A 230,686-nucleotide genomic window follows, 5' to 3' on the forward strand; every position below is an offset into this window, starting at 1 on the left:
ACGTCGTCCCAGTTGTTGACCAGCTGCATGTTCTGGTTCACCAGCCACACATTGCCCGAGTTCACGTCGTTCAGGACCACCAGGTCCCGGTTCACCCGGAACACGTACGACGGCGACGCACTCGCCTTGGGTACGTCCACGTTCTTGTCATCGGCATCGTTCACGCAGTCGCGCACATACTTGTTCGCCCCCGACCACGCCGCATGGATGCAGCCGCCCAGCTGCACCGGCGCCGCCGGAACACCCTCACCGTCAAACGAGACAGTCTTCGCCGTGGAACCGTCCAGCGGCTGCTTCAACAACGCCTTCGGCGTCGCCACCGCCACCGCATCAGAGGCCGGACCCGACTGCTGCAGCTTCGCCTCCCGCGCGTCCGCCAGATCCAAAGCCCGCCCGCCCGGCAGGAACAGCTTCCCCCGGCCCGCATCCAGCACCACCGGCTTGTCCCCCACCACGGCCAGCTGCAGATCACCCGCGCCCTTGAGCCCGTCCCAGGTGGTGGACTCGGTCGCCGTTGTCTCACCGTTCGCGTCCACGGCCGTGACGGTCACGGCGCCCGACTTCGGATCAGCACTGTAAATCCGGTCGTCGGCTCCCACCGCGGACACGGTTCCCTGCGAAGCGGCCAGCACGGGTTCCGTGGACTCCTCGTCGAATCCGTTCACGGTGGACGGCGAGAGGGCCCAGACCTTGCCCTTCGCTGCGTCGGTGACGGAAATGACCTCGGAACCGAAGCTCACATCTGCCGAACCCGGCAGTTTCTTGTCGCCACCGAGCTGCATGTTGGCCGGGGACACCTGGTTCAGCGTGGAGCCGGTCTCGTCGTCGACGAAGACGTCACCGGAGTTCTGCAGGATGTCGAAGGTAGTGCTGGCGGGGGTCACTGCACCGTCAAGCACGCGCGAGGGATAATTCAGCCGGCCAACAGCATTCCTGGCCTTGCTGACCACCCACACGCCGCCGTCGTTCAATTCCACCTCAGTGGTCTTGAACCCGGGATAAATCACCGCACCCGCCACCAGCGCAGCACCGGCCACCGCAAAAACGGTGCCCGAAACCAACTTCCTGCGGCGCTCCCTGAGACCCAGCTTGCCGAACAGAGTTGTCACAAGTTTTCAATTCCCTCAAAATCGCAGCCGCCCCCAGGGCAGCGTTTCCAAAGACCCGGTACCGGGCTCTCTGTTTCCCGCGACAGCCTACCCAACCAGCCGCCGGACCGCGATGGGGAGCTCTCCCCAACCGCCTGACCTGCGGTTCCTTCCGTCATTGGGATCAGCATTGCGGAATCCCATGGGAGTACGGCTGACCGAGCTGTGAGTGTCCCGCGACCATGTAGTACCCGACGTTCCGGTTGGATCCGGGTTCAACCCGGTAGAACGGCTGATCCGGGGTGTTGGTCCACTGGTCGTTCATCATCACATAGCAGTGGACCACAATCCGCTCGCCGCTGTTGACGTAGAACCACGGCGGTGTATCGCCGTTGTTGACCCCCTGGCAGTCGAAGTAGGGTTTCGGCCGGTAGCTGGCCTTGCCGTATTCGAACGTGCAGGTGCGGACCAGATCCGTGCCCTTGACGACGGTCGTTATCCACTCTCCTTGCGCACCGGATTTGGCGGACGCCGAAACAACGCCGCTCTCTGTTCCCAGGGAGTTGACGGTTTTCACGTCGATTCGATGGGACTCCCCGAATCCGCCTGTGTTGATGACCCTGCTGCCGGCTGCGGCAACGTTTTCCCAGCCGCCGTTGTCGATCCTGATCCTGGTCAGGGCAACGTCGTTGGTTGTGGTCGATGGGGAGGACCAGTTCAGGGTGAGCGACTTCTGGTTCATCGCGCCGTCCTGCCCCGACGCCGACGGTGTACCGGGCGAACCGTAGGGGGTGGCCGAAGCTCCGGCACTGGCGTTGGAGCTCGGAGCCACGGTGGAGTGTGCGATCACAGTGATGGTGGTCGCCGTGCCGTTCGTGAAGCCGCCGACCGTCTGCCCGGGCTTGATGGGACCGCTCTGGCCGGTGCTGGCGTTGTAGCTGTAGCTGACCTCACCGTCGGCCGAACCGTTGCGTTCGGCGGCGGTCAGTTCCCTGAAGTTGATGGTCACCTGACGCCCGGCTCCTCCGGTGTCCGCAGCAGCAACAGTAACGCCTGAGACCTGGCCGAGTTTGCCGGTGGCGCGCCGGGGCGCCGAAGGTGGACTGACGGCACCCTTTCCTGCCTTGTTTACGGCCTGGACAGTGAACGTGTACTCAGCTTCGGAGTTGTTGGCCGTGAAATTGGCCGTGCGTACCGTACCCGCGATGGTCTGGGTCTGCGGCGCTCCGCCGCCCCCGCTCATCGTGACGTAGTAGTTCCTGATCGCGTCCCCGTTGGTATCCGGTTCCGTCCAGTTCACCCGCAGCTGGTTGGTGGTTCCCACCGCGGAAGCCACGGCGGACGTCGGGGCGGGTGGTGCGGCCGGGACTCCGGCCGGGTTGTCTTCGGAGGAGTAAATGCCCCACTCCGACGGGCCAAGCTCGTTGACGGCCTGGGCGCGCACCTTGTAGCGGACGCCGTTGGTCAGGCCGGGCCAGGTGTAGGTCAGGCCGGTCACACCGTTCTTCACGGCGACTCCGCTGGCCGGCGACGGCGAGATCTCGAGGTTGTAGCTTTTGACGGCCGAGCCCTCGGTCTTGGCCGGCGGCCAGTTAATCACCATGTTCTTATCGCCCGCCTTCACGGCGGGCGCTTCCGGCGGGGACGGCTTCTCATCCGGCCGGATCTCATTCGAGGGCGGTGAGGTCTCGGACTCATTGACTTCATTGGTGGCGGTGACGGTGAAGACGTACTTGACGTTGTTCGTCAGGCCATTGAGCGTGCAGGTAGTGGTGGGGCAGTCCTGGCTAAACCCATTGGAGCGCACCGTGTATTTGGAGATCGGTGCGCCATTGTCCGCGGGCGGAGCCCACTTGAGCACGGCCGTCCGGCTGCGCACGTCCGTTGCGGCGGGGGCAGAGGGTGCGTCCGGCTTGTCCCGGACCGTGATGCGGACACGGCCGTTCGCTTGGCGGGACGGGTCGTCCGTTTTGTCCGAGACCGTGTACCGGAGCACCATAACGCCCTTGGATCCGTCCGCCGGCGTAACCGTGATGGAATCCCCGCTGATTACCGGCTGCCCGGCGGCAGAGCCCGTTTCCACTGCGACAGAGACGATCTTCAGCGGGGCATCACTGAAGGGGTTGAAGTCGTTGGCGAGGACGTTGATGGTCTCGGTCCGGCCGGCGTTGGCCTTTTCGATGACGTCCTCGTTGGCGGTCGGGAGCGGCCGGTTGGAGGCGACGACGGTAGCCGTCACCGAGGCCTTGACCGGTCCGGAGCGGCCGTCGCTGACCTTCAGCGGGATGGTTCCCTTGCGGCCCACAGCCAGGGCGGACTCGGAGCTGACCTTGAGAGTCTGCCCCTCAATCGTGGCCGTGAAGCCTTCCGGCAAGGCTCCGTCGAATTCGAACTTGAGCTTCTCCTGGTCCCCGGAATCCACATCCTTGGCCAGGTTGCCCAGCTCCAGGCCCGCAGCTTCGCCCTTGGGCACCTCAAGGTCGGTTCCGCTGAAAGTGGGCTCGTGGTTGGCGTTCGGGTCCGGAATCACCCGGGTGATGACGGTCAGCGTGGATTTCAGGCCCTGCGGATCGTCCGGGCCGGAGCCGTCCGTCACTTCGAAGGTGACGGAGCCGGGGCCAACGTAGTCCTTGAGCGCGGCGTAGCGCAGGGCGTTGCCGTTGCCGGCGATGACGTTTTGGGCGTCCGCCCCCTGCACACGGACTTTGTCCGTCTGGGTGATCCGGGGTGTGCGGCCGTCCCTGACCCGGACGTACTCGTTCAGGTTCAGGGTGATTTCCTTGCCGGCCATCACTTCAACGACGTCGGCGCGGGCCAGGGTGGGGTGCTGTTCGCCCTGGCCGGGCACCCAGATGACTGCCGTGGCGCTCTGGCCGTCGACGTCGGTGACGGTGTACGGGACCAGCTGGTCCGCCGGTGCAAGGCCGACCACTACGTTGCCGTCGCCGCCGACGCGGGCGTTCGGATTGCCGTCCGGCAGGCTGATCTTGAGTTCGGAGGCCACGCCGTCGGGGTCGGAATCGTTCTTCAGGACCGGGACGTCGACTGCGGATTTTCCGAGCGTCTCGGCGGGGGTGATGACATCGTCCTGGGCGGCCGGCGCCTTGAGGGCGGCATCGGGGGTGACCCGGACCCGGACCACCGCACTGCCCTGGGCTTTCTTGTCGTCCTGGATCTTGTAGCTGACGCTTTCGTTGCCGGCGGCACCCGGCGCGGTGAGCAGCACTTTGCCTCCGTCGGCTGACTCGACGCGGAGTTCCGGGCGGGCTTCGAAGGCGTTGGAGACCAACCCGATCGGGTCCCCGTCGGGGTCCGAGTCGTTGCTGAGGGCGGCCACGGCGATCTTGCGCCCGGGGCGGACATCCACGGCGTCGTCCACGGCGATGGGTTTCTGGTTGTTGGCTTCCGGCGGGGCGATGCCCACAATCACGGTGCCGGTATTTTCGGCGCCGATCCGGTCCCGGACCCGGTAGGTGAAGGTGTCGGTGCCGGCAGCAGCTCCGGTGGCGGTGAACTCAAGGTAGCCGTCCTTGACCACGGCCGTTCCCATGGCGGGGGCCTTGTCCACCCCGATCAGCTGCACGGAGTCGCCGTCGGCGTCGATGCCGTCGAGCGGAACGGGGATCCGTACCTCCATGCCGGAGACTACGCGAGCGGTCAGGTTCTTCGGTTCGGGACGGGTGTTCCGTTCGTCATCGCGGGCGCGGACGCGGATGGTGACCTGTTGCGAGTCCGACTGCCCTGATTCATTGGTGACCTTGTAGATCGCGTAGACCGTCTTAGGTACGTCCCCGGCAATAAAGCGCAGCGTGCCGCCGGAGCGGAAGATGCGCCCGTCGGCGTCGTCGGGCTTTTGCGCCAGTTCCGGCTCGAGGGCGAGCTTGCCGCCGTTGGGGTCGGTGTCGTTCTCGAGGACCGGTATGGTGACGACGTCGCCCGCGCGCACTGACACCTCGTCCGGCTTGGCCTGCGGCGCCTGCAGCTTGGCCGGTGCGGGCACCACCAGGACTGCGATGTCGCCGCTGGCCAAGGACTTGCCGTTCGAAATCGTGTACTTGACGTTGAGCTGGCCCTGCGCCCGGATGTCGGTGATCCGGACGACGGAGTGGTCCAGCACCGAGGCACTGATCGGTTGGCCGTCGGCCGCCGTGACGGACTGGACTACAAGGACGCCGCCGGAGGGGTCTGAGTCGTTGCCGAGCACGTCCACCAGGACGCTGCCGCCGCTGGGCAGCAGGGCCGTGTCCCGCACGGCGACGGGGGCGCCGTCGCCGTTGCCGGGAACCACGTCCACGCGGACCAGTTGCTGGGCGCTGGCCGGACCGTTGGTTACGAGGTACGACACATAGTGGGCACCCTGGGCGGCAGAGTTGAAGGTGAAGGTCTGCTGGTCCGCCCCCATGATGGCTGTGGAATTGCCATCCGGCGAGACCTGGGCAAGGCGGAGCGCACCGCCCTGCGGGTCCGAGTCGTTCTTCAGCGGTGCGATGACTGTGTCCACCCCGGCGACGGCGACGATGTGGTCCGCGTTGGCAGTCGGCGGAAGCGCGCCGGGGGCGCGTACGTCCACCGTGACCTTGCCCTCGGCGGTGGATTGGCCGTCGGACACCGTCAGGGTGACCACCTTGCGGCCGGGTTCCGAGCCTGCGTCCTGGAAGCTGAGCAGTCCGTCGGGCCGGGCCTTGACCTGGTCCCGGGGGTCGCTGCCGGTGGCACTGACCACGTAGAGGTCGTCGCCGTCGGGGTCGGTCCAGTCGGTGAGGATGTTCTGGCTGACGAGTTTGCCGGCCTGGACCACGAGGGTGGTGTTCCGGTTCGGCTTCTGCCGCGGGGCGGAGTTCTCCCCCGGCGGGATGATATTGAGGGTGACGTCGGAGGCGGCTGTGAGCCCGCGGCCGTCGTCCACTGAGTATTTGAAGGTCTCCGAACCGGTCTTGTCGGCAGGGACGCTGACCTGGAAGCCGGTGGAACCATAGATCGGGGCGAGGAGCCCGGACTTGATCGGATCGGGGGCACGAACGGTGAGGATGTCGCCGTCGGGGTCGGTGTCGTTGTCCAGGACGGGGAGGATGGCGGTTTTTCCGGCGCGCACCCCGAACGTGTCCGGTTTGGCGACCGGTGCGCTGTTGGGCTTGGTCCGGTCCGGCAGGACGGTCTGCTGGACTTCGTCCGCGGAGTCCTTGTCCGCGTCGTCGGAGGTCTGTTGCGGCGGGATCACGTCGTCCCAGTTGTTGACCAGCTGCATGTTCTGGTTCACCAGCCACACATTGCCCGAGTTCACGTCGTTCAGGACCACCAGGTCCCGGTTCACCCGGAACACGTACGACGGCGACGCACTCGCCTTGGGTACGTCCACGTTCTTGTCATCGGCATCGTTCACGCAGTCGCGCACATACTTGTTCGCCCCCGACCACGCCGCATGGATGCAGCCGCCCAGCTGCACCGGCGCCGCCGGAACACCCTCACCGTCAAACGAGACAGTCTTCGCCGTGGAACCGTCCAGCGGCTGCTTCAACAACGCCTTCGGCGTCGCCACCGCCACCGCATCAGAGGCCGGACCCGACTGCTGCAGCTTCGCCTCCCGCGCGTCCGCCAGATCCAAAGCCCGCCCGCCCGGCAGGAACAGCTTCCCCCGGCCCGCATCCAGCACCACCGGCTTGTCCCCCACCACGGCCAGCTGCAGATCACCCGCGCCCTTGAGCCCGTCCCAGGTGGTGGACTCGGTCGCCGTTGTCTCACCGTTCGCGTCCACGGCCGTGACGGTCACGGCGCCCGACTTCGGATCAGCACTGTAAATCCGGTCGTCGGCTCCCACCGCGGACACGGTTCCCTGCGAAGCGGCCAGCACGGGTTCCGTGGACTCCTCGTCGAATCCGTTCACGGTGGACGGCGAGAGGGCCCAGACCTTGCCCTTCGCTGCGTCGGTGACGGAAATGACCTCGGAACCGAAGCTCACATCTGCCGAACCCGGCAGTTTCTTATCCCCGCCCAGGCGCATGTTGGCCGGGGACACCTGGTTCAGCGTGGACCCAGCGTTGTCGTCCACAAACACGTTCCCGGCATCCTGCAGCACATCAAATGTCGTACTCGCCGGCGTCACCGCACCGTCCAGGACCCGCGACGGGTAATTCAGCCGGCCCACGGCATTCCTGGACTTGGAGACGACCCAGACGCCGCCGTCGTTCAATTCCACCTCGGTGGTCTTGAACCCGGGATAAATCACCGCACCCGCCACCAGCGCAGCGGCCGTCACCGCGAAAACGCTGCCGCGGAGAATTCTGGCGCGCCGGCTGTCCCGCTTCGATCCTGAATCAGGCCGCACGGAACCACGTAGCCGTTTCATTACCAGTTTTCCCCCACAAAAAATGCATTCCGGGCATGCCAGGACCCGCTGTGCGAAATAGCCGGATCAGTCCGACTATGTCATAAGACCATCAATTTTAGAAACACACTCCGCGGTTCCCTGCGGCGGTTACACGTATTCGAGTGTCAATCCAGGATCAGGCCCCGGCCACTGCCGCGCTGCAGCAGGAAAGGGTGGATTTCCCCGAAGCCGCGGACCTCCTCGGCCTGCTGCGGCTCCAACACAAACCGCTCGTCGTTTTCCAGTGCTGCGGCCGTCATCGAATCGACCAGGACAGTACCGGGATCTGCCAGCGACGTCAGGCGGGCGGCGAGGTTAACGGTGGGGCCGTAGATGTCGCCAAGGCGCGAGAGTATGCGGCCCCACACCATGGCAACCCTCGCTTGCGGAAGGATCTCATCCTCGGTGAAGGCATGTGACAGCGCGAGCGAAATTTCGGCGCCTGCCGCCGGAGTCTCGGCAATGTAAAGGACTTCGTCTCCCACCGTTTTCACCAGCCTGCCGCCACCGACCGAAATGATCTCGGCGCATTTGTTCTCAAAGCGCTGCACCAGTTGCGCGAGCGTCTTCTCGTTCATGCGCCGGGAAAGGCTCGTATAGGAAACCAGGTCCGCAAAGCCCACCGCCCGCGCAAGGGGCAGCGGGGCGTCATCCTCGTCGCCTTCACGGCCCTCTTCACTGGCCTGCAGTCCGGCCTCTGCCCGTACGGCAAGACGCTGGACACCGGCATTGAGCTGCCGTCGCCAGGAGTACGTCAGCATTTCCTCAAGGGCATCCACAAGCGACGGCAGCTGGTTGACCAGCATCTTGCGGGCCACGGCGTCCGGCACACCCTGCTGGTGGACCATATCCTCCACGAGGGCTTCGATCTGCCAAACCACCATCCGGTCAGTCATTTGCCCGATGGCACGGGTAACGGAAATGGCGGCCTCTTCGGTGAGCTTCCCCGTCCGGACAAGGTCCACAACAGTGGACAGTGCCGCCTGGTCACGTTCCGTGAAGGCGACGTCCTCATCGCCGAGGTTGGGAAACCCCAGGGCACGCCAAAGCTTGCGGGCGGACAGCAGGGACAGCCCGGCGCCGGCCGCCACCTCGCGGCGGCGCAGCTTGCGTTCCCCGCCAAGGAGCCTGGCTTCGAGCGCCTTGGCTGCGAGCCGTTCGGCGGAGAGGGTTCCGGTGGGAGTGGCTTCGACGGACTCGGCGGAACGGCTTGCGTGGGAAGGATCATACGGCGCGGGGTCGTGGGGTATCGGGTGGTGCACTGCGGGGCGGGCATCGGCAGGGCGACCAGGCAGGGCTGCTCCAAGCACCGGCGCCCCCACGGAGGCAGCATCGAGCGAGACCGGATCAACGGCGGCACGGTCCACCAGTCCCGGGGCCGGGTCCAATGAGACCTGTTCGAGGGTGGCCGTATCCAGGACAGCGGCTTCGAGCGTGACGGCTTCCACTACGGCGTCCGGCGGTGAAGGCAGCACAGACGGCTCCGCCTCGTTCACAGCCCCGGCATTCTCAGCGCTCATCTCTTCCACCTTCTCTCGTATCCCACGGCTCCCCCATATCCCACGGCCGGTACTGCGACGCGTCCCCGGCGTTTCCCGGCTCCCGGTCGGCCCCAAAAATCACGCCGTCCGGCAGCTCATCGATCGCGTCGAGGACGAAGTTTCGAAACTTCGCAGCCTCCGGAACATCCGGGATCACGGCATCCACACCGTGCCCGGTATCCAACGATATATTCCCGGAACGCAATATGCGTTGCCACAGCGACTGGCTGACCCCGACGTGACGCACCGATGCGAGCGAGATCTGCATGTCCCGCCTGCGCAACATGCCGTAACGGGCAACTATCCGCCTGCTGGTCAATACGTACTGGGTAGCGTGCCATCTCAGCAGGCGCGGCAGGCAATACCCCAACAGTATCCACGCAACTCCGGCGACGCACACTGCGACAAGCCAAAAGGTCCATTCCCTGGTAATCAGCGGCACCAGCCTGGCCGGTTCCCCTTTCACAATCCAGGCACTCGCGAAGGCCCCCAAAGCGGGCGCAACGATGAACAGCAACCCCGGAAAGGCCAGCTTCCGGGGCTGGGGCCGGGTGACAGTGATGACCTGTTCGCCCGGCAGGAGGTCTTTACGCATATCCGCTTTCCGCGGTTCCGGTCCCCGCGCCCGGAGCGCCCGGCGGCGTCCATGGCCGGAGGTGAACCACGTCACCGGCGGTCACCACATGCTCGTGCTTGCCCGCGTCGACCACCAGGAGGGAACCGTATTCGTCCAGGCGGGATGCGTGGCCGATGATCTCATGGTCCCCCGGCAACTGTGCGCGGACCTGCTTGCCGAGGGTGGACATCACCGATTCAACCCGTTTGTGCAGCGACGGCCCGCCGGCCATCCCGGCGGCGGGGTCGCCGTCGGCATTGCAGAAGTTGCGGTACAGGGCAGCAAAGCGCGAGAGGTAACTCTTGAGCAGTGTGGTCCGGTCGACGGTCCGGGCACTCTCCAGCAGCACGGACGTGGCCGTGGGAACAGGGAGCTCCGATGCGGTCAGTGTCACGTTGAGGCCGGTGCCAAGGATCACGGGCGGAACGGTTCCGTCCCCCATGGGGCCCAGCTGCGCCAGGATGCCCGCGATCTTCCGGCCCCGCACCATGACGTCGTTGGGCCATTTGATCTCGGCCGGGATTCCGGCCGTTTCCAGGAGTGCCTCGCGCAGGGCCAGGGCCGCGAGCAGCGAGAACCAGGAGTAGCTGTGGGTGGGCAGCGGCCGTCCTTCAGAGTTGACCGGCCGGAGGACCACTGAGACAGACACGGAGCTCAGCGCCGGCGCCTCCCAGTGGCGGTCGAGCCGGCCGCGCGCTGCCGTCTGGTGCTCGGCCGTCAGCACGGAGAGGTCCGGCCAGGCGTGCGGGTCCACGGTCACCCCCTGCAGGAGGTCCGCATTGGTGGACCCTGTCGAGTCCACCACAATAAGCTGCGCGATCCCGTTGGCCGCCAGGAAATCCTCGCCACTCAACTCATTCCTGTTGAGTCCGACCCGGGCCGCGGCCTCCGGCTGCGCCGCGGAAGGCAACTCCGGGTTGCTCTCGGGAGAAGGCACGTTGCTCGGGTCCTGGCCGTCGGCGGGCTGTGGGGCGTCCATAGTTGAATCCTACCGAGTTGCCGCAGCTGCGGCGGCGGCCCACGGGGTTCTCAGAGGAAAATGTCAGGGACCAGCCGGCCCTCCGGCGCCCCGAGGCTGTACGGGGAGAAATCGGTCACGCCGGCCGCGGCGAGCACCTGTTCATCCGTGTAGAAATTGCCGCTCCGCGTGCCTCCGTCGCCCACTGCATTGCTGCGCGTCAGCACCGCATGGGCCGCATCCGCCACGATCTCCGGACCGCGTGCGGCCTTGACCATGTTCTCGCCTCCGGGCATGTTGCGGATGGCGGCGGTGTCGATCAGGGTGCAGGGCCACAGCGAGTTGACATCGATGCCGTCTTCCCTGAGTTCCTCGGCCAGTCCGAGCGTGGTGAGGCTCATTCCGTATTTGGCCATGGTGTAGGCAAGGTGCATTCCGGCCCATTTGGGATCCAGGTTCAGGGGCGGCGAAAGGGTCAGGATATTGGCGGACGATGAGCGGCGAAGGGCGGTCAGCGCGAGCTTGGACAGCAGGAAGGTGCCGCGGACATTGATGTCCTGCATCAGGTCATAGCGTTTCATGTCCACGGCGTCGGTCTTGGAAAGGTCAATGGCCGAGGCGTTGTTGATCACGGTGTCAATGCCGCCGAATTGTTCGACGGCGGCGGCAACCGCACCGGCGACGTCGTCATCATTGCGCACGTCTCCGACGATCGGGAGCGCCTGGCCGCCGGCCGCCTCCAGCTGTTCGGCGGCGCTGTAAACCGTTCCTTCGAGTTTCGCGTGCGGCTGGCCGGTCTTGGCCATCAGCACGATGTTGGCGCCGTCGCGGGCGGCGCGGAGGGCAATGGCCAGACCGATACCGCGGCTGCCGCCGGACATCAGGATGGTGCGGCCCTGAAGGGAACCGGCGGCCTGGTACGGCCCTGCGGCGGTGCCCGAAGCATCGTTGCTTGAAGTCATGAGGACACTCTAGCCGAACTATGTTACTGATGGGTAACATAGCGGTCAGCGTCACTCAGAGGCAGAAAATTGTAGGGTTTCTACAGCGGTCCGGGCGAATAGCGTCACTAGACTAGCCATCAGGGTCCTGTTTTTGTGCGGAAGCTACTTAAGCGCCGATGCACAACGGGACCAGCGACTATCAGCTACAGAGCCGGAGACACTTGATGAGCCACGATCTGACAACGACAGCGGGCAAGATTGCAGACTTCCGCGACCGCCAGGCTCGTGCCGAGCAGCCTTCCGGCCCGGAAGCAATCGAAAAGCAGCACGCACGCGGCAAAAACACCGCGCGTGAACGCATCGACCTCCTTTTGGACGAGGGCTCCTTCGTCGAGTTCGACGCCCTTGCGGTGCACCGTTCCACGGCCTTCGGCATGGCGAAGAAGAAGCCGCTCGGCGACGGGCTTGTCTCCGGCTACGGCACGGTGGACGGCCGCCCCGTGGCGGTCTACAGCCAGGACTTCTCCGTCTACGGCGGTTCGCTGAGCCAGGTCAACGGCGAGAAGATCGTCAAGGTCCAGGAGTTCGCGCTGCGCAACGGCTGCCCGGTGGTGGGCATCCTCGATGGCGGCGGTGCCCGCATCCAGGAGGGCGTCGCCTCCCTGGCAATGTTCGCGGACATCTTCCGCAACAACGTCCACGCTTCCGGCGTCGTCCCGCAGATTTCGCTCATCATGGGCCCCTCCGCCGGCGGCGCGGCCTACTCCCCCGCCCTGACCGACTACGTGGTCATGGTGGACAAGACCTCGCACATGTTCATCACCGGCCCTGACGTGATCAAGACCGTCACCGGCGAGGACGTTGACATGGAGACACTGGGCGGCGCCCGCCAGCACAACGCCACCACCGGAACCTCCACCTACCTGGCCTCGGACGAGGCGGACGCCGTCGAATTCGTCCGCGAGCTCCTGGACTTCCTGCCCTCCAACAACCTGGCCGAGGCCCCGGTCCTGGAGCACCAGCAGGAGCTGGAAGTCGATGACGACGACCTCACCCTGGACGCGCTGATCCCGGATTCCGCCAACCAGCCCTACGACATGCGCAAGGTCGTTGAGCAGATCGTGGACGACGGCCACTTCCTGGAGATGCAGGCCCTCTACGCGCCGAACGTGATGATCGGCTACGGCCGCATCGAAGGCCACACCGTGGGCATCGTGGCCAACCAGCCCATGCAGTTCGCGGGCACCCTCGACATCTCGGCCTCGGAAAAGGCCGCGCGCTTCGTGCGGCACTGCGATGCCTTCAACATCCCCATCATCACGCTCGTGGACGTCCCCGGCTTCCTGCCCGGCAAGGACCAGGAATTCCAGGGCATCATCCGCCGCGGCGCCAAGCTCCTCTACGCCTATGCCGAGGCCACCGTTCCCAAGCTCACCGTGATCACCCGCAAGGCCTACGGCGGGGCGTACATCGTGATGGGCTCCAAGAAGCTCGGCGCCGACCTGAACCTGGCCTGGCCCACGGCGCAGATCGGCGTGATGGGCGCACAGGGCGCCGTCAACATTCTGTACCGCCGTGAGCTCGCCGCCGTCGCTGAGGCCGGCGGGGACGTCGAGGCAAAGCGCGCTGAGGTCATCCGGCAGTACGAGGAAGAGCTCCTGAACCCGTACCAGGCGGCCCAGCTTGGCTATGTGGACGCCGTCATTGCCCCGTCCGAAACCCGGGTGCAGATCATGAAGGGCCTGCGTGCCCTCCGGGACAAGCGCGCCAGCCTGCCCGCCAAGAAGCACGGAAACATCCCGCTGTGACGCCCGAAGTGGAGCCGGCCGCAAACCCGGCGGGGAACGAAGCTGCACCTGGCGAAGCGACCGCCCAGGAGCCGCTGTTCTCCGTGGTCAAGGGCGAACCGACGGACGTGGAGCTGGCGGCCCTCGCCGCCGTCGTACTGTCCCTTGGCACGTCTGTGGCAGAGGGAAAGTCGAAGCCCAGCGTCCGCCAGTGGGTCCGCCGGCAGCAGCTGCGGCTGGCCCCCACGCCGGGGCCGGGCGCCTGGAAGCGCAGCCGGGGTTAAGCCGGCGTCGGCCGGCGCCGCAAGACCGCCGCGGAGGCCGGCCATTGACACTCCGAAAAGTTCAGTGAGTCTTTCATAACTGGGATTGCCCCGTTAGTCTCGTGGGGTGACTACCGAACCCGCAGCCGCCGCGCGCCCCCAAACAGCCATCGACGCCGTCGCCGACGCCTATACGGAAACCCTCATCAGGCTCGACCCGAGCCTTGCCACGACACTCGGCGTGCCGGGCAGCGAGACAGAATTCCAGGACTTCTCGCCGGCCGGGATAGCGGACTTCGACGCCGCAGCGCGCGAAACTCTGGCGGCCCTGGACGGGCTGGAACCGGAAGACGACGTGGACGCCGTCACGCTGGACGCCATGCGCGAACGGCTGGGACTGCAGCTGGAAATCCACGCGTCCGGCTGGGATGCCGCCGAACTGAACAACATCGAGTCGCCGGCGCAGAATATCCGCGCCATCTTTGACCTGATGCCCACCGATTCCGCGGAACACTGGGAGCACATCGCCGGCCGTGCCCACAGCGTCCCCGGAGCGATCAACGGCTACATCGAGTCGCTGCGGTCCGCCAAGGAGCAGGGGAAGGTCTCCGCTGAGCGGCAGGTGTCAATCGTCATCGAACAATGCACCAAGTACGCTGCCGAGGACGGCTTCTTCGCGAAAATGGCGGCCGGCGCAAAGACCACTGAAGGTCCGCTTTCCGCGGACCTTCAGGCAAGGCTCGACGACGGCACTGCCGCGGCCCGCGCGGCCTATGCGAAGCTGGCGGATTTCCTGTCCACTGAACTGCTCCCCGTGGCCCCGGCCAAGGATGCCGTGGGCCGGGACCGGTATGCGCTGGCGTCGCGGGAATTCCTCGGCGCGACCGTGGACCTCGACGAGACCTACGCCTGGGGCGTCCAGGAACTTGAACGGCTCATTGCCGAACAGGAACGTGTGGCCGCCGAAATCCGCCCAGGGGCGTCGGTGGAGGAAGCCAAGGAGATCCTGAACAGCGATCCCGCACGTCAGCTCGAGGGCACCGACGCCCTCAAGGCCTGGATGCAGGGCCTCTCGGACAGGGCCGTGGCGGATCTCGCCGGCGTGCACTTCGAGATTCCGGACATCATGAAGACCCTTGAATGCCTGATCGCCCCCACCGACGAGGGCGGCATCTACTACACCGGACCCACCGATGACTTCAGCCGGCCGGGCCGGATGTGGTGGTCGGTCCCCGCCGGGGAGGACACCTTCACCACCTGGGCCGAGACCACCACGGTGTTCCACGAAGGAGTCCCCGGACACCACCTCCAGATCGCCACGGCGATCTACCGCCGCGAGCTGCTGAACAAGTGGCGCCGCAACGTTTGCTGGACGTCGGGACACGGCGAAGGCTGGGCACTCTACGCCGAGAAACTGATGCAGGAGCTGGGCTACCTGCAGGACCCGGGCGACCACATGGGCATGCTGGACATGCAGCGCATGCGTGCCGCACGCGTGGTGTTCGACATCGGCGTCCACCTGGAGCTGGAGGTTCCGGAACGCTGGGGCAACGGAACCTGGACGCCGGACAAGGGCTACGGCTTCCTGAAGGAAAACCTGGCCATCAGCGAGGGCCAGTTGAACTTCGAGTTCGCCCGCTACCTGGGCTGGCCGGGCCAGGCACCGTCCTACAAGGTGGGCCAGCGCCTGTGGGAGCAGATCCGTGCCGAACTCGAAGCACGCCCCGGTTTCGACCTTAAGGAATTCCACACCAGGGCCCTGAACATCGGCTCGGTTGGCCTCGACACCCTCAAGCGCGCACTGCTGGGGTAGGGGCCCCCACGGGGGGAGATGTTTGCCACATGGTTGCGGGGAATAACTTCACAAAAGTGCCCAAGTACGCCGTTTTTCGGGGCCGCTCATCGCTGGTGACGCTTTTATTCCCGTAACATTTCTCAACGTGCGTTCGTGGTGGTATGAAACCTGCGCCTAGCGTGTTCGGGTGAGCACTCAAACCAGCACCCCCTCCCCCGCAGGAAACACCGGCTTCCGGCTGCCCAAATGGGCCGGTTCGTTCGGCTTCCAGATCATCGCGGCCCTGATCGTGGGCCTTGGCCTTGGCCTGTTGGCCAAGTACACGGGCAGCACCAAGGCGAGCCCCAATGCCCTCGGCGCCACCCTGCAGACCATCGGCTCGAGCTACGTCTCCCTGCTGCAGACCGCCGTGGTCCCGCTCATCTTCACCGCCGTCGTCAGTTCCATCTCGAACCTCCGGCAGGTATCCAACGCCGCGAAGCTGGCGTGGAACACGCTGCTCTGGTTCGCCATCACGTCGCTGATCGCCGTGCTGATCGGCATCGGCCTGGGTGTGCTGCTGCAGCCCGGCGCCAGCACCGGAATCACCCAGGAAGCCAAATACTCGGGCAAATCCGGTGACTGGTGGGCCTTCCTCATCGGCCTCTTCCCCAAGAACTTCCTGGGCCTGGGCGCCAGCACCACCGTCACCGAGGGCGCGGCCACCACCGCCGTCAGCTTCAACGTCCTGCAGATCCTGGTGATCGCGATCGCCGTCGGTGTGGCTGCCCTGAAGGTGGGCAAGGCCGCCGAGCCGTTCCTGAACCTCAACGCCTCAGCTTTGGCTGTCATCCAGAAGGTCCTTTGGTGGATCATCCGGATCGCGCCGCTGGGCACGGTAGGCCTCATCGGCAACGCCGTAGCCGTGTACGGCTGGGACACCATCGGTTCACTGGGCAAGTTCACGTTCGCCATCTACGTCGGCCTGGCCCTGGTCCTGTTCGTGGTCTACCCGGTCCTGGTCCGCACCCACGGGCTCTCCGTCAAGCAGTATTTCTCCGGCGTCTGGCCCGCCGTACAGCTGGCCTTCGTCTCCCGCTCCTCCGTGGGCACACTGCCGCTGACCCAGCGCGTGACCGAACGCAGCCTGGGCGTCCCCCGCGCCTACGCTTCCTTCGCCGTGCCGCTGGGAGCCACCACCAAGATGGACGGCTGCGCCGCGATCTACCCCGCCATCTCCGCGATCTTCGTGGCACAGTTCTTCGGCATCCAGCTCGACTTCAGCCAGTACCTGCTGATCGCCCTCGTCTCGGTACTGGGCTCCGCCGCGACCGCCGGAACCACCGGCGCGGTCGTGATGCTGACCCTGACCCTCTCCACGCTGGGACTGCCGCTGGCCGGCGTCGGACTCCTGCTGGCGATCGATCCGATCCTCGACATGGGCCGCACAGCGGTCAACGTTGCCGGACAGGCGCTTGTGCCCACAATCGTCGCAAAGCGCGAGGGCATCCTGGACGAGGCGCTGTACAACGCCCCGCGCAACGGTGATCCTTTCGTGGACGATGACGCAGACGCAGCAGCGGGTTCGGCTGCCGATCCGACGGCAGCCGCTTCCGCCGAGGACCGCGCGCTGGCAGGCGCGAAAGCCTAGTATCCGGCGTCGTCAATACGCAGAAGTCCCCCGGGAATCTCCCGGGGGACTTCTGCGTATTGGCGTCTTCGCCGATCGCTGCAGGAGCCCGGCGGCACTGTCAGGACGGACGGGCCTAGCGGCCTCCGCCGCCGATCACGCCCTGCTCAACGGCCTTGGTGACCGCATCCGCTTCGGCCTGCGTGAGCTTGCCGTCCGCCACCGCCTTGTCCAGCCGGGTCTTCAGGGCGGCTGCGCGTTCTGACTGGGCCTCGTTGCGCAACTCCTCCAGGGCGGCAGTGACCTTGGCCTCGTCTATGCCCAGGGACTCCGCGAGGGATTTGGCCAGCGCGGCTTCCATGGCGGCCCGGTCCGGCTTCGTGCCCTCGGCAGGACGCGCGGATGGCTTGTTTGCTTCACGGAACGCCTTCAGCGCGTCAGTGACCTTTGCTTCGTCGACACCGAGCTTGGCGGCGAGCTCCGATGCCCGCACACCTCCTTCGTGCCCGTGCCGGCCACCCTTGTGGCCGCGGTTGTGACCGTCAGTGCCGGCGTCAGCCGATGCACTGGCTGACGGTGTGGGCGTCGGCGTAGTGGCGGCCGACGCAATTCCGCTGACACCAATCCCGGCCCCCACAACCAGGGCCGCAGCGCCCAGGCCGAGGCCTAACTTCTTTCTGCTGGACATGGCACGTCTCCTCGATCTGCCGCAGGAACACGGCTGCTTTCCGGTGGTAGTTACAGTTCGCCTACCTTCCCCAAGGGTGCGGCATCCGCATAAGGATGAGCTGTCAGCAAGCTGTTAGGAAGCTGTGAATCCGGCTTCAGCAGAAACTTGCACAGAGTGTAAATATGCACGTAGTGTAAGCGCATGCCCACCACCCAGCCCGGCAGTACCATCCCTGACCCGCCCGCGCCCTCGCGTCGGGAACTCAACAAGGCCGCGACCCGCCAGGCCATCACCGACGCCTCCCTGCGGCTCCTGCGCAGCAAGGGACCGGGGAACTTCACCGTGGAGGACATTGCCGACGCCGCAGCAATCTCCCGCCGCACCTTCTTCAACTACTTCGGCAGCACGGAGGCGGCGCTGGCCTCCATCACCCACGGATTCCTGGACAACGCCCTGGCGCAGTTCCGGCTGAGGCCCGCCGACGAGCCCATCCTCGAATCGGCGCGCGCGGCACTGGTGCAGCTGGCCGACCCCATGACGGTGGCCCCCATGGCCGAGCTGTACAGCCTCTCGCAGTCGAATCCGCAGCTGAACCGCTCCGAACTTGAAGCCTGGGACCACTGCACCGGGCAGATCATCGAAGCAGCCCGGGAGCGCTTCGCCGGGACACACGGCGCGGAACTCGATGAGCTCTACCTCCGTGCACTGGCCGGTTCCGTGATCTCCTGCGGCAAGGCCGCCATGGACGTCTGGTTCGCCCGGTGCGGCGCCGACCTTTCGGCCAAGTCTCTGGCAATACTCCGTCAACTCCTGATCGACGCCATGGGCCTCCTCGGCTCAGGCTTCATGCCCACCGCCAACCTCTCCTCAGATCGGCACTGACATGGCGCTCTTCCTCTACCGGCTCGGCAAGTTCTCATATCGCCGCCGCTGGCTGGTCATTTCCCTCTGGCTGGCCGTGCTTGTGGCCGTGGGCGGATCTGCCGCTGCCTTCCACGGCACTATGTCCAACAACTTCCAGATCCCCGGTACCGAAACCCAGCAGATGGCGGACAAGCTCAAGAAGGAGCTCCCCAAAGCCTCCGGCGGCTCGGCGACCATTGTCTTCGAGGCCCGGGACGGCCAGTTCAGCCAGGCCGGCAAGGATGCGGTATCCGCCGCACTGACCAAGCTCAAGACCCTTCCCGATGTCCAGGGCACAGTGGATCCGTTCGCGACGCAGGCGCAGCTCGACAAGGCAGCCGCCGACCTCGCTGACGGCGAGCAGCAGGCCGCAGCGGGCAAGGCCCGGCTGGACCAGGCCGCCGCCGAGCTGGCTGCGGGAAAGGCGCAGCTTGAGGCCGCAGAACAGCAGATGACCGCCGCCGGCATGCTCGCCGCCGCGATCGAGGCGCAGCTCGGACAGCAAAAGGCAGCCCTCACGGAAGGCCAGGCAAAGCTCGACGCCGGCACCAAAGAACTGGAGGAGGGCGCCGCGACGCTTGCGGCCGGCAAACGCCAGCTGGAGGCATCGCAGGGAATGCGCTTCGTGTCGGAGGACGGCAAGGCCGCCATCGCCCAGGTGCAGTTCAAGACCTCCATCAACGGGCTGACCCCGGAGGCCCGGCAGCAGGTCCAGGACATCGCCCGGGAAACCTCCTCCGCCGGCGTCACGGCCCTGGCCAGCAAGGACATCACCGAAGATATCTCCGAGCTCTTCGGCATTTCGGAGATCCTCGGCATCGCCATCGCCGCCCTGGTGCTCATCGTAATGCTGGGTACCCTGATCGCCGCAGGGCTTCCGCTGCTGATGGCCGTGGTGGGCGTGGCTGTTGGAGTGGGCGCCACGTTCGCCCTCAGCGGCGCCGTGGACATGAGTTCCATCTCGCCCATGCTGGCGCTCATGCTCGGCCTCGCGGTGGGCATCGACTACTCACTGTTCATCGTCAATCGGCACCGCAGCCAGCTGCTGACCGGCATGGACGCTGAGGAGTCCGTGGCCCTGGCCACCGGAACCTCGGGCAACGCCGTGATGTTCGCAGGGCTGACCGTCATCATCGCACTGGCAGCCCTGGTGGTTCCGGGGCTGCCGTTCCTGGCAGTCATGGGCCTGTCCGCGGCCGCAACGGTGGCGGTCGCCGTCGTCGTGGCCCTGACCCTCACTCCGGCGGTACTCTCTCTGGTTGGCCGGAGACTGATCTCCAAACGGGCGTGGGCGAAGGCCGAGCGGCACAACGCCGCCCCCGGCCACGAGACCGAGGACCGGGCACGGGAAGAACACCGCAGCAGCCACGGCTGGGGCGGCCTGGTCACCCGGCACCCGGTGATGGCACTGCTGGCAGGCGTGGCACTTCTGGGCGTCCTGGCGCTGCCCGCCAGCCAGCTCCGCCTGGCGCTTCCCGACGGCGGTTCGGAACCGGTGGAGTCCCAGGCCTTCAAGGCCTATGACGTCACCGGCCGCAGCTTCGGCGCAGGCATGACGGGCCCCATCGTGGTGGTGGGCGACTTCCCGGCCGGACTCACCGAAGAGGAAGCCCGGGCCAAACAGTTCGACGTGGCGGACATCCTCCGCGGCGTGGACAACGTCACCGCCGCCGTGCCGGTTGCCCTCAGCGAGGACCGCCGCACTGCAGTGTTCCAGGTGATTCCGAAGGAGGGCCCGGCAAGCGCCAGCACCGTTCAGGTGGTCTCGGAACTGCGGGCCAGGAACGCTGAAATCCGGGACACCACGGGCGTCGGCATCGGCCTTACCGGCCAGACGGCCGGCAACGTGGACGTCTCCACCAAACTCGGTGATGCCCTGCCTCCGTACCTGGCCATCGTGGTGGGACTGTCCCTGATCCTGCTGCTGGTTTTCCGCTCCATTGTGGTGCCGCTGCTCGCCACCGGAGGCTTCCTGCTGTCCCTCGCCGCGGCCTTCGGCGCCGTGGTGGCCGTCTACCAGTGGGGCTGGCTGGGGACGGTATTCGGCGTCGAGAATCCCGGCGCAGTACTGAGCTTTCTGCCCATCATCCTGATCGGCGTGCTGTTCGGACTGGCCATGGACTACCAGGTGTTCATCACCTCCGGCATGCGCGAATCGTTCATGCACGGGGAATCAGCGAAGCACGCCGTCCGGAGCGGGTTCAGCCATGCCTCCGCCGTGGTGACCGCGGCCGCCATCATCATGGTCAGCGTGTTCGCCGGCTTCATCTTCTCGCACCTGAACATGGTCCGGCCGCTCGGCTTCGCCATGGCCTTCGGTGTGCTGGTCGACGCCTTTGTGGTGCGCATGACGATCGTCCCGGCCGTCATGTACCTGCTCGGTGGCAAGGCCTGGTGGCTGCCGCGCTGGCTGGACCGCATCCTTCCCGACGTGGATGTGGAAGGCGCGAAGCTCCGCAAGGATGCTCCGGCCGCGGTCTCCCCCGCCGTGGCAGATCCGGAAGAGGTCGGCGCACGCTGACAGAACTCCTCGACTTCACCGCTGGCCGCCCGCCGATCACTCGATCGGCGGGCGTTCCGCTTTCTGCGGTCCGTGCCTAGCTACGCAGCGAACGGAGCGTCACGCCTCGACCGGAGGGCACGCCGGTGAATTTTGGCGTGGTGGCGGATCTCTTTCCGGTGGCGGATTTCTTTCGGGTGGCCGGACTCTGTGTGGTGAACGGAGTCTGTGGCCGGGCTACCGCGTTGAGTCCCGGGCAGCGGCGGTGCGGTGGATTGGTAGCTGTGGCCGGTGGGGGTTGTCAGTCGGATGGCATGCCTGGTCCCGCCGGGGGCGCTCGGTCCGGTGGACTGGCGTGCTTTCCAGCCTGGCGTTTCCTTGGTGTGGTTGCAGGCTTCGCAGAGCCCGGCGCCGTTGGCCTGTGTCGTAGCTCCGCCGCCGTGCCAGGGAACGATGTGGTCCAGATGGCGGATGGGTGCGTCGCAGTAGGGGGTGCGGCAGGTGTCGTCGCGTGCCTCGATGAAGCGGCGGAGTCCCGCGGGGAAAAGCCGGGCGCGGGAATCCATCGCCACCAACTCGCCCGTGGCGGGGGCGGTGTACAGACGGCGGATCCACATATTGAAAGCCTTGTCGCCGGCTGCGCCGGATGGGAACGCGCCGGGTACGGAAGCACCAGGACCGGAAGTTGAGGGCGCCGATCCATCCCGGCCAACGATCTCGCGTGCCCACCCGCCGGGAACCACGCCATAACCGGGGAGGCGTGCCGGTTCGCCGTCGCCTTGGAAGAGGGTCCTGTCGGTCATGACGAGCTGGATTTCGATGCCGGCGATCCCGCCCGGCGTCCCGGTGACGCGTTCAACCAGGTCATCAGCCATGATCTGGCCCCGGGACCGGGGATCCCCGCCGGCGCGGAGAGAGTCCGCGTTCCGGACCAGAGCGGCCAGAACGGCGACACCGGCCGAGACGGGCAACAGGGCGGTCAGATAGCACATGGTGTCCGGTGCGGGACGGAGGCTGACGTGCCTCGCCGTCGCGGCGTGGGCGGCGCGTTGGGTAACGGAGCGCGGGTCGCGGCGATAGGCAGCGGTACGGGCGGCGGCCACCAGTGCCCGGTCACCTACACCGGCCAGCGTCCCCGCGTCGGGCGCGAGTTCCTCATCGACGCCACACCGGTCCGCCGAGGACAGGCACGCCGTTTCGCGCACCAGCAAGGTGGCCCGCCACTCGTTCAGCTGGCCAGTCTCCAAGGCAGCGAGCGTGTGCGGCATCTCCGTCACCAAAGCCTTGGCCAGGCCCAACAACCGGCTTCCCTTGGCCGGGGATTCGCGACGGGCGAGGGCGATCTGTGCTCCGACGCCGACTCCGAGCTGGTCAGTGGGGATCCCGACGTCGGACTGCTGCCGGCGCTGCAGCTGATCAAATGCGACAGACAGCCGGGCCTGGCGGGCGGCCAAGGCTGACTTTTCGTCTTCCAGGGTCCGGATCTCGTCAATCAGGCGGGCGCCGTCCTGCTCAGACGTGTCTCCGCGCAACACTAAGGCTGCATTCTCCGTTGCCGGATCCGCTTCGGACCCCCAATTACCGTCCATGGCTCAAGTGTCCCTTGGGGCTCTGACATTTTTGGGCGCCCTCGACCAGCCGGGGCCCCTCCGAGCGGAACGGCTCTCGAGGCACTGCCAACCGGGCCGAAGGGAACTAGGCTGGAGCGGTGACCCGCCTCATCCTTGCCTCCCAGTCCCCCGCCCGCACCAAACTCCTGAGCCACGCCGGCATCCGGCACGAGATCCTGGTCTCCGACGTGGACGAAGACGCCATCCAGGCCCGTTACGGCGTGACGGATCCGCACGACACCGCCCTGCTGCTGGCGCGCGCCAAGGCAGAGGCCGTTGCCTCGCTGCCGGACGCGGAGGGCGCCCTGGTGCTCGGCTGCGATTCCGTCTTCGAGTTCGACGGCGAGGCGCACGGCAAGCCGTACGCGGCCGAGGTCGCAAGGGAACGGATGCTGCGGATGAGCGGCAGCATGGGCGTGCTGCACACCGGCCACTGGCTGGTGGACTGCCGCGACACCGACCCCGATTCGTCGGAGAACAACGGCGGCGAACGCGCCGGTTCCGGCGCGACGCTGGGCGCCGTGACCTCCGCCGAGGTCCATTTCATGGAGATGAGCGGCGAGGAGATCGAGGCCTACATTGCCACGGGTGAACCGCTCCAGTGCGCCGGCTCCTTCACGATCGACGGCTACGGCGGGGCCTTCATCCGGAAGGTCGACGGCGACCCCCACACTGTCGTCGGGCTCTCCATATCCACCCTCCGCGGCCTGCTGGGCCAGGCGCAGGTGGGCATCACGGAGCTGTGGACCGGCGGGGCCGTTGACCCCGCTGAAGCCCGAGCTGAGTGAGCCAATTCGCAGCTCTTTGTAGCTTCCCTACAAAGGTTGGGAGCTTTACGCGCGGAATCCGCAAGTAATATCGGCGGAACCCTCAAAATCGCGCTAGGCTCCCTGAAGGAAAGAAGGAGACGCCTTGTCAGCAAATTCGGAGCAGTCCGCAAGTCCAGAGCAGTCCGCAGCCCCAAGCCACGCAGGTGCCGCCCTGACGAGCTCCAAGCGGCTGAGCAAAGTCCTGATCGCCAACCGCGGCGAAATCGCTGTGCGCATCATCCGCGCCGCCCGCGACGAAGGCATCACCTCGGTGGCGGTCTACGCCGACCCGGACCGCGATGCCCTGCACGTGCGCCTGGCGGACGAGGCCTACGCACTGGGCGGCAACACCGCCGCCGAGTCGTACCTGGTCATGGAAAAGCTGATCGAGGTGGCCCACCAGTGCGGCGCCGACGCCATCCACCCCGGCTACGGCTTCCTGGCCGAGAACGCCCAGTTCGCAGCCATGGTCATCGGGGCCGGCATCACCTGGATCGGGCCCTCCCCGGAGGCCATCTCCGCCCTCGGCGACAAGGTCCAGGCCCGCCACATCGCGGAGAAGGTGGGCGCTCCGCAGGTCCCCGGCACCGCCGATCCGGTGGAATCCGCCGAAGAGATCCTCGAATTCGTGGACAAGTTCGGCCTGCCCGTGGCCATCAAGGCTGCCTTCGGCGGTGGCGGCCGCGGCATCAAGGTGGCACGCACGCGTGAGGAAATTCCGGAGCTCTTCGAATCCGCCGTCCGCGAGGCTGTCGCTGCCTTTGGGCGCGGCGAATGCTTCATCGAGCGCTTCCTGGACGCGCCCCGGCACGTCGAAACCCAGTGCCTGGCAGACGCCTACGGGAACGTCGTTGTGGTTTCCACCCGCGACTGCTCCCTGCAGCGGCGCAACCAGAAGCTCGTGGAGGAGGCGCCGGCACCGTTCCTCACCGAAGAGCAGAACCGCCGCCTCTACGAGTCCTCCAAGGCCATCCTCAAGGAGGCCGGCTACCTCGGCGCCGGAACGTGCGAATTCCTGGTGGGCCAGGACGGCACCATCTCCTTCCTCGAGGTCAACACCCGCCTCCAGGTGGAGCACTGCGTCTCCGAAGAAGTCACCGGAATCGACCTCGTCCGCGAACAGTTCCGGCTGGCCCGCGGCGAGAAGCTGGGCTACGACGACCCCGAGGTGCGTGGGCACTCGATCGAGTTCCGCATCACCGGCGAGGACCCGGGCCGCAACTTCATGCCCGCTCCCGGCACCATCACCACGCTGAAGAACCCCACCGGCCCCGGTATCAGGATCGACTCCGGCGTGGAGCAGGGCGATGTCATCAGCGGCAACTTCGACTCAATGCTCTCCAAGCTGATCGTCACCGGCGCCACCCGCGCCCAGGCACTGCAGCGCTCCCGCCGCGCCCTGGAGGAGATGGTGGTGGAGGGCATCCCCACCGTAATCCCCTTCGACCTCGCCGTTGTTACCAACCCCGACTTTGCCCCGGCAGAGGGACCGTTCAAAGTCCACACCCGCTGGATCGAGACGGCGTTCGTCAACGACATTCCCGCCTGGACCCCGACCGGCACCGACGTTGAAGCGTCCGACGCCGGCGATCGCCAGCGCGTCGTCGTCGAGGTCGGCGGCAAACGCCTGGAGGTCGTGCTGCCCGCGTCACTCGGCTCGTTCAGCACCGGCGGCGGTTCCGCCAAGCCGGCCAAGGCCAAAAAGCGCTCACGTTCCGGCGGGGCGGCTGCAGCTGCCGGCGGCAACGCGCTCACGTCCCCCATGCAGGGCACCATCGTGAAGGTGGCCGTCGCCGAAGGCGTCGTGGTTGCCGAAGGTGATCTCGTCGTCGTGCTCGAAGCGATGAAGATGGAGCAGCCGCTCACGGCGCACCGGGCGGGCACCATCACGGGCCTGGCCGCCGTCGCCGGCGAGACGGTGTCCGCTGGTGCCGTGATCGCAACGATCGAAGACTGAACCCGGAGCGGTTTCAGTCCACCGCTACACAGCAATGCCCGCCGCCCCCGGCGCGCCCATGGCGCACGGGGGCGGCTCCATGCAGACTTAGCGTGTGAAGCCATTTCTACTGCTTGCATCGCGCGCCGAAGACAAGGCTGCCGAGGAAGAATACGAGGCCTACCTGCGCTATGGGGGACTCGAACCCGCGCAGCTGCGGCGCATCCGGATGGAAGCCGGGCCCCTGCCCGAGTTGGACCTCTCCGACTACTCGGGGGTGATCGTGGGCGGCAGCCCCTTCACCTCCAGCGACCCGGCGGATCACAAAAGCGCAGCCCAGCACCGGGTGGAGCGTGAATTGTCCCTGCTGCTGGACCGCATCGTGCCGGCGGATTTCCCGTTCCTCGGAGCCTGTTACGGGGTCGGCACGCTGGGCCTGCACCAGGGCGCGGTGATCGACCGGACCTATGGCGAGGGCCTGGGCGGCGCCACGATCAAGCTGACCGCCGAAGGGCTGCAGGATCCACTCCTGCGCGGGCTGCCGGAGAGCTTCACGGCCTTCACCGGCCACAAGGAAGCCTGCACCGTCCTCCCCTCGCACGCCGTGGTCCTGGCCAGCTCCGCGGCCTGCCCGGTCCACATGTTCCGGATCAGGACCAACCTGTACGCCACCCAGTTCCACCCGGAGCTCGATGCGGACGGGCTGGTCACCAGGATCGACATCTACCGCCATGCTGGCTACTTCCCGCCGGAATCGGCCGAAATCCTGATGGAGAACGCCCGGCAGTTCACCGCGACGGAACCCATGAAGATCCTGGGCAACTTCGTGGAGCGCTACGCGCGGTAGCGGCGGGATACAACAAATGCCCGGTGCCCCGCGAAGGGGTACCGGGCATTGTTGTGAAGGGCGAAGGCCGGGTCAGGCCACGTTGTTCTCGTAGTCCAGGTCCCGGGTTTCCTTGCTCAGGAACAGCGCCACCAGGGTAAGGACCGCCATGGCGGTCAGGTAGATACCGACCAGGACGGGGCTGCCGTCAGCCTGTTCCCAGAGCGCGACGGCGATGAACGGCGCCACAGCCGCGCCCAGGATGCTGGACACGTTGTAGCTGACAGCAGAGCCGGTGTACCGGACGTTGGTGGGGAACAGTTCCGGCAGCAGGGCACCCATCGGCCCGAACGTGAGCCCCATCAGGGAGAACCCGATGATGAGGAGCGCCATGGTGCCGATGAACCCGCCGCCGAACAGCGGCACGAACAGCAGCCCGAACACGAAGATTCCGCCGGTCACGACCAGCAGCATCTTGCGGCGGCCGTACTTCTCAGCCAGCGGACCGGAGACCAGGGTGAAGATGCCGAAGAACACGACGCCGGCAATCAGCATCCAGAGGAAGTCGTTGCGGGTGAAGCCCAGTCCGGGAACGAACGCCGCGGCGGCTGCCTCGGTCATCGGCTTGCCGGCCTTCTCCGCAGCGGCCTTGGCGGCATCCAGCGACGCGGGCCGGGTGCCGTAAGTCAGCGTGAACGTGGTCATCAGGTAGAAGAGCACGTAGGTGGCGAGCATGATGAACGTGCCCAGGATGAGCTGCCGCCAGCTCGACTTGAAGACCCGGGCAAGCGGCAGCTTGGCCACCTCGTTGGATTCGAGCACCTTGGTGAAGGCCGGCGTTTCAATGAGCTTCAGGCGGACGTAAAGGCCGATGATCACCATGACGGCGCTCAGCAGGAACGGAACGCGCCAGCCCCAGGCCTCGAAGGCGGCCGGAGTAAGTACATAGCTGGCCACCAGGAAGATCACGTTGGCGATGATGAAGCCGATGGGCGCACCGAGCTGCGGGAACGTCCCGTAGATCGCCCGCTTGTTGGCGGGTGCGTTCTCCGTGGCCAGGAGGGCCGCGCCGCTCCACTCGCCGCCGAGCGCGAGGCCCTGGGCGAAGCGCATAACCACCAGGAGTGCCGGAGCCCAGAAGCCCCAGCCCGGGACCAGCGCGGTGGGAAGGCAGCCGATCAGGAAGGTGGCAATGCCCATGGTCAGCAGCGAGGCCACCAGGGTGCCCTTGCGGCCGAACTTGTCCCCGAAGTGGCCAAAAACGATGGACCCCAGCGGACGGGCGATAAACGCGACGCCAAACACTGCGAAGGAGCTCAGCAGCTGGGTGGTTTCATTCTGTCCCGGGAAGAACAACCGGGGGAACACCAGCACGGCGGCCGTGGCGTAGACGTAGAAGTCGTAGAACTCCACGGTGGTGCCGATCAGGCTGGCGACGATCACGCGCCCGCGCGAGTTAACCTGCTGGGCTGACCCCGGCTGCGGTGAAGTGGCAGTGGATGACATGTAGTAACACTTTCGTGAGAACCGGGCGTTCATCCCCAAAAGGCTGCCCGGCTAAGGGATACATAGGTCTCAATAATAGTTCCGCTGGTCCATCGACTGGACAAAGGTGTCCGTCATACGGACGTCTGAAATTATCTCACTAACGGCGCCTCACGCCGTCACAGAGGCCACGATAGGCAAACTTCACAGCACGTTAACAAACGACGACGGTTCACGAAACGCGGCGTCTCTACCTTGGAAGGACAACAAACCCCCAAAGGAGGTACACCGTGACTGTTGACCGCACGGCAGAGGCCGGCGCACAGCCCGGCACTACCCGCACCGCTGACGCTCCCGCCCTTGAAGTCCGCCCCGGCCGCTGGATCGCCAACTGGGATGCCGAGAACAAGGAGCAGTGGGAGTCCAAGGGCCGCTCCATCGCCCGACGCAACCTGAACTGGTCCATCTTCGCCGAATTCCTCGGCTTTGTCGTCTGGCAGCTCTGGTCCATCGTGGTGGTCCAGCTCCCCGCCGCAGGATTCACTTTTTCCACCTCGGAAATCTTCTGGCTGATCTCCATGCCCAGCCTGGTGGGTGCCACACTGCGCATCCCCTACACGTTCATGGTCCCGAAGTTCGGCGGCCGCAACTGGACCATCGTCTCGGCCCTGCTTCTCCTCATCCCCTCCATCGGCCTGGGTCTCTGCGTGTCCAACCCGGAAACCCCGTTCGGTGTCATGCTGCTGGTGGCAGCACTTGCAGGCTTCGGTGGCGGCAACTTCGCCAGCTCCATGGCCAACATCACGTTCTTCTACCCTGCCCGCGAAAAGGGCTGGGCACTGGGCCTGAACGCCGCCGGCGGAAACCTCGGTGCCGCCGTCGCACAGCTTGCCGTTCCCATCGCCATCACCCTGGTGGCCGTAGGAAGCGTCAACCTGCCCATGGCCGGATGGATGTGGGTCCCCTTCATCCTGATCGCAGCCTTCGGCGCCTGGAAGTACATGGATAACCTCACCAGTGCCAAGGGTGACGTGGCCGGATCCGTGGCTGCACTGAAGGAACCGCACCTGTGGATCATGGCGCTGCTGTACATCGGCACCTTCGGCTCGTTCATCGGCTTCGCCGGTGTGTTCCCCAAGCTCATCAAGGACTACTTCCCCGCTTTCTCCTCCATTGGAGTGGGCACGGTTGCACTGTCCCTCGCCTTCCTCGGCCCGCTGGTCGGCTCGCTGGCCCGCCCCTACGGCGGACGCATGGCGGACCGGATGGGCGGCGCCCGCATGACCGTTGCCGCCTTCGCCTCCATGGCCGTCATCACGCTCACCATGGTCTGGACCCTGCCGCTGAAGAACTTCTGGCTCTTCCTGGGCCTGTTCCTGCTGCTCTTCACCGCCAGCGGCTTCGGAAACGGTGCAACGTACCGGATGATCCCGATCATCTTCGCCACCTCCAGCCGGGCAGCCCGCGCCGGCGCCAGCACGGTGGCCACCCAGCGCCTGGCCTCCTCGGCACTGGGCCTGATCTCGGCGATCGGCGCCTACGGCGGGTTCGTCATCCCGCAGGTGCTGAACGCCTCCAACACCGCCAGCGGTTCCTACACCCCCGCTTTCTACGGCTTCGTCGGGGCATACGTCCTGATGCTGGTGGTCTGCTGGGCCTGCTACATCCGCAACGCCAACCGAAATGCGATGGGACACGTCTAACATGACCACAAGCGCCGACACGCACTGCCCCTACTGCGCCTTGCAGTGCGCCATGACGCTGAAGTCCCCAGCGGCTCTGACCCCGGCTGTCCAGCCGGGGTCAGACCCCGTGCCGGCTCCGCCCGCTCCGAACGTACCCGCTGCAGCCGTTGATGCCGGCGGCGCGGCGGCTGCGCCCGTCCTGGAAGTTTCCGGACGCGACTTCCCCACCAACCGCGGCGGCCTGTGCCGCAAGGGCTGGACCTCCGCCTCGCTGCTGAGCCACCCCGGACGCGTCACCGAGCCCATGCTGAAGGGCTCCGACGGCGTCCACCGCCCCGTCAGCTGGGATGAGGCCCTGAAACTCATCACCGCTGCAGTGAAGGACACCCGAGCCCGCTACGGCGCGGATGCCATCGGCGTATTCGGCGGCGGCGGCCTGACCAACGAGAAGGCCTACCAGCTGGGTAAGTTCGCCCGCCTGGCCCTGGGCACATCCCGGATCGACTACAACGGCCGGTTCTGCATGTCCTCCGCAGCCGCCGCAGGAATGCGGGCCTTCGGGGTTGACCGCGGCCTCCCGTTCCCGCTGGAAGACCTCGACGGCACCAGCACCATCCTGATGCTCGGCTCCAACGTCGCCGAGACCATGCCGCCCTTCGTGCAGCACCTCCAGGGAGCTCGCGACGCCGGCGGGCTGATTGTGGTGGACCCCCGCCGTTCCGCCACCGCTGCGTTCACGTCCGACGGCGGCGGCCTGCACCTCCAGCCCCTGCCGGGCACCGACCTCACCCTCCTCCTGGGCCTGTCCCACGTGGTCATCCACGAAGGCCTGGCCGACACCGAATTCATCCAGGCGCGCACCAGCGGCTTCGAAGCCCTGGCCCGCAGCGTCAACGCGTTTTGGCCGGAACGCGTCCAGTCCCTCACGGGCGTACCCGCGGACCTGATCCGCGAGACGGCCCGCCGGCTTGCCCACGGAGCCACCAAGGGCGGGAGCTACATCCTGACGGGCCGCGGCGTGGAGCAGCACGTGGACGGAACGGACACCGCCACCGCCGCCATCAACCTGAGCCTGCTGCTCGGGCTGCCCGGTTCCGCCCGCAGCGGCTACGGCACACTGACCGGCCAGGGCAACGGCCAGGGCGGCCGTGAGCACGGCCAGAAGGCCGACCAGCTCCCCGGCTACCGCAAGATCACCGACCCCGCCGCCCGCGCGCACATGGCGAAGGTGTGGGGCGTGCCGGAATCCCTGATTCCCGGCCCCGGCCTCCCCGCCGTCCAGCTGCTGAAGTCCCTCGGACAGCCCGACGGCGTCCGCTGCCTCTTCGTGCACGCCTCGAACATCGCGGTGGCCTCCCCCGATGCCAACGCCGTCATTGACGGGCTCCGCAGCCTGGACTTCCTGGTGGTCTGCGACTTCTTCGTCTCCGAGACAGCGGCCGAAGCCGACCTCATCCTGCCGGTCCTCCAGTGGGCCGAGGAGGAAGGCACGCTGACCAACCTCGAGGGACGTGTCCTCCGCCGCCGCCGCGCACTGCAGCCGCCGGCCGGCGCCCGCAGCGAACTCTGGATCATGGCGCGGCTCGCCGAGGCGCTCGAGGCTCCATCCACCTACAGCGAGGATCCCGAGACGGTCTTCGAGGAACTCCGCCTGGCTTCCGCCGGCGGCCTCGCTGACTACTCCGGCATCAGCTACGCCATGCTGGACCGCGGCGAAGCGGCCTACTGGCCGTACCCCGTGGGCAGCAGCGGCACGCCGCGGCTGTTCCTCGACGGCTTCGCCCACGCCGACGGCAAGGCGGTCATGACCCCGGTGGCGCCGCGCCGCCGTCGTACTCCCGCAGAGAATCCGGACCCGGGCGCCAAGACCATGACACTCATCACCGGCCGCCTGCTGGAGCACTACCAGTCCGGGGCGCAGACCCGCCGCGTGTCCGAGCTGCTGGCTTCCCAGCCGGAGGCGAAGATGCAGATCCACCCTGCGGCCGCGGCGTCCATGGGCATCACCGACGGTTCGTTCGTTTCAGTGGCCAATGAGCGCGGCGAGGTGGTGTGCCGGGCCGAACTCAGCACGGCGATCCGGCCCGAGACGGTCTTCCTGCCGTTCCACTTCCCGGAGCTCGGGAGCGCCAACCGCCTGACGGAGGCCGCCACCGACCCCATTTCCGGGATGCCCGAGTTCAAATTCAACAAGGTGTGGGTCCGCGTGGCTGCCAACGGACCCCAGCACAGCGTTCTTCAGACATCGGAGGCCTCATGAGTGAGCAGATTGTAATTGTGGGCTTTGGTCCGGTCGCCGCGCGGCTGATCGATGAGCTGCTGCCGGCAGTGCGCAGCGGGCTCGCCCACCTGACAGTCATCGGTGAGGAGCCCGACGCCGCGTACAACCGCGTGCTGGTGGCCGACCTCGGCGTGGGGCGGACGACGGCTTCGGCGCTGGCACTGTCCGACGCCGCCGCGCTGATCGCCGACGGCGTGGACGTCCGGCTCGGCGTCCGCGTCCGCCGGGTGGACCGGGCCCGCCAGCAGGTGGTCCTCACCGACGGCACGAAGCCGCACTACGACCGGCTGGTGTTCGCCACCGGTTCCCGTCCCGTGATCCCCAACCTGACCGGCCTCAACCCGGACCCGGCGCACCCCGTGCTGCCCGCCGGCGTGACCGCGTTGCGCGACCTGCGCGACGCCGAGGTCCTCCGCCAGGCCGTCGCCGGTGGCAAGCGCGTGGTGGTGCTGGGCGGCGGCGTCCTTGGACTCGAGACGGCCCTGGCGGCCGCCGAGGAAGGCGCCACGGTGACCGTGGTCCACAACGGCCCGCATCCGCTGGGCCGGAACATCGACCGCGGCGGCGGCGCGGTGCTCGCCGCCGGCATGCGCAACTGCGGCGTCCGGATGGCCGGCAACGCCCGCTCCACGGGGGTGGAACACAACGCTCCCGACGGCGGCTTCTCCGCCTTGCTGCTGGATGACGGTTCAGCGATCGACGGCGACCTGCTGGTGCTGTCCTGCGGCGTCCGTCCGCGCGTGGAGCTCGCCGAAGGCTGCGGTCTGTCCACCGCCACGGGCATCCTGGTGGACCACAAGCTGCGTGCCCACCACGAGCCGCACATTTTTGCGATCGGTGACTGCGCCGAAGTCCGCTGCCCCGATCCCTCCTGCAGCGACTGCCGGGCCGCACGCGGTCCGTCCGGCCTGGTGGGCCCGGGCTGGCGCCAGGCGGAGTGGTTGGCGGAGTACCTGACGCTCCTCGCCGAGGGATCCGTTGACGGTTCAAGCGACAGTTCGCCCACCGGCGATTCGGTGGACGCGGCGGAGTCCCTGCCCGAGCTGCCCATGGAGAAGCCGGGCGTCGTTGTCCTCAAGGCCCGCGGCATGAACATGGCAGTGGCCGGAGACAACGCCGCGGAACCCTGGGATGAGGAAGTACTGACCGCCGGTGCCGTGAACGGGCGCCCGCGGCTGCAGATTGCGCAGTGGGCCGATCCGGAACACGGCCGCTACGTCAAGATGACCACGCGCGGCGGCGTGCTGGAAGGCCTCGTGGCCGTAGGCATGCCGCGCACGGCTGCGGAGCTGGTCTCCCTGTTCGAGCGCGGCGACGAGCTCCCCGCCGACAGGTCGCTGCTGCTGCGCCTGGACGGACCGGACCAGCTGGCTGCCGCCGGCAACAGCGACCCGGAGCGCACCGTATGCCGGTGCGCCGGCGTCACCGGCACCAAGATCCAGGACGCCGTTGTTGACGGCTGCTCCACGGTGGCCGAGGTTTCCGGCGCCACCCGCGCCGGTACCGGCTGCGGCGGCTGCCACTCCGACATCAAGGACATCATCGAAAAACACTTCCAGGCGGCAGCAGCCGCCTGATATGAGCTGAGGCCGGAGGTAGGTCCGGCATGCTTCAATTCCAGTCCACCTATCGGGTTGGCCACCGCGTCCCAGCGGACGGAAATGACGCTGTTCGGGGAGAGTACGACCTGCCCGCGTTTGCCCTTCCCGTCTGGCCTTTCCTGGAGGCGAATTCCGTCCAGATTACTCCAGTCCAGACGGATGGTAGGGGCATTGTGCTGCGCTGGCGAAGAGGTACACCGAACTCGTGTCGGGACCTAGGGAAGAGGCATCATCGTCCTTGCCCGCCGCCTCGCCGGGGCGCTTCGGCCCGATCCGCCGCCCGTTGGTTCGAAACAGACCTCAGCGGTAGTGGAAATTGAGGCGGTTTGAGCTACCGCAGGGCGGACTCTTTCAGCAGTCGGTCCTCCAGGCGATGAAGGATCGCTACAAAGCGGTTTGGATCGTTCAGGCCCCTGCCAAGGATCAATGCGCCTTGGATGCCGGAGACGACCTCCTCGGCCAGCTCTCGAGGCTGCTCCGAATTCCCGCCCTCTTCCAAGGCCAGCCGCAGAGCCTGGATCCAGTCAGCGAAGAAACTCCTGATCTGGTCTTCGAATCTGTCCCGCTCCATTCCCAGGGCAAAAACGCCCACCAGACAAATCCGGCGTCCGGATGCGAAGTACTCAATCACGTTGCTAAACATCAGCGACAATCGTTCGCCCAGCGGCCTGGCCGACCGCAGCGGAGCAAATATCTCACCCTGAAACCAGCTTTCCACGTCATCGAGAACTGCTTGTGCCATCTCGTCCTTGCCTCCGGGAAAGAAGTTGTAGAGGCTCCCCTTGCCTAATCCGGTTGCTTCAGTAATCTCCGAAAGGCTCGCGGCACTGAAACCACGGGTACGGAACACTTCAGCCAGCAGAGGTACTACGTCGGCCCGTGTTGCGATCAGCTTAGGCAAGAGGAGCCCCTTTCTTTATTAGAGGCCAAGTTCGCTCAGGCCCGGATGGCCTTCAGGACGTGGACCATTGAGGTCCCAATGAAACATCCGATCAGACTCAGTGATTGGCACGTCGTTAATGCTCGCATGCCGCCACTGCATCAGCCCACGTCCGTCAAACTGCCAGTTCTCGTTTCCGTGAGATCGGAACCATTGCCCATCGTGGTTTTGCCATTCATAAACGAAGCGAACAGCAATCCTGTCGCCTTCGTAGGCCCAAAGCTCCTTGATCAGACGATACTCCTGCTCGCGGGCCCACTTATCGGTCAGCAGCTCGATGATCTGGTCTCGTCCCTGCACGAAGGTTGAGCGATTCCGCCACCAGCTGGATTCGGTGTAGGCAAGAGCGACTTTCGCGGGGTTTCGGCTGTTCCAGCCATCTTCTGCAAGACGCACCTTTTTTGTGGCGCTTTCGAGGGTAAACGGGGGCAACGGTGGCCTGGTTTCCATGGGTTCATCCTTATATTACCTGAGGATTTGTACCAATCAGTACAAGTTGTACCATACGGTACAAGTGTCTGGAACGCAAGCACCCATACGGGTCGGCGAAGGGTAGGGAGAACCGGCTCAGGACCGTCCTCGCCTGAACGGTCGTCCGAGTCTTCGGACCTCGAGCCGGGGCCTTAGGCCCCTTGCCAGCGCCTTCGGGCGGGGGTGTCATTGAACCTACGGTCCTTGACCAGCAGGGAGGGTTGCCATGTTCAGCGTCACGATCTTCCTGGCCGCGGCCGCACTCGTCCTGGCTGCCGGGGCCATGGGCATCGTCTCCCTCCGGCAGCCCGACCGTTCCGCGAGGGCGCGCGCACTCGTCTGGACCGCAGCCGCGATCATGGCAGCCTTCACCGTGCTCGCCGGCCTGTTCATCAGCGGCTATGCCCTGGCTGATCCCGGCGGCCTGGAAGGGGTCATCCTGATCGTGTCCTGGGCCGTTCCGATGGCCGCACTCGCCGTGCTTGCGTGGCTTCGTCCCCCGTGGGCTGCACCTGCGCTGACCATGCTCACCGCATTGCTCATCGCGGCGGGCATCTGGTTCGCCGTCGACTCGGCATCGTGGCGTGCGTTCGAGAACGCGAACGGGCCCTTCCGGGCGGTGGCCGTCCTGGTCCTGGCGTTTCCGGCAGCCGTCCTGGGCCTCAAACGGACACCCGATGCGGGCTGGCTGCTGGTGGCCCTCGGACTGGGACCCGTCGCGTTCTCGGCGCTGGGGAGCCTCGCCGGAGTGGTCGCCCTGTCCGCCATCAGCGTGGTTCCGCTGATCACCGGGCTGCTGTATCTCGTGGCCGCCCGGGTGGCGACCCGCAGCCTGCTACATGCGGACGTGCAGGCGCCGGGCCGCTTCCGAGATGGAGCCGCTGAGTGACGGGTACACCGTAAAGGTGCTGGCGACGTCGTCGACGTGAAGCTTCTGGGTGACGGCGATGGAAATCGCGAAAATCAGTTCGGAGGCGTTCGGGCCCACCACAACGCCGCCGATCACGGTGCCGGAACCCTTCCGGGCGAAGATCTTGACGAACCCGTCACGGTGGTTGCGCATCTTGGCGCGGGCGTTGCTGCGCAGCGACAGCTTCACCACGTCGCCCTGGTATTTGCCGGAATCGATCTCCGCCTCGGACACGCCCACGGACGCAATCTCCGGCGACGTGAAGATGTTGGAGGCGACCTGGTGCAGCTTGAGCGGCATGACAGCGTCGCCGAGGAAGTGGGCCACGGCGATGCGGCCCTGCATGGCCGCGACCGATGCGAGGGCAAGGACCCCGGTGCAGTCACCGGCGGCGTAGATGTTGGGGGCGGTGGTGCGCGAGACGCCGTCCACCTTGATGTGGCCGCTCTCGGTGACCGCCACGCCGGCTTCCTCCAGGCCGATGCCGGCCGTGTTGGGGATGGAACCGACACAGACCAGGCAGTGGCTGCCGGTCACCTTGGAGCCGTCACCCAGGGTGACGACGACGCCGTCATCCGTCCGTTCCACCGTTTCGGCGCGGGAGCGGGAAAGCACCTTCACGCCGCGGCGTTCGAAGACGCCCTCCAGGACCTCGGCGGCGTCGGTGTCCGAGCCCGGAAGCACGCGGTCGCGGCTGGAAATCAGGGTGACCTTGGAGCCCAGGCCGTTGTAGGCGGAGGCAAATTCCGCGCCGGTGACGCCGGAACCCACCACGATGAGTTCCTCGGGAAGCTCGTCCATGTTGTAGATCTGCGCCCAGTTCAGGATTCGGTCGCCGTCGGGCCGGGCGGTGGGAAGTTCACGGGGATGGGCGCCGACCGCGAGCAGGATGGTGTCCGCTTCCACGGTCTCCGTGCCGTTAACGGTGAGGACCTCGATGGTGTGGTTGTCCAGCAGCCGGCCGGAGCCGATCAGGATGCGCACGCCCTGGTGCTCGAGTCCGCTCCGGATGTCCTCGGACTGCTTCCGCGCCAGGCCGAGCAGGCGGTCGTTGATGTGCTTCAGGTCAGCACGCATCACCGGCGCGAAATCGCCGCCGTCGACGTCGAACTTCACGCCCAGCTCCCCCGCCTCACCGACGCGGGTCATCAGGTCCGCCGTCGCGATCAGGGTCTTGGACGGGACGACGTCGGTGAGCACCGCGGAACCGCCGAGGCCGGCGCGTTCGATGATGGTTACTTGCGCCCCCAGGGACGCGGCCACCATGGCGGCTTCATAGCCACCGGGCCCTCCGCCAAGAATTGCGATGCGAGGTGAGCTGAAATCCGGATGCGTAGTCACAAAGATCCATTCTCTACCCATCCGCCGCCTCACACCAATAAAAGGGACCTGCGCCACTGCTGGGCAGCGAAGCGCAGTCACGATAGCTTGTACCAGTGAGTAATACAGAATTCCTGAACACGGACCCTTTTGACGCCGCCCGCGCGGCCGCCGATTACATCGCCGAGGAGACGGGCGTGGACAGCCACGACGTTGCGCTGGTGCTCGGTTCAGGCTGGGGCGACGCCGCCGACCTGATCGGTGAGACCACCGCCACGCTGTCCGCTGACGAGGTCCCCGGCTTCTCCGCGCCGGCAGTAGAGGGCCACGTCGGCACCATCCGCTCCGTCCTGACCAAGGAGGGCAAGCGCGCGCTGGTGCTCGGTGCCCGGACGCACTACTACGAAGGCAAGGGCGTCCGCGCAGTAGTGCACGGAGTCCGCACGGCCGCAGCGGCAGGCTGCAAGACCTTGGTGGTCACGAACGGCTGCGGCGGCCTCAATGAAAGCTGGACCCCCGGCACCCCCGTGCTCATCAAAGATCACATAAACCTCACCGCCACGTCCCCGCTCGAAGGCGCAACTTTCGTTGACCTGACAGATCTGTACTCCGCACGGATCCGGGGGCTGGCCCGCGAAGTTGACCCGTCCCTGGACGAGGGCGTCTATGCGCAGTTCACCGGCCCGCACTACGAAACGCCGGCGGAGGTCCAGTACGCCAAGCGGATCGGAGCCGACCTGGTGGGCATGTCCACAGCGCTCGAGGCCATCGCCGCCCGCCATGCAGGCATGGAAGTCTTCGGCATCTCACTGGTGACCAACCTCGCGGCGGGCATCAGCCCGGTGCCGCTGAGCCATCAGGAAGTGCTGGAAGCCGGCCAGGCCGCCGGACCGCGCATCTCCAAGTTGCTCGCGGAAATCATCGCCAAGCTCTGACAGCAACCCTGCAGGTGCCGCCCGCCAGGCACGCCTAGTTCCTGGCGGGCATCAGCCGGCGAAGCGTGTCTTTGCGGGATCCGGGAAACTTCCGCTCAACGGAGGCGGCGATGCCCGCGACAGTCTGCCGGGACAGCGTCTGCCGCCAGGCAAGCTCGGCCTGGCGCATGGTCTGGGACACCAGGCAACTGCGGAGGTAGTCTTCGGCGGGATCCGAACCCGGCGCGTTCGCGAGGATGGACTCGCAGCGGAAGGCCGGTTCCGGACCCTCGATGGCCAGGACGACGTCCAGCACGGTGATCTCTTCCGCGGGTTTCGCCAACTGGAAGCCGCCGCGGGGTCCGGACACGGAGGAGAGGATGCCGGCCCGGACCAGTGCCTGCAGCTGCTTGTTCAGGTAGGCGGCGGGCAGTTGGTACAGTTCCGCGAGCCGGGCGCTGTTCACGGCCTCTCCGGCGGGTGCCCAGGACATGTTCACGCAGCAGTGCAGTGCCCACTCGACCCCCTGGCCCATCTTCATTTTTCAGACATTACGTGTCCAGAAAATTTACTGTCAAGGACTCCCTGCGGTGCTTGTCGGGCAGCGGATACCGGCGGATAGGCGATAGCTTGTTCCTATGACGTCTTCCGATGCCGAATTTCCGCAGCTGCTGAGCGACGCCCGGGACTGGGCCGCCCAGGACCCGGATCCCGCCACTGCCGCCGCTTTGACAGAACTCATCCAGCTCTCCGAGGACGGGGTTCCCTCTGCGCGCCAGGACCTGGAGGACAGCTTCAGCGGAACGCTGCAGTTCGGCACCGCCGGCCTGCGCGCGGAGCTTGGCCCCGGACCCAACCGGATGAACCGCGTTGTGGTGCGGCGCGCGGCCGCAGGCTTCGCCGCGTTCCTGACCGCCGCCGTCGCGGAGGCCTCGCCGGGCACCCAACCCCGCGCCGTCGTCGGGTTTGACGCCCGCTACAACTCAGATATCTTCGCCGAGGAGACGGCCGCGATCTTCACGGCCGCGGGTATCGAGACCTTCCTGATGCCGCAGGCGCTCCCGACGCCGCTGCTCGCCTATGCAGTGCGGTCGCTGGATTGTGACGGCGGTGTGATGGTGACTGCCAGCCATAACCCGCCGCAGGACAACGGCTACAAGGTGTACCTGGGCCGGCACGCGGTGGAGGAAAGCGGGCGCGGGGCGCAGATCGTGGCACCGTACGACGCCCGGATCGCCGCCGAAATTGACCGGGTGGGTGCGCTGGACTCCATCGCCCTTGCCGCCACGGGCTGGAGCGTTCTTGAGCCGTCCATCACCGCCGGATACCAGGCCGCGGTGGCTGGCCTGGCGCTTCCCGCGCGGTTCCCGGCCCGCGACCTGAAGATTGTCCTGACCCCCATGCACGGCGTGGGCGGCGACACCGCGGTTGCCGTGCTGAACGCCGCGGGCTTTACCGACGTCACGCTGGTGGCCGAACAGGCCCGGCCGGACCCGGACTTCCCCACGGTGAACTTCCCCAATCCGGAGGAGCCCGGCGCACTGGACCTGGCGCTGGAAACGGCGGCCCGGGTGGACGCTGACATCGTGCTGGCGAACGACCCCGACGCCGACCGAGCTGCCGTTGCGGCCAAGGATCCGGACACGGGTGCCTGGCGCATGCTGCGCGGGGACGAAGTGGGCGCCTTGCTGGGTGCCCACATTGTGGCAAGGCTCGCCGCGGGCGGGGGCAGCACCACCCAGGGCGTTTTCGCGAATTCAATTGTTTCCTCGCGCCTGCTGGCGCGGATCGCGGCTGCGGCGGGGTACTCCCATGAGGAAACCCTGACCGGGTTCAAGTGGATTTCCCGCGTTCCCGGCCTGCTCTACGGCTACGAGGAAGCGCTGGGATACTGTGTGGCCCCGGAACTGGTCCGGGACAAGGACGGCATTTCCGCAGCCGTGCTCATCGCGGAACTCGCGGCAGCGGCCAAGGCGGACGGCAAGGCTATTTTCGATACCCTCGACGAGCTGTACCTGGTGCACGGGCTGCATGCCAGCGACCAGCTCAGCATCCGAGTGGCGGACCTGGGGCTCCTGGACGCCATGATGAACCGGCTCCGTGTCAGCCCGCCGGAATCCTTCGGCGGCTCGGCAGTCGAAACATTCCGGGACCTGGCCGAGGGCAGTGAGAACTTGCCGCCGACGGACGGCCTGCTCTACCTGACGAGGGACCTGAGCAGGGTGATCATCCGCCCCAGCGGCACCGAACCGAAGCTCAAGTGCTACCTCGAAGTCATCCGGAGCGTGGGCTCAGCCGCGGAGCTGCCCGAGGCGCGGCAGGCGGCCCGGGCAGCGCTCGACGGCGTGCTGGGAGACGTACGGGAGGCACTGGGGCTTTAGCCCGGGGTGCCTTGGCAGGCGTGCCTAAAGGCTAGAGCTCAACCTCGACGTAGCCGTCAACAACGCGGGTGCGGAAGGTGGGGAGGCGGAGTTCAGCGGTGCCAAAGCACTCACCGGTTTCCAGGTCGTAGACCTCCTTGTGGAGCGGGGACGCAATGGTCTGCCTCGTTCCGCGGGATCCGACGATGCCGCGGGCCATCACATGGGCGCCGGTGGCAGGATCTTCCTGGGCCACGGCGAACACCTCGGCGGGCGCGGTGCGGAACAACGCAACCTGGCGGCCCGCGATCAGTGCTGCCTCACCCCAGGCCAGCTCCAGTTCCTCCACGGCGCAGACGCGGTTCCATCCCGTCGCAAATCCGGTGGTCTGGTCATCAAGTTCAAGTATTGCGGTCATTTCCGGCCCCTCTCGCATTGCCTGCGGCCCGGCGCTCTTTAGAACGGCTGCCGGGCCCGGACCGCCGACGCGGCCACATATCCAAGCTAGGGCGGCGGTGTTTCAGCGGCGTGCAGTGAATGTGTCCGGGACGTAAAAGGCAACTCACCTGTCCCGAAATCCATTCGTGATGCAGAAGTTAAGTTCACGAAACATAAGGGAAACTGAAGCGAAACTGCGGGTACCTAGTCTGGATGGACACCTCGTCAGAGAAGGTCGCAGAGAACCGTCTGCTGCCCATGCGAAAGGCCCACAGTGACCGAACAGACTTCAAGCACAGAGACTCCGCGCCGCATCGTCGTCGCCGGCGGCGGCCCGGCGGCCCACCGCTTTGCGGACGCAATGCATGCCCGTGGCCTCGAAGGCTGGCATGTCACGGTCCTCACTGAGGAAGCCCACCTCCCCTACGACCGCGTGGCTCTGAGCAAGGCCTTGACCGTCATGGACTACGACCTCACCCTGGGCGAGGCGAACATGTGGGACCACGAGGCCCTGTCCCTGAAGACCGGCGAGCGCGTCGTCAAAATCAACCACGAAGCCAAGTCCGTGGAGACGGCAGCCGGCAACATCTTCGAATACGACGACCTCGTGGTCGCGACGGGTTCCAATGCCGCCCGCCTGCCGATCCCCGGCGCCGAGCACACACACGTCTACCGCACGCTCGAGGACGTCTGGGCCATCAACAAGGCCATTGCCGAACTCACCGAAAAGCTTGGCCGCCAGGTCAACGCCGTCACCATCGGCGGTGGCCTCCTGGGCCTCGAATCAGCCGCCGGCACGGAGCAGCTCGGCGCCAACCCGATCGTCATCGACGGTTCGCAGTGGCTGATGGCCACGCAGCTGGATGAAGGCGCGGGCCAGGCAATGGGCCGGCTCATTAAGGCCAAGGGCTTCGCAGTCCACGGCGGTGTATTCCCCTCCGAGGTGCTGTCCGACGACGATGGCCAGGTCACCGGCGTCCTCATGGCTGACGGCCGCATCATCGACGCTGACCTTGTGATCGTCGCGATCGGTGTCCGGCCGCGCGATGAACTCTTCCGCGCAGCAGAGGGCGATGAGCAGATCTTCTCGCTGGGCCAGCGCGGCGGCGTGGTCATCAACGACTACTGCGCCACCGAGGTCGACGGAATTTGGGCCATCGGTGAAGTGGCCAACTTCGGCGGCATGTGCCTGGGCCTGGTCGCCCCCGCCAACACCATGGCCGAGATCGTCGCTGACCGCCTCCATGGCGGCGAGGCCACCTTCCCGGGCTTCGACACCGCCACCAAGCTCAAGCTGTCCGGCGTCGACGTCGCCAGCTTCGGTGACGCGTTCGCCAAGACCGAGCACGCCCTCGAAATCGTCTACGCCGACCCGGCCCGCGGCGTCTACCAGAAGATTGTCACCACGGACGATGCCAAGACCCTCCTGGGCGGCATCTTCGTGGGCGACGCCACCCCCTACACCAGCCTGCGCCCGCTCCTGGGCCGTGAGCTCAGCGCCGAGCCCGGCGCATACCTCACGGCAGCCGGCGGCGGCGACGCCCCGGACACCGAGCTCCCGGACGACGCCATCCTGTGTTCCTGCAACAACGTGTCGGCCGGAACCATCCGCGACACCGTCAACGGCTGCGGGGCCTGCGACGGCAACGCTCCCGTCCAGGAACTCGGCGAACTGAAAGGCTGCACCCGTGCCGGAACCAGCTGCGGTTCCTGCGTGCCGATGCTCAAGAAGCTGCTGGAAACCGAGCTCACCAAGTCCGGCGTCGAGGTTTCCAAGGCACTCTGCGAGCACATCGAGCTGTCCCGCCAGGAACTCTTCGAGACCATCCGCGTCCTGGAACTCACCTCCTTCGAGGAGGTCATGGCCAAGTACGGCACCGGCGCAGGCTGCGACATCTGCAAGCCGACCATCGCCAACATCCTGGCCAGCCAGAACAGCGCCTACGTCCTGGACGCCGGCCGCGGCACCCTGCAGGACACCAACGACCGCGCCCTCGCCAACATGCAGAAGGACGGCACCTACTCGGTGGTCCCCCGCATCGCCGGCGGTGAGATCACCCCGAAGAAGCTCGGCGTCATCGCCGCCGTGGCGGAGAAGTACAACCTGTACACCAAGATCACCGGCGGCCAGCGCATCGACATGTTCGGTGCCCGGCTGGAGGAACTCCCGGAAATCTGGAAGGAACTGGTGGATGCCGGCTTCGAATCCGGCCAGGCCTACGGCAAGAGCCTCCGCACGGTGAAGTCGTGTGTCGGTTCCACCTGGTGCCGCTTCGGCGTCCAGGACTCGGTGGCCATGGCCATCCAGCTCGAGCTCCGCTACCGCGGCCTCCGCAGCCCGCACAAGCTCAAGATGGGCGTCTCCGGCTGTGCCCGCGAATGCGCCGAAGCCCGCGGCAAGGATGTCGGCGTGATCGCCACCGCCGACGGCTGGAACCTCTACGTCGGCGGCAACGGCGGTGCCACCCCGGCCCACGCCCAGCTCCTGGCCAAGGACCTGGACGACGAGACGCTGATCAAGTACATCGACCGCTACTTCATGTACTACATCCGGACCGCAGACCGCCTGCAGCGCACCGCGCGCTGGCAGGAAGAGCTCGACGGCGGCATCAAGCACGTTGAGGACGTTGTGGTCAAGGACACCCTGGGCATCGCCGAGGACCTCGAGGCCGCCATGGCCAAGCACGTTGACACCTACGTCGACGAATGGGCCGACACCCTGAAGGATCCCGAGCGCCTGCGCCGGTTCCGCTCCTTCGTCAACGCCCCCGACCAGAAGGACGACTCCATCACGTTCGTCTCCGACGAGCGCGGCCAGATGCGTCCGGCCACGGCAGAAGAAAAAGGGAAGGTCCTGATCGGGGCTACCATCCCGATGCGTCCTTCCACTCCCGAACTGCTGGACGAGAACGAGGTATAGCATGCAGCTCAGCATTGATCTCACCGGCCGTGAAGTCCTGGTCACCGGCGGGGACCACGCCGCCCGGCAGGCGGTCCGCCGCTACCAGGCCGCCGGCGCCGTCGTCTCCCGCCTCAGCACCCCGCAGGGCGCGCGCCATGACGGACCGCTGCCCGAGCGCCCGTTCCTTGTGGCTGCCGTCGACGACGGCCAGCCCGGCTGGGACGCGCTGCTGGACCGCTGCCGCGAAACCGGCATCCCCGTTTCGATGGAACCGGCTGCCGGACCAGTGGGCCACGTGACCCTGGTGGGCGGCGGCCCCGGCGTCAGCGAACTGCTGACCGTGGCGGCTGTGAACGCCCTGCGCGATGCGGACGTGGTCTTCTACGATCGGCTGGCCCCCTACCAGGACCTGCCGTCCCTGACCTCGGCCGAGCTGGTGGATGTGGGCAAGCAGCCCGGCCACCACAAGGTCAGCCAGGGCGACATCGAGAAGCTGATGGTGCAGAGCGCACTGGCCGGCAACAACGTGGTGCGCCTCAAGGGCGGCGACCCCTACGTGTTCGGCCGCGGCGGCGAAGAGGTTGCAGCCTGCGTGGCTGCGGGCGTGCCCGTCAAGGTCATTTCCGGCGTCACCAGCGCCATCTCCGTCCCGGCAGCTGCAGGGATCCCCGTCACACACCGCGAAGTCAGCCACATGTTCACCGTGGTCTCCGGCCACGCCCCGCTGACGGAGAAGGAACTCACCCACCTTGCTGGACTGGGCGGCACCATCGTGGTCCTGATGGGCATCGGAACCCTGCACCACCTGGCTGCCGGCCTGCGCCGCGCCGGGATGCGGGCAGACATGCCGATGGCCGTCGTCGAACGCGGCTACCGCCCCGGCCAGCGCACCACCATCGCCCAGCTGGGTACGATTGTCACAGCGGCCGCCGATTGCACTAACCCGGCAGTGCTGGTCATCGGCGAGGTGGTGCGGGTGGCTGAAGCCAACCGCGGGCACGCTGAGGCGGCGGCCGATCTCAACCGCCTTGCAGCGTCACTGATGGGATCGTGAAAGTAACACCATGAGCGCCATGAACACTATTGCCGCCTCCGGCCCGCAGGACTCCCCTGTTGCCGACGCCCCCGATTCGCCCCTGGAGGGGTTCCGGATCGGCGTGACGTCGCACCGGCGTTCACAGGACCTGATCGAGGCCCTGGAACGGCGCGGTGCCGAGGTGCTGCACGCGCCCGCACTCAAGATCGCGCCGGTGCAGGAAGACATGCGGCTCATCGACGACACCCGGGCCATCATCGCCGCCAAGCCCGATCTCTGCATCGCCACGACCGCCTACGGCATGCGCCGCTGGTGCGAGGCGGCCGACGCGTCCGGCATCGGCGATGAACTGCTGGAGACCCTCGGGGCATGCCGGATGTTTGTCCGCGGGCCCAAGGCCCGCGGTGCCGTTCGCGCCGCCGGACTCGCCGACGTCGGGATCAGCAGCGACGAAACCACCGCCACCCTGGTGGACATGCTGCTGAAGGAAGGCGTCCGCGGCAAAACGGTGGCCGTCCAGCTGCACGGCTACACGGACGTCCGCCAGCTTGAGCGACTCAAGATGTCCGGCGCCACCGTACTCACCGTTACGCCCTACCGGTGGGTCAAACCTGACGGCGAGGACAAGCTGCCGCGGCTGATCGAGGCCGTCTGCAGCGGCAACCTGGACGTCCTGACCTTCACCAGCGCCCCGGCCGTCGACGCCATGTGGAGCACCGCCCATGAGATGGGCCTCTACAAGCAGCTCGTCGAAGCCCTCAAAACCACGGTCACCACTGCCGTCGTCGGCCCCATCACGGCGCAGCCGCTGATCGACGCCGGGCTGTCACCGCTCGTTCCGGAACGCTTCCGGATGGGTGCCCTCATCCGGCTGGTCTGCGAACACCTTGCCCTGAACCACGTGCGCCGCCTGGACACCCGGTCCGGCAACGTGGAACTCCGCGGACGGTCACTGCGGATCGACGGGGAACCTGTCGAAATGGCCCCGGCGCCGCTCCTGCTGCTGCGTGCACTCCTGGGTGCCGAGGGCGCCGTCCTGTCCCGGGAATCACTCTCCGACCTGCTGGAACTGCGCGGCTCGGTGCACGCGCTGGACATGACGGTCAGCCGGCTGCGCTCCTCGCTGCCGGACGGCCGGATGGTGGAAACCGTGGTCAAGCGCGGATACCGGATCCGCGTCTAGCGGTTCCCTGCCGCTGCCGGTTGCTCCACATTTCGTGGACAGACCCGGCCCGCAGTGGGAACATGTCGCTAGGGTTTGCGTTTGACCGCCCCGCGGCCGCTTTCGCACCGTTCAGGTGCGCGGCCGGAGGGGCCTTTGGCGAGTCAGCTCTTCCGAGAGGAATTGCGTGGAACCGGTGGTGGAAGGCGACGATGATCCCGCGGAGTCTGTGGACGCCGTGGTGGTCGGCTCCGGCTTTGGCGGGTCGGTAGCGTGCTACCGCTTGGCGGCGGGAGGCCAGTCCGTGGTCCTGATGGAACGGGGCAAGGCGTACCCGCCGGGAAGCTTCGCCCGGACGCCATCCGAGATGGGCCGCAATTTCTGGGATCCGGACAAAGGGCTCTACGGGCTGTTTGACGCCTGGACCTTCCGCGGCCTGGAAGGAATCGTCTCCAGCGGCCTGGGCGGCGGTTCCCTCATCTACGCCAACGTGCTGCTGCGCAAGGACGAGAACTGGTTCGTCCAGGAATCCCCCGTGCCCGGCGGCGGCTACGAAAGCTGGCCGTTCAGCCGGCAGGACCTCGATCCTTATTACGACGCCGCCGAGGCTATGCTCCGACCGGTGCCCTATCCCTACCAGGACACGCCGAAGACAGTGGCCATGGAAACCGCAGCCGGGGCCCTTGGACTCAGCATCACCCGGCCGCCCATCGCCGTCACCTTCTCCCCCACGCCCGGCGCCGCCCCCGGCAGGAACCAGGTGCTGGCCCCCGCGCCGTACGGAAGCATCCACGGGGACGGCACCGTGCGCACCACCTGCACGCTCTCCGGCGAATGCGACATCGGCTGCAACACCGGCGCCAAGAACACGCTGGACCACAACTATCTGTCCGCGGCCAAGGCCGCCGGTGCCGACATCCGGACCCGTCACGACGTCCGGGGCATCAGGCCCCTGCCGGGAGGCGGCTTTGAAGTCCGCTACGTCATCCACGATCCCGACGACGGCGCACCCGGGCTCCTGCAGGAACGGGTGATCCACTGCCGCCGGCTCATCCTCGCCGCCGGAACCTTCGGCACCACCTTCCTGCTGCTGCGCAACCGTGCGTCGCTGCCCGCGCTCAGCGCGGCACTGGGCACGCGGTTCAGCGGCAACGGTGACCTGCTGGGTTTCGTCCTGGACGCGAAGGACCCCGACGGCGCCACACGCACCCTCTCGGGCAGCAGCGGCCCGGTGATCACCACAGCCATCCGCACCGCCGATTCCAGCGACGGCGGCGAGGGCCGCGGGTACTACATCGAAGACGCCGGCTACCCCTCGTTCATGAACTGGCTCCTGGAGACGGGACAGTTCCGCCAGGTGGCCAAGCGCGCCGGCAAAGTGATGGTCCAGCTCTTCAAGGACAGGCTCTTCCACGCCCAGCGCTCCAACATCTCAGCCGATCTTGCTGCCGCCCTGGGCGACGGCCGGCTCTCGGCGTCGTCCGTGCCCCTGCTCGGCATGGGCAGGGACATACCGGACGGCGTCATGACCCTCCAGGGCGGCCGGCTGGCCATCAACTGGACCCTCGCCACCTCGGCCGCCTACTTCGGCCGGATGCAGGCCACGATGCAGGCGATTTCCAAGGAACTGGGAGGCAGCTTCAAGCAGAATCCGCTCTGGTGGAGCAAGCGGGTCATCACGGTGCATCCGCTGGGCGGCGCCCCGGCCGGCCGGAACAGCAGCGAAGGCGTGTGCGATCCGTACGGCGAGGTCTTTGGATACCCGGGCCTGCACGTGGTGGACGGCGCCGCGATGCCCGGACCGGTGGGGGCCAACCCCGCCCTGACCATTGCAGCCTTTGCCGAACGTGCCTGCCACCGGATCCTCGAGGGAGCCGGCGGGGACGGACAGCGGGACGTGGCGCCGGGCGGGCCGGATGCCGCAGGCCTCGCTGCTCCCGACTACGGCCCGGGCCCACTCCGCGCCCTGGTGCCGGACGCAACCAAGGGTGCCAGGGCGCCGGAAGAGGAACGCACGTTTGTCCCCCGCGTCGCCAGCCGTGGGCTGAGACTGCCGGGAGCCGCCGGGCCCACCGCCAGCGAAGCCTTGCAGGAGGCCGAAATCGAGGAGGAAGCCGAGGCTGCGGAAACAGGCCCAACATCCGTCAGCTTCACCGAACAGATGCACGGATGGTTCAGCGCCGGAGTGGCCGAGCCCGTGACCGGCGGCAGCCTGGGCCGCGACCGCAGCCGTCGGATGATGTTCGAACTCACCATTACCGCCACGGATATTGAGGCGTTTGTCCGGGATCCGCTCCATCCGGCCACCGCGGAAGGGTATGTCCTCGCCGACCAGTTCGGCGGCCGCCTCCCGGTGGAACGCGGCTGGTTCAACCTCTTCGTCCAGGACGGCGCTTCAGGCGGCGATGGGAATGGCACCAGCAGTTCTTCCATGAGTGCCCCCGCCGGACGGAAGATGCTCTACCGCCTGTGGCTGCGCGATCCCGGCGGAACCCCGCTGACCTTCGTGGGCCACAAGGACGTCAGCAACGACGCGGGCTTTGACGTCTGGGCGGACACCACCACGCTGTACGTCACCGTCCTCCGGGGCCATGTTCCGCCGCCGGACAAGACGGCCTCTGCCGCAGGCGGGACAGCAACTGACGGGGCAGCGGTGGCCGGGGCTGGAATGCTGTACATCCGGCCATGGGATTTCGCCCGCCAGCTGACCACTTTCCGCGCGGTGGGCCCGGCTCCTGCGAGCGCCCTTGCCGCCTTCGGCAGGCTGTTCCTGGGTGAACTCTGGCAGGTGTACGTCCGGGTCCCGTCTCCGCTGCGGGCCGGCCGGCGTTCCTCCGGCAAGGTCCCCGGCCGGCCATGAAGGGCCATGGGGCATGAAGCGGAGTGAGCTGGCGCAGCACAGCAACGGACTTGGCTTCACTCCCCGGGACGCCGTGCGCTGGCTCGCCCCGGCCCAGCTGGGCAGGACCGCGGTCAGGGTTGTCCTGGCGTCCGTCTTCGCCGACTTCGGCGATAAACGCGAACTGGAGGGCGGCTTTCCCCGGTACGAACTCGACCTGGAAAGACTGCCCGTGGCCGGCCAGCCCGCGCAGCCCGTGGTCCGGGACCTTGGACTGCCCGGATCCCCTGCAGCGGCGTCGCGCGGGGACCCGGACGGCCAGCAAGCCGGCCGACGCAACGCCGCCGACCAGGCCGGGACCGCAGCGCTGTGGCTCGATTTCACGGCCGACCTCGGGGACGGCTTTGATTCCACCTACACAGTGGCGTCGTTGCTGGCCGAAAAGTCGCTCGTCGTGGAGGGATATGAACTGCGGCGCGGCAAGGTGCTGGTACTCGGCGGCGACGAGGTGTACCCGGTGGCGTCGCCGGCCGCCTACGAGGACCGCATGGTGGGGCCCTACCGGACGGCGCTGCCCGGCGGCCGCTCCCCCGGCGGCGCCGGCGTGCTCCTGGCCCTCCCCGGCAACCATGACTGGTACGACGGCCTGACGTCCTTCATCCGGCTGTTCACCCGGCAACGGAACATCGGCGGCTGGCGGACCATCCAGACGCGCAGCTACTTTGCCCTCCGGCTCACCGGCGGCGATGATGCCCCCGGGTGGTGGCTCGTGGGACTGGACAGCCAGCTGGGCCAGTACATCGACGAGCCGCAGCTGGACTACTTCTACAACACGGTGACCGCACGGCTGCTGCCGGGCGACGCCATCATCCTGTGCGTAGCCGCCCCGTACTGGGTGCAGGGCGCCGAAGACGCCGATGCGTTCCGGCAGGTGCATTTCTTCGAGCAGGACTACCTCCGCCGCCGCTTCAACCGACGTGCCGGCACCTTCGAGGCAACCGGGGCCGCGGTGCGGCTGTGGCTCACCGGGGACCTGCACCACTACTCGCGTTACGAGGAAACGGAGCCGGGCCCCGGGCGTGAAGACGGCCCGGCCGCAGCCGCCGATCCCCGCCGGACCCAGCTCATCACCTGCGGACTGGGCGGGGCGTTCCTAGCGGACGCGCAGGGGCTCCCGGCCGAGCTGACGCTTCCGGCCGCGGTACCGTCGGTTGCTTCGCCACCCCCAATTCGTGCCCCTGGCACCGGCCGGCGCTTTGTCCTCGCTCCCGGGACGTTCCCGGGCCGGGCGGAGTCCCGGCGCCTCCGGGGACGCCTGGCCAATCCCCTCTCACCGTTCTGGCTCCCGGTGCGGAACCCGGGGTTCGGCTCGGCCCTCGGCACGGCGCACGTGGTTGCTGCCCTGACCCTCTGGACTGTCTTCAGCGCGTTCCGCGGCCTGTCGTTCGTGGAAAGCCTGCTCAGCCTCAGGGCAGGCAATACCGGGCTCCTCGCGCTGGCCATCATCGCCGTCCCGTTGCTGTTGCTTCTGCTGCTGTCCACCCTCGGCACTGCACCCGGCCTCGGCCGGGAACCGCAGGAAAACGGCGCCGGGTTCACCGTTTCCCGTGGTGCGCTCTGGCAACTTTCGGCACTCGCGGCGGGGATCGCCGTCGTACTCCTCATCCCCTGGCCCGGGGACTGGCCGCCATTCCTGACTCTCGGGCTGGTGCTCGCCATCATCTATGTTGTCGGTTTCGCGGCAGGCAGCGAGGCGTTCGCCTTCTTTATCCTGGGCACGTCCAGCGGCGAGGTGGCCGCGTGGGCAATGTCCGGCCAGGCCATCGAGGACCACAAAGGATTCCTGCGGATCCGGATTGCCGTGGACGGCACGCTGACGGTTTATCCGGTGGCGGTGGACCGCATCTGCCGGGACTGGAACCTGGGAACCACCAGCGACGGCGGCCTCCGCCCGGTGCCGGCCGGCGGGTTTCCGCCGCTCCGGCTTTTCGAACCGCCGGTGACCATTGCCAGGGAGGGATTTCCGCCATGAACAGCCCCCGCACCATCACCCGGGCGGATCACGTCACGGAGGTGATCCCGTTCCCTGCCCGGGACGGGACGCCGCTCACGCTGATCCACGTCACCTCCGCAGTGCCGCCCGACGCCGGAGCCCCGGACAAGGGGCCGGTGCTGCTGGTCCACGGGGCCGGGGTCCGGGCCGAGCTGTTCCGCCCGCCGCTGCCACGGACCCTGGTGGATGCCCTGCTCGAGGACGGCTGGGACGTCTGGCTCCTGAACTGGCGGGCGTCCATCGACTTTGAACCGCTCTCCTGGACGCTCGGGGATGCCGCGGTGTACGACCACCCCGCCGCCGTCGACTATGTCCTGCAGGCGACCGGCGCCGAAACCCTGAAGGCGGTCATCCACTGCCAGGGGTCCGTCTCCTTCACCATGGCAGCCGTTGCCGGCCTCCTCCCCCGGGTGGACACCGTGGTCTCCAACGCCGTGTCGCTGCATCCCGTGATTCCGCTGTGGTCGGTCGTGAAAATCACCTACCTGGCGGAGCTGCTGAAGCCGTTCACGCCGTACCTGTCCCCGGCGTGGGGTTACAAGTCCAACGGGTACTTCTCCCGGGTCCTCAGGTCCATGGTCAAGGCCACCCACCGCGAATGCGACAACCTGGTCTGCCGGCTGGTGAGCTTCACGTATGGCAGCGGCCGGCCCGCACTGTGGTCGCACGAGAACCTGGACGAGGCCACCCACAACTGGATCAGCGGGGAGTTTGCCGAGGTCCCGTTCACGTTCCTGTCCGAGATGGGCCGCAGCGTGCTGGCCAGGCGCATCGTGGCCGCCGGGAACCACCCGGAACTGCCCGCGAACTTCCTGGCCGAAGCCCCGCAGACGGACGCCAGGTTCTCCTTCCTGGCGGGCCGCAACAACCGCTGCTTCCTGCCCGAAAGCCAGGAACGGACCTTCAGCTTCTTCCAGGGCCACCGTCCCGGCAAGGATTCGCTGCACCTGCTGTCCGGCTATGGGCACCTGGACGTCTTCTTTGGGGCCCGCGCCTGGGCGGACACCTATCCCATCATCATCAAGGAGCTGAACAGATGAACAAACTCATCGGACTGGCTGCATCCCTGCTAAGGCTGGTGCCCTCCCCCGTGCCGCACCGCCAGGAGCGCCTGCGCGGACAGCATGCCACGGTGGACGGCATCAAGTACTCCATGCCCGTCAATTCGGACGATTCCCCCGTGCTGATGGCTGCGTTCCCCATCAACAAGCGGGCCGCCGCGGCCGTCCTGCCGGGCACGGAACTGCGGCCGTTCAGCCTCGGCGGCAAGGGGCTGCTGGTGGTCACCGTGGTGAACTACAGAGCGACGGACATCGGCAAATACATCGAATACTCCCTGGCGATCGCCGTCACGCACGGCTCCCGCGCGGTGCCCCCGCTCCTGCCGCTCGTCTTCCAAAAGACGTTCGGGCTGGGCCAGTATGTGGTGGACCTCCCGGTCAGCACCGAGGTCTCTGTCAAAGGCGGCAAAGGCATCTGGGGCATGCCCAAGCACCAGGCCAACCTGGACTTTGTGGTCACCGACGCCGCCGTTTCCGCGCAGTACGACGACGGCGGGAAGCTGGGCTGTTTCATCGAGATCGAACGCCCCAAACCCATGGGCCTTCCGCTCAAACTCGCCGCCTCCAACTACTGCGCCTTCCGCGGGATGCTGATGAAGTCCGACATCTACTTCGAAGCCACCGGGGACATCGCGCTGGGAGGCGACGCCAAGGCCCGGCTGGTGCTGGGCGATGCGCCCGGTGTGGCCGCCCTCAAGTCCCTCCAGCCGGCGGACAAACCGGTGTTCACCGCCTACCTCCCCGAAGCCCACGGAGTCCTGGACGACCACTACGAGGCGTGGTTCCTGACCGCCCCGACCGCCGAGGACGCCGCCAGGATCCCCGGCGGCGATCCGCTCGAATCGGTGGCGGGGCTGGGCCAGGGCCAGGAATGGCTGCCCGCGCCGGACCGGAGTGTCACCACCCGGGGCGGTGAGGCCCGCGGCGAAGACACCGCCCGCAGCGGGGGCACGCCGTGAACTGGCTCCTGCTGCTGAACGCGCTGTACTTCCTGTTCGGCGCCACCATGTATGTAGGGACCATGTGGGTCCTGAAGTTTTTCCTCTATCCCACGTGGGAATCCCTGGACCGGGGCAACGTGGACATGCACTTCGGCATCCCCACCCGCCAGGCCACCAAGTTCTTCACCGTGGTGGTGCCGCCGATGTTCATCTCCGGCATCATCCTGGTCTGGTCGGAATGGGGGACGGTTCGGCTCATCCCCGCGGTGCTGTGCCTCGCCGGGATCATCGTCCTCACCGTGGTGGGCCAGGCACTGATCATTCCCATCAACGTCAGGATCCGCGGCGGGACCTTCGCCGACGACACCGAGCTGCGCTCCCTGCTGCGGCGGTGGATGCTGCTCAACGACATCCGCTTCTACGTCTCCACGCTCACCTGGCTGGCCATCGTCTGGCTGCTCGTGGACAGGGGCCGGCTGTGGGAGGCCTTCGCATGAGCGGGGCCGCCCGTCCGTCCGGGGCGCACGTCCCGGGCATCGGCACGTGGATCGCGGCTGATCCGCTGCGCGCCGTCCTGGCCGCGATCGCCCTCGTCACCGTCTTTTCCGGCGCGGTCCAGATACCGTTCGGGGGCTCCGTCCTGGAGCTGCTGGGAGCGGAGCCGACGACGGCGGCGCGCCAGTTGTTCGCCACGGTGGGCATGTTCATGGTGGTGGTGGGCGGACTCCTGCTGCACACGCTGCTGCGCCCGAAGCCGGCCCCGGAAGTGCTGCTGTGGTCCGGCATCCAGAAGGCGGGGGCGTGCGCCGCCGTGGCGGTCGGCGTCCTGAACAGCGTGTTCGCGGCGGTGGCGCTGGGGGTGGCGGCCTTCGACCTGGCGACGGCGGCACTCTGCCTGATCTACCTGCGCCGGATCTACTGGGAAAACGGCCCCCGTGACCACGGGACCGGACCGGGGAGCCGGCAGTGAAGCGCTCGCTGGTCCTGGCCGGCGGCGGAATGCGCGTGGCCTGGCAGGCGGGAGTGGTACGCGCACTCGCTGAAGAGGGACTGCACTTTGACCACGTGGACGGGACGTCCGGCGGCATCCTGACGGCGGGAATGCTGCTCTCCGGGGTCTCCCCAGAGGACATGTGCCGGAACTGGTCGGGTGTCAACGTCAAGGACTTCGGCTCGGCGCTGCCGCTGGGCGACTACGTGAAGGGGCCGTGGTCGCTGCCCGCAATCGGCGACGCGGACGGCCTGCTCGGCAAGGTCTTCCCGGCCCTCGGCATCGACGACGGCGAGGTCCGGCGCCGCGCCGCCCTGCCGGGCGCCGTAGAAGGCACCTTCAACGTGGTGGAGTTCACCGGGAAACGCTGCCACGCCATCGACGCACGTGACGTGGATGCCGAACTCATGGCGGCGGGGATGTCACTGCCTATCTTCCTTACGCCGCTGCGGCGCGACGGGAAGATCTGGACGGATGCAGTCTGGGTCCGGGACGCCAACGTGGGCGAAGCCCTCCGCCGCGGGGCCGATGAGGTGTGGCTGGTCTGGTGCATCGGAAACACGGGATACTGGGGCGACGGTCCGCTCGAACAGTACGTCCACATGATCGAGATGAGCGCCATGGGGGCCCTCCTGGCCGATTTCGAGGCGGCGCAGGCAGCAGGCCGGGATTTCACCCTCCACGTGGTCAGGCCGGAGAATCCCCTGCCCCTGGATCCGGAGTTCTACCTGGACCGGATCGATGCGGACACGCTGATCGGGATGGGCTACCGGGACGCCCGCGGCTACCTCAAGGGAATGACGGCCGAGGGCCTGCCCAAGGACCCCTCCTGCACGGCCATGGCCGAACCGCCGGCCGGCATCCGCTTCACGGAGCGGTTCGGCGGCAATATTGGCGGCCAGGATGTCCGGCTCACCGTCACGGTGGCACTCCCCCTCGACCCTTCAGCGGCACCGGCCAGGCTCACCGGGTTCCTTGACCATGCACCTTTCGGACCGAGGGTTTTCCTGGCGGGCGGAAGCGTGGACGTCCGGGGCGGGTCGGTGACCTACCGTGCTTCCGTCCGTGCCGGCGGCGCGTGGCACCGCTTGTCCCTGGCCCGGGTCTTCCACGACGATCCGGGACCGGACGCCTGGGAGGACACCAAGCAGGCCCGGCTCACTGTGGGATCGCTGCTGGATATTCCGGTCACCATGGGCCTGGCGGACGCGGCGGCCCTTATCGCCTCCGTGGAGCCGGCGGGTGTCCACGGACCCGGCGACCGGGCCGCCGTCGTCGTGAAAGTGGCCGTCGGAGGACTACGGGAGGCATTCCGCCGCTATGGCTGAAGTGCGCGGCCGGACACATTTGTTACCGCCCGGTAAACACCATCGAACGTAGAGGGACATTCCGGCAACAACCGGGAAACACCCGCGAAAAACCGTCAGCCTACGCTGGATCCCATCACCAACACCAGGCCAAACAAGGGTCTCACCAGCGAAAGGGCCTTCACATGTCCGCTCCGGCAGCGTCCACCTCCTCCTCCGCCACGTTCCAGGCGTCGTCTGCGTCGCCGCGGGTGGTCATCGCCGGCGCCGGACCGGCTGCCCGGGCCTTGGTGAGCCAGCTGGACCGGTCCCGCTTCGCCGGCAGCATCACGGTGCTCAGCAACCGGGACGATGCCCCGTCCGAGCTCCTGGAGCTCGCCGCGCTCCCCCAGGTTTCGATCCGTTTCGGCCAGCCGGCCAGCTTCATCGATGCAGCCAACCGCAGGGTGGCCACCGCGGACGGCATGGAATTCAGCTATGACCAGCTGGTGATTGCCACGGGCTCCGCCCCGGCCCTGTCTCCCGTGGACGGCGCCAGCCGCTGCCTCAGCTACTCCACCATCGACGACGCCGCCCGGATCGGCGACGCCGTCAAGGAAGTGACCCGGGTCCTCGGCCGGAGGCCGCTGGGGATCCTGGTGGGAACCGGTCCCGAGGCGGGCCAGGCGGAAGCGGTCCTGCGTGCACGGGGGGTACGGCCCATCCGCACCACGCTCCGGCCGGCATCGGTGGTCCCGACGCTGGCCGGCTCCGCACTCCCCGCCGCCGGAATTGTCTTCGACGACGGCAGCAGCATGAACGGAGACCTGGTGGTCCTCGCCGAGGAGCGGGTGGCCCGGGACGGGCTGGCAGCCAGCGCAGGCCTTGTGACAGCAGCGAACGGCGGGATCGCTATCGGACAGGACTTCCGGACGTCCGTGCCGGGAATCTGGGCCATCGGCGATGCCGCCGCGTTCGACGGTGTACGCCTCGGGCTCCTCGTCGCATCCGGCTCGGCGGCGGGCGCCTGCGCGGCCCAGCTCATGCAGGCAACCGTGCAGGAAGCTGTCCCCGCTGCCGCCTAGCGCCGTTATGGCAAGATGGTCACCTGAGAAGCCACGCCGAACACGGAGCCTGTTGCCCACGAGGCCCGGCAGGCCCACCCAGGAAGGACCACCATGAGCAACGACGCCACCGCGCCCGGAATGCCTGACGCAGCAGCGGGGGCGGCCACCGCCCCGGCAGAAATAGCCTCCTTCATCGACCACACGCTGCTGAAGCCGGAGGCCAGTGAAGCGGAGATCCTCAAGGTCTGTTCCGAAGCCGCCGAGTACCATTTCAAGTCCGTCTGCGTGAACCCGGTGTGGGTCAAGACCGTCACCACCGCGCTCAAGGGCTCGGGCGTGCTGACCTGTTCGGTGGTCGGCTTCCCGCTGGGTGCAACGCCCAGCGACGTCAAGGCCTTCGAAGCCCGGGGCGCCGTGCTGGACGGCGCCGACGAGGTGGACATGGTGATCAACATCGCCGCCGCCCGTGCCAATGACAAGGGTGCGCTGGTGGACGACATCAGGGCCGTCGCCGAGGCTGTGCACGCCAGTGACGCCATCCTGAAGGTGATCATCGAGACCGCACTGCTCAGCGATTCCCAGAAGGTCCTCGCCTGCGAGGCGGCGGTGGCGGCGGGCGCTGACTTCGTGAAAACGTCCACGGGTTTCAACGGCGGCGGCGCTACGGTTGAGGACGTGGCCCTCATGCGCCGCACTGTGGGTTCCGATGTCGGGGTGAAGGCCTCCGGCGGCGTGCGTTCGCTGGCCGATGCTCAGGCTATGATTGCAGCAGGTGCAACACGTATTGGCGCCAGCTCCGGCATCGCGATCGTCAAGGGCGAACAGGGTTCGTCCGCGTACTGACAGATCCGGCAGCGCCACAGTTTTTGAGCCCTTCGGGGCGTTTTGAGCCCTGCGGGGCCGAGGAGGAATGAATGTCCAAGACCGTTGATAGCCCCAAGACCCCTCAGAACGAGAACAACCCCGCAGTTAGCATCGTCATTTTCGTAATAATGATGGCCCTGTTCCTCGGCTCCATCTACTCGCTGTCCTTCCTCACGCTGGGCAACCCGTGGCCGATGGCTGTGTGCCTGGGCCTCTTCGCCGCAGCGTTCTGGATCCCGCAGACCGTCCTGGGCCGTTCGGATTCGGCCGGCGAGCACTAGGACCCGCTACTTAAACAGCTGAAGCCCCCGGATCTTCCGGGGGCTTCAGCCATTTAAGCGGCCAGCCATTTAAGCGGCTTGGCAGTTGAGCGGCTTGGCAGTTGGGCGGCTAGCCGGCGCCGAACAGGCCGCTCACCAGGGTGCTTCCGAACGCAAGCGCTGCCGGGTAGTGCGACTTGGCCAGTGCCCAGGCCGCCACGCACATTCCCACCATGGCGTAGGCGCTCACCGGGATCAGCACGAGCCATTCCCGCTTGGAGCCGGCCCGCCCCAGCAGCGGAATGGAAAAGGCACCGTTCGCCTTCCAGATGTCGTTGAGCACCGGTAGTTTCCGCAGGAACTTTGGCGGCTTGATCACGATCGGCCACAACAGCGGCACTCCCCCGGTGGTGATCATGTCTCCCACGATGTGCACCACCACGCCGGTCAGCATGGAGACGGGCAGCCACGTCCACTGGTCCGGAGCGAACCAGGTCACCAGCCCGGCCATGGCCAGGGCGAAGAGCCAGTTGCTGATGAAGCCGGCCTTCGGGAACAGCTTGAGCGCCTTCGCGGCGATGTTGATCATGAACATGCAGAGCAGGCCGGCGCCCACCGACAGCAGTCCCCAATCCGTCTGCAGCTGAATCTGCCCGGCCAGCGTGGCGAGCAGCACGAAGAAAGCCGCCCCAAGCACCGAGTGCGTGCCCTGCCGGTGGCCGCCGCTGGCGTTCTCAATGCCCACGGCAATCACGTTGGACAGCGGCGGCAGCGAGTTGGCCACGGTGCTGTGCCGGTGGTCCCAGTCGCAAATCAGCGCCGTTCCCGCCGTCGCCATGCCGCCGATCAGGATTCCGGTGGCGTCCAGCGGGTACCAGCCCAGGGTGTACGGCCCCGTGGACGCAATAGCTACCCACGCCGCGGCTCCCGACGCGGCGTGATGTCCTCCCATCATTCTTTATTTCACCGCTAGCGGCGCGTCGGAGAAGATGTTCCGGATCACTCCGTTGGCCCACTCCAGGATCTCGGCGTCCTGCAGGTCCCGGCCGCCGATTTTGGCGGCCTTCGGCTTGGGAATGAGCACCGCGTCGAGGGCAGGCTTGGACTGCGCACCGGGGTACATGCGGTTGAGCCGCATGGTCTTCGATTCGGGCAGCTGCGCCGGCGAGAACTTGATGAAGTTTCCCTGCAGGGCGACGTCGGACAGCCCTGCTTCGCGGGCTCCCACCCGGAAGCGGGCGACGGCGATCAGGTTCTGGGCGGGCAGTGGCGGTTCGCCATAACGGTCCACGAGTTCGGCCAGGACCTCGTCGATAGCCTCGTTCGTGAGCGCGGCAGCCAGTTTGCGGTAGGCCTCGAGGCGCAGCCTTTCCCCTGGCACGTAATCGTGCGGCAGGTGGGCGTTGACGGGCAGTTCGATCTTCATTTCCGCGGCCTTTTCCTCGGCCTCGCCGCGGAAGTCTGCCACGGCCTCGCCCACCAGGCGGATGTAGAGGTCGAAGCCCACACCCTGGATGTGGCCGGACTGTTCGCCACCGAGCAGGTTGCCGGCGCCGCGGATCTCCAGGTCCTTCATGGCCAGCTGCATGCCCGCGCCCAGTTCGTTGTGGGCGGCCACGGCCTTGAGCCGTTCCAGCGCCACCTCGCCCAGGGGCTTTTCCGACGGGTACAGGAAGTACGCGTAGGCGCGTTCGCGGCCGCGGCCCACGCGTCCGCGCAGCTGGTGGAGCTGGGAGAGCCCGTATTTGTCCGCGCCGTCCACGATCAGGGTGTTGGCGTTGGAAATGTCCAGGCCGGTTTCGATGATGGTGGTGCACACCAGCACGTCGAAGCGCTTCTCCCAGAAGTCCACGATGATCTGTTCCAGCCGGCTTTCGGACATCTGCCCGTGGGCCACCTCCACCCGCGCCTCCGGGACCAGTTCCCGGATCTTCGCTGCGGTGCGGTCGATCGTGGAAACCCGGTTGTGGACGAAGAACACCTGGCCTTCGCGCATCAGTTCGCGGCGGATCGCCGCGGAGGTCTGCTTGTCCGTGTAAGGGCCCACGTAGGTCAGCACGGGGTGCCGTTCCTCCGGCGGAGTGGCCAGCGTGGAGGTCTCGCGGATCCCGGTCAGGGACATTTCCAGGGTGCGCGGGATCGGGGTGGCGCTCATGGCCAGGACGTCCACGTTGGTGCGCATCTTCTTGAGCGCCTCTTTGTGTTCGACGCCGAAGCGCTGCTCCTCGTCCACGATCACCAGGCCGAGGTCCTTGAAGCCGAAGTCCTTGGACAGCAGCCGGTGCGTGCCGATCACAACGTCCACGGAACCGCTCTTGACGCCGTCGGCGGTTTCCTTGGCCTCCTTGCCGCTCTGGAAGCGGGACAGCGGCTTGACCACCAGCGGGAAGCCGGAGAACCGTTCGGTGAACGTCTCGTAGTGCTGCTGGGCGAGCAGCGTGGTGGGCACCAGCACGGCCACCTGTTTGCCGTCCTGGACGGCTTTGAACGCGGCGCGGACCGCGATCTCGGTCTTGCCGTAGCCGACGTCGCCGGAGATCAGCCGGTCCATCGGGATCTCGCGCTCCATGTCGGCCTTGACCTCATTGATGGTGGTCAGCTGGTCCGGGGTCTCCACGTACGGGAAGGCCTCCTCCAGTTCCCGCTGCCACGGGGTGTCCGGGCCGAAGGCGTAGCCGCGGGAGGCCATCCGGGCGGAGTAGAGCCGGATCAGCTCGCCGGCGATCTCCTTGACCGCCTTGCGGGCCTTGGACTTGGTGCTGGCCCAGTCCGCGCCGCCCATCTTGCTCAGCGCCGGCGTGTCCCCGCCGACGTACCTGGTGACCTGGTCCAGCTGGTCGGTGGGCACAAAGAGCCGGTCGCCCGGGGCTCCGCGCTTGGACGGGGCATATTCCAGGACCAGGTACTCGCGCACCCCGTCGCCGCCGCCGGCCACCCTGCGCTGGATCAGCTCCACGAACCGGCCGATGCCGTGCTGTTCGTGCACCACGGAGTCCCCGGCCACGAGCTGCAGCGGGTCCACGGCGTTCCGCCGCTTGGACGGCATGCGGCGCATGTCCTTCGTGGAACCGGCGGACGTGCGCCCCAGCAGGTCCGCTTCCGTCAGCAGTCCCAGTTTGAGACCGTCCAGGACAAAACCGCGTCCGACGGCGGCGGTGGTCACCTCGATGATGCCGGCCTGGGGTTCGTCAGTCAGCGAGTCCACCCGGGCACACGGGATGTCGGCGTCGTGGAAAAGTTCGGCCAGGCGCTGCGCCGGGCCGGGGCCCTCCGTGGCAACCACGATCCGCCACTGGTCCCGGACGTGCGAGCCGATGAACTCCATCATCTCCGCCACGTCGCCCTGGTAGCCGCGGGGCTCCCGGGCGTGCAGGTTGAGCACGTTGATGTCCGGTGTCAGCTCTTCGTCAGTGGCCAGTGATGTGATGGACCACCACGAGACTTCCTGGCCAAGGGCGGAGCTGCGGGTTTCAGTCAGCGAGCGGAAGCTGGCCGAATGCAGCGCTGCGGACGCCGCGGAACTCAAATCAAGCGGTGCCGTACCGCCGTCGGACGCCGTGGACCACGCCGCCTCCAGGAACTCCTCGTTGGTGGCCGCGAGGTCATGGGCGCGGGTGCGGACCTTCTCCGGTTCGATCACCACGGAGATGGACCCGGCGGGCAGCTGTTCCACGAAGGGGACCATGGAATCCACCAGGACGGGGGCCAGCGATTCCATGCCTTCCACCGTGATGCCGCCGGCGATCTTCTCCAGCATGTCGGCAGCGGCGGGCAGCTGGGCCTTCAGCGTCGCGGCGCGGGACATCACGGCTGGGGTGATCAGGATTTCGCGGCACGGCGGCGCATGCAGTTCGGTGGGGTGGTGCAGGCCGGGCGAGGAGAGGGACCGCTGGTCGGCGACGGCAAACCAGCGCATCTGGTCCACCTCGTCACCGAAGAACTCAACCCGGACCGGGTGGTCCTCGGTGGGCGGGAACACGTCCAGGATGCCGCCGCGGACCGCGAACTCGCCGCGGTGCGTCACCATGTCCACACGGGCGTAGGCAGCGTCAGCGAGGCTGCGCACCACGTCGCTGAAAGGGACTTCCTGGCCAACCCGCAGCGTGACGGGAACCAGTTCGCCCAGTCCGGCCACGATCGGCTGGACCACCGCCCGGACGGGAGCCACCACCACGCGCAGCGGCCCGCCGGAGGCTGTCTCGGGGTGTGCCAGCCTGCGCAGTACGGACAGGCGGCGGCCCACGGTGTCCGAGCGCGGGGACAGCCGCTCGTGCGGAAGGGTTTCCCAGCTGGGGAATTCAGCCACCGAATCGGCCGGCAGGTAGGCCCGCAGGGCCGCAGTGAGGTCTTCTGCTTCGCGTCCGGTGGCGGTGACGGCCAGCACCAGGGGCGCCCCGCCGTCGTCGTGGGTTCCGTCCGGGGCACCGGGCGCCGCCAGGCCGTCGGACATTTCCGCCAGCAGGGCCGCCCGCAGGCCGGCCGGCGCGCTGATCTGGTAGTCCTCGCTGCGGAATCCAAAGCTCCGGGACGCTTCAACCTGCACCCGGGCGAAGGTCTGGTCTCCGGCGAGCGCGCGGCGCAGGCCTGTGAGTGACGGGCCGTTGAGGCTCATGGCAGAAGCTCCTGAATGATCACGGGAAAGCAGGCAACACGAAGACCCGAAATTCGCGAGAATCCCGGGTCTTCCCAGCCTACCGCGACCGCGGGCTTCAGGCAGCGGACGTCAGACCGCGGTCCGCGCCCTCTGGAGGAACGAGTCAAGGATGCGTCCGGCGTGTTCGCGGGTGAGCCCGGCCTCGGCGGCAAACCCGGATGGCTGCCTGCGGCCGCTTAGGGTCTCCCCCAGGTACAGCAGCGCGGCCATGACTTCCGACAGCTCCACATCTGCCTCCGCGCGCTGGCGCAGGAGCCTCAGGTGCGCGGCCTGCAGCGCCGGGCCCGGAGCGCAGCCGAGGTCACGGTCAAAGATCCGCCGGCAGCGCGCGTAGGCGGACAGGCCTTCGGCAGGCAGTCCGGCCAGTTCGTAGGCCGTGACCAGCACTGTCCATGCCCGCTCGTTGAGGGGGTCGGACGCCACGGCGGCCCGTGCCAGGCGGACCGATTCGGTGGGCCTGTTGAGCAGGGCGGCTGTTTCGGCGGCGTGGATCTGGGCAGCCACCCGCTCGGCCAGATGCCTGGTCCTCGCCTCATCGGCCCAGTCTGCGGCCAGTTCTGAGCCCAGGAGCGGATCGGCAGATAGTTCCAGCGCCTCGGCCAGCAGCGGGTACGCCTCCTCGGGCGAGGCGTGAGAGGCGTTCCGGACCAACTGGCGGAATTTGGAGAGGTCCAGGTCCACGAGCTCCGGATCCAGTAGGTAGCCTCCGTTGGCGGTGCGGAGCGGGCCGTTCTTGGTGTTGCCCGGCTGGATCGCGCGGCGAATGCCGCTGACGTAGCTTTCCAGGGTTGCGACGGTTCCGCCCCCGGCGCTTGAGCCCCAAAGAATGTCGATTATGCGGCTTTTGGAGACGGGACTGCCCAAATTCAGCAGCAATATCTCGAGAATGTGCCGTGGTTTGCAGCCGCCCATGCCGGCAGACAATGACGCCCCGTTGCGCCGGACCTCGAACAGGCCAAACAGCCGGACAGAGATGGCCTTTGATAATTCAGGAGTATTCCCCACGATTTTCTCCATATTTTCCCCCTGGCATGCGAAGCTGTCCGATGCCTTCCGGTCGGATGAACCAACGGTGCGACGCTGCTCATTCCGGCTTTCAAAAACCACCGTGACACGCGTGAAGGAGCCCGCAAAGCAATCCTCATACCTGTCTTTGCGTGGGGGAAAAGACACGTACCCGGATCCGTACCGACGGGTAGGTTTGGCCGGAGCCGGGCGAGTACAGCCAGCCTCGGACCAAGTAATTCCTGAGCCTGGAGTGACAGGTGGGCAAGTACCGCACAGAAGGCATAAGGAGTGAAGAATGACACGCAAAAGCAGGCCCCGGATACGCCCGGAGCCTGCCTTTGCTTACTGCGTGTTCAGGCTGTCAGCCGGCCGTCGGGTTGCTCATCCGGTAAAGGAAGGCCGCCATCTGGTCCCGGTTGATCTTCTCTCCCGCACGGTAGGTTGCCGTGTTGTCCGGCCCGGGCCAGCCGTTGGAGATGTCCTGGTCAGCCAGCCACGCGATTTCCTTGTAGAACGTGTGGCTGGTGGCTACGTCCGTAAACGGCGAGACCGCAGGTGCCGTGTAGTCCGTGGTGCCGCTCATCCGGTAGAGGAAGGCCGCCATCTGGTCCCGGTTGATGGTCTCCGCCGGACGGAACGTTGCCGTGTTGCTGGCACCGGGCCAGCCGTTGGAGATGCCCTGGTCAGCCAGCCACGCGATTTCCTTGTAGAAGGTGTGGCTGGTGGGCACATCCGTGAACGGCGAGACCGCAGGTGCCGTGTAGTCGGTAGTGCCGCTCATCCGGTAGAGGAAGGCCGCCATCTGGTCCCGGTTGACGTTCTCCGCCGGACGGAACGTTGCCGTGTTGTTGGCACCGGGCCAGCCCTTGGAGATGCCCTGGTCAGCCAGCCACGCGATTTCCGTGTAGAAGGTGTGGCTGGTGGGCACATCCGTGAACGGGGAGACCGCCGGAGGAACGTACGCCGGTACCCTGGGCGTCACCTCGTTGGACGCCGCAGACCAGGGGCTCTGGCCGGCCGTGTTGGCCGCCCGCACCTGGAAGTTGTACGCCGTGCCGTTGGTCAGGCCGGTGACCTGGTGGCTGGTGGCATTCCCGGGCACATCGTCGATGGTCCGGACCACGGTGCTGCCGGTGCGGACTTCCACGCTGAACGACTCAGCCGGAGACCCGCCTGTCGGTGCAGTGAAGGCCACCGTCGCTGAGGCGTCTCCTGCCACAGCCGTACCGATCACCGGAGCCCCTGGGGCCTGGGCCACGGGTGCTGTGACGTTCACTGTCTGGTCGGTGAACCGGAGCCGTTCGACGTTCGTGATCCTGTCCGTGCCGTCGTCGCCGTTGCCGCCCGTATGGGCCACGGTGGTGACGCCGTCGGCGGTGGTGATGTCGTATTCGTCCCTTGCCCCGGAGAACACGGCCGTGTCGATATCGGACTCGCCCGGGTTGGAGAGGATCTCCCGGACGATCTTCACGTTGCCCGGATCGATGTTCCCGGCCATGATGTCCGCCTGGAGCTCCGTCAGCGACGTCACCGTCCTGGTCTCGGCACCCTGTGCGTCGAGGACGCTGAGCCGGACGTTGAGCCATTTGTCGCCGTCGATGATGTCATCGGCGCCATTGCCCCAGATCTCGTCACTGCCCGAACCGCCGATGATGATGTTGCCGGCGCCGAAGGTCGTGGCGCCTGCCGGAAGCAGGGCGGCCAGGCCGTTGATGCGGGCGATGCCGGCGGCATCGAGCTCGTTGGTCAGGCCGTCGACGTTGACCTCGGTGTTCGGTTGTGACGGCACTTCGTCGTCGCCGCGGAGCACGTCGTCCTTGTCCCAGCCGGAGAGGGCTTCGACGAGCAGGAAGCGGTCCTTGAGTGCGTTGGGTCCGTCGACGATGATCTGGCGCATGTCCGAGTCCGCCCGTTCGACGGAGCGGGCGTGCGTGACCCAGTCGAAGCCGAAGACACCGTGGTTGCGTTCGATGCCGGGGCCGGCGACCAAGACGTCGTCACCGCCTTCAGCGTCATAGTCGTCTTCGCCGGAATCGCCGATCAGGACGTCATGGCCCGGAGCGTTGATGTCGTCGAAGAAGGGGGCTCCGCTGTCGCCCTGCAGCAGGTCGTTGGAGTTTCCGCCTTCCTGCCAGTCATCGCCGCCGCCGCCGAACACTGCGTCCGGGCCGTCGCCGGAGAGGACAAGGTCGTTGCCTTCGCCGGCGAACGTTTCGTTGCCGTTGAGGCCGCCGTTGGAGAAGTCATCGCCTTCACCGGACATGATGATGTCCAGGCCGGGTCCGGAGTCGATGGCATCGTTTCCGTTGCCGCCTTTGAGGACGTCGTCGCCGTGCGAGTCGGTGATCCGGTCGTTGCCGTCACCGCCAAGGACGCTGTCGGCACCGTCGTTGCCTTCGATGATGTCGTTGCCGTCGTTGCCCCAGAAGGTGTCGTTGTCGATGCCGCCCCAGATCCGGTCCCCAAGCGAGGTTCCGTTGAACGTGGACTGGGCGTTGAGTCCTGCCCGGTCCACGGTGTTGCTGACGCGGTACCGGATAGTGCCGTCGGACATCCGCATCAGGAGTGCGGATTCGTCGCAGGCGGAGGCCAGGTCGTCGGCAACGGAGTTGCCGGTGCTGGCGGTGATGCGGCTGAGCTCGAATTCGCAGTCTGCCACACCAAACACATCAGCCTTGAGCGCCGAGGCATCCGTGTTCCGCATGATCAGCTCGGCCAGTGAGTTGCCTTCCAGCTGGGTCCGCAGGTTCAGGCCTGAGGTGCGGGAGAGGTAGTACATCCGGTCGCCGTCCTGCAGGTCCGTCATCTGGCGTTCGAAGATGTAGTTGAACGTGGATCCCAGCAGGCCGCCGAACAGGTTCTGGTACTCGGCCAGGCCGCCTACCCAGAGGTCAACGCTGTCCAGGCCGGAGGACTGTGCTGCCCAGGTCCCGGCGCTGTTGACGAAGTCGTAGGCGTCCGCGGGCGTGGCGGGATCGGCGATGTCCATGTCGAACAGCCGCTGGGCCGCAAGGCGTTTGTCCGCGATGCTGGTGGCCGCCGTAATGGTTTCGTGGGTCCCGTAGGCAGCCATGAAGTTCACCACGGAGTCCGGGTGCTTCAGGTTCTGGCCAAAGTCCACCCAGCTGGTGTACGGCTTCAGCGATGATTCACCGGTTTGGGCGTACAGCTGGGAGCGGAAATTGTTCAGTGACGGGACACCTGTTTCCCTGCCACGAGCCAGGTTCAACGAGGCGAGGTCCAGGGGCAGGCCCAGGACATTGTTGCGCAGGGTATCGGTGACGAATTCGTCGAGTTCGGCGCCGACCTGGTCCGTCATGCCCATCGCGATCGCGCCCGCTGCCTGCTCCGGCGTCAGTGTGCCGTTGGGGCTGGAGTAGTAAGCCGGCGGGTTCAGGAACGCATCGAGGAGCGGCATTCCGATGTCGGTGCCGTCGTTGGTTTTCCGGTCCACGGTCTCCGTCAGCATGGAGTGCCCGAACCGGTAGGTGGCGTGGGCGAATTCGGCCTGGATTGCGGGATCGATGCCGGTGTCCGACTGCGTGAAGACGTTGAAGCCGTTGATACCGGGCTGGATCTTGCGGGCGAAGTCCTCGAACACGATGTGCTGGTATTCCATCTCCGTCACATACCGGGCAGCCTGGAACAGCCGTTCACCGTTCCATTCGCCATTGGCGAGCTTCCACTCGTTGAGGTCCAGGTTGAGCGAGGTGACAAGCTCTTCCATGTAGCCCACCAGGCGGTTGTGCTCGGAATGGAAGACCTGGTGGATGGCCGTCAGGCCGATGTTCTCGTTGACGCGGCCGTCGCCTGCGACGAAGTGCTTGTCCAGCATCTCGTCGTCGTACTGGCCGGCCGGCCGCGGCACGTTGACGTCGTTGACGTCCCCGTCGCCGTCCGGCTGCTGCGGGGCGCCGGTCTGGGAGTTGAACGGCGCCGCAGTGTGGGCGATATCGTCCAGGAAGGCGATTCCGATGCGCTCCACATTGGCGGGCGGCGCCACAGGGGCGGCGAGGTTTCCTTCCACGCGGCCTGTCGCGGTCTCGTACTGCGGGAGTCCGTTCGGTCCCCGAAGGAACCGTCCGTACTGGTCTGTCGCCAGTTTGGGGATGTCCGCCACGTCAACGTCGGACAGTTCGAGGCCGAGCATTGTCCGGGCGTGTTCCTTGATGTCGGCCCAGGTGGCCATGCCGCCGGGAGCACCCTCGATCAGCTCACCCGTGGACACGGGGTCGCCGTTTTCATTCAGCGTGTAATCGCGTAGGAAGACCTGGTGGGACGAGTGCGAGGAGTAGGTCTGGCTCTGGTCCACCCACGGCGAATCCGTGTTGGTGCCGTTCTGCTCATCATCGGCAGTACCCAGAACGCCGTCCGGGCCGGGCTGGTTCTCGGCCCGGTTGAGCAGCATGAAGTTGGTGCGGCCACCCGGGACATAGAGCGGATCGTCAGGCGACAACGGCATCATCACGTAGTTCTTGGTCTTCTTGGTGAAATCCACACCGTGGTCGAAGAACTGGCCAAAGAGCGCGAACATTCCGTTATACGGCGGAGAGAGCCCGAAGTCGGTGGTGACGTTGGGAATGTCGAGCGTTTCACCCGCGGGCACGCAGTTCTCCGGGACACCCTCGCTGACACACGGAACGGCGGTGGGACTGTCATTCACCGTGCGGTGGGCCTTGCCGGCGGCAGCCACTGCAGCAGGGTTCGTGACGGTCTGGTCAACAATCACGTTGCTAACGAACCGCGGCCCGTTGTCGGTGACATTGGTGTTGACGGACTCGTAGCTCTGTCCGCCGGACGACGTACGCCACTCCGGGTCCGACAGGCGGGGGAACTCCCGGCTGGCGGAGCCGTAATCTCCTTGCCCGGCCACAAGGTTGTTGTCCGTTCCGTCCACGGTCCGCAGGCCATACGGCAGCAGGGGGCTGGCGATCTGGTTTGCCCCATTGCCCAGCAGCGGCTGACCGGGAACATCGTTCCCCTGCGCGTCCTCCCTGGTTGCGTTGTTTTCGGCGATCTTGATCTGCTTGAGAATGAAGCGCATATCACCGGCATTGAGCGTAAACCCCTGGCCCGTGGGCGCCGCAGAAACAGCCGGCGCCAGCACGGACGGGACAACCCCGGCTCCAATCAACAGGGCCAGCACACCGGCGGTGACCTTGCGGGTCACGCCGGCCGCTGAGCCCTGTGTATGCAGCATGGCGTCCCCCTTTCGGGACTTGCAATGTTTAGCCATGACCTTTTCCTCCATCGGGTTCATACCGGCTCCCCCCTCAACGTGGTTGCTCGGTTCACTGGATGGCCCCAGCCTTGATTAGCGGCCTTTGGAAAAACTTGGATTGCTAAGCTGGCTTTCTATCGATGCTTTCCAGGAACGTTCCGAGGAGATCCAATGAACGGCGCCCCCAAAACCGTGCTTGTCACCGGTGCCACCGGCTATATCGGCGGGCGGCTGGTTCCCCGGCTCCTCGAGGCCGGGCACACGGTGAAAGTCGTCGTGCGGACTCCGGCCAAGATCGCCGGTGTGCCGTGGCTGGAGCAGGTCGAAGTCATTCCCGGCAGCCTCGACGACGGCGACCTTCTCCGCACAGCGCTGGACGGCGTCGACGTGCTCTACTATCTGGTCCACTCGATGGCGGCAGGCGCCGGGTTCGAGGCCAAGGAGAAGACCATGGCCGAGACCGCCGCAAAGGCCGCCGCCGACGCGGGCGTGGCGCGAATCGTCTATCTCGGCGGCCTGCACCCGGAAGGCGCCGAACTCTCAACGCACATGCGGTCCCGGGAAGCTGTCGGCAAGGTCTTCCTCGCGGGTCCGGTGGATACGGTCGTGTTCCAGGCGGGCGTCGTGATCGGATCAGGGTCGGCGTCCTTCGAAATGATCCGGCACCTCTCAGAGACCCTCCCCCTCATGCCGGCGCCCAGCTGGGTGCGGAACCGGATTGAGGCCATTGCGGTCCGGGACGTGCTGCACTACCTCGTCGCCGCGGCATCCCTGGAAGGGCCCATCAACCGCACCTTCGACATCGGTTGCCGCCAGGTGCTCTCCTACGCGGGAATGATGAAGGAGTACGCCGCCGAGGCGGGACTGCCGCACCGCGTGGTGCTGGCGCTGCCCATTCCCGCACCCAAACTCGCCGGTATGTGGGTGGCCCTGACCACGCCCATCCCGCTGTCCATGTCCCTGCCGCTGGTCCAGTCGCTCCAACACGACGCCGTGTCAAGGGAGCACGACATCGACAAGTACATCCCGTTGCCTGAAGGCGGACTGACCCCGTACCGGCGCGCCGTCGCGCTGGCCCTCGGCAAGGAACGCGACGCCCAGGTGGAGACCACCTGGGCCAGCGCGGGCGCGGACGCCGACCCGCTGCCGAGCGACCCGGACTGGGCCGGGCACCGCGTGTTCGTCGACGAACGGAGCTATACCAGCGCGGTGGACCCCAGGTATGTCTGGACCATCATCGAGGGCATCGGTGGCCGCAACGGCTGGTACTCCCTGCCGCTGGCGTGGCGGGTCCGTGGATGGCTGGACAAACTGACCGGCGGGGCCGGTCTGCTCCGCGGCCGACGGCACCCGCATCTGCTTGCCGAGGGCGAGGTGGTGGACTGGTGGCGTGCCGAGCGGATCGACCGCGGCCGGCTGCTGAGGCTGCGTGCCGAGATGCGCGCGCCGGGCCGTGCCTGGCTGGAGCTGTCGGTGGAACCTGACGGCACCGGCAGCCGGTACCGCCAGCGCGCCATCTTCTTCCCGAAGGGCCTCAGCGGCCGGCTGTACTGGCTCGCCGTGCTCCCGTTCCACAGCGTCATCTTTCCGGCGATGTCGCACAACATCACGGCCGCGGCGCAAAAGCTGGAGGCGGCCGAATCGGAGTAGGCGGGGCACGCAACGTAGGATGTGTGAGGCAAAAACCATGGCCCATACCCCCAACCTATGGAGGAACAATGGCACTGAGTGCTTCCACCACCCTGCCGCACAGCGTCGATCGCGTAGCGGCGGTATTCGCCAATGAAGATTTCCAGCGCCACACCAGTGAACTGGTCGGCGGAACCCTTGAATCGTTCAAGGTCGACGGCGATGTCGCCGGCGCTTTCAGCACCACTTCGGTGCGCACCCTGCCCACCACCCGGCTGCCGGAGATTGCCCGGAAGTTCGTGGGCGACAGCCTCACCGTTACCCAGCTTGAGACCTGGGAAGCCCCCGCCGCGGACGGCTCGCGACAGAGCAACATCAGCCTGAAGATTTCCGGTGCACCGCTGGACGTGAGCGCTGTGCAGCGGCTCATCGCCGAGGGCGGCAGCACCCGCGTTGAGCTCGAAGGCAGCGTTACGTCCTCGGTCCCGTTCCTTGGCGGCAAAATCGCCGATGCTGCCGAGCCCATGGTGGGCAAGGCACTGAACATCCAGTCGCAGCAGGCGCAGGCCTGGCTGGAAAGCCACTAATCCCGTGCAGCTCCCGGTAGCACTTGCCTGGATCCTGATCATTGCCGGCATCTGGTCCCTGGTGGTCTGGCCCCAGTTCCTCCGCCGTGTGATGAAGGATCCGCGGGCCCGTGACGCAGCAGGCAAGGCCACAAGGTTCCTGACCGTGCACGTGGTCCTGGTGTCCGTCTCCATGCTGCTCGGTGCCGCCACAGCGGCTATCGGCATCGCCGGCCTGGTCACCTAGCCTGCTCATCGGCCAGGCGGGCTTAGCGACCGCCTGGCCGCCCGGGCACTCGAGTACTCCGCGCGGAAAATGGAGTAGGCGGGGGCATAAATGAGGTGGACAACACGCTGTTATCTGATCGTGATAAGCCATAGATTTTCTGCTATGGATGCGAACGATATGGAACGGGTTTGGCACGGCAGCCACCGTAAAAACGACCGCAGAAATTGGTCGTTATATTTCGGCCTTACATTATTGGGGCTTATCGCGTGGGTAATTCTTGTATTTCCCCACTAATCTTCAAATTTCCACTACACAATCAAAACTCCGGTTGGTCCCCACCTGCCGGAGTTTTGTTTGCCGTGCCTGATTTCCCGCCCTGGGGCGTTACCGGACAAAGCCGGAGTAGCCGGCAACGATGGTCAGTACCGTAAGTACCACCAGCGCTATTACGCACACAATTTCCGCCCTGCGAATCCTGTGCTGCGTCTGCCGCCATTCAGCGTCGTCCTGGATATCAGCCATATTTAGAGGCTACGGGGAAGCCCCGGACGCCACTAGAGTAGTCACTACTTGTCTTTTTCCCCATTGCCGTGCGCTCTTCACATCAAGCTCACCATGCCATAAAGTAGCGGTAAGATCGGCGATCGGCTCAGCGACGTTTATCTCAGGATTCAAGTACGTCCTCAGGATTGAACTACGTCCCAGGAGAGCTGAGCACAGTGGCCGCTGAAGGTTTTTCCAATACCCGTTTCCTCACAGTTTCCGAGGTCGCAGAAGTCATGCGCCTTTCCCGGATGACCGTGTACCGGCTCGTCAAGGCGCACGATCTGCCGGCGGTCCGGTTCGGCCGGTCCTACCGGGTCCCCGAGCATGCCATCGAGGACTATGTCCAGCACCACTCCACGCTCGCGGATGACGAGCACCCGGAGGCCGAGAAGACCTAGCGGCTGGTGGATACAGCCTGCCGCAGGGCGTCCTCGGCAGCCACCCACGCCAGCATGGCGCACTTGACCCTGGCCGGATATTTTGCCACGCCCGCCAGGGCCGCCGCATCACCCAGGATTGCCTCGTCCGGCTCCAACCGGCCGCGTGAGCGCATGAGCTCCCTGAAATGGCCGATCATTTCGTCCAGTTCCGCCGGCGACGCGCCTTCGGACAATTCGCTCAGTATTGAGGCCGAGGCCATTGAGATGGCGCAGCCGTCTCCGTGCCAGTGGATGCCTTTCACCGTCGGCTGCGCTCCGGCCGCCTCCAGCTCAAGGCGTAGCGTTATTTCATCGCCGCAGACCGGATTGAGCTGATGGCATTGCCCCACCCCCGCCTGGTCAGGCATGGCCGCGGCTTCGTCAGCCGTCAGGTCTGACCCGCTGCGGGTCTTTGCGTGCTCCAGGATCAGTTGCTGGTACATCGCATCCAATGCGCTCATTTGGACTCCCCCGCGCTTCCTGCACCGAAGTAGGGCCGGATCTGGGCCACGGCCTCGAGCAGGAGGTCCACTTCGTCGGTGGTGTTGTACAGGTACGTGCTCGCCCGGGCGGTGGCGGTCAGGCCCAGCCGGCGGTGGAGCGGCTGCGCGCAGTGGTGCCCCACGCGGACGGCGATGCCCATGCTGTCCAAGTACTGTCCGACGTCGTGCGCGTGCACGCCGGCAACGTCAAAGGCCGCCAGGCCGAGCCGTTCCACACCTGGCCCCGGCCCCACGACGCGGACTCCGTCGATGGCGCTCAGCCCGCGGACCAGCCGCTGGCCCAGCGAGGCTTCCCAGCCCGCGATACGTTCCATGCCGGTTTCGCGCAGGTAGTTCGCGGCGGCGGCGAGCGCCACAGCCTGCGAGATGGGCTGCGTGCCGGCCTCGAACCGCTGCGGCGCAGGGAGGTACTCCGCTTTTTCCATCGTCACAGTCGTGATCATGGAGCCTCCGGTGAGGAACGGAGGCATTGCGTTCAGCAGTTCCCGCCTGCCGTAGACGCCGCCGATGCCCGTGGGGGCCAGCATCTTGTGGCCGGAAAAAACGGCGAAATCGACGTCCAGGGCCTTGAAGTCCAAGGGCAGGTGCGGCGCGGACTGGCAGGCGTCCAGCACCACCAGGGCGCCGACTTCCCGGGCCAGCCGTACCAGCGCGGATACCGGGTTGATGGTTCCGAGGACATTCGACGCATGCGTGAAGGCAAGGATCCTGGTGCGTCCGGTAACAAGCCGGGCCGCTTCGTCAAGCCGCAACGCGCCGTCGTCGTCGATGGGGATGAACTTCAGCGTGGCTCCGGTGCGACGGCAGAGCTCCTGCCACGGAATCAGGTTGGCGTGGTGTTCCATTTCCGTCACCACCACCTCGTCCCCCGGGCCGAGGGCGAAACGGCGGGCGTCGGCCCCAACGGTGCCGATGCTGGCATTGGAGAAGGCGTACGCGAGGAGATTGAGCCCGGCAGTGGCATTGGCAGTCCAGACAAGCTCGTCCTCCGCGGCCCCCACAAAGCCGGCCACTGTGGCCCGGGCGTCCTCGAACGCGTCGGTGGCCTGAACGGCCAGATGGTGGGCTCCGCGGTGCACCGCGGCATTCCTCAGTTCGTAGAATTCCTGCTCGGCTTCGAGCACGCTGCGGGGGTTCTGTGAGGTGGCGCCGGAATCCAGGTAAACGAGTGGCCTGCCGTTGACTTCCTGATCCAGGACCGGGAAGTCGTTGCGGATGCGCAGGACCTCGACTTCACTTAACGCGACGTGGGTGTCTGCGGTAGCGGGAGTGGATACCATGACCAAACTGGAACTCCTTGATAGGCAAGACCTGCCGACAGCTCACTGCAACGGCGAGGCACACCGCTTGGGTCCGCGGTGCTACTCCTCAATTGTCCCACTATTGACCGGCACGGATTCCGGTCGCGGCATCACTGCCCTGCCCCGTCCAGGCTTTTCCACAGTTCAGCGAGCTCCTGGCGGCGGGAAACCCCAAGCTTGCCGTATATCCTCTGCAGGTGCGCGTTTACCGTGTTCACGGCTATCCCGAGTTCCGCCGCGACCCGTGCGCTGCCCAAGCCCGAGACAACAAGCACAGCCACTTCACGCTCCCGCTGTGAAAGCTTGGCCGGATCGGCCACGGCCAGCCGGTTCTTCGCGGATCCGCCGGACCGCGTTGCGCCGGGCACGGATTGGCCGGACAGTGTTTCGCCGGAGACCGGCCCACTGTTCCCGTCACTCGACCACCGCCATTCGGCTGCCGCGTCGGCGGCTTGTTCACTTCCCTGCTTCTCAGGCCGTGCCGTTACGCCGAGATTCAGGAGTTCAAGAGCCCGGCGGCCCCTGCCACCGCCGCCCGGCGCCTTGGCCGGTTTCCGGAGCGTCCTCGGGGGCGGACCTGCGGCGCCGGTAACGGCCGGCCGTGCCACGGACGCGTAGGTTTCAGCGAGCTTGGCCGCGACGTCACCGTCGGCGGACCGGTCGCCCACCGGCGAAGCCGCGGGGCCGGGCGCCTGCGCCAGATCCCAGGCCAGCCACTCGGCGGTGGCCTGCGCGCCAAGCGTGAGGGCCAGCAGGTCATCCGGGTCACCGGATATTCCGCCGCCCGCCCCCTGCGCGCGTACGGCGGCACGGCTGGCGGCTGCATTCCGGCAAAACATCATGGCCCGGAAAAGTTGCAGCGGCCCTCCGGGGTAGCTCATCCATTTGGTGCCGGCACGTTCGTCCGCAGCCCCGGCGCCGGGAGCCTGCCCCAGCCTCGTCAGGTTGGAGGCGTGGATGGTGAGCACCGTCGAGTGGAAATCAACGCTGCACCGCGGCAGGCGCTCCACCGCGTTGAGCGCCCGGGTGGAAAGCGCGACGGCGTCAGCGGACTTTCCCCGCACGGACAGTCCCTGGGAGGCCAGCGCCAGCAGCAGGATACCGGCGTGGGTTCCCGGTGCATCGTCATGACCTGCGTGCCCGCTTTCGCAGAAACCGTCGGGACAGAGGCGGTGGAACAGCTCCCCGCCCGGACTTGGCCAGTTCCCCTCCCGTGACTCCAGGAACAGCTGCAGGACGTCCAGCTCATCCTGGACGGCGTTCTGGTAGGTATCGGCGGCCGAATCACCAACCGACGCGGCGGCCGCAAGGCTCAGGCGCCGCCTTGCCCCGTCCAGCACGGAGTTGAGCGCATCGCGGCCAGGATTCATCGGCATCAACGCCTGCAGGAGCAGTGACACCGCGCGGGCGAACTCTATGCTGAGCACGGCCGGCGTCGTTTCCACGAGGCTTCTCAGCAACTCCGCGCTCTTGCCGTACTGGCGGGAATGGAACAGGGCCCGGGCAGCCTCAGTCTGTGCCATCAGCTGGAGCTCGGGCGCTTTGACGGTTTCGGCCGCCCGCAGCGCCCGCTCACTGTCATAAAGGTTGTTCGCGGTGGTGGCCACGGCCAGGAGATCCAGGTCCGGAACAGCCCACCCGGCATCCAGTGCTGCCTCCACGCGGCGCAGGAGATCCCACAGCGGTTCCTCCCCCGGGCGGCCGGAATGTGCGGACGCTATGTCATGCATCTCCAACGGCTTCGTCTTACCGGGAAAATGCCGGGCCGCGCTGGCCTCAACCTCGTGGTTGAGGGTGACGTCCGCTCCGCCGTCGCTCCTGATCTGAAGACGGATCACATGGCGCTGCTCCAACGCGGCCAGGGCGTCCGCAGGCACCGCCCTGGCAAGGACGGACAGCGGAGCCGGATCAGCAGCCGCCAGGAATTCGACCACTTGGCGCTGGACCGGCGGAAGGGCCTCAATCCGCCGTCGGGCCAGGTCAAATTGACGCGCTTCCCCGGGGCCCAGCGGACGGACCATGGCGCAGCTGCCGTCATGCTCCACTATCTGGCCGCCCGCCAAAGCTTCTTCGACGAGCCAGCTGGCCGTTAACGCGTTGGCACCGGAGGCGGCGTGGATGTCCCGCACCAGGCTGCGGCCAGGCCGGGCCGGCAATCGGTGCTCAAGGAAGGTCCGGAGCTGCTCCAGCGTCAGTTCCTCCAGGGTCACGACGGACAACTGCCGGGCCACCACCGATTCCATCAGTTCCATCTGGAGTTGCCGGTCGGAACGGTGGCTTGCCAGCATCTTGATGTCCGGTTCCGAGAGAAGCTGGTTCAGGACCCATAGCGAGGTGCCGTCCAGGTGGTCCACATTGTCCAGGACCATCAGGATGCCGGTTGCTCCGGGATCCTGGCTCCGCAGTGCATCGCGGCAGGCCCCGGCAATGGTCAGCGGCGACACCTTGGCCCCTGCCGGCAGGCCCGGCGCCAACACGCTGCCGATGCCGAACTTCATCCTGCGGCAGGATTCGGGAATGTTGTGGGTAACAACGGTCAGCTGTCCGGACAGCGCCTCCGCGGCGGCTGCAAGGAACCTGGTCCGGCCCGAGCCGGCAGCCCCGGTAACGATGACTCCTGAACTCCCGGAGCCGGAGAGTGCGTCGATTGCCGCCCGCAGTTCGGCCTCCCGAATGACCCGGGGGAAAGACGAATTTCCTGCCCAAACATCCATGGTTGCGTCGATTCCTTTGCCGCGGAGCGTGAAGTTCCGGACCGCCCCCAACCCACCTGCCGGCATTAGCAAGTCCAACGCTACCTAGCTATTGTTTGCGCTGGCGTGAGTAGTGACTACTCGAATATCCCGGACCGCCTCCCGCAGGCCCGTTCAGGCTACTCACAGGCATCCGTGTAAAGTGGGCCGGGTATTAACGGTCTCTACGGGTCTCCTGACGGTCCTGCTGGCTGCTTCTGGGGAGTAAGCGGCGCAGCTGGTTTTCACTACCAGCAATGATTCTTAGGCGCGGCCGCGGCTGCGCCAATCTGGCGGTCATGACCCGTACTTGGCGTGCCCTTTAGCGGCACCTGCCAGCCCTGTTAATGTCCCCAACAGATATGTATCCCAATAAATATGAAACACATGACCACCTTCATCATGGCTGTGTTGATCCTCCTTGTCGGAGTATTGACCGCCGGCTGCGCCGCCGGACCGGCGCCCAGCCCGTCGGCCTCCACCAGTCCGTCATCGGCCAGCGCAGAAGCGGCGCCGGCAACACCAAAGGCCTCACCGTCACCTAGTTCGGCCCCCGCTGCAGCCACCGTCGAGGAACCTGCACCCGCTGCGGTTCCCGCCCCGGAACCGGCTCCTGCCACCGTGGCCGTGGCAGCTGCGGAACCCGCGGCCGCACCGGCTGCCAGCAAATACCCGCTGCACACGAATATCGTGAGCACCACTTTTTGGGTGGGCGAAATCTTCAACGCGAGCCTTGCCGACGGTTCCCAGGTCTGCTCGACGTACAACGGCCAGTGGGCCTTCCAGCACACAGGGATCAACGCCGGCACCACGCCGGCGTCCGCCTCGGGCTGCCCCGGCAGCATTTACGGCGGTTGCGACGGCGTGAGCTCCGGTTCCGGTAGCTCATTCGCCTGCGCCACGGAAGCACGCGACGCCTCCAACGGGTATTTCCCCAAGCACCAGCCCGCGCCGCTGGAGAACCCGTTCTACCTCGACCTGCCCTACGACGACATCAATGACAGCGTCGCGTTCCAGCAGCGCTGCCAGGTCATTCCGTGGGCTGCCGCGGACAATGCGGCCACCGGCGTTGACCACTGCGCGGACGGCAGCTACTCATACATGAAGAACCACTGGGTGCAGATGACCGGGCCCAACGGCAACGTCTGCTACGGACAGATCGAAGATGCCGGTCCTTCCAGCGGTTCCGCGTACCACGACTCGAACTATGTCTTCGGTGCCGCCGACGCCCGTCCGGCCAACACCGACTTCTCCGCCGACGGCACTCAAGGCGCGGGAACGGATGTTTCTCCCGCCCTGAACGGCTGCCTCGGCTTTGCCGAGCTGGACGGCAGCGGCGATCACGTCTCGTGGCGGTTTGTTGACCGCGCCGCTGTCCCGGCCGGTCCGTGGCTGAACGTGGAAACCACCTCCGGAGTGAGCTGGTAACCGCAACACCGCGCTGAACGCCGAGGCGCCCCTCCCGCTGGACCACAGTGTCCTGCGGGAGGGGCGCTTTTCGTTTCCGCGCCCGGGGTCCGGTGACGGCGCTAGCGGGTGATCCCCGCGCCCGCCGTGGCTTCCTCCAGCTCGAGCGCCTCCCCCTGGACACGCCTCACCGGGCTGACCCACACCCCCGATGACGCCGCAGAGAACGCCCGCGGCAGCACCATCAGGCAGATGACCGAGTCGAGGATCCGCATGAACGGAAAGAACGGCGCCATCAGCAGGATGCCCGGCCGGCGGAGTGCCAGTGCCGCGATGACAGTCAGCAGGAAATCCGGGAGGAAGACCCCCAGGATGACATCCTGCGGACGCATGAGTCCGGACAGGTACAGGAAGGATTCGCCGTTCTCGCCGAACGCCTGTACCTGCATGGACGCCACGAGCGACAGCAGGAAGACCGGAATCAGCAGCACAAAGAACATGCAGCTAATGACGAGTTCGATGATGTAGAACACCAGCACGAACCAGAATTTTCCGGCCTGCAGCCGGTGCCGGCGCACCGTCTGCCAGAAGCCGAGGATCCAACGCCGGACCTGCCTGGTGTAGTCCTGCAGGTTGTCCGGATCCTGCGTATAGGCCACGGCAGCTGAGGGGTGGAAAGCGATCCGGCCCAGCTTCTTGGCATGGATCTCAAACGTCATGTTGAAGTCCTCGATGACCAGCCCGGGTGCCAGCACCTTGATTTTTGCGAGTGCATTCGTCCGGTACATGCTGGCGAAGCCGGGCACGATCGAAACGACGTTTGCTCCCCTGGCCGCCTGGCCGTATTTGAGCAGCAGCTGCACCACGATGTAGAGCCGCTCCCGGTAGGCCACCAGGAAGCGGCCAAGCACAGTCGGGGCCGGCGGCGTCATGATGGACTTGGCCCGGCCGGCAACGGCAACCACGGAGGGATCAAGGAAGAGCGGCAGGCCGGTCTCCAGATAGTCCGGCGTGGGCCGGGTATCCGCGTCAAGCATCATCACTACCTTGAATTTCCGGCACAGCTCGAAATGGGCAATCCCGGCGGCGAGCGCGCCGGCTTTCCCCCTGTTCGGTTCGAGTTCCAGAACCTTGACGCCGGCTGCGCGGGCAATGGCGGCTGTGTCGTCGGTGGACATGTCCGAGATCACGTGGATGTTCCGAAGCGGCACCAGCACCGCGGCTGCCCGGATGGTCTCCCTGATGACCAGGGCTTCGTTGTGGGCGGCAATCAGCACCGCAACATTCGCCGGCAGGATCCTTGGGTCCCTTGCACGGTGACGGCCATGCTCACGCTGGACCTGCCCTCTGTGTGCACGGGGCGCCGGCAGCGTGTGGGCGCCATGGACGCCGGAGCCAATCCTGTTGGCCAGCGGCCACCGTTGGAGGAGCCTGAGCGCGCGTCCGCTCAGCGGGGGTCCCAGCGCCACCCGGCGGATGTACTGCTCATTGGCCAGGCGCAGCAAGCCAATAAACGACCAGAAGACCGTGCTGATTCCGAGGACAAGGACAACGTAGACGGCTATCACAGCGACGGCGCTCCAATCGTGTCGTACATGGCGTAGTCATCCGTAGTCAGGGTGCCATTCCTGAAAAGGCTCAGCCCGAAGCTGATTGCGGTTGCGCCGGAGGGCAATGCGGGGGTGGTAAAGCTCGCCTGCGTATAGGAGCCTGCGGCAGCAAACCACGGGCTGGACGTCCAGTAGACCCATGTTCCGGCCGAGTTCCGGTAGTACACGGCGAACTGAGTCACCGCCGTTGAGGTATACCAGGCGCGCAGCGAATAGGTCCGGCCGGCGACGGCGGCCGGCGCGCACGATCCGGAGTCGAGGGTCGGCAGGAGTTTAGCGTCACCGTTCACGTAGTTGCTCATCACGAGACGTTCTGCCTTGGTCCCGGTCCTGGCGGTGGCGACCGTGCTGAAGGACGCGGTGTTCGAACCGTACCCGGCGGTTTGCCAGCACTGTGGCGTCGAACCGGCGCCCGCCGTTTCAAGGCTGGCGTTCTGCACCAGGTTCGTACCGGCCGGCGCCGGCGGCGGCGCCGTCGGCGTTGATGATGCAACGTCGATCATTTCGTAGTCGTCGGTGATGAGTGTCCCGTTGCTGAAGAGGTTCAGCCCGAAGCTGATGCCGCTGGCTCCGGCGGGCAGCGCCGGTGTCGTCCAGCTCGCTTTCTGGAACGTTGTGGCCGGCCCGAACCACGGGCTCGAGGTCCAGTAGACCCAGGATCCAACACCGGTCCGGTAATAGAGGGCGAACTGCGTGTTGGTGGTGGATTTGTACCACGCCCCGAGCCTGTAGGTATGCCCGGGCGTGGCGACCGGCGAGCATCCGCCGAGGTCCAGGGACGGCAGCCACTTCGCGTCGCCGTTGACGTAGCCGGTCACCACCAGGCGTTCTGCCCTTGACCCTGTCCGGCCCGGGCTCACCGTGGTGAACGTGGGCGAATTGGTGCCGTAGCCGCCGGCCTGCCAGCACTGGGGCACTCCGTTGACCATGGTCTCAAGGCTCGGATTCTTCACCAGGTTGCCGCTCGTGGGCTGCGGCGGAACGGCCGGACCCGACACGGCAGGTTTTAACGTTCCGCCGATGACCTGGTTCACGGTCTTCACCGTGGTGGTGGCGGGCCTGGCCTTGAGCCACGCCGCGAACTGCTGGAAGACCGTGGGAGTGACGTTGAGGGGGTCCGTGCTGGAAGCCGCGATGTGGTGGAACGTGAGCTGGATCCAGCCGCCGACGGACTCGGCCTGAGTGACGGACCGCTGGAGATCGGCCAGCGTCCACGTGTTGTCGACCTGGTCCGGGGCCGCGGTGTTGTAGGCGTTGCCGGGAGGTATGCTCTCGGCCAACGGGCAACCGGCACAACTGAACCTGGTCTGGATGTCGCCCAGGCCGCGCGCACTGTTGTACCCGCAGTTTCTCACGATGCCTTCGGCTGCGGCGTTCGACGACGCAAACGGGTAGGCAAAGCTCTTGACGGCAAAGCCCCAGTTGGTGAGGTTGACCCTGTCGTTGCACACCTGCCGGGTGGCTTCGTCCGACGGCAGCGTGACGAGGTCCGGGTGGGTCACGGTGTGGCCGCCGATTTCATGGCCGTTCGCCGCCAGGCCCTGGAGGTTGGCCACCGTCAGGTAGTTGGGGCTGTTAATGACGCCTGAGGTGATGTAAAACGTCCCGTCGATACCGTAGTTGTTCATGATCTGGGCAGCCGTCAGCTGGTCCGCGTTGCCGTCGTCGAACGTCAGCGAAACCACCGTGGGCGCCGCCGCCTGGGCCGGGAATGCCAGTGCGGTCAGCCCCGAGACGGCCAGGGCCACGATGCCCATGGCCGTCACGGCCGTTCGCGCCCATTTTCGCAGTCTGTGCCGCACGGCATCCACGTCAGTCTGGCCTACTATTCGCCCGGAAGTTTTTAACCTCATGGGAATCGACTCGATTCTTGTTTTCGAGCCCGTGGAAGCCTCTGCGCTGGCAACGGGCGGGGCATTACGGGGCGACCGGCGCCCCCGTGTCGAACATCTCGTAGTCATCTGTAGCCAGCTCCCCGTCGCTGAACAGATTCAGTCCAAAGCTGATGCCGACGGCGTCTGCCGGCACCGGTGGTGCGGTCCACTCAGCCTGCCGGTAGGCAGAGCTGGCAGGAAACCATGGGCTGGCTGTCCAATAGGTCCAGGTGCCAACCTTGTTGCGGTAATACAACTCGAACTGCGTGGATGCCGTGGACGTGTACCACGCCCGCAGGGTGTAGCTGTGGCCTGGAACGGCGCTCGGCGCGCAGGCCCCCAGGTCAAGGACAGGCAGCAGTTTCGCGTCACCGGATACGTAGCCGGTGACATCCAGCCGGCGTGCGATGCCCCCGCTGCGTCCGGGGGTCAATGTACTCAGGACGTGTGAATTCTCGCCATATGAGGACACCTGCCAGCACTCCGGGAGTCCGTATTTCCCTGCTGTCTCCAGCCCGGGGTTCCGCAGCGCGTTGACGCCCGGCGGTGCAGGCGGAGCAGCGGGCCCGGCCACGGCGGACTTTGCCCCTCCTCCGATAACGTCGTGGACGGTGCGGATGGCGGTGGTGCCCTCGTCGGTGCGGGTAGCCAGCCAGGAAACGAAGTCGCTGAACAGCGCCGGACTGACGGACCGCGGGCTGCCGCTGTCATCGATGTCGAAAAAGCTCAGCTGCAGCCAGCCTCCCGCCGTTTCCGCTTGCATGACTGCCTGCTGCAGGTCATTGATGGTCCAGGCAGAACCGACTTCCGGCGTCGACCTGGTGCTGAAGACGTCGGCCGGCCGCACCGTTTCGGACACGGCGCAATCCGCGCAGCCCAGGCGACTACGGACATCACCCTGGCTGCGCGCACTGTTGTATCCGCATCCGGCCACCATTGCCTCGGCCTCCGGTGACTTTGCGGCAAAAGGATAGGCGAACGAGGTCACTTTAAAACCCCAGTCGGTCAGGTTCGTACGGTCATTGCAGACCTGCCGCTTGGCCTCGTCAGGATCCAGCGCCGTCAGGTCGGCAAGGGTTGCGGTGTGGCCGCCGATCTCGTTTCCGTCGGCAGCCAGGGCGTGGAGATCCTCCACTGTCATGTAGTCCTTTGCTCCCATGAAGCCTGAGTTGACGAAGAACGTCGCCCGCAATCCGTTGCTTTTCAGGACCTGGGCGGCGGCCAACTGGCTGGCCCTCCCGCCGTCGAAAGTCAGCGTGACGGTGGTCAGCGCAAGGCTGGTGTCCACGGGTGCCGAAAAATTCTTCAGTGGCCCCGGTGCATTGCCGGCCGGAGCCGGGCCGTTGTTCGGTGCCAGGGCGGCGGACCCCGTGAAGAGGGCAAGCGCCGCCAGCGACGAGACTGCCCAGAGCGTTGTCCGCTTTCGCTGCCTCGTCAACCCGGACCGGAGCGGATCGCCCTGATCCCCCAATGGTTCCAGCCGTTGCCTCATGACAGATATCCCCTCTTACATCCGTGTTGCCCGGCCGCAAGAGGATCCCCCCAGGCCGCAGTGATTCATCGATTGACACCCCGAAGGGGTCGGTGACGACTGGGGGGAAGCCTTGGTCTCAAAGGCTTGTTCGCCACCGACCCCCGATCATGGGCCCCGGGCCTGTGCGCCAGGGCTGGCTGCCTCACGGCAGCGGTGTCGGCAAGAGTGGGAGAGAAAGTCATAGCCAGAACCGATGGCCGGGGCAATCCTGCCGCCTTGACCACGAACTGCCGTTCAGGGGCATGGTTGCGGGCTTTCGCCGCAATTGTGCGTCCATTCCCATTTTGAGACCCGATTCTCCCCCGGAACTCTGTATCTATCCGACATCCAAAGCCTATTAAGGAGAGTGTTCGGCGGCACGAGTGGTGCCTACCCGTCTTTCCGTCCGGCAGGTGCCGGGCAGGCCCAGTGCCACTCGTCCGCTACCCGGATTGATACTCGATGTACACCTGACAACACCCGTGTTGGCTGGCGGTCAGACAGCGTCGGTAGGCAGGCCGTGGTGAAATGGTGTCTAAGCACACCAGAGGGGGGCGTGGGATCTATATGACAGCACTTAACCGCGGCTCGGATCTGGCCGCCAAGGCGGAGGCGGAGCCCGCACCGCCGCCAGGTTCGGGCGGTCCGCGCTCCCAACGGAGGCTGCGGCTGCGGCCATGGCTTCGCCGGCCGTCAACGCCCCTGACGGCGGCTCTTGCCGTGACCACCATCGTGGCCTGCGTCATCTTTTTTTGGACCTGGCGGTCCGGCTTGGCCACAGGCGCCGCACAGCCGACGTGGTTCGCCGGGTATGTGGACGTCACGGTGTCGCCTCCCTACGCTTTTGAAGAGCCCTCCGGGCCGGCCAGCACGGACGTGGTACTGGCGTTCCTTGTAGCGTCCCCCCAGGACTCCTGCGTGGCCAGCTGGGGCGCCGGCTACGGCCTCGAAGAGGCAGGTACGGCCCTGCGCCTGGACAAACGGATTTCCGTGCTTCGGTCCCGGGGAGGGTCCGCCTCGGTGTCGTTTGGCGGTTCCCTGAACCGTGAACTGGCCACCGCGTGCCAGGACGAGGCCAAGCTCCGCACTGCCTACCGGGACGTTGTTGAACGCTACGAGCCCTCGTTCATCGACTTCGACCTGGAAGGCGCCGACCTCCTTGACCAGGCCGCCGGCGAGCGCCGCGCCAAGGCGGTGGCCTCCCTGCAGGGGGACCGCAATGCGTCGGGACAAAGGCTCGCCGTCTGGCTGACGCTGCCGGCTTCCCCGCGTGGACTTACCGACGCCGGCATAGCCGCCGTGGAGCAGATGCTCCAGGCAGGCGTCCAGCTGTCCGGGGTCAACATCATGACCATGAACTACGGTGCCAGCCGCAGCAGTTCCCAGGGGATGCTGGAGGCCGCCACAGCAGCGGCAGCCGCCACCCACGACCAGTTGGGCATCGTCTACCAGCGCGCGGGCGTCAACCTTAGCCGCGAACAGGTCTGGAAAAAGATCGGGCTCACCCCCATGATCGGGCGCAATGACCTGCCCGGCGAGATCTTCGAATTGGACGCGGCCCGGGGCCTAAAAGACTATGCGGTGGGGCTGGGCGTCCAGCGCCTGTCGATGTGGTCGCTCAACCGCGATGCTCCCTGCCCTTCCAATGATCAGGGGCAGGACGCGTCCTTCACCTGCAGCGGCGTGGACCAGGGCACGACGCGCTTCGCCGATCTCCTGGGATCCGGGCTCCCTGGCAAGATGGGCTGAGCCTGTGCCGCTACTTCACCTGGCTGGTGGTGACCACGTGCAGCCAGGGGCCCGGCGGAACATCCTGAAAATCCACGAATTGCCAGTCGACCTTGTCCGATTCGCCATCCAGGTCGCTGAAGCCCAAACAGCCGTTGAGGGCCGGTGAAACGTCCATGCCGGCACCGTTGAACTTCTCGTTGGCGGGCCGCGCGTCGTTTGAGCCGAAGACGTACTCCTTGTCCTGGTACTGCCCTGGGCCGGCATCCTGAATCTGGCCATAGCACTCCTTGCCGTCCTTGCGGATTTTGACCCAGCGGTTCTTCATGTAGCTGAAGGAGCGGTTGGTGGCTTGGCCTTTGTACCCTTCGTCGTTGGCCCAGGGAATAACGCTGGCCCGCTCGCGGAAGGCTGCCGCGTTGTTGATGTCGTCATAGGGAAGGTCCAGGTAAAAAGGGTTCTCCTTGGGCTTGAAGCTGCTGGGCGCGTAACCGTTTGAACCCGATCGCGCTTCGGTCTCGCATCCGCCGGACGTGACCTGGCCATCACAGCCGCCGTAGCTCTCCATCCACTGCGAGTCATAGGTGGAGAAGACCTGGCTGCCGTCCGCTGCGTTGGGGTCAAAGACCTCCCCCACCCAGAAGGTGGTGACCACAATATTCGTATGCCAGGGGTATTTACCCTGTTGCTCCGGCTTCGGAGGCGTGCAGGCCGTGGCGACCATTGCCAGCAGCAGGACTGCTGACACAATTCCGCTCAGGCGGCAGTTGCGCACGGAGCCTCGATGTTTCACTTCTGACCCCCCGAATCAATGGACCTGCAGTGTTGCGGACTCGACAGCGGCGAGGACGGCCGTGCATCCGGGGATTCCTCCGGATGCACGGCCGCCCGTGCCATTGCTGGGAACCTACCTGCCGGGCGGCCCTACATGCCCTTGGGGAAGTTCAGGTTGTAGCGGTAGATGAACGCAGCCACCTGGTCACGGTTGATGGATGCCCCCGGCTTGAAGGTGCCGTCCGCGAAGCCGAAGGTGATTCCCATGTCGGCCAGCCAGCGCACTTCGTTGTAGAAGCCACTACCGACAGGCACGTCGGGGAAGACTGGGGCCGTTGCGCTCACCGCCGGGCTGCCCTTCATGCGGTACATAAACGCCGCCATTTGATCACGGTTGACCTGCTCGTAGGGGTGATAGCCACCGTCCGCGAAACCCTGCGTGATGCCCTGGGACGCAAGCCACTGGATTTCCTTGTAGAAATCATGGGTGGTGGGAACGTCCGGGAACCTTTGCGCGGCCGCCGGTACAGCGGGGCTCCCGGCAAACCGGTACAGGAAGGCCGCCATCATGCCGCGGTCCAACGTGACGCCAGGCCTGAAGGTGCCATCGGCGTAGCCGGTGGTGATCAGGTTGTTGGCCATCCAGCTGATCTCGTTGTAGAACAGGAACGTCGAGGGAATGTCCGTGAACGTCTTGACACCTGCGGTGTCGTACAGCTCATAGTCGTCGGTGATCAGGGTGCCGTTGCCGACCAGGTTCAGGCCGAGGCTGATGGCGGTTGCACCGGCAGGTACAGCCGGCGTCGTGTAGGAAACCTGCGTCCAAACATCCGCAGTGGGCAAATACAGCGGGCCGGAGGTCCAATAGGCCCATGAGCCGGCTGCCGTCCGGTAGTGCAGGTCGAACTGGGTATTCGCGCCGTTCGACTTGTACCAGGCTTTGGCGAGGTAGGTGTGGCCAGGAATGGCACTGGGCGCGCACTCCCCCGTGTCCAAGGTGGGCAGCAGCTTTCCGTCACCGTCGGTATAGCCCGAGACCACCAGCTGCTCCGCGGCTGTGGCGGTGCCTGCGTGGCCCGGTGTCACCTTGGCGAAGGTCCGCGTGTTGGTGCCGTAGCCGCCTGCCTGCCAGCACCGCGGGAGCAGTGAGCCGTTCAGGCCCACGGTCTCGAGGCTCGCGTTCTTGATCAGGTTTCCAGCCGTCTGGGGCGTCGGGGCGGGAACTATGGGCGCCAGCGCCTTGGTGGTTCCACCAATCACTTCCTTGACCGTCTTCACCAAAACGGGGTTGGTGGTGTTGGTCGCCACCTGGCCCGCCAGCCAGTCGGCAAACTGGTTGAACGTGTCCGTGCTGGTGCTCAGCGGATCCGGCACCGTGGAGCCGGGGACGAGGCCGGTGCCGATGTGGTGGAAGGTCAGCTGGACCCAGCCGCCGCCGTTGGCCTGCGCCTGGGTAACGAGTGTTTGCATGTCCGCCAGGGTCCAAGTGTTGTCCAGCTGGTCAGGGGCGCCGGTGTAGTAAAGGTTGGCCGGCGTCAGTGACTCGGCAAACGGGAACGTCTCGGACCCGGCAACCTTGCTGCGGATGTCGCCCAGGCCCCGGGCGCTGTTGTAGCCGCAGGCTGCGACGGCGGCTTCTGTGCCCGCGTTTGATGAGGCGAAAGGATAGGCGAAGCTTTGGACGTCCAGTCCGTAGCCCGTCAGGGTGGCGCGGTCATTGCACACCTGCCGCTTCAGCTCATCGGGCCCGACCGCAACCAGGTCGGCGTGGGTCACGGTGTGACCGCCGATCTCGTGTCCGGCAGCCTGCAGGGCCTGGGCTTGGGCCGTCGTCATGTAATTCGTTTGGTTCATGTAGCCCGAAGGCAGGAAGAACGTGCCGCGCATGTTGAGCGAGTTCAGCTTGTCGACGGCGACGAGCTGGTCGGCGTTGGCGTCGTCGAACGTCAGCGTCACGACAGTTTCGCCGACCGCGTTGGCGGCGGGGGCGGTGAGCCCTATCAGGGAGGCAGCCAGGGCCACCGTAGTGGAAGCTGCCAGCCAGCGGGCCTTCCGCCGGCCGGGTGGACGTTCAGCCCTGTGCCGGGGCTCTGAGACCGCAGTGTAGCGTTGCAGTAGCGTCATGGAACTCAACTCTTTCGTCGAAGGTGCACATAACTTTTGACGGTTGCCGCCCCCCGTCCGGCGCGGCACCTCACGGACGGCTAGTTGGCCGCCATCGTGACTTTCCACCCGAGCGGATCGGGCGCTTTCACCGGGCGGTGGTCGGCCGCCACGTTCTGGATGATCTGGTCGAGCGTGGTCTTCGGATCGAAGCCCACCAGATCCTTCGCTTTGCTGTTGTTGGGTACACGGCGACGCATGTCCTCATACCCCTCGGCGTATGCCTGCTCGTAGGGCACCAGCGTGATGGGGCTATCGCTGCCCAGCAGCTCGACGATCCTCTGCGCAAGGGTGAGGATCGAAATCTCGTAGCTCCCGCCCAGGTTGTAGGCATTGCCGTAAGCGGACTCTTCCTCGGAGATCCTGGTGATCGCGGGGACGATATCGCCCACGTAGGAGAAGCACCGTGTCTGATTGCCGTCGCCATAAACGGTCAGCGGCTCGCCGGCCATCGCCTGCTTGACCAGGCGCGGCACCACCATTCCGTACCGGCCGGTTTGCCTTGGACCCACCGTGTTGAACAGCCGCACGATCGCAACCGGAAGCCCAAACTGCCGCCAGTAGGCGTGTGCGAACGCCTCGTCGATTCCTTTGGCAGCCGCGTACGTCCACCGGGACTTGAGGGCCGAGCCAAGGATCCGGTCCGATTCCTCCGACAGGCTGTCTGAAGTGTTCTTGCCGTAAATCTCACTCGTGGATGCCAGCAGCAGCGACGCTCCGGATTCCAGCACGGCATCCAGCACCACTTCAGTGCCGTGGATATTTGTCCGCAGGCTCTCCAGAGGGTGCTCCACGATCAGGTTTACGCCTACGGCGGCAGCCAGGTGGAAGACCCGGTCAGCGCCGGCCACCACCCGATCTACCGCGGCGCGGTCGAGGATGCTGCCCTCGACGAAATGAAAATCCCGGTGGCCGATCACGGTCCGGAGGTTTTCCAGGCGGCCGGTAGAGAGGTCATCCAACACCGTGACTTTGTCGCCGGCCGCGAGGAGGTGCTCCACGAGATGGCTCCCGATGAAGCCGGCTCCGCCGGTGATTGCTGTTTTCACTTCTCCTACTTTCTTCTGAAGACCAGCGAAGCCGCTGGAATCACAACCGGGTGACGTTTGTGCCGGCGGGCAGCCGGTAGGTGGTGTCAAGGACGGCAGGCGCTTCGCGCAGCCAGTCGATATCCATGGCGGCGTGCCTCGTGTGAAGGATCACCAGGTCTGCGTCCCAGACCGACGGATCCTCCAGGGACTCCAGTGCACCGCCCTGGCCGTCCGGGGCGGTGGGGCACCACGGATCGTGATACGCCACGTCTGCGCCGTCGGCGATCATTGCGGCGATGATTTCCAGTGCCGGAGATTCGCGCAGGTCCTCGACATCGGGCTTGTAGGCCACGCCAAGCACCAGGACGCGGGCGCCGGAGATTCCGTGGTTCCGGTCCGACAGAATGCGGCGCGCCTTTTCCACCACCTGGTGGGGCCTTCCGGCGATGCCGGCCATGGCGTGCTCGATGACGGGAGCCGTGACCCTGGCTTTCCGCAGCTGCCAGAGCAGGTAGTGCGGGTCGCAGGGGATGCAGTGGCCGCCGACGCCCGGGCCGGGGGTGAACGGCATAAAGCCGTAGGGCTTGGTCGAGGCCGCATCAATCACGTCCATGACCTCCATGCCCAGCCCGTGGCAAATATCCGCGAACTCGTTGGCCAAGGCGATGTTCACTGCCCGGAAGGTGTTTTCGACGAGCTTGGTCATCTCTGCAACATCTGCTGACGGCACCACATGCACCAGCTTGGTGCTGACCTGGAGCAAAGCCTCTGCGGCTTCACCGCAGGCCGGCGTGACTCCGCCCACCACCCGCGGTACGTCTTCGTGCGAGAAAGCGTCAACGCCGGGATTGATGCGCTCCGGCGAGAAGGCCACAAACACATCCCTGCCGGGGATAAGGCCCTTGGCAGCCAGCGGAACGGCCAGGAGGTCCCTGGTTGAGCCCACGTAGGTGGTGGACGTCAGCATCAGCAGCTGGCCCGCCACCGCGAATTCGACCACCGAAGCGCACGCCGCCCGGAGAATCCCGAGATCCGGCACCAGGTAGGGATCCACCGGGGTGGGAACACAAACAACAACTGCTGCTGCCCGGGCCAGCAGGGACAGGTCCGTGCTGATCATGAAGGACGGATCCTCGAGGGCGCTGTTGAGGCGGACCTTGTCCGAGTCGAGCAGGTCTGCCTGCTGGGACCGGATCACCGCCAGCCTGTTCTCGGACACATCCAGTCCCAGGACACGCCGTCCTGAAGCGTTGATGGCGAGGGCCGTCGGCAGGCCGACGTAGCCCAGCCCGACAATCGCGACGTCGAACGTGAACGTGAGATCCTGGGCAGCCGTTTCGCTCACGGGGGCCTGTGACTCAACGGCGTCCGCCGCCGGTTCAGGCGCTCCGGCTCCGTTTTCCGGCCATTCCCTGGAATCCTCAAGCAGCGGAGGAAGTGCTGCCCGGGTCAGCGGTGCCTTATGGGTTTTTAGCTTGGTGTTCGGTGTCATGCTAAACCGACCTCCCGGTATTCGATTTGTCCCGTTTGTAAGAAAGCCGGCGACGAAGACTGGCAGATCCCGGTCTCAGAAGACGCTGCCCGGGTCGTCGCCGGCTCGAATGGGGTACCCGCCGTTAGCGGGATGCTGGTCGCCCTGGAGGATCGTTCCAGGTGGATTGCCACATGAAATTCCGAAAGCCAAGTGTCAGCTGATTGATGCATTTAGAGACCCACTTCTTTCCCCAATATTTGCCTGCGGCCCAACAAGCTACAGCGTATTAACCAACCACCTGCCGGGGCGCGAGTGGGCTCTACCCGTCTTTGCGGGTGCATCACTGACCGGAACTGGGTGGTACGCGCCCGGCCCGCCCCCACTACTCGCATCAGTACTCGTTTGCGGGCAGCACGAAATGAGTGGAAGCTCCGTTTTCGGCGCACAGGATTTCAGCGGGTAGCCGGCGGCTCGATTACGGCCGCGGGCAACCGCTCAGGTGCTGCCCCGGAAGCCGACGTCGGAGCGCACCCGGTCGGGGCCGCTGTCTTGTGGCTTGGAGATGGCGTAACTACGCGGTGCCGGGCAATCCGGCGTGGCGGGCACCATAGGCAACCATCGCCAGGTCTTCCCGATGGCTGATACCGAGTTTCGCGAACATCCGGTACAGATGCCCTTCCACAGTCCGGAGTGAAAGCCCGAGCTGCAGCGCGATCTCACGGTTGCTCGCACCGGCCTGGACCAGGGCTGCGATTTCCTGCTCGCGCCGCGTCAGCTTGTGCAGGTCCGGCGGAATCTCAGCGGCCGATGACCCGGTCTTGTTGAGGGCCGCATTGCGCTGCTTGACGAGCTTCTGGGCCTCGAACTGCCGGGGCTTGTCTCCCCTGGTCTCCAGGATCCGCAGGGCGTGGGCAGCGCATTCCGCAGCGGCCAGGTCCAGCCCGTCCCGTGCGGCGGCGTCGCTCATTTCCACAAGCCGGTTGACGTCCTTGGCGGCGAGAGCGCGGCAGTACGCCGCCACAAATTCCGCACTGCGGCCTTCGCAGCCCTCCGCCGCGGCGGCGAGGCGCGGTACTACTGACAAATCGCCCAGCCGGAGCACGAGGGAGAGGATCTCCACCTCATAACTGAGGAAACCGGAGGCTTCGGCGGCATCGGCGAGGACCATCAGCTTTGATGCGGCAGCCTGGACTCCGACGCGTTCGGACCGTGCCGCGACGGCGTAGGCCCGCCCCAGCAGCGAGGCGTGGCGGTGGTCCGAAAGCAGCGCGTCGTAGGCGTCGGCATTGGCTTTGGCTGTCTCCGTCCGGTTGAGGATGGATGCTGCATAGGCGGTAGCCGCGAGGGCATCGGGCAAGTCGCCGCCGGCGTCGGAGAGGCGCAGCACTTCGGCGGCCTGGCTCAGTTTTGGCAGGGCCGCCCCGATGGTGCCCCGCCGCAGGTCTGCGTTCCCGGCCGCCAGATGCAACATCCCGCCAAAGTAGATCAGCGAGTTGGAGGCCTGGGCGATGTGGTTCTGCAGATAGTCATCCAGGACATCGAGTTCCCCGGCATGGAGCAGCGCCAGCAGGTAGCGCCGCATCACGAACTCGGCGTACTCAAGGCGCCGGTCACCGCTGGCGGCAAGGATGTCCTCGACCACCATCACCACCTGGAGTGCCGAAACGGCACGTCCCGTGAGTGCCAGCGACTCTGCCAGCAGCGTTCCGGCCAGCAGCCGGGACTCGTCGTCGTCCGTGGACTCCCAGATATCCTGCAGTTCCGGCTCTGCTTCCACGTGTCGCCCAGCGGCCTGGTAGCCCTCCAGGGCCAGCAGCCTGCTGCCCAGCCGCGCCGTCTCAAGCTCTTTCGCATCGAACTCCGGATGGGCCTCTTCCAGCCTGGAGACGGCTTCCGCCCACGCATCGGCGGCGCGGAGCACAGCCTCCGGCCCGTTGCGCTGACCGGCGGCCAGCTGGGCCGCCAGCATGGAAGCCTGCCGGACTGTCCGCAGATCAGTGGCTTGTTCCACTACGCCTTCGAGGCACAGGCTGGCTCCCAGGGGATCCCGGCCGTACAGCTTGGCGCGGGCAAGTTCCACTTGCGCTGCGAGCTTCAGGGACGGCTCCCTGATGGCGCCCACCACCCGTTCGACGTACTCGGGGATGAAAAGGCGGTTCGCCAGCTGCGCGGCCTCCAGGATGTCGGCGTCGGGAACGGTTGCTCCGGACTCCAGGGCCCAGGTGACGTGCCGCAGCCTGCCGTCCAGTGTCTCCGGCCGCGAGTCCAGAAGGTCTACGATCCGCCGTCGGATGGTCACGCTGCGGGCAGTCGGTACCAGCTGCCTGATCACCTCGCCGATCAGCGGTTGCGCCAGGCGGACGTGCCTGGCGGGGTCCGCGGAAATCGCGATGAACTGGAGCTCCTTGAGTTCATCGACGGCCCGGCTGTCGCTGGCCCGCTGCAGGACGCTCAGGGGGATCGCTTCGGCAAGTGCCACTGATTCCAGGGCCTGGCGCTGTTCGGGGTTCAACTGCATGATCTGGTTCCTGACCAGGTCCATCAGCCGGACGGTGGCCGCTCCGGGCTCGCCCAGGAGCACCCAGGTGTCATTGCGCCGCAGCAGGTGGCCGCGGCTCCTGGCATGGGCTATCAGTTCCAGCAGGAACATCGGGTTTCCGCCGGACGACCTGAAAAGGACCGCGCTGGCACTGGGCACGAGCGGCGAGCCCAGTGCCCGGGTGCAGAGCTCGTCGACCTCCTCCTTGGTCAGCGGCTGCAGTTCAAAGCGGTCCACCAGGCCTTCCGACCACATCGACAGCACTTCCGGCGGGGGCGACGGGTGCGGCCGGCACAACAGAACCACCCTGGCGGCTTCCGCCGCAGCCAGTTGCGCTATGACGGCGGCGCTGCTGTCATCCAGGTGGTGCGCATCTTCGACCACCAGCACGGCCTGCGATTGATCCCTCAGACCGTCCGGATTGAGTTCCGTTACCAGCGCCTTAAGCACGGCGCGGGGCTGGTCCGTCTGGCCGGGTGTCAGCGCGGTCAGCAAGGGGGCAAGGGCTGCGTAGGGAACTTCGGAGAGCGACGGCCCCGCATAGACGTAGAACGGACGGACACGGCTGCCCAGCTCAAAGAGCACCTCGTTGGTGAGCGCCGTCTTGCCGATGCCGGCGTCGCCAAGGATGAGGGCGCCCGGTCCGTTGGCGTCCACCAGGCAATCAACAACCGAGGCAACCATGCCGAAGCGCCCGATCAGCCGCTCTGCCGTGAGGGTGGTTTCAGTCATGGCTAGTCATCTCCTGTACTGCCAAGGGCTACCGGAAGCTCCAAGCGCTCTTCGATTTTTAGCTTGCCGTAGATCTGGTAGAGGTGGCCCTCCACCGTCCTTACCGAAACGTGCAGCTGGGCCGCGATGCTCTTATTGCTCGCTCCGGCGGCAGCCAGCTGTGCTATTTGGAGTTCGCGTGCGGTCAGTGTGAGCCTGTCGTGGTTGCCGTCCTGGGGGGTCCGCAACCTCCTGCGGCAGGTTTCCGCCAGGTGCTTGGCCTGCCGGATCAGGCTCCTCTCGAGCCGTGCCTGGTCGAGGTTCAGGACCGACTCGGCGATGTCCAGGGCAAACCTGTCATTGTGCAGCCGGGCTGCGAGGTTGGCGGCAGCCATGAGTTCGTCAGCTCCGCCGGACATGACGCCCCGCGCGTACTGCGCGCAGAGTTCCGCAAAGGGTCCCTGGCTGTTTGATGCAGCATCCAGCAGCCGCGGTGCCGCAGCGGATTCTCCCAGCCTGACGGCCGAGCTCAGGCACAGCAGCTCATGCCCCACCGTGCCCGTGGCGCGGTCCTCGTCTGCCAGGCGCAGCAGCTGCGCAATCCCCGTCCGCGGGCCGTCCAGCTCCGCCCGCGCCAGCGCCGTGAAATACCCCTCCGCCCTGGATACCTTCCATGGCTTCCGTCTGGCGCCGGACGCCGTCTCTGCCAGGTAGCCAAGTGCCTGTTCGCGCTCACCCTGCAGGGCCGAGGCATAGGCCGCCGCCGCACAGGCGAGCGTGAGGATGCCGTCGCTGTCCTGGATCCGCAGCTGGCTGATGCCGGGAACGAGCAGGTCCAGTCCGTCGCGTCCGCGGCCCTGCATGCAGGCGCGGATCGCCTCCGGCACTTCCGTGGCGCTGAACCGCCGGTAGACGACGGACGACGGGAGCCAATCCTCGGTGGGCAGCGTCTCCGTCGCCTCGTCCGATCGGCCGGCCACCAGGTAAGCGAAGCGCAGCCGGGAGATCACCGACTGCGCGATGGCCACCGGGATCTCCGGGCGCAGGCACTGCAGCTTCAGCTGTTCGGCGAGCTCGGCAGCATCGGACTGGCGCCCCGTCACGGCCCAGGCTTCACACAGCCAGCTGCCTGCCTGGAGCCGGAACTCCGCGCTGTGGAACTCAACGTTGTCCAGGGCCTCGGCAAGGCTGGCAGCCATTTCCCGGTAGGTTCCGGCGTAACTGGCTGCTTCGGCTTCGGCCAGTGTCAGCTGTTCCCGGATACGCCGTAGGTCCGGCGCCGACATTTCGGCGACCGGACCTGTTGAGTCCTCGTAAAGTACCTTCCGTGCCCGGGCCAGGGAGTCGGGGGCTTCCTGCCAGGCATCCCGGGTGGCGAGGAACACCGAACTCTCCGCCAGGAGAAGCCCAATCCATTCCGCGAGCGCGGGGTCCCCCCGGGACACCTCGCGATGTCGGCGGACCACGGCCAGGGCCTCCTCCACCTCGCCGAGCGTCATCAGCGCCGTGACTTCCTCAGTGACCGCCCCCGCAAGCTCCTCGTGTTCCTTGATAGTGCGGACAAACCGAAGCGCCAGGGGCGCATCCAGGCGTCTGTTGGCCAGGCGTGCCGCAGAGAGGGACTCGTCCGTCGACAACACTGCGCCGCATTCAAGGGCCCAGACCGCGAACGGCAGTTCCGTGGCCGGCGTCCGAAGGGAAGGCGCCGCAGCCGAGAGGACCATTTCGCGGAGATCGTTGCTCCGGCCCGGCGGGACATTTTCCCGCACCACATCGGCGACCAGCTGGCTCTGGATCCTGACGCGGCGGGGCAGGGAGTCCTCGACCGCCAGGACCCCGCGCTCCTCGAGGGCGTCCACATCATCGGCATCGACAAGTGTGAGCAAGGTGTCCAGGGGCAGCGTCTCCGCCAGAGACAGGATTTCCAGGATTCGCCGGTCAGCCTCGCCCATGCGCCCCAGCCGGGTGGCGATCAGGTCAGTGATCGCCCGTCCGTGAACGTGGTGTTCCGCTGTCAGGACCCAGACGCCGTCCCGCACAACCAGTGAACCCGAATCGGCGAGCTCCATCGCAAGCATCTTCAGGTAGTGCGGGTTGCCGTCGCTGGCCGCCCACAGCGATTGGACGGCGGAGTGCGAGACCTTGGCGCTGAGTCCTTCTTCCAGCCAGCTGACAGCCTCGCGGAAAGACAGCGGTTCGAGGTTTACGCGCGTAAGGAACCCGCCGTCGCAGAGTCCTGAGATCTCAGCCGAGAGCCGCAGCGGGTCTGAACACGTCAGGACCAGGCGAACGGCGCGGTTTCGTGCCAGCTGGGCGATTGTCACGGCCGTCAGTTCGTCAGCCTCGCCGGCATTGTCGACAAAGAGGTAGACGGTCTTCCCGTTGGCGCGCTCCCGCAGGAGCCGCATGAGCCCGGACAGGACCAGCACGGGGTGGTTCAGATACCCGGGCTCGAGGTCGCTCAACAGCATGTTGAGCGCGCCGTAGGGTGAGCGGGAGAGGGCTGCGCTGCACCGGAGCGTCACTACCAGGGAATCGTCGCGGAAAAGTTTGAGGGCGTGGGTGGTGAGGAAGGTCTTCCCGGTGCCCGAGGATCCGGTCACCAGCACTCCCCCGGTGGACTCGGCCAAGGCACGGGTAATGTCGCTGACAGCCTGCTTCCGACCGATCAAAGGCCATGCGGCGCCCCGTGTCATTCCGGCGGATCTGGTGGCGTGTGTACTGGCCACATTATCGGCTGTCAACATGAGTGAGACCTCTGTATTTATGAGCGATTTCTGGTAACCCAAACTAACCAGCTGGGACGCCCGCGGGCACCAGTAGTGAGTACTCGATTTTGCCCGTTACTCATACCTGTACTTGCAAGGCAAGTACCCCCGATCGCCCTGTCCGGTTACGCAGGGCGGCAGCAAGCCGCTACAAAGCGGTCAGATCAGCGCCCTCGCGGCGTCGAAATAGTTAACAAGTCGCTGAGGCGGCGCCGGCCCGGCACCACCGCCGAGTAGTGCCCGGTGGTCCAGGTACTCATTTCCCGGGTGATCGGTTGACCCGAATCTCTGCATCGTCAGCGAGCCCGGCGGCCGCGGCCAACTCGTCACGTCCGGCGATGCCGAGCTTCAGATAGCACCGGTACAGGTGGCCCTCCACCGTGCGAACGGAGATCTGCAGCTTGTCCGCGATCATGCGGTCGCTGAGTCCGGTGGCTGCCAGTCCCACAATGTTCCGCTCACGCTTGGTCAGGATAGGTGCCACGGTTTCCGGCTGGGCCTCGCTGCCCGCATGGCCCAGCTCTTCGTTGCACCGGGCAATGCCGGCACGTGCCATGGCCGCCAGTTCCCGGTTCCGGCTGCGGTCCAACGACGCCAGGGCGGCCGAGTAGGCATCGGACGCGAGTTGGAAGACAGAAGCCGCATAAAGGGCGTCCCCGGCTCGGAGGTGCTGTTCCGCGCTCCCGTCCGAAAGTGCGGAACAGTAGTCGGCCAGGGCGCCTGCCCAGGGGCCCTCTACTGCACCGGCGACGACAGCCAGCCGTTCCAGCCTGGTGGTGTCGCCAAGCGCCAGCGCCATGGCCAGGGCATTCAGTTCCAGGTAACGGGCGTCCTGTTGCGCAGCCTCCTCCGCACTCCTGTGCAGGGCCGCGATTCCGCTGCCGTCGCCGCGCAGGTGTTCGTCCCCGGCAGCCAGGAAATCGCGGGCAAAGGCCGTCACCAGGTGCATGCCGCGCTCGCCCCAGGCCTCGTAGTCCTTCCTCAGCCTGTCGGCCTCCGCGTTGCGGCCCTGAGTGGCCGCGACGTAATAGGCCATGGCGGCGCAAAGCCGGAACATCTGCTGGGGATCGCTGTCACGAAGGGCCTCGAGTCCCGTGGTCAGCAGCTCCAGGGCGTCGGCAAGTTTTCCTTCCCGGACTGCTATGTATCCCATCACGACATAGGCGGCACCACTGAAGGAAACCATGGCGGAACCGAACGACGTATCCGCGTAGCCCGCCAGGAGCTCCTGTGCCTCCGCCCAGTCCCCGGCGGCGAGGTCGCAGGCGACGAGCCGGACCACGATGAACTCGGGGAGGAAGAAGATGTCGTTATCGGGAGGCTGGGCCTGGCCGAAAGCATCCATGGCGAGCTGGCGCCCCTGCAGCGGGTACCCCAGCGCGCACAGCCGCTCGGCCTGCAGGGCCAGCGCCATTGACCTGGTGAGGGCGCCGTCGGGTTCGGCCGCCGAAACGCCGGCTTCCAGGAGTTCCTCCAGCATGGGGCCCATCTGCCGGTAGTCGCCCAACAGTGAATACGCCATCAGTTCCACCAGGGTTGCCCGGCGCGCCGTAGCCGCGAGAATCCCCGGTGCGTCCGCGGGTTTGGCCGCGGCCTCTTCGTCGCCCCATTGACGGAGCCTGCGGGCATCGTCCGCAATTTCCGAGGCAGGGTGCCCGAGCGCGGTCCGTGTGGCCGATCTCAGGAGGCTGTTGACGACCATGTGCGTGAGCCCGCTGCCGGCGTCCACATTGATGTTCAACAGGGCCGCGGCTTCGTCGTAGTGCCCGAGGTTGTAATGCGACCGGGCCATCACGGCCCGTGCAGTCTGCTGCAGTTCGGGGTCCCGGACGGCCCAGGCGATGCGAAGGGCCGTCTCACTTTGGAAGAGCTTGCAGGCAAGGACAGCGGCCCGGATGAGGAGCCGGCCGGGCACTTCGGCGCCGCAGTCCAGGGACCAGGACACCATGCGGAGCAGTGACTCCGGCTTGTCCGCGGAGACCTCCATGCGGGACACGAGCTCCCGGTGCAGCTGGAGGCTGCGGGCCGCGGGAACGATCCTGCGCAGCACTTCTCCGTAGACCGGGCTGACCAGCCGAAGAGTTGGTTCGCTGTCCACGGACTGGACCACCAGCCGCTGGTCCAGCAGTTCCTTGACCGCCGGTTCACCCGCGATTTCGCCGACAAGGGTCCTGTCCACCGGTTCCGCGAGGGCGATGAGGTTCAGGGCCTCCCGGCCGACAGCCGAGATGCGCATGAGCTGGACCTTGACGACGGCGGTGAGTTCCAGGGTGCGGACACGCGAGGAACCGGCGTTGAGCCAGACCCCGTTCCGCTGGATCAGGTCGCCGGAACGCTGGGCTTCACGGACCAGGGTCTTGAGCAGCAGCGTGTTCCCGCCGGCCTCCTGCCAGAATTCACGCGACGTGGTGTTGAGGACTTTGCCGCCGAGCAGCGCCTCGCAGAGCTGGTGCCCCTGGTCCAGGGTCAGCGGGGCAATATCGAACCGCTCGGCAGTGCCGTCGTGCCAGAGCCGCAGCAAGGGCTGGGGTATGCCGGGCCTCGGGATGCAGGTGGCCACGAGCTTGGCCCAGCCTGCCTGGACCAGTTCGGAGATCATCTCGGCCGTGGCGGTATCGAGATCGTGGGCATCATCAACCAGCAGCAAGGCGGGTCCGGGATTCTTCCTGGCACCTTCGAGGTACGCCCACAGTGCCCGCAGCACGGCCACCTTTGACGTGACATCCTCAACGGAGAGATCAGACAGGTACGGGGACAGCGCCCCATAGGGAACGGGTGCCAGTGAGGGGCTCCCGTGGACGGTCATGATTGCCGTCCGGCCGTTTCCTCCGTTGTTCAATTGCCCCAGCAGCGAGGACGCTCCCAGCCCGGCGTCGCCAACGACGAAAACAGCCCAGCAGTCATCCGAGGCAAGGGCGTCCTGCACTGATGACAGCATGTCCCCCCGGTCTATCCAAGGCTCACCAGCATTCTGACGCTGGGTCCCGGCGCGCGGCCGCGCCGAAGCCTTCCCATCAGACTTGAGCGGATCCTTCAAGCTCACTCCTCGATGAAATCCCCATTTTCGTGAAGATTTGGTAGAGATGGCCTTCCACAGTTCGTATGGAAAGCTGCAGCCGGTTGGCAACCTCCTTGTTGCTCAACCCCTGACTGGCCATCCTGGCAACCTGCCGTTCCCTTTCGGTCAATTCCGGTCCTACCGTATGCGGCATCAGCGGCAGCACCGGCAGGGTCTCCACGAGCCGGTCCAGACGATGCTGGGCCGACCGGGCGGACTGGGAATCTCCCTTTTCCCTGGCAATGTCCAGCGCCAGCACCACGCACCGCGACTCCACCGCGTCGAGGTGGAGCTCCTGGGCAAGGGACGCCGCCTGAAGCAGGACCTTGGAGTCCTTCTTTCTGCTCCCCTCCCCGACCAGACGGTTGACGCTGGCCATTTTTCCTTGCCGGCGGGAGGAAATTTCGATCAACAGGGCCAGTTCTTCCTCCGTTCCATGCACGGTAGCACCGAACAGGCTGATGGAGGCAGTGGTTGTCCGCCCTTTGGAAATGTCTTCGTGGGCCGACTCGATCAGCTTCTGCTTGGCTCCCGGATCCTTGAGCCACCGCCTGGCCATCCGGACGCAGAAGTCGGTCATCCACGAAGTAAACCAGGCGACGTGCTGCTCCTCCTGCGCGGCCAGGTCCAGGAAATTGCGTGACTCCTGGACGTCACCGGCCTGGGCATAGGCGAAGGCAAGTGCCGAGCAGGCCAGGGACGGCCCGTAGTAGCTCCGCCTGATTTCCAGCTGCGCCTGTGCACCAAGCAGCGTGTCAATGGCGAGGTCGGCCCTTCCCGCGTAGGTGTAGGCCACACCGAGTGCGAGTTCGGCGGCTCCGCCGAGGTACTGCATGATTTTCGGCTTCTGGTCCAGGGCCTCGGTGAGTATCCTGACGCAGTCCTCCCATTGGCCGCTGCAAAGGAGTGCGGCGAACAGGCCTTCCGCCCGCCAGCTCAGCATGCCGGGCACTACGTTGGACTGCTCCGTCCTTTGCTGGATCTCGGCAGCCAGGGCCATTGCGTCCGCTTCCCTGCCCAGGACCGCCCAGGCCATGGTCAGCAGGCAGGCGCAGTTCAGGACATACAGCGGGTCGCCGTCTTCTTTGTAGGCCCGTTCCAGGTCTTCGGCAACAGCCTCGTAGTCCCCCTGGTGGACCATCTGTTCGAATTCGGCGAGCCTGATCAGCTCATGGGCTCGTGCAAAGTCGGCTGCTGTCTCATTGCCGATTGATGCCCTCTCCCGACGGGCCAGTTCGTGCCGTGCTGCGGACAGGATGCCGCCGATCCGGCTGTATCCGCCGTGGACCCAGAGCAGCGAACTGCAGAAATCCAGGATGTAGTTCGCGTAGGCGGCGGCCGGAAGCCCGGAAAGCTGTTCGGGGGTGACTTCCTCCAGGACGGCCACGGCGGATTCGTGCTCTGCCAGTGTCATGTAGGCGGCCGCCCGCTGCTGGGCTGCCTCGGCCCAGTGCGGGTCTTCAACGCGGATCTGGGCCAGGGCCTCCAGGGCGAACATCGGGTCGAAAAGCCGGTTTGCCGCCACAGCCGCGGCCAGCGCAAAGGCCGGCTCCACGGGTTCGCCGCAATCGAGCGTCCAGGCCACGTAGCCGAGGAGTTCTTCGACGTCCATCTCCGCCGGGGTGGCTCCCACAACCCTCGCCACCAGCTGGTGCAGTTCCTTGCGCCGTGGAAGGTCCATCCAGCCCCGGATGACTTCGCCGACGTAGTCGTCCTTCAGGCTGACCCAGCGCCGCCCCGTCTCGCCGACCTGCAGGTAGCCGGCCTTTTCCAGATCCGCGACGACGGCGGGATCCAGGACGTCCAGGAGGACAAACAACGGCACGCGTCGGATCAGGGCAAGCCACTCCAGCCCCTCCCTGACCTTTGGCGACTCCCTTGCCAGCCTCGACCTGACGAGATCCACCAGGGCGTCGGCTTCGGCAAGGTTGATTTCCCCCCTGAGCGCCCAGACTTTTCCAGCCAGGTGGAGGTTGCCCGAACGCAATTGTTCAATAACGATGGCCTGCAGCACCAGTGGATTTCCGCCGCTCGCCGCATAGAGCGAGCTGGCGGCTGTGGCGGTCACGGGGCGCCCCAAAACTCCGGCAAGCAATTTGCTCACTTCCGGACGGGAGAAAACCTCGAGCCGCACTTCCTCCAGTGAATTGTTGCGGAGGAGCCGGATCAGGTCTTCGGGCATGTCCGTGACATTCCGGACGGTGACGATGAGCTTTGCGGCGCCGCTCAGGATGAGGTGCATAAGGGCGGCAGTGCTCATGCTGTCGATCGCCGGCAGGTCCTCCAGCACGACGAGGACGGGTCGTCCGGCGGCATCCTCGCGGATTAGCCGGGAAATGCCGTGGACAATTCCACCCGGTGACTCGAGCGCGTGGCCGGGCAGCCTGGCCACCAGAAACGCCAACTGGCCGAAAGGAATGGCAGGATCAGTCGACGTCCCGTGCAGGTGGATGACGTGCGTCTTTCCCGCCAGTTTGGCTTCGACCGCCCGCGTGAAGGTGGATTTTCCGACGCCTTGGGCGCCGACCACGACGACGCCGTGAAGGTCGCTTTCCTCGAGGATGGAAACAACGGTTGCCTGGACATCCTGCCGCACCAGGGACGACCACTTACGACGCTCTGAGGCACCCATGCCCCGGCGTTCAGTCTCCAGCAGCCCCCCATGTTCAGAGCCGTGTGATGCAAGCACGATCGATCACGCTACCTTCGTGGCTCCAGCTGATGCGACTTGGCTGAGCCGTCGGGTTTTTAGTTTTCCGATGCCGCCAAACCAGGCAACAAGACCTTGAATGTGAAAATTACCATAGCAGATATGACTAAACAATTAGGCGACTTAATTGACTTGGTTAACCAATTGCCAGGTACTAACCGGAGCGTGTCCCCACCCGCACATTACCGCCATTAGGGCCGGGTGCATGGGAAAGTTACTGAACTGCAGTGTGAAATTTCTGCTGTGCGGCCGGCAGCCCGTCCCTGACCACGGTCTCCACCGCATCCGCGGCGTCATCCAGGAGGAACGGGAGCTCCTTTTTCTCGGCGGCGGCGAAGTCCTTGAGGACGTAGTCTGCAGTGTCCATCCTGCCCGGCGGGCGTCCCACCCCGACGCGAACCCGCAGGTAGTCCTTGGTGGCCAGGGCCTTCGAAATGTCGCGCAGGCCGTTGTGTCCGCCTTCGCCCCCGCCGACTTTCAGCTTGACAGTATTAAAGGGAATGTCGATCTCGTCGTGGACCGCCACCACGTGCTCCGGATCGATGTCGTAAAACTTCGCCAGCGCGGACACGGGACCGCCGGAGACATTCATGTAGCTCATCGGCTTGGCCAGCACCACGCGGGGTCCGCCGATGCCGAGCCGGCCCTCCAGCACGTGGGCGCGCGCCTTGTGCACTTTGAAGCTGCCCCCTACCCGGCGCGCCAGTTCGTCCAGCACCATCTGGCCGACGTTGTGCCGGTTGTTGCTGTATTCGGTGCCGGGGTTGCCAAGGCCTACGATCAGCCAGGTGTCAGTCATGCGTCAATCCTAGAGTGGTCCGGGTCCGGCCGCTAAGGCAGTGCGCCGGTTGTGCCGGGCGTGCCCCATTGCGGCTGAGGGTTGGTGCTGGAGGGCTTTTAACACGGCAGTGGCCGGGCCCGCCAGGGACCCGGCCACCGGAGAATTCCTCGGGACTACTCGGCGGCCGAGGATCCTTCCGTGGTGTCGGCCGAAGCCTCTTCTTCAGAGACCTCAGTGGCCTCGGAGATGTGAACGACAAGAGCCTCTGCGTCGGCCAGCAGGACGGAGCCCTTCGGCAGGACCAGGTCGGAGGCGTGGATGTGCTCGCCGGCGGCGCGGCCTTCGATGCTGACCTCGACGGCGGTGGGCAGGTGCGTTGCCTCGGCTTCGAGGGAGACGACCGTCATTTCCTGGTTGTAGACGTTGCCCGGGGCAAGCTCGCCGGTCAGGTGGACGGGAACGTCCACGGTAACCTTCTCGCCGGTGCGGACGGTCAGGAGGTCAATGTGCTCGATGATCTGCTTGATCGGGTTGCGCTGGATGTCCTTGACCAGCGCGAGGTGCTTCTCGCCGTTGATGTCCAGGGTGAGCAGGGCGTTGGCAGCGCGGACGGCCAGCGTGGTGGCCTTGGCCGGCAGGGTGATGTGGATCGGCTCTGCGCCGTGGCCGTAGATGACAGCCGGAATGAGGTTGGACATCCGTGCGCGGCGGGCGAAGCCCTTGCCGAATTCGGTGCGTACTTCTGCTGCAAGCTTCTGCTCAGACATGTAAATCTCCTTGAAATCTAAACGGTGTTCAGCAAGGGCGGAGGTCTGTTTGCGACCTTCAACGCCGGGCGGCCCGTGGCCGGCCCTTCAAGAAGGGAGATTCAGACCCAGTCGATAACGGAGACTGCTCTCCCTCGCCAAGGTATCGTGGACCAGCTTACCAGCGTCGGGCCCGGTTACTGAAAACGGGCCCGACGCCGGATGGGGCCGGGTACCGGGGTCAGGCGTTGCCGTCGAAAAGGCTGGTGACGGATCCGTCGTCGAACACTTCACGGATGGCGCGGGCAATCAGCGGAGCGATGGACAGCACAGTCAGTTGCGGGAAGCGCTTGTCGGCCGGGATGGGCAGCGTGTCGGTGACCACCACTTCGCGGGCGCCCGACTCGGACAGCCGGCGGGCCGCCGGATCGGAGAAGACGGCGTGGGTCGCCGCAATGATGACATCCTTGGCGCCGGCGTTCTTGAGCACCTGGACGGCCCCGGAAATGGTTCCGCCGGTATCGATCATGTCGTCGATCAGGACGCAGGTGCGGCCTTCGATCTGGCCCACGACGGTCTTGGACACGGCCTGGTTCGGAACCGTGAGGTCGCGGCTCTTGTGGACGAACGCCAGCGGGGCACCGCCGAGGCGCTCAGCCCACTGTTCAGCCACTCGGACGCGGCCGGTGTCCGGTGAGACAACGGTGATGTTGTCCGCTGCGACGCGCGTGCGGATGTAGTCAGCCAGCAGCGGGATGGCCATCAGGTGGTCCACCGGGCCGTCGAAGAATCCCTGGATCTGCGAGGTGTGCAGGTCAACGCTCATGATGCGGTCGGCGCCGGCAGTCTTGTACAGGTCGGCCACCAGGCGGGCGGAAATCGGCTCGCGGCCGCGACCCTTTTTGTCCTGGCGGGAGTAAGGGTAGAAGGGCGAGACCACGGTGATGCGCTTGGCGGATGCCCGCTTCAGCGAATCAATCATGATCAGCTGCTCCATGAGGTGGTTGTTCAGCGGTGCCGGGTGTGCCTGGATGACGAAGGCATCGGTGCCGCGGACGCTCTCCCCGGCACGCACGTAGATTTCCCCGTTGGCAAAATCGTAGGCATCCACCGGCAGCAGTTCCGTGCCCAGCTCCTTGGCGATCTCCCGTGCAAGCTCGGGGTGTGCCCGCCCAGCGGCGAGAACCAGTTTCTTCTCGCCGCGTGCCGTAATTTCGGTCATGATTGCTTGCCCTCTTCTGTAGGTGCCGGGGTGCTTGAGGAATCCAGGGGCGGCTGTGCCGCGGCTGTTTCGCTGACCGGCGCCGTTGCCCCCGCGGCTTCGGCCAGTACTGCTGAGATGGAGCCGGGCCGGTGCGAGATGACCCATCCTTCGGCGTTCCGCTGCTTGGCCACCGAGATGGCCAGTGCGCCTGCGGGAACGTCCTGGCGGATCACTGCGCCGGCGCCGCTGTACGCGCCGTCGCCCACCTGGACCGGAGCGACGAAGACGGTGTTGGAACCCGTGCGCACGCCCGAGCCGATCACGGTGCGGTGCTTGTTCTCGCCGTCGTAATTGGCAGTGATGTTGCCGCAGCCGATGTTGGTGTCCTCGCCGATCTCGGCGTCACCGGCGTATCCGAGGTGCGACAGCTTGGAGCCGCGGCCGATCGTGACGTTTTTCGTCTCGTAGAAGGCGCCGATCTTGCCGGTCTCCCCCAGCACCGTGCCGGGGCGGAGGTAGGTAAACGGCCCGACGCTGGCGTTCGCGCCGATCGTGGAACCGGAACCGTGCGTCCGGGTCACTTTGGCGCCTTCGCCGACGGTGACGTCCGTCAGGGTCGTATCAGGGCCGACGACGGCGTTCCTCGCCACTGTCGTGGCGCCGTGCAGCTGGGTGTTGGGCAGGATGCGGACGTCCTCTGCCAGCGTCACCGTGGCGTCGATCCAGGTGGTGGCGGGGTCCACGACCGTGACGCCGGCCCGCATCCAGGCTTCGACGGTGCGGCGGTTGTGTTCGGCGCCCAGCGCCGAAAGCTGCACGCGGTCGTTTGCGCCCTCGACCTGCCAGCGGTCGTTGGTGACAACCGCTGCAACCCGTCCGCCGGCCGAGCGTGCCAGCCCAAGAACGTCGGTGAGGTACATCTCGCCCTGCGCGTTGTCCGTGGTGACCTGGACCAGGGCGTCGCGGAGCACGGCGGCGTCAAAAGCGTAGATCCCCGAATTGATCTCGCGGATTTCGCGTTCCTCGTCGGACGCGTCCTTGTGCTCCCGGATGCCCGTGACGGTGCCGTCTGCCGCGCGCAGGATCCGGCCGTAGCCGGCGGCGTTGTCCAGGACCGCGGTCAGGACGGTGACTGCGTTGCGTTCGTGTTCGTGGATCAGCACCAGCTCGGCGAGCAGCTCCGCCGAAAGCAACGGCACGTCGCCGTACGTGACCACAACGGTGCCTTCGAGCGGACCCCGGGCGTCGAGGGCTTCGAGCGCCGCCTGCACGGCGCGGCCGGTGCCGGGGACTTCATCCTGGTCGACGATCAGCGCTGCGGGGTCGAGCCCGGACACATGCGCGGCCACAAGGTCACGCTCGTGCCGGACCACAAGGGCAAGCTGCCGGGGGTCGATGGTGCGGGCTGCACGCAGGGCGTGGCCAACCAGCGACAGGCCGCCGATTTCGTGAAGGATCTTGGGGGTCCGGGACTTCATCCGGGTACCCGCACCTGCAGCTAGGACGATGACGGCGGCCGGGCCGGTTGTCTCGGGGCTCACGTACAGGCTCTCCTTGCTTGGTGGATCTCAGTTGCGCGCACTTTCACACCCTGCCAGCCTGTTCCGGAAATAACACCCGGTCAACAGCGGCAGTTCCGCCCATAGGATTCGAACCTATACTCCACGGCTCCAAAGGCCGGGGTGCTGCCATTACACCAGGGCGGACCGTGCCCGGACCCGAAGCCCCGTGGCACGAGAACCAATTCTGCCACGAAGGTCGGCGCTCTTGCGACTCGGGGCCCGGTTGCCGTTAAGGCATGATTGGACGGTGAGCAAGATCAACGGTGCACCCGACGGTGCCGGAAACCATCCAGGCAGGCCCGTCAGGGCTCCCGGGTACGTGCCCCGGCCGCGCATGACCGGGGCGCAGCGCCGCTCACAGCTGATCGACATCGGACGCGGCCTCTTCGCCATCCGGGGCCTGGACGGCACCACAATCGAAGACATTGCGGCCGCCGCCGGCGTGTCCAAGCCCGTGATCTACGAACACTTCGGGTCCAAAGAGGGCCTCTACACCCAGGTGGTGGAATTCGAGTTCCGGATCCTGCTGGCAGCCATCAACGATGCCCTCACGGATGAAGCGAAGCCACGGGTCCAGGTGGAGCGGGCTGCGCTGGCACTGCTGACGTACATCGAGGACCGCACGGACGGTTTCCGGATCCTGATGCGCGACGCCCCGCCGTCGCAGCCCGAAGGCGCCTTCTCCACCCTGCTCTCCCATGTCACTGCACGGGTGGAACACATCCTGTCGGACGAGTTCGCCCGCCGCGGCTTCAGTGCGGCCGACGGCGCGATGTATGCGCAGATGCTGGTGGGGATGGTCGCCATGACCGGGCAGTGGTGGCAGGACAGCCGGACCCCGGACAAGCGCGCCGTGGCCGCCCATCTGGTGAACCTCGCCTGGAACGGCCTCACCGGCCTGCAAAAGGAACCGGAGCTCCGCACCGACAGCTAGGCTGCGGCCCTTCGCCGCGGTCCCGTGGTCACCTTCGCAGCGCAGCGGCCCTTCGCCGTCGCTTAGACACAGCGCATAGGGGCCCCTGCGGTCGCTGAGCGACCTCCGGAGCCCGATGCCCGCGATGCGCGACTACGCGAAGGTCCCCCGCACCGCTATTGCCGACAGTTCCGTTCAGGAGTCCCCGGCACCCGCCCCCTTACCCCTTCACCTGTCGAAGATTCCGAGCGCGGGCTGTTCCACGGCGGGAGGTGACGCAGCTTGCCGGAGGCGGTCCTTCGAAGAGGAGCGCATCGCGGCGCATCGGGACGGGAGCTCGCTCAGCGAGCGAGTGGCCCCTTTGCGTCGTGTCTAAGCGACGTCGAAGTGCCGGCTGCGGCACCCAAACCGCACCGCGCCACGTGAGGGACTACTCGCCGAGGACTTCCAGGGCCTCGAGCCATTCGAGTTCCAGGGCTTCGCGTTCCCCGGCGAGTTCCTGGAGTTTCGCGTTGAGCCCGGCGAGCTGGTCGAACTTGCTGGCGTCCCCGGCCCCGGCCGTCATCTGGGCGTGGATCTTGTCTTCCTGCTGCTTGAGTTTGCCCAGCTGGCGGTCAATCCTGTTTTTCGCCTTGCGGGCGTCGCGCTTTTCTGCTTCGGACGGGCCGGCGGCGGCGGGTTCTGAACTGCCGCTGGCGGCGGTGACAGGGTTGCCGCCGCCGGTGATGGTGGAGCCGGCCAGGGCGCCTTCGCGCAGTTCGAGGTACTGGTCAACGCCGCGCGGCAGGGCGCGGATCTTGCCGTCGCCCAGCAACGCCATCTGGTGGTCCGTGACGCGCTCCAGCAGGTAGCGGTCGTGGCTGACCACAACGAGCGTGCCCGGCCAGCCGTCCAGGACGTCTTCGACGGCGGCCAGGGTGTCCGTGTCGAGGTCGTTGGTGGGCTCGTCGAGCATAAGAACGTTCGGCTCGCCCACGAGGAGGCGCAGGAGCTGGAGCCGGCGGCGTTCGCCACCGGAGAGGTCCTTGACCGGGGTCCACTGCTTCTCGTTGGTGAAGCCAAGCTGTTCCACGAGCTGGCCGGCGCTGAATTCCTTGCCGCCAACGTTGAAGGACCGCTTTTCGCGCTCGATGACTTCGATGACGCGCAGGTCCTTGACGTCGTCGAGCTCCTTGACCTCCTGGGTGAGGACGGCGGTGACAACTGTCTTGCCGCGCTTGACCTTGCCGGAGGTGGGCTGGATTTCGCCGTTGAGGAGCTTCAGCAGGGTGGTCTTGCCGGCGCCGTTGACGCCCACCAGCCCCAGCCGCTCACCCGGCGCGAGGCGGAGGGTGATGTTGTCGAAGAGCTTCTGCCCGGGGTCGCCACCGAGGAAGTCCAGCGACACGTGCTCAAGGTCCAGCACGTCCTTGCCCAGGCGTGCCGTGGCCATCTTGCTCAGCGCCATCGAGTCGCGCGGCTCCGGGACGTCGGCGATCAGGGCGTTGGCTGCCTCGATGCGGAACTTGGGCTTGGCGGTGCGTGCAGGGGCGCCGCGGCGCAGCCAGGCCAGTTCCTTCTTGACGAGCTGCTGGCGTTTGCCCTCCATCACCGAAGCCGAGCGGTCACGTTCGGCGCGGGCCAGGACGTAGGCCGCGTAGCCGCCTTCGAACGGGTCCATGATCCCGTCGTGGATTTCCCAGGTCTTGTTGCAGACTTCATCGAGGAACCAGCGGTCGTGGGTGACCACCAGGAACGCGCCCTGGTTGGCCCGCCAGCGGGTCTTCAGGTGCCGGGACAACCAGGCGACGCCTTCGACGTCGAGGTGGTTGGTGGGCTCATCGAGCATGATCACGTCATGGTCTTCGATCAGCAGCTTCGCCAGGGCCACGCGCCGTTTCTGGCCGCCGGAGAGCGCGTGCACATTGGCGTGCCAGTCGACGTCGGACACCAGTCCGCCCATGACCTCGCGGATCTGCGGGTTGCGGGCCCATTCGTAGTCCGCCTGGTCGCCGACGATCGCAGCACCGACCGTCAGGTCGCCGTCGAGCACGTCGCTCTGGTCGAGGTAACCGATGTTGACCTCGCTGCGCTTGGTGACCCGCCCCGAATCAGGAGTGGAGCGCATCGCCAACAGACGCATCAGGGTGGACTTGCCGTCGCCGTTGCGGCCCACCATGCCGATCCGGTCACCCTCTTCAAGGCCGAGGGTAACGCCGTCGAGGACGGTGCGGGTTGCATACGAGACCGTAAGGTTCTCGCCGCCGAGCAGGTGAGCCACTGGGAACTGCTTTCTTCGGTGGAAATTTGTGAGGAAGTACTGGTCAAAAGCTACTAAAGGAGCGTATCGGAGATGATGCGCGCCCCGTGCACCGGGCCGTGGACGGCCAGGGCATTCAGGCCGTGATGGCCGAGGTCTTCGGCGAGCCCGGCCGCTGCAGCGGGGCTGTGGGTGAGCAGGGCGACCGTGGGACCGGAACCTGAAATCAGTCCTGCGATGGCTCCACACGATTCACCAAGGCCCAGCGTATCGCGCAGACCCGGCGCCAGTTCAATGGATGCGCGCTGGAGGTCGTTGACCAGGACCCGGCTCAGGGCGTCCGCGTCGCCGCTCCGCAGCGCCTGCAGGATCTTCGGATCCACTGCGGTGGGCTCCTCGGCGGCCACGCCTTCGGCGAGGCGGAGCCTGTCCAGGGTACGGAAGACGTCCGGCGTCGAGAGCCCGTAGTCGGCGGTGACCAGTACCCAGTCCATTTGCGCTTTGGCCAGCGCGGGTGACAGTTCATCGCCCACCCCAAGCCCGACGGCGGTGCCGCCGAGGAGCGAAAACGGGACGTCGGCCCCGAGTTCTGCGGCCAGGTGGGCCAGCTCGTCGCGGGACAGCCCGCTGTTCCACAGGGCGTCGCAGGCGAGCAGCGTGGCCGCCGCGTCGGCTGAACCGCCGCCCATGCCGCCGGCCACCGGGACACGCTTGGTGATCTCAAGGTGCACGCCGGTGGAGTGCTCGGACACGTCGGCCATGATGGCGGCCGCCTTGTAGGCGAGGTTCCGTTCGTCGAGCGGAATGTCCACGTCCTCGAGGTCCAGCGTGCTGTCCGGACTGATGCTGACCGTGATTCCGTCCGCGGCGGTGCTGGTGGCGGCCACTTCCTCGTAGAGGGACACCGCAAGGTAGACACTGGCAACGGAATGGTAGCCGTCCTCACGCAGCGGGCCCACATCCAGCGAGACGTTGATTTTGCCGGGAGCCTTGACCCGGACCGTCCTCGCGGCAAAGCGCCCTCTCACTGCGTTCATGAGTCCAAGCTATGGCATGGCAGCGTCAGGCTCCAAGCATGCACGCTGACAGCGACGCACAATGCGGGAGCGGCGTCCGGCCTCAACCCTGCTGGGCCTGGCGGGCTTCGGCGATCCGTGCGAACGCTGCGATATCGATCACTTCGCCCCGGGCGGTGGGATCCACGCCCGCCGCCAGCAGGCAGCGTTCGGCAACAGTTGCGCTTCCGGCCCATCCGGCCAGGGCGGCCCGCAGGGTCTTCCGGCGCTGCGCGAAGGCGGCGTCGATCACGGCGAAGACCTGTTCGCGGGTCGCCGACGTCACCGGCGGTTCACGGCGCGTGAAAGCCACAAGCCCTGAGTGGATCTTTGGCGCCGGCCAAAAGACGTTCATTCCGATGACGCCGGCCTTGCGCATGCTGCTGTACCAGGCGGCCTTCACTGAGGGCACGCCGTACGTTTTGGATCCGGGGCCGGCAGCAAGCCGGTCCGCCACCTCGTCCTGGACCATGACCAGGCCGTGCCGGAGGCTCGGGAAGTGCTGCAGGAGGTGCAGGACCACCGGCACCGCCACGTTGTACGGGAGGTTCGCCACAAGCGCTGTCGGCTCAACGGGCAGTTCGGTCACCCTCATGGCGTCCGCCAGGACCAGGTGGAAATCCTTGACGGCGTCCGGCCGCCACTGCTGCACGGTGTCCGGCAGCTTGGCCGCAAGGACCGGGTCAATTTCGACGGCGACAACAGACTTGGCGGCGTCCAGCAGTCCCAGGGTGAGTGATCCCAGTCCGGGACCGACCTCCAGGACGGTCTCATCGGCGTGGATGTCCGCGGCCGCCACGATCCGGCGGATGGTGTTGCCGTCGATGACGAAGTTCTGGCCCAGGGTTTTCGTGGGGCGGACTCCGATCTCCTCGGCGAGCCGGCGGACATCGGAAGCGCCCAGCAGTGGTGCGGGCGCGGTGCCGGAGGCGGCGGGAGTCGGTTCAGTCACCTAGGTATCCTATCCCGTTGGCCTGTGGCGGCCGCGCCGGTGAAGAGTCTCCGGGGACGGCGAAGGCCGGGTCCGGTTCAATTCCGGACCCGGCCTTCGATTCCCCCGTGGCGGTGGTCAGCTGCCGCAGCGGAGTGTTGGACTGCGGGCGGCTGCTAGCTGCTCGCTGCCCAGCCGCAGCCCCAGGGCGAGAGGCCGCGCTGCGCGTAGACGCGGTTGGCGATATCGATCTGCTGGGCCTTGGTGGCGAGGCTGGCGTTGGGTGCGTATGCGCCGCCGCCGGCACCGATCCAGGTCTGGATGTCGAACTGCAGTCCGCCGTAGTAGCCGTTGCCGGAGTTGATGGACCAGTTACCGGTGGATTCGCACTGCGCGATCTTGTCCCACATGGCTTCGTTCATCATGGTGGGGGCTGCTGCACCGGTGTTCGCACCGGCGGCTTCGGCCTTGGGCTTTTCTTTGGTCCCGACCGCCACTTTTTCGGTCACGGGCTGCACGGAAACGGTCTCGGAGACCAGGGTCCGGGAGGCTTCGCGGCCGTCCACCAGCACCAGCTTGAAGTTCCTGTCCACCTTGCCGGGGACACCGGCCTGGGTGACCTTCTTCTCGCCCACGAACAGTTCGGCGCTCTCGGAACTGAGCGTCTCGAAAGGAACCTCTTCCGTGGTGGCGGCGGTCTTCGAGGAATCAACCCGGGAAACCTTGATCGCCATGTCATTGACCACATGGGCGTTGCGGGGCTGGGAGAGCCGGTCGCCGGCACCGACGGTGACTCCGGCGTCCTTGAGGACATCGGCCACGGTGGCTGCAGTGGTGGTGGTCTTGGATGCCTTGCCGTCCGCCAGGATACTGACGGTCTTCGGCGTGGAAATGGACACGAAGGATCCGGAGACGGCCAGCTGGGCGTCCTTGGGCACGGACACTTCCGAGGCGCTTGCGACGCCCAGTTCGGTGACGAGTCCTTCGACGTTGGCAGAGGTGGTGCTGATCGTCTTCTCAGCGCCGTCGAGGCTGATCTTCACGGCCTTGGCGAGGTTGACGTTGATGACCGAGCCATTCTCCACGCGGGCGTCCGCCGACGGGGATACCCGGTCTGCGCCCTGCAGCTCCACCTTGGCACTCTTGACCACTTCGCCCACGGTCCCGCCGAAGGTCTGGACGGAACTGACTTTTCCGTCCACGTTCAGGGTGACTGTCTTGTTGTTGCCTACGAAGGCCACGAGGCCCAGCACGAGTGCAGAGAGCACAACCAGCTGGGCGCCGACCTTGACGAAACTGAATTTACCGTCCGAAGTGAAGAAGTTGACCACGATTGCCCGTAACTCTAGGACCATCCGGGCACGGGGAAAAACGCACATCACCCACCGACGCAAACACCCTCAGGGCAACTCCGGACATGGTCCGGATGTTTGCAGCAGACGTGTGCGCCGCCACACTCAGCACTGCATGGGCCCGCCGCTTGCGCAGGCCCGGAACTGAGTGAAATTATCCGAAGGCCTTCCCCGACCCCGGCTAATAGTTATCCACTGTAACCGAAGCGTTATAAAGCAACCAAGATTTTGTACATACCTGGTATTCCTGACTGTTGCCTGAGCGGAGCCGCGGTCAGTCCCAGGATCCGTATGCCCGCACGGAATTTTCGGCGATTTGGGCGCAAAGGCCGGACAGCTCGGTGCTTGTCAATTCCGCCATGGTCCGGACCGTGTGAGGGATCAGGTAACTGGCATTGGGGCGGCCGCGGAACGGATGCGGGGTCAGGAAAGGCGCATCCGTCTCCACCAGGACCCGGGCGGGGTCGGCAATTGCGAGCGCAGCGCGCAGGTTGGCCGCGTTCTTGAACGTCACAGTGCCCGCGAAGGACATGTACCAGCCTTCGCTGTTGCACGTCCTGGCCAACTCCTCGTCGCCGGAGAAGCAGTGGAACACCACCCGTTCCGGGGCGCCTTCTTCGCGCAGGACCTGGACGACGTCGTCATGGGCGTCGCGGTCGTGGATCTGCAGCGTCAGGTCCAGCCGCTTGGCGATGTCGATGTGGCGGCGGAACGAGTAGCGCTGATGTTTCAGCCCCTCCCCCTCCGTGCGGAAGAAATCGAGGCCCGTCTCGCCAATGGCGCGGATCCTGGGATGCAAGGCCAGCTCTTCGATCTCGGCGAGCGCATCTTCCAGTTCGCCGCGCTTCGCATAGTCCGGAGCGTCGTTGGGGTGGATCGCCACGGCGCCAAGCAGCCGCGAATCCAGGTCAACGGCCTGCACCGTGAACCTGGAGGATTCAAGGTCGCAGCCAACCTGTACGGCACCCTGGACGCCCACTGACGCGGCGATGTCCAGTGCCGCGGACACGTCCACGGTCACGTCGGCATTGGGAAAGTCCAGATGCGTGTGGTTGTCCATGACCGGGACGGGCAGCGGCTCCGGCGCCGGCGGATAGCCGTGCCGGCCGGAGCCGTCGCTTCCGGGCGCGCGAAACGGGACTGGCGTCAACGGGGTGTTCATCCTTCTACCCTAGCCGTCCAGGGCCCTCGGGCTCCCGCCGGGAAATACCGGAACTCTCTGTCAGGTCCGGCAGTTGTGTTAGTAGTCTGGTAGGCATACGGGCGAACGCCCGGCGGCGGGCGCCAGCAGTTACTTTGCCAACCCGTCCAGGCTTCCCCAGTGCTGAAAGGCTGTCGATGGATTCCCACAGACGCACCACAGTAGACGAAGCACTCCCGGAAGGGCAGAGCTTCCCTGGCGGTGCGGGAATTGTCGGAAACCAACTGAACGGACTCAAGCCGCCGGCCATGGAGGCCGAGGCCTTCCACAACGCCAGCGAGCGCATCCTGTCCGCCATCAACACCGTGATCGATGGCAAGGCGGAGGCCGCGAAGCTTGCCCTCACGGTCCTGCTGGCCCAGGGGCACCTACTGCTGGAGGATGTTCCCGGCGTGGGAAAGACCCTGCTGGCAAAAACACTCGCCCGCACCATCGACTGTTCGGTCAGCAGGATCCAGTTCACTCCGGACCTCCTGCCGTCCGATGTCACCGGCGTCTCCATCTACAACCAGGCGTCGCGGCTGTTCGAGTTCAGGCCCGGCGCCGTGTTCGCCAACATCGTCATCGGTGACGAGATCAACCGCGCCTCGGCAAAAACCCAGTCGGCGCTCTTGGAATGCATGGAGGAACACCAGGTCACCGTGGACGGGGACTCGTACAAGCTGGATGAGCCCTTTATGGTGGTGGCCACGCAGAACCCCATCGAGATGGAGGGGACGTACCCGCTGCCTGAGGCGCAGCGGGACCGGTTCATGGCCAGGATCTCCATGGGGTATCCGGACAAGGACTCGGAAATCGAAATGCTGGAGACCCACCAGGCGACGTCGCCGCTGACCAGGGTGACCGCCGTTGTTACCTCGGCCGATGTGGCGGCCATGATCGCCACTGTCCAGCGGGTCTACGTTTCGCAGGCGATCAAGGAATACACCGTGTCCATCGGCCGCGCCACGCGCGAAAGTGCCATGCTCCGCCTCGGCGCCAGCCCGCGGTCCATGCTCCAACTCCTGCGGGCGGCGAAGGCCACCGCCGCCTTGGAGGGCCGGGACTTCGTCCTCCCCGACGACGTCGTCAGCGTTGCCGAATCCGTGCTGGCCCACAGGATCATCCTTGACCGCAAGGCCGCCAGTACGGGGGAAACCCCCCACAGCGTTGTCCGCAGCATCCTGGCCAAGCTTCCGGTGCCGCAGGATATGTCCACGCAGTCGCGGGGTGGCGGCCAGCGCAGCGGCCCGGACCTGCGGCACACCCGTTAGCCGAAGGCGCCACGATGGCCCTGACGGACAGGCTTCCGGCACACCTCTTCAGCACTCGCGGCTGGGGGCTGCTGGCCGCGGGCGTGGTTTCGCTCCTCGCAGCCCAGGTGATGGGCCGCCGGGACCTGCTCACGCTCGGCATCCTCCTGATCGTCCTGCCGCTGGTCTCCCTCGCGGGGATCCGCGTCCTCAAACCCAGGTTCAAGGTTTACCGCGAGTTCAACCCCGCCAGCGTGGAAACATCCTCCACCACCACCGTGCGGCTCGCCGTGGCGCGGACCGGGACAGCCACCGGCCAGGTGATCATGGAAGAACACCTTCCGCCGCGGTTCGGCGACTCGCCGGCCTTCCGGTTCCCGGCCCGCTCCGCCGTCGGCGGGACCAGCCGCTATGAATACCACCTCCGTTCCGGCAAACGGGGGCAGTTCGTTATCGGCCCGGTGACGGCCGAGTTCACGGACCCCTTCGGGCTCTCGCTGCACCGCCACGCGATCGACGACGGCGACACGCTGACCGTGACGCCCGCCGCCGTCGAGCTCCCTGCGACCGGACTCGCCGGCGCGCGCGGCAACGACGGCGTCACGGCCACGCGGATCCGTGCGAATCCGAGCGACGACGACGTCATGACCCGCGAATACCGCCATGGAGATCCGATGCGCCGGGTGCACTGGGCTGCGACGGCCAGGCACGGCGCCCTGATGGTGCGGCAGGAGGAGTCGGTCACCACTCCGGAGGCCACCATCATCCTCGACCAGCGGTGGGCGGCGTTTGCGCGCGGACCCGGCGCCGCCTTTTCCGCCACCTCCGGCGAGGACGGCCACGACCTGGTGACCAGCGACACGTTCGAATGGGCCGTTACGGCGGCCATGTCCGTCAGCGCCCACCTGGCGGAACGCAATTATGCCTTGCGGTTCCTCGATCCCGCGGGAGAACCGGCTTTCCTGCACTCACCTTCGGCGCCCGAACCCGAAGCGGAGGAATACACCGGGTCGGGCGGCCTGCAGTCCATTGCGGAGAGCCTGGCCGCTATCCAGCTGACCGGAGCCCACCACGGTCCGGCGTCTGAGTCAGGCCTGCACCCCTTCGACGACAGGCTCATCGACAAGCTCTCCGCCCACCGGCAGCGGGGCCCCATCCTGGCCATCCTCGGACATCTGCAGGCCGCAGAGGCACGCTCCCTGTCCACCGGCGCGGGGTTCGGGGCCAACGCGTTCGCGATTGTCGTCACCGACCATCCGGGCGACTGCCAGGCCGCCCTGGAATCGCTGAGGTCCGGCGGCTGGCGGGCTGTGGCCGTTGCCCCCGGCACGTCGGTGCCGGCGGCGTGGTCCTATTTCGACCAGCGCGATGCGGCAGCCGCCACGGCCGCCGCGGATGTCCGCCGCGGCACGGGAGTCAGCCGATGACCCTGACTCCCCAGCGGCACTCCGGTCCGGACCAGGGCCGCACCCCTGAAGTCCTGGCACCGTCACCGGCCCCGTCCGCACAGTCGCGCCGGGTTGGCGCGCAGCCGTGGGTGATGGCGGCCGCCGTCGCCGTGTCTGTGGCCGGCGCCGCGCTCTCCCTCAACGGGGTACTCCGGGGCTGGGCCTGGTACGTGCCGGTGCTGACCACCGTCTGCGTTGTGGCCCTGGCCATGGCGGTCCTGCGGTCGCTGCGCGCCCAGCCCTTCCTGGTGGCACTGGGAGGCTTTGCCTCCCTCGTCTTCATCCTGACGTTCACGTTCTTCCGCAGGGACAGCATTGCCGGCTTCATCCCCTCCGGGGACACCATGGCGCAGCTGGGCCGGTTCCTGCGCCGGGCAAGCGAGACCGTCCTGGCTGAAAGCTCCCCGGTCGCGCCGAACGCGGGCATCGTGCTGGTCACGTGCGCGGTCCTGGGGCTGGTGGTCATCCTGGTCGATGCCCTCGCCGTGCCGCTGGCCCTGCCCGCAACCAGCGGACTGGGTCTCCTGGCCGTCCTGGTGGTGCCGGCCATGGTCAAACCGCAGAGCGTCGGCCCGTGGGGGTTCGCCGCTGCCGCTGCCGGGTACCTGATGATCCTGGCCTGCAGCCAGTGGTTCGCCCCGGACAACCGGACCACGGCGGACACTGCCCGCAACCCCGGACAGTTCCGCCGGGCGGCACTCACCGGCGGCATGGCGCTGGTCATCACCCTCCTCCTCCCCCTCGCTGTTCCCGGCTTCGACCAGGGCACCTTCCCGCAGGGTTCCCGGCTGAATCCGTGGGGTTCCTCCACCGGGCTGAACCCGATGATCAGCCTGGGCAACAGCCTGCGGAGTCCCTCCGGCGACGGGCGCATCACCTACGCCTCCAACGCCAGCCGCCCGCAGTACCTCCGCTCGGTCACCGTGGACCGGTTCGACGGCGATTCCTGGTCACCGGACGACCGTGACGCTTCCCGCCGGGTGGGGGTTGGCCGGATGGACGTCGGCTACGAGGTTCTCGCTGACGAGCAGGTCCGCACGGTCACGGCGATCGACACCGGACGATTCACCAGCCCGTACCTGCCGGTGCCGTACGCTCCGGACTCGGTCAATGGCCTTGACGGACGGTGGAGCTGGGATCCGGCCACCTTGAGCATCAAGGGCGTGGACACCAACGCGCGCAATCAGCAGTACGTGGTGCAGTCAACTTCCCCCCGGCTCACGCCGGAGCTGCTGGCCGAGTCATCGGCGCCCGTGCGCGGGATCTCGGAGGAGTTCATCCGCCCGCCCAACAACGTGCCGGACATCGTGCGCACCACGGCCGACACCGTGACGGAGGGAAGCCGGACTGCGTACGCCAAGGCCATGGCCATCCAGAACTACCTGCGCTCCGTGGAGTTCACCTACTCCCTGCAGTCCCCCGTCCAGGGCGGCTACGACGGCAACGGCCTCTCTGTCCTGGCGGACTTCCTGACGCAAAAGAGCGGCTACTGCATCCATTTCGCCTCGGCCATGGCCGTCATGGCCAGGCTGGAAGGAATTCCGAGCCGCATTGCCGTGGGCTACGCCCCCGGCAGGTCCACCGGTGCCACGGTTTCGGTTCCCGGGCAAGGCGCCCTGACTGAATACGAAGTAGATTCCAGGGACGCCCACGCCTGGCCCGAACTCTATTTCCAGGGCCTCGGCTGGGTTGCGTTCGAACCCACCCCGTCGCGTGGAGTGGTGCCAGACTACGCCTCTCAGGCCTCCACGCCCGGCGGTGCCAGCACCAACGAAAACAACGACGACCTCATCCCGTCCAGCGCCGCCACCCCCGGCGCTACACCTGGCGCCACGCCCGTGCCGCTGCCCGGACTCGACTCCTCCGGTGAAGCCGAACACGCGCTGAGGCTGCCGCTCTACGGGGCCGCCGGCATCCTGCTCCTTGCCCTGCTCGCCGCCTCGCCCCGGATGGTGCGGGCCGGGCTTCGCTCCCGACGGCTCCGGGGCTCACCCTCCCCCGGCGGCAGCACGGCCGCCTCGGCCTGGGCTGAACTGCGGGACCTGGCCACCGACTACGGCCTGGCTCCCGGCGTCAGCGAAACTCCCCGGCATTTCTCCGGCAGGCTTCGCGAATCGGGTGCGCTGGGCGGGCCGGATGGAGCGGACGACGCCGGTGCGCGGGCGGTTGCCTCGCTCACCGCTGACTTTGAACGCCAGCAGTACGGCCGGCCTGCCGGTATTCCGGAAAGCGCCGCATTGGCCGGCGAACCTGCCGCCGCGGTTTCGGCTGCCGACAGGATAGCCCGGACCCAGGCATCCCTGCGGCGGCACTCACGGCTGCCCCAACGGCTCCGGGCGGAGTGGCTGCCACCCTCGGTCATGAATCGCTGGGGACTCATAGCCTCGGCGCCCGTCCGGGCAATCTCGCGTCCCGCCGCCAAAATGGGGCAGGCCGCCGCGCGGTCCTGGCGGACGGTGCGCGACGGCCTGCGACGCCTGCGGCAGGGCTAGCCTGCGCCGGAGAACTGCTTTTAGCCAGCGAACTGCTTAGCTGGCGTAGGGGTCGGCGATGCCGATGTACTGGGTGTAGAGGTATTCCTCAATGCCCTCCAGGCCGCCTTCGCGGCCCAGGCCGGACTGCTTGACGCCGCCGAAGGGTGCGGCCGCGTTGGAGACGACGCCGGCGTTCAGGCCGAGCATGCCGGTCTCGAGGCGTTCGCCCATCCGGATGCCGCGGTTCAGGTCCTTCGTGAAGACGTAGGCGACCAGGCCGTATTCGGTGTTGTTCGCCAGCCGGATCGCGTCGTCCTCGGTGGAGAACGTAATGATCGGCGCGACGGGTCCGAAGATTTCCTCGGACAGGATCCGGGTGCCCTCGGTGACACCGGTGAGGATGGTCGGCTGGTAGAAGTAGCCCGGTCCGTCCACCGGTCCGCCGCCGGCAACGGCCACAGCACCGGAGGCCACGGCGTCGGTGACGAGCTCGTGGACCTTGTCCCGGCTCTTGGCATCGATCAGCGGACCGACCTTGGAGTGGGCTTCAGTGCCGCGGGCGGTGGTCATGTCCGCCATCTTCGCGGCGAACTTCTCCGCGAACTCGGCCGCGACGGACTCGTGCACAATGAAGCGGTTCGCCGCGGTGCAGGCCTCGCCCATGTTCCGCAGCTTCGCCAGCATCGCCCCGGCGACCGCGGCGTCAATGTCGGCGTCCTCGAAGACCACGAACGGGGCGTTGCCGCCGAGCTCCATCGAGGTCCGCAGCACCGTTTCGGACGCGTCCGAGAGCAGCCGGCGGCCGACCTCGGTGGAACCGGTGAAGGAGAGCTTCCGCAGGCGCTGGTCCTTGATCAAAGGCCCGGTGGTGGCACCGGCCGTCGAGGTCGGGATGACGTTCAGGACTCCGGCGGGCAGGCCGGCCTCCATCATCACGGCAGCGAACAGCTGCGAGGTCAGCGGGGTCAGGTTCGCGGACTTCAGCACCATGGTGCAGCCGGCGGCCACGGCCGGGGCGATCTTCCGGGTGGCCATGGCCAGCGGGAAGTTCCACGGCGTGATCAGCAGGCACGGGCCCACCGGCTTCTTGGTCACCAGCAGCCGGGACTTCCCGTCCGGGGAAACCGAGTAGCGGCCGAACGCGCGGACGGCTTCCTCGGAGAACCAGCGCAGGAACTCGGCGCCGTAGGTGACCTCGCCGCGGGCCTCGGCCAAAGGCTTGCCCATCTCCATCGTCATCAGCAGCGCGAAGTCCTCCGCACGCGCCGTGACCATCTCGAAGGCGCGGCGCAGGATCTCACCGCGTTCACGGGCCGGGACCTGCGCCCAGGAATCCTGCGCGGCAGCGGCAGCGTCCAGGGCGGCCCTGCCGTCCTCCGGACCGGCGTCAGCGATGCTCAGCAGCACCTTCCCGGTGGCGGGATCCTCGACGTCGAACGTCTTACCCGACGCCGCCGGGCGCCACTCGCCGTTGATCAGCAGTCCGGTCGGAACAGAAGCGAGCAGCTCGCTCTCTCGCTCCGCAGTAACGGTGGGCTGTGCAGTTACAGTCACGATGACTCCCTCGTCAGCAATTGGTGTTGGGGATGGGTTCAGCTCTCGGCTGCTTTAAAGCCACGGTACTGCCGCGCGCTCCGGAGCGTCTATGCATGCGCGCACTATGCACTTCAGGCTTTGCTGTGCAGCTGCACAAGCTCCGGGCCCGGATCCTAGCGGGCGGCCAGGACCGCGGAGTAGAGCTCCCGTTTGCTGACTTTGGCGTCCTCGGCCACGGCAGCCACGGCCTCCTTCAGCCGGATTCCCTGCGCAATCAGGCCGTTGACGGCGGCCACATGGTCCTCGGGTTTGCCGGGTTCCCGCTCCGGCGCGCCGCCCACCACGACGGCTATTTCACCGCGCACTTCGTTGGTCTCTGCCCACAGGAGAAGTTCACGCAGCGAGCCGCGGATTACCTCTTCGTACGTCTTGGTCAGCTCACGGCACACAGCAACCGGGCGGTCCGGTCCGAAGCGCTCCCGCAGCGCGCGCAGCATCGGTTCAAGCCGGTGGGGCGCCTCGAAGAACACCATGGTCCGCCGTTCGGCATCGAGGTCCGACAGGCGGGAGGCGCGTTCGCCCGCCTTGCGGGGAAGGAACCCTTCAAAACAGAACCGGTCCGTGGGCAGGCCGGAAAGCGCGAGGGCCGTCAGGACCGCGGACGGTCCCGGCACCGCGGTGACCGTCAGTCCGGCCGCCACCGCACCTTCAACGAGCCGGAAACCCGGATCCGAGACGGCGGGCATACCGGCGTCGGTCACCATCACGATGGTTTTCCCGGCGCGCACCTGGTCCAGGAGTTCGGCGGTCTTCACCGCTTCGTTGTGCTCGTGGTAGCTGATCACCCGCCCGCCCACAGTGACCCCCAGGTTCTGCACCAGGCGGTGCAGGCGCCGGGTGTCCTCGGCGGCAACAATGTCCGCCGTGGTGAGGAGTTCAACCAGGCGCGGGGACGCATCGCCGACGTTGCCGATGGGGGTCGCCGCAAGCACGATCCTGCCGGGCTGCCCTGCCGTGGAGCGGACCGCCGGTTCCCCGGCCGGTTCCAATGCCGCAGCCGAATCCCTGCTCCAGTGCTCGTCCGTGGCATCGGCCGCGACGTCGGGCGCCCAGTCGGCATCGTCGGTAGTGACGATGTCGTCGGTGCTGCTGGCGCCATCGGAGCCGTTCGGGCGGGAAGAGCTTAGTTTTTGGTCCACACGACCAGCCTACTGCTGGCGGGCACTTCCAGCCCCAAAAGGTAGCATGGGCACGTGACGCAGACCTCCGTACCTCCTGTCGAGGCCGACTCAGCCAGCCCGGCGCAGCCGGCGTCCGGGACATTGGGACGAAACCTCCAGGGGCACCGGTGGATCCGCCGGCCGCAGGAGGCCTTCACGGAAAGCGCCCTCCAGGAACGGCTGCTCGGAACCATCCGCAGTTGGCGGGACTATCCGCCGTCGCTGCGGCTATGGTTCTGGCTGATTCCGGCCATCACGGCGGCGATCGGCGGCGTCCTTCGCTTTGTCCGCCTGGAGGTTCCCCGGAGCCTGGTGTTTGACGAGACGTACTACGTCAAGGACGGCTATTCGCTCCTGGTCAGCGGCTACGAGCGGAGCTGGCCCGACAAGGCCAACGAATCCTTCGTGGCAGGGAATCCTGAAGTCATCCTGTCCTCCCCGGAGTACGTGGTGCACCCGCCGGTGGGCAAATGGATGATCGCGGCAGGAATGTGGCTGTTCGGCCCGGACAACCCCCTGGGCTGGCGGTTCAGCGCGGCGCTGACCGGGACCCTGTCCATCCTCCTGATCGCCCTGATCGCGCAGAAACTTTTCCATTCGCTGACCCTGGGGGCCGTGGCCGGCCTCCTGCTGGCAGTGGACGGCCACCACCTGGTGATGTCCAGGACCTCCCTGCTGGACATCTTCCTGATGTTCTGGATCCTCGCCGCTTTCGGTGCGCTCCTGATGGACCGCGACGACGGCCGACGGCGGCTGGCCGCGAAGCTGGGCCGCGAGTCCGCCGCTTCCTCGGACGGCAGGCCGTCGGTGCTTCAGCTGGTTTCCGGACCGTGGCTGGGTGTCCGCTGGTGGCGCGTGGCGGCCGGGGTCTGCCTGGGCCTGGCCGTGGGCACCAAGTGGTCCGCACTGTTCTTCATGGCTGCCTTCGGGCTGCTGACCGTCTTCTGGGACCTGAGCGCCCGCCGGATCGCGGGGATCCGGGGCTGGATCAGCGGCGGCATCATCAAGGACGGAATTCCCGCCTTCCTGAGCATCGTCCCGGTTGCCGCCCTGGTGTACGTTTCCACGTGGGCCGGCTGGTTCCAGTCGAAGGATGCGTACTTCCGCCACTGGGCCGACACCAACCCCTCGGCCCAGTGGGGCTGGATCCCGGGGCCGCTGCGGTCCCTGGCCCACTACCACCTGGAAGCCTACAAGTTCCATCAGGGGCTCAGCTCCGACCACCCGTACGAGGCCAGCGCCTGGAGCTGGCTGGTGATGGGGCGCCCCACGTCGTTCTTCTACGAGTCCCCCAAGCAGGGAAGCCCGGGCTGCGACGTTGCCAGCTGCACATCGGCCATCCTCTCGGTGGGCAATCCCCTGATCTGGTGGAGCGCCACGGTGTCGCTGGTGATCCTGCTCTTCTGGTGGGCAGGCCGCCGCGACTGGCGGTCCGGTGCCATCCTGGCGGGGGTCGGCGCGGGCTACCTCCCGTGGTTCCTGTATCCGGAACGGACCATGTTCACTTTTTACGCCGTGTCCTTCGAACCGTTCCTGGTGCTCGCCCTGACGTATTGCCTGGGCCTGGTTCTCGGACGACGGGAGGACCCGTTATGGCGCCGACGTTCCGGGCTGTACCTGGTGGCGCTGTTTGTGGCCGGCGCCGTGTTGCTCTCGGCGTTTTTCTACCCCATCTGGACCGCGGAAATCATTCCGTACCAGGACTGGCGGTTCCGGATGTGGATGCCGTCCTGGATCTAGGGCAGGATTGCAGAGGTGCTGCGGGCAAGGGAACGCGGCACCGGGACATCGAACCACGGATCCGGAACGGAGACTGGCTGTGAGAGAAGCAAGCACTGAACTGCTCGTGGAGCTGGATCAGGACAGCAACGTCACTGACCTGCTGCTCGGGCAGCAGGCCAAGGACCCTTCCCACGCCGTGTACTCCCGCAAGGGCCCCAACGGCTGGGTTGACGTTCCCGCCGGGCAGTTCCTGGATAAGGCCAGGGCACTTGCCAAAGGACTGATCGCCGGGGGCCTGGCGCCGGGCGACACCGTGGCCGTGATGTCCGGAACACGGTACGAGTGGACTCTCGTGGACTTCGCCATCTGGTTTGCCGGCGGCGTGACCGTTCCGGTCTATGAGACCTCCTCGGCTAGCCAGGTCGAGTGGATCCTGCATGACTCCGGCGCCCGCAGGGTGTTCGTCGAGGACCGGGCCAAGGAGGAACTGGTGGCCGGCGTCCTGGCGGACTCCGAGCTGCTCGGCAACGCTGTGCTGACGGTAGTGCGGATGGACGACGACGGCGGCGCGCCCAACCTGGCGAGCCTCGCCGCGGCGGGCACCGGGGTCACCGACGCGGAGCTGGAGCGGCACCGGAGCACAGCGGTCCTGGCCGACGTCGCCTCGCTGGTTTACACCTCCGGGACCACGGGCAAGCCCAAAGGCTGCGAGATAACGCACGGCAACTTCGCCCTCGTGGCCGCCAACATTGTGGAATTCCTGCCTGAGCTCCTGCGGCAGGAGGGTGCCCGGACGCTGATGTTCCTCCCGCTCGCCCATGTCCTGGCCCGCGCCGTCCAGGTGGTGTGCCTCAGCGCCGGAGTAACGCTGGGCCACACTTCCGGTGCCGCCCAGCTGCTGGAGGATCTGGCCACCTTCAAACCCACCTTCCTGCTGGTGGTGCCCAGGATTTTTGAAAAAGTGCACGCGGCTGCCAGCCATAAGGCGGACCTCGCCGGAAAGACGCGGCTGTTCGCCGCCGCTTCCGCTGTGGCCGTCGATTACTCCAAGGCCCTCGACGCTGCGGCCCGCGGAACGGGCACCGGGCCCGGCCTCGTGCTCCGCACCAAGCACGCCGTCTTTGACCGGCTGCTCTACCCCAGGCTCCGCCAGGCATTCGGCGGCCAAGTCAGGTACACCGTCTCCGGCGCCAGCCCGTTGAGCTCCAACGACGCGCACTTCTTCCGCGGCGCAGGAATCCCCGTGCTCGAGGGCTACGGGCTCACGGAGACCACAGCCCCGTGCACCGCCAACACCCCGTCGCGGACCAGGGTGGGCACGGTGGGCATCCCCGTGCCCGGAACCACCATCCGGGTCGCCGAGGACGGCGAGATCCTGGTCAAGGGCATCGGCGTCTTCAAGGGCTACCACGCCAACGAGGCCGCCAACGCGGAAGCGTTTGTGGACGGGTTCCTCCGCACCGGGGACCTCGGTTCGCTGGATGAGGACGGATTCCTCACCATCACGGGCCGCAAGAAGGATCTCCTCGTGACCGCCGGCGGCAAGAACGTGGCACCCGGACCGCTGGAGGAAAAGATCCGGGAGCATCAGCTCGTGGCGCAGGCCGTGGTGGTGGGCGACGGGCGGCCGTTCGTTTCGGCGCTGGTCAACCTCGATCCGGAAGGCCTGGAAAACTGGTGCTCGGCCCGGAAGATTCCGGTCATGGGTGTTGCCGAAGCCACGTCCGATGAACAGGTCCGCGAGGCTGTCCAGGGCGCGATCGACCAGGCCAACCAGCTGGTGTCCAAGGCGGAGTCCATCCGCAGCTTCGCCCTGCTGGATACTGAATTCACGGTTGAGTCAGGCCACCTGACGCCGTCGCTGAAACTCAAACGGGCCGCCGTCGTCAGCGACTTCGAGGAGCACATCAACGGGCTGTACCGCTAGCACCGGGGCGGCCCGCCGCGCCCGGCACGGCGGGGCACAAAACGAGACGGGCACAAGACAACTGAAGGCGACCGGCACGGGTGCCGGTCGCCTTCACAGCGGTTGCCTACACCGCGGCTGCTTCGTTCTCGGCTGTCCCGTCCTTTGCAGCGCCGTCCTTGGCGTTACCGTCCTTGGCAATGCCGCGGCGCTTCCTGGTGGGCCAGGTAAGGACCAGCGTCACCACGGAGGCGATCAGCACGAGGGCTCCGATCACGATCCCGGCATCAACCCAGAACTGTCCCGGGAAGAGCCGGATGAGGGTGTCTTCCAAGGCGAACGTCCAGGTCCCGCTGGCGAAGAAAATCCGGTGGAATTCCGTAAAGAACTGTTGCCAGCCCAGCGCTGCCAGTGTGCCCAGCCCAAGAATGATCACGAGGGTCACGATGGACCCGGCGAACAGGCCGCGGCGGACTCCCCCGGTACTGCGGCGCCGCAGGTAGATGATGGCAATGATGGCCAGCAGGATCAGCAGCGTGCCCCCGGCAAAAGCGGACAGGATGACCAGTTTGACGTCGGCCATGTGGCTGACTTCGCCTTCCTGGAACAGCGGATCGCCGCTGCGGTTCACGAGCTCGCCGAGATACCGCGGGCCGGACCAGTTGCTGAGGTAGTCCACCGCGTAGGACCCGTACGTCATGCGGTCATCCGTGCTGAAGCCGTAACCGTCGCCGGGGAAACCGGGACGGTTGTATTCCACCCACAGGAACAACGGGCTGGTGACAGCGCGCACGGCAAGGACCAACAGGATCACCGGGTAGAAGGCACCCAGCAGGACCTGCATCACGCGGGGCAGGACGGGCTTTGTGTTGGCAGCGTGCTCGCGCTCGGCGTTCCGGCGCTCCACCTCATCCTGCGGCGGGCGCACCTGGAGCGCCGACGTGGGGAGCGGTTCCCGGAAGTGCGTCCCCCTCCCCTGCGGCTCGGAGGCTGCGGGCTCGACGGCGGCCTCCGCGGCTTTGCGGTCCGCGCGGCTTCCGGCCTGGGGCGGCGCGGCAGCCAGCGGCGTTCCCGTCCGGGATGTAGCGGCCTGGCTTGTAGCGTTCAGGGATGCAGCGGTCTGGGCAGTCCCGCCCTGGGAAGGCCCGCCCTGGCGTGCAGAGGTACCGGCGGACGCTGCCGGCTGGTCCGTGGCTGCGTCAGGGGCCGCCTTTCCTGCCGGAGCTGCTCCCTTTGCCGTTGTCGCTGATCCTGCTCCCGCAGCGGCGGGCTTCATCCAGTCGAACGCGGGTTCGTCAGTGTCATCGGCGGGATCCAGATGCGGATCCTGCCGATTCGGCGGGGTGGGAGTTTTCTCAGTCACTGCAGCTTCACTTCCGTAGGCGTCCGCGCTGCCCTGACACCGCCAGGCAACGCTACTTATCTCCAGATGAGCCTACCGTCAGGCACTCCATGGCGGGAGGTGCCACCCCGTTCCGCACCGGATTCAGGCAGCGGGATTCAGGAGGGGGACTCAGGCAGCCAAGGCCGTGTACCCGGCATCCGCGCTGTCCAGGTCGCCGCTGGCCCCGGAACGGTAGGCGCGCCGGCCCCATACAAGGACGTAGGTCCAGTACGCAGCGAGTACCGCGGCGCCGATTCCGATCTTGGCCCACACGGGAAGGCCGCTTGGTGTGACGAACCCTTCCACGAGGCCGGAGACGAACAGCACCAGGACAAGTCCCAGTGCCACGGTGATCAGGGAACGTCCTTCCGCCGCCACGGCCTGGCCCCTGGTCCGGGGCCCCGGCGAAACCAGCGCCCAAAAGATCTTCAGGCCGGCCGCGCAGGCAATGAACACCGCGGTGAGCTCCATCAGCCCGTGGGGAAGGATGTAGCTGAAGAACACATCAGATTTGCCGACGGCGGCGAAGACGCCTGCCGCGACACCCACGCCCTGGGCATTGCCAAACAGGATCATGGGAACCCAGAAGCCGGTGATGCCGAGGGCCACTGCCTGGGCTGAGATCCACGCATTGTTGGTCCAGACGGCACCGGCAAATGAAGCGGCGGGATTCTCCGAGTAGTAGTCGATGAAGTCTTTTTCGACGTACTGCTTGATGGTGGAGTCCGACCCGAGGGCACGGAGCGCATCCGGTGACGTGGCGATCCACAGCGCGTACGCGCCCGCGATCAGGCAGAACGCCAGACCGCACCAGACGGTAAGCCAGCGGAGCCGGTAGAACGCCGCCGGCAGCGCGATAACGAAGAACCGGGCGAGGTCGTCCATGAAGTTGGACCGTGCCCCGGTGAAGCGGGTGCGGGCCTGCGCAAGGGTGGCCGACAGCGTGGCGGAGAGCCCGCTCTCCGGCGCCACGGAGCGCAGCAGGGACAGATGCGATGACGTGGCCTGATAGAGGCGCAGCAGTTCGTCGGCCTCGCTCCCGTTGAGCCGCCGTTTGTACGCCAGCACGTAGAGCCGCGCCCATTTGTCCCCGTTGACCGCGGAGAACGCATCGATGTCCACGGCACTACCCTAGCGCGCCCGGATTAGACTGTGAGCGTTCGTAGGTGGCGTGTAGGGACGGGGACCCGGCTTGAGCTCAATCATCACAGGTGAAGCAGTTGTACTGGAGCTGCGCCCGGCGTCGTTCGCGGCGCGGGCTCTGGGCGTGATTCTGGACGTCATAGCCAACATAGTGCTCCTCATTGGAATGATGGCAGTGATTGCGTCCGCCTACAGCGACCTGGATGGAGCGGCAGCGCGCACTTTGGTGCTGGTCAGCGTGGTTTTCTGCTTCGTGATCCTCCCCGTGGCGGTGGAGACCCTCACCCGTGGCCTGTCGCTTGGCAAGCTGGCCGCCGGGCTCCGGATCGTGCGGGACGACGGCGGCGCCATCCGGTTCCGCCACGCACTGATCCGTGGACTCATTGGATTCCTGGAGATCTACATGACGTTCGGCGGTCTGGCCATCGCCGTCGCGCTGTTCAATGACAAGTCCAAGCGGCTCGGCGATGTTGTCGCAGGAACCTACTCGCTCCGGCGCCGTGTGCCCGCGGAACCGCCGTTCGTCCCCTTCGTTCCTCCGCACCTGAGGTCCTGGGCAGCGCTGGCTGACATCGGCCGGATACCGGATGCCGTAGCCCGCAGGGCCGCGCAGTTCATCCGCCAGGCGGGCCGGATGTCGCCGTCGTCGCGCGCTTCAATGGCGGCGTCGCTGGCCAACGAGGTTTCAGCCTGTGTGGCCCCGCCGCCACCTGCCGGCACAGGCCCGGAAGAATACCTGGCGGCAGTCCTGGTGGAGCGCCGCGAGCGTGAACTGACCAGGCTGAGCCGGGCGCGGGCACGCAGCACCGGTGTGGGGGAACGGCTGAACCGCATCCCCTATGGCCGGGACACGCTCTAGGAGTGCGCTGAACTAAGTGCTATTTGAGGGGTCGGTGCGGGCGTGTGAGCGCTTTGGCTGATCCCTCAGGCATGTGCGGGTGCTCGGCGACGGACCCGCTTTCGGCGGTTGGTTGCGGGTCCGGGGCGGACACGCGGCCCTGAAGGAGCCTTCCCGGGTCCCCCCGGGGCCTGTGGCGGCCCCGCCGGCCCTTACGTGATCGCCCACCGGCCGTTCCGGTGGGTGAGTCCAAGATTTAGGAGTCGTTTGAGGTTCACGGCGGCTGTGCGCAGTAGCCACCAGGCGTGGTTGTTGGCCACGCCCCGGAACGGGACGCGCCGGTTGTCTTTGACGAGCCAGGCGATGGAGCGTTCGACCATGGGCCGGTGGCGTGTGTAGTCGGCTTGGAATCCTTCGTCCTGGGCTGCGGCGCGGTGATCGCGCATCAGCGCGTGCTCGGGATGGAGCACGATCTTCCGGCCTTGGGCTGCGGTGGTGCATTGGGACCGCAGTGGGCAACCGGTGCAGCCGGCCCCGAACGTGGCCCGTCCTTTCGCAGTGATCGTGCGCACCAGCCCGTTGGGGCACATCAGCGTCCGGGCCTGCTGATCGTAGGCGAAGTCATCGATCGTGAACCCGCCCTCGACGGCCCTGGCCAAGGGCTTGGGCTTGATCAACGCCGTGTGCCCGGCCGTGGTCAGGCTCCTGAGCAGTTCCCCGGTCCCGTATGCCGAGTCCGCCAACACCTGAACCTGTCCCGTGATCGTCCGGTCCTGCGCCAGCAGCATGGCGCCGGCTTCGGCATCGGTGGCACCTTCGCCGGCGGCCTTGGTGATCGCCGCGGCGGTCACCAACCCGGTGTCCGGTTCAATCACAATGTGGGCCTTGTATCCGTCCCGGCGGTCCTCCCGGCTCTTATGAGCATGCCGGGCGTCGGGGTCCACGGTTGAGATCACCCGATCCGGGGCTACCTTCCGGGCGATCCGCCAGCGCCCGTCCGTGCCGTCGGAGCCGTCCGCGGGCTCCACGTCCTGCCCGGCCACCAGCGCCAGCAACGCGTACGCGTCGGCTGCCTTACCGTCCAGAGCCGCCGGATCCACCGCGGCCAGCAGCGCCAGCGCATCCGAAACCAGGGCCGTGACCAGGGCATCCTTCGCGTCCGGATCGTCCCAGGCAATGTCCGGTTTCCCCGTGCGGGTGTAGTCATACGCGGTGGCGTGGGCGGCGAGGAGGCCCTGGCCGCCGGGCACGTCACGGCCGAACCGGCGGACTGCGGCGATCAGTTGCGTCACGGTGTCCTGCCTGGCGACTGCGTCATCCAGGACAGTGGAATCCACCGCCCGCCGGTGCCTGCCCTTCAGGATCCCGGTCTCGGCGACCACTTCAGTGATCGCGTCCATGATCCGGTGCGGATCCGAACTCGCGGCGAGCCGTTTACGCCAATATGTCAGGGTGCTCGGGTGGAATGCGGTCTGGTTCAGCCCGTACCCGCAGGCGGCTTTCCAGCGCAGGTCATACGTCAACGCCTCCGCGGTCTCCCGGTCCGAGAGCCCCTGCAACCCCTGGAGCACCAGGACCGAGCCGATCACCGGCGCCGGGACCGACGGGCGCCCCCGCCCCGAGGGGAAGAGATCCTCCATCATCGAATCCGGGAACAGCCGTCCCCGGTGTCCGGCCAGGAACGCGAAAACGCTGCCCGGGACCAACAACTCCCCGGCCAGCGCCTCCACATCCAAATACCCGCGTTGAGCATCCTCACGACCCTGCATAAAACCAGTCTTAAATCACCGGCCCCGAAAGTCCAGCAGACGCGCCTCACTCCCGCCGATTATTCAGCGCACTCCTAGGCCGCAGGCGCTATCGCTTGGCGTACTGCGCCCACGGAATGTTCCAGTCGCCGTAGCCCTCGAGCGGCTCCACCGGCGGGGCGCCCGTATTAAGGGTCTGGACGACGTCGCCCGTCTTCATGTTGTTGAAGAACCAGGCCGCGTCCGCCGGCAGCAGGCCAACGCAACCATGCGAGACGTTGACCCTGCCTACGTAGCTCCAGGCAGACTCCAGCGCCTGGTGGACGTAAACGCCGGACGAGGTCAGCCTGTTGGCGTATTCCACGGTCAGCGGCGGGTAGTAGCCCTTGTCACCGGGCTTGAGGCCGATGCTGCCGGCGTTGAACTTCGAGTGGCGTTCCTGTTCCATGATCACGGCGTACCCGGTGGGTGAGAGCCACTCCGCGTCGCCCAGGGTGACGGGGGCAGTTTTCACCAGCTGGCCGTCAAAATACACGTTCATGGTTTTGGTGACGTCGTCCACGATGGCGACGCGCTGCGGGCCCACCTTGAAACTGACTTTCGTGTCGACGTTGCCGACCATCTTGTTCCCGAAATCCACACCGAACAGCTTCAGGTCCACAGTGACCTGGCTTCCGGAGGCCCAGAACGCCTCCGGCCGGATGCGCACGCGCTGGTCGGAATACCAGCGCCAGGCGACCGCCTGGCCCGAAGACGCAGTAACGGTAACGGCCTTCTCCATGGCTTCCTTGTTCAGGACCGGCTCGGAAAAGACGATTTCGATAGGCTGGCCCGACCCCACGGTGGACCCGTTCTGCGGGTACACCGCAGCGTCGGCCTCGTTGGCCGTGGCCACCGTGGTGAACGTCTGGGTTTTCCTGGTTTCCCGGCCCGCCTGGTCCACGATCGTGAAGGCGTACTCGTAGTCGGCGTCGAACTTCAGGGGGTCCAGGGCGGTCCAGGTGGAACCGTCGGCGCTCAGGGAGCCTTTGACCGGCTCGCCGCCTGCAGTGGCAAGGACAACGTCCTTCACCGTTCCGTTGACTGCTTTGACGGACGGTGCGACGGCGGGGTTGACTGCCGCGGCGCCGTCCGTGGGGGTCACGCCGAGCTCCACGGCCTTGACCACCGGCGCAGCCAGCCCCGGTTCGTTGCGGACCGGGCTTGAAGACTCTGACTCGAAAACGGGCTCAGCCCAGCTGGGGGCCGTGGCGACGCCGATGCCGCCGGCAGCCACCGCTGCGCAGATGGCGGCGACGCCCAGAATCTTCATGGTTTTACGCTTGCGGACTTCAGTCATGACCTTCTCCATGTCCCCCGACAGGCCTCTGATCAGCCCCATACCGTCTCGGTCTCATTCAGTGGAGCGCCCTTAAGCTCCCAGCACTGACCAGACGATTTTACCGCACGGCGGGCGGGTCAATTGGCGTACTGGGGCCAGGGGATGTTCCAGTCGCCGAATCCGTCGTCGAAGTTGGCGTTCTCGCCCTCGGTGTTGACCACCTGGACGACGTCCCCGGTGGTCATGTTGTCGAAGACCCATTTGGCGCCGTCCGGGCCGAGCCCGATGCAACCGTGCGACAGGTTGGCCACACCGATGTAGGGCAGCGCGGAGTCCGTGGCCTGGTGGATGAACTCTCCGCTGGGCGTGAGGCGCGTGGCGTAGTTAACGTCAAGCTCGCCGTAGTAGGCCGGGTCGTCCGGCTTCAGCCCAATGCTGGAGGCAGACATGTGCTCCACGCGGTACTTCTCCATGAACACAAGGAAGCCCCGGGCCGACGGGAACCGGGTGTCACCCATGGTGGCGGGCCATGAGCCCGCCGGTTTGTCATTAACGCTCACCGAAAAGGTGTGCGCCGTCGCGTCGGCGACGGCGACTTTCTTGTCGCCGACGTGGACCGTGACCAACTTGTTAAAGTTTCCGATCTGCCCGTTGCCGAAATCGATGCCGAACAGCTGCATGTCCATGGTCACCGTGCTGTTGGCGGCCCAGAAGTTCTCGGCCCGGTACCGCACCATGCTGTCGCTGAACCAGTGGAATGCGCCCGCCTGGCCGGACGTCGAGGAGATCTTGATGGCCTTCTCCACTGCATCCTTGTTCAGCACGGGTTCGCTGAACGTGATCTGCAGTGGCTGCGCTACGCCAACCTTCATGCCGTCCAGCGGGTAAACGGCGGCATCCGCTTCGTTGGCCGTGGTCACAGTGGTGAACGTGCGTGTGTCATTGGTCTTGCGGCCTGCAGCGTCGGTCACCACGAAGTTGTAGGTGTAGCTGCTATTGAACTGCAGGGGGCCGGCGGCTGACCAGCCGGTTCCATCCGGGCTGAGGCTCCCCTCGACGGCTTCCCCGTCGCTGTCCGTCAGGGCCACGCGATCAATGCTTCCGTTGGTGACGCGGAGCGACACCGGCGCTGCCGGATTCACCTGCTGTGCACCGTCTGCCGGGGAGGCCGCAAGCTGCACCGGCGCCACCACCGGTGCCGCCAGTCCCGGCGTCGAACGTTCAGCGGAGCCGGCCTCGGATTCAAAGGCGGCGCGGCCGGAATCCGGGGCGACGGCCGCGAAAACTCCCCCGCCTGCGGCCAGCAGGCAGAGTGCTCCCAACAGGAGCACCGTCCTGGTGGTGGTCCGGTGTTCCCGTGCCGTCACGGCCCGGGGACCATTGCAGTCGTCATGGTCCCAGCCTAGGCCACCCACCTTGGAGTTCACGGGGAAACCGGCAACACAAGGGTCACGAAGAAGGGCCCCGGATCTCGATCCGGGGCCCATCATGCATGGTGATTCGCGCCGGCGTGCCAGCCGCCGCAGGCTTAGTAGCGGTAGTGGTCCGGCTTGTACGGACCGGCGACGTCCAGGTCCAGGTACGAGGCCTGCTCCTTGGACAGTTCCGTCAGCTCGACGCCCAGCGCGTCCAGGTGCAGCCTGGCAACCTTCTCGTCAAGGATCTTCGGTAGTACGTAGACCTGCTTCTCGTACTCCCGCTCACCCTCGGGCTGGTCCCGCTTGGTGAACAGTTCAATCTGCGCAATCGTCTGGTTCGCGAAGGAGTTGCTCATCACGAAGGACGGGTGGCCGGTGGCGTTGCCCAGGTTCAGGAGGCGGCCTTCCGAGAGGACGATGATGGAGCGACTGCCCTTTCCCGTGTCGGGGTCTGCATCAAAAACCCATTCGTGCACCTGCGGTTTGATTTCCACCTTCTTGATGCCCGGAATCCGTGCCAGCCCGGCCATGTCGATTTCGTTGTCGAAGTGGCCGATGTTGCCCACGATTGCCTTGTCGCGCATGCCGGCCATGTGCTCGGCCATGATGACGTCTTTGTTCCCGGTGGTGGTGATGAAGATGTGGCCCTCGCTGAGGACGCTCTCCAGCGTCGCTACCTGGTAGCCGTCCATGGCCGCCTGCAGCGCGCAGATCGGATCGATTTCCGTGACAATCACGCGGGAGCCCTGCCCGCGGAAGGCTTCCGCCGCGCCCTTGCCCACATCGCCATAACCGCAGACGACGGCGACCTTGCCGCCCATCAGGACGTCCGTGGCGCGGTTGATGCCGTCCGGCAGCGAGTGGCGGATGCCGTACTTGTTGTCGAACTTGCTCTTGGTCACCGAATCGTTGACGTTGATCGCCGGGAAGAGCAGCTTGCCCTGCTCAGCCAACTGGTAGAGGCGGTGCACGCCGGTGGTGGTCTCTTCCGTGACACCGAGCAGGCGGGAGCCGATGCGGGTCCACTTCTGCGGGTCCTGGGCGAGGGAGGCCGTCAGCACGTCAAGGAAGACGCGGCCCTCGTCGGACTCGTCCGCCGCTGCGGCCGGCACGGATCCGAGGGCTTCGAACTCGACGCCCTTGTGCACCAGCATGGTGGCGTCGCCGCCATCGTCGAGGATCATGTTCGGGCCAAGGTCCGGGTTGCTGTCCGCGCCGGGCCAGGTGAGGATCTGTTCGGCGGTCCACCAGTATTCCTCGAGGGTCTCGCCCTTCCAAGCGAACACGGGAACACCCTGCGGGTCCTCAACCGTGCCCTTGCCCACCACAACGGCGGCTGCGGCTTCGTCCTGGGTGGAGAAGATGTTGCAGGAAGCCCAGCGGACCTCGGCGCCCAACGCGGTGAGGGTTTCGATCAGCACGGCGGTCTGGACCGTCATGTGGAGGGATCCGGCAATCCGGGCGCCCTTGAGCGGCTGGCTGGCACCGAACTCTTCGCGCAGGGACATGAGGCCGGGCATCTCGTGTTCCGCAAGGCGGATCTGGTGGCGGCCGGCCTCGGCCAGGGAGATGTCGGCAACCTTGTAGTCGAAAGTCATGTGAGTCCTTGTGTTGTATCCGGGGAGATTCTGGAACGGAGGGATGACGCGGCCCTTCGGCGAACTATGGGAAGTTCGGTGCCGGGCGGGCGCGCGATGGGCCGGCCGGTCAGTTATTCGGCGCTGGCGGGGCCCGCCGCGGCGGAACTGGAGGATGCGGAACCGGACGCGGCGGAAGCGCGCCCGCCGTCGTGCTGGTCCGAAGATGCGGCGGTGGCGGCGGAAAGCAGTTCCGGCGGCAGGAGCAGCGGGATGCCGTCCTCGATGGCATAGCGCAGCTTTTCCCCGGACTCACCGGCGGCGGTCGAGACGAGTTCATCGCCTTCCTGGACCAGCGTGGAGCCGGTAACGGGGCAACGCAGGACAGACAACAGGTCAGGACTGATCTTTGGCATAGTGGATGCTCCTGATGGGCGCCGCAGCAGGCGCACCGGTGGCCGATGGATTTGCAGCTTCCAGCGTACAAGCTTCCCGGCGGTGCCGCGCTTTAGGACGGACGCGCTTTAGGACGGACGCGGCTTAGGACGGTTCGCGGAGGATGCGCAGGTGTCCGCGCCGGGTGCCTTCCCCCACGGGAGGGGCCTCGAGCGCGGCGTGGGCGGACCGCTGGCCTGGAACCGTGTCCGCAGCGGACGGCCGCAGCGCCGCCTCCCGGACGGCGTTGGCGAGGGCCAAAAGGTCATCGGGGCCCGGCTGCGGCGGCGTTGCCGGCATGGCCAGGCGCAGGACTTCCCAGCCCCTCGGCACCGTCAGCGACCCGGCGTGCTGTTCGCACAAATCGTAACAATGCGGTTCCGCGTACGTGGCCAGCGGACCCAGAACAGCCGTGGAGTCCGCATATACGTACGTCAAAGTTGCCACCGCTGACTTGCGGCAGGCCGATCTTGAACATTGACGAATAGCACCCACGACATCACAGACTACTCCCCGTTTAAGGCCCCGCCGTGCATTACGGTCCGTGGCGCCGCAGGCAGTCCCGATGGCCCGTGTGGCGTTTCGGGTTATGTCGCGTATTTCAGGCGGCGGGTTTAGAGTCAATGTATGCAGCAATCGCACCACGTTCCGGGTTTTACGGTCCGGTTGGCTGACCCGGGAGCCGGCCAGCCGGCGGACAGCGCCACGCCCGCGGAAGCGGTCCGCGGGAAGAGCTTTCGAGAGCGCCGCAGGAACCGCCATGGCCGTGGCCTGCGCGGCGAACTGATGCTGCCCACCCTGCCCGGATACCGCACCCGCTCGGACCGCTTCGACGAGATGGTCATGGACTCCGCCCAGCGTCTGCATGACATCTGGGGCAAGCCGCTGGACGGTGTCAGGTTTGCCGTTGACGAGATCCCGCAGGGCCTCGAACAGCTGGTTGCGGACCGGTCCCCCGCACCCATGGGCCTGTATGAACCCGCCACCGCCGATGAAGGTCCGGTGATCACGCTCTACCGCCGGGTCATCGAGAACGCCTGCTCCGGCCGGGAGGAGCTCCAGGACCTGGTGCACGACGTCGTGGTGGAACGCACCGCCGAAATGCTGGGGGTCGCGCCGGAGACACTGGACCCCGTGTACCGACGCCGCTACTGACCTTCCGCTAGTAGCCCAGTTTTACCGCGACCTGCTCCTGGCCAGCTGCGCCGGGGGCCACTGCCACCGTGGCGACGTCTGCGCGCCCTTCCTGCTCCAGCAGCACCGCGCCGTAAGCGGCATCCCCGGATGCTGACACAACGTATCCGAGCACTGGCGCCCCGCCCACTTCGTCCGGCACCTTAACGAGCGCCGTTGTACCGCCGGCAAGGTCAGCGGTGGCGGCTGTACGGAGCTTGCCGTCGGCCGTGATCGGCGTATAGGTGATCTTGGCCCGGTCATCGGGAGCCCCCAGGACCAGGTACCGCTCTCCGCTGCGCGGCACGGCGACCACATGCTGGCTGCCGAGCCTGGCTGACGACGGCGACCACGCGAAGTCCGTGGCGCTGTCCGACTTCAGCCCGCGGGTGACCCGGGCAGCAGCGGCAAACGAAACATCGGCGCTGGCTGCCACGGTGTACTGGCCGGCCGGGACACCGGCGAGGGAGACCTCGGTCACGGACCCGCCCTTGGCCGTGACCACGCCGCCGCCCGGCAGTGCCTTTTGGCCGTCGCGTCCATAGAGCTTGATTTCGACCACGGCATCGGCCGGACCGGGAACAGCAATCTGCAGGGCCGCTGCGGCGTCGGCAAAACCCTGTTTGGCAGCGAGGGCCCTGGCGGAAGCCGGATCCTGGATGTCCACCCCGGATATCACCTGCCGGGATGCCGGGGCCGCCCCGGGCACAATGAAGTCCACGCCGCCCGGAGTGAGTCCACGAAGGGTGCTTTGCTGGACGACGGCGGTGACCGGCCCTCCGGCGCTGCGTGCGTGGATACTCAGCTTCTCCTGGTCCGGAACCAGCCCGGCCAGCACGATTGAACGGGTAGTCCCCGGTGCGACCAGGAGCCCCCTGCTGCCGGGCGCCTGGATCTGGCCCTGGGCGCCGTACAGGTCCAGGCTGACGGTGGCCGGGGTGCTGGAGGCGTTGCTGAGGTTCAGTACCGCGGTCCGGCCCAGCACAGTGTTCGCCCCGACCAGCCACAGATCGTTGGCCGGCTGCTGGCAGCCTGCGGCGGCCGAGCCCTGGAGGTCGCCGTCGGTGGCGGTGTAGCTCATGACGGCTCCGGCCGTGGCCTGCTGGTTACCCACGGCGTCCGCGCTCAGGACACTGACGGAGTCCACTGCCCGTTGGGACACGACGCCTGCCAGCAGCGGGGCAGGCCCGGCCGCGGCGGTGGGCGTGCCGGGGTCCTTGGCGATTTCGGTAAGGGCGGTGCCGTTCAGCTCGGCCAGCCTGCTACCGGGCAGCACACCGGTATTGGTGCTCAGCACGGCGGCGTCGACCAAACTCCTGGCTGTGGCCGACTCCGGGCTGAACTGCGGGTCCGTGCCCACGGGAGTGCCTTCCAAAAGCCGGGCCGGGCCGGGGCAGATCCCCACATTGCTTCCCGCGGGGACCGCCGCCAGCGGAGCTTCGAGCTTGCGGCTGCCGGCGCTTTGCGGTGCCATCGACGCCGCCGCCACCAGGCTTCCCGCGGCGGCCACGATCACCACTGCGGAGGCGAGTCCTGCAACCGTTCCGCGGACGGAATTTCCGCGTCCCGTGAGCCGCTTCAGGCGGGCGGCCGCCGGAGCGGGCACCGCTTCGTTGTCCGCTGCGTGAGAGCCGTCCGCCGGGACGTCGGCACCCGCCGCGGCGGTCACGCCGTCCCGGCTTGCTTCCGGTACGCCGTCGTTCTCGTCCTTATGCATGCTGATGTTCCTTACGCAGGGAGCCTTCGTCCCGGGAGAGGCCGGTGTTCGGCCGGCGGGCAGGCATGGGGACGGCCAGCAGTACCGTCAGGCCGATGACCACGGCCTGGATGACGGCGGTCCACACCGCCCACTGGTTTTCGTAGCGGATGGTGAGCTGGCCGGCCTGGGCGGGGAGCGTGAATGCCTGGGACCAGCCGGACGTGGTGGACGTCAGGCGGCGGCCATCCATCCACGCGGACCATCCCGGATCTGCGCGTTCGGCGAGGACCACGAGCCGGCCTTCCGGTCCTTCCGGGACAGCGGCGTCAACGGTTTCCAGGCCGGACGGGACGAGCCCGATCGCGGCGCCGGAGCCGTCAACGATGCGTACCCGGTGGGCAACGTCCGCGGCGTCGATGACCGGCTGGTTCAGCGGGCTGATCCGCCAGAGCCAGCCGACGTTGGTCTGCCCAACAGCCACCAGTCCGGGCACGGCGTCCATCCGGCTCGCGGTCAGCTGCGCAGCGGTGTCCGAGGCCCGGAGGACAACGAATCCGGCTCCGAGGCGTTCCAGTTCCGGACGCGGGTCAACGCCCTGGCCGGCGACCACTGTGGCCACGACACTGCGCAGGGCTGCCGTGACGGCGTCGTCATCCCTGACGGTTTCCGCGCCGGGGTCGCCCATGATGTTGCGGGCGGCCGCGATGGTGGACAGGCCGTCCAGGGTGGTGCCGGCGCCCCTCACGATGGAGGCATTAAAGGTGCCGTCCTCCACCGTGTCGATAACCAGCGTCCTTGCCTGCTCCGGCCCCTGGCCGCGGTCGATGGCCGTGGCGGGAAGAGTGCGGGCGGCCGTGGGAACGATCTGCCGGGGGGTTCCCAACGGTGAGGTTCCCGCCGCTGCAGGCGCAGCCCCGGATGCTGACTGCAAAATGTTCTGCGCGGCCCAGGCAGTCAGGCCGGCCACGGGTCCGGCGAGGAGCAGCACCATGGCCAGGACGGAGACTGACTTAAGGGCGATCCTTCGGGCGGTCGGGGCGGCGGCCGGCTGCTCAGCGAAGCAGAGCAGCCCGTCGGCCCCGATCAGGGCGGCGCCCAACAGCGCGAATCCGGCCGCGGACACGGCAGGTCCCGTGAAAGGCGTGACGAGCATGTCGGCGCTGGCGCCGGTGGCGACGTGGCCGGCGAGCCAGGATCCGGCGAGGATGATCAGTCCTGCTACCCACAAGGCGCGGGCAACGCGGGTGCGCTTGCCCGGGACAAAGAGCGCCGCCGTCGCGAGGGCCAGGACCGGGGCCCCGACCAGCAGGGCCAGGAGCAGGGCCCACGGGACGGCGGACCCGTCGAACATCGGAAGGCCGGCCAGGCCGCCGTCGGTATCGAAATGGAGCGGCTGTCCCAGAATCTGCTGCCACAACGGCGCGCCATCAAAACCGAGCGGCACGCCGGGGTCTGCCAGCAGCGCCCGGGGACGGTCAAGCACGGAAACACCGAACGGAACAAAAAGTGCGGCGCTGGGAAACAGCGCCCACCATACGGTGCGGCCGCGCCTGCCCAGGAAGATTCCGGCCAGGACAACCACGAGGGCGGACGGAAGCAGCAGCGACGGTGCCGCTGCTGCCACAACGGCAAGGGCCAGGCCCGCCGCCGCAGCGGCCGTCCAGGACGGTGTCCCGTTGACACCCGGCTTGGTGGGAGGCTTTTCCGTGAACCGCCGGTCCCCTGCTTCGGGAACGGCAAAGCGTCCCTGACCGCGGGCGGTACCGGTGGCACGCAGCAGCGCCAGTACCAGCAGCGGCATCATGATGTGTGCAACGAGTGCTCCCAGTCGCCCCTGGTTCAGTGCGATCTGCAGGGCGGGCGCGCCGCCCCACACGAGGGCTGCCACGAGGCGGAACCGCCGGCGCGTGGTCACGCCGCCGGCGGCGAACCACGCAGCGAGGCCGGAGAGCGGCATGGCGAGCAGCAGAAGCCAGGCCAGGGCGCTGTTCGCGTCGCCTCCGCCGGCAAGGCCGAGGATCCACAGGAGGAAAGCGAAAGGGTCGCCGTGGCCGGGCAGTCCGGCGCCCAGCCCGATCCACCAGCCGGTGGCGTGGTGCCAGATGTCCGAGACCTTTGAGGAGAGCGGAATCAGCGCTCCGCCGGAGACGGCTTCGGCGCGGAAGAATCCGGAGAGCCCAATCAGCGAGGCCGCCGCCGTCAGGAACACGGTGAGCAGGGCACCGCTGCCCACCCAGCCGCGGTCGGAGGTGGTCAGTGCGGCGAAATCGTCCGTGGAGTCACCGCTCGGCTGTTCGGCCAGCGGATCGGTCCTGGCGGCGTCCTCGGCCGAGTCGTCGGCGCCCAGGGCTTCTATGAGGGAACGACGGTGCGCCCAGACCTCACGCCGCGGGGTCTGGAGTCCTTTGATGACAGAGCGGCGGATCTTGCGGGTCCGTGCAGCCTCCCGGCGTCCGCGGATCACGGCACCGGGCCGGCCCAGTGCCACGAACGTCGCCACGAGCTGGGAGAATCCGTGGCCGGGGTCCTTGACGGCAATGCTCAGGACGAGCTTGAAGAGGCTCCCGAGCAGCGCTCCCGCCGCGTGCAGCGGCACCTTCCACCACACGGCGTGCTTGAGGCGCAGGTGAACCTGGGCTTTGCGGGCGGCGCTGGCGCTCCCCAGCGCATGCGGCCGGTGCGAAACGTGGAACATCCGTGCGGTCGGCACCACCACCACGCGGTGTCCGGCCAGCCGGTTGCGCCAGCAGAAGTCGACGTCGTCCCCGGTGCCGGGCAGTCCGGGGTCAAAGCCGCCCAGTTCTTCCCAGACGTCCCGGCGCACCAGCATGCCGGCGGAGTTGACCGCAAAGGTATCGCTGCGGCCGTCGTACTGCCCCTGGTCAAGTTCGTCCGCCTCGATAAGGGTCAGCCGCTCAGCCCAACGGCTGGTGGAAAGCCCGACGTCGATCAGGCGGCGCCTGGCGTTCCAGTCCAGTTGCTTGCAGCCTGCCACTGTCACTGACGGTGCCCGCTCCACGGCATAGAGCAGTTCGGCGAGGGCCTCCGGGGCGGGTGCTGCATCGTCGTGCAGCAGCCAGACCCACTCCGTGTCGGCCCCGGGCCGGTCAGGATCCCAGGGGTCCAGGGCGGCCAGGCCGGCCTTGACCGCGTCCCCCATCCCGCTCCTCCCCTGCTGGAAGGTGGTGACATTGGCTTCGCCGAACGCGTCGTCAAGTAGAGCCACGGAATTGTCCCGCGAGCCGGTATCGACGCCAATAAAAGCGTCCACCGGACGGGTCTGCTCCGACAAAGCCGCCAGGGTCATGGGGAGATAGTCACCGCCGTTGTGGGCGACCACAACGGCGGTGACATGTACTACTTGAAGAATTAGACTGCCCGCTTCCTCAGCCGACGGCGCTCGCGCTCGGAGAGGCCTCCCCAAATGCCAAAGCGTTCGTCATTCGACAGCGCGTATTCCAGGCACTGTGAGCGAACGTTGCAGGCGCCGCAGACCTTCTTGGCGTCACGGGTGGAGCCCCCCTTTTCGGGGAAAAAAGCCTCCGGATCAGTCTGGGCGCACAGTGCGTCCGTCTGCCATCCAAGTTCGCCTTCGTCGTCGAAGTCCTGTTGGAAGGGAAGGCCGATCCAGACCGGCTGCGCGGTGGTTTCCGAATGAAGGGTCTGCAGTTCCATCGGAGGATCATGCAGATCATTGTCCTGGTCCGGGTTGCCAGCCAGCAGCGCCTCATGCGCTGCCAGGAAGGCCGTGGCCTGGTCCTGCAGTGAATCGTTGGTGCTTTGGTTGTACCGCTCGGCAGCATCCGGATCGGCCGGATCTACATACCAATCGCTTGGCACGCCCCGCGAACGGTACTTTGCCGACGCCTGACCGGCGACGACGGCATCTTCATGGATACGCTCAACTTGCCCCATTATGGCGTCCCTCCTGATGTTGCTGCCTCTGCTGTGAATACCTGGACACTCGGTTGTGTGGCCTGTATTTGCGCAATGGCTTTCGATAACTAATTACACGTGTGTAAGTCGTTGGTAGTCAAGCGGCAGCGGGATAATAATCAACCCGGGACACAATCCGCCGCCACGCCACGCCCGGGGTTTTTTGGCCGACTCGCCGCAATCACCGCGATTTTGACAGCCTACTGACTAGTTTTCTGGGAATTTCCCGGGAATCCCGGGGCTTCCGCCCTCCGCGCTTCATTTAGGCTAACAAAGTTAGTTATCAGCACGTGTCGGAGATCACATGGGGCCGGACGCTGCGCCCCGGTCCCCGGGCTTCCTGCCCTGCCCTCGGACGCACCTCCCGCGCCCACGGGCACCGTGGCAAGATGTTGGCATGAGCATCCCCGCGATCGACTTGATGACTGCACTGCGTTCCGGCCACTCCACGTCCCCGCGACTGACCTGGTACGGACCTGACACCGAGAGGGTGGAGCTGTCCGGCCGCGTCCTGGACAACTGGGTCGCCAAGACCAGCAACCTGCTGCAGGACGAACTCGACGCCGAACCCGGGATGCGGCTGCGGCTGGACCTTCCGGCGCACTGGAAGTCAATGATCCTGGCCCTTGCCGCCTGGCAGCTTGGGATGGAGGTTGTGCTGGACTCCGGCGACGCCGAACTGCTCGCCACCCACTCACCGGAATCCCCTCACCAGGAGTCGGGGTTCGACGCCGTTATCGCAGTGCCGCTTCCGGCGCTGGCAATGCGCTGGCCCGGAGAGCTGCCGCCCGGCGTCGTTGACTTCGGCGCCGAGGTTCGCTCGCACGGTGACGTTTTTATGGCCCATGTCGATCCGGAAGCTTCCGGGCGGGCGGTCATGTCAGCAGCCGGCACGGCCCATGTGCACTCGGACCTGCTCACTGGCTTCGCGGCGGCCCACGACGCGGGAGTGCGGCTGCTGGTCCGCGCCGCGGACGGCCTCGAGGCTGCCCTGGTCCAGGCGCTGGGCGCCTGGCACAACGACGGTTCCGTTGTGCTTGTCCACCCTGACGTCAAGGTGACCGACAAGCTCCTCAGCGACGAACGCGTAAAGGGAGCATAGGCCCCGCTAGTTCATCCGGTCCGGGCTGCGGTCCGGGCTGCGGAGGTCCGGGTCCTTGAGCCTTGCTTCCGGCTCGCTGCCGGGAACGTGGACTGCGTCCTTGTTCTGGTGGTGGTGCAGCTCGATGATCTCGTGGTCGTGCGAGAATGCCGGCTCTTCGTCGAGTTCCTTGTTGAAGACGAGGAAGCGGTAAGCGAAGAAGCGCACCACCGTGGCCACCAGGATGCCGGCCACACCGGCCAGGAACAGCATGTTCTTGTCCGTGATGCCGAAGGAATACTTGGCCAGGGCCGTGAACCCGGTGGAGATGCCGATACCGATGCCGTTGATCAGGATGAACATAAAGAACTCACGGATCACGTTGTCCTGGCGGCGATGCCGGAAGGTCCAGAAGCGGTTGGCGATCCAGGAGAAAATCGTAGCGACCGTGGCGCCCACAAACCTGGCTTTGGCCTCGCTGTCCGTCATCGGGCCGTGCATCAGGTAGTAGGTCAGGCCGTTATCGATAACGAAGGCGACACCGCCGACGGCGCCGAACTTTGCCACCTCACGCCAGAAGAGTGAGGCGAGTCCGCGCAATCGTTCTGCAAGTGTGTAAATCATGACCCTCCATGGCCGTCTGAGATTTCAGGCCACAGGGCCAAGGACCCATTTTAGCCGGTAAAGCTGGGAGGAGTCCCGACAGCCCTGCAGGGCAGCGGGGTGCGGGCGCCGAAATAACGCAAAATCCGGGCCGAAACGATGCGAAAGCCCGGAACACCCCCGCTCTTCTGTAGGCTGGCTCTTGTGACTTTTCCAGTAATCGGCGTAGTTGGCGGCGGCCAGCTCGCCCGCATGATGGCCCCCGCCGCAACGGCCCTGGGCTTTGAACTCCGTGTCCTTGCCGAAGGTGAGGACGTATCCGCAGTCTCCGCTGTGCCGACGTCGCCGGTAGGTGACTACAAGGATCTTGACGCCCTGCTGGAGTTCTCCAGAGGGCTGGACGTCATGACGTTTGACCATGAACACGTCCCCAACGACCACCTGCGGGCGCTGCAAGAGGCCGGCGTCAATGTGCAGCCCGGCCCGGACGCCCTGGTCCACGCGCAGGACAAACTGGTGATGCGCGCGGCAATCGACCGGCTGGAGCTGCCGAACCCGGTGTGGGCCTCGGTTGCCGACGTCGACGCCCTGGTTGCCTTTGGCGAGGACACCGGCTGGCCGGTGGTGCTGAAGACGCCCCGCGGCGGTTATGACGGCAAAGGCGTCCGCATCGTCGGGTCCGTAGCGGAAGCCGCGGACACCGCGGACTGGTTTGCGGCCATGACTCCCCTGCTGGCGGAGGCCAAGGTCGAGTTCAGCCGTGAGCTGTCTGCGCTCGTTGCCAGGACTCCGGACGGTGAATCCCGCGCGTGGCCCGTTGTCCACACCATCCAGGTGGACGGCGTCTGCGACGAAGTGGTCGCCCCTGCCCAGGACATCCCCCTCGAAGTGGCGGCAGCTGCCGAAGACGCAGCGATCCGCATCGCCAACGAACTCGGCGTCACCGGCGTCATGGCCGTGGAACTCTTTGAGACCCCTGGCGTTGGCTCCGGCTTCCTCATTAACGAGCTCGCCATGCGTCCGCACAACACCGGCCACTGGACGCAGGACGGATCGGTGACGAGCCAGTTCGAGCAGCACCTGCGCGCAGTACTGAACCTGCCCCTCGGCGCCACGGACGCCCTGGGCCCGGTGGTAGTGATGAAGAATTTCCTCGGCGGCGAGAACCAGGAGCTGTACTCTGCCTTTCCGCAGGCCATGGCCACCGAGCCCGCCGCGAAGATCCATTGCTACGGCAAATCGGTCCGGCCCGGCCGGAAGATCGGCCACGTCAACCTGGTGGGGGCCTCGGCCGCTGACGTTGATTCCGTCCGGCAGCGTGCCACGACCGTCGCCAGCATCATCCGTGACGGCCGGGCACCGGCCCGGACATCGCAAGACTCCGAGGAGACCGCATGAGCACACGCACAGCTTCAATCCACGCCGCTGACACGGATTCAGCCGCGCCGATCGTGGGCCTCGTCATGGGGTCCGACTCGGACTGGCCGGTCATGGAAGCTGCAGCGGAGGCCCTGGCCGAATTCGGCATCCCCTTCGAAGCCGATGTGGTCTCGGCCCACCGGATGCCCACCGAAATGATCCGCTACGGCCAGACCGCCCACGAGCGCGGTCTGCGCGTCATCATCGCCGGAGCCGGCGGCGCGGCGCACCTGCCCGGCATGCTGGCTTCCGTGACCCCGCTGCCGGTCATCGGCGTTCCCGTCCCGCTGAAGACGCTCGACGGCATGGACTCGCTGCTGTCCATCGTCCAGATGCCCGCCGGCGTGCCGGTGGCCACCGTGTCGATCGCTGGCGCACGAAACGCCGGCCTGCTGGCCGTCCGGATGCTGGCCTCCGGGACGGACGACCTCGCCGTCCGCCTGCGCGGCGAGCTGATCGAATTCGCCCAGGAGCTCAACGACGTGGCAACCCGCAAGGGCGCGAACCTGCGCCACAAAGTCAGCGAAGTGTTCTCCGACGGCAACGTCGTTCTCCGGGGTAGCCGTTAGGAATCAGTAGATGACCACCAGCCAATCCCGTCCCCAGGCCCCGCAGCAGGCCCTTACGGACCCCGTCCGTAACCCCGTGAACGCTCCGGCGCCCGTCAGGACGAAGCGTGCGTTTGTCCTGCTGCTGCTGACCCTGTTCGTCCCCGGCAGTGCCCAGATCGTGGCCGGCGACCGCAAACTGGGAAGGATCGCGCTGCGGGTGACACTCGCTGTCTGGAGCCTGGTGGTCGTGGCACTGGTGCTGCTGCTGGCAAACCGCACCCTCCTCATCGGGATCCTCACCAACACGGTGGCGTCACTCCTGATTATCGTCATCCTCGTTGCCCTCGCCCTGGGCTGGGCAGCGCTGTTCGTCAACACGCTCAGGCTTATCCGGCCGGTCCTGCTGGCGCCCGGGATGCGGCCCATCGTCGGCGTCGCCCTGGTCCTGGCGATGGTGCTCAGCAGCGGCACCCTGGGCTATGCGGCCTACGTGCTGAACGTAAGCCGGAACGCCATCGACAGCATCTTCGCCGGAGGCCCGGCGATCGACCCGGTGGACGGCCGCTACAACTTCCTGATGATGGGCGGCGACGCCGGCGACGACCGCACGGGCCGCCGTCCGGACAGTCTCTCCGTCCTCAGCGTCGATGCCAAGACCGGACAGACCGCCATCATTTCAGTGCCCCGCAACCTGCAGAATGCCCAGTTCAGCGAGGGCTCCCCCATGCGTCAGATCTACCCTGACGGTTACAACTGTGGCGACGAATGCCTGATCAACGCCATCAACACCGAAGTGACCAACGAGCACACGGACCTCTACCCCGGCGTGGCAGATCCCGGCGCCCAGGCAACGCTCGAGGCCGTGTCAGGGTCCCTGGGTATCACCGTCCAGGCCTACGTCCTCGTTGACATGGAGGGGTTCGCGAAGCTCATCGATGCCATGGGCGGCATCAGGATCAAGGCCGGCGGCTGGGTGCCGCTGAGCGGCGATATGGTGGATGAGGCCAACGGTATCCACGGGATGCCAACAGGCTGGATCCCGGCCGGCGATCAGCATCTGGACGGCTACCACGCCCTTTGGTACGGACGCTCCCGGGAGTTCGTGGACGACTACGCGCGTATCCAGCGGCAGCAGTGCGTCCAGCAGGCCATGCTGAAGCAGCTGGACCCGGCAACGCTGCTCTCCAAGTTTGAGGACATCGCGAACGCGGGCACGAAGGTGGTGGACTCCAACATTTCCGCGAGCCAGCTCGGCAGCTTCGTGGACCTGGCCATGAAGGCCAAGGGCAAGGAAGTCAGCCGGCTGACCATCGGGCCGCCGGACTTCGACGCCTCGTTCTCCACCGTGCCGGACTTCGACCAGATCCACGAGAAGGTTGACCAGCTGCTCGCCGCCCAGTCCGAAAAGCCGGCGGGGGCAGCCGGGGATACCGGCGCGGATGACAGCATCGTGCAGCCCGGAACGGCCGCAGGCCCGGTTATGGCGGCCCCACCGCTGGTTCCCCTGACCCAGCCGGCCCCGTCGCCGTCGGCGTCGGACTTCACACCGGTGACCACCACCCCTGATGGCGAGCCCATCACCGAAGAGATGCTCAACCAGTTCAAGCGTGAGGGCAACGAGCAGGCAATCCGGGACCTCGTGGCCACGAACGGCCAGTGCCGCCCGCTGTAGGCGCACGGCTCCACCTTCCTTCCGCCGTCCAGGCGCCAGCACGCATCGATGAATCTGCAGCAGCCAACCTGCTGCAACGAGATAAGGACACCAGGCTGTGTACGAAATTGAGAATGTCCTCCGGCCCTACGCCTGGGGATCAACCACCGCCATCGCCGGCCTGCTGGGCAGGCAGGCCTCCGGCGGCCCGGAAGCGGAACTGTGGGTGGGCGCCCACCCGGACTCGCCGTCCGTCGCCACCGCGGCCGACGGCGGGCCGCTGGCTTTGGATGAACTGATCAGTTCCGATCCCGAACACCACCTGGGCAGCGCCAGCGTGGCCGAGTTCGGCCCCCGCCTGCCGTTCCTGCTCAAGGTCCTGGCCGCCGAGAGCCCCCTGTCCCTCCAGGTGCACCCCACGCTGGACCAGGCACGGACGGGGTTTGCCCGCGAGGAGGCTGCCGGCGTCGACCGTTCCGCCGCGGAGCGGAACTACAAGGATGACAACCACAAGCCGGAGATGATCTTCGCCCTCACGCCGTTCGAGGCGCTGTGCGGGTTCCGCCCGGCGGCGTCGTCCCGGGCGCTTTTTGAACACCTGACAGGGTCCATGCGTGAGATGTCGGTTGAAGTTCCGCAGGTGTTCCTGGATGTTGTGGCGGACCTCTCCGCGCCGGTTGAGCACGATGCCCTGAAGGCTGCTTTCACCAGGCTCATCGGCGGCGGCCACGCCGTCTCGCATGCGGTGCGGGAACTCGTGGCGGCCCTCAAGGCCGGGCTGCCGATGACCCCGTACCAGACCGAGCTGTCGACGGCGGTCAGCCTGCATGGCCACTACCCCGGCGACCCCGGTGTGCTCATCTCGCTGCTGCTGAACCGGATCTCGCTGGCGCCCGGCGAGGCCGTTTACCTGCCGGCAGGCAATATCCACGCATACCTGCACGGCCTCGGAATCGAGGTGATGGCGTCGTCGGACAACGTCCTCCGCGGCGGACTCACGCCCAAGTTCGTGGACGTTCCCGAGCTGCTGGCCACTGTTGAGTTCGAGTCGGTGGGAGTGCCGATGCTGGACGCTGAGGTGTCCGCGCTGGGCCAGGAACTCTACCGTCCGCCGTTCCGCGAATTCCAGCTGCAGCGGATCGTGCTGGAGCCCGACGGCGCCGCCGTTCCGGTGGCGCAGTCCGGTGCAGCCGTGATCATCGTGGTGTCCGGCTCGGTCCTGCTGGACTCCCCCAAGGGCGACCTTCACCTGGACCGCGGGACCAGCGCCTTCCTTCCTGCAGCGGAGGCTCCGGTCAACGTACACCCGGTTGGCGGCGCCCCCGGGCGGGCCGTTGCCTTTGCCGTGACCACCGCCGTCGGGTCCTGATCCGGTGGAGTACTTCCTGCAGACCCCGCAGTGGGCGGATTTCCAGCGGTCGCTCGGGCGCACGGTCCACGAACAGTCAGGTCCCGGGTGGAGCTTCCTGGCCGTTGAGGAGAAGAACCCGGCGGGGAAGGTACTTTACGCCCCGTACGGTCCGGTAGCGGCTTCCCTGGAAGCGTTCGACGACGCGCTGGCGGCTCTCGTGGCCGCGGCCCGGAAGAGCGGGGCAGCGTTTGTCCGGATCGAACCAGTCAGTGCCGGATTCGACGCTGCTGCGTCCGGAACCGTGCTGCGGAGCCGCGGCCTGCAGCCCGCTCCGGTCAGCCAGCAGCCGGAACTGAGCTGGATCGTGGACCTGGAGCAGGACTTCAAGGACGTCCTCGCCGCCATGAAACCCGTGAACCGGAACCTCTACCGGAACATCCACAAGAAGGACGTGACTTTCCGGTCGTCGCAGGATCCAGAGGACATCCGCGTGCTGTTGAACTTCCTGCACATGACAGCCAAAAGGAGCGGGTTCAAGCCGCAGAGCGATGAGTACCTAAGCCAGGTGGCCCGTTCCCTCATGCCTGCGGGTGCGGCCACTCTGTTCATCGCCGAACGCCACGGCGGCCCCATCGCCGCGGCCCTGGCCTACGATTCCGCCGACACGCGTACCTATGCCCACGCGGCCCTGGACGACTCGCACCGGAAGCTCAGCGCCGGCATACCGCTCCTGGTCACACTCATGGCGGATGCCAAGGAGAAGGGCCTGAAATACGTGGACCTGTGGGGTGTGGCACCGGAGGACCAGCCGAACCACAAATGGGCCGGGTTCACGGCGTTCAAAAAGTCATTCGGGGGGCGCGAGATCGCCTACCCGGGCACCTGGGACCTGCCCGTGAAGAAATTCCGTTACGGCGCCTACCAGCTGGCCCGGAAGGCCCGCGAAAAACTCCGCGCCCTCCGTAACTGACCCACCCCTGCCCTCCCCGAGCGCGAACTGGCAGCTGATGCCCTCAAATTCACCATTTGGGGGCATCAACTGCCAGTTCGCCGCAGAGTCTTCGCGCCGAACGGGTCCAACAGGGCCCTGACCCTGTCGACGACGGCGGGCCTTTCACCTTCGAGGTCGTGCTTATCGACCCGGAGCTCCCGCCAGCCCAGGCTTTCGGTCAGTGACTGGCGTTTGATGTCGCGGCGGTACTGGTCCGGATCGCCGTGGTGAAGACCGTCATACTGAAGCGCGATCCGGTGCTCAGGGTAGGCCGCATCGGGCCAGACCACCGGATGACCAAGACCGTTGCGCAGCACCACATTCAAGGCAGGCTCGGGAAGTCCGGCCCGAACCAAGGCGAGGCGCAACATGGTTTCGGGGGCCGAGTCCGCTCCGACGCGGACCAGATCCAAGGCGAGCCGCGCCTTCTTCACACCGCGCATCCCCGGGTGTTGGCTGATTATCCGCTGTAAGTCGGGGACTGCGGCCAGCGGCTGCCTCGGCAGAGGGAAATCTTCGCCGTGTTCGACGACGACCGAGTCGCCGGCCGCGACCAGTTCGTCGAAGGCCAACACCGATGCGAGGTCCAGCCAGGTGCGCGCAGGCGAGGTGAGGCGGACGCCGTCGGACATCATAACTTCGCCCTCTTTGAATGACAGCTGGTGGCCCACCACATTTCGACGGCGCGGTTTACAGCTGTCGGCCGGGCGGGCGATGTGGATCCGCCAATCGGCGTCCAGCCAGCCCGGCAGGCAGATGCGCCAGAGCCGGGCAGCCGCCGAGTGGGTAAGCACGCAACCCGGGTCGAGGCGGGTATAGGCACGGACGTTGTCGGCCGCACTCCCGGTGCTGGCCAGGGGCAGCCTGACCCCGCGGGACGGGGTGAAGATGCCAGCGCGGCTCAGCTGTTTTCGGCTGAGCCCCAGCTTATCGGCGTCGGTAACGAGGAAGGATCCATGCGGTAGCTGAGGTGGCATCGGTGTCCGGGACATGGTTCATTCTCAACCGAAATACGACTGTGCCAACGGTTATCCACAGGACGGGATTCAGCCTTAAACGCGAACTGGCAGCTAATGCCCTCAGAAGTTGGATTTGAGGGCATTTGCTGCCAGTTCGCGCTGAAAAAGCGGAGGGACTAGCTCTTGCGGGCGTAGCCTTCCCACTTGCTGGCCTGGTGCTCGCCGTCCACGAAGCGGATGGTGCCGGACTTGGAGCGCATGACGATCGACTGGGTCAGGACCTTGTCCTTGGAGTAGCGCACGCCCCGGAGGAGGTCGCCGTCGGTGATGCCCGTGGCTGCGAAGTAGCAGTTGTCGCTGGAGACGAGGTCGTTCGTGGAAAGTACACGGTCGAGGTCGTGCCCGGCGTCGATGGCCTTCTGCTTCTCGTCATCGCTCGTGGGCCAGAGGCGGCCCTGGATGACGCCGCCGAGGGACTTGATGGCGCAGGCCGCCACAATGCCTTCCGGTGTTCCGCCGATGCCCATGAGCGCGTCAACGCCGGTGCCGGAGCGGGCCGCAGCAATGGCGCCGGCGACGTCGCCGTCCATGATGAACTTGGTCCGGGCACCGGCTTCGCGGATTTCCTCCACGAGGGGACGGTGGCGGTCCCGGTCCAGGATCATGACGTTCAGCTGGTTGACCTTAACGCCCTTCGCCTTGGCGATTAAATGCAGGTTCTGCTTGACGGGGAGTCGCAGGTCGACCATGTCCGCCGCTTCCGGGCCCGTGACGAGCTTCTCCATGTAGAACACGGCGGAGGGGTCGAACATGGAGCCGCGCTCGGCGACGGCCAGGACGGCGAGGGCGTTGTTGATGCCCAGGGCAGTCAGGCGGGTTCCGTCAATGGGGTCGACGGCGACATCGCACTCGGGGCCGGTGCCGTCACCTACGTGCTCGCCATTGAAAAGCATGGGAGCTTCGTCCTTCTCACCTTCACCGATGACCACAACACCATTGAAGTGGACGGTCTGGAGGAAGGAGCGCATGGCGTCGACTGCTGCGCCGTCAGCCTTGTTCTTATCGCCGAAGCCCACCCAGTGGCCACCGGCAATTGCGGCGGCTTCGGTGACGCGGACAAGTTCCAGGGCAAGGTTGCGGTCCGGCTCGTCAATGCCAACGGCAAGCGACGGGGAAATCGTGGAATACTGCTGGGTCATAGGCGCTGGTGACACGTGAACCTCTTCTTCGAGTGGCGATCATTGAACCCGTACGGCCGGTATCGGTCCGTCACGGTGATTCCTCTGGTACTGATCATAGTCGCGCGAGCATCCGAAGGTCATGGGATGACCACCCCGTGAAACACGGCGTTTCCTCACCGAAGGAACGGCACGAATGTGAGAACCGCGTTCACATGGGCGACTATAGAAGAGTGAGCGAAACGCAGGACAAGTCCACCCCCGACACCCAGACGCCCGGCACCGGCTCCCCCGCGGGCACCGCCGGCGCTGCCGATGCACCCGTGGTTAAGCCAGTTATCCGCGCTGCGGCGGCGAAAAGGGCCAACGCCTCGGTCATCGGCATGATCATCGCGCTCGTCGTGAGCGTCGCCGCATTTCTCCCCATCGTCTTGATGAACCCCTCGCCGAAGTCCGAGGGCTACCGGCCCAACGTCGACGTCAGCGCCGTCGCCCAAAACGCGGCCGGTGTGGCGGGATTCACACCCGTGGCGCCCGAGACCGGCGACACATTCAGTCCGAATTACGCCCGCTGGGAGTCCGGAACGGGCAGCGGGGTGCCCGTGTGGGAGGTCGGCTACCTCACGCCCAAGGAATCCTTCATCGGCCTCGTCCAGACCGCCCGGGCAAATCCCACGTGGCTGCTCCAGCAGACGAAGAACGCCCCGGTCACAGGAAGCCGCAACGCCGGCGGCCTCGACTGGGAACTCCGGGATACCGGCAAAGGCGAGAAGAGCATGGTGCTCGAACACAAAGGCACCACCGTTGTCCTGACCGGCACGGCGCAACTCGACGAGTTCGCGGTCCTGGCTGACGCCGTCGTGAAGTCGCTGGAAAGTAACCCGGCCGCCACGGTTTCACCCTCGGCCACCCCTTCACCGTAAAGTAGCCCCGTGGCTACTTACCTGACTCCCGCGCTGGCTTGGCGGCGACTGCGCGAAGGAAATGAACGCTTCGTCGCCGGCGAATCCTCCCACCCCAACCAGGACGCGTCCCGGCGTTCCTCGCTCGTGGAGAACCAACACCCTTTCGCAGTCATCTTCGGCTGCTCGGATTCCCGCCTCGCGGCAGAAATCATCTTCGACCTCGGCCTGGGCGACGCCTTCGTCGTCCGCACCGCCGGCCAGGTGATTGACGACGCCGTGCTCGGCTCGCTCGAATACAGCATCAGCGTGCTGGGTGTTCCGCTTATTGTGGTCCTGGGACACGACAGCTGCGGAGCGGTCAGCGCTACGAAGTCCGCCGTCGAAACCGGCCAGATGCCGGTCGGCTTCATCCGCGACCTCGTCGAGCGGATCACGCCGTCCGTCCTGACCTCCCTCCGCAACAACGAGACCGAAGTCAACGAGATGGTGGTCGAGCACGTCAAGCAGACCTCCCAGCGGCTGGTGGACAGCTCGCGTGTGATTTCCGCCGCAATTGAAACGGGCCGGGCCGCAGTCATTGGATTGTCGTACAGCCTTGCGGACGGCCGGGCGGACCTCGTTTCGGGAATCGGCGAGCTCTAAGTGACGGCCCGGGGCACTTCACGGTTTTAGCCCCGGCCGCCAATCGCCCTAAGCTAGCCCCATGACTTCCACTGAAGAATTCCGCATTGAACATGACACGATGGGCGAAGTCCGCGTCCCCGTGAACGCCCTGTACCGTGCACAGACGCAGCGTGCAGTTGAAAACTTCCCCATTTCCGGCAAAACCCTGGAACGCGCACACATCGAGGCCCTCGCCCGGGTCAAGAAGGCTGCCGCCCAGGCCAACGCAGAACTTGGAGTGCTCGACGGCGAGCTGGCCAAGGCGATCGCGGATGCCGCCGATGAGGTAGCCGCCGGGAAGTACGACGGCGATTTCCCCATCGACGTCTTCCAGACCGGCTCCGGCACGTCCTCGAACATGAACACCAACGAGGTCCTCGCCGAGCTTGCCTCCCGCGCCCTCAAGGCTGCCGGGAGCGACAAGGTGGTCCACCCGAACGACCACGTCAACGCCTCACAGTCCTCCAACGACGTGTTCCCGACCTCGGTCCACGTTGCCGCCACCTCGGCCCTGATCAACGACCTCATTCCGGCCCTCGGCTACCTGGCCGAGTCGCTGGAGCGCAAGGCCGTGGAGTTCAAGGACGTCGTCAAGTCCGGCCGCACGCACCTTATGGACGCCACCCCGGTGACCCTCGGCCAGGAGTTCGGCGGCTACGCCGCGCAGGTCCGCTACGGCATCGAGCGCATCAACGCTTCGCTCCCCCGCGTGGCTGAAGTTCCGCTCGGCGGCACGGCCGTGGGCACCGGCATCAACACCCCGGCCGGGTTCCCGGAGCGCGTCATCGAGCTGCTCGCGACGGACACCGGTTTGCCGCTGACCGAGGCCCGCGACCACTTCGAGGCCCAGGCCAACCGCGACGGCCTCATCGAAGCCTCCAGCCAGCTGCGCAACATCGCGATCTCCTTCATGAAGATCAACAACGATCTCCGCTGGATGGGCTCCGGTCCCAACACCGGTCTCGGCGAAATCGCCATCCCGGACCTCCAGCCGGGCTCCTCGATCATGCCGGGCAAGGTCAACCCCGTCATCTGCGAGGCGTCCATCATGGTGTGCGCCCAGGTCATCGGCAACGACACCGCCATTGCCTGGTCCGGCACCAACGGCGCCTTCGAACTGAACGTCGGCATCCCCGTCATGGCCGCGAACCTGCTCGAATCCGTCCGCCTGCTGGCCAACACCAGCCGCGTCATGGCCGACAAGATGATCGACGGCATCACCGCCAACGTCGAGCGCGCACGCTTCCTCGCCGAGGCCTCGCCGTCCATCGTCACCCCGCTGAACAAGTTCATCGGCTACGAGAACGCCGCCAAGATCGCCAAAAAGGCCGTGGCTGAGGGCCTCACCATCCGTGAGACCGTCGTCGCCATGGGCTTCCTGGAGCGCGGCGAACTGACCGAAGAGCAGCTGGACACCGCTCTGGACGTCATGTCCATGACCCGCCCGCCGCACAAGGCATAGCTTCCCAGAAGTACGACGGCGGCCGCCCACCTTCCCAGCGAAGGCGGGCGGCCGCTTGCGTTTAAGGGAGCTGTGGCGGGTTGGGGACGCAAGTGTCCGTTCGCGCAGGAAATTGCACTAATCCAGAATTGGTGCAAAACTTTACTTTGTGAATAATAGTGCAATTAGCGAGGGCAGCCTGCGGGAGCGCAAGCGGGCAGCCACACGCGGTTCCATCAGCGCCATCGCGCGGTCGCTGACGGCCGAGCGGGGCCTCAACGGCTACACCGTCGAGGAAGTGTGTGAACAGGCCGGCATCTCGCGCCGGACCTTCTTCAACTACTTCCCGTCGAAAGAGGATGCCATCCTGGGCCACGTGGACGACGAACTGCCCGAGGAGGTCTTCACCGACTTCATCCGCGGCGGCGCCGGCTCCCGTTCCGGCGAGATCTCCCCCACCCTCCTCCAGGACCTGGTGGGGCTGGCACTGAGGATGTCGGAACGGATGAGTTCCTCCGAAGAGGAGACCCGCCAGTTGATCGGCGTCATCAAGAAAGAGCCCCAGCTGATGCTCAAAATTATCGGCGCCACGGAGGAACGGGAAGCCCACTTTGCCCGCGTCCTCGCCGCCCGTGAAGGCGTGGCACCGGACCATCCGGTGGTCCGGATGGCGGTGGTGGCCCTGGGCAGCATTGCCCGGCACACCAGCATGGCCTATTTCTCCGAAGGCAACGCCCGGTCCTATCAGGACCTGCTGCTGGAAAACATCTCCGCCGCGCGCCTGCTCTTTTCACAACCCCTCAGCCTCCCTGGACAACTCTTCGCAGAAGGACACCAATGAGCACCGCCGTCAGCCCCAAAGCAGCAGCCGAGCCGCTGCTGCTGACCCAGAAACGCATCTGGATCATTTTCTCGGCCCTGATCGCCGGGATGCTGCTCTCCAGCCTGGACCAGACCATCGTCTCCACCGCGATGCCCACCATCGTCGGCAAGCTCGGCGGCGTGGAACACCAGGCCTGGATCACCACCGCCTACCTGTTGGCTACCACCGTCGTCATGCCCATCTACGGCAAGTTCGGTGACGTCCTGGGCCGCCGCAACCTGTTCCTCGTCGCCATCGCCCTGTTCACCCTCGCTTCCGTCGGCTGCGCCTTTGCTACGGACTTCTGGGGCTTCGTGGTCTTCCGTGCCATCCAGGGCCTGGGCGGCGGCGGACTGATGATCCTCTCGCAGGCCATCATCGCCGACATCGTCCCGGCCAAGGACCGCGGCAAGTACATGGGCCCGCTCGGGGCAATCTTCGGCCTCTCCGCCGTCGCCGGCCCACTGCTGGGCGGCTACTTCGTTGACCACCTGACCTGGGAATGGGCCTTCTACATCAACATCCCCATCGGCATCGCCGCGTTCACCATCGCGTGGTTCACTTTGACCCTGCCGAACAAGAAGGCTGAGAAGCGGATCGACGTCCTCGGCGTCCTGCTGCTCTCCGCGGCCACCACGTGTCTGATCTTCTTCACCGACTTCGGCGGTAAGAAGGACGAAGGCTGGGATTCGCCGCTGACCTGGGCGTTCGGTGCCGGCATGGTCGTGGCCGCTGCTGCGTTCGTTATGGTGGAACGCCGGGCCGAGGACCCCATCATTCCGCTGGGTCTTTTCAAGAACCGGATTTTCGTGAACTCCACCGCCATCGGCTTCACGCTGGGCCTGGGCATGTTTGCAGCCATCGCGTTCGTCCCCACGTTCCTGCAGATGTCCTCCGGGACCTCCGCCGCCGAATCCGGGCTGCTCATGCTGCCCATGATGGCGGGCCTAATGGGCATGGCCATCTACTCGGGCATCCGGATCTCCAAGACCGGCAAATACAAGATGTTCCCCATCATGGGCGCCGCCCTCACGATGGGCGCCATGCTCTGGCTGACCACCCTGACCGCGGACACCCCCATCTGGGTCATCTGCGTCCAGTTGTTCGTCTTCGGCGCCGGTCTGGGCTCCATCATGCAGGTCATCGTCCTGGTGGTGCAGAACTCCGTGCCCGCCGAGCAGATCGGAACGGCCACCAGCACCAACAACTATTTCCGCGAAGTGGGTGCGTCCCTGGGCGTGGCCGTGTTCGGCTCCATCTTCACGTCGCGGCTCGCCGAGTCCCTGACCAACGCCTTCACCGGGGCCGGCGCTTCCGCCGACCAGGCCGCGCAGTCCACGCAGACCCTGGACCCGCAGGCCCTGAGCCAGCTGCCGGAACAGCTCCGGGACGCCATCGTGAACGCCTACGCCGATTCGCTGGCACCGGTGTTCTGGTACCTGCTGCCGTTCCTGGGCATCGCGCTGGTGCTGGCTCTGACCCTGAAGCAGATCCCGCTCTCCGATACGGCCGGCATGGTGGCCCGCGGCGAGGCTGTGGGCGGCGAAGAGGCGGAGCGCCTCGAAGCTGAGAGGCAGTCCGCCGCAGTCTAGGAAACCACCGAAGGAAGGCGCTGCCGGGGGCTCAGGGTTCGTAGTGGACGGTGTCCTCCGGCAGCAGCGCCCGCCGGATGCACTCCCGGTCTCCGGGCCTGAGTACCGGCAGCCCGTCCAGCGGGAACCAGCCCACCGCCAGGGATTCGTCGTCGTTCACCCGCGCTTCACCGGAGACGTGGCGGCAGCGGAACACGATGTCCAGGAAGTCGCACACATCGCCGTTGGGGAAGGTCACGGGGCCCACAACGCCGACCGACAGCATACGTTCCGTTTCAGCAACGACGGCGGTCTCTTCGAAGATCTCCCGCACCAGCCCGGGCGCGGGGTGCTCGCCAGGCTCCAGCATCCCGGAGATCAGGGCCCACCTGCCGCAGTCTGAGCGCTGGCCCAGCAGGACGTGGCCGTCCCCGTTGAAGACAACTCCCCGCACGGCGGGAATCCACAGCGGGTCATGGCCTATTTTTTTCCGGAGTTTGAGGACGAAATCAGGTGCTGGCATAGCTTCAGCCTAACCGCAGCAAAGCCGGCGCAGGCTCTCAGCCTGCAGGCAGGAGCAGCATCGCGGCGGCGGAGCCGGCCAGCATGAAGGGGCCGAACGGGATGTCGGATTTGAGCGTGCCACGGCGGGCAGCGAGCAGGCCAAGGCTCCAGAGCCCGCCAAGGAGGAAGGCGGCGAAGGTACCGGCGAACACGTGGCCCCAGCCGAGGTAGCCGAGATACATTCCCAGCACACCGGCGAGTTTCACGTCACCGAACCCCATCCCCGGCGGATAGACCAGGCGCAGGATGAAGTAGAAGAGCCACAGCACCGCTCCGCCGGCCAGGATGCGGACCCCCGGGATCCCGAAAAGCCGGGCGGCGCCGCCGGGCACTGCCTCGACGTCCGCTCCGGCCACCAGGACGGTGACTGCCGCCGCCAGCAGCAGCACGCCGCCCACGGCGTAGGACGGGAACACAATCCTGTTGGGCAGCAGGTGGTGCCTGACGTCGATGACGGTAAGCCGTACGGCCATCACACCGAAGTAGGCGCAGGCCGCCAGCACCAGCCAGAAGGCCAGCGGAGTGGATTCCCAAAGTTCGCCCAGTCGTTGGATCACCCTCGGATGCTACTGGATTTTCCCGCCCCGCCGCTGAGCCCGCGCGTAAACTGTGGATATGTCGACATGGGACGCGAGGCGCCAGGGGGAAACCGGTCAGCAGAATGGGCCCGCAGACATGGCCACGAAGTTCCGGAACCTCTGCCGTTCGTCGCCCTGGAAATGGCAAACCCTCCGATTCGAATACGTCGACGGACCCGGCCCTGACCCCGACAACACCGTGCGTGCGTGGCTTCGCCGGCCCGGCGCCCTCCGGCTGGAGTCCGCTGCCGGTGTGGTGCTGCACAGCACCACGGGCATCAACGACTCAAAGGACGGGTTCTACGTCAGTTCCACGCGGAAGTCGTGGCTGTTGCCTCCGCATCTGGTCACCCCCGTGTACGACGACGGCGGACTGGTCCGGCGCCGCCCGGAGGCCGCCTACGGCGAACCCTGCTTCGGAAACGGACGCTTTGCCGCGGCGCTGGACCCGGTGGAGCTGGCCGGCAACGCCCCCGTCCCGATCGAATTTCCAAACACGAACGCGGTGGAACTCGGCACCATCACCGCCGTGGACCACGAGGGCCGCCCTGCGCTGGAAACCATCGTGATTCCCAACGCCGCCTACACGCCCTCAGACCGCGAAGCGCCGCTGTGCCGGCCTGGACGCAACCTCATAAGGATCGACCTCGGCACCGGAGTGTGCGTTTCAAGCCGCTCCCTGGAAGACGAATCCAAGGATCTTGGCCATTGGCTCCGGATCCTGGCCGTGGATGAGTACATGCTGGATGACCTTTTCCTCGCGGAATCCATGAACCTGACGGACGTCCGCCGCCACATCAGCTGGGACATCTCACCGCGGCACGTGACCGGCTGAGCGCTGCCCAGAGGCTAAGCTTCCCTGATGACCGACCTCTCCGCCATCTGGCCGCCCCTGGGCCTCACCCTGACCACGCCCCGGCTTGTGCTGCGGCCGATCCGGGACGACGACATCCCTGCGGCCGTCGAAGCCGCGCTCTCGGGCATCAGCGAACCGGGCCGCAGCCCCTTCAGCACGCCGTGGAACGAATTTCCCGCTGAGAAGCTGGGCCCCAACATGGCGCAGTGGTACTGGCGCTGCCGTGCCGGGGTTTCCCCCGAAGCCTGGACGATGCTGCTTGGCATCTGGCACGACGGCGGGATCATCGGCTGCCAGGACATCGAGGCCAAGGATTTCGCCATCCTGCGGACAGTCACCACGGGCTCCTGGCTCCGGAAGTCCGTGCACGGCCGGGGCCTCGGCAAGGAAATGCGCGCCGCCGTCGTCAGCTACGCCTTTGACCACCTGAAAGCGGAGGTCGCCGAGTCCGAGGCAGCCGCCTGGAACGAAAAATCCCTGGGCGTCTCCCGCTCCCTTGGCTACGAGCTGAACGGTGTCACCCGCTCGGCTTGGGGCGGCATCAGGCAGGACGTCCAGAGGGTCCGAGTGACCCCGGAAACCTTCAAACGCCCCGACTGGACGCTGAAAGTGGAAGGCCACGAAGCCACGGCCAAGTACCTGGGGCTGTAGGCGAAGGGCCGTGGCCGGGTGAACCCGGCCACGGCCCTTCACTAGTCTGGTGCTAGATTTCCGCCCCTTCAAGCAGTTCCGTGACGAGTGCCGCGATCGGCGAGCGCTCGGACCGGGTCAGGGTGATGTGCCCGAAGAGCGGGTGCCCCTTGAGGGTTTCGACGACGGCGGCAACGCCGTCGTGCCGGCCGACCCGCAGGTTGTCGCGCTGGGCGACGTCGTGGGTCAGGACGATCTTCGAGTTCTGGCCGATCCGGCTCATCACTGTCAGGAGCACGTTCTTCTCGAGCGACTGCGCTTCATCGACGATCACGAACGCATCATGGAGCGAGCGGCCGCGGATATGGGTCAGCGGCATGACTTCCAGCATGCCGCGGTCCATGACTTCCTCGACGACTTCCTGGCTGACCAGGGCTCCGAGGGTGTCAAAGACGGCCTGCGCCCACGGGTTCATCTTCTCCGCTTCGGAGCCGGGCAGGTAGCCGAGCTCCTGGCCGCCCACCGCGTACAGCGGCCGGAAGACGATCACCTTGCGGTGTTCGCGGCGTTCCAGCACGGCCTCGAGGCCGGCACACAGCGCCAGGGCCGACTTTCCGGTGCCCGCACGGCCGCCGATCGACACGATGCCGACGGACGGGTCCATCAGCATGTCGATGGCCAGCCGCTGTTCCGCGGAGCGGCCGTGCAGTCCGAACACGTCACGGTCCCCCTTGACCAGCCGGACCTGTTTGTCCGCGCCCACGCGGCCCAGGGCGGAACCCCGGTTGGAGAGCAGCACCAGGCCGGTGTTGACGGGCATCTCTGCCGCCGCCGGAATGAAGACGGGTTCGTGGCCGTAGAGGGTGGAGACCTCCTCTTCGCTCGCTTCGACCTCGGCCACCCCGGTCCAGCCGGAGTCCTTCACCAGTTCGTTGCGGTACTCGTCGGCGAGCAGTCCCATGGCCGAGGCCTTGACGCGCATTGGCAGGTCCTTCGAGACCACCGTGACGTTGCGGCCCTCGTTGGCGAGGTTCTTGGCGACGGCGAGGATTCGGCTGTCGTTGTCCCCGCCGCGGAAGCCTGCGGGCAGCACCTCAGCGGAAATGTGGTTCATCTCCACCATGAGGGTGCCGCCGTCGTCGCCCAGCGGAATGGGATGGTCGAGCCCGCCATGCTGGACCCGGAGGTCGTCCAGGAGCCTCAGCGCCTTGCGGGCGAAGTATCCCAGCTCGGGGTCGTGCCGTTTGCCCTCAAGCTCCGTAATGACCACGATCGGGACAATGACTTCGTGTTCCGCGAAACGCAGCAGCGCGCGGGGGTCCGAGAGCAATACCGAGGTGTCGATGACGAAGGTCCACAGAGTGTCGTCTGTTCCGGCCTTTTCGCCGGATACAGCGAGACCGGCCGCAGCGTGATGATTCGCTGCACCGGTCTGTGAGGTGGCTCGCTTGGCGCGAGAGGTAGCTTTCTCTCCCTGGTCGGAAATGACGTCGGGCAGTTGTTCAGAAATAGCCACATCGACTCCAGCCCCGGGGCGCACGCCCGGATATTTTATAGGTGAGGCGGATCGGCCACGAGGCCGGTTCCGGCCTCCCATACATCCGGTGCGAAAATCCGCTCCATGTACTGGCCTCCCCGATTAGCCGGCATTTTGCCTGCTAATGGAATCAACGTAATTCCCCGCGGCTTTGTTTCCCAAACCATTCGTCGGCGATTCTTATTGCGGTCACGTGAACTCCGCGTGAACCGGCCATGACACGCCTTCCCTGCAGGCAGGCCGCCGTCAGGAGCCGAAGCGCCGCTGCCTGCCGGCGTAGTCGCGCAATGCCCGCAGGAAGTCCACTTTGCGGAAGGCCGGCCAGAGCGCCTCGCAGAAGTAGAACTCGCTGTAGGCGCTTTGCCACATCAGGAAGCCGGACAGCCGCTGCTCCCCCGACGTACGGATCACCAGGTCCGGGTCCGGTTGCCCCCGGGTGTACAGGAACCGCGAGATGTCATCGACGGTAAGTTCATCCGCGAGCTTGCCGATGTCCTTGCCCCTGGCCACGGCATCGTGGAGGAGTTCCCGGACGGCGTCCACGATTTCACGCCGTCCGCCGTAACCCACAGCGACGTTGACGTGGATTTTTTCATGTGCCGGGGTCCGGGCCGTGAGCTTGTTGAGCCGGTCGGCAAGGTAGTCGGGAAGCAGTTCCGGTGCGCCCATGGCATGGACGGAGATGTCCGCATCCTCATCCAGCCGGTCGAGGGTGTTCGCGATGATGCCCATCAACAGGTCCAGCTCCTCGCCGGAGCGGCTCATGTTGTCGGTGGAGAGCATGTAGAGCGTGACCACTTTGACGCCCAGTTCCTGGCACCAGCCGAGGAACTCGTGGATCTTGTCGGCCCCTGCCTGGTGTCCCTGGCTGGTGGGCGCATTGAACTGCTTGGCCCAGCGGCGGTTGCCGTCCACCATCACGCCGATGTGTCTGGGGATTCGGTCCTTGTCCAGCGAGCGCAGGAGCTTGCGTTCGTAGAAGCCATAGAGGATCCCGGGCCACTCCATCCGGAGACTCACCTGACTTCCTTGATGTACGACGGCAGTGCATTCCTAGGCTACCTGCCCGCAACCGGCACACGGTGCACGGAGTGCCACCATTCGGTCACCCCCGGGAGTTACTGAAAAGTAACTTACTGGAACGTAGTTTATTCTTGAGCAATGGAAAGCAATACTCCCCACCCGGGGTCGGGAGCAGGCCGCGGCCGGAAATCAAGCCCGATGGACGATGCGGCAGTCCGCATCGCGGAACTCCTGATGATCAAGCCGAAATGGCGTGGCTGGATCCACACCGTGACTGCACCGTTGGCTTTCGCTGCGGGGCTTGTCCTGATCCTGCTGGCCCCCACTGCCGACCTGAAAATCGCCTCTGCCGTCTACGCCGTGACGGGGGTGCTGCTGTTCGGGATCAGTGCCGTGTACCACCGCGGCAACTGGTCGCCCGGCGTCAAGATCGTCCTCAAGCGCCTCGACCACACCAACATCATGCTGGTGATCGCAGGCAGCTACACGCCGCTGGCGTGGGCCCTGCTGGAACGTCCCAAGGCTGTGGTACTGCTGTGGGTCATCTGGTCCGGCGCCATCCTGGGGGTCCTGTTCCGGCTGCTGTGGACGCATGCGCCGCGCTGGCTCTACGTGCCCATCTACATCGCCCTGGGCTGCGGCGCGCTGTTCTACCTGCCGGACTTTTTCGCGGCCAGCATTGCCGCCGCCGTTCTGATCTGCGTGGGAGGCGCCCTCTACATAGCCGGGGCCGTTTTCTACGCGCTCAAGAAGCCAAACTTCAGCTACCACCACTTCGGCTTCCACGAGCTCTTCCACGCGTTCACGGTGTTCGCCTTTGCGGCACACTTCATCGCCATCGCCATCGCGGTCCTCGGCCGACCCGCCTAAGGCAGACCCGCAGCCAGCCGCACCAGCAGTTCGGCCACGGTTCCCACCGGACGGTCACACACCATCCCGCGGCAGAGGAACACCTGCGGCGAGCCATCGGGCGCCGCTGTCCTGCCCTCCAGCAGCGGTACGGCGGACGGGACAGGACCGGCAGGCGGCCCCCCGGCGTCGGGCGCCACGGCAACCACCAGCCCAGGGCTGGCGGACAGCAGCACTGCGCGGTGGAGTGCCGCCCGCGCCGGACCGTCAGGTCCGACGACGGCGGCCTCCACCGGGCCCGCCAGCGCGGCCTGCGCCGTGGCCAGGAGCCATCCCGCCGCCCGGGGCGCACGCGTTGCCAGCGGCGGGAGCAGCGCGAGTATGTTTCCTGCCATGAGCCGGTGGTCGGCGGAACCGGAGAGTGCCGAGTAACTCAGCAGGGCTCCGGCAAGCGCGGCCGCACCGCTGGGTGTGGCGTTGTCGAAGGGTTCAAGGCCGGCCCGCCGCCCCTGTGCGTTGAACACCTGGGAGGACTCCCCGGCAGTGTCCACCAGTGTTCCGTCCGCACCAAACCTCAGGCAGGCGGCCTCCAGGATGGCTTCTGCCAGCTTGTACCAGCGCTCGGCACCCGTGACGCCGTACAGGGTCAGGAGTCCGTCGACGCAGAAGGCATAGTCTTCGAGCAGGCCGCCGATCCCCCTCGCCTGGCCGGCATGCGACACCCGCACCAGGGTGCCGGGCTCGGCGCCCTTGCCGCCTGCGCCCGGAGCCTGCCAGTGGACCCGCTCAAGGTAAACGGCAGCCTGCCCGGCCGCAGCCACCAGGTCGGGGCGGTCCAGGACCGCCCCTGCTTCGGCCAGCGCGGCGACGGCCAGCCCGTTCCAGCCAGCCACCACTTTGTCGTCCCTGGCGGGCTGCGGACGCCCGGAACGCGCGGCCAGGAGGCGCGGCCGGATCCGGTCCCACAGGGCGCTCCCGGCATCGTCGAGCCGGCGCCCCGGATGCAGCGGAGAAGCCGACGCCGTCACGGTACCCTCGGCCCGGACATTCATCAGCCGCGCCGCAGCGGCGCCGTCGTCAGGTCCCAGGACGTCCTGCAGTTCCGCCGGAGTCCAGAGGTAGCTGGCCCCCTCGTGGTGCTTGCCGTCCACCACGGTGTCGGCGTCCAGTGATGAGGCGAACGCCTCCGCTTGCCCTGCACCGGCGACGCCAAGTGCCTCGATCATCCAGTCCGCAGTGCGGGCGGCAACCTCCGCCGCCTCGTTGGCGGGGAACACGGAATCGCCTCCGAGCCGGACCCAGTGGACATAGGCACGCAGCAGCTGGGCATTGTCGTAAAGCATTTTTTCAAAGTGCGGCACGGACCAGTCCCGGGTCACGGAGTACCGGGCAAAGCCGCCGTCCAGCTGGTCGAAAAGCGCCGAACGGGCCATCGCGGCGAGCGTCCGGCCCGCCATGTCCCTGGCCGCATCCGAGGTTTCAGACGCCACGGCAGCGTGCCGGACCAGGAATTCCAGCACGGGCGATGGCGGGAACTTCGGCGCGGTGCCGAATCCGCCGTCGTCCGGGTCCTCGGAACGGGCCAGGACGCGGACCGCTTCGGAGAGCAGTTCCGCATCCACAGGATCCGGCGAACCGGTCAACTGGACGGCTGCCGCAAGCTGGGATTCGGCCATCCCCCGTGCCAGCGACTCGGCGTTTTGCTCGACGCCCTCACGCCGTTCCAGCCAGGCATCGCGGACCGCCTCAAGCACCTGGCGGAACGAGGGCCGGCCGGGCATGGGCCGGGGCGGGAAGTAGGTTCCGGCATGGAAGGCGCGTCCGTCCGGTGTGAGGAAAACGGACATCGGCCAGCCGCCTTCGCCGCTGATGGCCTGGGTCGCGGCCATGTACACGGCGTCCACGTCCGGACGCTCTTCCCTGTCCACCTTGATGGCCACGAAGTTGGCGTTGAGGAAGTCCGCTGTTTCCTGGTCCTCGAATGATTCGTGCGCCATCACGTGGCACCAGTGGCACGCCGCATAGCCGATGGACAGGAAGACGGGGACGTCGCGCTCCGCTGCGAAGCCGAACGCCTCATCGCCGAAGGGCCGCCAGTGGACCGGGTTGGCGGCGTGCTGCCTCAGGTACGCGGAAGGTTCCCCGCCCAGGGCATTGGCTGCGCCGGGCCGGGCTGCGGCGGCTCCCCCCTGGCCAGCTCCGCCGCTAGCTGCGTCCGCGGCCTTCATCACCGTTTGATTCCGTCCGGACTCCGGCACCGCCCTGGGTGCCGGAGGACTGGGTGTCGGAAGTCTGCGTGCCGGAAGTCTGCGTGCCGGAATCGCCGGTTCCCGGCGCCTCCAGCGTGTCCTGATCTCCGGCAGTCAATGCAGCCATACGTTCTTCCTCGACCTGTGCGCGGTAGCGGACGCGGCGGATACGCCGCACCATGTCCACGATCAGCAGCGTGGTGGCCAGGACAAAGAAGGCCGTCATGATGAAGCCCCACATGCCCGGAGTCACCTGGTCTTCTGAGAGGCCCGGGCGCAGGGACGGCGTGGGGCTGGGTGCCGGGGCCGTCGCGAGGGCGATGAGCAAGTGATGCACGGTTAAACCTTCTGTGGAACGTATTGATGGCCCTGACTTCTACGGATCATAGAAATGGGCTTGGCTCTATCTTAGCCCTGCGAAGAGATCCTTTTCCGGCAGTTCCACGGGCACCCGGGACTGGATCAGGGTGTAGTCCTCCCAGGGCCAGGCGCGGCGCTGCATGTCCGGGGACACGGCGAAAAAGAATCCCAGGGGGTCCACCTGGGTCCGGTGGGCGCGGAGCGCATCATCCCGGGCTTCAAAATAGTCCCCGCAGTCAATCTGCGTGGTGGTGGGATGCGTCGGGGCCGGCAGCGTGTGGCCTTCCGCATCAGCCTCGAGCCAGGCTGCGAGCCGTTCGGCGTAGGGCGACTGCAGTCCCGCCTCTTCCAGTGCAAAGTGGAGTGCACGGAAGCGGTCAGGGCTGAAGGCGCGGTCATAGTAAAGCTTGCTCGGCGCCCAGGGCTCGCCAATACCCTCGTAGCGTTCCGGATCGCCGGCGGCTTCGAAGGCCTCGACCGCCACACGGTGGGCCATGATGTGGTCCGGGTGCGGATAGCCGCCGTTTTCGTCGTAGCTCACGATCACCTGCGGCTTGAAATCGCGCACCAGCCTGACCAGCGGAGCAGCCGCCCGTTCCAGCGGCTGGAGGGCGAACGAGCCTGGCGGCAGCGGCGGAAGCGGGTCACCTTCGGGCAGGCCGGAGTCCACAAACCCGAGCCAGCGCTGGCGGATTCCCAGCACCCTGGCGGCGTTATCCATTTCCAGGCGCCGGGCGCCGGCCATGTCGCGCCTGGGGTGCGCCTCGTTCTCCACGGCAGGGTTCTGGATGTCGCCCCGCGATCCGTCCGTGCAGGTGGCCACCATGACGTCGATTCCTGCCGCGGCGTACATTGCCATGGTGGCTGCGCCCTTGCTCGATTCGTCGTCAGGGTGAGCGTGAACGGCCAGCAGGCGGAGCGGCTTTGACTGGCTTGCGGACGCTGTCATCTGAAACGGCTCACTTTCTTCGGATTTCAAGGTTGCTGGTCAACGGGTGAGGGGACGGAATTTTCCCCTTCGGATCCACACTAAACTGGAATGGTGACTTCCGAGGATCAGCCGGCCACTTCCGCGCCGGCAAGTACCACCCTAGCCAATCGTTACGGGGGCCAAAAGCGTGCCCTCTCCCGGAAGGCCAAGCGAAACATCGGAATAGCTGCACTGGCTGCCGGGATAGGTTTCATGGCATGGATCTCCACCTCCCTGAACACCGAAACCGTGACGTTCAAGGACATCGGCTACAGCACCACGGACGCCACCCAGGCGGAGATCGATTTCCAGGTCACCAAGGATCCCGCCACCGGCGTCAAATGCGCTGTCAAGGCACTGGACTCCAAATTCGCCGTGGTCGGCTGGAAAGTAGTGGATATCGGGCCGAACCCGGCTGACGCCACCGCCGACGGCGGACGCACCACGGTCCACCGCGCGGTGGTGCGGACGGAGTCCCTCTCAGTTTCCGGCGTGGTGGACAGCTGCTGGATTCCGGACGCGGACAAGTAGCCGGCCGCAGTTCCCGTCCCGCTTCCGGAGTCCGGCTGTGACCCACACCGCAGGCCTTCTTTGGTTTGTCCACTGCATTGACTACAATGGACCAATACCTTTACCCCGCTGAGCTGGTTACTGAGTCCCACAAGTGGCCACCGTGGCGGGGTCTTTGCTTGTTTGACCTCAAACTTGTGTTTGACCACGAAAAAGGAGAAGTCCGTGTCTACCACCAACAGCGCAACTGCAGCTTGGCTTACCCAGGAAGCTTTTGACCGCCTGAAGGCAGAGCTGGACCACCTCTCCGGCGCCGGCCGGGCGGAAATCGTCCAGAAAATCGAAGCTGCACGCCAGGAAGGCGACCTCAAGGAAAACGGCGGATACCACGCCGCCAAGGAGGAGCAGGGCAAGATCGAGGCCCGCATCCGCCAGCTCACCGCCCTTCTCCGCGACGCGCACGTGGGCGAGTCCCCGGCCGACGACGGAATTGTCGAGCCCGGAATGATCGTCGTGGCAAAGATCGCCGGCGACGAGGAGACGTTCCTTCTTGGCTCCCGCGAGATCGCGGGCGACTCGGACCTTGATGTCTTCAGCGAAAAGTCCCCCCTGGGTTCCGCCATCGTTGGCCACAAAGAGGGCGACAAGCTCAGCTACACCGCACCGAACGGCAAGGACATCACGGTGGAGATCATGTCCGCCAAGCCGTACGCAGGCTAGGGGCTTCAGCTCCGGAACCGCGGCAACAGCCTTATAACGAACGACGCCGGCCCTCCCCCTCGCGGGGACGGCCGGCGTCGTTCGTTAAGGCTTATCTTTCCGTCGCCTGGCGTTCCTGCGGAACGCGCCGGGGCTTCAGCAGCATGGCCGCGGCGACGCCGCCGAGGGCACCGCCCAGGTGGGCCTGCCACGAGACAAAGCCTGCCACGCCGGGGAGGACGCCGAAAAGGATTCCGCCGTAGGTAAGGAACAGGACCACCGACAGCGCTATCTGCCACCAGTTGCGGTTGAAGAACCCGCGCACCAGCAGGAACGCGAAAAGGCCGAAGACCAGGCCCGAGGCGCCCACTGTGATCCCCCAGCCGCCGATCAGCCAGACCAACAATCCCGAGCCGAACCAGCTGAAGGCCACCGCCGTGACGAAGACCCTGAGCCCGGATAGAAAAACGAGGAAGCCGAAAATGATCAGCGGCAGTGCGTTGGAGACCACATGGCCGAGGTTGGCGTGGAACAGCGGGAACGTGAGGATGTCCAGCAGGCCGTCGGCGCTTCGCGGCCGGAGGCCGAACGTCCTGTTCAGGGAATGGAACGTGGCAGCGTTAACCAGTTCGATCGCGAACAGCAGCACGACGAAGAGCCCCAGCACCAGCAGCCCGCCCTGTGCGCGTGCGGCAGGCGTATGCCTCGTTTGCGCTCGTCCCCCCGAGGCGTCAAGCACCATGGCCCCTAGTGGACCACGATCGGCTGGAAACCCTCGGCACGGAGTGCGCCCAGGACCTGCTCACAGTGCTCGTGGCCCTTGGTTTCCAGGTTGACGGTGATGGACACATCTCCCATGCTGATGGAACCGCCCACGCGGGTGTGGTCCAGGCCTGTGACGTTGGCATCGTTCTCGGCGATGATCCGGGCGATGGTGGCCAGTGAACCGGGCCGGTCATCCAGCATCATGCGCACCGTCATGAACCGGCCTGCAGCGGAAAGGCCCCGCTGGATCACTTTGAGCATGAGCATGGGGTCGATGTTGCCGCCGGAGAGGATCACCGCCGTGGTGCCGGGATTCTCGATCTTGCCGTCCATCAGGGCAGCCACGCCCACGGCACCGGCCGGTTCCACCACCATCTTGGCGCGTTCGAGCAGGAAAATCAGCGCGCGGGCGAGGGAATCCTCGCTGACGGTCACGACGTCGTCCACGAGTTCCCGGATGATGCTGAACGGCAGCTGCCCGGGACGGCCCACGGCAATGCCGTCAGCCATGGTGGAGACCTTCTTCAACGGCACCAGGGCGTCCGCGGCGAGGGACGGCGGGTAGGCCGCAGCATTTTCGGCCTGGACACCGATAATCCGGATGTCCCGGCCCAGCTCCCGGGCCCGCGCCTTCACTGCAACCGCCACGCCGGCCAGCAGCCCGCCGCCGCCGACGCCCATCAGGATGGTGTCAACGTTGGGGATCTGCTCCAGGATTTCCAGCCCCACCGTGCCCTGGCCGGCAACGACGTCCACATTGTCGAACGGGTGGACAAAAACTGCGCCGGTTTCATCGGCATAGCGCTGGGCTTCGGCGAGTGCTTCGTCCACGTTATGCCCGTGCAGGACGACTTCGGCGCCGTGGCTGCGGGTGGCCGCCAGCTTGGGCAGGGCCACACCAAGCGGCATGTAGATCCGGGCCTTGATGCCCAGGCTCTTCGCTGCCACGGCGACGCCCTGCGCATGGTTTCCGGCCGAGGCCGCCACCACGCCGCGCTTTTTCTCGTCGGCAGCAAGTTTGGCCATGCGGACGTAGGCGCCGCGGACCTTGAACGAGCCGGCCCGTTGGAGGTTTTCGCACTTGAAGAAGACGTCGCCGCCCACCATGCTGCCCAACGCCCGGGACGATTCCACCGGGGTCCGGGTAATAATCCCCTCAAGCAGCTTTTGCGCCTCCAGGACATTGTCCAGCGTGACGGGCAGGCTATTGAGGGTTTTCACGAACTAGTCTCCTTTGGGGAATTCGGCTGGGGCGTCCGGGCCGGCATGTCCGGCGGGAGTACCCGTTGACTGTGCGGCTCCATTGCCGCGGCCCGGATTCGCACCGGGAAGGTAGACATCCTTGAAGGTGTTGTCTTGGCTGGATCCGGAGTCCCCGGTTACATCCGGGCCCGCCGCAGCCAGCACTCCTTCATGTTCCCACGTTCTGGCAGCAATATATCGAATCGCCGAGTTTGCTACGGCAAGAATGGGCACCGAGAAGAGTGCGCCCGGGATTCCGGCGAGGTAGGAACCGGCCGCCACGGACAGAATGACCGCCACCGGGTGCAGGGCCACGGCCTTGCCCATAACGAGCGGCTGCAGGATGTGGCTCTCCAGCTGCTGGACCAGCAGCACGATCCCCAGCATGATCAGCGCGTTGACCCAGCCGTTCGCCACGAGGGCAAGGAGCACCGCCACGGCTCCGGTGACCAGGGCGCCCACGATGGGGATGAAGGAGCCTATGAAGACCAGGACTCCCAGCGGAAGCGCCAGCGGCACCCCAATGATGGCTGCGCCCACGCCAATTCCCACGGCGTCCACAAAAGCCACGAACATCTGGATGCGGGCGTAGCTGACCATCGACGTCCAGCCCTTGCGGCCTGCACCGAAGGTGGCGGCGCGGGCTTTCCGTGGCAGCAGCCGGACCAGGAAACCCCAAATCCGGTCACCTTCAAGGAGGAAAAAAATCAGGATGAACAAGGCGAGGATGAGTCCTGCAGCAAAATGCCCGGCCGTGCTTCCGAATGAAAGGGCGCCGCTGAGGATGCTGCTGCTGTTGTTCTGCAGCGCAGCGGTGGCGTCCTGCAGATACTGGTCGATTTGGGCGGCCGTCAGGTGCAGCGGACCTTCCGCCAGCCAGCCCTGGATCTGCTGGATCCCGGTCAGCGCTTCGCTCCACAGTTCGCTGAAACCCCGAACGAGCTGCCGTCCCACGAGCGCCAGGGAGCCGCCCATGAGGCCGAGGAAGCCCAGCACGGTGATGGCGACGGCGCCGCCGCTCGGGACCCGCCGGGCCCTGAGCCATCGTGTGATGGGGCTCAGCAGGCCGGCCAGCAGGGCTGCCACCATCACGGGGATGATGAGGAAGCTGATCTTGCTCAGCAGCCAGATCAGCGCGGCGCTGACCAGGAGAATGAGCCCCAGCCGCCAGGCCCACGAGGCGGCGATCCGCACACCGTAGGGAATGTCCTGGTCCAGTTCGCGGTCCGTCAGCACCCGCAACGGAGACGCAGGTGCGGCTGCCGCAGTCGCAGCCGCTGCGGCGTCCGGCAACCCTGCTGTTTTAGCATCGGGTTGAGCGTCGGGGCTCTGGTTTGGTGCGGCGTCCTCTGCTGGCGTCATAGCCTTATACTTCCCCAGCTGAGCCCCGATGGGAAACCGCCACGGCCACCAGCCGCCGGGCCCCGGCACGGGACAGACACGCTTGGTGGAAGCACCGGACTACAGGGACGCGCTGATGCCCCAGGTCATGGTGAAGGACTCCCCCGCTGCCAGCCAGCGCAGGCCGTCGCCGCTGTTGAACGCATTTGCCGGGCCGGTCATAGGCTCGATAGCCACAGCCTTTGGCCTGCCGGGGAACTTATCCGTGACGAAGACGTGGACGTAGCCGCACGATTCGTCCTGCCAGAGGCTCACGCTGCGCCCGTCGGACGCCTGCAGCGTCTGGCGCGCCACGCCGCCATCGAGCACCAGGTCCGTGTAGGCGACGTCGATGTCCAGTTCGGCAACGGTCCGGCCGCCGCGCAGGTCCAGTTCCCCGCTGACGGGCTCCGCGCTGCGGGGTATGAGGCGTTCGTCCGCAATAAGCCGGCTTCCGGCGCCCACCGTGAGGACCAAATCCTCGGCAGGCACGTCACCGAGCCTGAGGTAGGGGTGGGACCCGAGAACGAAGGGTGCGGATGACTGGGAATCGTTGAGGAGCGTCTGGCGGACCACCAGGCCCAGGTCCTCAGCCAGCTCGTACTGCACCCGGTGCCGGACCAGGAAGGGGTATCCGTGCTGGGGGAAGATCGGAGCTTCCAGCGTCACCGAAAACTCGGACTCGTCCACGAGCGCGTACGAGGCGTTGCGCAACAGGCCGTGGCTGGCGTTGTTCCGGGACACTTCGGTGATGTCCAGCTGCTGCTTCCTGCCGTCCAGGTACCAAACCCCGTCCTCCACCCGGTTGGCCCAGGGCGCCAGCGTGATCCCGGTGGCGCCCGGCGGGATGTCTGCGTCCCCGTACGATTCCGTCAGCTGGACGCCGCCGCGCGTGTAGAGCCGCAGGCCGGCGGCCAGCTCCGTAACCACTGCCAGGGCATCACCGCGACGGAGTTCGTACTGGCCGCCGGACGCATAGCGGCGGGAATGAGGGGTGCTCGAAGTCATGGGCACAACCGTACCTGCTCACGCCTGTAGCCTCACCCTGCCGGAACCACGCAACGCAGGCATGTTAACTTTTGTTCGAAACTATTTCTTTTTGATCGTTTTATGGGAGAATTGGAAATGCCAGCCGTTCCGCCCCGAGGGCGGGGCTCCGGTGGCAGCCGCTCGCAAAGGACAAGACGCATGACACACATCACCAGCACCAACCTCGCCGATGGCCGGGAGCTGCTCTATTTCGATGACGCCACGCCCGGAAAGAGTGCGCGCAGGCCGGAGGAGACCCCCGACCGCCGCGAGCTGCCGGCCAGGAGCGAGCCGGGCGAAGTCAGGTTTGATGCACTGACCGGCGAGTGGGTGGCCGTGGCCGCGCACCGCCAGAGCCGCACGCACCTGCCCCCGGCGGACCAGTGCCCCATCTGCCCGACGACTCCGGCCAACCCCTCGGAGATTCCGGCGCCGGACTACGACGTCGTCGTCTTCGAGAACCGTTTCCCCTCGCTGGGGCCGGCGCTGGGACCGGTTCCGGGCAACGCCGGCTGGGGAACCACCGGCACGGCCTTCGGCCGCTGCGAAGTGGTGTCCTTCACCCCAAACCACACCGGGTCCTTCAGCGGGCTGAGTGAAACGCGGGCACGCACCGTTGTGGAGGCCTGGGCGCACCGCACCGGGGCACTCAACGCGCTGCCGGGCATCCAGCAGGTATTCCCGTTCGAGAACCGCGGCGCAGACATCGGCGTGACCCTTCACCACCCGCACGGCCAGATCTACGCCTACCCCTACGTCACTCCGCGCGCAGCAGTGATGGGCGCAGCCGCCCGGAAATTCTATGACGACGCCGACGGCAGGCGGACGCTGACCGGCTCGCTCCTGCGGTCGGAACGCGAGGACGGAAGCCGCATGGTCCTGGAAGGCGAGAATTTCAGTGCCTACGTCCCGTTCGCGGCCCGCTGGCCGCTGGAAGTGCACCTGGTTCCGCATCGCCAGGTGCCGGACCTGGCGGCGCTCAGCGGAGAGGAAAAAGACGAACTGGCGCACGTGTACCTCGATCTGCTCAAACGGCTCGATGCCCTCTACCCCACGCCCACTCCTTACATCTCCGCCTGGCACCAGGCCCCGCTCGATGAGCTCTTGCGCCCGGCAGGCTACCTTCACCTGCAGCTGACCTCCCCCCGCAGGGCGGAGGATAAGCTCAAATACCTGGCCGGCTCCGAAGCGGCCATGGGTGCTTTCATTAACGACACCACCCCCGAACTGGTGGCCGAGCGGCTGCGCACCGTCACGGTTCCCGCATCAGCACTCAACCCACTCCCGGAAGGCGCACACGCATGACCGCCCCACTCAGCAACGGCGACCTGGGCAGCAGTGACCTCGAGGCACGGTTCCAGGACGCCTTCGGTTCCGCCCCGGACGGTATCTGGCAGGCGCCGGGCCGCGTGAACCTGATCGGCGAGCACACCGACTACAACGACGGCTTCGTCCTCCCGTTCGCCATCGACAGGACGGCCCGGGTGGCGGTCCGCGTCCGCCCCGATTCAACCCTCCGCCTGCTGTCCACATACGGCGACCAGGGCATGACGACGGCGGACACCGCGTCGCTCGACGGTTCACGGGCCAAGGGCTGGACCAAGTACCCCCTCGGCGTCATCTGGGCGCTGCAGGAGCGCGGCATTAAGGTGCCCGGCCTTGACCTGCTGCTGGATTCCAACGTTCCCCTCGGCGCCGGGCTCTCCTCGTCCCACGCCATAGAGTGCGCCGTGATCTCCGCCCTCAATGACGTGACGGGCGCCGGACTCAAGGACGAGGAAATGGTCCTGGCCACCCAGCGCGCCGAGAACGACTTCGTCGGAGCCCCCACCGGCATCATGGACCAGTCCGCCTCGCTGCGCGGCGCCAAGGACCACGCCGTCTTCCTCGACTGCAGGGACCAAAGTGTCCGGCTCGTCCCGTTCGAGACCGAACCGGCCGGACTGGTCCTGCTGGTGATCGACACAAAGGTCTCCCATTCACACTCCGACGGCGGCTATGCCTCCCGCCGCGCTTCATGCGAACTCGGGGCCGAAGTGCTGGGCGTCAAGGCGCTCCGCGACGTGGGCGTTGAGGACCTCGACGAAGCCGCCGGCCTCCTGGACGAAGTCACGTTCCGCAGGGTCCGCCACGTCGTCACCGAGAACGACCGTGTCCTGCAGACAGTGGAACTGCTCGGCAGTGCCGGACCGGGTTCCATCGGGCCCCTGCTCGATGCCAGCCACCGTTCCATGCGGGACGACTTCGAGATTTCGTGCCCCGAACTGGACCTGGCGGTGGACACCTCCCGCACCGGCGGAGCCATCGGTGCGCGCATGACAGGCGGCGGATTCGGCGGTGCGGCGATCGCCCTCACACCGCTGTCGGCGGAGCAAAAGGTGCGCACCGCCGTCGAACAGGCCTTCTCCCGAGCGGGGTACCGGAAGCCGGATATCTTCACCGTTACTCCGGCGGCCGGGGCGATGCGGCTCGTGTAGCTCGGGCGTAGGCTGGGCGCATGTCAGAAGCTGTCATTGTTTCCGCCGCCAGAAGCCCGATCGGACGCGCTTTCAAGGGGTCCCTGAAGGACGAGCGGCCGGATGACCTGGCCGCGGCGATGGTCACGGCCGCGCTGGACAAAGTCCCGTCCTTCGATCCCCACGGCGCGGACGGCAGGGGCCTGGACGACCTGTACCTGGGCTGCGCCGAACCGAGCGGTGAAGCGGGCTCCAACATGGCCAGGGTGGTCACCGTCCTCGCCGGCCTGGACGGCGTTCCGGCCGCCACCATCAACCGGTTCTGCGCCTCCAGCCTGCAGACCATCCGCATGGCCTTCCACGCCATCAAGGCGGGCGAAGGTGACGCGTTCGTGGCTGCCGGCGTCGAGGCCGTGTCCCGCTACCCCAACTGGGCCGGCGCGGGCGAAACCGACGCCGGCACGCACAACCCGCTCTTCGACACAGCCCGGCGGCGTACCGAGGCGCGGGCTGCATCCAACACGCCGTGGACCGATCCGCGGCTGGGCGGGCGGATGCCGGATATCTACATCGCAATGGGACAGACCGCGGAAAACGTGGCCACCACCTACGGGATCAGCCGGGCCGAGCAGGATGCCTGGGCGGTCCTGAGTCAGAACCGCGCGGAGGCGGCCATAGCCTCGGGATTCTTTGCCCGCGAGATCACCCCGTACACCCGCCGCGACGGCACGGTCGTGGCGCTGGACGACTCCCCGCGCGCCGGAGTCACCTTCGAGGCAGTTGCCGCGCTCCAGCCCGTGTTCCGCAGCGAGGGGACGGTGACCGCCGGCAACGCGTGTCCGCTGAATGACGGGGCGGCCGCCGTGGTGGTGATGAGCGCTAGCCGGGCCCGTGAACTGGGGCTGGAGCCGCTGGCACGCATTGTGTCCACGGGCGTCAGCGCCCTTTCCCCCGAACTTATGGGCATGGGCCCCGTGGAAGCCACCCGCGTGGCACTCGAGCGGGCGCGGCTGGCAATCGGGGACATCGACCTCGTGGAACTCAACGAGGCGTTCGCCGTGCAGGTGGTGGCCAGCGCCCGCGAACTCGGCATCGACCATGCACGGCTCAACGTCCACGGCGGGGCCATAGCCCTCGGGCATCCGTTCGGCATGACCGGAGCCCGCATGACCGCCACACTGCTGAACGGACTCCGGGAGCGCGATGCCACGCTCGGGCTCGCCACGCTTTGCGTTGGCGGCGGCCAGGGAATGGCAGTGGTGTTCGAGCGGCTTAGCTAAGCCGACCGGAAACTCGCCACCAAGGGAAAAGGCCCCGCCGTTTGGCGGAGCCTTTCCAGCTAAAGCACGACGGCGTTCGCCGGCTTGGGTCCTACTCGTCGCCGCGGAGGATCGCCAGCAGGCGGATGATCTCCACGTACAGCCAGACCAGGGTCACCGTGAGGCCGAAAGCAGCGGTCCAGGAAAACCGCTCCGGGGCTCCGTTGCGGACACCTTCGTCGATGCTGGTGAAGTCCATGACCAGGGAGAACGCGGCCAGGCCGATCGCCAGGATGCCGATGGCAACGCCAATAATTCCACTGCGCAGGCCGAAGGGTTCACTCGTCAGGCCCGTCATCATCATGACGAGGTTCACCACGGAGAACAGGGCATAGCCGACCATGGCGATCAGGAAGAACTTCATGGCCTTGGGCGTGGCGCGAACCTTGCCGCTCTTGAACAGGAGCAGCGTCACGGCGAAGACGGACAGCGTGCCGATGACAGCCTGCAGGCCGACTCCCGGGTACATCGTGTCCAGGACGCGGGTGAGACCGCCGAGGAAGAGTCCTTCCAGCCCCGCGTACGCCAGGATCAGCGCCGGCGACGGCTGCTTCTTGAAGGTGTTGACGAGTGCCAGGACGAAGCCGCCCAGTGCGCCGACGATCATCAGCAGCGAGGCCAGCGGCATGCTCACGAACAGCGTCACAGCCGCACCGGCGATCAGCACGCCGAGGCAGGCGGCCGTCTTGATGATGACGTCGTCAAAAGTCATCCGCCCGGTTTCGGCCGGGCCGGCTGCCGGCTGGTTGTACATCTGCTGCAGCTGATCATGGGTCATGTTCTGCTGCTGGGCCATCCAGCCGCCCTGCGCGTCCATGACCTGGCCGGGGGCGCGGCCAGGGGCTTGGCCGTACTGCTGACCGTAGGCGTTCTGGCCGTACTGCGCCTGCGGAACAGGCGGTGCCTGGGTGGCTCCACGGAAATTCTTTCCGTTGAAGATCGGGTTTCCGCCAAGTGCCATTGCGGGTGTCCTCCAAATAAAGGGGGTAGGTGGTGATCCTTATAGTTCAAGGTACCAATTTCCACGTGCGGGCGGCAGGGATAGTTCCCCCGCGGGGCCACCCGAAACCCAACCGTGACGTGGACCACCGCCACCCGGTGACGTTTCCTGTGCCCGGCGTCACCCTCGACAGCCATGACGACTGTTTAGGAACACGCAGACTCAACAAAAGTTTTCTTTAGCTGAACTGAATTAATTCTCAGGCTGAGCTTCACGGTTGTTATCCGATCGCTATCTTAGGCGTGCCTACACGGGGCTTCTTTGGTGTCTGCTAGCTGTAACATAAGCCCAAGCAGGGTGACCAACATCACAAGATATTCGGTTTGTCTACCGCATATTTGGCGCCACGATCGGTCTCCTGCTCCGTTCGCAGTGGTTGTAAAGGCGCAACCCAGACCACCCCCATGTGGAGGTTTTCATTTTGAGAAGTACACCGAGAGGCCTGTCGCACAGACGGCGCGGCGGATTGCTGAAGGCTGTGGGGGCTATTTTTGCCGCCGTGGTCGCAATTCTGCTCGTCGTTGCCCCGGCATCGCAGGCCACCACCCCCTCGCCGACACCATCCCCGTCGAACCAGCAGTTCCAGAACAGCATCAGCGGCTTCCTGCGGGACGATGCCCGCGCACCTATCGCTGACGTTACGATCACCGCCAAAAGCGGCGATTTCACCGGCACCGCAAAATCAGGCGCCAACGGTGCCTGGACCATCGGAGTCCCAGTCCAGGGCACCTATGAAGTGGAGCTGGACGAATCCACCCTCCCCGAAGGCATCAAGCTCGCCGACGGCCAGGAAAATCCACGTTCCGTCACCTTCAGCCAGACTTCCAATCTCTCCGTGATCTTCGCCTTCGGCAAAGGCATCGTGGTCCAGCAACAGGACTTCGGCCAGAACCTGCTCAACAGGCTCGTGGCCGGTCTCAGCTTCGGCCTTTTGCTGGCGCTGGCCTCCGTCGGACTCTCACTGATTTTCGGAACCACGGGGCTCACCAACTTTGCCCACGGCGAAATGGTCACCTTCGGCGCAGTCCTGGTCTTCGCCTTCAATGCCATGAGCCTCCCGTTCTGGCTGGCGATCATCCTGGCCCTGCTGGGCGGCGGTCTCTTCGGCTACGTCCAGGACGCCGGCCTGTGGAAGCCGCTGCGCCGCCGCGGGACCGGCCTGGTGCCGATGATGATCGTCAGCATCGGCCTCGCCCTGGCAGTCCGCTACGTCATTCAGTTCTACTTCGGCGGATCCACCCAGCAGCTGCCGTACGCACAGAGCACCGAGATCCAGATCGGGCCCGTGTCCATCTCGCCCAACAACCTGTGGTCGCTCATCATCAGTGCCGTCGTCATCGCCCTGATCGGCATCATCCTGCTGAAGACCCGGCTGGGCAAGGCGACCCGCGCGGTCGCCGACAACCCCGCCCTCGCGGCAGCATCCGGCATCGACGTCGACAACGTGATCCGGATTGTCTGGGTCGCCGGCGGCATGCTGGCATCCCTCGGCGGCATCCTCTGGGCCTACTACCGGCCGGGCGTTACGTTCGACATGGGTTCACAGATCCTGCTGCTTATCTTCGCGGGTGTGACCCTTGGCGGCCTGGGCACCGTCTTCGGTGCACTGATCGGATCCATTATCGTCGGCATCTTCGTGGAGCTGACCACCGTGTTCGGCCTTGCTGCCGACCTCAAATACGTGGGAGCACTGTTCATCATGATTGTTGTCCTCTTGTTCCGGCCGCAGGGCATCCTGGGCCGTCGCGAGCGCGTGGGTTAGGAGACAGCCATGGACTTCGGATTTATTTTCTCCAGCGCTGCCGGTGAACTGTTCAGCCCGACGACGGCGGCGTACGCGCTTGCCGCCCTCGGCCTCGCCGTTCACTTCGGCTACTCCGGCCTGCTGAACTTCGGCCAGGCCGGCTTCATGGCGGTGGGCGCCTACGGTTTTGCCGTCTCCACACTGAGCTTCGGCGTGCCGTTCTTCATCGGCCTGCTCATCGCCGTCGTCTGCTCGGCGATCTTCGCGCTGCTGCTGGGTATTCCAACCCTGCGCCTGCGCGCTGACTACCTGGCCATCGTCACGATCGCGGCGGCGGAAATCGTCCGCTACATCGTCACCACCAACCAGCTGACCTCCGTGACCGGTTCCGCCAACGGCCTGGCCGCCTTCGAAGGCGGGTTCTATTCCATGAACCCGTTCCCCGAAGGCTCCTACCTCGGCATGAACAACAGGGACTTCTTCATCCGCGTAGTCGGGTGGGGACTTGTGATCGTCTGCTGCGTGCTGGTGTGGCTCCTGATGCGGAGCCCGTGGGGACGCGTCCTCAAGGGCATCCGCGAGGACGAAAACGCCGTCCGCTCACTCGGCAAGAATGTGTACGCCTACAAGATGCAGGCCCTGGTCATCGGCGGCGTCCTCGGCGCCCTCGCCGGCATGATCTTCACCCTTCCCCGCGGCGCTGTCCAGCCTGCCAACTACGGCACCGAGCTGACGTTCTTCCTGTACACCTGCCTGCTGCTGGGCGGTCTCGGGACCGTGCTCGGCCCGGTGGTCGGCGCCATGATTTTCTGGGTGGTGCTGTCACTTACCCAGGGCATCCTCTACGGCCTGATTGAATCCGGCGCCGTGACCTGGCTGAACACCGTCCAGGCCGGCCAGCTGCGCTACATCCTCGTGGGTGTCGCACTGATGCTGCTGATGATCTTCCGGCCACAGGGTGTCTTTGGCAACAAGAAGGAGCTGGCATTCGCATGAGCGAACAACTCAATGTGCCAACACAAGGCAATACCGAAAAAATCGACTACATGACGGACTCCCGGCCGATCGCCGCCGGTGAAACGGCTCCCGGCTGCAAGAAGCGGGACCCCATCGTCGTGGCCGAAAACGTGACCCGCAGCTTCGGCGGCATCAACGCGGTCGACGTCGAGTACCTCGAGATCCCCCGGCACAAGATCACCGCCCTGATCGGACCCAACGGTGCAGGCAAAACCACACTGTTCAACCTCCTCACCGGGTTCGATATGCCGAACTCGGGCAAGTGGCAGTTCGAAGGTAACAGCCTCGCCGGCGTCTCCCCCTACAAGGTGGCCCGGATGGGGATGGTCCGCACGTTCCAGCTGACCAAGGTCATGGGCAAACTCACCGTGATGGAAAACATGCGGCTGGGTGGCTCGGAACAGCCCGGCGAGCGGCTCTCAAAGGCCCTATTCAAGGGCCTGTGGGGCGGCCGGGAAAAGGAGATCACCGCACAGGCGAACGTCCTGCTGGAGAAGTTCAAGCTGGACGCAAAGAAGGACGACTACGCAGCGTCGCTGTCCGGAGGTCAGCGCAAGCTCCTCGAAATGGCGCGTTCGCTGATGGTCAGGCCCAAGCTGGTCATGCTGGATGAGCCCATGGCTGGCGTCAACCCGGCCCTGACCCAGTCCCTCCTGGACCACATCAAGAACCTCAAAGCGGAAGGCATGACCGTGCTTTTCGTGGAGCACGACATGAACATGGTGCGCCACATAGCCGACTGGGTTGTGGTCATGGCCGAAGGCAAGATCGTTGCCGAGGGCCCGCCGGTCGACGTAATGAAGAACCCTGCCGTGATCGACGCGTACCTGGGCGCTCACCACGACGTGGACCTGGGCGACGCTGAAGGCATCAAGGAGCTGGCAGCCGAACTGGTGGCCGACGAGGAGTCGATCGTCGGCACCGAAGACGCCGGCATCATTGCCATCGACGTCGTCGCCGGAGAGTCGGACGAAACCGAACCCAGGAAGAAGGAGACCGAATGAGTGCCACCAGCGCGGCTGCGGCCGCCACACCGGCCGCAGCGGAACAAGCGGTCGTCAAGGTCACCAACCTGGTGGCAGGCTACATTCCCGGCGTCAACATCCTCAACGGCTGCAGCATCGAGGCCCGCAAAGGCGAACTGATCGGCATCATCGGCCCCAACGGCGCCGGCAAGTCCACGCTGTTGAAGGCGATGTTCGGCCTGGTGAAGGTGCACTCGGGCTCTGTTGTAGTCCGGGGCCAGGACATCACCGGGCTGAAGGCCAACAAACTCGTGTCCAAGGGCGTGGGCTTCGTCCCGCAGAACAACAACGTGTTCGCGACTTTGACCATTGAGGAGAACATGCAGATGGGCATGTTCCAGCGGCCCAAGGATTTCGCCGAACGGTTCGACTTCGTCGCCAGCCTGTTCCCTGAGCTCGCCAAGCGTCGCGCCCAGCGGGCCGGCTCACTCTCTGGCGGTGAACGCCAGATGGTGGCCATGGGACGTGCACTGATGATGGAGCCCGCCGTCCTGCTGCTCGACGAGCCGTCGGCCGGCCTCTCCCCCGTCAAGCAGGATGAGACCTTCCTGCGTGTCCACGAGATCAACCGTGCCGGTGTTTCGGTGATCATGGTGGAGCAGAACGCCCGCCGCTGCCTGCAGATCTGCGACCGGGCCTACGTGCTGGACCAGGGCAAAGATGCGTACACGGGCACCGGCCGGGAGCTCATGAAGGACCCCAAGGTCATCCAGCTCTACCTCGGCACCTTGGCGGACGAAGTCTAGGCCGCCTCCAGGAGCTGCAGGAGGGCCGTCACCGCGTGGTGGCGGCCCTTTCTGTGCTCCTGGACCGGCGCTGCCCCCGCGGGCGCCCTGCAGCCACTTGCTCGGCGCCTGCGCTCGTTCCCCGCGCAGCAGAAAGCCCCCGTCCGGCTGGACGGGGGCTTTCGTGCTGTCTAGGTTGAGGCGGCGTTACAGCTTGCCGAATTCTTCCTTGGACGGCTTGTAGGTGTTGTCATCCTGGTACTCGTAGATGCCGATGTAGGCTTCCGTCGGGTCACCGGCGTCTGAGAAGGTCACCGGACCGGACTGGCCGTCGTAGTCGATGTCCTTGCCGTTGCGGAGCAGCGTGACGCAGGATGCGAAGTCGGTGCACTTCTCGCCGGCTTCCGAGACTGCCTTGAGCTGCTTGGCGATGTCAGTGCCCTTGGTGCTCTTGGCGGCCTCGGCTGCCAGGGCGATCAGGTTGACGGCGTCGTAGGACTCGCCTGCGTAGCTGTAGTCCTTCAGGGCCGGGTCAATGGCCAGCAGCTTCTTCTTGAAGTCATCCTTGGCGAACGTGCCCGGGATGGTGCCCTGGGCGCCCTTCAGCGTCCCGGCCTGGAAGTCCTTGCTGTAGTCCGACGTGTTGCCGTCCACCATGAACATCTGGGTCGCCTTGATGCCCTTGCCGGTCATCAGGGGAACGATGCTCTTGGCCTGGTCGAAGGTGATCAGGGCGATGGCGTCGGGCTTGGCAGCAATGACCTTGTCCACCTGGCTGCTGAACTGCGAGTCGCCTTCGTTGAAGAGCTCCTCGGCCACAACCTTGCCGCCGGCAGCTTCGAAAGCGGACTTGACGTTCTTCGCCAGGCCGGTGCCGTACGCATCGTTCAGGACGATCATGCCCACGGTCTGTGCGCCACAGGTCGCCATGTAGTTGCCGAGGACCTTGCCCTGCAGCACGTCCGAGGGAGCCGTGCGCCAGTAGAGGCCCTTGTCATCCCAGGTGGTGAAGTCAGGGGACGTGTTCGCCGGCGAGAACTGGATTACGCCTGCACCGGTGATCTGGTTGATGACTGTCTTGGAAACACCAGATGAAGCAGCACCGATGACGGCGCTGACGCCGCTTCCGAGCAGCGCAGTGGTGGACTGCGTGGCGATGTCCGTCTTGGTGTCGCCGGAGTCGCGGTGGATCACCTCAACGGGCTTGCCCAGTACGCCGCCTGCGTCATTGACTTCCTTGATGCCAAGGTTGACACCGGCAATTTCGGGCGGGCCGAGGAACGCCAGCGACCCCGTTGTCGGCAGGAGCGATCCAATCTTGAGCGGTGTTTCGGTGGTGGTGGTCGAGGCGGGAACCGAGCCGCCGGCGCCTGCCGTGGTGGTGGCGCTGCCGCTGGCGCTGGGCGCCGGGCACGCAATACCAGAGGCTGCCGGGGTGGTGGAGCCTGTCGAACTCGGGGTGGACGAGCCGCCACAAGCCGTAGCCAGAAGGGCGACGCCGATGCTAAGCGCTGTCAGCTTAGCGACTCGGGGCGCCGCCTGGGGGAGTGAAATCATTTAGAGTCTCCTCGATCGAAAGGTGCGAACGGCCTTTGATGCGAATTACCAGGTGTTCCTGATTTAACTTCAAGCTAGTGCAATTTTCCCGCGAACATAAGTGACTATGGTCACATCCTTATAACAGTCGTTGCATATGGGAAACCACGATGCGGAGGTGCAGAAAAGCGGCATGATCCCGCCGGAGGAGGGCGCACGGAAGGACGGCGCGTCAAGGAAAGGAAAGTACCCCAGGTGGGACTCGAACCCACAACACGCGGATTTTAAGTCCGCTGCCTCTGCCAATTGGGCTACTGGGGCGCCCGGTCAATGGTATCCCGTCAGAGCCGTTCGAAGGGCCCGGCATACCGGAACCTTCCATGGACACCTCCGGGCCAAACCGCTAGCGGGAGCAGCTGGAAGTGTTCCCCCCACCGGTCCTCCGGCGGTTCGATGCCCAGGGAGACCGACGGCACGAAGCCGAAACGGGAGTAATACTCCGGGCCGCCCAGCAAGGCAATCCCCCTCTCCCCCGCGGCATTGGCACGCGCCACGGTTTCCTGCATGAGTGCGGAGCCGATCCCGTGGCGCTGCAGCCGGGGCACCACTCCGATGGGGCCAAGCCCCAGGAGCTCGAGGTCCCCCACCCAACCCCGGGTGCTGATGACGTGGCCCACCACTTCGCCTGCCTGTTCGGCAACGATGCTGAACTGGGGCAGATACTCCTCGCAGTCGAAGAGTTCCTTCAGCAGCCCGACCTCAATGGGTTCGCCGTCGACGGGGAGCCCGGTCGCCGGCGAGACCGAGAAGGCCGCCGCCGTCAGCTCCAGGATGGCCGGCCTGTCCTCCGGCCGCTCACTGCGCAGGACAAGTTCGGGCGCAGGCTGGTCCGAGCTTTCGGCCGCAAGTTCGTGGAGTATTTCCAGGGCGCGTTCTGCGTCGGCCACCGGAACCAGGAGATGGTCGTGGTGGAATCCGGCCAGGACGTTGCAGCTGATGCGGGCGTCCGTGAGCGCCGCGCTGACTGCGGCCGTGAGCCCGATGGCTTCGAGGGATGAATGCACCTCGAGCGTGATCCACGCGGCAACAAAGTCGTAGGGAAGCTCCAGCTTGTCCGCCTCCGCCCGCGGCAGCACCACCGTGAGGCCTTCCGCTTCCCTGACCGCGGCTTCAATGCCGGCAACAAGCGGCCTGCCGTACGGCCAGAGGGCGTAGACGTACTCACCCTGCCGCAGGATGGGGTGGATGGATGCCAAGAGGGTCCGGATGTCCTTTTCACCAGTCATGGGGCCATTAAACAGCAACGGCGGCCGTTCCCTCGGGGGAACGGCCGCCGTCGACGGCTTTCGCCTGCTACTTGTTGTCAGCCGACACGGTCTGCTTCTGCTGGCTGGTGCTTCCGGCGCCGCCGGACTCCGCCGGCTTTTCAGCGGCCGGTGCGGCCGGAGCTACAGCCGGCTTGGGTGCCGGAGCGGCGGCGGCGACGAATGCGCCACGCGGGTTGTCCAGGTCGATCAGCTGCGTGGTGTCGCGGCCCATGATGAAGGAGAGGATCCAGCCGAAGATGACACGGATTTTGCGCTCAACCGTGGGCATGGCCATTCCGTGGTAGCCGCGGTGCGCCAGCCAGGCCAGGGGGCCCTTGAGGCCGATGCGGCCCAGGAGGTTGATGTTGGCAACGCCCTTCCATTCACCGAAACCGGCAACGGCGCCCAGGTTCTTGTGCTTGTAGTCCTTGAGCTCCTTGTCCCAGCGGGAGGCCCACAGGTTCTTGGCGAGGCGCTTGGCCTGGCGAAGGGCGTGCTGCGCGTTCGGTACGCAGGTACCGTCCGGCAGGCCGCTGCCCGTGAGGTCCGGCACGGCGGCGATGTCGCCGGCAGCCCAGGCGTTCTCGATGATGCCTTCGTCCCCCGCGACGCGCAGGTCCGGAAGGACACGGACGCGTCCGCGCGGCTCGAGCGGGAAGTCGGTGGAGCGGACCATCGGGTTGGCCTGCACACCGGCAGTCCAGACGAGGGTGTCTGCTTCGAATTCCTGTGCCGGGGTCTTGTCCGGAAGGTTGATGAGCTTCAGGGAGCCCTCGGCGCTGTCCAGCGAGGTGTTCAGCAGCACCTCGATGCCGCGGCTGCGCAGGTGCTCAACGACCCAGTCGGCCTGCTTGGCCGTGACCTCGGGCATGATGCGGCCCATGGCTTCAACCAGGACGAAGCGGACTTCCTCCTGCTTGACGCGGGGGTTGTTCTTGACTGCCGCGCGGGCGAGGTCTTCCATCTCGGTGATGCACTCGATGCCGGCGAAGCCGCCGCCAACCACCACGAAGGTGAGGGCACGGGCGCGTGCTGCGGGATCGGTGATGGTGGAACCGGCTTCGATCCGCTCGAGGACCTTGTTGCGGAGTGCAACGGCTTCCTCGATGGTCTTGAGGCCGATGCCCTTGTCCGCCAGGCCCTTGATCGGGAAGGTGCGGGTAATGGCGCCAGCGGCAATGACGACGTCGAAGTACGGCACCTCAAAGTTCGGGCCGCCGTCGGACGGGGCAACCACGGCTGTCCGGTTCGCGTGGTCAATCGACGTGACGCGGCCCTGGATGAGTTCCGTCTGCTTCAGGTGCTGGCGGTGGGAGACGACAGCGTGGCGCGCCTCAATGTTTCCGCCGGCTACTTCCGGCAGGAAGGGCTGGTAAGTCATGTAGGGCAGCGGATCAACGACAGTGACGATGCCACCGGCATTCGCGATCTTGTTCTGCAGTTTGAGGGCTACGTACAGGCCGACGTACCCGCCGCCGACGACGAGTACCCTGGGACGGTCCTGGAGCTGTGGGGTTGTTGCCATGATTTAAGAATACAGTAGTTTGTGAAAATCTTCACTAACTAATGGCAGGCCGTTACGTTCCGCCGGAGTCCACCGCGTTCAGTACTCCGCTCTCCGGCTCGTCGCGCACGCGCCGGGGATTACGGGATGCCCTTCGAAGCTGGAATGCGGCACCTGCGACGATGGCCGCGAACAGCAGTCCGAAGCCGATAACCACCATCGCCGGCACGGCACTGTCCAGCCGGGACGGAGCCTCGGCCACGGGTATCGTGGCGGCGGGAAGCGTGGGCGGGGCACTCGTAGGGCTGTCACCGGGTGCTACAGCGGGCGTGCTGGCGACGGGCTCGCCGCGGCGGTGGACCCTGATCCAGTCAGCTACGGTGCCCAGCGGGTTCACCTTGGTTTCCGGCACGTCGTCCTTCAGCGCCGCCTCGGCGTTGAGCACGCCATAACCGTAGATGGGGTCCTTGCCCGGCGCACCGGCGTCCTTGGCCGTGGTGACAATCCTGTTGATGACCTGGCTGGCTGTCATTTCTGGCCACTTGGAGCGGATCAGCGCCGCCACGCCGGACACGATGGGCGTGGAACCGGAGGTGCCGGCCCATTCCGCATAGTCGCCGCCGGGCATGCCTCCGATCAGGTTTTCCGCCGGCGCCGCCACGCCGATACTGATGCCCTGGGATGAGGCGTCCACACTGGCAGCACCCTTGCGGTCCAGCCCTGCCACCGTCAGGACGCCGGGGATGGTTGCCGGCGCCCCCACCTGTACGTTGCCGCCCACGCGGTTGCCGGCGGCCGCAACGATGACCACGTCTTTTTGTTCGGCGTAGAGGAACGCCGCGTCCCAGCTCTGCGGCCACTCCGGAGAGGTGCTGCCCAGCGAAATGTTGATCACGCGGGCGCCGTTGTCGACCGCCCAGCGGACGGCGGCGGGAATCTGTTCCTGGTCACTCTTCCCGCCGGGATTCGAAGATCCAAGCCAGGTGGAAACCGAGAGGATCTGCGCCTCGGGGGCGACGCCCACTATGCCGTCCGGGCCGGGTGCCGGTTTGGCCCCGGGACTGGCGGTGGACTTCGGCGGCTGGTGGCCGCGGCCGGCCAGCATCGTTGCCACCAGCGTGCCGTGCTCCGGCTTTGAACCGATGCTCTTCTGCCCGTCGGCGCTGCCGGCCCCGGAAGCGTCGCTTCCCCCAACAACCACGCCTTTCAGGTCCGGGTGCTTGGCGTCCACGCCGCTGTCGATGACAGCCACCTTGACGTTGGCGCCCTTGGAGACCTCCCACGCCTTGGTGATGCCGGACTCGGCCAGCCAGTATTGCTTGTCCCGCCATGAATCGGCACGGGCTTCCGGCGCCGCGATCAGCGACGTCGCCAGGCTTCCTGCGGCAAGGGCCATCGCAGTCACGGCGGAGGCCGTCCGGCCCCAGCGGGTTGTTGCTCTGGTCATTCGGGTCCAATCGGCTCTACATCTGGCGGCACGGTGGCAGGCTGCTGTCGCGTCGTACCGGCGGGATGCGGAATCCGGCCGGCGCGTCTTCATTGGCTGATGCCACGTCACGATCTGATACTCAGGGCAATTCCGTCGAGAATATCGTGTTCACTGGCCACTGCCGAAGTGATCCTGCCCTCCGTCACCTCGGCCAGGCGTCCCAAAACACGGCGCCAGACCAGGCCGCCGGCGCCGATGACGTCAACCCGGCCAGGGTGCATGTACGGCAGTCCGGCGCGGTCGGCCTTGGACATCTCCAGGAGATCCGTGCAGGCTTCGCCAAACGTGCCGAGGGGAAGTTCCGCGCCGTGGATGGCCCCAGGCGAGTATTCCGGCAGCCGCAGCGCATGGGCGGTAATGGTGGTGACCGACCCTGCCACGCCGACGACGGCGGTGGTGCGGTCCAGCGGAACGGCCTGTCCCGCCTCGCTGATGGCGGCGTCGACGTCGGCCTCCGCCGCAGCGATCTGCTCCGCCGACGGCGGGTCGTTACGAAGGTGGCGTTCCGTCATCCGGACGCAGCCGACGTCCACGGATTTGGCGGCGATGACGCCGCTGGCGTCGCCGAGGACAAATTCGGTGCTTCCGCCGCCGAGGTCCACCACGAGCACGGGGGCGGCGCCTCGGGACGGAAGCACGCTGCTGGCGCCGGCGAAGGAAAGCGCGGCTTCCTCGTCGCCTGTGATGACTTCGGGTTCCACGCCGAGGATCTCGCGGATGCCGTCCACGAACACCTTCCGGTTGCGGGCGTCGCGGGTGGCGGAGGTGGCAACGAAGCGGACCTTCCCGGCTCCGTGCTCACGGATAAGTTCGGCGTAGTCGGACGTTGCCGCAAAGGTCCGGTCGAGGGCCTCCTGTGCCAGTTCGCCTGTTGCGTCCACGCCCTGGCCCAGCCGCACCACACGCATTTCACGCACGACGTCGGTGAGCGTGGAACTGCTCCCGTTTCCGTCCACGTCCGCGATCAGGAGTCGGATCGAATTGGTTCCGCAGTCGATGGCGGCAACCCGGGTCACTTGGCGGCCTCCGTGGAGTCTTCGGTGGTCTCTTCAGCGTGCCGCTGGGTGTTGCGTACGGGAGCCGGGCGGCCCACGATGTCCGGAAGTCCCTGCGGCCCGTGGCGGCTGAGGTCCTTTGAGGGCGCCTCTCCCCCGGTGTCCCAGGCGCCGTCGCAATAGCAACGGTCCGCTGTCCACCATTCGCTGATGGCGGCAATGGCTTCGTCGCCCAGCGGATTGACTCCGGGGCCGGCAGCGAGGGAATGGCCCACCAGGACGTGGAGGCACTTCACGCGGGCGGGCATCCCGCCTGCGGAGATCCCGTCGATCTCGGGGACGGCTCCAATGCCTGACCGCTCGCCAATCTCCGCCCGGGACACGAGATAGGCCTCGTGTGCCGCGCGGTAGTCCGCGGCGAGGCCGGAGTCTGCTGAGAGGCGCTCGTTCATCCGGTTCATCAGACCGGCGGCTTCGAGCCGGGACACGGCCGCCGTAATGACCGGGTGGGTCAGGTAGAAAGTGGTGGGGAACGGCGTTCCGTTGCTGAGCCGTGGTGACGTCGCCGCGACCAGGGGGTTGCCGCAGACGCAGCGGGCCGGGATTTCGACGACGTCGCGCACGGGACGCCCCAACTGGCGGCTCAGGACGTCCAGGTCGCGGGCAGACGGGTGGCTGTAAGCCGTCACGGCTGCGGCGTCTTCCTCGACGGGGTTTCCGTCCAGGGCATTTTCGCCCACTGCATGCTGGTCCACTGGCGCGGCCGCCTTCCTGCCCTTGGAGGCTGACCCGTGGGACAGCCGGCGGAGGGCACCGCCTCTAGTCTGTTGCCGAACGCCTGATGGACTCCCAAAGCGAGTCCACCCATGGCAGGTTGGCCGGGTCCTGTGCTGATCCTGTACCGGCCTGGCCACTGGCGGTCCCGGCCGGCAGATCGCTGCCAAACACCCAGTAGCCGGTTTCTCCCGGCATAACCATGTTAATGCGGTCGCGGGCCTGCTGTTTCACGTAGTTCGGGTCCTGCCACCGGGAGACCTGGAGTTTCAGGTTGTCCCGTTCGGCTTGCCGTGCCGCGATATCCGCCTCGAGCGCGGCGATCTCGGCCCGTTTGTCGATGAAGATCTTGACCGTGGGGGCAAGCATGATGGTGATGGCAATCATGACCACGGCCAGGGCCAGCATCCGTCCGGAAAAGGCCTTGGCGGGGACGGGATCCTGGTTATCCGAGGCATTTGTCCCGGACGCCCGGTGGGATTGGCCCGGTGACTGGCTGCCGGCCGGCCGGCCGGCGGCCTGCTTGCCGGCGGCAACCCCGGCTTTGACCGACGCCCCCAGGCGGCTTGCCGTGGTGGCTTTCCCGGGCGCAGCGGGCGGTTTGGCCTCGGCGGCGGGCAGGTGCCGCGTCGCGCCGAAATCCGCGCGGATGACTTCAGCGCCGTCGTCGGCGTCCTTGGACTGTCGCGCCGCGGGCGTAGCCCGGGGAACCTTGGGACGGCGGGTGGCCATGACACTCCTGTAATGAATGGTCCGTGCTGTGCTCAGTTCTGGCCGCGAACCGGTCCTTGGCACAAACAGAACCGGTGGCCATGGTCTTCAACCATAGCCACCGGTCAGCTGTTTTTTTGGAGGCTAGCCCTTGAAACGCGGGAATGCGCTGCGTCCGGCGTAGCGTGCGGCGTCGTCGAGTTCCTCTTCGATGCGCAGCAGCTGGTTGTACTTGGCGACGCGCTCGGAGCGTGCCGGGGCACCGGTCTTGATCTGGCCCGCGTTGGTGGCAACGGAGATGTCAGCAATCGTGGTGTCCTCGGTTTCGCCGGAGCGGTGCGAGGTGATGGTGGTGTAGCCGGCACGCTGGGCCAGCGACACTGCATCCAGCGTCTCAGTCAGGGAGCCGATCTGGTTGACCTTGACCAGGAGCGAGTTGGCGGTCTTGGTGTCGATGCCGCGCTGCAGGATCGCCGGGTTGGTGACGAACAGGTCGTCGCCCACGAGCTGGACCTTGTCGCCGATGGAGTCGGTGAGGGTCTTCCAGCCTTCCCAGTCGTTTTCATCCAGCGGGTCCTCGATGGAAACCAGCGGGTAGTCGGCCACGAGCTCGGCGTAGTAGGCGCTCATCTCGGTGGCGGAAAGTGCCTTGCCTTCGAACTGGTAGGCGCCGTCCTTGAAGAACTCGGAGGACGCAACGTCCAGTGCCAGGGCGATGTCCTTGCCCGGGGTGTAGCCGGCGTTCTTGATGGCTTCCTGGATCAGGTCCAGGGCGGCACGGTTGGACGGCAGGTTCGGAGCGAAGCCACCCTCGTCGCCGAGGCCGGTGGAGAGGCCCTTGGCCTGCAGGACGGACTTGAGGTTGTGGTAGACCTCAACGCCCCAGCGCAGGCCCTCGGAGAAGGTCTCAGCGCCGATCGGGACAATCATGAATTCCTGGATGTCCACGTCGGAGTCGGCGTGCGAGCCACCGTTGAGGATGTTCATCAGCGGAACGGGCAGGACGTGCGCGTTGGGGCCGCCGAGGTACTTGTACAGCGGCAGGTCAGCGGAAGCTGCAGCGGCGTTGGCCACGGCCAGGGAAACACCCAGGATGGCGTTGGCGCCGAGCTTGCCCTTGTTCGCGGTGCCGTCCAGGTCGATCATGGCCTGGTCGATGCTGCGCTGGTCGGTGGCGTCGAAGCCGGTCAGGGCCGGAGCGATCTGGTCGATGACAGCGTCAACGGCCTTCTGGACACCCTTGCCGAGGTAGCGTCCCTTGTCTCCGTCGCGGAGTTCAACGGCCTCGTGTTCGCCGGTGGAAGCACCGGAGGGGACTGCTGCGCGGCCGATCTGGCCGTCGGACAGCAGAACTTCAACTTCTACGGTCGGGTTGCCACGGGAATCGAGGATCTCGCGGGCGTGGATGGCATCGATAAGCGCCATGAATATGCTCCTTATGGTGAAGCGATTTACTGGGAAACTAGCGGAAAAACTCGACGTCCTCGTCAGGGACTAGCGTAGTCGAGAGTGGTGCACGTTACGGAAACCTATCCAGAACCCGGACGTCATGATCCCGTCCGGGGCGTAGCCGGGTGACCAGGGCGGTGGCTGTCCTGGTAACGCCGGACGGCCCCGCGGAGGGCGCGTTCGGCGTCGAAATCCCTGGTCCGGGCGGCGGCGGCGAGCTCGAAGAGAAACTCCCCGAGCTCATCCTCAGTGGCGAAGGCGCCGACGAGCTGACCCACTGAGGGGACGGGTGCGGCCGCCGTGATGCCTGCCCGCCCGGCCCGATCCAGGGACTTTTGGGCCCGGGCGAGAGCCGGAAGCGCCTGCGGGATTCCCTCGAAAGGATCACCGCGTTCCGGCTTCTCGGCCCGCTTGATGGAGTCCCATTTCCGGACGATCTCCGCCACGCTGGCGGGGAAGGTGTCCTGCAGCGAGCCGTCCGGGCGGAACACGTGCGGATTCCGGCGGATCAGCTTCGCCTCAAGCCCCTGGACGACGTCGGCGAAGCCGAAGCTCCCCCGTTCCTCTGCGAGGCGGGCGTGCAGCACCACCTGGAGCAGCACATCGCCCAGCTCCCCGCGGAGCTCTGCCTCGTCGGCGCCGGTTTCAATTGTTTCGGCGACCTCAAAGGCCTCCTCGAGGAGGTACTCCACGAGGGACTCGTGGGTGAGTGCCCCCATCCAGGGGCAGTGCTCCCGGAGGGCGGCTATCCTTGCCGCCAAAGAGGTGACCCCTGAGGCGGCCGGGCCCGAACCGTCCTTAGGCAAGATTGGCGTAGGCGTCGTTGATGTACTCAACGAGGGCTTCCTTTTCCTCCAGCGGCAGGAACGCGGCCTCGGCGGCGTTGAGTGTCAGCTCAAGGAGATCGTCCAGATCGTAGTCAAAGGTCTCCACGAGCAGTTCGAACTCGTCGGTGAGGGTCACGCCGCTCATCAGCCGGTTGTCGGTGTTGATGGTGACGTTGAAGCCGATCTGGTAGAGCATGTCCAGCGGGTGGCTTTCGATACCCTCCCCGAAGCCGGCGATGGCGCCGGTCTGCAGGTTGGAGGACGGGCAGATCTCCAGGGCGATGCCGCGGTCGCGGACCCAGCTGGCAAGCTCGCCAAGGGTCACCATGCCGATGTTGTCGTCGGCGTCGTCTCCCTCTTCTGCGTCTTCGTCGTCGAATTCGACCGTGATGTCCTCGGCGATGCGCACGCCGTGGCCCAGGCGCAGGGCACGGCCGTCAACAAGGGCGGACTGGATGCTTTCCAGGCCTGCGGCTTCGCCGGCGTGCACCGTGGCGGGGAAATTGTGCTGGGCCAGGTAGGTGAAGGCGTCGCGGAAGCGGGCCGGCAGGAAGCCGTCCTCGGCTCCGGCAATGTCGAAGCCCACGGCTCCGTTGTTGCGGTGCCGGACCGCCAGTTCGGCAATCTCCTGGCCGCGGTCCGCATGGCGCATGGCCGTGATGAGCTGGCCCACCTGGATTTCCCGGCCGGTTTCGGCGACGGCGTCCACGCCGGCGTCGAGCCCTTCCTGGATGGCTTCGACCACTTCGTCCAGCGTCAGCCCCTTCTGCAGGTGCTGCTCCGGCGCCCAGCGCACTTCGCCGTACACCACGCCGTCGTCGGCAAGGTCTTCAACGAATTCCTTGGCCACCCGGAAGAGGCCCTCTTTGGTCTGCATCACGGCGATGGTGTGGTCGAAGGTCTCGAGGTAGCGGACCAGGGAGCCGGAGTCGGCGGATTCACGGAACCATTCCCCCAGCGCCACCGGATCGGTGGAGGGCAGGGTGTGTCCGACGGCCTCCGCCAGTTCGATGATGGTGGCCGGGCGCAGGCCGCCGTCCAGGTGGTCGTGCAGGGATACCTTGGGGAGGCTCTTGAGGTCGAAGTCGATGGCAGGGGCAGCGTCAAGAATAGGCTCAGTCACGGTTCCCACCTTAGGGTCGGCGGCCGCGTAATGCCAGCCGTCAGGCTTCCCTGGCCTCGGCATCTCCGGCGGGGGCGGCGAGGACCGTCCCGTGGCTGTGGACAGCCGCCGGGGCGGTGCCGGTTCCGCCGTCCAGCCACTCGTCCACGACTTCGGCGTCATGGCGTCCGAGCCGCTTGTGCCACCAGCGCAGCAGGTGGTCGATGATGATTCCGAGAATTACGGCGAACACGACGGCGATACCGGCGCCGAGCAACGGGTTGTCATGCAGCAAGGGGAAGGAACTGGCCAGTAGGCCTATCCCGATCGAGTAGCCCACCCAGGTGACGCAGGCAAAGGCATCCAGGATGAAGAACCTGCGGTGCGGAAAAGCTGTAGTGCCGGCAACGTAATTAACGGCCACGCGGCCCCAGGGGATGTACCGGGCCGTGAAGACCAGGACGGCGCCGCGCTTCTCCAGCTCATAGTGGGCCCACGCGAAGACTTTCTGCACCTTGGGTTTGCGCATCCAGCGCCACCGTTCCAGCCCGATCTTTCTCCCCAGCATGTACGCCATGTTGTCGCCGGCAATGGCGCCGACCAGCGCGGTGGCCCCGAGGATCCAGAGGTTGGGTTCGCCGCTCTGGCGTGAGAACGCAGCGAGGGCGACGATGAGCGTTTCGCTGGGTACCACCATCGCGAAACCGTCAACAAAAAAGAACACCAGCAGTATGGGATAAATCCACCATTGGCCTGCGGCATGGAGCACTGCCTCATTGATAAATTCCACGCGGGGCCCTGCTCCTATGAAGTGATGGAAATCCTATTTAGTGTCGCATGTCAGAAGCATGATTCGCTACGCTCCGGTGGGAGAAAAACAATTCACTGGAGCCTCCTATGGGCGGGCGCGTGCTGGTACGCCGGCCGCTGCATGGGCACTTGCTAGGGACCTGATGCGGGCTCCTCCGCAGGTTCTTCGGGCAGCCGGCCACGGAAGCGGCCGATCATGATGTCAACAATGATCCCGAGCAGGATGGCGCAGACAATAGCAATGCTGGCACCGAGCAGGTGGTTGTCCTCGAACCACTGCCCGAAAAACAGGCCGATCGCCACGGAATATGAGGACCACAGCGCGGCGGACAGCACGGTCAGCCCCACGAACCGCAAATGCGGAAATTGCGTGGCTCCGGCTGTGAGGTTCACTGCCACGCGGCCGATCGGAACAAAACGGGCCACGAGCACCAGGGACGCCGGCCGCTTCCTCAGCTCATTCCCGGCCCAGTGGAAGGCTGTCTGCATCCGCGGTCCGCGCATCCACCGCCACCGCCGCGTACCCACCCTGCGTCCGATCAGGTAGGCGATGTTGTCACCGCCGAATGCACCCAGCGCGGCCATGAGCATCAGCAGCCAGGGGTTGGGGACATCGGCGGTTGCTGCCACGGCGGCCAGGCCCACTACCACCGACTCGCTGGGGATCGGCGGGAAGAACCCGTCGATCACGCAGCAGGCCAGCACCAGCAGGAGAACCCAGGGCTGCCCGGCCGCCGCAAGAATGAAGTCGTTGATAGCCTGCACAGTTTCCTAACGGCCGGGGCCACCCGTTTTCTCCCCGACCGGTCCGCAGGCGGCAGGCGCCGCCGCCGCAGGGACCCGGCCGGAGAGAACCACGTGGTCAGGCGATGCGGTCGATGATGAGTTTCTGCGCCGGCCGGGAGCCTTCCGGCGCAACCAGCACGGCCCCTTCAAGGGCTTCCTTGGCACGTCCGAACTTCTCCGGGGTGTCCGTCAGCAGTGTCATCAGCGGCTCGCCGGCACGGACCACGGCACCGGGCTTGGCGTGCAGCCTGACGCCGGCTCCTGCCTGGACCTGGTCCTCCTTGCGGGCCCGGCCGGCGCCCAGCCGCCAGGCCGCCACACCCACGGCCAGGGCGTCCAGCTGCACGAGGACACCGTCGGCCGGCGCGTAGATAACCTCGGACTCCTTGGCCACAGGCAATGTGGCGCGGGGGTCGCCGCCCTGCGCCTCGATCATGCGGTTCCACACGTCCATGGCCCGGCCGTCCTTAAGCGCGGCACGCGGGTCGGCGTCGTGCACGCCTGCGCAGGCCAGCATTTCCTCGGCCAGGCGGACGGTCAGTTCGACGACGTCTTCCGGACCGCCGCCGGCCAGCACCTCCACAGACTCCTCCACCTCGATGGCGTTTCCGGCCGTGAGCCCCAGTGGCGTGTCCATGTTGGTCAGCAGGGCAACCGTGTTGACCCCGGCGTCCTTGCCCAGTGCGACCATTATCTCGGCCAGTTCCCTGGCGCGGGCCTCATCCTTCATGAAGGCGCCGCTTCCCACCTTGACGTCCAGGACCAGCGAGCCGGTGCCTTCGGCGATTTTCTTGCTCATAATGGAGGACGCGATGAGCGGGATGGCCTCCACGGTTCCGGTGACGTCCCTCAAGGCATAGAGCTTCTTGTCCGCAGGCGCCAGGCCGGCGCCCGCGGCACAGATCACCGCCCCGACGTCCTGCAGCTGGGCCATCATCTCGTCGTTACTCAGCGCTGCGCGCCACCCCGGGATTGACTCCAGTTTGTCCAGCGTGCCGCCGGTGTGGCCGAGGCCGCGCCCGGAGAGCTGCGGGACCGCTACGCCGAAAACAGCGACCAGCGGTGCCAGCGGCAGCGTGATCTTGTCCCCCACTCCCCCTGTTGAGTGCTTGTCCGACGTCGCTTTCACGCCGCCGTCGGGACGCCGCAGGCTGGAGAAGTCCATCCGTTCGCCGGAGGCGATCATCGCAGCGGTCCAGCGCGAGATCTCCGCGCGGTCCATGCCGTTGAGCAGGATGGCCATGTTCAGGGCGGCCATCTGCTCGTCGGCGATCGCGCCCCGGGTATAGGCATCGATGGTCCAGTCGATCTGTTCCGGGGTCAGGACGCCCCTGTCCCGCTTGATGCGGATGATGTCGACGGCGTCGAACGCCTCGGTGTTTCTTGGTGTTTGTGTCACCGGGGTTCCTCCAGGTGTTGGGGACCAAAGGCGTCGGGTAGCACCTGGTCCATGGTTTTGATTCCCTGCGTTGTCATCAGCTCCATGTCGGGAGCCCGGAATTCGTACAGCAGCTGGCGGCAGCGCCCGCACGGCATCAGGATGTTGCCGCCGGCGTCCACACAGTAGAAGGCGCGCAGCAGCCCGCCTCCGGTCATGTGCAGGTTGCCCACCAGGGAGCATTCCGCGCACAGTGTCAGGCCGTAGCTGGCGTTCTCGACGTTGCAGCCGCTGACGATCCTGCCGTCCGCGGTGAGGGCAGCTGCCCCCACCGCGAACTTCGAATACGGCGCATACGCGTTCTTCATGGCGGACACGGCGGCGGCTTCGAGGGCCACCCAGTCCACGTCCGCGGCCGGGTGGGGCGAAACTTCCGGGTGCGAAGCGTCTTCCACGGCCGTCAACCCTTGACGTAGGGTATGCCGTCAGCCGCCGGCGGCCTGGAGCGGCCAACCAGTCCAGCCACGGCGAGTACCGTCACCAGGTAGGGCAGCATGGCCATGAACTGGCTCGGAACCGGTGTGCCGATGATGGTCACGATGCTCTGCAGGTTGTCCGCGAAGCCGAACAGCAGTGCGGCGAAAAAGGCACCGATCGGGTTCCACCGGCCGAAGATGAGCGCGGCCAGGGCGATGAAGCCGCGTCCGCCCGAGATCTCCTTGGTGAAGCTGTCAATCGCCACCAGCGTGAAGAAGGAACCGCCTATGCCTGCCACGGCACCGCCGAGCGTGACGTTCCAGAAGCGCGTGGCATTGACTTTGATGCCCAGGGTGTCGGCGGCCTGCGGGTGTTCCCCGACGGCCCGGACGCGCAGGCCCCATTTGGTCTTGAAGAGGCCGATCCACACCACGATGACCGCAATGTACATCAGGTACCCCACCACGGACTGCTTAAACAGAATGGAGCCGATCACCGGGATGCTGGACAGCACGGGGATGTCGATAATGGGCAGGCGGCCCGGTGAGTTGAACTGGGCTTTGTTGGCCTGCATCACGGTACTGAACAGGAAACCGGTCAGGCCGGAGACCAGCACGTTGAGGACCACGCCGACGATGATCTGGTTGACCAGGTATTTGATGCTGAAGACAGCCAGCACCATGGAGACGACTGCGCCGGCAACGGCCGCGGCCAGCAGCCCGACGAAGGGGCTCTTGGTCAGCGTGGCCACCATTGCCGCGGTGAACGCACCGCCGAGCAGCTGGCCCTCAATCGCGATGTTTACGACGCCCGCGCGTTCGCAGAGCACGCCCGAGAGGGAGCCGAAAACGAGGGGAACGGCGAGCGTCACGGAACCGGCGATGAGACCGGCCAGCGAGATGCTGGGTGTGCGGGCGCCGCCCACCACCCAGATCAGGAAGGCCGCCACAAAAAGGACGATGAAGACGATGGGAAGCCAGCCGGGAGAACGCTCGTTCCGGGTTTTCAGGTACACCGCGTAGGCGGCGAGGCCCAGCATCAGGACCGAAAGCGCGATGCCGCCGAGGAAGGCGGGCACCTGGATGGCCGGAAGCTGGAAGAAGTCACCGCTCGAGGAGATCCCGAAGCTTGCTGTCTGGTTGGGTCCCATGACCCCGAAGAAGATGAAGGCCACGACGCCGAGGACAGCCAGCAGGACCGGCACCTTCCAGGTCACGGGCTTCGCTGAAACTGCGGGGGCCTTTTCCTTGGCCGACTGCGGTGTTCCCGGCTGCGGCGCGCCCGGAACGGGCGACGTTGCTGTTGTGCTCATGCTGCACCTCCGGTGGTTGCTGCCGTCCTGGACTTGCCGGGCTTAGCGGCCTTCTTTTTGCGGGGATTGAGCCCGAAGATGGCACGCACCAACGGCGGGGCTGCGATGAACAGGACGATCAGCGACTGGACCACCAGCACGATGTCGATGGGGGTTCCGGTCTGGATCTGCATCTGCACCGCCCCGGCGCGGAAGGCGCCGAACAGCAGGCCGGCCGCGAAGGTGCCCCACGGCGTCGAGCGTCCCAGGAGCGCAACGGTGATGGCGTCGAAGCCGTAGGTGGCGGCGACGCCGTCGGTCAGGACCTTTTCGGTTCCCGCCACCTGCGCCACACCGGACATGCCTGCCAGTGCGCCGGCGATCGCCATGACCAGGACCGTGGCCCGGGGGACGTTGATTCCGGCGGTCAGTGCCGCCTTGGGGTTCGCCCCGACGGCCCGGAATTCGAAGCCGACGGTGGACCGGTTAAGCAGCCACCAGACGAAGACGGTGGCCGCGATGGCAAGGACAAAGCCCAGGTGCAGCCTGTACTGGGTCCCGAAAATCTGCGGGTACACAGCGGAGGGATCCAGGATCGGCGAGATGGGGTTGGACTCCCCCGGCCGCTGGAACGCCGGGGTGTTCAGCAGGTAGCGCAGGAAGTACAGGGCGATGTAGTTGAACATGATGGTCAGGATGACCTCGTGGGCTCCCGTGCGTGCCTTCAGCAGGCCCACCAGTCCACCCCAGATGGCACCGCCCACAATGCCGGCGACGAGGACCAGCAGGAGGTGCAGGCCCACGGGCAGGTGCAGTGCGAAGCCGACCCAGGCGGCAAGGATTCCGGCCATGATGATCTGGCCCTGGGCGCCGATGTTGAACAGGCCGGCACGGAATGCCAGAGCCACGCCCAGGCCCGCGGTGATGAGCGGTGTCGCAATGGTGAGGGTCTCCATCAGCGGCGCAAACTGCACCGCGACACTGGAGCCGCGGGGGTTGAACACGGAGCCCTGGAACAGCGCGACGTACGAACGCGTCGCGGCGGTCCAGACAGCCGAGAGGAAGTCCGAGGGTCGGGCAAAGAGGTAGCTTGCCGTGGCCCCCACCTGCTTGTCCGTGCTGGCGATCAGGAGTCCGCCAAGGATCAGGGCGAGCAGCACGGCCAGGACCGAGACCATGCCGCTGCCGGTCAAGATCCGCCGGACTAGGGTGTCCGGTCCGCCCGGAACGGCGCCGCTCTGGGCCGAGACGGGAACGGCCGAGGGCTGCAGGGCGCCGCCGGCTGTATCCAGCGAGGTGGCCGCTGCGGCTTCTTCGGCCGGGGCCGGGCGTTCAAGTGCCTGCGTGTCGCGGTTTTCCTCCGCGTTTTCGTCAGCCATGTGTTTGGGCTTGTCCTGTTCAGTCATGGTCGCCTCCTTCGGCACCGGAAGTGGACGTCTGTGCGGGCTTCTGCGCCCCGGTGGCGTCAGCGTGGGCAGCGTGGGGGGTGTCCGCGTGGGCGCTTTCCGGGGAAAGCCCGGCCATCATCAGGCCCAGGACATCGCGGCCGGTGCCGGCCGGGACGATGCCCACCAGCTTGCCCTTGTAGAGTACGGCGATGCGGTCGGCGAGCTCGATCACTTCGTCCAGTTCGGTGGAGATGATCATCACCGGCGTGCCCTGGTCGCGTTCGGCCACGATGCGTTTGTGCAGGAACTCGATGGACCCCACGTCCACGCCACGGGTGGGCTGGGAGGCGATGAAGAGGCGGAGCGGCCGGGACAGCTCCCGGGCCATGACCACTTTCTGCTGGTTTCCGCCTGAGAGTGTGCCCGCGGCCAGTGACCCGGACGGGGTCCGGACGTCGAACTCGTCGATCCGGGACTTGGCGTTCTCCAGGATCCTGGCGGGACTCATGCTGATGCCCTTGGCGAAAGGCGGCTGGTCGTAGCGGTCCAGCACCAGGTTTTCCGCGATGGAGAACGTGCCGATGAGCCCGTCAACGGTCCGGTCTTCAGGGACAAAGCCGACGCCTGCGTTGAGCACTTCCTTGACGCTGTGGCCCAGGAGTTCTTCGCCGTCAAGCAGGATTGATCCGTGGCAGCGTCCCTGCAGGCCCAGGATGGCTTCCGTGAGTTCCGTCTGGCCGTTGCCCTGCACTCCTGCGACGGCCAGGATTTCGCCGCGGGCGATGTCGAAGCTGATGCCGTCCACAACGTGCTGGCCTGTCGGGGCGATGACGGTGAGGTCCTTGACCTGGAACGTGGTTTCCTGCGGCTTGGCCGGTGCCTTGTCCAGGGTCAGGTTGACCGCGCGGCCCACCATCATGGAGGCAAGCTCGGTGGTGGACGCACCAGGGTCCGCCGTGCCCACCACCTTGCCGCGCCGAATGACGGTGATCGTGTCGGACACGGCTTTCACTTCGCGGAGTTTGTGGGAGATGAAGACGATCGACGTGCCGCTGCTTTTCAGCTGGCGCATGATGTCCAGCAGCTCATCGGTGTCCTGCGGTGTCAGCACTGCCGTGGGCTCGTCAAGGATGAGCACCTTCGCATCGCGGACCAGGGCCTTGATGATCTCAACGCGTTGCTGGACGCCCACCGGAAGGTCCTCGATCAGAGCGTCGGGGTCGACGTCGAATCCGTACCTGTCGGAGATCTCCTTGATCTTCCGGCGGGTGTCATCCAGGTTGAGGAAGCCGCCTGCCTTGGTGGTTTCGGCGCCGAGCGCCACGTTCTCCGCGACGGTAAACACCGGGACCAGCATGAAGTGCTGGTGCACCATGCCGATGCCTGCAGCCATGGCATCGCCCGGGCCGCGGAAGGTGACGGCTTTGCCGTCCACCAGGATTTCGCCCTCACTGGGCTCGTACAGTCCGTAAAGGACATTCATCAGCGTGGACTTGCCCGCGCCGTTTTCACCAAGCAGGCAATGAATTTGACCGGGTTCAACAACCACATCGATGTGATCGTTGGCAATTAGGGAGCCGAAGCGTTTGGTGATCCCTCTGAGTTCAAGTTTCAAAACTCTGACCAATCTCGAAGCGTCCGGAAAATGTGCCCGGACGGGATATGTGGCTGCAGCACCAGCCTAGTGCCTGCAGCCTTTGACGGAACGGGAAGAGCCCGCTGGAAAAGCCGACGCCCAACGCAAAGCGCCACCGCCCGGAAGTCAATGACCAACCGGGTGGTGGCGCTTTTGCGGAGGGAACTAGGCCTTCGGGCTCGCTGCCGACTCGACCTTCAGCTTGCCGTCAACAATGTCCTTCTTGATCTGGTCCAGTTCAGTCTTCAGTTCCGCGGAAACCTGCGACTCCAACTCGTGGAACGGCGCCAGCTGGACGCCGTCGTTCGCGAGGGTGCCGACGTACGGCGTGTTGGTGAATTTGCCGTCCTTGTCTTCCTTCACAACCGTCTCAACAGCCTCGCCCATCTGCTTCATCACGGAGGAGAGCATGATTTCCTTGTAGTCCGGAGCGGTCAGGAAGCCGTCGGAGTCAACCCAGATGAGCTTGACGTCCTTGCCTGCTGCCTTGGCCTCCTTCAGGGCCGCGCCGGCGCCCTTGCCGACGGGGCCGGCAACGGGCATCACGATGTCCGCGCCCTGGTCCAGGAAGTTCTGGGTCAGCTGCTTGCCCTTGTCCTGCTTTTCGAAGTCACCGGTGAAGCTGCCGTCCTGCTTCGCCTTGTCCCAGCCAAGGACCTTGACGTCCTTGCCCTTCTTCTCGTTGTAGTACTTCACGCCGTCGGCGTAGCCGTCCATGAAGATGGTGACCGTGGGGATCTTGATGCCGCCGAACGTGGCGACCGTCCCGGTTTTGGTGGACGCGGCGGCGAGGTAACCGGCCATAAAAGCAGCCTGGGCCGTGTCATAGATAATCGGCTTCACGTTGGTGATGGGGGTGTCGTAGCCGAAGTCGATGATGGCGAAGTGCTTGTCCGGGTTGGCGGTGGCCTGGGCCTTCGTGGCATCGCCAAGCAGGAAGCCAACAGTGATGGTCAGGTCGCAGCCTGCGGTGACCATGGCGCGGAGGTTCGGTTCGAAGTCGTTGTTGGTCTTGGATTCGACCTGGTTCACCTTGATTCCAAGGTCCTTCTCAGCCTTCTTCAGTCCTTCGTACGAGGACTGGTTGAACGACTGGTCGTCGAATCCACCGGAGTCGGACACGATGCAGCCCGTGTAGTCGCTGGCGGTGGCGCTTGCGGTGCTGCCGGATTCCGGGGGAGCCCCGCAGCCGGTCAGTAGCAGGGCGGCCGCACCCGCGGTGGCGACACCGGCCATTGAACCGCGCTTCAGGGTTGCACGCAGTGAGTTCTTCAATTTTCCTCCAGGAACAAAGAGATAGGCGCTACGACGGGGGTTCAATGAGTGTCCGTTTCGAATGCTCCACACTGAAATTCTGTTTTCACTGATGGGTTCGCAGCACTGCGCCGAGGCGCACTGATGTCAGCTACTGTAGTGGCCTGGGACACGTCCTGATACCACGCCGGCACACCTTCCGGAAGATTGTTGAGAACTTGTTACCTATCGGTAGCCGCCACCGCAAGTCACGTCCATTTTCCTAGATCCGGACCAGCATCTTCCCGGTGTTGGCGCCGTCGAGAAGGTCCATGAAAGCCTGCGGGGCGTTCTCCAGGCCGTCCACGACGGTTTCGTCGTAGCGGACCGTGCCGTCAGCAACCCAGGCGGACACGGCCTCGACGAACTCGCCCATGTACTGCCAGTAGCCGCCGACCAGGAAGCCCTTGAGCGTCAGCTGCTTGCCGATGGCCAGCATGAGGTTGCGGGGAGCCGGAGTGGGTTCGGTCGCGTTGTACTGCGCAATGGCGCCGCACATGGCCACGCGGCCACCGACAGTCAGCGCGGAGAGCGCCGCTTCAAGGTGTTCACCGCCGACGTTGTCGAAGTACACGTCGATCCCGCGTTCGCCCGCTGCCGCGGCGAGCTGGTCAGCCACCGGGCCGTCGTTGTAGTTGAATGCGGCGTCGAAGCCGAGCTCCAGCAGGCGGGCCACCTTGTCCGGGGATCCTGCGCTGCCGATCACGCGGGAGGCACCCATCGCCTTGGCGATCTGGCCAACCAGGGACCCGACGGCACCCGCGGCCCCGGAAACGAAGACGACCTCTCCGGGCTTGAACTCGGCTACTTTCAGCAGGCCGGCATAGGCGGTCAGGCCGGTCATGCCCAGCGCTCCGAGGAACGCCGATGCGGGTGCCAGGTCGGTGCGGGCCGGGGAGGTGGCGGCGGCGTCCAGCACGGCGTATTCACGCCAGCCAAGGGAATGCACGACGACGTCCCCCACCTTGCGTTCCTCCGACCTGGACGCGATCACCTCGCCGACGGCGCCGCCGTCGAGCGCTGCATCCAGCGCAAACGGCGCCGAGTAGGACTTGACGTCGTTCATGCGGCCGCGCATGTAAGGGTCAACGGAGATGAAACGGTTGCGGACCAGCACCTGGCCGTCCTGCAGCTCCGGGAGTCCGGACTCGGCGAGGCGGAAGTTCTCCGGCACCGGGCGGCCGTGCGGACGCGACGCCAGCTGGATCTCGCGGGTGGTGACGGGAAGGGTTACGGTGTTGGCGCTCATGCGGCCACCTCCAGGATTTTGATGTCTACGTTGATGTTGCCGCGGGTGGCGTTGGAATAGGGGCAGATCCGGTGCGCTTTGGCCACGAGGGCCTCCGCTGTGGCCAGGTCCAGTGCGGGCAGGGCGATTTCGAGCTCGGCGGCAAGGCCGTAACCCACACCGTCCTCGAGGGCGCCGAAGTGGATCTTCGCTGCGACGGCGGAATCCGTGAGATCGGCTTTTTCCTTCCGGCCCACCAGGCGGAGGGCCGAGTGGAAGCACGCCGCGTAGCCGGCTGCGAAGAGCTGTTCCGGGTTGGTGCCCTGGCCGTTGCCGCCCAGTTCCACGGGGCTGGCCAGCGTCACGTCGAGTTTGCCGTCCTTGGTACGGGCACTGCCGTCCCGGCCTTCGCCTGAGGCCAGTGCTTCTGCTGTGTAGAGAGTCTTCACGTGGTTCCGTTCTGTTGGATGGAAAGTCTGTCTAGCGGGAGGACTGGAGGGCGGCTGTGAGCCGGCCGAGGGTCTCCCGGAGCTGGTCGAGCTCGGCCGCGGAAAGGCCTGCCGCGTCTGCGAGCTGCTGGGGAATTGCGCTGGACTTGGCGCTGAGGGCCGTACCGGAGTCCGTGAGGAAAACCTCAACCCGGCGTTCATCCTCGGCCGAACGCCTGCGCTCCACCAGCCCCAGCGACTCGAGCCGCTTCAGCAGCGGGGAGAGCGTGCCCGAGTCCAGGCCCAGCTCCTCCCCCAGTTCGCGGACGCTGCGCGGCTGGTCCTCCCAGAGCACCAGCATGACGAGGTACTGGGGATAGGTCAGCCCCAGCTCGTCCAGCACGGGCCGGTACACGGCGGTGGCTGCCTTCGACGCGGAATACAGCGCGAAGCACACCTGGCGATTGAGTCTGGGAGCGTCGGTCATAGAAAAACGATAACGCACAATTGAATTGCACACAACTTATCTGGGCAAAAGGAGAGCGCGAACTGGCAGCTAATGCCCGCAGATCCGGGACTTGAGGGCATTAGCTGCCAGTTCGCGCTCTGGGGGCGTTGCTTAGAGGTCGCGGATGGTGCGGAGGGCAGCGGCGGTCAGGACCTGGATGCCGTAGCCCAGGGCACGCTCGTCCAGGATGTAATCGCCGCGGTGGAGGTCGTATTCCTCGCCGCCGGGGGTCTTGGTGCCAAGCCGCATCATCGCCCCGGGAAGTTCAGCCAGGAACCAGGCGAAGTCCTCGCCGCCCATGGACTGCGGGGTGAGGACCACGGCGCCCTCGGCGATCTCGGCGCGTGCCGCCGCCTCGATGAGTGCCGTCTCGTGTTCGGAGTTCACTACCGGGGGAACGCCGCGGGTGTGCTCGAGCCGGACGTCTACCCCGTACGGTGCGGCCACCTGGTGCACCACTTCGTCCAAGAGCTTGCCGGCACTGTGCCAGGCATCGCGGTCCAGGCACCGCATGGTTCCGGCCATGTAGCCCGTGCCGGGAATGGCGTTGGGTGCCGAGCCGGCGGAAATGTGTCCCCAGACCACGGAGACGCCGCTGCGGACGTCCACCCGGCGGGACAGCACTGCCGGCACGTTCACGGCGATCTGCGCCAGCGCGAAGACGAGGTCCTCGGTCAGGTGCGGGCGCGAGGTGTGGCCGCCGCGTCCGGAAAGCTCGATCCGGATGGTGTCCGACGCCGAGGTGATGGCGCCGATCCGGGTGCCGATCTTGCCCACGTCGATGCGCGGATCGCAGTGCAGGGCCAGGATGCGCGGCACGCCTTCGAGCACGCCCTGCTCGATGCAGGCATGCGCTCCGCCGGGCATGGTTTCCTCGGCAGGCTGGAAAATGATGCGGACACTGCCGCCCAGCGGCGACTCCTGGTGCATGCGGTGCAGCACCAGGGCGATCCCAAGCATGGTGGTGGTGTGGACGTCATGGCCGCAGGCATGGGTGACGCCGTGGTTCTTCGACGCGAACGGCAGGCCGGTTTCCTCGATGATGGGGAGGGCGTCGATGTCTCCGCGCAGGGCCGTGGCGATGGGGCCTTCGCCGACGTCAACGGTGAGGCCGGTACCTTCGAGCCGGCGCGGCTTCAGGCCGGCAGCTTCCAGCCGCTCCGCCAGCTTGTTGGTGGTCCGGAACTCCTTGAAGGACAACTCCGGATGCGCATGGAGGTCACGGCGGAAATCGATGAGTTCCGGCAGCAGCGGCTCCAGCCACGGCCCCACAAGGGCGGTGGGCTCGGCTTCAGTAGTGTAATTGCGCACGGAACAACTCTAGCGATGGTGCCGCGAATACCCGCATCAGGGTCTGCGGGTTACGGATCCCGGAGCCGGCTTCCGGCACCGGACACAGATCAGCCCAAGCTCCCCGGCAGCGCCGGAAAGCTTGGGCTGGGTCCGAAATCAGAGGACGTCGGTGTCGCCGCTGGCCTTGAGCGCATCAACGGCGGCCTTGACACGCTGCGAGTGCGCCATGGTGGTCACCAGCAAAGCATCCGGGGTGTCAACGATGACAACGTCCTTGATGCCGATCAGCGCGATGACACGCTTGGTGTCCGTGACCACAACGCCGCTGGCGTTTTCGGTGAATACACGGGCGCCTTCGCCGAGGACGGTTACATCGTCCACTTCCTTGGCGCTGTTGAGCCGGCCCACGGAGGCGAAGTCACCGACGTCGTCCCAGCGGAAGGCACCGGGCACGACGGCGACGTCCCCGGCAGCGGCGGCAGGCTCCGCCACCGCGTAGTCGATGGCGATCTTCGGCAGCGTGGGCCAGACACGGGCAGTGACCTCGTCACGCTCCGGCGTGTCCCAGGCCTCGGCGATCTCCGTGAGTCCCTTGAACAGTTCAGGCTGGTTTGCTTCGAGGTGCTTGAGCATCAGTGACACGGGAGCAACAAACATACCCGCATTCCATACGTACTCGCCGCTGTCCACGTACTGCTGGGCAACGTCCTCGCTGGGCTTCTCCACGAACTCCACCACGGCCTGCGCGCTCGGCGCCTTCGCGATGGAAAGGTTCTCGCCGGAGCGGATGTACCCGAACCCGGTGGACGGGTGGGTGGGCTTGATACCGATGGTGACGATCTTGCCGGCAGCGGCCGTATGAATGGCTTCCCGTACGGCGTCCTGGAAGAGATCGTCGGGGCTGATCACCTGGTCCGCGGCGAAGGAACCCATGATGATCTCCGGATCCCGCTGGTAAAGGATGGCCGCCGCGAGGCCGATGGCCGCGCCGGAGTCCTTGGGCTCGCTTTCAAGCACCAGATCGGAATCCTGGATCTCGGGAAGCTGGCTGCACACCGCGTTCCGGTGCGCGACACCGGTAACAACCAGTACGCCCTTACCGGCCAGCGGTTCCAGGCGGTCGTAGGTCGCCCGCAGCAGTGTGCTGCCGGAACCGGTGAGATCGTGGAGGAATTTGGGGGCTGCTGCACGTGACAGGGGCCAGAGGCGGGTCCCCACTCCGCCTGCAGGAATTACCGCAATAAAACGGTCCAGCGGTGAATCCCGGCTTGTCGCTATGTCTGTAGTCATCAAGGCCTACTTTAGCCGACCACCGCCCTGATACGGGCAGATGCCGTCCCTCCGGCGCCCCTTCGGACGCCTTAATGTGGCGTTCGTCTCAAATAAGGACAAAAACCGCGCAGGCAGGCGACACCAAGGAGTTCCTAAATTGAATAAGCTGTGAGCGAAGCCTAGATTTAGGCTTGAGCTTACGAGTGCTCTCGCAGCAGGCGTTCCCCCCGCGTGGATCCCATGCCAGCGCCGCTGTGTTGCAGGGAGGTTTATTCAGTGCCGACAAAACCAGCTGGCACCTTGTACCGCGGCCGTGAAGGCATGTGGTCCTGGGTTGGACACCGCATTACAGGTGTAGTGATTTTCTTCTTCTTGTTGGTCCATGTGCTGGACACCTCATTGGTGCGCGTGTCCCCAGAGGCATATACCGCCGTGATCGGCGCCTACAAGAACCCCCTTATGGCCCTGGGTGAAACGGGCCTTGTCGCAGCGATCGTTTTCCACGCCTTCAACGGCCTGCGGATCATCGCCGTCGACTTCTGGAAGAAGGGCGCGAAGTACCAGCGCCAGATGCTGTGGACGGTCCTGATCCTTTGGGTCATCGTCATGGTCGGCTTCTCCATCCGCCACCTTTCCCTCGCCTTCGGAGGTCACTAAGCCATGACTGCTACCCAGATTCAGAATCCGCGAAGTGGACAAAACAGCAGCGGCAAGCCGGGCGCCGGACTGATCGCCCCGAAGTACCGCCGGACCGGCGGCTCGAGGGGCAACTTCGAGATGGCGGCCTGGCTGTTCATGCGGTTATCGGGCGTCGTCCTGGTGGTCCTGATCTTCGGCCACCTCTTCATCAACCTCCTGGCCGGCGAAGGCATCCAAGCCATTGACTTCGGCTTCGTGGCCGGCAAGTGGGCTGATCCGTTCTGGCAGTTCTGGGACCTGGCCATGCTCTGGCTGGCCATGCTGCACGGCACCAACGGCGTCCGCACCATCATCAACGACTACGCCGAGAAGGACTCGACGCGCTTCTGGTTGAAGACCGTCCTCTACGCCGCCACTACCGTCATCATCATCCTGGGTACCCTGGTGATCTTCACCTTCAATCCGTGCCCGCTGGACGCGAGCGGCGTGCCGCTGCCGGGTGGCTTCTGCCCGGCCCCTTAGCGGCCCCTTCCCCCGTCAGGGGATCAGCTGCGCCCGCACGGTGTGCGGGCAACGGTTTTACGGAGCAGGCTCCGCCCGCCCGTGGTTTTATAGCGAATTTTGAGAGAAAGAGCGTCTGGTATGCAGGTCCATAAGTACGACGTCGTCATCGTCGGTGCCGGTGGCGCTGGCATGCGCGCCGCGATCGAATCCGGTCAGCGCGCGCGCACAGCAGTACTGACCAAGCTCTACCCCACCCGCTCGCACACCGGTGCGGCGCAGGGTGGCATGTGTGCAGCACTGGCCAATGTCGAGGAAGACAACTGGGAGTGGCACACCTTCGACACCATTAAGGGTGGCGACTACCTGGTGGACCAGGACGCAGCCGAGGTCATGGCGAAGGAAGCCATCGACGCCGTGCTGGACCTGGAAAAGATGGGTCTGCCGTTCAACCGCACGCCGGAAGGACGGATTGACCAGCGCCGCTTCGGCGGCCACACCCGTGACCACGGCAAAGCCCCGGTCCGCCGGGCCTGCTACGCCGCCGACCGTACGGGTCACATGATCCTGCAGACGCTGTACCAAAACTGCGTCAAGCACAACGTCGAGTTCTACAACGAGTACTACGTCCTGGACCTCCTGACTGTCGAGGAAGACGCCGTCCGCGAAGACGGCACGCCGTACAAGCAGAAGCGTGTTGCCGGGGTCGTGTCCTACGACCTCGCTTCCGGCGAACTGCACGTGTTCCAGGCCAAGTCCGTGGTCTTCGCCTCCGGCGGTGCGGGCAAGGTCTTCAAGACCACGTCCAACGCACACACCCTGACCGGTGACGGCATGGGCATCGCGTTCCGCCGCGGCATCCCGCTGGAGGACATGGAGTTCTTCCAGTTCCACCCGACCGGTCTTGCCGGCCTGGGCATCCTGCTTTCTGAAGCTGCCCGTGGCGAAGGCGCCATCCTTCGCAACTCTGAGGGTGAGCGCTTCATGGAGCGCTACGCCCCCACCATCAAGGACCTTGCACCCCGTGACATCGTGGCCCGCTCCATGGCCAACGAAGTCCGCGAAGGCCGCGGCTGTGGCCCGAACAAGGACTACGTCCTCCTTGACCTGACGCACCTTGAGCCGGCGCACATCGATGCGAAGCTGCCGGACATCACCGAGTTTGCCCGCACCTACCTCGGTGTTGAGCCGTACACGGAGCCGGTCCCGGTGTTCCCGACGGCGCACTACGCCATGGGCGGCATTCCCACCAACATCACCACTGAAGTGCTGCAGGACAACGACACCGTGGTGCCGGGCCTCTACGCGGCCGGTGAAGTGGCCTGTGTTTCGGTTCACGGCTCCAACCGCCTGGGCACCAACTCGCTGCTGGACATCAACGTGTTCGGCAAGCGCGCCGGCATCGCCGCCGCGGAGTACGCCAAGACGGCTGACTTTGTGGACCTCCCGGAGGACCCGGAGGCGTACACCATCGAACTGCTGGATATCGCCCGCAACGGCAACGGCGACGAAAAGGTGGCCGTGATCCGCAAGGAACTCCAGGACACCATGGACGCCAACATGCAGGTGTTCCGCACGGCCGACACGCTGAACCAGGTCCTCAAGGACATCGCGTCCTTCGAAGAGCGGTACAAGCGCATCAGCGTCCAGGACAAGGGCAAGCGGTTCAACCTGGACCTGCTCGAGGCCGTTGAACTGGGCTTCCTGCTGGAACTGGCCAAGGTCATGACGGTTGCAGCCCTGCACCGGGAGGAGTCCCGCGGCGGACACTTCCGCGAGGACTTCCCGGAACGTGACGACGAAAAATTCATGAAGCACTCCATGGCGTACAAAGACGACCACGCCCCGGCTGACGGAACGGTGGGAACCGCCAAAACAACAGCCGGCATCCGCCTGGCCACCAAACCGGTTGTCTTTACCCGCTACGAGCCGATGGTGAGGAAGTACTAAGATGTCCGCCGAACTTGCTGAGCCAGCCTCAAAGATCGAACTGCCCGCGCACATCGGAGGCGGCGGAGAGATCCCGACGTTCGACGTCACCCTGCGCGTGCGCCGTTACAACCCTGAGGTTTCCGAGGAAGCCACCTGGGACGACTTCAAGGTCACCATGTACGGCACCGACCGCGTGCTGGACGCCCTGCACAAGGTCAAGTGGGAAATTGACGGCAGCGTCTCCTTCCGCCGGTCCTGCGCCCACGGCGTCTGCGGTTCCGATGCCATGCGCATCAACGGCCGCAACCGCCTCGCGTGCAAAACCCTGCTGAAGGACCTGGACACGTCCAAGCCCATCACGGTGGAACCCATCAAGGGCCTGCCTGTGGAGAAGGACCTGATCGTGGACATGGAGCCGTTCTTCCAGTCCTTCCGTGAAGTCATGCCGTTCCTTATCAACAAGGGCCACGAGCCCACCAAGGAACGCCTGCAGTCCGCCGAGGACCGTGAGCGCTTCGACGACACCACCAAGTGCATCCTGTGCGCCGCGTGCACGTCCTCCTGCCCGGTCTTCTGGACCGACGGCCAGTACTTCGGCCCGGCAGCGATTGTCAACGCCCACCGCTTCATCTTCGATTCCCGTGATGACGCCGGCGACATGCGCCTGGAGATCCTCAACGACAAGGAAGGCGTGTGGCGCTGCCGCACCACCTTCAACTGCACCGAAGCATGCCCCCGCGGCATCCAGGTCACGCAGGCCATCGCAGAGGTAAAGCAGGCAATCCTCTCCCGCAAGATCTAGCGCCCGTTTACGAACGGACGATAAACAGCCGACGGCGTCGCTCACCTTACGGTGGATGGCGCCGTCGTCGTTTTAACACACGACAGCCACAACGAAAGGGGACGCCGTGTCCCGCTCCGAAAAAGTCTCGTTCGAAGGTTCCACCGGAGAACTGCTCTCCGGCATCCTGGACCGCCCCGACGGGCCGGTGAGGGGCTGGGGAGTCTTCTCGCACGGCTTCACCCTCGGCAAGGACCATCCTTCCGCGTCACGGATGTGCAAGGCGCTGGCGGACAACGGGGTGGGCATGCTCCGCTTCGACAACCTCGGACTGGGAGAGTCGGCCGGGCTGTGGTCTGAAGGCTCGTTCAGCCACAAGGTGGCGGACACGGTCCGGGCGGCGGAATTCATGCGCGCCGAGGGCAAGGAAATATCGCTGTTGGTGGGGCACTCCTTCGGCGGTGCCGCCGTCCTGTCCGCGGCCCGGCACATTCCCGAACTCGACGCCGTGGCCACCGTGGGAGCCCCGTTCTCGCCGAAGCACGTGGCCCACGTTTTTGACGCAGCCCTGGACCGGATCCTGAGCGAAGGCAGCGCGGAGGTGGACCTCGGCGGCAAGCGTGTTGAGATCCGCCGGCACTTCGTCGAGGACCTGGAAAACGCCGACCTGACCGACTGCATCAAGCGCCTGCATAAGCCCTTGATGGTCCTGCACTCCCCCACCGACAACACCGTGGGGATCGAGAATGCCAGCACCATTTTCCAGACCGCCCGGCACCCGCGCAGCTTCGTCTCGCTGGAAGGCAGCGACCACCTGCTGACCGGGAAGGGCCAGGCCGCCCGTGCCGCGCTGATTATTTCCGCGTGGGCCGCTCAGTACCTCGACGCCGGACGCTAGCTGCCTGGCGCTCCCGCTCGACGGGCGTTTTTCCCGGCTGCACCTGGCGTGAACCCCAGCCGGTCGCCTTGGGCGCGGGGGCGTTCTTGAGGTCTTCTTCCCGGACAGCGGACCACGCGGCCGAAACCAGGTAGACCTGGCTGACCAGGTTGAACCAGATGAGCAGGCCGATGATGATGGCAAAGGGCGCCAGGATGGGGTTGCGGCCGGCGCTGGCGAGGAGCTCAGTGCTGAAGATCTGCAGCACCGTGGTTCCCGCCGCGGAGAGGATAGTCCCTTCCAGCAGTGCCCGGCGGGACAGCTTCAGCCCTGCGGCAAGACGGAACATGATCACGGCCGTGACCCACCCCAGGGCCAGTGGGACACCGACCTTGATGGACGTGGTCAGCGGCCATGACATGACCGGATCCAGCTGCAGCTGCTCAGTGACCCAACCGGCCGCAGTGCCGAAAGTCAGCGACGCACCCGCGCTGAGCACGAGTGCCACGCCGAGCAGCAGCAGGGTGCCGGCGTCGCGAAGTATCTGCAGGACCGGGTTAATCCCACGCGGGCCGAGCTGCATCATGCCCCGCACACCGTCGCGGATGCCGCTGATCCAGCCCAGGGCCGTGAAAACCGTCACCGCAGCGGCGATCACGGCGGTCCAGCCGAGGCCGGCGGGATTCAGCAGATCCCGCGGGTCGACCAGGCCGTCGCCGTCGCCGACCTTTAGGAGGCCCGGCGCGGTCACGACCACGCTCTTGATGATTTGGTCCAGCAGCGCAGGCTGTCCGCTCAGGAATAGGCCAGCCAGGGAGAACCCGGTGGCCAGCAGGCCCGTGATGGAGAAGAACATCCGGAAGCCGATGCCGGCGGCCATAAGCGGCCCGTGCTGCAGGTTGTAGTGCTGGAACGCCCGCATCGGCCGGAACGCATTCAGCCGGGCAAGCAGCCACTGGGACATGGCCAGAAGCCCGGCAACGCCCCCCCTGCCGGACCTGCGGGCCTTGCTCCACTCGACCTTCTTCCGGCTCACTTCCAGCTGCAGCCGGGCGCGCTCCGTGGGAAGCGGAGGCTTAGCGCCGTTCTGCGCCGGACCTGCCTCGGGCGTGGTCAGTTTCGATGCCAAAGTCGAGCTCTTCCCGTAGCTGCCAAATGCCGTTGATGTCATGCTCGTACAGCCCCATGCTAACCACAGGGAACGTGGCCCGGTAATCCTTGAGCACCGTTTCGGCCTCATCCAGGCTCTCCGGCGCCACATCGTGGGCAATGGTCACATGCGGGTGGTAGGCAAACGGGAGTTCACGTTCCAACGGCCCGGTCTGGAGCTGTTCGTGCAGGTTCACGCAGTCGCCGAAGCCGTCTTCGACGTTCAGGAAGACCACTGGGGAAACGGGCCGGAATGAGCCCGTTCCGGCGATGGTGACCGTGAACGGCTGCTGCTGGCGCGCCACCTCGCGGACATGGCTGCGGGTGGCTTCCCAGTCCTTCGTGGGCGTGGTCGTAACCAGCGTGATGTGCGCGGGGATCACCCCGGCCATGGGGTCGCCGAAGGAGGCCCGCCAGCGCTGCAGTTCCTCGGCGATGTCAGGCGGGAAACCAAGGATGACGCCGACGCTCATGCCGTCGGTCCTGGCCTGGCGGTTACCTGGCGCAGTGCCACGGACCACGGCAGCGTCATCATCGGCGTCAACGAATTGTCCCTGTCCGCGGTATGCAGGGGAGTTTTCGTTTGCGGAGACCTTGCTGACGGATGACATGGGGCTAGCGGACTCCTGCGAGGCTGAGGGACGGCAGGAAGCCCATGCGCTCGTAGACCTGGCCGAGGGTCACGGAGGCGATTTCCCGGGCGCGTTCGGCGCCCTGGGCCAGGAGCCTGTCCAGCTCGGCCGGGTCCGCCATCAGTTCGTTGGTCCGGTCCCGGAGGGGCGTGATGAAGTCGACCATGACATCTGCGAGGTCCTTCTTGAGGTGCCCGTACATCTTGCCCTGGTATTCCACCTCGAGCTCGGCCACGGACTTCCCGGTCAGCGTCGAATAGATGGTGAGCAGGTTGGACACGCCCGGCTTGGCTTCGGCATCGAACCGGATCTCCGTTCCGGTGTCAGTCACTGCTGACTTGATGCGCTTGGCCGCGAGCTTGGGGTCCTCCAGGAGCTGGATGGAACCGTGGGGCGACCCGCCTGTCTTCGACATCTTGGCAGTCGGGCTCTGGAGGTCGTAGATCTTGGCGGTGGCCTTGAGGATGGTGGCCTCGGGGACGGTGAACGTGTGGCCGAAGCGGGTGTTGAAACGCTGGGCCAGGTTCCGCGTCAGTTCCAGGTGCTGGCGCTGGTCCTCGCCGACCGGCACAAGGTCGGTCTGGTACAGGAGGATGTCCGCGGCCATGAGGGTGGGGTACGCGAACAGGCCGAGGGTTGCGGAGTCCGTACCCGACTTCTGCGTCTTGTCCTTGAACTGCGTCATGCGGGATGCTTCACCGACTCCCGTGATGCAGTTCAGGGCCCAGGCCAGCTGGGCGTGCTCGGGCACATGGGACTGGACAAAGAATATGCTCTTGTCCGGGTCGATGCCCGAGGCAATGTACTGTGCGGCAACCACGCGGGTGCGCTTGGCCAGCTCGGCGGGTTCGAAATCCACGGTGACGGCGTGGAGGTCGGGGATGAAGAACACGGCGTCATATTCGGCCTGCATGTCGACCCAGTTGCGGACCGCACCAATGTAGTTGCCCAGGTGCAGCGAGTCCGCTGTGGGCTTGGCACCGGAGAGGATGCGTTTCTTGGTCACGGGGGAAGTCGAGCTAGTCATTGTAAGAAAAACCTTCGGGGCTCAGAGCTGGTAGTCCACTACCAGCGGTGCGTGGTCGGAGAAGCGGGTGTCCCATGACGGCGCCCGGTCCACCACTGCCGAAATCGCGGCGGCAGCAAGGGCGGGGGTGGCCATGTGGTAGTCGATGCGCCAGCCTGTGTCATTGTCAAAGGCTTTGCCGCGCTGGGACCACCAGGTGTAGGGGCCGTCGACGTTTCCCGCCAGGCCCCTGTGGACATCCCTCCATCCGATTTCTTCGCCGAAGAAGCGGTCGAAGTAGGCACGCTCCTCCGGAAGGAAGCCGGCACGCTTGACGTTGCCCTTCCAGTTCCTGATATCCAGTTCCGTGTGGCCCACGTTCAGGTCGCCCACCACGAGGGCATGGTCGCTGTGCTTTGCCAGTTCGGGGAGGCGGTTGACCATAACGTCGAGGAAACGGAACTTGTCGTCCTGTTTGGGCGTTCCTGCCTCGCCGGAGTGGACGTAGGCGCTCACCACTGTCAGTGTGGCGGCTGCACCGGCGGCGTCCGCCACCCGGAAGTCTGCCTCGACCCAGCGGCCCGCGGTGGCAAAGTAGTCGTCGCCGATGTTTGAGCGGGTGGCCAGCGGCTCGGTGCGGGAGGCAATCGCCACGCCTGCACGGCCCTTGGCCTCGGCTTCCTCATGCAGGATGAACCAGCCCTCGCCAAGGAGCTGCCGAACGATCGCGTCGGGTGCCCTGACCTCCTGGAGGCAGAGAATGTCCACGTCCCGAGGTTCAAGCCATTCCGCCATGCCGTTCTTGTAGGCGGCGCGGAGGCCGTTGACGTTGACTGATGCGATGCGAAGGTGGTCCTTCTTCAATGCCGAGCTCACCCGCTCCACTCTAGTCGATGATGGTTCCGCTGACGGGTTCGTCAGCGCCACCGGAGGACTTGATCATGTCCCTGGCGTTGGTGGCCGTGATTTCGATGGTTTCCAGTGCGCGGCGGATGGTGTCCTGGTCTGCTGCGTCGCCCTTGGCCCGTTCCTGGTCGACGACGCGCACCTGGACCTGGACGATCTTGAAGGAGTGGTCCAGCTTCAGGTCCCGGACTTCGTCAGCCTCGCTGCGTGACTGAACCAGGCGTGTGCCGCCGTGATCGGCACTGCCCGACGACGGCGCGCGGCCGGTCGCGGCGTTGAAGGCGTTCTGCGCCTCGTTGAGTTTGGCGGTCGCCTTCTTGGCCGCCTTCTGGATGCTGAAGACGACGAACGCGGCAAGCGCGAGCCAGAACGCGGCGATGATGGCCACAACCCAGCCCACGACGTCGTTCTGGTTGGCGGCGAAGATGACGGCGACGACGAACGCAATGACGAACACCATCATTCCCGGGCCGCTGATCCGGAGCATGGAGAACCCGCCCTTGGCCGGGTTGGACGCAGAGTTAGGGTTACCCAGAGTTCGCATGCCTCCATTGTCTCAAACACGCGACGGTGGAAATGCCCGCTTCCACCCCGGGCGAACGCTACTTCAGGAACAGCTTGCGGAGGCGTCCGGCGGTGAGCATGACACCAAGCACGATCATCACGAGGTAGTACCCGACATGGATGGCCGTGGCAGGGCTGAAAATTCCCACGCTGATCTGCCGGAGCAGCTCAACCCCATGCCACAGGGGCATGGCCTGGATGAGCCACTGGATGTACTGCGGGTACACGCTGAGCGGGTAGAAGGTGGCGCTGAAAAGGAACATGGGGAGCATCACGAAGTTGATCCAGTCCATCTGCTGGAAGGTCTTCATGAAGCTGGTGATCCCCATCCCGAAGCTCGCGAAACCGAAGGCGATCAGCACGGACGCAGGAATCATGAGGATGGCCCAGGGCGTGGTGATCAGCCCCATGATTCCCATGACGGCGGTGAACCCGGTGGCGTACAGCAGGCCTCGCAGCAGCGCCAGGAAGATCTCCCCCATGGCCACGTCCAACGGCCCCAGGGACGTGTAGAGCATGCCCTGGTACAGCTTGGCGAAGTTCATCTTGAAGAAGACGTTCCAGGTGGAGTCGTACACGGCACCGTTCATCGCAGAGACGGCCAACAGCGCCGGGGCAATGTAGGCGGCGTAGCTGATTTCCTGGCCGCCGGGGCCCTGCACGGCGCCCACGATCGCGCCCAGGCCCACACCCATGGAGATCAGGTAGAGCACCGGCTCGAAGAAGCCGGAGAGCATCACCATCCAGTTGCTGCTCTTGGTGGCCATGAGCCCGCGGGCGATGACTGCTTTGACGTTCCGTGAGTACATGGGCCCGAAGCGGCGGTTCCGCGCCGCTTCGGTGACGCTGTGGCCTCCTGGGTTGTGGCTTTCCGCCAGAGTGCTCATTGGCCCAGCCTCCTGACGAATTGGCGCTTGGTGAGCATCCAGCCGGCGACGGCGAGACCCACCAGGAACACGATGTGGGCGATGGTCAGCAGCGGCGGTTCCTCATAGCCGTAGCTGAAGACCCGGCCCAGTTCCGTGCCGTGCCAGATCGGCGAAATCCAGCCGATCCACTGCACCGCGAGCGGCAGCGAATCGAGCGGGAAGAACGTTCCCGAGAACAGGAACAACGGGGTCACGATGAACCGCATCACCATGGCGAACTGGCCCTTGTCCTCCTTGATGGACGCGGCATAGGCCATCAACGGGAGGCCGAACGAGAGCCCTGCCAGCGTGGCCACCAGGACAGACACCCAGCCCCAGCCGCTCGGCGACGCACCGAAGAGCGCCACCACCACGAAATAGATGGCGGACTGCAGCAGGAACCGCAGCGTCACGGCCATGATGTGGCCGGAGGCGATCTGTTCCGGAGTGAGCGGTGAAGCGTGCGGCCCGTAGTACACCCGCCGCCATTTGAACCCGTCCATGACCGGGAACGTGAATTCGTTGGCTGCCGTCATGACCGCAGCCGAGATCAGCAGGGCAGGGGCAATGAACGCGAGGTAGCTGACGCCGCCGAACGCGGCCTGGCTGTCCACCAGGGTGGCCAGGCCCACGCCCATGGCGAACAGGTACGCCACCGGCTGGCCCACGCCGTACATCACGATGGTCCAGCCATAGCCCTTCATGACGCGGAGGACCTGCTCGGCGTAGTAGAAGGAGCCCCAGCGGCGGGCTCGGGCCGCGGACACGGCCGGCGAGTGGGCGCGAAGCAGGGCTGGCGCGGCAGGACCGCGGCCGCCGGCATCCGAAACGGCAGGCGCGGACTGATCAGTCAACGAGGCTCCTACCGGTGAGGCGGAGGAAGACGTCCTCCAGGGATGACCGGCGGACAAGCGAGGTGACCGGGCGCAGTCCGCGCGCGGAGACCTGTTCCAGGGCGGCCTCGCCGTCGTGGGCGTAGATCAGCACCCGGTCCGGGAGCGTCTCCAGCCGCTCGCCGATGCCCTCGAGTTCGGCACCGATGGTGGCGTTGCGTTCCGAGCCGAAGCGCAGCTCCAGGACTTCACGGGTGGAGTACTCCCGGATCAGGCTGGCGGGCGAGCCCTCGGCCATGATCCGGCCCTTGTCCACGACGATCAAACGGTCGCACAGCTGTTCGGCCTCGTCCATGTAGTGCGTGGTCAGGATGAGCGTGACGCCCTGTTCCTTGAGCCGGAACAGCCTGTCCCAGAGAATGTGCCGCGCCTGCGGGTCCAGGCCCGTGGTGGGCTCGTCCAGCAGCAGGATCCGGGGTTCGTTGATCAGCGATCGCGCAATGGTCAGCCGCCGCTTCATGCCGCCGGAGAGGGCGTCCACCTTGGACTTGGCCTTGTCCGTCAGCTGGGCGAACTCCAGCAGCTCATCGGCTTTGGGACGCAGGTAGCTCATCGGCAGCCCGAAGTAGCGGCCGTAGACCAGCAGGTTGTCGCGCACCTTGAGCTCTTCGTCGAGGTTGTCCTGCTGTGGCACCACCCCCAGGTGGGCGCGGACTTCCGGCCCATGGCTTTCCGGGTCCAGCCCCATGATGGACAGGCTTCCCGAGGTGCGCTGCGAGACGCCGCCAATCATCTTCATGGTGGTGGACTTGCCTGCCCCGTTGGGGCCAAGCAGGCCGAATGCCTCGCCGGCCGGGACACTGAAGGAAATGCCGTCGACGGCGGTGACGTCGCCATACGTTTTGGTGAGGTCTTTGGCGGTGATGACGTACTGCATCTGGTCGCCCTGGGTCTTGCTGCGGGATGGTTTGCTTGACAGTTCTTCGTTGGACACAAGTTCAGGCACCCACACAACGTTAGTACTCACGTTCGAACAAAGAAAGAGTTGAATCTCAAAAAATCCATTCGATTTTGTCCGCCCCGTCCCGTCCCCGGCCCCCTGCTGTTGAAGGCGCCAGGGACGGACCTACTTTTCCTCTGCGCGGAGGACCTGCAGGCGCTGGCGGTACTCCGTTTCGTCGATTTCCCCGCGCGCGTAGCGTTCGCGGAGCACTCCTTCACCGCCCTGTCGCGCCGCCCAGCGGTGGTTGGTCCGCCACGTCCGGCGGGCGACGAAAATGATCAGGCCGATAACCAGGATCCAGAACAGCGGAAACAGCAGGAACCAGGGCGAGAACCCGCCGTCGTACCACGGGGCATGGACGGCGACGCCGGCCGGAAGTTGCACCGCCGCCGCCTGCACAGCGGCGGTGCTGATGGCGGTGCTCATTGCTGTCAACATGTCAGCTCCAAACTCTCAACGAGCCGTATCTCGACTCTGCCTCAAGTCTGGTTTCGGGACGCCCCGCCGTCGTCCGGCGACGGGAGGCACTTGGGGCGGGCGGCGTACTCCCCCGGGAGGCGGCAGCCGCTCCAGCGGGGCGGCGTCAGCTGCTCCAGCCGGGCCGGACCAGGCCCGACTCATAGGCCAGCACCACCAGTTGCACGCGGTCCCGGACCTGCAGCTTTGCCATGATCCGCGAGACGTGGGTCTTGGCAGTCAGCGGCGTGATGAAGAGCCGCCCGGCGATTTCCGCGTTGTTCAGTCCCTCCCCCACCAGCCGGAGCACTTCGCGTTCACGGTCGGTGATCCGGTCCAGCCCGGCGTCGGGCGGCTTGCCGGCCGCGCGGGGCTGCAGGGCCAACTGGGCCATGATCCTGCGCGTCACTGACGGCGACAGGAGGGCGTCGCCGTCGTGCACCACGCGCACCGCGCGGAGCAGTTCCTCCGGTTCGGTGTCCTTGACGAGGAACCCGGCCGCGCCCGCCCGCACAGCCTCGGCGATGTACTCGTCCAGTTCGAAGGTGGTGAGGATGATGACCCGCGTTCCGGGAAGGGCCGGATCGGCCAGGATTCGGCGGGTCGCGTCCAGTCCGTCGCCCTGCGGCATGCGGATGTCCACGAGCACGACGTCGGGGTGCTCACCTGCCGCCAGCCGGACGGCGTCGTCACCGGTTCCGCATTCGGCCACGACTTTCCATGTCCGGTTCGGCGTCCAGGAGCGCACGGAATCCGGCACGGATGAGCGTCTGGTCATCGGCGATCAGGATGCGGATCATTGCTGCCCCTCAATCTGAGCGCCCGCACTCGGGGTGCTACCCAGCGCCAGGACCGCCTGGACCCGCCACCCCGGATGCAGCGGGAGGAACCGGACCGTGCCGCCCAGCGCCGCCGCGCGCTCCCGCATCCCGGTCAGGCCGTTGCCCTCCGGTGCTCCGGCGGCGCCGCGGCTCCGCGAGCCTAGCCGCGCCGACCGTCCCGAGTCGTCGGCTTAACGGCGTAGGGCGCCTACTCCCCCGGGAGTAGGCGCCCTGTTGCTTTTCAGTAGCCTGGCGCCACGTCCGCCGGGTTCCCTGGCCGAGCTTGCGAGGTCAGGGGGCGGATGGGGATTAGGCAGCGCCGGCGCGGCTTTTCGCTGCCAGTTGGCGTTCCGCGGCTTCGACCACGTTGGTCATCAGCAGTGCCACGGTCATGGGGCCGACGCCGCCGGGGTTCGGCGAAATCCAGCCGGCCACTTCGGCAGCGGCAGGATCGATGTCGCCGTAAACCTTGCTCTTGCCCGTCTCGGGATCGGCTTCACGGGTGACACCGACGTCGAGCACAGCCGCGCCCGGCTTCACGTCCGCAGCCTTGACGATGTGCTTGGCACCAGCCGCACCCACAATGACGTCCGCCTGCCGCAGCAGCTCCGAGAGGTTCTTGGTGCCGGTGTGGGTGAGTGTCACGGTGGCGTTCACGGACCGCCGGGTGAGCAGTAGCCCGATCGTGCGGCCAATAGTGACACCCCGCCCGACCACCACGACGTGCTTGCCGGAGAGGCTGTAGCCGTTGCGCTCAAGGAGCTCGATGACGCCGCGGGGCGTGCACGGCAGCGGCGAGGTGATCTCGCCGTTGACATTGAGCACCAGCCGGCCAAGGTTGGTCGGGTGCAGTCCGTCGGCATCCTTGGCGGGGTCGATCCGCTCGAGGATGGCGTCGGTGTCCAGGTGCTTGGGCAGCGGCAGTTGCACGATGTAACCGTGGCAGGCGGGGTCCGCATTGAGTTCGTCAATGAGGGCCTCAACCTGAGCCTGGGTGGCATCCGCCGGAAGCTCACGCTGGATCGAGTTCATCCCGATCTCCACAGACTGCTTGTGCTTCATGGACACGTACAGCTGCGAGGCAGGGTCCGCGCCCACGAGCACAGTGGCAATGCCCGGAGTGACGCCATGGGCCTTCAGTGCCGCGACACGCTCAGCCAGCTCGGATTTGATGGCGGCAGCAGCTGCCTTGCCGTCAAGTATCTTCGCGGTCTGCGCCATGGACGGGTTCACCACTGCTCGTGCTGCGGGTAGAGCGGGAAGTCGGCGGCGAGCTTGTCCACGCGGGCCTGCAAGGCTTCGACGTCCGTAGCGGAGCCGGCCTTCAGGGCGGTGGCGATGATCTCGGCAACTTCGGTGAATTCCTCGGCGCCGAAACCGCGGGTGGCCAAGGCCGGGGTACCGATGCGCAGGCCGGAGGTAACCATCGGCGGGCGGGGGTCGAACGGAACGGCGTTGCGGTTCACGGTGATGCCCACGGAGTGCAGGAGGTCCTCTGCCTGCTGGCCGTCCAGCTGCGAGTTGCGCAGGTCCACCAGGACCAGGTGCACGTCGGTGCCGCCGGTCAGGACGGAGACGCCGGCTTCTGCGACGTCGGCCTGGTTCAGGCGGTCGGCAATGATCTTGGCACCTTCGAGGACACGCTCCTGGCGCTCCTTGAATTCCTCGGTGCCGGCAATCTTGAAGGCAACGGCCTTGGCCGCGATGACGTGCATCAGCGGTCCGCCCTGCTGGCCCGGGAAGACGTTGGAGTTGAGCTTCTTGGCCCACTCCTGCTTGGCCAGGATCACGCCGGAGCGCGGGCCGGCGAGGGTCTTGTGCACGGTGGAGGTGACGACGTCGGAGTACGGCACCGGGCTCGGGTGCAGGCCCGCTGCCACGAGGCCGGCGAAGTGCGCCATGTCCGTCCAGAGGAGCGCACCGACTTCGTCGGCGATGGAGCGGAAGGCTGCGAAGTCCAGGTGGCGCGGGTAGGCGGACCAGCCGGCAATGATCACCTGGGGCTTCTCGGCGATGGCCTGCTCGCGGAGCTTGTCCATGTCGACGCGGAAGTTGTCCTGCTCCACCTGGTAGGCGGCCACGTTGTAGAGCTTGCCGGAGAAGTTGAGCTTCATGCCGTGGGTCAGGTGGCCGCCGTGGGCCAGGGAGAGGCCCAGGATCTTGTCACCGGGGGTGATCATGGCGGACAGTGCTGCGGCGTTGGCCTGTGCACCGGAGTGCGGCTGGACGTTGGCGTATTCGGCGCCGAACAGTTCCTTGACGCGGTCGATCGCCAGCTGCTCGGCGATGTCCACGTATTCGCACCCGCCGTAGTAGCGGCGGCCCGGGTAACCCTCGGCGTACTTGTTGGTCAGGACGGAGCCCTGGGCTTCCATGACGGCGCGCGGAGCGAAGTTTTCGGAGGCGATCATTTCCAGGGTGCCGCGCTGGCGGCCAAGCTCCTGGTCCAGTACGGCGGCGATCTCGGGATCGAGCTCAGCCAGCGGCAGGTTACTGACGGTGGAGGAAGTGCTGACGGAAGTCGGTGATGTAGTCACGAAAAACTCCTGGCTAGGGATGGGCACTGCTAAGGTCAGGCTACCGGCTGTGACGTCGCTCCGCCCCTTGGTTACGGGCAGCACGGCGCCATGGGTCGGCAGCGGTTAAACTGCCTACCGGCAAAACATGACCCTCGGCCCAGGCGTACGATCCGTGGTCTTCGTAGGTGCCGCTCCCTGATGGTTAGCCATCCAACGCCAGTTGCGACCGGTTAAGCCTATCAAAGCCTTTCCGAATCCCGTCGAAGGCCCGTCGAAAACAGTGCCTCCGGCGCGGGTAGGCTGTTCTTCGTGACTGAAGACCAGCTGGCCTCCGCCTACGTACTGACCCTTTCCTGCCCCGACCGTCCCGGCATCGTGCATGCCGTTGCGGGAGCACTTCTCGTGGCAGGCTGCAATATTACGGACTCGCAGCAGTACGGCAGCCAGTCCACCGGCACCTTCTTCATGCGGGTTGAGGCGACCACGGCTGGTTCGCAGGCTGAGGTGTACGCGGCGCTGGAACCGGTGGCGGCTGCGTTCGGCATGCAGTGGAGCCTGAACCCCGAGGGACGCAAGGTCCGAACCCTGCTGATGGCGAGCAAGTCCGCGCACTGCCTCAACGATCTCCTGTTCCTGCAGCGCTCCGGCACGCTGCCCATCGAGATCCCCGCCATCGTGTCCAACCACCAGGACCTGGCCGGGCTGGCGGAGTTCTACGGCATTCCGTTCCACTACATCCCCGTCACTGCGGACACCAAGGTCCAGGCCGAGGACGAGCTGCGGAAGATCATCGCGGAGGAAGGCGTCGAACTGACCGTCCTGGCCCGCTACATGCAGATCCTGTCCAATGACCTGTGCACCGAGCTCACCGGCAAGGCCATCAACATCCACCACTCTTTCCTGCCGTCCTTCAAAGGCGCGAAGCCCTACCACCAGGCCCACGCCCGCGGCGTGAAGCTGATCGGTGCCACGGCGCACTACGTCACAGCCGCCCTGGACGAGGGACCCATCATCGAACAGGAAGTCATCCGGGTGGACCACCGCCGCACGGCCGAACAGTTCGTGCAGATGGGCCGTGACGTGGAAGGCCGCACACTGGCCCAGGCCGTCCAGTGGCACGCCGAGCACAGGGTGCTGCTCGACGGGAACCGCACGGTCGTCTTCAACTAGTGGTCGAGCACTTCGCCACGGAGCATGGCGGCGAGGACCGGCTGGCCGCGTTCTACAACCAGAGGGCGGTCCTTCATCCGGAGCATCCGCTGACCCCTCAGCGGGTGGAGCAGCGGGACCGGTTCATCGCCCGGCTGAAGGCCGAAGGCCGGCACGGCGTGCTGGAAATCGGCTCCGGCCTGGGGCTTGACGGGCTGAAGTTCGTCCAGGCCGGGATCCACTACACCGGCATTGACCTGTCCGAAGAGCACGTGCGGATAGCAACGTCCAAAGGACTGAACGTCTCGGTTGCCAGCGCCCGGAGCCTGCCCTTCGCCGATGGCGTCTTCCCGGCAGTGTGGAGCATGAGCACGCTGCTGCACATACCCAACAGGGACATCGACGACGTCGTCCGCGAACTGGTTCGCGTGGCCGCCCCAGGGGCGCCGATCGCCGTCGGACTCTGGTCCGGGGACGACGAAGAGGTACTCAACCCCGAAGACGAAATCGAGCCGCCGCGCTTTTTCAGCCGCCGCAGCGACGCAGCGCTCCGGCGGATCTTCGGCCGGCACGGCGACATTGAGGAATTCGTCACGTGGCCGGAGGGCTCAGGCGCTGAATCAGGCCCGGGCGCGGGTCACTGGACGCAGCATTACCAGTTCCTGGTCCTCCGCACTCCCCCTGCCCAGCCCAACTGACTGGCACTTAACGTCGCGAAATCCGCGAATGACGACGTTAAATGCGAGTCAGTTGGGGGCCGTGCACTGTCCTAAGTACCCCGACGGGCGCTGCCCATGTATCCGCCCAGGAATGCGGCCGCAATCAACAGGAGTGCCCCGACCCGTGCCAGCCGGACGCCGAGGCTGTGCTTGCCCCGGAGCCGTGCAGTCCAGGATCCGAGGAAGATCAGCACGGCCACGCCGTTCAGCCCGGCATGGACGATGCCAACCCGCTTCGTTGCCCGGCCGGCCAAAGCCCACTCGGCCCATCCGGTCAGTGCCGTGGGCGCCGCGGCCAGGACGCCAAGGCCCACCAGCCGGGTGGCTGCCCGCTGGGTCCCGGGATCCGCAAACAGGTCGAGGTACATGGCCATGAACCACGCCCCGAAGGGCACATCGGTCAGGATGCCATGCAGGGGTATTCCGGTTGCGTCGCCGTGGAGGAAGCTGCGCATCCGCGGGTTTTCGACGAGGCGGCCGGCCCGCGGCTCGGCCACGGAGACGGCCGGGTCAAGGGCCTCGAGCTGCTCAATCCGCCGCATCAACCGGCGGAACCGGCCGGGGCCGCCGCCTCCGTCCTTCCGCAGGTGAAGTCCTTGCAGCTGAAGCCCGTGAGGGCCAAAACCCCGAAGTTCCATGGCCCCATGCTAGTGATTCAGGTCGGCGGCGTCACTAGGCACAAAGTCCGCCTGCGGAGTCCGCATACGTGGGCTGACGTGAACAGTGTCCTAGGCTGGGCTCATGGCTCCTCTATATCCCTTTGCCGGCACCAGCCCGGACGTCCACCCTTCAGTCTTCGTTGCCCCCAGCGCCTCCGTGATCGGCAATGCCACCCTGGCCGAGGACTCCAGCGCGTTCTACGGCGTCTCGGTCCGTGCTGACACCGCCGCCATCACCGTAGGCGCCGGCAGCAACCTGCAGGACAACGTGGTGCTGCACGCTGACCCCGGATTCCCCTGCACAGTGGGCGCCCGGGTCAGTGTGGGGCACAGCGCCGTCGTGCACGGCTGCACCGTTGAGGACGACTGCCTCATCGGCATGAGCGCCACCATCCTCAACGGCGCGGTGATCGGCGCCGGCTCGCTCGTGGCGGCAGGCGCCGTCGTCCTCGAAGGAACGGTCATCCCGCCGCGTTCGCTGGTGGCCGGCGTCCCGGCGAAGGTCCGGCGCGAGCTCACCGAAGAAGAGTTCGACGGCGTGCAGCGCAACGCCGCGCACTACCGCGAACTCGCGCGGGCACACAGGGAAGTGCACGGCTAGTCCAGGCTGATCGGCCCCAGCGCGTCGAGCAGCTCTCCTGGGCCGGGATTCCCCGCAGCAGAGTGTCCGCCGAGGTGGTTCACCACGCCCCACACCGCGTTGAGGCCGGTGGTCACGGCGCCCTCGGCCCAGCCGGCGGTGAACGAAACGTCATCGCCGGCGAGGAAGATCCCGCGCTGGCCCTCCGGCAGCTTGTCCTGCTTGAAGTGCGTGAACAGCCGCTGCTGGTAGCGGTAGTGCCCGGGCAGGTTCGCCTTGAAGGCGCCCATGAAGTTGGGGTCCGCCTCCCACGAGACCGTGATGGGCTGGCCAATGATGTGGCTGGCGATGTCCACGCCCGGGTAGATCTGCTCGAGCGAGTGCAGCATGAGCTCCACCCGCTGGTCGGCGTCGAGCGCAAGCCACTTCAGCGCGTCGTCGTTCCAGGTGTAGGAGAGCAGGATGACGGCGGGCTTGTCCGGCCCGTCATCCAGCAGGTAGGTGGCGCGGTTCAACCGGTCGGTCAGGGTCATGGACATGACGTCGCGGCCGGTCGCCGGATCGGTGTCCTTCCAGAACGGGCGGTCCACCATCACGAAGGTCTTGGAGGACTGCATATAGTGCGAGCGTTCGATCGCCGTCCACAGCTCCGCCGGGAACAATGCCTCCTCAGTGTGGATCCGGGTGGACAGCAGCCAGGACTGGCACGTGGTGACCACGGCAGGGTAGGACGCCTCCCGGCCCCAGCGTTCGCGCAGGCGCAGGTCGCCGTTGGCGTCCCGGCTGATCCGGTCCACGGCACCGCGCGGGGAGCCCGAATGCATTGACGCCAGTGACGTCCCGTCCGGCCAGTGGGCCATGCCCGACGGCGCGTGCTGCCACAGTGCCTCGGGGAGCCGTTGCGCTCCCCCGGCGATGAGGCGGTGCTGGTCATCGGCGTCCGTATAAACGACGCGCAGGATTTCGAGGATGGAGTTGGGGAAGTCCGTGTCCCAGCCCCCGGTTCCGAAGCCCACCTGGCCGAACGCTTCGCGGTGGGCGAAGCCCGCTTCCTTGAAGGACTCGCTGGCGGCGATGAAGCCGTAGAACGTCTGTTCGTCCATGAGCGGCAGGAGTTCGTTCCAGATCTCCTTGATCCTGGCCGTGTCCCGCGCACGGATGGCGTCCTGCATCTCACTGAACTTGGCGCCGTCGTTCACGGCTGCCTTCCAGGCGTCCGCCACTTCGCGGAAGAATGGCGGCAGGTCTGCCGGGGTGCTGGCGTAGTGCTTCTGCCCGGCCAGTTCGATCACGGTGCTGGAGGTGGCGGTGGCCAGCGGGTTGGGGAACTCCTGGGTCTGCAGGCCCAGCAGGTCCACGTAGTGGTAGAACGCCCTGCCTGACACCGGGAAGCGCATGCCGCCGAGGTCCGCCATCACGCCCGGCGCCGAAGGGAAGCTGGCGGTGCGCAGCCGGCCGCCGATCTGGTCCGCCTCGTACATGACCGGGCGGAGGCCCAGCTTCATCAGTTCATAGGCCGTGACCAGCCCGGAGAGCCCTGCCCCGACCACTGCCACTTCGGTCCCGTACAGCTCGGGCGGGACCGACCCGAGGCCGGCCGGGTTGGCGAGGTAGTGGTCATAGCTGAACGGGAAGTCCGGGTTCAGCATGGTGATGGGGGCGTCGTTTGCCTGGCCCGGTGTTGGTGCGGCGTCCGGGCCGGGTGCGGCCTCGGGATCGTTGGCCGGCAGTTCGGTGGCGATGGTCATGAAAGGTCTGCCTTCGTCGGTTCGGTGGTGGACGGTGTTGAAGTTTCGCGCCCGCTGAGTTCACGGTATTCCTCGTGGCTGAGCGCCGCCACCCTGGAGTGGCGCCGGCCGTAGCCGAAGTAGGCAGCGAGGCCCACCAGCATCCAGATGCCGAAGACCACCCAGGTGTCGGCGCCAAGGTTGGCCATGAGGAACGCACACATCAGGGCGCCGAGGATCGGGGTCAACGGGAACAGCGGCACGCGGAAGGTGCGCTTGAGCTCGGGCCGGTTGCGCCGCAGGTAGATGACGGCAACGTTGACCAGGGCAAAGGCAAACAGGGTGCCGATGCTGGTGGCGTCCGCCAGTGCCCCGAGCGGGACCAGCCCGGCGGTGAGGGCGACGGCGATGCCCACGATCAGGGTTCCGGCAACCGGTGTGCCGGTGCGGGACGAGACGCGGCCGAAGATCCTGGGGATCAGGCCGTCTCGGGACATCGAGAGAAGGATGCGGGTCTGTCCGTAGAGGACGGTCAGGACGATGCTGGCAATGGCCAGTACGGCGCCGACGGCGAAGACCAGGGCAATCCACGGCTGTCCGGTTGTCTCTTCAAGGATCTTGACCAGGGCGGCTTCGGTGCCATCGAACCAGCCCCAGGGGCGGGCGCCGATGGCGGCGACAGCAACGAGGACGTAGATGGTGGTGACGATCAGCATGGAGAGCATGATGGCGCGCGGCAGGTCCCGCTTGGGGTTGCGGGCTTCCTCTCCGGCGGTGGAGGCGGCGTCGAACCCGATGTAGGAGAAGAACACCGTAGAGGCGGCGGCCGAGACACCGGCTGCGCCCATGGGCAGGAGCGGTTCGAAGTTGCCTGCGTTGAAGGCGGTGAAGGCTACCACGCAGAAGAAGAGGAGGATGCCGACCTTGACCACCACGATGGCGGTGTTGATCCAGGCGCTTTCCCGGGCACCGCGGACCAGCAGGATTGTGGCCAGGACCACGATGACCATGGCCGGGATGTTCATGATGCCGCCGTCACCGGGCGGCTGGGAGATGGAGTCCGGCAGGACCTGCCCGAAGACCGCCAGGGACTCGTTCACGTACTGGCCAGCGCCGACGGCCACGGCAGCCACCGACACGGCGTACTCCAGCACGAGGCACCAGCCGCAGATCCAGGCCATGCCTTCGCCCATGGTGGCGTAGGTGTAGGAGTAGCTGGAGCCCGCCACCGGGACCAGTCCGGCCATTTCGGCGTAGGAAACGGCAGAGAGCAGGGCGGCCAGGCCGGCGATCGCGAACGAAATCCAGATGGCCGGACCGGCCAGGGGCACCGATTCGCCGAGGATGACCAGGATGCCTGTGCCCAGGGTGGCGCCGACACTGATCATGGTCAGCTGCAGGACGCCGAAGCTCCGGACCAGTTTGGGGCCGCCCTGGCCGTTTTCGGTCTCGCTGACCATCTGGCCGATCGGCTTGCGGCGCAGCAGCTGCGCAGCCAGGCCCGGACGGCGGGCAGCTGCCGGCTGCTGGCCGGTGAGTGTAGGCACAGTCATCATTGACGTCCGTTCGTGAGTAGTTGTCGGTTTCCCCTTGGTCCAGCTTAGGTTTGTGAGCCACCTCTCACCGTTGTGCAAAATGCCCTATAGTGTTCTGGCATGAGACTTAATGCACACATCGAAAGCCCGCAGGCCGCGGCGCTGACCGGGCAGGTCAGCGTTGACCTTACGGCCATTTCGGACAACATCCGCAACCTCCGGGAGCGCTCCGCAGCACCGCATTTCATGGCCGTGGTGAAGGGCAACGCCTACGGCCACGGCCTGGTCGACGTCGCCCGGACAGCGCTGGAGGCCGGCGCGGACTGGCTGGGCACAGCGCAGCTTCACGAGGCGATCGCCCTTCGCCGGGCGGGCATCACCGCCCCGGTCCTGTCGTGGCTGTATCTCGCGGCCGCTTCCAGCGGGACGATCCGGGAGGCGCTGGAGTACGACGTCGATGTGTCGCTGGGCAGCGTTGCCCAGCTCGACGTCGTGGCCGGCATTGCGCGCCGGCTCGGCCGTCCCGCCGTCGTCCATCTTGAACTGGACACGGGGCTGAGCCGCGGCGGGGCGCGGGCGGAGGACTGGGCGGAGCTCGTGACCGCCGCCCGCTCTGCGGAGCGTGCGGGAACCCTGTCCGTCAGGGGCGTCTGGACCCACCTGGCCTGGGCCGATGTTCCCGCGCACCCCGCCAACATGGCAGCCGTGGACGCCTTCGAAGAAGCCGTCCGGGAGGCCAGGGCGGCAGGGCTGGAACCGGCCCTCCGGCACGTCTCAAGCTCCGCCAACATCCTTGACCGGCCGGAATTCGCGTTCGACATGGTGCGGGCCGGCCTGGCGTTCTACGGGCTGGCCCCGGCGGACCACCTGGCCCCGGCCGACTTCGGCCTGCGCCCCGCCCTGACTGTGACGGCGCCGGTGGTGCTGGTCAAGAAAGTGCCCGCGGGGACAGGAGTGAGCTACGAGCACCAGGCCTTCACGCACGAGCCGCGGTATCTCGGGCTGATCCCGCTGGGTTACGCGGACGGCATTCCGAAGGGCATTTCTGGCCGCAGCCTCATCCTCCTTGGCGGCCGCCGGGTCCCGGTGATCGGCAAGGTCTGCATGGACCAGTTCATGGTGGACCTGGGCCCGGATGCCAACGGCGTGGCCGTTGGTGACACAGCTGTGCTATTTGGCGATCCGCAGACCGGGGCGGCGAGCGCCGATGACTGGGGCGCGGCGATCGGCAGCCACGGCGACGAGATCATCAACCGGATCGCCCCGCGCCTGCCGCGGGCGTACGAGTGCCCGGATTACCAGGAAGCCGGTGGTCCCGTTGGCGCGTGAGGCGGCCGCCGAGCGTCTCGGCTTCGTCACGCTGGAGCAGTTCCTGCAGAAGCTGCCGCCGGAGCTGAAAATACTCCACGACGGCGGCAACGGTGCCGGGCTGCTCCGCTGGGTGGAACCGAGCGAGCTGGAGGACCCGACGCCGTACCTGGTCGACGGCGAATTCATCCTCACCGCCGGGCTGCCGTTCCTTGGCGACGGCGGCGCAGGAGGGAAGGTGGACGCCTATGTGCAGCGGCTGGTCGGCGCCGGCGTGGGCGCCCTGGGATTCGGGCTGGAACCATACTTCGATGGCGTGCCCGGCGCCTTGGTTGACGCGTGCCGGCATCACAACCTGACGCTGGTGGAAGTTCCCAAGACTGTTCCGTTTGCCGCGATCGGGCTGGAATTCTCGCAGCTGCTGGAATCGGACAATGCACGGGTGTTCAGGCAGCTGGCGGACACCAACAGGCAGCTGATGCGTGCGGTCCTTTCGGCCAGGCCGGAACACGAGCTCCTGGCGGCGCTGGTGCAGCGGGTTCCGGTGTGGGCACTGCTCGTGGGTGCGGACGGCAGGGTCCGCGCCCGGGCCGCAGCCGGCGGAAGCGCAACCAGCGCACCCGGCGGAAGTGCAGCCGGCTCCACCAACCCGGGAGGCGGACCGTGGAACTCGCCCGCCGCCGTCGAACTTTCCGCCCTGCAGCCGATACTGAAAAGGCTGCTGGCCGGCAGCGGCCCCCGGGTGGAAATGGATTCCCTCGACGAGCCCGGTTCCGCCCTGGTGTTCGGCCATCCGCTC

General features: G+C 66.2%; 181 protein-coding genes, 2 tRNA genes and 2 pseudogenes (1 of these 185 only partly in view). 75 read left to right on the top strand and 110 right to left on the bottom strand.

The window, feature by feature from the left end:
• From CXQ91_RS04005 to CXQ91_RS04030, 6 genes and pseudogenes are all read right to left on the bottom strand, one after another.
• Window positions 1–1,109, bottom strand: a pseudogene (locus CXQ91_RS04005) (hypothetical protein); the annotation flags it as partial.
• Window positions 1,110–1,272: 163 nt separating this feature from the next.
• A complete protein-coding gene (locus CXQ91_RS04010; protein WP_104172634.1) occupies window positions 1,273–7,431 on the bottom strand; it encodes an Ig-like domain-containing protein in 6,159 nt (2,052 codons plus the stop codon).
• 146 nt (window positions 7,432–7,577) lie between these two features.
• Window positions 7,578–8,972, bottom strand: a complete 1,395-nt coding sequence (locus CXQ91_RS04015; RefSeq protein ID WP_258073814.1) for an adenylate/guanylate cyclase domain-containing protein — start codon at window positions 8,970–8,972, stop codon at window positions 7,578–7,580.
• A complete protein-coding gene (locus tag CXQ91_RS04020) occupies window positions 8,962–9,588 on the bottom strand; it encodes a PH domain-containing protein (RefSeq protein ID WP_104172635.1) in 627 nt (208 codons plus the stop codon). The genes CXQ91_RS04015 and CXQ91_RS04020 overlap by 11 nt, the downstream gene beginning before the upstream one ends.
• The gene (locus tag CXQ91_RS04025; protein ID WP_181038763.1) at window positions 9,581–10,588 is read right to left on the bottom strand and encodes a biotin--[acetyl-CoA-carboxylase] ligase; all 1,008 of its coding nucleotides are present in this window, start codon (window positions 10,586–10,588) and stop codon (window positions 9,581–9,583) included. Before CXQ91_RS04025 ends, CXQ91_RS04020 begins: the two co-directional genes overlap by 8 nt.
• A gap of 50 nt (window positions 10,589–10,638) precedes the next feature.
• Window positions 10,639–11,529 carry an NAD(P)-dependent oxidoreductase gene (locus CXQ91_RS04030; protein ID WP_104172636.1) on the bottom strand — a complete coding sequence of 297 codons (891 nt, stop codon included), beginning with the start codon at window positions 11,527–11,529 and terminating at the stop codon, window positions 10,639–10,641.
• Between the two features lie 206 nt (window positions 11,530–11,735).
• On the opposite strand from CXQ91_RS04030, the gene CXQ91_RS04035 reads away from it, so the two are divergent.
• The 4 genes from CXQ91_RS04035 to CXQ91_RS04050 all read left to right on the top strand — a co-directional run bounded on the left by CXQ91_RS04035 (window position 11,736) and on the right by CXQ91_RS04050 (window position 16,986).
• The gene (locus tag CXQ91_RS04035; protein WP_104172637.1) at window positions 11,736–13,319 is read left to right on the top strand and encodes an acyl-CoA carboxylase subunit beta; all 1,584 of its coding nucleotides are present in this window, start codon (window positions 11,736–11,738) and stop codon (window positions 13,317–13,319) included.
• Window positions 13,316–13,582, top strand: a complete 267-nt coding sequence (locus tag CXQ91_RS04040) for an acyl-CoA carboxylase subunit epsilon (protein WP_374953620.1) — start codon at window positions 13,316–13,318, stop codon at window positions 13,580–13,582. Before CXQ91_RS04035 ends, CXQ91_RS04040 begins: the two co-directional genes overlap by 4 nt.
• Window positions 13,583–13,688: 106 nt before the next feature.
• Window positions 13,689–15,374, top strand: coding sequence for a DUF885 domain-containing protein (locus tag CXQ91_RS04045; protein WP_104172638.1), 1,686 nt, complete (start codon window positions 13,689–13,691; stop codon window positions 15,372–15,374).
• Between the two features lie 169 nt (window positions 15,375–15,543).
• Window positions 15,544–16,986, top strand: coding sequence for a dicarboxylate/amino acid:cation symporter (locus tag CXQ91_RS04050; RefSeq protein ID WP_104172639.1), 1,443 nt, complete (start codon window positions 15,544–15,546; stop codon window positions 16,984–16,986).
• A gap of 115 nt (window positions 16,987–17,101) precedes the next feature.
• Here CXQ91_RS04050 and CXQ91_RS04055 read toward each other — a convergent pair whose 3' ends face one another.
• Window positions 17,102–17,653: a hypothetical protein gene (locus CXQ91_RS04055; RefSeq protein ID WP_104172640.1), complete on the bottom strand. Its 552-nt coding sequence runs from the start codon at window positions 17,651–17,653 to the stop codon at window positions 17,102–17,104.
• A 183-nt stretch (window positions 17,654–17,836) separates the two neighbouring features.
• Between CXQ91_RS04055 and CXQ91_RS04060 the strand changes: the two genes are divergently transcribed.
• Together CXQ91_RS04060 and CXQ91_RS04065 are read left to right on the top strand one after the other, a co-directional pair.
• Complete coding sequence (locus tag CXQ91_RS04060) at window positions 17,837–18,517, top strand: TetR/AcrR family transcriptional regulator (protein ID WP_104172641.1); 681 nt, start codon at window positions 17,837–17,839, stop codon at window positions 18,515–18,517.
• A gap of 1 nt (window position 18,518) precedes the next feature.
• Window positions 18,519–21,059 carry an MMPL family transporter gene (locus tag CXQ91_RS04065; protein WP_104172642.1) on the top strand — a complete coding sequence of 847 codons (2,541 nt, stop codon included), beginning with the start codon at window positions 18,519–18,521 and terminating at the stop codon, window positions 21,057–21,059.
• A gap of 80 nt (window positions 21,060–21,139) precedes the next feature.
• Here the strand turns inward: CXQ91_RS04065 and CXQ91_RS04070 are convergent, their stop codons facing one another.
• Complete coding sequence (locus CXQ91_RS04070) at window positions 21,140–22,627, bottom strand: HNH endonuclease signature motif containing protein (protein WP_104172643.1); 1,488 nt, start codon at window positions 22,625–22,627, stop codon at window positions 21,140–21,142.
• Between the two features lie 119 nt (window positions 22,628–22,746).
• Here CXQ91_RS04070 and CXQ91_RS04075 point away from each other — a divergent pair, with 119 nt between their 5' ends.
• From CXQ91_RS04075 to CXQ91_RS04085, 3 genes are all read left to right on the top strand, one after another.
• On the top strand, window positions 22,747–23,436 hold the full coding sequence (locus CXQ91_RS04075; RefSeq protein WP_104172644.1) for a nucleoside triphosphate pyrophosphatase: 690 nt from the start codon (window positions 22,747–22,749) through the stop codon (window positions 23,434–23,436).
• A gap of 124 nt (window positions 23,437–23,560) precedes the next feature.
• Window positions 23,561–25,414, top strand: a complete 1,854-nt coding sequence (locus CXQ91_RS04080; RefSeq protein WP_374953621.1) for an acetyl/propionyl/methylcrotonyl-CoA carboxylase subunit alpha — start codon at window positions 23,561–23,563, stop codon at window positions 25,412–25,414.
• A 94-nt stretch (window positions 25,415–25,508) separates the two neighbouring features.
• On the top strand, window positions 25,509–26,240 hold the full coding sequence (locus CXQ91_RS04085) for a glutamine amidotransferase (RefSeq protein ID WP_104172645.1): 732 nt from the start codon (window positions 25,509–25,511) through the stop codon (window positions 26,238–26,240).
• Between the two features lie 72 nt (window positions 26,241–26,312).
• On the opposite strand, the gene CXQ91_RS04090 is transcribed toward CXQ91_RS04085, so the two are convergent.
• Window positions 26,313–27,725 carry an MFS transporter gene (locus CXQ91_RS04090; protein WP_104172646.1) on the bottom strand — a complete coding sequence of 471 codons (1,413 nt, stop codon included), beginning with the start codon at window positions 27,723–27,725 and terminating at the stop codon, window positions 26,313–26,315.
• A 269-nt stretch (window positions 27,726–27,994) separates the two neighbouring features.
• Here CXQ91_RS04090 and CXQ91_RS04095 point away from each other — a divergent pair, with 269 nt between their 5' ends.
• The 3 genes from CXQ91_RS04095 to CXQ91_RS04105 are packed head-to-tail and all read left to right on the top strand — an operon-like array spanning window position 27,995 to window position 33,247.
• Window positions 27,995–29,407, top strand: coding sequence for an MFS transporter (locus CXQ91_RS04095; RefSeq protein ID WP_104172647.1), 1,413 nt, complete (start codon window positions 27,995–27,997; stop codon window positions 29,405–29,407).
• Between the two features lies 1 nt (window position 29,408).
• Window positions 29,409–31,649 carry a molybdopterin oxidoreductase family protein gene (locus CXQ91_RS04100; protein WP_104172648.1) on the top strand — a complete coding sequence of 747 codons (2,241 nt, stop codon included), beginning with the start codon at window positions 29,409–29,411 and terminating at the stop codon, window positions 31,647–31,649.
• A complete protein-coding gene (locus CXQ91_RS04105) occupies window positions 31,646–33,247 on the top strand; it encodes an FAD-dependent oxidoreductase (RefSeq protein WP_104172649.1) in 1,602 nt (533 codons plus the stop codon). Before CXQ91_RS04100 ends, CXQ91_RS04105 begins: the two co-directional genes overlap by 4 nt.
• A gap of 355 nt (window positions 33,248–33,602) precedes the next feature.
• Here the strand turns inward: CXQ91_RS04105 and CXQ91_RS04110 are convergent, their stop codons facing one another.
• A complete protein-coding gene (locus tag CXQ91_RS04110) occupies window positions 33,603–34,172 on the bottom strand; it encodes a TetR/AcrR family transcriptional regulator (RefSeq protein ID WP_104172650.1) in 570 nt (189 codons plus the stop codon).
• Between the two features lie 18 nt (window positions 34,173–34,190).
• Window positions 34,191–34,661, bottom strand: coding sequence for a nuclear transport factor 2 family protein (locus CXQ91_RS04115; RefSeq protein WP_104172651.1), 471 nt, complete (start codon window positions 34,659–34,661; stop codon window positions 34,191–34,193).
• 247 nt (window positions 34,662–34,908) lie between these two features.
• Here CXQ91_RS04115 and CXQ91_RS04120 point away from each other — a divergent pair, with 247 nt between their 5' ends.
• Window positions 34,909–35,571 (top strand): hypothetical protein, encoded by a 663-nt coding sequence (locus tag CXQ91_RS04120; protein ID WP_104172652.1) that lies wholly within the window; start codon window positions 34,909–34,911, stop codon window positions 35,569–35,571.
• Here CXQ91_RS04120 and CXQ91_RS04125 read toward each other — a convergent pair.
• The gene (locus CXQ91_RS04125) at window positions 35,518–36,933 is read right to left on the bottom strand and encodes an NAD(P)H-quinone dehydrogenase (RefSeq protein ID WP_104172653.1); all 1,416 of its coding nucleotides are present in this window, start codon (window positions 36,931–36,933) and stop codon (window positions 35,518–35,520) included. The genes CXQ91_RS04120 and CXQ91_RS04125 overlap by 54 nt on opposite strands.
• Window positions 36,934–37,028: 95 nt before the next feature.
• Between CXQ91_RS04125 and CXQ91_RS04130 the strand changes: the two genes are divergently transcribed.
• On the top strand, window positions 37,029–37,847 hold the full coding sequence (locus CXQ91_RS04130; RefSeq protein ID WP_104172654.1) for a purine-nucleoside phosphorylase: 819 nt from the start codon (window positions 37,029–37,031) through the stop codon (window positions 37,845–37,847).
• 34 nt (window positions 37,848–37,881) lie between these two features.
• Here the strand turns inward: CXQ91_RS04130 and CXQ91_RS04135 are convergent, their stop codons facing one another.
• Window positions 37,882–38,367, bottom strand: a complete 486-nt coding sequence (locus CXQ91_RS04135; RefSeq protein ID WP_104172655.1) for an Rrf2 family transcriptional regulator — start codon at window positions 38,365–38,367, stop codon at window positions 37,882–37,884.
• Window positions 38,368–38,464: 97 nt separating this feature from the next.
• Here CXQ91_RS04135 and CXQ91_RS04140 point away from each other — a divergent pair, with 97 nt between their 5' ends.
• Entirely contained in the window at window positions 38,465–40,207 is a 1,743-nt protein-coding gene (locus CXQ91_RS04140; RefSeq protein WP_104172656.1) for a phospho-sugar mutase, read from the top strand.
• 31 nt (window positions 40,208–40,238) lie between these two features.
• Here CXQ91_RS04140 and nirD read toward each other — a convergent pair whose 3' ends face one another.
• Window positions 40,239–40,604: a nitrite reductase small subunit NirD gene (gene nirD / locus CXQ91_RS04145; protein ID WP_104172657.1), complete on the bottom strand. Its 366-nt coding sequence runs from the start codon at window positions 40,602–40,604 to the stop codon at window positions 40,239–40,241.
• 294 nt (window positions 40,605–40,898) lie between these two features.
• Between nirD and nirB the strand changes: the two genes are divergently transcribed.
• The 13 genes from nirB (at window position 40,899) to CXQ91_RS04210 (ending at window position 57,107) form a co-directional block, all read left to right on the top strand.
• Complete coding sequence (gene nirB / locus CXQ91_RS04150; RefSeq protein WP_104172658.1) at window positions 40,899–43,544, top strand: nitrite reductase large subunit NirB; 2,646 nt, start codon at window positions 40,899–40,901, stop codon at window positions 43,542–43,544.
• Window position 43,545: 1 nt separating this feature from the next.
• Window positions 43,546–44,580, top strand: a complete 1,035-nt coding sequence (gene cobA / locus CXQ91_RS04155; protein WP_104172659.1) for a uroporphyrinogen-III C-methyltransferase — start codon at window positions 43,546–43,548, stop codon at window positions 44,578–44,580.
• A gap of 19 nt (window positions 44,581–44,599) precedes the next feature.
• The gene (locus CXQ91_RS04160; RefSeq protein ID WP_104172660.1) at window positions 44,600–45,745 is read left to right on the top strand and encodes a uroporphyrinogen-III synthase; all 1,146 of its coding nucleotides are present in this window, start codon (window positions 44,600–44,602) and stop codon (window positions 45,743–45,745) included.
• A gap of 166 nt (window positions 45,746–45,911) precedes the next feature.
• Window positions 45,912–48,584 (top strand): GMC oxidoreductase, encoded by a 2,673-nt coding sequence (locus tag CXQ91_RS04165; RefSeq protein WP_104172661.1) that lies wholly within the window; start codon window positions 45,912–45,914, stop codon window positions 48,582–48,584.
• 13 nt (window positions 48,585–48,597) lie between these two features.
• The gene (locus tag CXQ91_RS04170; protein ID WP_104172662.1) at window positions 48,598–50,595 is read left to right on the top strand and encodes a hypothetical protein; all 1,998 of its coding nucleotides are present in this window, start codon (window positions 48,598–48,600) and stop codon (window positions 50,593–50,595) included.
• Window positions 50,592–51,656 carry an alpha/beta fold hydrolase gene (locus CXQ91_RS04175; RefSeq protein ID WP_104172663.1) on the top strand — a complete coding sequence of 355 codons (1,065 nt, stop codon included), beginning with the start codon at window positions 50,592–50,594 and terminating at the stop codon, window positions 51,654–51,656. The genes CXQ91_RS04170 and CXQ91_RS04175 overlap by 4 nt, the downstream gene beginning before the upstream one ends.
• Window positions 51,653–52,636, top strand: a complete 984-nt coding sequence (locus CXQ91_RS04180) for an acetoacetate decarboxylase family protein (RefSeq protein WP_258073815.1) — start codon at window positions 51,653–51,655, stop codon at window positions 52,634–52,636. Before CXQ91_RS04175 ends, CXQ91_RS04180 begins: the two co-directional genes overlap by 4 nt.
• Window positions 52,633–53,115 carry a DUF1772 domain-containing protein gene (locus CXQ91_RS04185; RefSeq protein ID WP_104172664.1) on the top strand — a complete coding sequence of 161 codons (483 nt, stop codon included), beginning with the start codon at window positions 52,633–52,635 and terminating at the stop codon, window positions 53,113–53,115. The genes CXQ91_RS04180 and CXQ91_RS04185 overlap by 4 nt, the downstream gene beginning before the upstream one ends.
• Window positions 53,112–53,588 carry a hypothetical protein gene (locus tag CXQ91_RS04190; protein ID WP_258073816.1) on the top strand — a complete coding sequence of 159 codons (477 nt, stop codon included), beginning with the start codon at window positions 53,112–53,114 and terminating at the stop codon, window positions 53,586–53,588. Before CXQ91_RS04185 ends, CXQ91_RS04190 begins: the two co-directional genes overlap by 4 nt.
• Window positions 53,585–54,937 (top strand): patatin-like phospholipase family protein, encoded by a 1,353-nt coding sequence (locus tag CXQ91_RS04195; RefSeq protein WP_104172665.1) that lies wholly within the window; start codon window positions 53,585–53,587, stop codon window positions 54,935–54,937. The genes CXQ91_RS04190 and CXQ91_RS04195 overlap by 4 nt, the downstream gene beginning before the upstream one ends.
• A 164-nt stretch (window positions 54,938–55,101) precedes the next feature.
• Complete coding sequence (locus CXQ91_RS04200) at window positions 55,102–55,980, top strand: FAD-dependent oxidoreductase (protein WP_104172666.1); 879 nt, start codon at window positions 55,102–55,104, stop codon at window positions 55,978–55,980.
• A 93-nt stretch (window positions 55,981–56,073) separates the two neighbouring features.
• The gene (gene deoC / locus CXQ91_RS04205) at window positions 56,074–56,805 is read left to right on the top strand and encodes a deoxyribose-phosphate aldolase (RefSeq protein ID WP_181038765.1); all 732 of its coding nucleotides are present in this window, start codon (window positions 56,074–56,076) and stop codon (window positions 56,803–56,805) included.
• 71 nt (window positions 56,806–56,876) lie between these two features.
• Entirely contained in the window at window positions 56,877–57,107 is a 231-nt protein-coding gene (locus tag CXQ91_RS04210) for a hypothetical protein (protein WP_104172667.1), read from the top strand.
• A 109-nt stretch (window positions 57,108–57,216) separates the two neighbouring features.
• Here CXQ91_RS04210 and CXQ91_RS04215 read toward each other — a convergent pair whose 3' ends face one another.
• From CXQ91_RS04215 to CXQ91_RS04230, 4 genes are all read right to left on the bottom strand, one after another.
• Window positions 57,217–58,041, bottom strand: coding sequence for a metal-dependent hydrolase (locus CXQ91_RS04215; protein WP_181038766.1), 825 nt, complete (start codon window positions 58,039–58,041; stop codon window positions 57,217–57,219).
• 3 nt (window positions 58,042–58,044) lie between these two features.
• Window positions 58,045–61,698, bottom strand: coding sequence for a transcription-repair coupling factor (mfd, locus tag CXQ91_RS04220; protein WP_104172669.1), 3,654 nt, complete (start codon window positions 61,696–61,698; stop codon window positions 58,045–58,047).
• 111 nt (window positions 61,699–61,809) lie between these two features.
• Window positions 61,810–62,745, bottom strand: a complete 936-nt coding sequence (locus CXQ91_RS04225; RefSeq protein ID WP_104172847.1) for a BTAD domain-containing putative transcriptional regulator — start codon at window positions 62,743–62,745, stop codon at window positions 61,810–61,812.
• 364 nt (window positions 62,746–63,109) lie between these two features.
• Window positions 63,110–67,948, bottom strand: a complete 4,839-nt coding sequence (locus CXQ91_RS04230; protein WP_258073817.1) for a peroxidase family protein — start codon at window positions 67,946–67,948, stop codon at window positions 63,110–63,112.
• Window positions 67,949–68,140: 192 nt separating this feature from the next.
• Here CXQ91_RS04230 and CXQ91_RS04235 point away from each other — a divergent pair, with 192 nt between their 5' ends.
• The 3 genes from CXQ91_RS04235 (at window position 68,141) to CXQ91_RS04245 (ending at window position 70,411) form a co-directional block, all read left to right on the top strand.
• Entirely contained in the window at window positions 68,141–69,619 is a 1,479-nt protein-coding gene (locus tag CXQ91_RS04235) for an SDR family oxidoreductase (RefSeq protein ID WP_104172670.1), read from the top strand.
• 68 nt (window positions 69,620–69,687) lie between these two features.
• Complete coding sequence (locus tag CXQ91_RS04240; protein WP_104172671.1) at window positions 69,688–70,185, top strand: DUF2505 domain-containing protein; 498 nt, start codon at window positions 69,688–69,690, stop codon at window positions 70,183–70,185.
• 4 nt (window positions 70,186–70,189) lie between these two features.
• Window positions 70,190–70,411: an SCO4848 family membrane protein gene (locus CXQ91_RS04245; protein ID WP_104172672.1), complete on the top strand. Its 222-nt coding sequence runs from the start codon at window positions 70,190–70,192 to the stop codon at window positions 70,409–70,411.
• Window positions 70,412–70,777: 366 nt separating this feature from the next.
• On the opposite strand, the gene CXQ91_RS24705 is transcribed toward CXQ91_RS04245, so the two are convergent.
• On the bottom strand, window positions 70,778–70,915 hold the full coding sequence (locus tag CXQ91_RS24705) for a hypothetical protein (protein WP_181038767.1): 138 nt from the start codon (window positions 70,913–70,915) through the stop codon (window positions 70,778–70,780).
• A gap of 197 nt (window positions 70,916–71,112) precedes the next feature.
• Between CXQ91_RS24705 and CXQ91_RS04250 the strand changes: the two genes are divergently transcribed.
• Window positions 71,113–71,337, top strand: coding sequence for a helix-turn-helix domain-containing protein (locus CXQ91_RS04250; protein ID WP_104172673.1), 225 nt, complete (start codon window positions 71,113–71,115; stop codon window positions 71,335–71,337).
• On the opposite strand, the gene sufU is transcribed toward CXQ91_RS04250, so the two are convergent.
• The 3 genes from sufU to CXQ91_RS04265 all read right to left on the bottom strand — a co-directional run bounded on the left by sufU (window position 71,334) and on the right by CXQ91_RS04265 (window position 75,876).
• Window positions 71,334–71,819 (bottom strand): Fe-S cluster assembly sulfur transfer protein SufU, encoded by a 486-nt coding sequence (sufU, locus tag CXQ91_RS04255; protein WP_104172674.1) that lies wholly within the window; start codon window positions 71,817–71,819, stop codon window positions 71,334–71,336. The two genes, CXQ91_RS04250 and sufU, sit on opposite strands and share 4 nt — an antisense overlap.
• Entirely contained in the window at window positions 71,816–73,147 is a 1,332-nt protein-coding gene (locus CXQ91_RS04260; RefSeq protein ID WP_104172675.1) for a SufS family cysteine desulfurase, read from the bottom strand. Before CXQ91_RS04260 ends, sufU begins: the two co-directional genes overlap by 4 nt.
• A 125-nt stretch (window positions 73,148–73,272) precedes the next feature.
• Window positions 73,273–75,876 carry a helix-turn-helix transcriptional regulator gene (locus tag CXQ91_RS04265; protein ID WP_181038768.1) on the bottom strand — a complete coding sequence of 868 codons (2,604 nt, stop codon included), beginning with the start codon at window positions 75,874–75,876 and terminating at the stop codon, window positions 73,273–73,275.
• 405 nt (window positions 75,877–76,281) lie between these two features.
• Between CXQ91_RS04265 and CXQ91_RS04270 the strand changes: the two genes are divergently transcribed.
• A complete protein-coding gene (locus tag CXQ91_RS04270; RefSeq protein ID WP_258073818.1) occupies window positions 76,282–77,322 on the top strand; it encodes a hypothetical protein in 1,041 nt (346 codons plus the stop codon).
• A 101-nt stretch (window positions 77,323–77,423) separates the two neighbouring features.
• On the opposite strand, the gene CXQ91_RS04275 is transcribed toward CXQ91_RS04270, so the two are convergent.
• From CXQ91_RS04275 to CXQ91_RS04285, 3 genes are all read right to left on the bottom strand, one after another.
• A complete protein-coding gene (locus tag CXQ91_RS04275; protein WP_104172678.1) occupies window positions 77,424–78,869 on the bottom strand; it encodes a glycosyltransferase family 2 protein in 1,446 nt (481 codons plus the stop codon).
• Complete coding sequence (locus CXQ91_RS04280) at window positions 78,866–80,668, bottom strand: polysaccharide deacetylase family protein (RefSeq protein ID WP_258073836.1); 1,803 nt, start codon at window positions 80,666–80,668, stop codon at window positions 78,866–78,868. Before CXQ91_RS04280 ends, CXQ91_RS04275 begins: the two co-directional genes overlap by 4 nt.
• 160 nt (window positions 80,669–80,828) lie before the next feature.
• Entirely contained in the window at window positions 80,829–82,277 is a 1,449-nt protein-coding gene (locus CXQ91_RS04285; RefSeq protein WP_104172680.1) for a polysaccharide deacetylase family protein, read from the bottom strand.
• A 588-nt stretch (window positions 82,278–82,865) separates the two neighbouring features.
• Here CXQ91_RS04285 and CXQ91_RS04290 point away from each other — a divergent pair.
• Complete coding sequence (locus tag CXQ91_RS04290) at window positions 82,866–84,047, top strand: chitinase (protein ID WP_104172681.1); 1,182 nt, start codon at window positions 82,866–82,868, stop codon at window positions 84,045–84,047.
• Window positions 84,048–84,057: 10 nt separating this feature from the next.
• Here the strand turns inward: CXQ91_RS04290 and CXQ91_RS04295 are convergent, their stop codons facing one another.
• From CXQ91_RS04295 to CXQ91_RS04355, 13 genes are all read right to left on the bottom strand, one after another.
• Complete coding sequence (locus CXQ91_RS04295; protein ID WP_258073819.1) at window positions 84,058–84,801, bottom strand: hypothetical protein; 744 nt, start codon at window positions 84,799–84,801, stop codon at window positions 84,058–84,060.
• 149 nt (window positions 84,802–84,950) lie between these two features.
• A complete protein-coding gene (locus tag CXQ91_RS04300) occupies window positions 84,951–86,924 on the bottom strand; it encodes an S-layer homology domain-containing protein (protein WP_104172683.1) in 1,974 nt (657 codons plus the stop codon).
• Between the two features lie 80 nt (window positions 86,925–87,004).
• Complete coding sequence (locus CXQ91_RS04305; protein WP_104172684.1) at window positions 87,005–88,012, bottom strand: dTDP-glucose 4,6-dehydratase; 1,008 nt, start codon at window positions 88,010–88,012, stop codon at window positions 87,005–87,007.
• Window positions 88,013–88,052: 40 nt separating this feature from the next.
• Window positions 88,053–89,486, bottom strand: a complete 1,434-nt coding sequence (locus tag CXQ91_RS04310; RefSeq protein ID WP_104172685.1) for a nucleotide sugar dehydrogenase — start codon at window positions 89,484–89,486, stop codon at window positions 88,053–88,055.
• Window positions 89,487–90,039: 553 nt separating this feature from the next.
• Window positions 90,040–92,739 (bottom strand): LuxR family transcriptional regulator, encoded by a 2,700-nt coding sequence (locus CXQ91_RS04315; RefSeq protein ID WP_104172686.1) that lies wholly within the window; start codon window positions 92,737–92,739, stop codon window positions 90,040–90,042.
• A 2-nt stretch (window positions 92,740–92,741) separates the two neighbouring features.
• Window positions 92,742–95,414 carry a LuxR family transcriptional regulator gene (locus CXQ91_RS04320; protein ID WP_181038769.1) on the bottom strand — a complete coding sequence of 891 codons (2,673 nt, stop codon included), beginning with the start codon at window positions 95,412–95,414 and terminating at the stop codon, window positions 92,742–92,744.
• A 328-nt stretch (window positions 95,415–95,742) separates the two neighbouring features.
• Window positions 95,743–98,424, bottom strand: coding sequence for a helix-turn-helix transcriptional regulator (locus CXQ91_RS04325; RefSeq protein ID WP_104172688.1), 2,682 nt, complete (start codon window positions 98,422–98,424; stop codon window positions 95,743–95,745).
• Window positions 98,425–98,500: 76 nt separating this feature from the next.
• A complete protein-coding gene (locus tag CXQ91_RS04330; protein ID WP_146072298.1) occupies window positions 98,501–101,233 on the bottom strand; it encodes a LuxR family transcriptional regulator in 2,733 nt (910 codons plus the stop codon).
• Window positions 101,234–101,468: 235 nt separating this feature from the next.
• On the bottom strand, window positions 101,469–102,053 hold the full coding sequence (pth, locus tag CXQ91_RS04335) for an aminoacyl-tRNA hydrolase (RefSeq protein WP_104172690.1): 585 nt from the start codon (window positions 102,051–102,053) through the stop codon (window positions 101,469–101,471).
• Between the two features lie 155 nt (window positions 102,054–102,208).
• Window positions 102,209–102,802, bottom strand: a complete 594-nt coding sequence (locus CXQ91_RS04340; RefSeq protein ID WP_104172691.1) for a 50S ribosomal protein L25/general stress protein Ctc — start codon at window positions 102,800–102,802, stop codon at window positions 102,209–102,211.
• Window positions 102,803–103,022: 220 nt separating this feature from the next.
• Window positions 103,023–104,003: a ribose-phosphate diphosphokinase gene (locus CXQ91_RS04345; protein WP_011691079.1), complete on the bottom strand. Its 981-nt coding sequence runs from the start codon at window positions 104,001–104,003 to the stop codon at window positions 103,023–103,025.
• Window positions 104,000–105,526, bottom strand: coding sequence for a bifunctional UDP-N-acetylglucosamine diphosphorylase/glucosamine-1-phosphate N-acetyltransferase GlmU (gene glmU / locus CXQ91_RS04350; protein ID WP_104172692.1), 1,527 nt, complete (start codon window positions 105,524–105,526; stop codon window positions 104,000–104,002). The genes CXQ91_RS04345 and glmU overlap by 4 nt, the downstream gene beginning before the upstream one ends.
• Before the next feature lie 93 nt (window positions 105,527–105,619).
• Window positions 105,620–105,691 (bottom strand) — tRNA-Gln (locus tag CXQ91_RS04355).
• A gap of 190 nt (window positions 105,692–105,881) precedes the next feature.
• Here CXQ91_RS04355 and CXQ91_RS04360 point away from each other — a divergent pair.
• Window positions 105,882–106,481: a TetR/AcrR family transcriptional regulator gene (locus CXQ91_RS04360; RefSeq protein WP_104172849.1), complete on the top strand. Its 600-nt coding sequence runs from the start codon at window positions 105,882–105,884 to the stop codon at window positions 106,479–106,481.
• Window positions 106,482–106,890: 409 nt separating this feature from the next.
• Here the strand turns inward: CXQ91_RS04360 and CXQ91_RS04365 are convergent, their stop codons facing one another.
• The 5 genes from CXQ91_RS04365 to CXQ91_RS04385 all read right to left on the bottom strand — a co-directional run bounded on the left by CXQ91_RS04365 (window position 106,891) and on the right by CXQ91_RS04385 (window position 113,199).
• On the bottom strand, window positions 106,891–108,720 hold the full coding sequence (locus CXQ91_RS04365; RefSeq protein WP_104172693.1) for an ABC-F family ATP-binding cassette domain-containing protein: 1,830 nt from the start codon (window positions 108,718–108,720) through the stop codon (window positions 106,891–106,893).
• 53 nt (window positions 108,721–108,773) lie between these two features.
• The gene (locus CXQ91_RS04370; RefSeq protein WP_104172694.1) at window positions 108,774–109,736 is read right to left on the bottom strand and encodes a 4-(cytidine 5'-diphospho)-2-C-methyl-D-erythritol kinase; all 963 of its coding nucleotides are present in this window, start codon (window positions 109,734–109,736) and stop codon (window positions 108,774–108,776) included.
• 82 nt (window positions 109,737–109,818) lie between these two features.
• Complete coding sequence (gene rsmA, locus CXQ91_RS04375) at window positions 109,819–110,706, bottom strand: 16S rRNA (adenine(1518)-N(6)/adenine(1519)-N(6))-dimethyltransferase RsmA (protein WP_104172695.1); 888 nt, start codon at window positions 110,704–110,706, stop codon at window positions 109,819–109,821.
• A 155-nt stretch (window positions 110,707–110,861) separates the two neighbouring features.
• Window positions 110,862–112,040: a resuscitation-promoting factor gene (locus CXQ91_RS04380; protein ID WP_258073820.1), complete on the bottom strand. Its 1,179-nt coding sequence runs from the start codon at window positions 112,038–112,040 to the stop codon at window positions 110,862–110,864.
• A gap of 271 nt (window positions 112,041–112,311) precedes the next feature.
• On the bottom strand, window positions 112,312–113,199 hold the full coding sequence (locus tag CXQ91_RS04385) for a TatD family hydrolase (RefSeq protein ID WP_104172697.1): 888 nt from the start codon (window positions 113,197–113,199) through the stop codon (window positions 112,312–112,314).
• Between the two features lie 176 nt (window positions 113,200–113,375).
• On the opposite strand from CXQ91_RS04385, the gene CXQ91_RS04390 reads away from it, so the two are divergent.
• The 3 genes from CXQ91_RS04390 to CXQ91_RS04400 are packed head-to-tail and all read left to right on the top strand — an operon-like array spanning window position 113,376 to window position 118,410.
• On the top strand, window positions 113,376–114,491 hold the full coding sequence (locus tag CXQ91_RS04390; protein ID WP_104172698.1) for a MoxR family ATPase: 1,116 nt from the start codon (window positions 113,376–113,378) through the stop codon (window positions 114,489–114,491).
• 14 nt (window positions 114,492–114,505) lie between these two features.
• A complete protein-coding gene (locus CXQ91_RS04395) occupies window positions 114,506–115,897 on the top strand; it encodes a DUF58 domain-containing protein (protein ID WP_104172699.1) in 1,392 nt (463 codons plus the stop codon).
• Window positions 115,894–118,410: a DUF3488 and transglutaminase-like domain-containing protein gene (locus CXQ91_RS04400; RefSeq protein WP_104172700.1), complete on the top strand. Its 2,517-nt coding sequence runs from the start codon at window positions 115,894–115,896 to the stop codon at window positions 118,408–118,410. Before CXQ91_RS04395 ends, CXQ91_RS04400 begins: the two co-directional genes overlap by 4 nt.
• Before the next feature lie 36 nt (window positions 118,411–118,446).
• Here CXQ91_RS04400 and CXQ91_RS04405 read toward each other — a convergent pair whose 3' ends face one another.
• Window positions 118,447–119,946: an NAD-dependent succinate-semialdehyde dehydrogenase gene (locus CXQ91_RS04405; protein ID WP_104172701.1), complete on the bottom strand. Its 1,500-nt coding sequence runs from the start codon at window positions 119,944–119,946 to the stop codon at window positions 118,447–118,449.
• 155 nt (window positions 119,947–120,101) lie between these two features.
• A complete protein-coding gene (gene rsmI / locus CXQ91_RS04410; RefSeq protein ID WP_104172850.1) occupies window positions 120,102–120,977 on the bottom strand; it encodes a 16S rRNA (cytidine(1402)-2'-O)-methyltransferase in 876 nt (291 codons plus the stop codon).
• 204 nt (window positions 120,978–121,181) lie between these two features.
• Between rsmI and CXQ91_RS04415 the strand changes: the two genes are divergently transcribed.
• On the top strand, window positions 121,182–122,888 hold the full coding sequence (locus CXQ91_RS04415) for a dolichyl-phosphate-mannose--protein mannosyltransferase (protein ID WP_104172702.1): 1,707 nt from the start codon (window positions 121,182–121,184) through the stop codon (window positions 122,886–122,888).
• A 79-nt stretch (window positions 122,889–122,967) separates the two neighbouring features.
• Window positions 122,968–124,797, top strand: coding sequence for a long-chain fatty acid--CoA ligase (locus CXQ91_RS04420; RefSeq protein ID WP_104172703.1), 1,830 nt, complete (start codon window positions 122,968–122,970; stop codon window positions 124,795–124,797).
• Between the two features lie 106 nt (window positions 124,798–124,903).
• On the opposite strand, the gene CXQ91_RS04425 is transcribed toward CXQ91_RS04420, so the two are convergent.
• Window positions 124,904–126,139 (bottom strand): TIGR01906 family membrane protein, encoded by a 1,236-nt coding sequence (locus CXQ91_RS04425; RefSeq protein ID WP_258073821.1) that lies wholly within the window; start codon window positions 126,137–126,139, stop codon window positions 124,904–124,906.
• Between the two features lie 150 nt (window positions 126,140–126,289).
• Window positions 126,290–127,282, bottom strand: a complete 993-nt coding sequence (locus CXQ91_RS04430; RefSeq protein WP_181038770.1) for a stage II sporulation protein M — start codon at window positions 127,280–127,282, stop codon at window positions 126,290–126,292.
• A 70-nt stretch (window positions 127,283–127,352) separates the two neighbouring features.
• On the opposite strand from CXQ91_RS04430, the gene CXQ91_RS04435 reads away from it, so the two are divergent.
• On the top strand, window positions 127,353–128,162 hold the full coding sequence (locus CXQ91_RS04435) for an RDD family protein (RefSeq protein ID WP_104172704.1): 810 nt from the start codon (window positions 127,353–127,355) through the stop codon (window positions 128,160–128,162).
• Window positions 128,163–128,353: 191 nt separating this feature from the next.
• Here the strand turns inward: CXQ91_RS04435 and CXQ91_RS04440 are convergent, their stop codons facing one another.
• From CXQ91_RS04440 to CXQ91_RS04465, 6 genes are all read right to left on the bottom strand, one after another.
• Window positions 128,354–129,910 (bottom strand): IS1182 family transposase, encoded by a 1,557-nt coding sequence (locus tag CXQ91_RS04440; RefSeq protein ID WP_104172705.1) that lies wholly within the window; start codon window positions 129,908–129,910, stop codon window positions 128,354–128,356.
• Between the two features lie 88 nt (window positions 129,911–129,998).
• Window positions 129,999–131,228 (bottom strand): Ig-like domain-containing protein, encoded by a 1,230-nt coding sequence (locus tag CXQ91_RS04445; RefSeq protein ID WP_258073822.1) that lies wholly within the window; start codon window positions 131,226–131,228, stop codon window positions 129,999–130,001.
• A 119-nt stretch (window positions 131,229–131,347) separates the two neighbouring features.
• Window positions 131,348–132,577 carry an Ig-like domain-containing protein gene (locus CXQ91_RS04450; RefSeq protein ID WP_104172706.1) on the bottom strand — a complete coding sequence of 410 codons (1,230 nt, stop codon included), beginning with the start codon at window positions 132,575–132,577 and terminating at the stop codon, window positions 131,348–131,350.
• A 161-nt stretch (window positions 132,578–132,738) separates the two neighbouring features.
• A complete protein-coding gene (ahcY, locus tag CXQ91_RS04455; protein WP_104172707.1) occupies window positions 132,739–134,226 on the bottom strand; it encodes an adenosylhomocysteinase in 1,488 nt (495 codons plus the stop codon).
• Window positions 134,227–134,339: 113 nt separating this feature from the next.
• Complete coding sequence (locus CXQ91_RS04460; RefSeq protein ID WP_104172708.1) at window positions 134,340–134,621, bottom strand: Trm112 family protein; 282 nt, start codon at window positions 134,619–134,621, stop codon at window positions 134,340–134,342.
• A gap of 124 nt (window positions 134,622–134,745) precedes the next feature.
• Complete coding sequence (locus CXQ91_RS04465) at window positions 134,746–135,135, bottom strand: DUF3499 domain-containing protein (protein ID WP_104172709.1); 390 nt, start codon at window positions 135,133–135,135, stop codon at window positions 134,746–134,748.
• 132 nt (window positions 135,136–135,267) lie between these two features.
• Here CXQ91_RS04465 and CXQ91_RS04470 point away from each other — a divergent pair, with 132 nt between their 5' ends.
• Complete coding sequence (locus CXQ91_RS04470) at window positions 135,268–135,795, top strand: metallopeptidase family protein (RefSeq protein ID WP_104172710.1); 528 nt, start codon at window positions 135,268–135,270, stop codon at window positions 135,793–135,795.
• Between the two features lie 7 nt (window positions 135,796–135,802).
• On the opposite strand, the gene CXQ91_RS04475 is transcribed toward CXQ91_RS04470, so the two are convergent.
• Genes CXQ91_RS04475 through CXQ91_RS04485 form a run of 3 tightly spaced genes read right to left on the bottom strand, consistent with a single transcriptional unit; the run spans window position 135,803 to window position 141,427 of the window.
• Complete coding sequence (locus CXQ91_RS04475) at window positions 135,803–137,530, bottom strand: DUF5719 family protein (RefSeq protein WP_104172711.1); 1,728 nt, start codon at window positions 137,528–137,530, stop codon at window positions 135,803–135,805.
• Window positions 137,523–140,852, bottom strand: a complete 3,330-nt coding sequence (locus CXQ91_RS04480; RefSeq protein WP_104172712.1) for a glycosyltransferase family 2 protein — start codon at window positions 140,850–140,852, stop codon at window positions 137,523–137,525. Before CXQ91_RS04480 ends, CXQ91_RS04475 begins: the two co-directional genes overlap by 8 nt.
• A gap of 29 nt (window positions 140,853–140,881) precedes the next feature.
• Complete coding sequence (locus CXQ91_RS04485; RefSeq protein WP_104172713.1) at window positions 140,882–141,427, bottom strand: WhiB family transcriptional regulator; 546 nt, start codon at window positions 141,425–141,427, stop codon at window positions 140,882–140,884.
• Window positions 141,428–141,845: 418 nt separating this feature from the next.
• On the opposite strand from CXQ91_RS04485, the gene CXQ91_RS04490 reads away from it, so the two are divergent.
• Window positions 141,846–142,550 (top strand): TIGR03089 family protein, encoded by a 705-nt coding sequence (locus tag CXQ91_RS04490; RefSeq protein ID WP_104172714.1) that lies wholly within the window; start codon window positions 141,846–141,848, stop codon window positions 142,548–142,550.
• A 6-nt stretch (window positions 142,551–142,556) separates the two neighbouring features.
• Here the strand turns inward: CXQ91_RS04490 and CXQ91_RS04495 are convergent, their stop codons facing one another.
• Window positions 142,557–143,153, bottom strand: a complete 597-nt coding sequence (locus tag CXQ91_RS04495; protein WP_104172715.1) for a GtrA family protein — start codon at window positions 143,151–143,153, stop codon at window positions 142,557–142,559.
• Window positions 143,154–143,384: 231 nt separating this feature from the next.
• On the opposite strand from CXQ91_RS04495, the gene CXQ91_RS04500 reads away from it, so the two are divergent.
• The 5 genes from CXQ91_RS04500 (at window position 143,385) to CXQ91_RS04520 (ending at window position 149,074) form a co-directional block, all read left to right on the top strand.
• Window positions 143,385–144,530, top strand: a complete 1,146-nt coding sequence (locus CXQ91_RS04500) for a 5-(carboxyamino)imidazole ribonucleotide synthase (protein WP_308471386.1) — start codon at window positions 143,385–143,387, stop codon at window positions 144,528–144,530.
• Window positions 144,527–145,120, top strand: coding sequence for a 5-(carboxyamino)imidazole ribonucleotide mutase (gene purE, locus CXQ91_RS04505; protein WP_104172717.1), 594 nt, complete (start codon window positions 144,527–144,529; stop codon window positions 145,118–145,120). The genes CXQ91_RS04500 and purE overlap by 4 nt, the downstream gene beginning before the upstream one ends.
• A gap of 10 nt (window positions 145,121–145,130) precedes the next feature.
• The gene (locus tag CXQ91_RS04510) at window positions 145,131–146,774 is read left to right on the top strand and encodes an LCP family protein (RefSeq protein WP_104172718.1); all 1,644 of its coding nucleotides are present in this window, start codon (window positions 145,131–145,133) and stop codon (window positions 146,772–146,774) included.
• Between the two features lie 97 nt (window positions 146,775–146,871).
• Window positions 146,872–148,122: a mannose-6-phosphate isomerase, class I gene (manA, locus tag CXQ91_RS04515; RefSeq protein ID WP_104172719.1), complete on the top strand. Its 1,251-nt coding sequence runs from the start codon at window positions 146,872–146,874 to the stop codon at window positions 148,120–148,122.
• A gap of 4 nt (window positions 148,123–148,126) precedes the next feature.
• Window positions 148,127–149,074, top strand: coding sequence for a peptidoglycan bridge formation glycyltransferase FemA/FemB family protein (locus CXQ91_RS04520; protein ID WP_104172720.1), 948 nt, complete (start codon window positions 148,127–148,129; stop codon window positions 149,072–149,074).
• Between the two features lie 65 nt (window positions 149,075–149,139).
• On the opposite strand, the gene CXQ91_RS04525 is transcribed toward CXQ91_RS04520, so the two are convergent.
• Both CXQ91_RS04525 and glpX read right to left on the bottom strand, forming a co-directional pair.
• Window positions 149,140–150,087: an endonuclease domain-containing protein gene (locus CXQ91_RS04525; protein ID WP_104172721.1), complete on the bottom strand. Its 948-nt coding sequence runs from the start codon at window positions 150,085–150,087 to the stop codon at window positions 149,140–149,142.
• 143 nt (window positions 150,088–150,230) lie between these two features.
• The gene (gene glpX, locus CXQ91_RS04530) at window positions 150,231–151,253 is read right to left on the bottom strand and encodes a class II fructose-bisphosphatase (RefSeq protein WP_028270439.1); all 1,023 of its coding nucleotides are present in this window, start codon (window positions 151,251–151,253) and stop codon (window positions 150,231–150,233) included.
• Between the two features lie 194 nt (window positions 151,254–151,447).
• On the opposite strand from glpX, the gene CXQ91_RS04535 reads away from it, so the two are divergent.
• From CXQ91_RS04535 to CXQ91_RS04555, 5 genes are all read left to right on the top strand, one after another.
• A complete protein-coding gene (locus CXQ91_RS04535) occupies window positions 151,448–152,155 on the top strand; it encodes a DUF4245 domain-containing protein (RefSeq protein WP_104172722.1) in 708 nt (235 codons plus the stop codon).
• 9 nt (window positions 152,156–152,164) lie between these two features.
• Window positions 152,165–152,779, top strand: coding sequence for a carbonic anhydrase (locus tag CXQ91_RS04540; protein WP_104172723.1), 615 nt, complete (start codon window positions 152,165–152,167; stop codon window positions 152,777–152,779).
• Between the two features lie 61 nt (window positions 152,780–152,840).
• Window positions 152,841–154,262: a class II fumarate hydratase gene (locus CXQ91_RS04545; RefSeq protein WP_104172724.1), complete on the top strand. Its 1,422-nt coding sequence runs from the start codon at window positions 152,841–152,843 to the stop codon at window positions 154,260–154,262.
• A gap of 148 nt (window positions 154,263–154,410) precedes the next feature.
• Window positions 154,411–155,082: a TetR/AcrR family transcriptional regulator gene (locus CXQ91_RS04550; RefSeq protein WP_104172725.1), complete on the top strand. Its 672-nt coding sequence runs from the start codon at window positions 154,411–154,413 to the stop codon at window positions 155,080–155,082.
• Window positions 155,079–156,695: an MDR family MFS transporter gene (locus CXQ91_RS04555; RefSeq protein ID WP_104172726.1), complete on the top strand. Its 1,617-nt coding sequence runs from the start codon at window positions 155,079–155,081 to the stop codon at window positions 156,693–156,695. Before CXQ91_RS04550 ends, CXQ91_RS04555 begins: the two co-directional genes overlap by 4 nt.
• A gap of 31 nt (window positions 156,696–156,726) precedes the next feature.
• Here CXQ91_RS04555 and CXQ91_RS04560 read toward each other — a convergent pair whose 3' ends face one another.
• Both CXQ91_RS04560 and CXQ91_RS04565 read right to left on the bottom strand, forming a co-directional pair.
• Entirely contained in the window at window positions 156,727–157,197 is a 471-nt protein-coding gene (locus CXQ91_RS04560; protein WP_104172727.1) for an NUDIX domain-containing protein, read from the bottom strand.
• Between the two features lie 37 nt (window positions 157,198–157,234).
• Window positions 157,235–157,795, bottom strand: a complete 561-nt coding sequence (locus tag CXQ91_RS04565; protein ID WP_104172728.1) for an A24 family peptidase — start codon at window positions 157,793–157,795, stop codon at window positions 157,235–157,237.
• Between the two features lie 58 nt (window positions 157,796–157,853).
• On the opposite strand from CXQ91_RS04565, the gene CXQ91_RS04570 reads away from it, so the two are divergent.
• On the top strand, window positions 157,854–158,651 hold the full coding sequence (locus CXQ91_RS04570; RefSeq protein ID WP_181038771.1) for a hypothetical protein: 798 nt from the start codon (window positions 157,854–157,856) through the stop codon (window positions 158,649–158,651).
• 27 nt (window positions 158,652–158,678) lie between these two features.
• On the top strand, window positions 158,679–159,323 hold the full coding sequence (locus CXQ91_RS04575; protein WP_104172730.1) for a GNAT family N-acetyltransferase: 645 nt from the start codon (window positions 158,679–158,681) through the stop codon (window positions 159,321–159,323).
• A 52-nt stretch (window positions 159,324–159,375) separates the two neighbouring features.
• On the opposite strand, the gene CXQ91_RS04580 is transcribed toward CXQ91_RS04575, so the two are convergent.
• The gene (locus tag CXQ91_RS04580) at window positions 159,376–160,818 is read right to left on the bottom strand and encodes a PhoH family protein (RefSeq protein ID WP_104172731.1); all 1,443 of its coding nucleotides are present in this window, start codon (window positions 160,816–160,818) and stop codon (window positions 159,376–159,378) included.
• 267 nt (window positions 160,819–161,085) lie between these two features.
• Entirely contained in the window at window positions 161,086–161,847 is a 762-nt protein-coding gene (locus CXQ91_RS04585; RefSeq protein ID WP_104172732.1) for an isoprenyl transferase, read from the bottom strand.
• 213 nt (window positions 161,848–162,060) lie between these two features.
• On the opposite strand from CXQ91_RS04585, the gene CXQ91_RS04590 reads away from it, so the two are divergent.
• The gene (locus CXQ91_RS04590; RefSeq protein WP_181038777.1) at window positions 162,061–162,732 is read left to right on the top strand and encodes a hemolysin III family protein; all 672 of its coding nucleotides are present in this window, start codon (window positions 162,061–162,063) and stop codon (window positions 162,730–162,732) included.
• Here the strand turns inward: CXQ91_RS04590 and CXQ91_RS04595 are convergent.
• The 3 genes from CXQ91_RS04595 to mca all read right to left on the bottom strand — a co-directional run bounded on the left by CXQ91_RS04595 (window position 162,729) and on the right by mca (window position 166,269).
• On the bottom strand, window positions 162,729–164,939 hold the full coding sequence (locus CXQ91_RS04595) for a thioredoxin domain-containing protein (protein WP_104172733.1): 2,211 nt from the start codon (window positions 164,937–164,939) through the stop codon (window positions 162,729–162,731). The two genes, CXQ91_RS04590 and CXQ91_RS04595, sit on opposite strands and share 4 nt — an antisense overlap.
• Window positions 164,917–165,297 carry a hypothetical protein gene (locus CXQ91_RS04600; RefSeq protein WP_104172734.1) on the bottom strand — a complete coding sequence of 127 codons (381 nt, stop codon included), beginning with the start codon at window positions 165,295–165,297 and terminating at the stop codon, window positions 164,917–164,919. Before CXQ91_RS04600 ends, CXQ91_RS04595 begins: the two co-directional genes overlap by 23 nt.
• A gap of 66 nt (window positions 165,298–165,363) precedes the next feature.
• Window positions 165,364–166,269: a mycothiol conjugate amidase Mca gene (gene mca / locus CXQ91_RS04605; RefSeq protein WP_104172735.1), complete on the bottom strand. Its 906-nt coding sequence runs from the start codon at window positions 166,267–166,269 to the stop codon at window positions 165,364–165,366.
• A 90-nt stretch (window positions 166,270–166,359) separates the two neighbouring features.
• Between mca and CXQ91_RS04610 the strand changes: the two genes are divergently transcribed.
• Window positions 166,360–166,821 carry a DUF4307 domain-containing protein gene (locus CXQ91_RS04610; RefSeq protein ID WP_258073824.1) on the top strand — a complete coding sequence of 154 codons (462 nt, stop codon included), beginning with the start codon at window positions 166,360–166,362 and terminating at the stop codon, window positions 166,819–166,821.
• Between the two features lie 204 nt (window positions 166,822–167,025).
• Window positions 167,026–167,520 carry a transcription elongation factor GreA gene (greA, locus tag CXQ91_RS04615; RefSeq protein WP_104172736.1) on the top strand — a complete coding sequence of 165 codons (495 nt, stop codon included), beginning with the start codon at window positions 167,026–167,028 and terminating at the stop codon, window positions 167,518–167,520.
• A 91-nt stretch (window positions 167,521–167,611) separates the two neighbouring features.
• On the opposite strand, the gene CXQ91_RS04620 is transcribed toward greA, so the two are convergent.
• The 4 genes from CXQ91_RS04620 to CXQ91_RS04635 form a co-directional block, all read right to left on the bottom strand.
• Window positions 167,612–168,241, bottom strand: a complete 630-nt coding sequence (locus CXQ91_RS04620) for a rhomboid family intramembrane serine protease (protein ID WP_104172737.1) — start codon at window positions 168,239–168,241, stop codon at window positions 167,612–167,614.
• 5 nt (window positions 168,242–168,246) lie between these two features.
• The gene (gene ilvA / locus CXQ91_RS04625; protein ID WP_104172738.1) at window positions 168,247–169,485 is read right to left on the bottom strand and encodes a threonine ammonia-lyase; all 1,239 of its coding nucleotides are present in this window, start codon (window positions 169,483–169,485) and stop codon (window positions 168,247–168,249) included.
• Window positions 169,486–169,488: 3 nt separating this feature from the next.
• Window positions 169,489–170,868: an AI-2E family transporter gene (locus tag CXQ91_RS04630; RefSeq protein ID WP_104172739.1), complete on the bottom strand. Its 1,380-nt coding sequence runs from the start codon at window positions 170,866–170,868 to the stop codon at window positions 169,489–169,491.
• Between the two features lie 99 nt (window positions 170,869–170,967).
• Window positions 170,968–171,894: an aldose 1-epimerase family protein gene (locus CXQ91_RS04635; RefSeq protein ID WP_104172740.1), complete on the bottom strand. Its 927-nt coding sequence runs from the start codon at window positions 171,892–171,894 to the stop codon at window positions 170,968–170,970.
• 180 nt (window positions 171,895–172,074) lie between these two features.
• On the opposite strand from CXQ91_RS04635, the gene galT reads away from it, so the two are divergent.
• Genes galT through CXQ91_RS04650 form a run of 3 tightly spaced genes read left to right on the top strand, consistent with a single transcriptional unit; the run spans window position 172,075 to window position 175,651 of the window.
• Complete coding sequence (galT, locus tag CXQ91_RS04640; protein ID WP_104172741.1) at window positions 172,075–173,220, top strand: galactose-1-phosphate uridylyltransferase; 1,146 nt, start codon at window positions 172,075–172,077, stop codon at window positions 173,218–173,220.
• Window positions 173,217–174,392, top strand: a complete 1,176-nt coding sequence (gene galK / locus CXQ91_RS04645; protein WP_104172742.1) for a galactokinase — start codon at window positions 173,217–173,219, stop codon at window positions 174,390–174,392. Before galT ends, galK begins: the two co-directional genes overlap by 4 nt.
• 20 nt (window positions 174,393–174,412) lie before the next feature.
• Entirely contained in the window at window positions 174,413–175,651 is a 1,239-nt protein-coding gene (locus CXQ91_RS04650; RefSeq protein ID WP_104172743.1) for an acetyl-CoA C-acetyltransferase, read from the top strand.
• 91 nt (window positions 175,652–175,742) lie between these two features.
• On the opposite strand, the gene CXQ91_RS04655 is transcribed toward CXQ91_RS04650, so the two are convergent.
• The gene (locus CXQ91_RS04655) at window positions 175,743–176,651 is read right to left on the bottom strand and encodes a Bax inhibitor-1/YccA family protein (protein ID WP_104172744.1); all 909 of its coding nucleotides are present in this window, start codon (window positions 176,649–176,651) and stop codon (window positions 175,743–175,745) included.
• 517 nt (window positions 176,652–177,168) lie between these two features.
• On the opposite strand from CXQ91_RS04655, the gene CXQ91_RS04660 reads away from it, so the two are divergent.
• The 4 genes from CXQ91_RS04660 to CXQ91_RS04675 are packed head-to-tail and all read left to right on the top strand — an operon-like array spanning window position 177,169 to window position 181,222.
• Complete coding sequence (locus CXQ91_RS04660; RefSeq protein WP_104172855.1) at window positions 177,169–178,452, top strand: branched-chain amino acid ABC transporter permease; 1,284 nt, start codon at window positions 177,169–177,171, stop codon at window positions 178,450–178,452.
• 9 nt (window positions 178,453–178,461) lie between these two features.
• Window positions 178,462–179,430: a branched-chain amino acid ABC transporter permease gene (locus tag CXQ91_RS04665; RefSeq protein WP_104172745.1), complete on the top strand. Its 969-nt coding sequence runs from the start codon at window positions 178,462–178,464 to the stop codon at window positions 179,428–179,430.
• Entirely contained in the window at window positions 179,427–180,455 is a 1,029-nt protein-coding gene (locus CXQ91_RS04670) for an ABC transporter ATP-binding protein (RefSeq protein ID WP_104172746.1), read from the top strand. Before CXQ91_RS04665 ends, CXQ91_RS04670 begins: the two co-directional genes overlap by 4 nt.
• Complete coding sequence (locus tag CXQ91_RS04675; RefSeq protein ID WP_104172747.1) at window positions 180,452–181,222, top strand: ABC transporter ATP-binding protein; 771 nt, start codon at window positions 180,452–180,454, stop codon at window positions 181,220–181,222. The genes CXQ91_RS04670 and CXQ91_RS04675 overlap by 4 nt, the downstream gene beginning before the upstream one ends.
• Window positions 181,223–181,408: 186 nt before the next feature.
• Here CXQ91_RS04675 and CXQ91_RS04680 read toward each other — a convergent pair whose 3' ends face one another.
• The 24 genes from CXQ91_RS04680 to CXQ91_RS04795 form a co-directional block, all read right to left on the bottom strand.
• Window positions 181,409–182,758, bottom strand: coding sequence for an ABC transporter substrate-binding protein (locus tag CXQ91_RS04680; RefSeq protein WP_104172748.1), 1,350 nt, complete (start codon window positions 182,756–182,758; stop codon window positions 181,409–181,411).
• A 226-nt stretch (window positions 182,759–182,984) separates the two neighbouring features.
• Window positions 182,985–183,058: transfer RNA gene (locus CXQ91_RS04685), tRNA-Leu, on the bottom strand.
• 20 nt (window positions 183,059–183,078) lie between these two features.
• Window positions 183,079–184,023 (bottom strand): N-acetyltransferase, encoded by a 945-nt coding sequence (locus CXQ91_RS04690; RefSeq protein ID WP_104172749.1) that lies wholly within the window; start codon window positions 184,021–184,023, stop codon window positions 183,079–183,081.
• A 67-nt stretch (window positions 184,024–184,090) separates the two neighbouring features.
• Window positions 184,091–185,569: an NAD(P)/FAD-dependent oxidoreductase gene (locus CXQ91_RS04695; RefSeq protein ID WP_104172750.1), complete on the bottom strand. Its 1,479-nt coding sequence runs from the start codon at window positions 185,567–185,569 to the stop codon at window positions 184,091–184,093.
• 52 nt (window positions 185,570–185,621) lie between these two features.
• Window positions 185,622–186,995 (bottom strand): S8 family serine peptidase, encoded by a 1,374-nt coding sequence (locus CXQ91_RS04700; protein WP_104172751.1) that lies wholly within the window; start codon window positions 186,993–186,995, stop codon window positions 185,622–185,624.
• Window positions 186,996–187,102: 107 nt separating this feature from the next.
• Window positions 187,103–188,053 carry a Ppx/GppA phosphatase family protein gene (locus CXQ91_RS04705; RefSeq protein WP_104172752.1) on the bottom strand — a complete coding sequence of 317 codons (951 nt, stop codon included), beginning with the start codon at window positions 188,051–188,053 and terminating at the stop codon, window positions 187,103–187,105.
• Window positions 188,050–188,757 (bottom strand): DUF501 domain-containing protein, encoded by a 708-nt coding sequence (locus tag CXQ91_RS04710; protein WP_374953625.1) that lies wholly within the window; start codon window positions 188,755–188,757, stop codon window positions 188,050–188,052. Before CXQ91_RS04710 ends, CXQ91_RS04705 begins: the two co-directional genes overlap by 4 nt.
• Window positions 188,758–188,851: 94 nt before the next feature.
• Window positions 188,852–189,538 carry a septum formation initiator family protein gene (locus tag CXQ91_RS04715; RefSeq protein ID WP_104172753.1) on the bottom strand — a complete coding sequence of 229 codons (687 nt, stop codon included), beginning with the start codon at window positions 189,536–189,538 and terminating at the stop codon, window positions 188,852–188,854.
• 123 nt (window positions 189,539–189,661) lie between these two features.
• Window positions 189,662–190,942 carry a phosphopyruvate hydratase gene (gene eno / locus CXQ91_RS04720; RefSeq protein ID WP_104172754.1) on the bottom strand — a complete coding sequence of 427 codons (1,281 nt, stop codon included), beginning with the start codon at window positions 190,940–190,942 and terminating at the stop codon, window positions 189,662–189,664.
• A gap of 122 nt (window positions 190,943–191,064) precedes the next feature.
• Window positions 191,065–191,685 (bottom strand): MazG nucleotide pyrophosphohydrolase domain-containing protein, encoded by a 621-nt coding sequence (locus tag CXQ91_RS04725; protein WP_104172755.1) that lies wholly within the window; start codon window positions 191,683–191,685, stop codon window positions 191,065–191,067.
• A 79-nt stretch (window positions 191,686–191,764) separates the two neighbouring features.
• Window positions 191,765–192,916: an adenosine deaminase gene (locus CXQ91_RS04730; RefSeq protein ID WP_104172857.1), complete on the bottom strand. Its 1,152-nt coding sequence runs from the start codon at window positions 192,914–192,916 to the stop codon at window positions 191,765–191,767.
• A 40-nt stretch (window positions 192,917–192,956) separates the two neighbouring features.
• A complete protein-coding gene (locus tag CXQ91_RS04735; protein WP_258073825.1) occupies window positions 192,957–193,685 on the bottom strand; it encodes a DedA family protein in 729 nt (242 codons plus the stop codon).
• 152 nt (window positions 193,686–193,837) lie between these two features.
• Window positions 193,838–194,470, bottom strand: coding sequence for a DedA family protein (locus CXQ91_RS04740; protein ID WP_104172756.1), 633 nt, complete (start codon window positions 194,468–194,470; stop codon window positions 193,838–193,840).
• Window positions 194,471–194,567: 97 nt separating this feature from the next.
• Window positions 194,568–195,890, bottom strand: a complete 1,323-nt coding sequence (locus CXQ91_RS04745) for a thymidine phosphorylase (RefSeq protein ID WP_104172757.1) — start codon at window positions 195,888–195,890, stop codon at window positions 194,568–194,570.
• Window positions 195,887–196,324: a cytidine deaminase gene (locus CXQ91_RS04750; protein ID WP_104172858.1), complete on the bottom strand. Its 438-nt coding sequence runs from the start codon at window positions 196,322–196,324 to the stop codon at window positions 195,887–195,889. Before CXQ91_RS04750 ends, CXQ91_RS04745 begins: the two co-directional genes overlap by 4 nt.
• Before the next feature lie 5 nt (window positions 196,325–196,329).
• Entirely contained in the window at window positions 196,330–197,658 is a 1,329-nt protein-coding gene (locus CXQ91_RS04755; protein WP_104172758.1) for an ABC transporter permease, read from the bottom strand.
• Entirely contained in the window at window positions 197,655–199,043 is a 1,389-nt protein-coding gene (locus tag CXQ91_RS04760; protein WP_104172759.1) for an ABC transporter permease, read from the bottom strand. Before CXQ91_RS04760 ends, CXQ91_RS04755 begins: the two co-directional genes overlap by 4 nt.
• The gene (locus tag CXQ91_RS04765) at window positions 199,036–200,640 is read right to left on the bottom strand and encodes an ABC transporter ATP-binding protein (protein WP_104172760.1); all 1,605 of its coding nucleotides are present in this window, start codon (window positions 200,638–200,640) and stop codon (window positions 199,036–199,038) included. Before CXQ91_RS04765 ends, CXQ91_RS04760 begins: the two co-directional genes overlap by 8 nt.
• Before the next feature lie 186 nt (window positions 200,641–200,826).
• Complete coding sequence (locus CXQ91_RS04770) at window positions 200,827–201,897, bottom strand: BMP family protein (RefSeq protein ID WP_181038779.1); 1,071 nt, start codon at window positions 201,895–201,897, stop codon at window positions 200,827–200,829.
• Window positions 201,898–202,177: 280 nt separating this feature from the next.
• Window positions 202,178–203,203: an NADP-dependent oxidoreductase gene (locus CXQ91_RS04775; protein WP_104172762.1), complete on the bottom strand. Its 1,026-nt coding sequence runs from the start codon at window positions 203,201–203,203 to the stop codon at window positions 202,178–202,180.
• Window positions 203,200–203,631, bottom strand: coding sequence for an organic hydroperoxide resistance protein (locus CXQ91_RS04780; RefSeq protein WP_104172763.1), 432 nt, complete (start codon window positions 203,629–203,631; stop codon window positions 203,200–203,202). The genes CXQ91_RS04775 and CXQ91_RS04780 overlap by 4 nt, the downstream gene beginning before the upstream one ends.
• 31 nt (window positions 203,632–203,662) lie before the next feature.
• Entirely contained in the window at window positions 203,663–204,097 is a 435-nt protein-coding gene (locus tag CXQ91_RS04785; protein WP_104172764.1) for a MarR family winged helix-turn-helix transcriptional regulator, read from the bottom strand.
• A 132-nt stretch (window positions 204,098–204,229) separates the two neighbouring features.
• Window positions 204,230–205,429 carry an amidohydrolase gene (locus tag CXQ91_RS04790; protein WP_104172765.1) on the bottom strand — a complete coding sequence of 400 codons (1,200 nt, stop codon included), beginning with the start codon at window positions 205,427–205,429 and terminating at the stop codon, window positions 204,230–204,232.
• A 138-nt stretch (window positions 205,430–205,567) separates the two neighbouring features.
• On the bottom strand, window positions 205,568–206,701 hold the full coding sequence (locus CXQ91_RS04795) for a mannose-1-phosphate guanylyltransferase (RefSeq protein WP_104172766.1): 1,134 nt from the start codon (window positions 206,699–206,701) through the stop codon (window positions 205,568–205,570).
• A 258-nt stretch (window positions 206,702–206,959) separates the two neighbouring features.
• Here CXQ91_RS04795 and sdhC point away from each other — a divergent pair, with 258 nt between their 5' ends.
• The 5 genes from sdhC to CXQ91_RS04820 all read left to right on the top strand — a co-directional run bounded on the left by sdhC (window position 206,960) and on the right by CXQ91_RS04820 (window position 211,434).
• A complete protein-coding gene (gene sdhC / locus CXQ91_RS04800) occupies window positions 206,960–207,340 on the top strand; it encodes a succinate dehydrogenase, cytochrome b556 subunit (protein ID WP_081818859.1) in 381 nt (126 codons plus the stop codon).
• A 3-nt stretch (window positions 207,341–207,343) separates the two neighbouring features.
• A complete protein-coding gene (locus tag CXQ91_RS04805; protein ID WP_104172767.1) occupies window positions 207,344–207,844 on the top strand; it encodes a succinate dehydrogenase hydrophobic membrane anchor subunit in 501 nt (166 codons plus the stop codon).
• A 120-nt stretch (window positions 207,845–207,964) separates the two neighbouring features.
• Window positions 207,965–209,773, top strand: coding sequence for a succinate dehydrogenase flavoprotein subunit (sdhA, locus tag CXQ91_RS04810; RefSeq protein ID WP_104172768.1), 1,809 nt, complete (start codon window positions 207,965–207,967; stop codon window positions 209,771–209,773).
• A 1-nt stretch (window position 209,774) separates the two neighbouring features.
• Window positions 209,775–210,557 carry a succinate dehydrogenase iron-sulfur subunit gene (locus tag CXQ91_RS04815; RefSeq protein WP_104172769.1) on the top strand — a complete coding sequence of 261 codons (783 nt, stop codon included), beginning with the start codon at window positions 209,775–209,777 and terminating at the stop codon, window positions 210,555–210,557.
• Between the two features lie 106 nt (window positions 210,558–210,663).
• The gene (locus tag CXQ91_RS04820) at window positions 210,664–211,434 is read left to right on the top strand and encodes a S9 family peptidase (protein ID WP_104172770.1); all 771 of its coding nucleotides are present in this window, start codon (window positions 210,664–210,666) and stop codon (window positions 211,432–211,434) included.
• On the opposite strand, the gene CXQ91_RS04825 is transcribed toward CXQ91_RS04820, so the two are convergent.
• The 12 genes and pseudogenes from CXQ91_RS04825 to glyA all read right to left on the bottom strand — a co-directional run bounded on the left by CXQ91_RS04825 (window position 211,391) and on the right by glyA (window position 222,228).
• A complete protein-coding gene (locus CXQ91_RS04825; RefSeq protein WP_258073826.1) occupies window positions 211,391–212,542 on the bottom strand; it encodes a YihY/virulence factor BrkB family protein in 1,152 nt (383 codons plus the stop codon). The genes CXQ91_RS04820 and CXQ91_RS04825 overlap by 44 nt on opposite strands.
• Window positions 212,490–213,035: a 2'-5' RNA ligase family protein gene (locus tag CXQ91_RS04830; RefSeq protein ID WP_181038780.1), complete on the bottom strand. Its 546-nt coding sequence runs from the start codon at window positions 213,033–213,035 to the stop codon at window positions 212,490–212,492. Before CXQ91_RS04830 ends, CXQ91_RS04825 begins: the two co-directional genes overlap by 53 nt.
• Window positions 213,036–213,177: 142 nt before the next feature.
• On the bottom strand, window positions 213,178–214,221 hold the full coding sequence (trpS, locus tag CXQ91_RS04835; RefSeq protein ID WP_104172773.1) for a tryptophan--tRNA ligase: 1,044 nt from the start codon (window positions 214,219–214,221) through the stop codon (window positions 213,178–213,180).
• 21 nt (window positions 214,222–214,242) lie between these two features.
• Entirely contained in the window at window positions 214,243–215,076 is an 834-nt protein-coding gene (locus CXQ91_RS04840; protein ID WP_104172859.1) for an exodeoxyribonuclease III, read from the bottom strand.
• A 10-nt stretch (window positions 215,077–215,086) separates the two neighbouring features.
• A complete protein-coding gene (locus CXQ91_RS04845) occupies window positions 215,087–215,650 on the bottom strand; it encodes a hypothetical protein (RefSeq protein WP_104172774.1) in 564 nt (187 codons plus the stop codon).
• A gap of 58 nt (window positions 215,651–215,708) precedes the next feature.
• Window positions 215,709–216,557: an ABC transporter permease gene (locus CXQ91_RS04850; protein ID WP_104172775.1), complete on the bottom strand. Its 849-nt coding sequence runs from the start codon at window positions 216,555–216,557 to the stop codon at window positions 215,709–215,711.
• Window positions 216,554–217,432 carry an ABC transporter permease gene (locus CXQ91_RS04855; protein WP_374953622.1) on the bottom strand — a complete coding sequence of 293 codons (879 nt, stop codon included), beginning with the start codon at window positions 217,430–217,432 and terminating at the stop codon, window positions 216,554–216,556. Before CXQ91_RS04855 ends, CXQ91_RS04850 begins: the two co-directional genes overlap by 4 nt.
• A complete protein-coding gene (locus CXQ91_RS04860) occupies window positions 217,425–218,348 on the bottom strand; it encodes an ABC transporter ATP-binding protein (protein ID WP_104172860.1) in 924 nt (307 codons plus the stop codon). The genes CXQ91_RS04855 and CXQ91_RS04860 overlap by 8 nt, the downstream gene beginning before the upstream one ends.
• Window positions 218,349–218,537: 189 nt before the next feature.
• On the bottom strand, window positions 218,538–218,852 hold the full coding sequence (locus tag CXQ91_RS04865; protein ID WP_104172776.1) for an SHOCT domain-containing protein: 315 nt from the start codon (window positions 218,850–218,852) through the stop codon (window positions 218,538–218,540).
• Window positions 218,853–218,997: 145 nt separating this feature from the next.
• A pseudogene (locus CXQ91_RS04870) lies at window positions 218,998–219,670 on the bottom strand (response regulator).
• Window positions 219,671–220,000: 330 nt separating this feature from the next.
• Window positions 220,001–220,912, bottom strand: a complete 912-nt coding sequence (locus tag CXQ91_RS04875; protein ID WP_104172777.1) for a bifunctional methylenetetrahydrofolate dehydrogenase/methenyltetrahydrofolate cyclohydrolase — start codon at window positions 220,910–220,912, stop codon at window positions 220,001–220,003.
• Window positions 220,913–220,920: 8 nt separating this feature from the next.
• Complete coding sequence (gene glyA / locus CXQ91_RS04880) at window positions 220,921–222,228, bottom strand: serine hydroxymethyltransferase (protein WP_104172778.1); 1,308 nt, start codon at window positions 222,226–222,228, stop codon at window positions 220,921–220,923.
• Window positions 222,229–222,519: 291 nt separating this feature from the next.
• On the opposite strand from glyA, the gene purU reads away from it, so the two are divergent.
• Together purU and CXQ91_RS04890 are read left to right on the top strand one after the other, a co-directional pair.
• Window positions 222,520–223,380 (top strand): formyltetrahydrofolate deformylase, encoded by an 861-nt coding sequence (gene purU / locus CXQ91_RS04885; RefSeq protein ID WP_104172779.1) that lies wholly within the window; start codon window positions 222,520–222,522, stop codon window positions 223,378–223,380.
• Window positions 223,380–224,057 (top strand): class I SAM-dependent methyltransferase, encoded by a 678-nt coding sequence (locus CXQ91_RS04890; protein ID WP_104172780.1) that lies wholly within the window; start codon window positions 223,380–223,382, stop codon window positions 224,055–224,057. The genes purU and CXQ91_RS04890 overlap by 1 nt, the downstream gene beginning before the upstream one ends.
• 71 nt (window positions 224,058–224,128) lie before the next feature.
• Here the strand turns inward: CXQ91_RS04890 and CXQ91_RS04895 are convergent, their stop codons facing one another.
• Entirely contained in the window at window positions 224,129–224,716 is a 588-nt protein-coding gene (locus tag CXQ91_RS04895; RefSeq protein ID WP_104172781.1) for a DUF2231 domain-containing protein, read from the bottom strand.
• A 103-nt stretch (window positions 224,717–224,819) separates the two neighbouring features.
• Between CXQ91_RS04895 and CXQ91_RS04900 the strand changes: the two genes are divergently transcribed.
• The gene (locus tag CXQ91_RS04900; RefSeq protein WP_104172782.1) at window positions 224,820–225,338 is read left to right on the top strand and encodes a gamma carbonic anhydrase family protein; all 519 of its coding nucleotides are present in this window, start codon (window positions 224,820–224,822) and stop codon (window positions 225,336–225,338) included.
• Here CXQ91_RS04900 and CXQ91_RS04905 read toward each other — a convergent pair.
• Complete coding sequence (locus CXQ91_RS04905; RefSeq protein ID WP_181038772.1) at window positions 225,335–227,065, bottom strand: NAD(P)/FAD-dependent oxidoreductase; 1,731 nt, start codon at window positions 227,063–227,065, stop codon at window positions 225,335–225,337. The two genes, CXQ91_RS04900 and CXQ91_RS04905, sit on opposite strands and share 4 nt — an antisense overlap.
• The gene (locus tag CXQ91_RS04910; protein ID WP_104172863.1) at window positions 227,062–228,597 is read right to left on the bottom strand and encodes an amino acid permease; all 1,536 of its coding nucleotides are present in this window, start codon (window positions 228,595–228,597) and stop codon (window positions 227,062–227,064) included. Before CXQ91_RS04910 ends, CXQ91_RS04905 begins: the two co-directional genes overlap by 4 nt.
• A 102-nt stretch (window positions 228,598–228,699) precedes the next feature.
• On the opposite strand from CXQ91_RS04910, the gene alr reads away from it, so the two are divergent.
• Window positions 228,700–229,908, top strand: coding sequence for an alanine racemase (gene alr, locus CXQ91_RS04915; RefSeq protein WP_104172783.1), 1,209 nt, complete (start codon window positions 228,700–228,702; stop codon window positions 229,906–229,908).
• Window positions 229,898–230,686: the beginning of a PucR family transcriptional regulator gene (locus CXQ91_RS04920; protein WP_104172864.1), read on the top strand. 876 nt of this gene lie beyond the right edge of the window; the window shows 789 of its 1,665 coding nt (coding positions 1–789); its start codon is at window positions 229,898–229,900; its stop codon lies off the right edge, out of view. The genes alr and CXQ91_RS04920 overlap by 11 nt, the downstream gene beginning before the upstream one ends.

The organism is Arthrobacter sp. Y81, assembly GCF_002929335.1.
In the GTDB taxonomy this organism is placed as follows: Bacteria; Actinomycetota; Actinomycetes; order Actinomycetales; family Micrococcaceae; genus Arthrobacter.

What these genes read in the sequence shown, in the direction of transcription:
- CXQ91_RS04010 (WP_104172634.1), bottom strand. Translation starts at nt 7,431, where the DNA reads ATGAAACGGCTACGTGGTTCCGTGCGGCCTGATTCAGGATCGAAGCGG.
- CXQ91_RS04015 (WP_258073814.1), bottom strand. Translation starts at nt 8,972, where the DNA reads ATGAGCGCTGAGAATGCCGGGGCTGTGAACGAGGCGGAGCCGTCTGTG.
- CXQ91_RS04020 (WP_104172635.1), bottom strand. Translation starts at nt 9,588, where the DNA reads ATGCGTAAAGACCTCCTGCCGGGCGAACAGGTCATCACTGTCACCCGG.
- CXQ91_RS04025 (WP_181038763.1), bottom strand. Translation starts at nt 10,588, where the DNA reads ATGGACGCCCCACAGCCCGCCGACGGCCAGGACCCGAGCAACGTGCCT.
- CXQ91_RS04030 (WP_104172636.1), bottom strand. Translation starts at nt 11,529, where the DNA reads ATGACTTCAAGCAACGATGCTTCGGGCACCGCCGCAGGGCCGTACCAG.
- CXQ91_RS04035 (WP_104172637.1), top strand. Translation starts at nt 11,736, where the DNA reads ATGAGCCACGATCTGACAACGACAGCGGGCAAGATTGCAGACTTCCGC.
- CXQ91_RS04055 (WP_104172640.1), bottom strand. Translation starts at nt 17,653, where the DNA reads ATGTCCAGCAGAAAGAAGTTAGGCCTCGGCCTGGGCGCTGCGGCCCTG.
- CXQ91_RS04060 (WP_104172641.1), top strand. Translation starts at nt 17,837, where the DNA reads ATGCCCACCACCCAGCCCGGCAGTACCATCCCTGACCCGCCCGCGCCC.
- CXQ91_RS04065 (WP_104172642.1), top strand. Translation starts at nt 18,519, where the DNA reads ATGGCGCTCTTCCTCTACCGGCTCGGCAAGTTCTCATATCGCCGCCGC.
- CXQ91_RS04070 (WP_104172643.1), bottom strand. Translation starts at nt 22,627, where the DNA reads ATGGACGGTAATTGGGGGTCCGAAGCGGATCCGGCAACGGAGAATGCA.
- CXQ91_RS04090 (WP_104172646.1), bottom strand. Translation starts at nt 27,725, where the DNA reads ATGTCATCCACTGCCACTTCACCGCAGCCGGGGTCAGCCCAGCAGGTT.
- CXQ91_RS04100 (WP_104172648.1), top strand. Translation starts at nt 29,409, where the DNA reads ATGACCACAAGCGCCGACACGCACTGCCCCTACTGCGCCTTGCAGTGC.
- CXQ91_RS04105 (WP_104172649.1), top strand. Translation starts at nt 31,646, where the DNA reads ATGAGTGAGCAGATTGTAATTGTGGGCTTTGGTCCGGTCGCCGCGCGG.
- CXQ91_RS04115 (WP_104172651.1), bottom strand. Translation starts at nt 34,661, where the DNA reads ATGGAAACCAGGCCACCGTTGCCCCCGTTTACCCTCGAAAGCGCCACA.
- CXQ91_RS04120 (WP_104172652.1), top strand. Translation starts at nt 34,909, where the DNA reads ATGTTCAGCGTCACGATCTTCCTGGCCGCGGCCGCACTCGTCCTGGCT.
- CXQ91_RS04135 (WP_104172655.1), bottom strand. Translation starts at nt 38,367, where the DNA reads ATGAAGATGGGCCAGGGGGTCGAGTGGGCACTGCACTGCTGCGTGAAC.
- CXQ91_RS04140 (WP_104172656.1), top strand. Translation starts at nt 38,465, where the DNA reads ATGACGTCTTCCGATGCCGAATTTCCGCAGCTGCTGAGCGACGCCCGG.
- nirD (WP_104172657.1), bottom strand. Translation starts at nt 40,604, where the DNA reads ATGACCGCAATACTTGAACTTGATGACCAGACCACCGGATTTGCGACG.
- cobA (WP_104172659.1), top strand. Translation starts at nt 43,546, where the DNA reads ATGCAGCTCAGCATTGATCTCACCGGCCGTGAAGTCCTGGTCACCGGC.
- CXQ91_RS04160 (WP_104172660.1), top strand. Translation starts at nt 44,600, where the DNA reads ATGAACACTATTGCCGCCTCCGGCCCGCAGGACTCCCCTGTTGCCGAC.
- CXQ91_RS04170 (WP_104172662.1), top strand. Translation starts at nt 48,598, where the DNA reads ATGAAGCGGAGTGAGCTGGCGCAGCACAGCAACGGACTTGGCTTCACT.
- CXQ91_RS04175 (WP_104172663.1), top strand. Translation starts at nt 50,592, where the DNA reads ATGAACAGCCCCCGCACCATCACCCGGGCGGATCACGTCACGGAGGTG.
- CXQ91_RS04180 (WP_258073815.1), top strand. Translation starts at nt 51,653, where the DNA reads ATGAACAAACTCATCGGACTGGCTGCATCCCTGCTAAGGCTGGTGCCC.
- CXQ91_RS04190 (WP_258073816.1), top strand. Translation starts at nt 53,112, where the DNA reads ATGAGCGGGGCCGCCCGTCCGTCCGGGGCGCACGTCCCGGGCATCGGC.
- CXQ91_RS04200 (WP_104172666.1), top strand. Translation starts at nt 55,102, where the DNA reads ATGTCCGCTCCGGCAGCGTCCACCTCCTCCTCCGCCACGTTCCAGGCG.
- deoC (WP_181038765.1), top strand. Translation starts at nt 56,074, where the DNA reads ATGAGCAACGACGCCACCGCGCCCGGAATGCCTGACGCAGCAGCGGGG.
- CXQ91_RS04210 (WP_104172667.1), top strand. Translation starts at nt 56,877, where the DNA reads ATGTCCAAGACCGTTGATAGCCCCAAGACCCCTCAGAACGAGAACAAC.
- CXQ91_RS04215 (WP_181038766.1), bottom strand. Translation starts at nt 58,041, where the DNA reads ATGATGGGAGGACATCACGCCGCGTCGGGAGCCGCGGCGTGGGTAGCT.
- mfd (WP_104172669.1), bottom strand. Translation starts at nt 61,698, where the DNA reads ATGAGCCTCAACGGCCCGTCACTCACAGGCCTGCGCCGCGCGCTCGCC.
- CXQ91_RS04230 (WP_258073817.1), bottom strand. Translation starts at nt 67,948, where the DNA reads ATGCTGCATACACAGGGCTCAGCGGCCGGCGTGACCCGCAAGGTCACC.
- CXQ91_RS04235 (WP_104172670.1), top strand. Translation starts at nt 68,141, where the DNA reads ATGAACGGCGCCCCCAAAACCGTGCTTGTCACCGGTGCCACCGGCTAT.
- CXQ91_RS04240 (WP_104172671.1), top strand. Translation starts at nt 69,688, where the DNA reads ATGGCACTGAGTGCTTCCACCACCCTGCCGCACAGCGTCGATCGCGTA.
- CXQ91_RS24705 (WP_181038767.1), bottom strand. Translation starts at nt 70,915, where the DNA reads ATGGCTGATATCCAGGACGACGCTGAATGGCGGCAGACGCAGCACAGG.
- sufU (WP_104172674.1), bottom strand. Translation starts at nt 71,819, where the DNA reads ATGAGCGCATTGGATGCGATGTACCAGCAACTGATCCTGGAGCACGCA.
- CXQ91_RS04265 (WP_181038768.1), bottom strand. Translation starts at nt 75,876, where the DNA reads ATGGATGTTTGGGCAGGAAATTCGTCTTTCCCCCGGGTCATTCGGGAG.
- CXQ91_RS04270 (WP_258073818.1), top strand. Translation starts at nt 76,282, where the DNA reads ATGACCACCTTCATCATGGCTGTGTTGATCCTCCTTGTCGGAGTATTG.
- CXQ91_RS04280 (WP_258073836.1), bottom strand. Translation starts at nt 80,668, where the DNA reads ATGGGCATCGTGGCCCTGGCCGTCTCGGGGCTGACCGCACTGGCATTC.
- CXQ91_RS04285 (WP_104172680.1), bottom strand. Translation starts at nt 82,277, where the DNA reads ATGAGGCAACGGCTGGAACCATTGGGGGATCAGGGCGATCCGCTCCGG.
- CXQ91_RS04290 (WP_104172681.1), top strand. Translation starts at nt 82,866, where the DNA reads ATGACAGCACTTAACCGCGGCTCGGATCTGGCCGCCAAGGCGGAGGCG.
- CXQ91_RS04300 (WP_104172683.1), bottom strand. Translation starts at nt 86,924, where the DNA reads ATGACGCTACTGCAACGCTACACTGCGGTCTCAGAGCCCCGGCACAGG.
- CXQ91_RS04310 (WP_104172685.1), bottom strand. Translation starts at nt 89,486, where the DNA reads ATGACACCGAACACCAAGCTAAAAACCCATAAGGCACCGCTGACCCGG.
- CXQ91_RS04315 (WP_104172686.1), bottom strand. Translation starts at nt 92,739, where the DNA reads ATGACTGAAACCACCCTCACGGCAGAGCGGCTGATCGGGCGCTTCGGC.
- CXQ91_RS04320 (WP_181038769.1), bottom strand. Translation starts at nt 95,414, where the DNA reads ATGACACGGGGCGCCGCATGGCCTTTGATCGGTCGGAAGCAGGCTGTC.
- CXQ91_RS04325 (WP_104172688.1), bottom strand. Translation starts at nt 98,424, where the DNA reads ATGCTGTCATCAGTGCAGGACGCCCTTGCCTCGGATGACTGCTGGGCT.
- pth (WP_104172690.1), bottom strand. Translation starts at nt 102,053, where the DNA reads ATGACTGACACCTGGCTGATCGTAGGCCTTGGCAACCCCGGCACCGAA.
- CXQ91_RS04340 (WP_104172691.1), bottom strand. Translation starts at nt 102,802, where the DNA reads ATGTCTGAGCAGAAGCTTGCAGCAGAAGTACGCACCGAATTCGGCAAG.
- CXQ91_RS04345 (WP_011691079.1), bottom strand. Translation starts at nt 104,003, where the DNA reads ATGACCGAAATTACGGCACGCGGCGAGAAGAAACTGGTTCTCGCCGCT.
- CXQ91_RS04360 (WP_104172849.1), top strand. Translation starts at nt 105,882, where the DNA reads ATGACCGGGGCGCAGCGCCGCTCACAGCTGATCGACATCGGACGCGGC.
- CXQ91_RS04370 (WP_104172694.1), bottom strand. Translation starts at nt 109,736, where the DNA reads ATGAACGCAGTGAGAGGGCGCTTTGCCGCGAGGACGGTCCGGGTCAAG.
- CXQ91_RS04380 (WP_258073820.1), bottom strand. Translation starts at nt 112,040, where the DNA reads ATGGTCCTAGAGTTACGGGCAATCGTGGTCAACTTCTTCACTTCGGAC.
- CXQ91_RS04385 (WP_104172697.1), bottom strand. Translation starts at nt 113,199, where the DNA reads ATGAACACCCCGTTGACGCCAGTCCCGTTTCGCGCGCCCGGAAGCGAC.
- CXQ91_RS04390 (WP_104172698.1), top strand. Translation starts at nt 113,376, where the DNA reads ATGGATTCCCACAGACGCACCACAGTAGACGAAGCACTCCCGGAAGGG.
- CXQ91_RS04395 (WP_104172699.1), top strand. Translation starts at nt 114,506, where the DNA reads ATGGCCCTGACGGACAGGCTTCCGGCACACCTCTTCAGCACTCGCGGC.
- CXQ91_RS04400 (WP_104172700.1), top strand. Translation starts at nt 115,894, where the DNA reads ATGACCCTGACTCCCCAGCGGCACTCCGGTCCGGACCAGGGCCGCACC.
- CXQ91_RS04440 (WP_104172705.1), bottom strand. Translation starts at nt 129,910, where the DNA reads ATGCAGGGTCGTGAGGATGCTCAACGCGGGTATTTGGATGTGGAGGCG.
- CXQ91_RS04445 (WP_258073822.1), bottom strand. Translation starts at nt 131,228, where the DNA reads ATGACTGAAGTCCGCAAGCGTAAAACCATGAAGATTCTGGGCGTCGCC.
- ahcY (WP_104172707.1), bottom strand. Translation starts at nt 134,226, where the DNA reads ATGACTTTCGACTACAAGGTTGCCGACATCTCCCTGGCCGAGGCCGGC.
- CXQ91_RS04460 (WP_104172708.1), bottom strand. Translation starts at nt 134,621, where the DNA reads ATGCCAAAGATCAGTCCTGACCTGTTGTCTGTCCTGCGTTGCCCCGTT.
- CXQ91_RS04470 (WP_104172710.1), top strand. Translation starts at nt 135,268, where the DNA reads ATGCAGCAATCGCACCACGTTCCGGGTTTTACGGTCCGGTTGGCTGAC.
- CXQ91_RS04475 (WP_104172711.1), bottom strand. Translation starts at nt 137,530, where the DNA reads ATGCATAAGGACGAGAACGACGGCGTACCGGAAGCAAGCCGGGACGGC.
- CXQ91_RS04485 (WP_104172713.1), bottom strand. Translation starts at nt 141,427, where the DNA reads ATGGGGCAAGTTGAGCGTATCCATGAAGATGCCGTCGTCGCCGGTCAG.
- CXQ91_RS04490 (WP_104172714.1), top strand. Translation starts at nt 141,846, where the DNA reads ATGAGCATCCCCGCGATCGACTTGATGACTGCACTGCGTTCCGGCCAC.
- CXQ91_RS04495 (WP_104172715.1), bottom strand. Translation starts at nt 143,153, where the DNA reads ATGATTTACACACTTGCAGAACGATTGCGCGGACTCGCCTCACTCTTC.
- CXQ91_RS04500 (WP_308471386.1), top strand. Translation starts at nt 143,385, where the DNA reads ATGATGGCCCCCGCCGCAACGGCCCTGGGCTTTGAACTCCGTGTCCTT.
- purE (WP_104172717.1), top strand. Translation starts at nt 144,527, where the DNA reads ATGAGCACACGCACAGCTTCAATCCACGCCGCTGACACGGATTCAGCC.
- CXQ91_RS04510 (WP_104172718.1), top strand. Translation starts at nt 145,131, where the DNA reads ATGACCACCAGCCAATCCCGTCCCCAGGCCCCGCAGCAGGCCCTTACG.
- CXQ91_RS04525 (WP_104172721.1), bottom strand. Translation starts at nt 150,087, where the DNA reads ATGTCCCGGACACCGATGCCACCTCAGCTACCGCATGGATCCTTCCTC.
- glpX (WP_028270439.1), bottom strand. Translation starts at nt 151,253, where the DNA reads ATGACCCAGCAGTATTCCACGATTTCCCCGTCGCTTGCCGTTGGCATT.
- CXQ91_RS04535 (WP_104172722.1), top strand. Translation starts at nt 151,448, where the DNA reads ATGGGCGACTATAGAAGAGTGAGCGAAACGCAGGACAAGTCCACCCCC.
- CXQ91_RS04545 (WP_104172724.1), top strand. Translation starts at nt 152,841, where the DNA reads ATGACTTCCACTGAAGAATTCCGCATTGAACATGACACGATGGGCGAA.
- CXQ91_RS04555 (WP_104172726.1), top strand. Translation starts at nt 155,079, where the DNA reads ATGAGCACCGCCGTCAGCCCCAAAGCAGCAGCCGAGCCGCTGCTGCTG.
- CXQ91_RS04560 (WP_104172727.1), bottom strand. Translation starts at nt 157,197, where the DNA reads ATGCCAGCACCTGATTTCGTCCTCAAACTCCGGAAAAAAATAGGCCAT.
- CXQ91_RS04570 (WP_181038771.1), top strand. Translation starts at nt 157,854, where the DNA reads ATGTCGACATGGGACGCGAGGCGCCAGGGGGAAACCGGTCAGCAGAAT.
- CXQ91_RS04575 (WP_104172730.1), top strand. Translation starts at nt 158,679, where the DNA reads ATGACCGACCTCTCCGCCATCTGGCCGCCCCTGGGCCTCACCCTGACC.
- CXQ91_RS04585 (WP_104172732.1), bottom strand. Translation starts at nt 161,847, where the DNA reads ATGGAGTGGCCCGGGATCCTCTATGGCTTCTACGAACGCAAGCTCCTG.
- CXQ91_RS04590 (WP_181038777.1), top strand. Translation starts at nt 162,061, where the DNA reads ATGGACGATGCGGCAGTCCGCATCGCGGAACTCCTGATGATCAAGCCG.
- CXQ91_RS04595 (WP_104172733.1), bottom strand. Translation starts at nt 164,939, where the DNA reads ATGAAGGCCGCGGACGCAGCTAGCGGCGGAGCTGGCCAGGGGGGAGCC.
- mca (WP_104172735.1), bottom strand. Translation starts at nt 166,269, where the DNA reads ATGACAGCGTCCGCAAGCCAGTCAAAGCCGCTCCGCCTGCTGGCCGTT.
- CXQ91_RS04610 (WP_258073824.1), top strand. Translation starts at nt 166,360, where the DNA reads ATGGTGACTTCCGAGGATCAGCCGGCCACTTCCGCGCCGGCAAGTACC.
- CXQ91_RS04620 (WP_104172737.1), bottom strand. Translation starts at nt 168,241, where the DNA reads ATGGTGCTTGACGCCTCGGGGGGACGAGCGCAAACGAGGCATACGCCT.
- CXQ91_RS04630 (WP_104172739.1), bottom strand. Translation starts at nt 170,868, where the DNA reads ATGACGCCAGCAGAGGACGCCGCACCAAACCAGAGCCCCGACGCTCAA.
- CXQ91_RS04635 (WP_104172740.1), bottom strand. Translation starts at nt 171,894, where the DNA reads ATGACTTCGAGCACCCCTCATTCCCGCCGCTATGCGTCCGGCGGCCAG.
- galT (WP_104172741.1), top strand. Translation starts at nt 172,075, where the DNA reads ATGACACACATCACCAGCACCAACCTCGCCGATGGCCGGGAGCTGCTC.
- galK (WP_104172742.1), top strand. Translation starts at nt 173,217, where the DNA reads ATGACCGCCCCACTCAGCAACGGCGACCTGGGCAGCAGTGACCTCGAG.
- CXQ91_RS04650 (WP_104172743.1), top strand. Translation starts at nt 174,413, where the DNA reads ATGTCAGAAGCTGTCATTGTTTCCGCCGCCAGAAGCCCGATCGGACGC.
- CXQ91_RS04655 (WP_104172744.1), bottom strand. Translation starts at nt 176,651, where the DNA reads ATGGCACTTGGCGGAAACCCGATCTTCAACGGAAAGAATTTCCGTGGA.
- CXQ91_RS04665 (WP_104172745.1), top strand. Translation starts at nt 178,462, where the DNA reads ATGGACTTCGGATTTATTTTCTCCAGCGCTGCCGGTGAACTGTTCAGC.
- CXQ91_RS04670 (WP_104172746.1), top strand. Translation starts at nt 179,427, where the DNA reads ATGAGCGAACAACTCAATGTGCCAACACAAGGCAATACCGAAAAAATC.
- CXQ91_RS04675 (WP_104172747.1), top strand. Translation starts at nt 180,452, where the DNA reads ATGAGTGCCACCAGCGCGGCTGCGGCCGCCACACCGGCCGCAGCGGAA.
- CXQ91_RS04680 (WP_104172748.1), bottom strand. Translation starts at nt 182,758, where the DNA reads ATGATTTCACTCCCCCAGGCGGCGCCCCGAGTCGCTAAGCTGACAGCG.
- CXQ91_RS04690 (WP_104172749.1), bottom strand. Translation starts at nt 184,023, where the DNA reads ATGACTGGTGAAAAGGACATCCGGACCCTCTTGGCATCCATCCACCCC.
- CXQ91_RS04695 (WP_104172750.1), bottom strand. Translation starts at nt 185,569, where the DNA reads ATGGCAACAACCCCACAGCTCCAGGACCGTCCCAGGGTACTCGTCGTC.
- CXQ91_RS04700 (WP_104172751.1), bottom strand. Translation starts at nt 186,995, where the DNA reads ATGACCAGAGCAACAACCCGCTGGGGCCGGACGGCCTCCGCCGTGACT.
- CXQ91_RS04715 (WP_104172753.1), bottom strand. Translation starts at nt 189,538, where the DNA reads ATGGCCACCCGCCGTCCCAAGGTTCCCCGGGCTACGCCCGCGGCGCGA.
- eno (WP_104172754.1), bottom strand. Translation starts at nt 190,942, where the DNA reads ATGGCGCTTATCGATGCCATCCACGCCCGCGAGATCCTCGATTCCCGT.
- CXQ91_RS04725 (WP_104172755.1), bottom strand. Translation starts at nt 191,685, where the DNA reads ATGGGGGCACTCACCCACGAGTCCCTCGTGGAGTACCTCCTCGAGGAG.
- CXQ91_RS04755 (WP_104172758.1), bottom strand. Translation starts at nt 197,658, where the DNA reads ATGAGCACAACAGCAACGTCGCCCGTTCCGGGCGCGCCGCAGCCGGGA.
- CXQ91_RS04760 (WP_104172759.1), bottom strand. Translation starts at nt 199,043, where the DNA reads ATGACTGAACAGGACAAGCCCAAACACATGGCTGACGAAAACGCGGAG.
- CXQ91_RS04770 (WP_181038779.1), bottom strand. Translation starts at nt 201,897, where the DNA reads ATGGCCGGTGTCGCCACCGCGGGTGCGGCCGCCCTGCTACTGACCGGC.
- CXQ91_RS04775 (WP_104172762.1), bottom strand. Translation starts at nt 203,203, where the DNA reads ATGAGCGCCAACACCGTAACCCTTCCCGTCACCACCCGCGAGATCCAG.
- CXQ91_RS04785 (WP_104172764.1), bottom strand. Translation starts at nt 204,097, where the DNA reads ATGACCGACGCTCCCAGACTCAATCGCCAGGTGTGCTTCGCGCTGTAT.
- CXQ91_RS04795 (WP_104172766.1), bottom strand. Translation starts at nt 206,701, where the DNA reads ATGACTACAGACATAGCGACAAGCCGGGATTCACCGCTGGACCGTTTT.
- CXQ91_RS04805 (WP_104172767.1), top strand. Translation starts at nt 207,344, where the DNA reads ATGACTGCTACCCAGATTCAGAATCCGCGAAGTGGACAAAACAGCAGC.
- sdhA (WP_104172768.1), top strand. Translation starts at nt 207,965, where the DNA reads ATGCAGGTCCATAAGTACGACGTCGTCATCGTCGGTGCCGGTGGCGCT.
- CXQ91_RS04815 (WP_104172769.1), top strand. Translation starts at nt 209,775, where the DNA reads ATGTCCGCCGAACTTGCTGAGCCAGCCTCAAAGATCGAACTGCCCGCG.
- CXQ91_RS04830 (WP_181038780.1), bottom strand. Translation starts at nt 213,035, where the DNA reads ATGAGCGTCGGCGTCATCCTTGGTTTCCCGCCTGACATCGCCGAGGAA.
- trpS (WP_104172773.1), bottom strand. Translation starts at nt 214,221, where the DNA reads ATGACTAGCTCGACTTCCCCCGTGACCAAGAAACGCATCCTCTCCGGT.
- CXQ91_RS04845 (WP_104172774.1), bottom strand. Translation starts at nt 215,650, where the DNA reads ATGCGAACTCTGGGTAACCCTAACTCTGCGTCCAACCCGGCCAAGGGC.
- CXQ91_RS04850 (WP_104172775.1), bottom strand. Translation starts at nt 216,557, where the DNA reads ATGAGCACTCTGGCGGAAAGCCACAACCCAGGAGGCCACAGCGTCACC.
- CXQ91_RS04860 (WP_104172860.1), bottom strand. Translation starts at nt 218,348, where the DNA reads ATGCAGTACGTCATCACCGCCAAAGACCTCACCAAAACGTATGGCGAC.
- CXQ91_RS04865 (WP_104172776.1), bottom strand. Translation starts at nt 218,852, where the DNA reads ATGTTGACAGCAATGAGCACCGCCATCAGCACCGCCGCTGTGCAGGCG.
- CXQ91_RS04875 (WP_104172777.1), bottom strand. Translation starts at nt 220,912, where the DNA reads ATGGCGCAGACCGCGAAGATACTTGACGGCAAGGCAGCTGCTGCCGCC.
- CXQ91_RS04895 (WP_104172781.1), bottom strand. Translation starts at nt 224,716, where the DNA reads ATGGAACTTCGGGGTTTTGGCCCTCACGGGCTTCAGCTGCAAGGACTT.
- CXQ91_RS04900 (WP_104172782.1), top strand. Translation starts at nt 224,820, where the DNA reads ATGGCTCCTCTATATCCCTTTGCCGGCACCAGCCCGGACGTCCACCCT.
- CXQ91_RS04905 (WP_181038772.1), bottom strand. Translation starts at nt 227,065, where the DNA reads ATGACCATCGCCACCGAACTGCCGGCCAACGATCCCGAGGCCGCACCC.
- CXQ91_RS04910 (WP_104172863.1), bottom strand. Translation starts at nt 228,597, where the DNA reads ATGACTGTGCCTACACTCACCGGCCAGCAGCCGGCAGCTGCCCGCCGT.
- alr (WP_104172783.1), top strand. Translation starts at nt 228,700, where the DNA reads ATGAGACTTAATGCACACATCGAAAGCCCGCAGGCCGCGGCGCTGACC.